The following is a 230,686-nucleotide window of genomic DNA, read 5'->3' on the forward strand; positions in this document are numbered from 1 at the left end:
GGTTAGCATTTGGTTTAGATTGCCCGCTGATGGGGGTTTCAACGCTGGAAGCCTTAGCCTTGCAGGCCCATCGTCGCTATCACTTCCGTCATCTTGTTACAGCGCTCGATGCGCGGATGGGTGAAGTCTATGTGGCTACCTGGCACTGTTTAAACGATAGCGTCAGCCGTCAAAGTGATGAGGCCGTATTGGCGCCGGAAAGGGTGCACCTGCCCCCAGGTGAAACCGACTGGGTAGGCGTTGGTTCAGGGTTTACCTTATGGGAGCAGTTCACTACCGAGGTCCAAGCAAGCATGACTCAGCACCTTAATGATCTTGAGCCGCGAGCCGAAGAGATGGCATGGCTTGGGATACGTGACCTGGAGGCTGGCTTGGGGCAGGCGGCCCACGAAGCTCAGCCGGTTTATCTACGTAACGATGTGGCTTGGAAAAAGCCTGCATGAGGTCTGACGAATGGCACGCACTGCCTGAAGCGTTGGTGCTACCTTCGGGGCTTACATTAGCCCAGCACCAAGGCCAGTTAGCGCTTGTAGGCAGTGAAGGGCAGTATGGCAAGCCGCTCAGCGTTGACTTTGTCGCAGGCAAAGCCGCGCATCGACGCCAGTTTGGGGGCGGCCGGGGGCAGTTAGTGGCTAAAGCCTGTGGCTTAGCCAAAGGCGTTACGCCCAGCGTGGTGGATGCCACGGCGGGGCTAGGGCGGGATGCGTTTGTGCTGGCAAGTTTAGGTGCACAGGTGCTGCTAATCGAGCGGGTGGCGGCGATAGCCGCGCTGCTTCACGATGGCCTTGCTAGGGCGGCGCAAGCGGCAGAGACCGCCTCTATTGCGGCGCGCATGCAGTTGCGCCATGGTGACGCAGCCAATACCCTGGCCGAGCTTGTGGCTAGTGCTAGTTTCGACCCGCAGGTTATCCATCTTGATCCGATGTTTCCCCACCGGGAAAAGTCCGCGTTGGTAAAAAAAGAGATGCGCCTGTTTCGTGAGCTGGCGGGTGATGATGATGACGCCCCTCGGCTGCTGGAAGCCGCGCTTGATGTAGCGACACATCGTGTCGTGGTTAAGCGGCCCCGCAAGGCGCCGCCGATTGCCGGGCCTGCCCCTCAGCATACCCTTGAAGGGAAAACCAGTCGCTACGATCTTTATGTGCACCGTTCGCTAACCCGCTAACATTTATTTACTCAAAAAAGGAGCTTGTATGCAGCATGTGTGGCGAGAAGGGAATCGCGTTACCCTGCTGCCGGAGGCGTCGTGCTTTCTGCCGGCCATGTTTGATGCAGTCAGCCAGGCAAGATACTACGTGCTGGTTGAGCTGTATCTCATGGAGTCGGGTAAGCTTGCCGACCAAGTATGTGATGCGCTTATTGGTGCCGCTCAGCGGGGGGTGAAAGTCTATCTATTGCTGGATGGGTATGGTGCCATGGGCTTGGGTCGCCCGGAGCGTACCCGTTTGCAGCAGGCAGGTATCCAGCTACGCCTTTTCAACCCTATAGGCTTTCATTCCCTAGCCCGTAACTTAAGCCGTGATCATCGAAAAATTGTGGTGGTAGACGGTGAGGTTGCCTTTACCGGTGGCTTTGGGGCGGTGGATGAGTTCTTGGATGCTTGGTACGAAATTGCGGTGCGTATGGAAGGCCCGGTAGTGGCGGATTGGGAAAAGTTATTTCGCCGCCTATGGCGCTCACGATTAACCCGGGCAGAGAAAGGTAATTTAACGACAGCAGGGCTTGTTACTCAGCGGTCGCCTGAACGTTATGCTGATGGTGTTAAGGGGCGGGTGGTGTCGGCCAGAGGGTATCGCTATCAGGCCATTCGTCACTCACTGTATGGGCGAGTCAGCGAGGCCAGCGAGCGCCTGTGGCTCTGTACCCCCTATTTTGTGCCCACTTTTTCGCTGCGACGCAGACTTGCCCGCGCGGCTCGTCGAGGAGTCGATGTTCGCTTGCTACTGCCAGGCAGCGAGCATGACCACCCCGGCGTGCGCTACGCCGGGCAGCGTTACTATCAGGCGCTCCTCAAAGCAGGCGTGCGAATTTTTGAATTCCAACCCACTTTTATCCACGCTAAGTTTGTGCTGGTTGATAACTGGGTCAGCGTGGGATCATGCAACTTCGATCACTGGAACCTGCATTGGAATCTTGAAGCGAACCAAGAGTTGGAATCCGAAACGGCAGCCAATGACGTAGGTGCGCTGTTTGAGCGTAATTTTGCCGTCAGTCAGGAAGTGGATGCTGCTGCTTGGGCCGCGCGCCCCTGGGGGCAGCGCGCCCGTGAGTGGATCTATGGCCTGTTGAATGCCATGGTCACCCGTCTTAAATAAAAGCTTTAAAAGGCTTACTTGCGCTTTTTGCCTTTGGCTGGGGTTTTCTTGCGCGGCTTGGGTTTGGTGGTTTCCGGCGGCACACGGTAGTGCAGGTAGAGGTCAAGCACTAGCTCGGGTAGTTGGGCAACTAAGGCCTCTTGGTTGGCTTGATCCTGCGCCATTTCTGCCATGTCGGGCTCATCTTCAAATAGCCCGGACAGCAGCATGAAAGGTAGCAGCAGGGTGGCCGCCGCTTCCTCGTCATCTTGGAACCAGGCGCTCTCATCGCTGAAGACGCCTTCCATAAAGCCAGCACACCAATCGCCAATCGGCGTCTCTTCAGCGGGTAGACCATCTAAGGTAAGCTCAAAGGGCAGCTCAGGTAAGCCGCCTTGCTCAAGCACTGCCATCGCGTTATCCCGCAGCAGTGTTAATAGGTGAATAATGCCGTCGCGTTCTGCCTCGTCGCGATAGTTAGGCTCACCCTGAAACAGCTCGGCTAGCCACTGGGCGGGCGGCAGCTCGCTTGGCGCCACGGCCAGGGCCACTAAAAAACCGTGGGCAGAAATCAGATCAAGCGCATCTTCGCCTACCTGCTCGGAATCTAAAAAGTCATCCAGCCTATCCAGCTGGTCATCCTCAAGCAGCGGCTGAGGCGGGGCGTTGTCGGGCGAATCTGTTGCTGGCACGTTATTGCGCTCTGCCATGGGGAGCCTCGTTTTATAAAGTCGTCTTTGTGAAAAAGATGCTGATCGGTAACAATCGTTTGCAACGTTATTAATGGCTAGTTTATCACTAATGAAGACCTCACCACTGCCCCCTTGGCCTGCAGAGCAATTGGCGGCCTTATCGGCTCAAGCGTTGCACAGCGCAGCCCAAGAGCGGGTGCACGAAGCGCTAGAGCGCTGTCGGGAAGTTTATCCAGAACTGCCTACGCCACGGGTATGGTTTGACCTAAAAGGTGCCTCAGCAGGCCAAGCGCACCTGGGGAAAGGGGGGCTTCGCTTCAACCCAGTACTGTTAGAAGGTAACCGCAGCGCCTTTTTTGACGACGTCATCCCTCATGAAATGGCACACTGGCTAGTCTTTCACTTGGCAAATGGGCCGCGTTTAAAGCCCCATGGCCGCGAGTGGAAGTCTGTCATGCATGATCTATTTGGTTTAGAGCCGAAAGTGACCCATCAGTTTGATATTAAGCACTCACAGGTTCGGCCTTATCATTACAGGTGTCATTGCCAATCTCACTATTTTACCGCTAGGCGTCACTCTTTAGTGTTAAAGGGGCGCCGTTATCGTTGTCGTGATTGTGCTCAGACCTTGGTCTACTGCACTATTGATTAACCTCTGATCAGTTTTAACCTTTTGTTTTTTATATTAAAAATGTTAATACCAATGTCTAAGAGGAAGCCTGCTCAGGTAGGTTTATGCTAGGTAAATATTAAACGGGTCGGTGCGACCAATAATAATGCCGACACCATTTTCCAGAGAGAGCATTTTCACGGACAGAGGCAATTTCATGAGCGAACATAAAAACGTCTATCCGGTACGCGATAGCTTCGCCGCCAGCGCATGGGCAGACAAAGATAAATATGCAGCCATGTATCAACAGTCGATGGACGACCCGGAAGGCTTCTGGGCCGAGCAAGCCAAGCGACTCGACTGGATTAAAGCGCCCACTAAGATCAAAAACACCTCCTTTGCACGTGAGAATGTCGATATCCGCTGGTTTGAAGATGGCCAGCTTAACGTCACTGCTAACTGCCTGGATCGCCATTTAGAAAAACGCGGCAATCAAACTGCGATTATTTGGGAAGGTGATAATCCCGACGACTCTAAACACATTAGCTACCGTGAGCTGTATGAGCGCACCAATCAGCTAGCCAATGGATTGAAGTCGCTGGGTATTAAGAAAGGCGATACCGTTACGCTGTATATGCCGATGATCCCCGAGGCAGCAGTGGCGATGCTGGCGTGTGCCCGTATTGGTGCCGTTCACTCTGTCATATTTGGCGGCTTCTCTCCTGATGCCGTTGCTCAGCGGGTTATTGGCGCTGATTCTAAGTTGGTGATTACCGCCGATGAGTCGGTACGTGGTGGTAAGCATGTGCCCTTGAAAGAGAACGTTGACTCGGCGCTGACGCGCGACGGCACCGACGTTTGTAAAAACGTTTTGGTTGTTAAGCGTACCGGTGGTGATATCGAGTGGCAGGAAGGCCGTGATATTTGGTTTGATGAGCTAGTCGACAAGCAGTCCACCGAGTGCCCAGCGGAAGCCATGGGCGCGGAAGATCCGCTGTTTATTCTGTATACCTCTGGTTCTACCGGCGCGCCTAAAGGTTTGAAGCACACTACTGGTGGCTACCTTACGTACGCTGCGATGACTCACCAATACGTTTTTGACTACCAAGAAGGCGAAGTGTACTGGTGTACGGCTGACGTGGGTTGGGTGACAGGTCACAGCTATATTGTATATGGCCCGCTTGCTAACGGGGCGATTACGTTGATGTTTGAAGGGGTGCCGAGCTACCCAACCCACGGCCGCATGGGTGAAATTGTTGATAAGCACCAGGTCAATATTCTTTATACAGCACCCACCGCCGTTCGCGCCCTGATGGCCCATGGCGATAACGTGATGGATTCGAGCAAGCGCGACTCGCTGCGTCTGTTGGGCTCGGTGGGTGAGCCGATCAACCCGGAGGCCTGGGAGTGGTTCTACCGCGTCATTGGTAACGAGAAGTGTCCTATCGTGGATACCTGGTGGCAGACGGAAACCGGTGGCTTCATGATTGCGCCGCTGCCTGGCGCCATTGATCTAAAACCAGGCTCAGCCACGGTACCTTTCTTTGGTGTGAAGCCAGCGCTGGTCGATAATGAGGGCAATCAGCTAGAAGGTGCCGCCGAGGGTAACCTCGTCATTCTGGACTCCTGGCCAGGCCAGGCGCGCTCTATTTGGGGCGACCATGAGCGTTATGTCCAGACCTATTTCTCAACCTACGATGGCATGTACTTTACTGGTGATGGCTGCCGCCGTGATGAGGATGGTTACTACTGGATCACCGGCCGCGTGGACGACGTTCTCAACGTTTCGGGCCACCGCATGGGTACCGCTGAAATCGAGTCCTCGCTAGTCGCGCACTCTGCGGTAGCTGAAGCAGCGGTCGTGGGCTTCCCACACGATATTAAAGGCCAGGGCATCTACATTTACGTAACCTTGAATGGCGATGTCGATCCTACTGACGAACTGAAAAAAGAGCTAACGCAATGGGTGCGTAAAGACATCGGCCCCATTGCCTCGCCGGACGTCATTCAGTGGGCGCCTGGTTTGCCCAAAACGCGTTCAGGTAAAATTATGCGTCGTATTTTGCGCAAGATTGCCGCTAATGAGTGCGACGGCCTCGGGGATACCAGCACACTGGCAGACCCGTCGGTAGTTGATGACCTGATTGAGCATCGCGCTAATCAGTAGCGCTGAGTGCCCCTGTCGGTTAGCGGCAGGGGCATGCTTTTCAACGACATTGTTGTCCCACGACAATGTTTTCCAAAGACAATATCTTCCAACAGATATGTTTTTCAACAACAGAGTTAAGCGTTTGCTATGCTGTATCAGACTCAATACGCTAATTCGTAGCAGTGCCGGCCGTGGAGCCGGCACTGCTGTTTTTAGTTGGATAACCGACAGATAACAAATTGTGCATGTGATGCTTGGGCATGACGAAGCCCATGGGGTACCATGCTTCAACCGTAAGAGCCTAGCGTCGCGGCGGCAGGCAACCCCGCTGCTCGAGGAACCGGAGGAATATCCATGGCAGTAGCCCATAAGTTTATCGTCGCTGACGACCATCCACTGTTTCGTGCAGCGCTCACCCAGGCGTTACGCCAGTTGGCCCCTCAGGCTGAGATTGTCGAAGCCGATACGATGGCGGCCACCAATGAAGTTGTGAATCGCCATCCCGATGCCGATTTGATTTTGCTGGATTTACATATGCCTGGCGCCCACGGCTTCTCAGGCTTGATTCAGCTGCGTGGCCAGATGCCGGATATTCCGGTCGCCGTTGTATCGGGAAGCGATGAGCCCTACGTCGTGCGTCGTGCTATCGACTATGGTGCGTCTGGGTTCATTCCTAAGTCTTCCTCTCTACAGCTAATCGCGGAAGCAGTAGGAGAGATTCTGCAGGGTGAAGTATGGCTGCCCGAAGCGTTAGCCAATGTATTGGAAGAGACCAGTGAGGAAGAGTCGCGCTTTGCTGAAGCGATCGCTTCGCTAACGCCACAGCAGTTTCGCGTGCTCAATATGTTAACCGAAGGCCTGTTGAACAAGCAGATCGCCTACGAGTTGAGCGTTTCTGAAGCAACGATTAAAGCCCACGTGACCGCTATTTTACGTAAACTGGGCGTGCACTCGCGCACTCAGGCGGTTATCGCCGCGCAAAAACTTGAAGTAGAACCGCCCAAAGTCGAGTCGTAACACGCTTTAGGTAGTTGTTTGGCGCCGCGCTTATGGCAACATAAGCGCGGCGCTGTCGTTAATAAAGAGAGCTATCACTGGCTATTTGTTCGATGCTTGCTGTGCATCTAGTTAGCGGCTCGGCTTGCTTGAAGCGTGCGTGTTAACAGGGCACGCAGCGCTGCAGGCTTAACCGGCTTCAAGAGCAGCTGATAGCCCGCTCGCTTAATTTCTTCAGCCACCGCTTCGGTGCGGTCCGCCGTAATCACAATCCCTGGTACGGCGCTCGTAAGCCGATCGCTTAGGGCTTCCAGCGCCATCAAGCCCGTCACTTCGTTATCCAGGTGATAGTCGGCCAGTATCGCGTCGGGGTCGCCATCCATATTGCGCAGGATCGATTTAGCCCCGCCAATACTGGTGGCGGTAAATACTTCGCACCCCCAGCCGCTGAGCATGGCGGTCATGCCTTCAAGTATTAACGTTTCGTTGTCGATACATATAATGCGAGTACCCGCCAGCTTATTGCCACCACGGCGCCCCTGAGGCTCTTGATCGGTGGGTACCGTTTCACGTGCTGCCACGATAGGCACGCTGACTGCAAAAACGGTGCCGACACCTTCCCAGGAGCGTACCTTAATGGGGTGGTCGAGCACCCGGCTCATACGGTCGGCAATGGAGAGCCCTAACCCCAATCCTTTTTCACTCTCTTTATGGCGCGATACCTGATCCAAGCGGCGAAATTCTTGGAAGATTTCCGATAGTTTAGATTCAGGAATGCCGGGGCCGCTGTCCCAAACCTCAATAGAGAGGCGGTCTCCGTAGCGACGGCAGCCCAGCAATACCCGCCCTTCCTGGGTATAGCGGATCGCGTTGGAAAGGAAGTTTTGCACAATACGCCGCAGCATTTGCGGGTCAGAGTCGACCCATTGTTGAGTCGGCACGACGTTGAGGTCCAAACCACGGTCATCAGCCATCACCTCAAACTCAGCCCGCAGCGGGCGGATAATATCCGCTAGGGCAAAGTGGCTGCGCCGGGGAGTGAGCGCACCGGCATCCAGTTTGGAAATATCCAGCAGAGTACCGAGTAGCTCTTCAGCGGCCTGGAGAGAATTATCAATATGCCCGACGGTGCGTTGGGTATCGCTAGTAGTAACGTTTTGCATTAACGCAGAGGTAAATAGGCGTGCAGCGTTTAGTGGCTGAAGCAGGTCGTGGCTGGCGGCGGCCAAAAAGCGTGTTTTAGAGGCATTCGCATCTTCGGCTAGCTGCTTGGCTTGGCGTAGTGCCTGCTCGGCCTCCGCTCGCACGCGGTTCTCCTGACGTAGCGCCGCGTTCGCCTCAGACAACGCCTGGGTGCGTTCACGTACGCGTTCCTCGAGGGTTTCGTTGGTTTCTTTAAGCGCAATTTCAGCTTGGCGCCGCTCGGTAATATCTTGATAAAGCGCAAAAAAACCTAGAATCGACTGGCTATCGCCAAAGTGGGGCGTATAGGTCACCAACATATAGCGCATTGCATCGTTAACGCGCATCGAGACTTCAAAGCTGACACGCTCTCCTGCCAGTGCGCGTTTCACCCAAGGCAGGCGCTCTTCGGCTTGCTTTACGGGCAGTACGTCTTCATAGCGTCGCCCAATGACGGCATTACGATCAATGTTAAACGCCTGCTCGTAGGCACGGTTAGTAAAGAGGTAGCGGCACTCTTTATCGAAGTAGGCGATTAACGCGGGCACATTGTCGGTGTAAATGCGGATATTGTTTTCAGAGCGGATCAACGCCTCTTCGATACGCTTTTGCTGGGTGATGTCTTGGTAGGTATAGACAAACCCACCGCCGGGCATCGGGTTGCCCTGAACCTCCAGTACGCTGCCGTCCTGGCGGTAGCGCACGTAGCGGTGGGGCTGGCCATCGCGAATATTATCCATCAACAGTTGAACGTGCTCTTCGGGATCGCCTGGGCCGTACTCGCCGCTGTGGGCGTTATAGCGGAAAATGCGATCCATGGGTGCACCTACCCGGATCAAATGGTCAGGGAAGCGGAATAACTCTAAATATCGCTGGTTCCACACGACTAGCCTGAGGTTCTGGTCAACAACGCTAATGCCTTGATTGATATTCTCAATAGTGGCCTGGAGCAGGGCTCGGTTAAATTCCAGTACCTGGGAGGCTTCATCAACGATGGAAATAACATCAGAAATCCCAATGCCGCGTCCTTGAAGCGCTGAGTTGACAACGATCCGCGCCGAGGAGGCGCCTAAGACCGAAGCCAAAAAACGCTCGGTAAACTGGATAACGTCAATCGAAGCGCGGGTGCCTTCGTCCAGCGGTTTACCTGCCCGGCGTGCATAATCTTCAAAGGCGCGATCAACCTGGCCAGCACCTAGAAAGCGTTCACAAAGCACTTTTAAGTCGCCTACCGTGGTGGCCCCCGTCCAGGGGCGGTTAACCGAGGTTTGACGGGTTTCGACGCTATCGACAAACAGCGATGCCTGGATACGCTCCACCACGCGCTGAGAAGTAATCTGTGAAACAAAAATGTAGCAAAACAGGTTAACGCCCAGTGAGAGCATTACCCCATGGGTAAAGGAGTCGCCTAGGTTTAGGCCAAACAGCGCCGTGGGTGATAGCCAAGTCAGTCCCAAAGGGCCGCCTGCTAACCAGTCCGAGGGTAGGACGCCAGCGCTAATCATGGCTGGCATGAGAAGGCTGTAGGCCCAAATGCCAAAGCCTGCATTCATGCCGACAATAACGCCTAAGCGGTTGCCCCGCTTCCAGTAAAGCCCGCCTATCAACGCGGGCGCAAATTGAGCGGCGGCTGCAAAAGAGAGCATGCCAATAGACGCCAGCGATGTGAATTCGGCGATCAGGTGGTAAAAGCCGTAAGCCATTGCTAGCACGGCCACAATGGTCAAGCGGCGAGCTCGTAACACGAGTCGGCCATAGTCACGGGCTTTGGTATCAAACCAGCGCAACCTGAAAAGGGCCGGAATGACGATCTCGTTTGAGATCATGATAGAAACGGCTACTGCCGCGACAATAACCATGCCGGTGGCAGCGGAAAAGCCGCCGATAAACGTTAGCAGCATCAACCACTCGTGCCCAGACGCCATTGAAAGTGCTAACACGTAGGTGTCTGGTTCTACACCGCTTTCAGAGAACAGCAGTAGACCCGCGGCGGCGAGCGGTACCACGAAAAACGCAATGGCGAGCAAATAGAGTGGAAACAGCCAGCGTGCTTTATTGGCATCGTCTGGGTGGATGTTTTCGACGACCGCTACATGAAATTGGCGTGGCAGGCAGAGAATTGCCAGCATGGCGAGTAGGGTTTGTGCCCAAAAGCTTTGGCCGAAATCCTGATTAGCCAACTGGCGCTGCAGTTCGAGCTGGCTTTCCGCATGGGCCATGAGTTCACCTAATCCACCAAACATGCCCCATGTGACAAACGCGCCTAGCACGAGAAATGCCGCGAGTTTTACCAGCGACTCAAAAGCTACCGCATGGATGAGCCCTTCATGGTGTTCCGTCGCGTCGGTATGGCGTGTGCCAAACAGAATAGCGAAAATCGCCATCACGACCGCTACGTAAAAGGCAGTATCGCCAAAGAGCGAGGTGTGGGTAATGTCCTGTGCATCGGTCAGCACGCTAAACGAGGTGGCGACGGCTTTAAGCTGAAGCGCGATATAGGGCAGGGTACCAATCAGGGCAACGAGGCTGGCAAAAGCGGCAAGGGATTGGGTTTTACCGTAGCGGGAAGCAATAAAGTCGGCGATTGAGGTGACGTTCTGATGCTTTGCCACGCGGATCATCTTGGCCAATACCGGCCAGAACAGCAGAAAAGTCAGGATCGGCCCGACAAAAATGCTGGCAAATGACCAACCAGCAGTGGCTGCTTGGCCAACTGCGCCGTAAAACGTCCAGGAGGTGCAGTAAATCGCCAACGCCAAGCTGTAGATGATTGGCCGACGGCGGCTGGCTCCGTGGGTGCGAGCGTGGCGGTCGCCAAACCAGGCAATACCAAACAGAATTGCGATATACAGCAGCGATACGGCAATCAGGGTTCCGCCATGAAACATATAATTCCCCATAAGCACTAGCCCGCTAGACGGGTTCGGTCAGATTCATGCCCCGCCGTAAGCTGGCGCGAAAGAACCTACCCTACGTAGTAAATACACGCTCTCGACATCCAAAGCGCTTGCCTAAAAAAAGAAAAGCGCCTGTTTTAGAGGTTAAAAGAGCTCAGTTTAGGGGAAAATCGCCACAGCGTCAGTGGGTACGGTGATGCCTCTATGTGATTCCTTGAGCATTTAGGAGCGGCATAGCGCCGTATAAATGCCTGAATCTTCGCGCAAGATACGTATAGAGTGCGTATCTAGTTCGCCAGCCACCGTATCCATGGGCACTAGTTCACGCGATGAGCAATTCAGTAAGTAGCCTTGAACCGTCACTGCATCAACATGATGACGTTCAAACTGATACAACATGAACTCTACAACCCGTGTCGGCGACTCGCTGATATGCACGCTATCGCGATCAATAACCGTAAATTTCGTGGTGATAGGAAAAGCAAACGTCCATGGCCGCCAAACGGCACTGCTGGTTTCGCTGGCGACGACCTCTGCTGAACTAGGCAGTTGCGCTTGCTTGTGCTCGAACCAGCTGTACTCCGTGGATACCTGATATCCCAGCATGCCTAAGCCACCAAAGACGGGTACGATCCACTTTGGAAGACGTTTGCCGCTCAATGTTCTAAGTAATAAACCAATACCCGCAGCGGCCAGGCCGGAAAAGACCGCGGCTACTAAGTGCCAAATCATAAAATATCCTTTCTAAAAGCCATCGGGCTTCCCTGAGGAAGCCCGATGGCAAGCTGTCATTCCGCGTCTCTATGGGCAGTATGCCTTATAGAAGGAATGATTATGACTTAGTGATCAATCGCTACACCAGCACCTTTCGGATAGCGGACGCTTTCCACCAGGTCTTGAATCTCCTGGGGAGGCTCTTCCGTTGCGCTAGAGACTGCAAATGCAACCGCAAAGTTGATCATCGCACCTACTGCACCAAAGGAGAGCGGGGAGATACCCAGGATCCAGTTATCCGGCGTGTTGGCCAGCATATTGGTGCCTGGAATAAACAGCCAGCCCAAGTAAGTGAAGATATACAGCAAGGTAGTGATAAGGCCCGCTAGCATACCTGCAATAGCCCCTTTGCTGTTCATACGCTTAGAGAAGATACCCATCATCAGCGCTGGGAACAGTGAGGCCCCCGCAATACCAAAGGCCAGTGCTACGGTTTGTGCTGCAAACCCTGGTGGGTTTAGGCCCAAGTAGGTTGCCAGCAGAATCGCGCCACCCATGGAAATACGCGCTGCAAGCATTTCACCTTTTTCAGAGATCTTCGGATTGATCATGGTTTTGATCAAGTCATGGCTAATAGCGGACGAGATAGCCAGCAATAGGCCTGCCGCGGTTGAAAGCGCCGCTGCAATACCGCCTGCTGCAATCAAGCCAATTACCCAGCCCGGCAGGTTAGCGATCTCGGGGTTAGCAAGTACCATGATGTCGTTGTTGACCTCTAGCTCGCTGCCAGACCAACCGAGTTCTGAGAAGTCTGCATTGTCATTGTACATCTGAATGCGGCCGTCATTATTGAGGTCGCGGAACTGAATCAGACCCGTTTCAGCCCACGTTACCATCCACTCAGGCACATCGGGGTGATTGGTCCACTCTTCGGCCAGTGCGTAGCCCTGAGCATCTGTTGTCGTGATTTCACCGTGCTGAATGGATGACTGTAGCGCTTCTTCGACATTTTCTACCTGACCAGCAAGATCTGGGTAGATAGTTGTCGTTAGGTTCAAGCGTGCCATGGAGCCAACCGCAGGTGCGGTGAGATACAGCAGTGCAATAAACACTAGCGCCCAGCCAGCAGACCAGCGTGCATCAGCTACTTTAGGCACCGTGAAGAAACGAATGATTACGTGGGGTAGACCGGCAGTACCAACCATCAGCGACAGGGTAAACAGCACCATGTTCAGCTTGTTGTCGACATCGGCGGTGTAATCTTGAAAGCCAAGAGCAACTACGACTTCATCTAGTTTTTCCAATAGCGGCACGCCGGATTCAGTATGTGTACTAAACATACCGAACATTGGAATTGGGTTGCCGGTAAGTTGCATGGCGATGAAAATTGCCGGAATAGTGTAGGCAATAATCAGAACAACGTACTGCGCTACCTGGGTGTAAGTGATGCCTTTCATGCCACCAAATACGGCATATAGGAAGACGATCAGTGCCGCAATCCAGATGCCCCAAGTATTGCTGACTTCCAGGAAGCGTGAGAACGCAACGCCAGCGCCGGTCATTTGACCGATAACGTACGTCACTGAAGCTACGATCAAGCAGACAATCGCCACAAATCGGGCGGTGTTGCTGTAGAAACGATCGCCAATGAAGTCGGGCACGGTAAACTTGCCGAACTTGCGTAGGTACGGAGCAAGTAGCATCGCAAGGATAACGTAGCCGCCGGTCCAGCCCATCAAGAAGCTAGAGTTGGCATAACCGCCGGAGGCTAGCAGACCAGCCATGGAGATAAACGACGCCGCTGACATCCAGTCGGCAGCCGTGGCCATACCGTTGGTGATCGGGTGAACGCCGCCGCCGGCGACGTAGAAATCTTTCGTGGAGCCGGCTCGCGCCCATATCGCAATCCCGATATAGAGCGCAAAGGAGGCGCCAACAAATAGTAAGTTAATTGCAAACTGGCTCATGCTGGCTTACTCCCCAAGGCCAAATTTTTCATCAAGTTTGTTCATCTTCCAGGCGTAGAAGAAGATCAAAGCGATGAAAGTCAAAATTGAGCCCTGTTGTGCAAACCAGAAACCCAGGTCAGTTCCGCCAACAGGTATGCCCGCCAGCAGTGGGCGAAAGAGGATAGCGCATCCATAAGATACGAACGCCCAAACCGCTAGGCATCCGAAAATTAAGCGGACGTTGGCTTTCCAGTATTCAGCAGCATTGGTTTTGTCGTCTGCCATTGTGTTGCTCTCCACTTGTGATTTTTAGGGTTGGAAAGTGAACTCAAAGTAGCGTGTGATTCATCAGGGCAATCGCACGAGGGAAACTGCTTTTTATTAAAAGTGACGTGTCAGCTTTGCGAGGCACGCCGCTCAATTATTCTTGCAGTGTTCCCCTTTTTAAACGCTAACCAAGAGTGACCATGTTGAGCCAAGTTAAGCGATTTAATTGGCACCTGGTAAAGCATTTGGTTAGTGAATTTGAGAACCCCGACTGCTTCACCGGTAATACTGGTCAATAAATGCAAAAAATAAATCCCAGACTTTGGTATCAGGTAGCTATGTAAGCGCTTTTGCATACGTTTTTATACGCAGAAATGCCTATTTTTTCTAGTTTTTTTGTTATTTTTTGATATTCATTTAAACATGATAGGACGATGGTCTATGGCTCGCTTAAAAGCAATGTTTGCTACCTTAAAAAAAGGTTTTTCTTAGTGTCGAAGTTGTTGCAATAAGGCGCTACTTTAGTCGCTAATAAAACGTCGATTCGACGTTAGCGGCATAGCTAAAGGTATAAGAAAGTGAGTAGATAAAATCTATATGGTCATTTTATAGTTTTAGCTTGTTTAAAGGTATGAGAGTTAAGAAATGCTGGCAAAGAAGCGCTAGTGAAAAAGGAGAGTGGCCAGGCGGGTGCGGTCGCTAGGTAATTAGGTTGCAGCGTCGTAGGGTACTTTATTTGCCTTTAGTAGAGTGAGGTCGCGCATGGTAGAGGTTGAGCTGTCCCAGCTGCCGTTTACACTGCTGGATGAAGAGGGGCGTGATTATGTTCGCCGTGGAGTAGACCTAGCCTACTTTGACCGAGATGAGATTATTTTAGAAACAGGGCAGGCGGGTGAGTCCATGTTTCTCATCCATAAGGGCGAAGTTGCCGAGATTGATCCTACGCTGCCAGCGTCTAGCGCGCGCATCGGCCACTACACGGCGGGCGATCTGTTCGGTGCTATCAGTATCCTAAATGGTAAAAGTCGTTACCGTTTTCAGGCCGAGCAAGAAAGCCTGTGCTACATCATGCCCAAAGCGCTGTTTTTGCAGCTATGTCGCCATTATCCTGACTTCGAAAACTTCTTTAAGCAGACGCTCTCCCACAAGACGCGCTTGCTGAGTGAAAAGCGCGCGGAAGGTGGCGTCACCATGGCCGGCTTTATGCTCGCTAAAGTAAGTGAGTGTATGCGTGAACCGTTGCTAATGGAGGCGACGGCCGATATTGCTAGTGCCGTTGCTCAGCTGAACGACAGCCATGCTGACAGCCTACTGGTCAAGACCCAGGGCAAGCATGGGATGGTTACCAAAACGGATTTGCTGAATGGCTTGGTGCTTGGCAATTGCACGAATGCTACGCCCGTTGAGGAAGTAGCCCATTTTTCCCTGGTGACTGTGACGCCAGATCAATACCTCTTTGAAGCCCTGGTGTTGATGACACGCCACAAGGTGGCGCGGGTTGTGGTGGTGGAGCAAGAGGCACTCAAAGGGGTTGTCGAGCTAACCGATGTGCTGAGCTACTTCTCCAGTCGTAGCTATGTGGTTAGCCTTCAAATTGAGCAGGCGAATGACTTAGAGGCGTTGGCAACGGCAAGTCAGCGCACCCCTGAGCTGGTAAAAGCCTTAATGGCCCAAGGGGTCAAGTTACGTTTTGCGATGGACCTCTTAGCCGCGCTCAATGGGCGCATTATGAGTAAAGCCTGGTCATTTACCGTTGATGAAGCTCACCATAACGATAGCTGCATGATGGTGATGGGAAGCGAGGGGCGTGGCGAGCAAATTCTCAAAACAGACCAGGATAATGGTCTGATTTTAGCGGATGACAGTCAGTGGCCTGACGTGGCCGAGCAAATGCAAACGCTGACGAAAACGCTTATTCAATTAGGTTACCCGCCGTGCCCCGGCAACATTATGGTGTCTAACCCCGAGTGGGTCGGGACAGTGTCTCAATGGAAAAAAAATATTGTGAAGTGGGCCAGTGCCCGGGATGGCGATAGCTTGATGAAGCTGGCGATTCTGCTTGATGCCCACGCAGTGGGTGGGAATCCCACGTTACTAGAGAGCGTGCGGGAAGAACTCTTTGAGCGCTGCTCCCGAGACGAGCTGCTGCTCTCTTACTTTGCCAGAACGGCCCTGCGTTTTTCGACACCGCTGACGCTCTTTGGCTCGCTGAAAAAGCCCCAGCACGGTATTGATATAAAAAAAGGCGGCATTTTTCCGATTGTGCATGGCGTGCGCACTATGGCGCTTGAGCGACGGATTAAGGCAACGTCGACGCTGGATCGTTTAGATGCCCTAGCGACGGATGGCCGGTTGGATCGTCGCTTCGCCGATGATTTGGGGGAGGCATTAGCGCTGTTTACAGAGCTGCGGCTAAAACAGCAGCTTCAAGAGTTGGATGGTGCGTCCGGTACGCGCACTAACCGTGTGGTCGTGCAGGAACTCTCCTCCCTTGAGCGCGATTTGCTTCGCGAAGCGATGCATATTGTTAAAGATTTCAAACAGCGCCTTTCCCACCGATATCATCTGGAGTATTCGTGAGCGGCATGCGATGGTTAGATCGACACGTGTCGCTATTCAGCGGCTCCCTGCGCACCCTCCTGCAGCGAGAAAGCGACCGCCGCCGGTGTGTTGGCTCTCCCTATGCATGGCTATTCCAGCCCTATATGGGGGAAGAGCAGGTGGCCCTTGCGTGTTATGCGTCTGCAGGTGAGCACCCGGTGATTAGTGTGGCAGCAGTGGTGCTGAGCCAGCGCCATGTTCAAACCAGCAGAGCCTGGGTTGCCACGATAGCGAACACCCGTAGCGCAAATGCCGCTACGCTTAGGCGCCATCAACACGTTTATGGTACGACCGTCGCTTTATCGCCCAATGCAGAGAATCTCGGGGCACTGGCTGAGTTTATTGGCAACCGGCCCTTAATAGGCTGGCAAATAGACCGCTCTCTTGATCAGCTAAATATGCAGTTCAAGGAGGCGCTTGGCTTCGGTTTGCCCAATGCGCAGGTGGATGTCGCCAAGCTTCATCATCGCCAGCTGCGACGTTTACACCCCCAGGTAGATATCGGCAACGACTTGGGCGAGGCGCTAGAGCGATGGCAACTGCCCGCAATGAACAGCCACGGGGTGCTAAGTGAAGCTGCTGCGAGTGCGCTGCTGTATATCCGTTTGCAGCGTGAGACTGCCCAGGTGGCTTAAACCCGCTGGGTTTCTGTTGGGTGGAGCTGTCGAGTATTGTTAGAATGGCCGCTGCTTTTTCTACCAGCGGCAGTGCCTATACCATGCAATCTCTTGATTATTTTGACCCGGCGACCATCGATGCCGCCCAAGCGGCCAGCCAGCAATCCCTACCCGACACCCAAGACGCAAAACAGAAGCGTGAATTCAACAAGTTGCAAAAACGCCTGCGTCGCGAGGTGGGTAACGCAATCATCGATTATCAGATGATTGGCGAAGGCGACCGGGTGATGGTGTGCCTATCGGGTGGCAAAGATAGCTACACCATGCTTGAGATTTTGCGCAACTTGCAGCGCAACGCCCCGGTTAACTTCTCACTGGTGGCGGTGAATATGGATCAGAAGCAACCGGGTTTTCCAGAGCACATCCTGCCGCAGTATTTGGATAAGCAGGGGGTGGAGTACCATATTCTAGAGCGGGACACCTACTCGGTGGTGAAAGAGAAAACACCAGAAGGAAAGACCACGTGTGCACTCTGTTCGCGACTGCGTAGAGGGTCGCTGTATGGATTTGCTGAAGAGATTGGCGCTACCAAAATTGCTTTGGGTCATCACCGGGAAGATATTTTAGAAACGCTGTTTTTAAATATGTTTTTTGGCGGGACTTTAAAAGCTATGCCGCCTAAGCTGCTATCTGATGATGGTAAAAATATCGTCATTCGTCCGCTTGCTTACTGCAAAGAGGCGGATATTGCCGAGTTCTCCCGGCTAATGGAGTTCCCCATCATTCCCTGTAATCTGTGTGGTTCGCAGCCCAACCTCCAGCGTCAGGTCGTTAAAGATATGCTGGCAGAGTGGGATAAGAAGCATCCTGGGCGGCTGGAAAGCATGTTTAAAGCGGTGACGAATGTGGCCCCCTCCCAGCTTGCCGACCGCCAGCTATTTGATTTTGCAAACCTTGAAAGCAAACAAGCAGCACTGATGGCCGGGCGCATTCAAGCATTTAACGTGGGGTAGCGGTCTGCTCGTCCTCTTCGGCCAAGATAATTAACCGCTGCATGTCGAGGATATTAATTTCACGCCCTGACACGGCTACCACGGCTTGTTGCTGGAAACGGCTAAGAATGCGGCTGACGGTTTCTACCGCGAGGCCCAAGTAATTTCCCATATCCGCCCGGGACATAGAGAGCCGGAAGCTGTAGGGGGAGTAACCACGCCGACGAAAGCGGTCTGAGAGCGTGATTAAAAAGCTAGCGAGTCGCTGGTCGGCGGTTTTGCGTGATAGCAGGCGCATCATGCGGCGGTCATCTTTCAGCTCTTTACTCATGCTCCGGTAGAGCTGTCCCCGTAGTTCGGGAAGCTCTTCAGAGAGCGTGTCCAAGCGGTCGAAAGGGATTTCACAAACGGTCGTGGTTTCCAAGGCAATAACGCTGCCGGGGTAATAGTTTTCATCAATGCCGTCTAACCCCACCAGCTCGCTGGGCAGGTAGAAGTTGGTAAGCTGGTCGTTGCCATTCCCTTCGCTGGTGACCTGTTTAAGGCTACCCGAGCGAACGGCATACACACTGGTAAACGGGTCTCCCTGGCGAAACAGCGGCTCACCTTTTTTAAGCGGTGCCCGGCGGCGGATAATAGCGTCAAACTGCCCCATGTCCTCAAGCTCAAGGGCCAGCGGTAGGCACAACGAACTAAGGCTGCAGGTTTGACAGCGTGCTTCTTGCAGCAGTGAACGTCGGGGGCTGGCTTGGTGAGGCATGTAATTCTCCGTTTATCATTTGCCATGATAGGCGCCAGGCAAGAGCGCCTCAATAGGGTCACATAATTTTTGAATAACGCTGAGACGACTGGCCGGATAAATAAGCATCGAAGGCCATGGCAAGATGACGAATAAGCAGTCGGCCTGTGGGTGTGGCGCTCAAAGAGAGGCCGTCACGTATCAGCAAGCCGTCCTGTTCTGCCGCGTGAAGCTGCTCAAGAACGGGAGAAAAGTAGTCAGCAGCATCAATTCCCCAGCGCTGGCCTACTGCTGCTAGATCAATTCGCATATCACACATTAAGCGTTCAATAACGTCTCGCCGTATTAGGTCGTCCTGATTTAATCTTAAACCTTTTGCTGTTGCTAGCCTACCTTGATCTAGTGCTGCTTCAAAGTGTTCAAGAGAGGTTGGGTTTTGCGCATAAACGTCATCCACGCGAGAAATGGCTGAGACGCCTAGCCCTATCAGATCACACTGAGCATGGCTGGAGTAACCTTGGAAATTACGCTGAAGTGAGCCGTTGCGCTGGGCAACCGCCAAGCTATCATCCGGTCGGGCAAAATGATCCATACCAATGTGTACATAGCCTGCGCTGGTAAGCATCTCAATAGTCGTATGCAAAATAGCGAGTTTCTCATCGGCACTTGGTAAGTCTTCCTCATTAATACGTCGCTGAGGCGCAAAACGAGTGGGCATATGGGCATAGTTAAACACTGATAGCCGTGCTGGGTTTAGCTCAATAACCTGCTGCAGTGTGTCGGCAAAGCTCTGCTCGGTTTGAAAGGGCAGGCCATAGATCAAATCGAGATTAAGTGAGCGAAAACTTAGACGATGAGCTTCATCCATTAATGTTTCGGTGAGCACTCGCGGCTGCACACGATTAATCGCTTTTTGTACCTGTGGGTTTAAATCCTGTACGCCAAGGCTCAGCCGGTTAAACCCAAGTGACTGTAAGTGGCGTAGGGTAAATACATCGGCTTCCCGTGGGTCAATTTCAATAGCGTAATCACGATCAGGCGACATGGATAAACCAAAGCGAGCGTCTAAACGGTCAATCAGGTCGCTCATTTGTGCAAGCGAGAGAAACGTCGGTGTACCACCACCCCAGTGCAACTGTTGTACTGGCCGCTGAGTATCTAGGTGGCGGGCGGTTAGAACCATTTCACGGTCGAGTCTAGAGAGATATGGCTCTGCCAGCTGGGTGTTTTTGGTAGCAATCTTATTGCAGGCACAGTAAAAGCAAATTTTGCGGCAAAAAGGCACGTGCACATAGAGCGATAGCGGTCTTTGGCTCTGATTGCTACGCTCAAGCGCCTGGGTAAAATCATCTGCGGTGAACTGCTCATTGAAAGCGAGCGCGGTTGGGTAAGAAGTGTAACGGGGGCCGCTTTTGTCATAGCGGCGAAGCAGCGCTTCATCCCAGGCTGTGGCCGGAGGCGCTGCAAGTGTAGGGTGTGAAACGGCAGCAGTGGCATGTGCAGGCATGGAAGGCGCTCCAGGGTTTAAAAGCAAGGCTTGCACCAAGCTTGAATAGCAAGATCAAAAGCAATAGGGGATCACAGGTGTTAATGCCGAGAAAAACAGGCTTAAACGCTGCTAAATGCTAGAACAAGCAAACCATGAAAGCGTTGAGCTGCATCAAGGTATACGCGTCAGGGTGTTAATGGGCGCCATGACCCATCAGCGCCCATAGCTGCCATACCGCAAAACCAATAATAGTCAGTGCAGCGATGCTACGAGTGGCCGGATGGCGTATTAGCTGGCTAAGCTGCTGGGCAGCCAAGCCGGTGGCCAGCAGCGCTGGTAGGGTGCCTAAACCAAAGGCGCCCATCAGCAGTGCACCTTGGAGTGGGTCGGCGATAGCGAGGCTCCAGGCCAGCATGGAGTAGACAAGGCCGCAGGGTAGCCAGCCCCATAGCGCGCCAAGGGTGAATGCCTGGGGAAGGTGCACAACGGGCATCAAACGCCGCCCTAGCGGCTCTATATAGCGCCATAGGTGTCGCCCAATGGCTTCGACCTTAAGCAGACCCTTCCACCAGTTGGCAATATACAGCGCCATTAAAATCAGCATGAGCGCGGCAAAGGCTTGCAGCATAATGCGGGCGGTGGGAGAAAGCGAAATAAGCGTACCCAGCGCCGCCACTAGGGCGCCTGCGACCATGTAGCTCAGAATGCGGCCAGCGTTATAGCTTAGTAAAAGGCCACCCATACGGGCGGGGTGGCGCATGCTTGGCGGTACAGCAAAGGTCAGTGCGCTCATAATGCCGCCACACATGCCGATACAGTGAGCACCCCCCATTAAACCAAATACAAAAGCCGCCATGACCGGTGGTAAATCTAAGCCTGTTGGGTTCATGACGGCGGTTCTGAGTCGTTTGGCTTAGCCTGTTTGCGAGACGCTAATTTACGCTCGTCGCGCTGCTCCTTGGTTAAGTCATTCTCATCGTCATCGAACAGAACGCGGTAGGCGGGCCCTTCAAGATCATCAAACTGGTCGTGCTTAACCGCCCAAAAAAACGCCCAGACGGCGAGGCCGAGCAAGATAAGTGATAGAGGGATTAGCAAATAAAGAATTGTCATGCGTTCACCGGATGGGTAGTCGCTATCAGTGGAGCCGATTGGGTGCGCCAGCGTGACAGGCGCAGCGCATTACCCACCACTACCAGAGAGCTAAGCGACATGCCAATAGCGGCAAGCCATGGTGGTATAAGGCCCATGGCGGCCAGTGGCAGTGCTGAGAAGTTGTAGCAGACTGACCACAGCATATTTTGTCGCATGATCTTGCGCGTGGCTCCGGAAATCTCGATAGCGTCATATATCCGCATCAAACGGGGACTGAGAAGTACCGCATCGGCGCGCGTGCGGGCTAAATCCGTGGCGCCGTTCATGGCAATCGCCACGTCAGCACCCGCTAAGACGGGCACGTCGTTGATGCCGTCGCCAATCATTACGACACACTCGCCTTGGGCTTGTAGCTCGCGTAGTCGCTCAAGTTTTCCTTCGGGTGACCTGCCCGCATGCCAGGTGGTGATATTGAGCTGCTGGGCGAGGCTCTCAACCGCCTCTTGGGTATCCCCAGAAAGAAGTTCAACCGTTAACCCTCGGGCCTGGAGGGCGGCCACCGTTTGGGCTGCATCATCACGAATGCCGTCATGCAGTTTAAACCATGCGCGCGGCTCGCTATTTTCGCTCAGCAGCAGCCACTGCCCGGGGCCGGGCGGTGCAATAGCCGTTTTACAGGCAAAGTCCGGTTTCCCTAGGCGCCAAGTAGAACCGTTTAGCGTGCCTTCTAACCCAGAGCCGGTATGGCTTTGTACGTGATGAGCCTGCAGCGTAGCATCGCGGAAAGGGCGGAATGCCCGAGCGATAGGGTGCTCTGAGTGGGCTTCCAACGCTGCGGCAATCGCCCTGGCTCGCTCAGCGCTGAGTTCGGGCAGCTCAGCGGAAAGGCCAGTAAGCGGAGTTGTTTGCGTGAGGTGCATTTCGCCCCGGGTCAGCGTGCCTGTTTTGTCGAAAATAACCCGAGTAACGTTCGAGAGCGACTCCATGGCATCGGCGCGGGTGATTAGTACTCCGCGTTTGCGCAGCTGACCATGGCCAGCCGTTAAGGCAGTAGGGGTCGCCAGGGCCAGCGCACAGGGGCACGTGACGACCAGCACTGAAAGCATGATCCATAGTACTCTTGATGGATCGATGTACCACCAGGCAAGGGTAACGCAGGCCGTCACTACCAGCAGGCGCAAAATAAAGAGATGCGCCATACGTGCGGCCATTTGCGCAAGCCTTGGGCGGCTGGCAAAGGCGCGGTCGGTTAAATCTACAATGCTCGCCACGCGTGCTTCACCACCCGCATGGGTAACGGTGACGACCAGCGGGTTTTCCATATTCTGACTGCCGCCGGTGACGCTATCGCCCACGCGCCGCGTGACCGGCAAGTACTCCCCGGTCAGCATGGACTCATCGAGACTGGATTCACCCTCTTCGATAATACCGTCGGCGGGCACGCCGTGGCCGGGTTTGATGAGTATTCGGTCGCCTGTTGTTAGTTCGCTAGCAGGCAGAATCCGCTCGCTGCCATCGGCTTCAAGACGCGTGGCGGAAACCGGCAAAACACCGCTTAATGCGTTGCCACTGTGGCCGCTGCGTCGTCTGGCGCGGCCTTCTACATAGCGGCCAAACAGCAGGAAGAACGTAAACATGGCCACTGAGTCGTAATACACCTCACCCACTCCAAACAGCACCGCATAACTGCTGGCTAAGTAGGCGCCACCGATGGCCAGCGAGACCGGCACATCCATGCCCAGCACGCCGGTTTTAAGATCGCGCAGCGCATTACGGAAAAAGGGTTGGGCTGAGAAAAGCACCACGGGCGTTGCTAGGGCAAACGATAGCCAGTGGAAAAGTGCATAAAAATCCGCGCTGATTTCGCCAGGCCCTGCGACGTAGATCGGGATAGAGAACATCATGACCTGCATCATGCCCACTGCGGCGACAATCAGACGGCGTACGTTCATCCGCTCTTCATGTTGAAGACGCGCTTGGGCTTGATCAGGTTCGTAGGGCTGGGCGTCGTAACCAATTGCCGCCAGCTCGGCGAATAGCTGCGATAGCTTGACAACGTTTGGATCCCAGCTCACTCGCAGGCGATGATGGGTCAAATTTACCGCACTGGATCCTACGCCCTCAAGGGCATTCAGGCGGTGTTCAATTAGCCAAGCACAAGCAGCACAAGTAATACCCTCAACCGCTAATGTCGCCCTAACAAACCCTTCGTCACCATCTGCGTGCACAAACTGTGCCTGCAGGCCGGGGTCGTCAAATACCGACCAAGTTTCTGCTTTGGTGGCTTGGCGCTCATCAGGGCGCTCAGGTAGCTCGGTGCGGTAGCGGTAATAGCTTTCCAGCCCCCCACCCACAATAGCATGTGCTACTGCTTCGCAGCCGGGGCAACAAAGCGGATGGGTAGTTTCATCAAGGGCAATTTGCCACGGTGCCCCTGCGGGCACCGGATTGCCGCAGTGGTAGCAGCTAGAGGACGTCAAGGTAGTGCTCATTCGCTTTCAGAACGTCCTCCGGGTAGCAGGGCAATGCTATTTTCATTAGGAAAGCGTGCTACTCCGATGAGGCGCCAATCGGCATCCTCTTCGTCTGGCTGTAGCTGCAAGTACCAACGGTAGCGCAAGTTATCGGGTCCTTGGGCGAGATAGCGCCCCTCTCTGACATGCTCAAGCACAAACTGCTGATCGCGATCATCCTGCGTAGGGAAGATCAGTTTCAAATATAGCGTGTCAGGATGCACGTCACCGTCGAGGTCAAGAACGATATCGCTGGTGAGCGGGTCAATACGAAGCTCTGCGCTCAGGTTTAATTCACGCGCGCGCTCCTGCTTAGCAATGACCACGTTAATGGCTCGGCCATGCTCGTAGTAGTCATCTTGGACCAAACCATCGGATGTGCGTATCGCCATGACAGCGAGTGTGCTACTGGCAAAGATAGAAACACCTAAAAGCCCAAGTAAAAACCAGGGCCAAACTTGCTTATACCATGGGGTAACGCTCTGGGGTGACATGGTGCCTTTATCTCCTGATGTCGCCTAGGAAGCGTGCTTCACGCTCAATGCGTATACGCTCGTCCTGCTGGGCTTGTAAAGTAAATGTAATGGGGTGGCTCGGCTCACTTAGATCACTTGCGTCTACGAGTACAGTCACTACCCGGAGGCGAGAGTCGCCCGCGGGGACGCTTACCACGACATCGTCTAGCGTAAGGCTTGGTAGCCCCGATACGCTTAAGCGATACGTATGGTCTTGGTTGTCTAAGTTGCGGATGTTCAAGCTATACACATTGCTAATGCGCCCATCCCGCGTGGTTTGGTAAAGCTGGGTACGTTCGCGCTCAACGTCGAAACCTAGCGGCATACGGTCGTTAACCGCCCAGGCAAATGCGGCCACCATCACGACGAGCGCAGCAAAATAGCCAAGCAGGCGAGGGCGTAAAATATGGCTTTTTTTGCCCTCCAGCGCATTTTCAGTGGTGTAGCGAATTAACCCCCGGGGGTAGCCCATTTTATCCATAACGCTATCGCAGGCATCAATACACGCCGCACAGGTGATGCATTCATACTGCAGGCCATCACGAATATCGATGCCCGTTGGGCACACCTGAACACACAGGTCGCAGTCAATACAGTCGCCAAAGCCCGCTTCTCTAGCTTGGGTATGGCTAAGTGATTTTTTGCGGCTACCACGCGGTTCGCCGCGTGCTTCATCGTAGGAAACGATGAGCGTGTCGCGATCAAACATTACCGACTGAAAGCGTGCATAGGGGCACATATAAATGCACACCTGTTCGCGCAGCCAGCCTGCATTTAGGTAGGTGAACACTAAAAAGAAGCCCACCCAGAAGTAAGACCAGCCGTGGGCTTCCAGGGAGGGGAGTTCGATAACCAGCGTCCGAATGGGGGTAAAGTAGCCGACAAAGGTAATGCCGGTAGCAAGAGCGATCAGCAGCCACGCAGCATGCTTAACCCCTTTACGCCACGCCTTATTGGCGGTGAGCGGCTGCTTGTCCAGCTTGATACGCTGGTTTCTGGAGCCTTCAATGCGGTGCTCAAGCCAAATAAACAGAAACGTCCAAACACTTTGTGGGCAGGTGTAGCCGCACCAAACACGCCCTGCAAAGACGGTAATAAAAAACAGCCCAAAGGCGCAGATAATCAGCAGCCACGACAGTAGGACAAACTCTTGCGGGTAGAACGTTGCGGCAAAGATATGAAATTCACGGCCGGGTAAATCAAACCAAATAGCCGGGCGGGAGCCCCAGTTAACCCATGGGAGTAAGAAAAATACCAGCATGAGCGCCCAGTTAGCGCTGCGCCGAACCTTTTGAAACAGGCCTTTAATTTCGCGCACGTAAATGTGGCGGCGTTTGGCGTACATTTCCTGGGTTTCACTTTCCCCCGGGGTATGATGCCCAACAGTCGGTGGCGTTATATCGCGGCTAGGTATTTTTTCCATGGCAATGATCGCAGCTCACAAGGCAGGAATAGATGGCAGCACGGGGATCAGCTGTCAACCAGATAACATTCAGCGATGAATAGTGTATCGGGTTGTGGATGAAGAAAGGGTGCGGTATGTAACCGCACCCCCTTTAATCAGCCTTTTAAAACAGCTTAGCGATGTTTAGTCGTTAAACCGTAAGCTGTAAACATAGGCGGCTACTAAGTGAACACGCTCTTCACCGATATAGGCAGCCTGTGCTGGCATGTGACCATTACGGCCATTACGTAGCGTTTGACGAACCGAATCTGCAACGCTTTGGCCAGGCGCTTGATAGAGCCAAATATCGTTGGTCAGGTTGGGCGCGCCGAGCGCAGTGTTGCCGGTGCCATTAGGCGCGTGGCAAGCCGCACAAACCGCCATATAAGTGCTTTCACCGCTGTCAGCTCGCTCAGCATCATGCTCTAGGCTGGATAACGCTAGAACGTACTGGGTGAGGTTCTCAATGTTATTCTCACCTAGCTGCTGCCACGAGGGCATCAGACCGTTACGACCATGGTTCAGGGTGGCTAGAATATTTTCAGGCTCTCCACCGTACAGCCAGTCGTCATTGGTCAAGTTCGGGAAGCCGTAACCACCCTGAGCGTTGGAACCATGGCATACAGCGCAGTTATTCTGATAGATACGCTCTGCTACCTGCATGGCATCGTCATCTCTTGCTAGTTCAGGAATAGGGACTTCCTGATACTGGGCAAAAATTGGCGTGAAGCGTTCCTGAGCGTCGGCCACTTCCTGCTCCCACTGGCTCTCCTGGGACCAGCCCAAAATGCCGGCGTAGTTACCCAGTCCTGGGTAAAGAACCAAGTATCCGAGCGCAAATACAACTGTTAGAACAAATAGCTGGAACCACCACTTAGGTAGTGGATTGTCGTACTCTTCAATGCCATCAGCTGCGTGACCTGTAGTCTCAACATTGCCGTCAGCGTCTGGAATCTTATCGGTACGGCGGTTGGACATTAAAATCCAAACGCTTAGAGCGATAGTGCCCAGCGTGATGACAATAATCCAGGCACTCCAGAAGCTGGATAGGGAGTCACCCCATAAATTATTCATCTGTTTTTATCTCCCCTGTCGTGGCGGGAATCTGCTTCGCGATCAGGCGAAGCATGCTGATCACTGGCTGTTTGCTTATCACTGTCGTCGGCGAATGGCAGGTTGGCTGCTTCGTCAAAGTCTGGTTTACGTCGCTTTGAGTAGGACCAAACAAAAATGCCTATAAAAGCGATAATCAAAAACAGCGTAATAAGACCGCGGAAAGTTCCCGTATCCATAGCTTAGCGAGTGCCCTCAAGCACAGTTCCTAGTTGCTGCAGGTAGGCGACCAGCGCAGTGATTTCCTGCTGACCTCGAACGTCTGCAGTAGCCGTGGCGATGTCCTCATCAGTGTAAGGCACGCCTAGTCGACGCAGGGTACGCATTTTAGCTGGGGTAGCGTCGCCATCAAGGGTGCGCTCAAACAGCCAAGGGTAAGCCGGCATAATAGACTCTGGCACCACATCGCGGGGGTTATACATGTGTGCACGGTGCCAGTCATCGCTGTAGCGGCCACCGACGCGTGCTAGATCTGGGCCAGTACGCTTAGAGCCCCACAGGAAGTTGTGCTCGTACACTTCCTCACCGGCAACGTTATAGTGGCCGTAACGCTCGGTTTCTGCACGGAAAGGGCGCACCATTTGCGAGTGGCAGCCTACGCAGCCCTCACGACGGTAAATATCACGCCCTTCCAGTTCCAGTGCGGTTAAGGGGCGTAGCCCCTCAACAGGTTCGGTGGTGTCTTTTTGAAAGAACAGTGGAACCACCTCAGCCAAGCCGCCAAAGCTGATCGCAACCAGGATCAACACGGCGAGCAGGCCAACGTTCTTTTCGACAATCTCGTGTTTCATTGGTCTCAACTTCCCCGATTTAAGCGGCTTGCGGCGCTGGTTGGCTGATAGCTTCGCGGCGTTTCACGGTCATATAAACGTTATATGCCATAAGCAGCATGCCTACGATCCAGAAGAGGCCACCAATCAAGCGAACAAAGTAGCCGGGGCCACTGGCTTCAACCGATTCAATGAAGGTGTACATCAGGGTGCCATCGGCGTTAATTGCACGCCACATTAAGCCCTGCATGATGCCGTTCACCCACATGGCGGCGATGTAGAGTACGGTGCCGATAGTGGCTAGCCAGAAGTGCACTGCGATCAGGCTTATGGAATGCATTTCAGTGCGACCAAACAGGCGAGGAATCAGGTGGTACATAGAGCCAATGGTGATCATGGCAACCCAGCCAAGCGCGCCAGAGTGTACGTGACCAATGGTCCAGTCAGTATAGTGAGAGAGCGCGTTAACGGTCTTAATCGCCATCATCGGACCTTCAAAGGTCGACATGCCGTAGAACGAAAGCGCCACGACCAGGAACCGCAGGGTAGGGTCAGTACGCAATTTATGCCAAGCACCTGACAGGGTCATCATGCCGTTAATCATGCCGCCCCATGAGGGTGCCAGCAGAATAATCGACATAATCATACCCAGCGACTGCGCCCAGTTGGGCAGCGCGGTGTAGTGGAGGTGGTGCGGGCCTGCCCACATGTAAATCATAATCAGCGCCCAAAAATGGACGATGGAGAGGCGATAAGAGTAGATCGGCCGCTCAGCCTGCTTGGGTACGAAGTAGTACATCATGCCCAAGAAACCTGCAGTCAAGAAAAAGCCAACCGCGTTATGGCCATACCACCACTGCACCATGGCATCTATTGCGCCTGCGTAAATAGACGTGGAGTACATTGGGGTGACCGGGATGGCGGCATTATTGACGATATGCAGCACGGCAACCGTAATAATAAACGCAGCAAAGAACCAGTTAGCCACGTAGATATGCGACGTGGTTCGCTTCTTAATCGTCATTAAGAAGACAATCGCGTAGCTAATCCAGACAACGGCAATCAAAATATTGATTGGCCACTCAAGCTCTGCATACTCTTTGGTCGTGGTATAGCCTAGTGGCAAAGTGACCACGGCAGAAAGGATGACCGCCTGCCAACCCCAAAAAGTAAATGCGGCAAGCTTGTCAGAGAAAAGGCGTGTCTGACAGGTGCGCTGAACAACGTAGTACGATGTCGCAAATAGCGCCGAGCCACCAAAGGCGAAAATTACGGCGTTAGTGTGTAACGGGCGTAGACGCCCGAAGCTCGTCCAAGGTAATCCGAGGTTCAGTTGCGGCCAAACCAGCTGTGCGGCGAGGATGACACCAACGGTCATACCTACGATGCCCCACACAACGGTCATAATCGCAAACTGCCGAACCACCTTGTAGTTATAGGTCGGGTGTTCCAGTGCTGTGCTCATTTCATGTTCCCATCGAACGCGGTTAGGGGGTAACCCGTGGCATTTTGCACGGATGCGGCCACCCGCTTGATGATGCAGGTCAAGATCCAGTCGCGATTCTAGCGCAGCAGCGCCTCAAGCTGAACAAGCCAATTGGAATAACACGGAATTACTAGGAGTGCATGGTGTCTCTTTACGCTGAGTTGGGTTTCGTTAACATTGGGCCAGATGAGTTGCCCAGTGTCATTAGTAGCGGCACTAAACAGCGGTTTATAGTGGATGGTTATGGGCCTTTAGCGATTTCGGGCATTCCAAAATATGGCCGAATATTGTTTGCTCATGGCGCGGGTGCCGGGCACTTGTCAGATTTTATGCGTCAATTTGTCGCGACGCTGGCAGGCCATGGATTGCAGGTGCTGGCTATTGATTTCCCTTACATGCAGCAAGTTTACGAGCAAGGAAAACGCCGCCCGCCACCCCCTGTTAAGCAAACCCTGGCCCACTTTAGCGCTTGGTATGAGTTGCTGCATCCGCTAGGGGAAACTCCCTTGTGGGTCGGTGGGAAGTCAATGGGCGGCCGTATTGCCTCTATGTTTGCCAGTGAGGCTTTCACGAGTGGGCATGCAAACAGTCAAAATGGTTGCCCTGGTGTTGTTGTCGCAGGTTACCCTTTTCACCCGCCCAGGCAGCCCCAGAAGCTTCGCGTGACGCACTTTTCGTCTATTAGCTGCCCAATGTTGATTCTCCAGGGCGAGCGGGACCCGTTTGGTAGTGTGGGAGAGGTGGCCGGTTGCTCACTCCCCGCCACTGCCCAGCTAATGTGGCTACAGGATGGGGATCACGATTTTAAGCCGCGCCGCGCTTCTGGGTTAAAACATACGATTTTGATTGACGAAGCAGCCACTCATGCGGCATTCTTCGTCCGCGCTCACCACACGGTAGCGGCAGGATGAGTAACGTATTGGTTTGAATCAAAAGATTTAAACACGATGTATTGACATTCAGCCATACTTCTGTAGAATGCAGCGCCACGTGACCAGCGGGCGGTTAGCTCAGTTGGGAGAGCACCAGCCTTACAAGCTGGGGGTCACTGGTTCGAACCCAGTACCGCCCACCATTTATTTGGTGCCTGGAAGCGTAAAGCAGTACTAATTGATGTAGAAGTGGACCGGTAGTTCAGTTGGTTAGAATGCCGGCCTGTCACGCCGGAGGTCGCGAGTTCGAGTCTCGTCCGGTCCGCCATCATCAGTCTGTATTGTAATTAGTTGTCGTTAAGTGGACCGGTAGTTCAGTTGGTTAGAATGCCGGCCTGTCACGCCGGAGGTCGCGAGTTCGAGTCTCGTCCGGTCCGCCACGATAACGTAAGAAATTGAAGTGTTAAGCACACTTGCTTAAATACTTTGGGCGGTTAGCTCAGTTGGGAGAGCACCAGCCTTACAAGCTGGGGGTCACTGGTTCGAACCCAGTACCGCCCACCATTTAAAAGCATTTTTCGCAGTTAAATGGTTTTAGTGCCTTGATGTGGACCGGTAGTTCAGTTGGTTAGAATGCCGGCCTGTCACGCCGGAGGTCGCGAGTTCGAGTCTCGTCCGGTCCGCCAGTCAAGTTGCACTTGTGTTGCAGTTAATACATCGGCTAAAGCCGAACGAATTTAAAAAAGCCCGGATCATCGATCCGGGCTTTTTGTTGCGTGCAGTTTAATTTCGTATGGTTATTGCGTGCAGCATAGAGGCTGCACGCTGGCATCAGGCAATCGCGCTCACGCCTGCCTTGGCAACTTGCACATCCTGGTCAGGCTTGACGCCTGAAATGCCTACAGCGCCCACCACATGGCCATCTACCGTGATGGGTACACCGCCTGATAACAAGCCCTGAAGCGGGGCAGAAATAAACGCGGTACGGCCGCCGTTGATCATCTCCTCGAAAACCTGGGTTTCTTTGCGGCCAAGTGCGGCGCTGCGTGCTTTTTGCGTGGCAACATCAGCACTAAAAGGAGCAGCGCCATCTAAACGGCGGAGTGCCAAAAGGTGGCCGCCGTCGTCGGTAACTGCAATGGTAACGGGCCAGCCGTTGCTGTCAGCTTCTTTCTGGGCGGCGTCTAGTACGGTAATGACGTCAGCTTGACCGAGAATTGATTTGGTTTGCATGAAAAACTCCTTTTTATTAAGGGGGGGGAGTGCCGCGCAGCCAGCCAGGCGTGGCTGTCACGGCAGAATAAGTTAGCGGTTATACCAGCGCGGCATCAACCACTTCCACCCAGTGGCGAACCGGGGTGCGGTTGGCGCTGGCAAGGTGTGTTTGGCAGCCAATGTTAGCAGTTACAATGACTTCTGGGTTACCTGCTTCCAGCGCATTTAACTTGTTGTCCCGTAATTGGGTAGCTAGCTCCGGCTGGGTAACCGAGTAAGTGCCTGCTGAACCGCAGCAAAGATGGCTATCTTTGACGGGTGTGAGTGCAAAGCCTAGCTTGCTGAGTACGCCCTCAACTGCGCCGTTGAGCTTTTGCGCATGCTGTAGGGTGCAGGGGCAGTGAAAGGCTAGGCGCTGGTGCTCTTTAAGCTTGAGTTGCTCAAGCGGTTCGTCGCGCAGTACTTCAACGAGGTCTTTCGCCAGCGCGCTGACCCTTTGGGCTTTATCGGCATACGTGGGGTCATCTTTGAGCATGTCACCATACTCTTTGACGAAAGCGCCGCAGCCGCTAGCAGTTTGCACAATCGCTTCTACGCCCTGTTCGATATGTGGCCACCAGGCGTCGATGTTAGTACGCATGCGAGTGCGACCGTCGTCTTGGGCATTTAAGTGAAAATCGATGGCCCCACAGCAGCCAGCTTCGCTGATGGGCGTTACGCTAATGCCCAAACGATCCAATAAGCGCGCTGTGGCCGCGTTAGTGTTGGGCGAAAGGCCGGGTTGAACGCAGCCCTCTAATATCAGCACTTTTCGCTCATGGCGCTGGCTGTCGGGGCGCTGGCCAGCATCCACGGGGGCGGGGGGCATTTTGCTGCGCAGTTTGCCGGGTACCAGTGGCTTAAAGGTTTGCCCTAATTTTAGCAGCGCTTTGAAGCGCTTGGGTTCCACCAGCATTTTGCGCAGGGCATAACGCTGGGCGCGCTCTGAGGCCGAGCGTGGCACACGACGCTCAATTTCAGCGCGGCCAATATCAAGCAGTTTGTGGTACTCAACCCCAGAAGGGCAGGTGGTTTCACAGTTGCGGCAGGTGAGGCAGCGGTCTAAGTGAAGGCGTGTCTCTTCGGTGACTTGATCATCGTCATCGCGACTTTCAAGTAGCTCCTTCATTAAGTAAATGCGCCCACGGGGGCCATCGCGCTCATCGCCCAGCAGTTGGTAAGTGGGGCAAGTGGCGTTGCAAAAACCGCAGTGCACGCAGGTGCGCAGAATACGCTCAGCTTCCTGAATATGCGGTTTTTGAAGGTCCGCGTCAGTAAAATTCGTCTGCATGTCAGCTCTCCTGATTAAAACGCCGCATAAAGACGACCGGGGTTGAAAATGCCATGGGCATCCAGCTCCGCCTTCAGGTTGCGATGGTACTTTTCAACCACTGAGTTGAGCGGAGTAAACGGCGACTCTGCCCCCCCATTGGCGTGGGGAGTATAACAAGTGGCGTGTCCGCCTGCGGCGCGGCAAGCCGCGCGCAGGGTGTCTGCGTCGAGGTGGGTTTTCACCCAGCGCTGGCTGCCGCCCCAGTCATAGAAAATGTCATCCTCAGCAATATCTAGCGCCAAACGGGGGGTGTGGGGCGGTAGTGATAACCGCCACAGCGCCTGCCCTTCGCCAAGGGTGAAAAATTCGTGCTGATGATCGCGCAGCTGCTGCCAAAATTCTGCGGAAAGGGCTTCGCCACCTAACCGTTCTTGAGTGGCGTTAACAGAGCTTATACCGCCTTCTAGGCGAATAAATAGCTCACCTGCGCGCCACGCGGCGGCGGTGATGGGTAACGGCTGACGGCCAAGTTCTGAGAGCTTGTTCAGCGCGTCGTCTAGTCCCATGGTAAGGCGAAGGCTGTGGCTGGCGTTGGGGATTGGCAGTACCTTAAATGAGATATCCGCTAGCACCCCGAGCGTGCCCTGGGCGCCGGCCATCAGGCGCGACAAGTCGTAACCCGCTACATTTTTCATTACCTCGCCACCAAAGCGCAGTAGTTTGCCTTCTTGGGTGATCACCCGGGTGCCCAGTACAAAATCTCGAGCAGCGCCTGCCCAGGGTCGGCGTGGGCCAGAGAGTCCGGTGGCCACGGCGCCGCCGATGGTGCTGGCCTCACTGAACATGGGCGGTTCAAAGGCCAGCATCTGATTGTGTTCAGCAAGTGCTGCGTTGAGTGCGCTTAAGCGTGTGCCCGCGCGGGCAGTCACCACCAGCTCTACGGGGTCGTACGACACTATGCCGCTGTGGGCGGCTATGTTGAGTGCTTTACCTTCTACCGGGCGACCATAAAAGGCGCGGGAGTCGCCCGCCACAATGCGCAGCGGCGTTCGCTCAGCGTAGGCGCTGCGCACTTGTTCGCACAGCTCGGCAGCAATGTCCTGGTCGGCAGCGTTAATCGCTAGTTCGGTCATGGTGATTCCTAATGATTATTTTCCTAGTGATGGTGATAACTAGGCGCCGCCTTAGAAGCGCGGTAGCTCCGGATGCGGTAACTCATTGTTATGCACATGCATAGCGCCAAACTCGGCGCAGCGCGCCAGGGTAGGAATATTTTTCCCTGGGTTCAGCAGGCGTTTAGGGTCAAATGCGGCTTTTAAGGCGTGGAAAACGCTAATTTCATCGGCTTGGAACTGGCTGCACATTTGATTGATTTTCTCTCGCCCTACGCCATGCTCGCCGGTAATTGAGCCACCGGCGGCCACGCAAAGCTCAAGAATTTTGCCGCCTACATCTTCCGCTAACGCTAGTTGACCCTCTTTGTTGGCATCAAACAGAATCAGTGGGTGCATATTGCCGTCACCCGCGTGGAAGACGTTGGCGACTAGCAGGCCGCTCTCTTCGGAAAGGGCGGCAATACCTTTAAGTACCCGCGGCAGTTCTCGACGGGGAATCGTGCCATCCATACAGTAGTAGTCGGGTGACATACGCCCAACAGCGGGAAAGGCGTTCTTGCGGCCCGCCCAGAACTTGGCGCGCTCGGCTTCATCGCGCGCCTGCTGAATGTCCGTGGCGCCTGCTTTCTCCAATACCCGGCGAACGGTATTACAGTCGTCGTCCACATCGGCTTCAACGCCATCCAGCTCGCAGAGTAGAATCGCTTCTGCTTCAACGGGATAACCCGCTTTGATGAAATCTTCGGCGGCTTTGATAGCCAGTTTGTCCATCATTTCCAGGCCGCCGGGAATGATGCCTGCAGCGATGATATCGCCCACGGCTTGGCCAGCTTTTTCGATATCATCAAAGCTTGCCATCAATACTTTAGCGGTTTCAGGCTTGGGTAGTAGCTTGACGGTGATTTCGGTGACCACCCCTAGCATACCTTCAGAGCCATTCATCAGCGCGAGTAGATCAAAGCCTGGGGCGTCCAGGGCCTCTGAACCCAGCGTCATGTGTTCACCTTCAATGGTTAGCACATCGACCCGCATGACGTTGTGTACCGTCAGGCCATACTTCAAACAGTGAACGCCGCCCGCGTTTTCGGCGACGTTGCCACCAATGGAGCAGGCAATTTGCGAGGAGGGGTCGGGGGCGTAATACAGCCCGTAAGGCGCTGCTGCTTCGGAAATAGCCAAGTTGCGCACGCCAGGCTGTACTTGGGCGAGGCGTGCGTCGGGGTCTACCTTAATGATTTGATTAAACCGCGACATCACCAGCAGTACGCCATGCTCAAGCGGAAGGGCGCCGCCTGAAAGGCCGGTGCCTGCCCCTCGGGTGACGACAGGTACGCTTAGTGCGTGGCAGCGTTTCAGCAGACCTTCAACCTGCTCTAGAGTTTCCGGCATTGCTACCAGCATGGGCAGTACGCGGTAAGCGGCTAACCCATCGCACTCGAAGGGGCGTAGATCCTCTTCGCGGTGAAGCAACGTTAACGAGGGAACGGTGCTTTGCAGGTCGCTAAGCACTTCAGCTTTGTCACGGTGGACGAATTCCCCATCGAGGCGTTCGTCAAAAAGGATATTCATAACGACATCCTAGCTTTTTATCATGAGAAGTAATGGCCACAGACTAACCGCGGCATTGTTATACCTACCGACCAATTTGAGCTTTTTTTGTGCGCCTGTCTAGGTTGTGGTGCAATGGTCTGACCAGTAATTAGTCGATAGCTAATCCCCTGCTAATTGCTTTCATCGCCTTGGCGTCTTCGTGAGCCAATAGCTATTGCAATGTGGTCTAACCCTAAGGGGTGTGAAGGGATGGCTAAAGGAGCAATCAGTGGTCGTAAGCAGTGACGATATTCCTATGGGGCGGCGCACTCCCGAGCATGTGGCCGCTAAGCTTGAGGAGTTAATTCTAGAAGGCGTTTTTCGCCCCGGCCAACTGCTGCCTTCGGAAAGGCGCTTATGTGAGCGCTTGGGCGTGTCTCGCGCATCGCTGCGCGAAGGGTTAAGAATTCTGCGCAGTAAAGCCATTATTAATACGCGACAGGGGCACGGTTCAACGGTGGCGTCGCTACTGCCGGTGCACCAGCAAAGCCCTCTGATGCATCTGTTTCGTGACCATCCGCGCACGCTGTTTGACTTGCTGGAGGTGCGTGCCTTGCTGGAAGGCGAGTCCGCCTATTTGGCCGCCAGGCGCGGTACGTCTATGGACCGCGTACTGATTACTCGTCGCTACCGAGCGTTAGCCGAGTATGCCGCTCAACCTGACGGCATCGATGTCGAGCAGTTGGCCCGGCTTGACCACGCTTTCCATTTGGCAGTTTCTCAAGCTTCCCATAATCCGGTGCTGGTCCATACGCTGCAGAGCCTAACTGATTTACTGCTGAGTTCCGTCTTTGCCTCGGTGAAGCACCTTTACCATCGCCCTGGCCCCAGGGAGATGATCAATCAGCAGCATGCCAACTTGCATGATACGGTGGTTAGCGGCGATGCAGAGCAGGCAAGGAGCATCGCGTTAGAGCATCTGACCAGTATCAGTGAGCTGCTGCGCGAGGTAGAGGCAGAGCATGACCGTCTCGAACGTTCGGCAATGCGCTTAGAGCAGTGGTAGCTATGCATTAGGGTTTCATCCGTAATGGCCGTGGGTGCCAGCTAATAAAAGGAGTGTAATGTGGCAATTTATCAATTTGGCGAGCTAACGCCCGATATTCATGATGATGTGTATATCGCCGATACGGCTGATGTGATTGGGCAAGTGACTCTCAAGGCGCGCTCAAGCGTTTGGTATCAAGCAGTTCTGCGTGGCGATAGCGATCATTTAGAAGTAGGCGAAGAGAGCAATATCCAGGATGGCGCAGTGCTCCATGCTGACCCAGGCTACCCGCTTAAAATCGGCAAGGGCGTCACGGTGGGACATCAGGCGATGCTGCATGGCTGCACGGTAGGTGATGGTTGCTTGATAGGCATTCAGGCGGTGGTGCTAAATGGTGCCGTCATTGGTGAAAACAGCTTGGTAGGGGCGGGGGCGTTTATCAAGGAAGGTGCGGTATTTCCTCCCAATTCGCTGATTGTTGGCTCGCCGGCCAAAGTAGTGCGAGAACTTTCTGCAGACGCAATAGAAGGGCTGAAGTTGAATGCGCAAAGCTATGTGATGCGTGGTCAGCAACATGCGACAACCCTAAAGCGTATCGACTAACCGTTCTAATCTGCCCTTAAAACGCCGCACCCCAGGCTAGGCCTGGGGTGTGGGAAGTGCGCTATCGATTTATTAGCCTTGCTTATCAGCTCGGACTATTTACATAAGCGGGTCGGTAACGCCTATGACATAGAACGCGATGATCGCAATGATACCGCTGAAGACCAAGTAGTAGATGGTCGGGATAATAGTTTTGCGAATCGTCGCGCCTTCGCGGCCAAGTAAGCCAACGGTGGCTGAGGCGGCTACAACGTTATGGATTGCAATCATGTTGCCCGCTGCCGCGCCCACTGCCTGGAGTGCCACCATCATCGCGGTAGAGAGGCCTAGCGATTGCGCAATGTTAAACTGGAACTCCGCCAACATCAGGTTAGAAACCGTGTTAGAACCAGCAATGAAGGCGCCCATGGCACCTACCGCAGGCGCAAAGAACGGATAGATACCGCCGACGTTGTCAGCGACCGCCTGAGCCATCATTACCGGCATGGAAACCAGGTCAGCACCATTAACACCAGAGTTGATCAAGATGCGCACCATTGGCACGGTGAAAATCAGTACAAAGCCAGCACCAAAGATCGTCTTGGTAGACTCTGATATTGCTGCGCTCATTTGGCGCGGATTCATCCTGTGCAAGAAGTACGTCACTATGACCACAGCAACGATGATGCCGCCTGGCAGGTACAGAGGCTGCAAGCCGCCGCTGACGCCCGTTTCACCGAAGATATTAGCCCAGTTCAGGTTGACAGAGGTAAGCGCGTTGCGCAGCGGCTCGACGGTGCGTGAAGCCACCAGGAAAATCGCCAGGAGTACGTAGGGAATCCAGCCTTTCAGCGTAGACATCGGCGCTTTGCCTGCTACATCATCTAGTTTGATCTGCAGGTTACCGATCCACTCATCGGGCCAAGAGGAAGATTCCGGGAAGTCCCACGTATCTTTGGGCAGCAAGAAGCCTCTACGTGCTGCAGGAACCACAATCGCTAAGCCCACCATCGCGCCAATCATTGACGGGAATTCTGGTCCTAAGAAAACGCCAACCAACGTGTAAGGTATAACGAAAGCGAAACCAGTGAAGATAGCGAAAGGCACAATGGAAAGACCTTCTTTCCACGAGCGATTAGCACCAAAGAAGCGCACCATAATTAGCACGAGAATCAGTGGCATTAAAATACCCACGATGCCGTGAGTAATCGCAACGCCATTGGTTACCATTTGGAAAAACACATCCCAGCTTGAACCTGTAGCTTCTAGCTGAGCGGTAATGCCAGCACGGTCAAGCCCGCTGCCTACCCCTACTACAACGGGAGTGCCCACGGCACCAAATGAAACCGGAGTAGACTGGATCATCATGCCGACAACCACCGCCGCTAAAGCGGGGAAGCCAAGCGCAACCATCAGCGGTGCTGCTACGGCGGCTGGTGTGCCAAAGCCTGAAGCGCCTTCAATAAAGCAACCAAATAGCCAAGCAACAATTAACGCCTGCACGCGGCGGTCAGGGCTAATGCCCGAGAAACCGTTACGAATAGCGGTAATGCCACCGGAGTGTTTTAGCGTATTCAAAAGCAGAATAGCGCCAAAAATAATCCACAGCAGGCCCGCGGTCTGAATCAAGCCCTGGACGGTCGAAGCGGCCACGCGGCTGAACGACATATCCCAAGCGGTCAGAGCGATAATCGCAGCGGTGAGGAAGACAATCGGCATCGCTATTTTGGCAGGTATTTTAAAGCCTATGAGCAAAATACCTGCTAGCAACAGCGGCAGAAATGCCAGGAGTGCAAGTGTAGTTTCATTCATGGGAGGAACGGCCCCTTGTTATTTATTTGGTATGCTCCGCAGTAGCCGACCAGCCTGCCACTGCAATACTGGTTGGGTCAGTGTGAAAGATACGTTTAGGTTGAGAGAATGACTACATTGGAAAATTGGTCTTACCAGAGTGGAGCGTGTTCTATATGAAGGTTTGCGCCGCTTTTGTTTTTCTATCCTGTTGTTTTAACTGTTTTTTTAATTATTTTTAGAAAAAATAATTCTGACAAGGTCATTAGACTAATAGACAGTACAGTTGCCAGTTAAAAGATCAGTATAGCCTTGCTTGCGTCATGAGTGGCTTACGCTCATTGTTATCAGCTGTAGCACTTTTAATAACTACAACCAACTTTACGGAGTTTCTGACAGTGGCAATTACTCTTTACGATTTATGTGGCCGCGATGAGCGTTTGCGGTTTTCACCTTATTGCTGGCGGGTGCGTATGGCGCTAGCCCATAAAGGATTATCGTTTGAGACCGTCGCCTGGCGGTTTCTTGAAAAGTACGTGCTCGCTTTTGCCGATTACGACAAGGTGCCCGTCCTCACCGATGGCGATACGGTGGTTACCGATAGCTTTGAAATTATGCGCTACCTAGACCGCACTTATCCCGATGCTCCCATGTTGGGTGAAGGTGCTAGCTTCCAGCGCGTGCTGTTTTTTAAACACTTCGTTGAGCGTAGCGTGACCCCGGCACTGTTCCGAATAGTAGCGATGGACTTACTGAACGCTATTCACCCTGATGACCGCGCCTATTTTCGCGAGACTCGTGAGGCCCGTTTCGGTGCGCGTTTAGAAGAGGTGCACCAGCCAGAGCAGGGGCGCCAGCAGCTTAAACAGGCGCTTGCCCCAGTGCGCGAGTTATTAAGAGAGAGCCCGTATTTGGACGGTGAAGCCCCAAGTGGAGCCGACTACTTGTTATTTGGCAGTTTGATGTGGGCCTACACGGTCTCATTAGAAGCGTTGGTTGAGACCGGTGACCCGGTGGATGCGTGGTTCACACGTATGCTTAATGTGCACGATGGTATAGCGGGTAACGCCATAACCGTGCGTGACTTGTAATAGTTGACCTAATTGCGGGAGTTGGGTTTTAAGATAGCCCGCTATGCTTCTTATTGAGTTAATTGATAAGTTTTTTTAAAGTACTGTTTTATAGCGGGTAATAGGTAGTTATTGAGTAGGTTTTTGATTCTCGGTGGCAGGTTTGCGAACGTATGATAAAAATCATGTTGCGCTGCACAAAAAGCACTGCTAGCTTTGTAGGTAGTAAAGGCAAACGCCTAACCATAAACCGCTTGCAACGGTGCATTGAATCGTTAACACGCTTAAGGAGACTACCTAATGAATAAAACAGTCGAAAAAACTAACCAGCAGCTTGAGTCCGCATTCTTAACGCCAATGCGCTCTTATACTCTGGCAGCGCTTGATTACTATGAGTTGCTTCTCAATGCCCAGTTAGATGCGGCGCGTGCATACTCAGACATGACGGTCGCTCAGGCGCGCACCTGGCTAGACGTTAAAGATGCGGAAGGCTTTAAGAAAGCCATGGAAAGCCAGCAAAAAACCGCTTCTGACCTGATGGAGCGTATGAAAGGCGATTCTGAGAAAGTCACTTCTATCAGCCAAAGCTTTATGGAAGATAGTAAGAAAATGACTGAAGAGAGTACTAAAAAAGCGGTTGAAGCTGTTAAGCAGTAAACCGCCGCAGCTTTAAGCTGAAAATACCGCGCCCTTGGCGCGGTATTTTTTTGGATAGAATAAATCTATTTTAAAGTAGCTGTGCGTATGCATAGTTAAAGGTGTTAATAATCAGTGGTGTTTTTAGTACAGTTTTTAGTACATTTCAGCAGACCCTACCGATATACGTTTTTTTAACGCTGCTCTTACAACACTGCTTTTACGAAGCGGCGGTTCGCTATTTTGCTTTCTACCCTTTAATGCGTTGCTACGTTGTCTCGGCTCGCGCTCTTAGCCGGAAACGAGCGATACGAATAATTTGTTCAATGGCGGTTTTTCGCTCCTGCGCTAAATTATTGTGTAAGCGTGTCTCAAACGCTGCCAAGATCGCATGGCGGTCAAGCCCTTTAACAGCGATAACAAACGGGAAGCCGAATTTAGCTTTATACGCGGCGTTGAGCTGTTCAAAGCGAGCAAATTCTTCAGGTGTGCACTGATCTAATCCGGCACCTGCCTGTTCCCGGCTGGAGTCTTCGGTCAGCTCCCCTGCCAGTGCAGCTTTGCCGGCTAAATCCGGGTGCGCTTGAATGACAGCAATTTGCTGCTCAGGGGAAGCTTGCTGCAGCATCAGTCCCATTAGATCTGCAAGTGCGTCGGGGGCATCATGCGTCTCGCTTAGCCCCTTTGCCCATGCGGCTTCTGCCACCCACGGTGAGTGCTCATAAATATCGCCGTAATGATGGGTAAAGTTTTCTAAGCTGCAGGTGCTCGGCGCAGGTGAAAGAGTAGGCGAGGGGGATGTAGGCACAAAAACTCTCCGAAGCGTTTTATGATGGAGTGAATGTATACAATAAATAGTAGCAATTGTACTCTTTGACCGATAGGTCAATCCTAGTAAATAATTTTAATAACTCATTTCAAAGGAGTGGCTTATGGGACGTTTAACCACCCATGTGCTTGATACCGCTAAGGGGCAGCCTGGCCAAGGCATTATGATTGAAGTGTTTCGACTTTTTGGCGATAGCCGCGAACATCTAGGCAGTGCGGTTACCAACAGCGATGGCCGCTGTGATACGCCTATTCTGGAAGGCGATGCATTTACATCGGGTGAGTACGAGCTAGTGTTCCACGCAGGTGACTATTTACGTACCCAGGGGGTCGCTGCTCAAGAACCGCGCTTTTTGGATGTTATTCCACTGCGTTTCGGTGTTGTGGATGCCAGCCAGCACTACCACGTACCGCTATTGCTCTCGCCTTATGGGTACTCTACCTATCGCGGTAGTTAACATGACCAATATAGTGGATGAAGAGTGCAATACCATCGGGGCCTGGGAAAGAATGAGCACCGCTCTTAAGCGACCAGCATATGGCTGAGTAGCCCAGCGCTAGGTGTAGCGCTTAGGGAATGTTTCATAACTGTCATGTATAGCGCGTTAAACTGATAAGCTAAGGTCATTAAACGTTAATTTGCATGGTTGGAACGCTATGAACGCACTGCACTTCTCTACAATTCGTCGCACTAAAATTGTCGCAACCCTTGGCCCAGCAAGCGACCGTGAAGGAGTGCTGGAGGCCATGCTCGCGGCGGGTGTGGATGTGGTGCGTTTGAATTTCTCCCATGGCACCGCCGACGATCATCGCCGCCGTTTGGTGAGAGTGCGAGAAATTGCCGCCCAACTTGGCCGTAGCGTAGCCGCATTAGGTGACCTTCAAGGCCCTAAAATTCGTATCGCACGCTTTCGGGATGGTGCGGTAGTGCTAAAAGAAGGCGAGCCGTTTGTTCTGGATATGTCGTTGGATAGTGATGCTGGAGATATCCACCAAGTGGGCTGTGACTATAAAACACTTTCGCAAGATGTTACTGCCGGTGACCGCCTCCTGTTAGATGACGGGCGTGTGGTGCTTGACGTGACCCACGTTGAAGGTCAGCAGGTGCATACCCGCGTGGTGGTAGGTGGCAAGCTCTCCAACCATAAAGGCATCAATAAGCAGGGTGGCGGGCTGTCTGCGCCGGCATTAACCGAAAAAGATAAAATCGATCTAAAAACCGCCGTTGAAATTGGCGTCGATTACTTGGCTATCTCGTTCCCGCGCCACGCTGAAGACATGCACGAAGCGCGCCGCCTGCTGGGCGAAGAAGGCAAAGAGATTGGCTTAGTGGCTAAAGTAGAGCGCGCCGAGGCCGTAGCAGACGACGCTACCCTGGATGGCATTATTGAAGCCTCTGAGGCAGTAATGGTGGCGAGGGGTGATCTAGGCGTTGAAATTGGCGATGCCAAACTGGTCGGCGTACAAAAGCGCATGATCAAGCGTGCGCGGTCGCTGAACCGCGCGGTCATTACCGCCACGCAAATGATGGAAAGCATGATCTCAGCGCCGCTGCCCACCCGCGCCGAAGTGTTTGACGTGGCCAACGCGGTGCTGGACGGCAGCGATGCAGTCATGCTGTCAGCGGAAACGGCCGCCGGTGACTATCCGCTGGAAACCGTAGAAGCCATGTCGCGGGTATGTTTAGGTGCTGAGCGTGAAAAAACTGCTCAAGAATCGGGCCACCGTATGCATGAGGGCTTTTCTCGGCCTGATGAAACCATCGCGCTCTCTGCAATGTACGCGGCGAACCATATGGAAGGCATCACAGCCATTGCGTGTATGACCTCGTCTGGCTATACGCCGCTAATTGCTTCCCGCATCCGCTCGGGTCTGCCCATTGTTGGCTTGGCACATAACCCTATCGCCCAGCGGCGTATGGCGCTCTACCGGGGCGTGGTATCACTTCCCTTTGATACATCTGAAATGAGGGCCACGGAACTCAACGACCAGGCGCTTACCCTGTTAGTGAAACAAGGGGTGGCAAAGTCCGGTGACTACGTGATTCTTACCCGTGGCGACCACATGAATGCCCATGGGGGAACCAATACCATGAAGGTAATGGCCATCACTGAGTTCCACGTTGCGCAAGCGCAGGCGTAATCTTATGCGCACGCTCCTGCTGGCGTTTTTTATGCTCTTTAGCACACCGGCATTGGCCGGTGCGCAGCCGCCGATAATCGCAGCGGCATCTGATCTACAGTTTGCGCTCACCGAAGCAGCGGAGCGGTTTAAGGCGCAGACCGGGGCAGGCGTAAGGCTCAACTTTGGCTCCTCGGGTAACTTTCGTCGTCAAATCGCCCAAGGGGCTCCCTTTGAGCTCTATCTTTCTGCTGATGAAGCCTATGTCTTTGCGCTTCATCAGGAAGGACATACCCTGGATGAGGGCACTATTTACGCCATTGGCCGGCTAGCATGGCTACAGCGTTCACAGCGTGGAGATTTGCCTGATGAAGCTGCCCCGTTAGCAGGCGTCGAGCAAGCCATAGCCGCCAGTGCTAACGGCACGCGCGAGCGCATCGCTTTGGCAAATCCTGAGCATGCGCCTTACGGCGTTGCCGCCCAGCAGGCGCTGAGCTATGCCTCGTTATGGGAGCCGGTCGCGCCGCTTCGGGTGCTAGGAGAGAATGTCTCCCAAGCGGCTCAGTTTGCGCTGGCAGATGATGCCCGCGGTGGCTTGGTGGCTTATTCGCTGGCGTTAGCCCCAGCCCTTGCCCAGCGCAGTGAGTACGTACTGATCCCTGAGGAGTGGCATGCACCGCTGCGCCAGCGCATGGTACTCACCCGCCAAGCGGGTGACGTGGCGAAAGCCTTTTATGCCTGGCTTCAGGAAGACGAAGCGCTGGCGATTCTCAAGCAGTATGGCTTTAGTACCGAGTAATGGATTGGTCGGCACTGTCTGTTTCACTCCGTTTGGCCGCCTTAACGTGCCTGTTTTTACTTCCCGTCGGAATATGGGCAGGTCGCGCCCTGGCAACGGCTAGGTTTCGTGGCAAAGGGCTATGCGAAGCCCTTATTGCGCTGCCGCTGGTGCTGCCACCCACGGTGCTGGGGTTCTATTTACTGCAGCAGTTTGGCCGTGACGCGCCATTAGGCAGCGTATGGGCAACGCTTACCGGGGGCGGATTAAACTTCACCTTTAGCGGCATCTTGCTAGCGTCGCTCATTGCTAATCTTCCCTTCGCCATTCAGCCTATTCAACGAGCCTTTGAACACGTGCCCGCTAATCTGCGCGAAGCTGCTTGGTGTAGCGGCCTTAGCCCATGGCAAACCCTCTGGCGTATTGAGCTGCCGCTAGTGTGGCCAGGTATTCTCTCCGCCGCTGCCTTAACCTTTGCCCACACGCTGGGTGAGTTCGGCGTCATTTTGATGGTCGGGGGCGCCATTGATGGTGAAACCCGCACCTTAGCCATTGCTATCTACGACCGTGTGCAGGCATTTGACGAGCAGGGCGCGGCGCGTATGTCGGCGCTGTTATTGTTCGTGTCCCTCACCACCTTGGGCTTGGTGTATGGCCTTGCAGGCAAGCGTAGGTGGGCGCGTGGCTAAACTAACGGTAACTGCCCAACAAAGCGGCCCAATACCGCTCAATGCGACGTTTAGCTGCGGACCCGGGGAGCTGCTGGCGCTGGTAGGGCCCTCTGGCAGCGGTAAAACCACGCTGCTGCGCACCATTGCTGGGCTTTATCAGCCTAAACAAGGTCAGGTGACTTGCGCCGGGCGTACATGGTTTTCAACATCTGAGCGGGTAGGCGGCAAGCGGATTTCGCTGCCTCCCCAGCAGCGTCAGATCGGCATGGTATTTCAAGATTACGCGCTGTTCCCTCATTTAAGTGCGCTGGATAATGTTCAACTCGCCCTTGGCCACCTGCCCCAGCCCCGGCGCTATGCTCATGCAACACAGTGGTTGAGCAAGGTGCGTTTAGAGGGGTTGGAGGCACGCTTTCCCAATGAACTTTCCGGCGGCCAGCGTCAGCGAGTGGCGCTGGCCCGGGCGCTTGCCCGGGAGCCGCAGGCATTGCTGCTGGATGAGCCTTTTTCGGCCGTAGATCAGGTCACGCGGCGCCGCCTGCAGCGGGAGCTGGCGCTGCTGCGCCAGCAAATACCCATTCCCATTGTGCTGGTGACGCACGATTTAGAAGAAGCCGCGGCGCTAGCAGACCAAATCTGCGTGCTGCACAACGGCACAAGCTTACAGCAGGGCGAGCCTGAAACGCTTTTCCGACGGCCAGCCTCCCCGCTAGTGGCGCGTTTGCTTGATCGTCATAATATCTTTGAGGGAGAGGTCGTGGACTGGCATGGTCAGCGCCGTCTCAAGTGGGGAGAATGGCTGCTGGAAGTAGGCGAAGAGCTCCAGTCGCTTGCCGTGGGCAGGCGTGTTGCCTGGTACCTGCCGCCATCGGATATCGTGCTGCACCGGCGGGGACGGCCATCCCATGGAGAGCGTGAAAATCCCGTTGCGGCTACGGTGTGTGAAATGGTGGTGCTTGGCGGTATAACGTCGATAGCGTTAAGAGTTTCAAACGGCGATATGCTACGTTTCGACATCGCGACGCATGCAGCCAGGCGTAACCAGCTAACCCTGGAAGAGCACGTGCATGTGTCACTCCTGGCGGAAGGGATACACCTTATGCCGGAACATCGTCCACACGTGGCGCCGCACAACAAAAGGAACCTGTTATGACCCTAACTCGTCGCCAGTTGCTAAAAACGTCACTCGGCGTTTCTCTGGCCGCCAGCCTGCCGCTACCGCTGCTTTCCGCGTGGGCGGCAGAAAACAGCCAAGCCACCACCTTGCCGCTCGCTATTCATAGCCGGGAAGGCCCTCACCGCTTGGATGTGGAAGTGGCGGAAACCACCGCCCAGCGCCAGCGTGGCCTAATGGGGCGTGAACATTTGCCGGAAACCCGGGGTATGCTATTTCGCTTCGAGAGCGAACAGCCGGCGGGCAACGCATTCTGGATGTACCGCACGCTGATTCCGCTGGATATTGCTTATATAGACGGTGAAGGGCGCATTGTGGCGATTAACACCATGCAGCCCTGTGAGTCTGAGGCGCCGCGTGAGTGCCCCACCTACCCAGCAGGGACAGCCTATTACTCTGCCCTTGAGGTAAATGCAGGCTACTTTGCCGAGCGCGGCATTCAAGTTGGCGACTGTGTGTCCGTTCCTGCCCTGGCAGGGTTCTGTCGTCCTGAGTAGTTAAGTGGCGCTGGTGATTATGCCACCTTGGCCGGGTGGCGCTTACCGATGTTCAACACGATGAGCGCGATGCCGGCAACCACTAAACCGCCGCCAGCAAGTTTGTGAAACCCTAAGCTATCGCCCATGAGTAGCGAACCCAGGCCAACTGCGAGTACGGGGATAAGCAGTGTCATCGGCACCACGCGATTAACCGGATGACGCCGCAGCAGCCCATACCAAATCCCGTAGGCCACAATAGACGACATCACGGCGGTGTAAATCATTGCTCCCCAGCCTAACCAACTTGCCTGCTGCATCGCCTGCCACTGGTTGCTTTCAAATAGCCACGACCCTAGTGCTACCTGGGGTATTGCAAACAGCGCCACCCAGCCTGCCAATGCAAGCGGTGCGATGGGTGGCCCGCGTTTGATCAACAGTTGCGATACCGCCCAGCCAAAAGCACTTAACAGTAGAATGGCCAAGGGGAGGGGCGTGGGTAACGTGGGTCCACCCGCTAACACGACGATCCCCGAAAACGAGAGCAGCAGCCCCGCGATACGTTTTGGGCCCAGCTTCTCTTTAAGAAATACCACGGCTAACAGCGTGGCAAAGGGAGTGCCCATCTGTACCAGCAGCGCCCCGGTGCCCGCTTCTGCCTGCCCCAGGCCAATAAACAAAAGCGCAAAGTGAAACGTGCCAAACGTCACCGAAAGGAGCAGTAAAAAAGGCAGCTGAACTCGGGCAACGGGGTAGAAGGGCACCAGCAGCGCAGCGACCAACATAAAGCGCAATGTGGTCATTAATAGTGGCGGAAGTTCTGCCACCCCCACCTTAATGACAATAATATTCAGCGCCCAAATAGCGATAACCAACAGGCTGAGCAACAGGTCGCGTAGTGGCACGTTAATGTCCCTGCCGTTATAAAAAGTGAGTTGCGTAGCTTAGCAGCAAGCGTTCGATACCGTAACGCTCGGCGTCCTTTGCACCAAAAGTTGATGGTTAAAAGGCGCATCAAGCGCTTTCTTTCACCACGTGAGTGCCTACAATGGAGCGCTCCTGGGTTAGCGGGCGATGCCTGTTAACGTAAGCTGAGCAGGATAAAAAATAGCAAGGCCCCATAAAAATCAAAAAAGGATCAATACAATGACGCTGACACGTTCTATGGCTCGCTTCACCGCTGGCTTGGCCGGTGTGGCACTGCTTTCTGCTTCACTTTCTGTCCACGCTCGTGAACTCTCGGTTTCCACGGTTTTGTCTGACGCCTTTCCTTGGGGGCAGGCCGCTGAAAAGTGGGCCGAGCTGGTTGAGGAGCGTAGCGGTGGTGACCTAACCCTACGGGTCTACCCGAACTCTCAGCTGGTATCGGGGGATCAAACCCGCGAGTTTTCCGCCATGCGCTCGGGGTTGATTGATGCGGCGGTGGGGTCAACCATCAACTGGTCCCCCCAGGTGCCTGAACTCAACCTGTTCTCTTTACCGTTCTTTATCCCCGATGAGACCGCCGTCGATGCAGTTACTGGCGGTGAGGCGGGGGAGATGGTCTTTGAAGCGATTGAGTCTCGCGGTGTGATGCCGCTTGCATGGGGCGAAAATGGTTTCCGCCAGGTTTCTAACTCCCGTGGGCCGATTAGCCAGCCAGAAGATCTAAACGGCTTGAAAATTCGTGTTGTCGGCTCGCCACTGTTCCAAGATACGTTCTCAGCACTGGGTGCAGACCCCACGCAAATGAGTTGGACGGATGCCCAGCCCGCGCTGACCACGGGCGCGGTTGATGGCCAGGAAAACCCGCTTTCCGTGTTTGACGTGGCGCGTATTGACCAAGTAGGCCAGGAGCACTTAACGCTCTGGAACTACATGAATGACCCGCTGATTTTTGCCGTCAACCAGCAGGTATGGCGTTCACTGAGCGAAGAGCATCAGACGTTACTGCGTGAAACCGCTGAAGAAGCGGGCGCATGGGAAATCGCCATGACCCGTGAGGAGGAGAGTGAGCGCTTGGCGGCTATTCAGGAGCGCGGCGTCACGGTAACGGAGCTAACCGACGAGCAGTATCAAGCCTTTGTGGATGCGACCCAGTCCGTTTATGAAAAATGGGCGCCGCGCATCGGCGAAGAGCTGGTAGAGGCCGCTCAATCGGCCATCGACGCACGTTAAGCATTTTGGTGTTTCAACTACCGGCCCTTACGGTTGAGGGTCGGTAGTTTTTGCTGTGAGGTTACCCCATGAAAGGCTTTCCCGATGCGCGGCCCGAGCGCTGGCTTGGTGCGCTTTCTCTTATTGTTATCTCATTGATTAGCCTGGGTAATGTGGTAACTCGGTACCTAACAGGCGGCTCGTTTTCGTTTACCGAAGAGTTTTCCGTTTTCCTACTAGTCGTGCTGACGTTTGCAGGCGCATCGGTGGCGCTAAGGCGCAACCGGCATATCCGTATTGGCTTTCTAGAACGGGCGCTGCCTGGGCGGTGGCGTAGTGCCTTGATTCTGTTTCAAGCCGTGTGTGGGCTGATCGTGTTGGGGTTGATTACCTGGTATGGCGGCAAGCTAGCATGGCAAGAGTACCAGTGGGAGTCGCTTTCACCGGGGTTAGGGCTGCCCCAGTGGTGGTATCTACTTTGGCTGCCGGTATTGTCAGCTGCCATGCTATGGCGCTTGGTTCAGCAAACCCGCGACAGGCTAGAAGGGAGGCTGAACAGTGACGCCTGATATCTGGATGATACTTGCCTTCGCAGGGCTGCTCATTGCCGGTGTGCCGGTGGCCTTTTCGTTAGCGCTTTCTGGTGCGGTGGGCATCTTGGCGGGGCTTTCCCCCGACATGCTGGCAACGCTGGGTACCAACACGTATAACAGCATTGCGAAATATCCGCTGATTGCCATACCCCTGTTTATCCTGACCGGGCTGATTTTTGAACGCTCGGGCGTTGCGTTGCGGCTAGTGCGCTTTGCCCAGGCGTTGATTGGCCCGCGCCATGGTGGCTTGGCGCTGGTGGCGGTGCTGGTGTGTATGATTATGGGCGGCATGAGTGGCTCCGGCCCTGCGGACGCGGCGGCAGTGGCCATGGTCATGTTGCCAAGCATGACCAAAGCGGGCTACCCGAAGCCATTTTCGGCAACGCTTATCGCTGCCTCAGCATCCACGGCGATTTTAATTCCCCCGTCGGTGGCGCTGATTCTTTACTCTATTGTGGTGCCTGGGGTGGATCTTCGCGCACTGTTCGCAGCTGGCCTCTTTCCCGGTATTTTGGCGGGGATGGCGCTATTGGTGCCAGCAATGATCGTTTCCAAACGCTACGGTTGGGAGGGCGGCACGCCGGTGGAGGGGGCTGAGTTACTCAGCGTACGCACGACGTTTAAGCAAGCGTTGCCTGCACTCTTTGCTCCGGTGCTGATTTTGGGTGGTCTCCGCTCTGGCCTATTCACGCCTACTGAAGCCGCAGTGGTGGCAGTTGCCTATGGCACGCTGGTGGGGCTTTTTCTCACCAAAGAACTTTCGCTGCGCGATTTGTGGGAGTTACTTGGGGAAGCGGCGATTATCTCAGGTGTGGTGATGCTGATTATCTCCCTAGCGGGTATTTTTGCCTGGGCGGGGACAATGCTGGGCACCTTCCGTCATTTAGCCGAGTGGATTATCAGCCTAACCGATAATGGTGTTCTGCTATTGATACTGGTGATGCTAGCGGTACTGGTGGCCGGTATGCTGCTGGATGCTATTTCCATCTATCTGATTATGATGCCGATCCTAATTCCTGTTATGCAGCACTTTGAATGGAATCCGGTTTGGTTCGGGATTTTATTAGCGATGAACATTGCTATCGGTCAGTTTACGCCACCCGTCGCCGTCAACCTTATGGTTACCACTGAGGTGGCAAAAATACGCTTAGAACATACTGTGGGCTGGGCGCTGCTGTTTGTGGTGGCCATGGGGTGCGCGTTGGCGTTGGTCGCTATTTTTCCTAGCATCGCGCTGTGGTTGCCGACGGTACTGGGTTACAACGTCTGATGCCGGTATATACCGATATATTTGTACAAAACGTAGCCACTGTTGACTTAAAAGTTAATGGTGGTTATTAGTATATTCCTTTTGGTTTTATAGTGCGCTGCTCGCACCTGCCGTAGTTACAGTGGCCATATTCACAGTGGCCGTAGTTACATTTGTCGTAGTTACCTTGGAGATCATATGCTGTTTCCCCCTCGCTTCGCCCCGATAGTGTTCGCGTTTTTAATGTCGATCTACATGGTCACACTAATGACGTTTGTAATTACCTGGGCAAATACAGGCCTGATGGATGGCTTTTTCGGGCGTTGGTGGCGCGCCTTCTATATTGCTTGGCCAGTTGCATTTTGTTTGATTCTGCTTGGCGCGCCACGGCTCCAGCGGTTGGCTGCAGTGCTTATAAAAAGACCACGTTAGTCCTAAACCTGTAGCAATATATGCGTGTGTTTAAAATATTCATAGGTCATGCACGACACGCATATATTCCCGCCATTCTCCCCAATTAACGCCCACTAAACGTTCAAGCCCGCTAGACTTACAAAATCCACAGCGTTAGTGGCGCTTGAAACTCAAGTCCTTGTGACAGAATGGGGTTTCGCCAAACGCGTGTTTTTTCGCTAAAGTAGTAATAGTCGGCACTAACTGTCGATGCAGTTAACAGATTGTCTTGAAAACGTTTTGATATCGAAATACCTGAGGGGAACCGTTCTGCAGGTGGTTTCAAAGCGCATAACGCTCACAACATCAAGATAAAGAGGTATCTCCATGAAACGCCATGTATTTTCTACCGCTGCCTTTTCAGGCGCGCTGATTGCAGCGGCAAGCTTTGCTTCACCGGCAGTAGCTCAAGATCGTTACATTACCATCGGTACCGGTGGTCAAACCGGCGTTTACTATGTGGTTGGCCAGTCGGTCTGTCGTATGGTTAACCGCGGAAGTGACGAGCACAACATTCGTTGTAACGCACCGTCTACCGGTGGCTCTGTTGCCAACGTTAACGGTATGAAAACTGGCGAGCTGGATATGGGCGTCGTTCAGTCTGACGTTCAGTACCGCGCTTATCACGGCGAAGCCAACTTCGAAGAAGATGGCGCCTGGGAAGAGATGCGCTCTGTGTTCACCATGCATGGTGAACCGTTAACCGTTGTTGCTCGTGCTAACTCCGGTATTGAAAATATCAGCGACTTCCCAGGCAAGCGCGTCAACATCGGCAACCCTGGTTCTGGCCAGCGCAACACCATGGATGTGGTCATGAATGCGTTCGGTTGGGATGAAAGCACCTTCGCGCTGGCATCTCAGTTAGATGCCGCTGAACAGGCTGCCGCGCTTTCAGACAACAATATCGATGCCATGGTGTACGTGGTAGGTCACCCCAACGGTTCCATTCAGGAAGCGACCACTACTATTGATGCGCGCATCGTGTCGGTGACCGGTGACGAAATCGATTCCCTGATCGAAGAGTATCCCTACTACACCCGTTCTGTTATCCCGGGCGGTGTGTACCGTGGTAACGATGAAGATGTCGAGACCTTCGGCGTAGCAGCAACCTTTGTCTCTTCTACAGACGTTGATGAAGACGTTATTTACGAAACCGTTAAAGCGGTTTTCGAAAACTTCGACCGTTTCAAGCGCCTGCATCCAGCGTTTGAAAACCTGAACGAAGAAGACATGATTGCTGACGGCTTAACTGCTCCGCTACACGACGGCGCAGAGCGTTACTACCGTGAGCGTGGCTGGATCGAGTAAAACGGTAGCGTGACGTGATACCCATAGCAGTAGATGAGTAACACTCACTTTTTGAGTAATAAAGCGCGGGCACCCTGGGTGTCCGCGTTTCTTGTTGAAAGCGCTGACTGTCAGCGCTGACCATTAGGTAGGGCAAGCGTATGCGTGATGACAAACACCCTTCGGCAGCCGCTGATAATGACCTTGAGGATATGGTCTCATCCAGCGACACAGGGGCACGGAAACCCCTGGGAGTACCCGGTAAGCTGCTTGTCTGTATTGCAGCATCGTGGTCGCTGTTTCAGCTATGGATTGCATCGCCACTCCCCTTTGTTTTTAATTTTGGCGTTTTTAATTCCACGGAAGCTCGCTCAATCCATTTGGCGTTTGCGCTTTTTTTGGCCTTCATGGCCTACCCTGCGCTAAAACGGTCACCTAGGGACCGTATTCCGCTGCAAGACTGGGTATTCGCAGCGGTGGCCACTTTCTGTGGCGCTTATCTTTTCTTATTTTATTCTGACCTTGCCCAGCGACCGGGGCGCCCCATTACTCAAGATGTAGTGGTGGGGGTTATTGGTATTGTGCTGTTGCTGGAGGCGGCGCGACGAGCGCTTGGGCCACCGTTGATGGTGGTTGCCGGTATTTTTATTGCTTACTCGTTGTTTGGCCCCCACATGCCGGGCATATTGGCTCACCGTGGCGTTAGCCTTCATGGGTTAATTAACCACCAGTGGTTAGGCACTCAAGGTGTTTTTGGTATTGCTGTTGGTGTTTCCACCAGCTTTGTTTTCCTGTTTGTTCTCTTCGGTGCGCTGCTAGATAAGGCGGGGGCGGGTAACTATTTCATTAAAGTGGCCTTCTCTATGCTTGGGCACTTTAAGGGTGGCCCGGCGAAAGCCGCCGTGGTGGCATCAGGTATGACCGGCTTGATCTCGGGGTCGTCGATCGCCAATACGGTGACAACGGGTACCTTTACGATTCCGATGATGAAGCGAGTCGGCTTTAGTGCTGAAAAGGCGGGGGCTGTTGAGGTCTCCTCGTCAGTGAATGGTCAGATTATGCCGCCGGTTATGGGGGCCGCTGCATTTTTAATGGTCGAGTATGTCGGCATTTCCTATGTTGAAGTGATTAAGCACGCTTTTTTGCCTGCGCTTATTTCCTATATTGCCTTGATTTACATTGTTCACCTTGAAGCACTCAAAGCGAACATGTCGGGTCTGCCGTCTAGCAACCCCGTTCGTCCGCTGCTAAATAAAGTGATTGGCTTTTTAACCGGCCTGATTCTGCTGATGGCGCTCTCGTTTGGTGTCTATTATGGGCTTGGTTGGCTAAAACCCCTGTTGGGAGATGCGACTTTCTGGGTGGTCTCTGTGGGTCTTGCGGCTGCTTACATTGGTTTGTTGAAGGTAGGTTCTTCTTATCCTGAGCTGGAACTAGACGACCCGAACTCACAGGTGGTCACGCTGCCTCAAACGCGACCCACTGTTATGGTCGGGCTGCACTACATTTTGCCGGTTGTCGTATTAGTATGGTGCTTGATGGTAGAGCGCCTTTCACCTGGGCTCTCTGCGTTTTGGGCAACGGTGTTCATGATCTTTATCATGGTCACCCAGCGCCCCATCATCGCTCTGTTCCGTGGTCACAGTAAGCTAGCGGCCGATGTAAAAGAGGGCTTCATTGACCTTTGGGATGGCTTAGTGGCTGGCGCGCGCAATATGATTGGCATCGGTATTGCGACCGCAACGGCGGGCATCGTAGTGGGTGCTGTATCGCAAACCGGCGTTGGGTTGGTATTGGCCGATGTGGTGGAAATCCTCTCCGGTGGTAACCTGATGATGATTCTGCTGCTAACCGCGCTGCTGAGTCTGATTCTAGGTATGGGTCTGCCTACCACGGCCAACTACATCGTTGTGTCGGCATTGATGGCGCCCGTCATCGTCATGCTAGGCCAGCAAAATGGCTTGATTGTGCCGCTTATTGCGGTTCACTTGTTCGTTTTCTATTTTGGCATCATGGCGGATGTAACGCCGCCGGTGGGGCTGGCCTCGTTTGCGGCTGCTGCTGTATCTGGGGGCGACCCACTGCGTACCGGCTTCCAGGCGTTCTACTACAGCCTGCGAACAGCCGCTTTGCCCTTCCTGTTTATTTTCAATACCGACCTGCTACTGATAGATGTGTCGTTCCTCCAGGGGATAGTCATATTTATTATTGCGACCATTGCCATGCTGATTTTTGCAGCGGGAACTCAAGGCTATATGGTGGTGCGTAGCCGCTGGTATGAGTCGCTGTTGCTGCTGTTGGTTGCCTTTACCCTGTTCCGCCCTGGGTTTTGGATGGACAAGATTCACGACCCCTATGAGTCGGTTCCGCCTTCTCAGTTTGTTGAGGCGCTAGGCCAGGTGGAAGATGGCAGTAACCTGCGCATACAAATTGCGGGTGAAGACGACTTCGGTGACCCCATGACCACCTACCTGCTTGTACCTGTACCTCGTGGTGATACGGGCGAGGAGCGCATGGAGCAGCTAGGCATAGAGCTATGGATAGAGGGTGAGCAAGCGACCATTGATTTTGTTCAGTTTGGCAGCTTGGCTCAGGATATCGGTTTTGACTTCGATCAGGAGATCATCGAAGTGCTCGCACCGGTAGACCGTTGGGCGAAGGAGTGGATGTGGATACCAGGCTTTGCCGTTTTTGCCTTGGTCGTTCTTCTTCAACGCCGTCGCCGTAAGAATGAGCGTTCAGAAAAGTCGGCTGCAGCAGCCTAAAGGAGGTCACCATGTATCAAAAGATATTATTGCCGGTTGATCTGAATGAGCCAGCGTCATGGCAGAAGGCACTGCCTACCGCGATCACGCTTTGCCAGACCTTCGGTGCTTCGTTGCACTTAGTAACTGTGCTGCCAGAATTTAAGATGCCCATGGTGGGTGCTTATTTTCCTAAAAACTTCTCTCAAAAAGCCCACGAGGCTATTAAAGAAGCCCAGCACACGTTTATCAAAGAGAACGTACCTGAAGACGTTAAAGTGCAAAGCGTGATTGTCGATGGTTCTCCTTGGGAGGCCATTATTAAAGTGGGTAAAAAAATTGATGCCGACCTCATTGTGATGGCTTCGCATAACAAGCGGAAGTTTGTCGATTATGTACTTGGCCCTAACGCCGAGCACGTAGTACACCACTCTAAGATATCGGTAATGATCGTACGCTAAGCGGTCACTAGCAACACCAACAACGCCAGGCTTTAAGCCTGGCGTTGTTGGTTTATGCAGCGTGCTTTTGTGTTAGCTGACCGATAACTCACTGGTGTGCTGGGCCTTTTCACCTTGGTCATCTTGCCACTCAAATATCAGTTTTCCACTCTGTTGCGGCGTCAAATGAAAACGCAAATAGGGGTTAGCCGAAATTGATTGATAAAGCTGAGCCTCGAAAGCGACCTCATCTCCCAGGCGCACGGTAAAGTGCTCAATTATGTGACGTGGCAAAGGCTCACCGTCACTGCCTTCCCTTAACCCGGTTTCCATTGGGTGGTTAATTAGCGTGCGGACTTCCAGGGCGTCGCCTGCAGCGACTTGTTGGTTAACGCTGACGCGAGGATTCGACAGCGGTTCAGGCTGGCTATCTTCGCCGCGCATTAGGCAGCCGCTCACGGTGATGCGTACCTCCTGAGAAACCGCGAAGGTTTGCCCTTGGTAGGTGTTGGCAACAGCCACCACGTGCTGGGTTTCATTAAGGCGCACGCGAGTGGAAATCTCAGGGTAACGGCTTAACTCGCCAAGCCGAAACGTGGCGATTTCGGGCTGAGGGTTGCCGGTGGCAAACAGGTGAATATCGGTTAAATAGTCGTTATCCGCTAATTCACCGTCGAACTTGATACCTAAGGGGACGGCTGAACCATCCTCTGAGACATGAGGCAAATCAAGCGTCAGGCCTTGGGTAATTGGTGTTTCGCCATTTAGAAGGTGCTGGACAGCATCCAGCTGTTGCCAAACCTCATTGGCCCAAGAGATGGGCGACAGCAAGACTAACCCTACGCCCGCCATGCCGTGTTGCAGAACTTTTCGACGAGATAGCGCTGATTTTATGCACCATGAACGAGACATACGCCTCTCCTAGATAACGGGATGTAGTCAATGTAGCGAACGGTGGTTGTTAGCCATGTGGGAGAGTGCCAACGGGCCTTTAACCCCCAGGCAGGCCCCAAGCAAAATGCACAGCAGTGCGATAAGGCTGGGTAGGGCAAGCGTCGACATACCGGTAATTCCTTGGCCTATTGAGCAGCCCAGTGCCAGGACTCCGCCAACCCCCATCATCATTGCTCCCACCATACTGCGCGCCATTTGGCCTGGCCCTTGGAAACCCTGCCAGTGAAAGTCGCGTCGGATCAGTGCCGTGATAAGTGCACCGAGAATAATACCCCCTACCACCGCGACGCCAAAACTGAGTCGAGTACCTGTTGAAAGCATTACATACTGCAATGAGGCACCGATAGGCGCCACAAACGTCAGGCTTGCTAAGCGTACCGGCTCAAAGTCATCAAAGCCGAGCACGCCCGTTGCGTACCAACCTGCCGGCACTAAAGACCCAACGATAAGGCCACTGACCCAGTCCCGGGGCGAGGCGCGAAAGTGTGCGCTAGAAAATGCCCAGGCAGCGATAGGTAAACCCAGCAGAGAGGCAACGGCCCACCCAGGCAGCGCAACCAGTCCGGCAATGTCCTGGGTGGTCAGTGGAATTGAGGTGGCTTGTTCAAGATAGATGCGCCCAGGCGCCAGCACGCCGGAAAGGGCCATATAGGCCCCAATGCCAAGGCACATCACCACGACCACACTGCGCAGGTTGCCGCTACCCAGTAAAACCAGCGAGCGGGCGCCGCACCCGTTAGCTAACGCCATACCGTAGCCAAACAGCAAGCCGCCTAGCGGAAGGGCAAGCCAGGAAAATGATGGCGTAATGTAAAGCGAGTTCGACAGTGAAAAGTAACCCAGAGCGGCAAGCCATTGGGTTCCCAGTAGTGCTGTGGCCATAGCAAGCACAAAGGCGCGGAGTTTGCGAGAGTCGCCCTTTGCACTATTGGCGACTCCACGCAGTAAACAGAAGCCGCTGGCCTGCCCCACGGCGCCAAACAGCAGGCCTATTACCACGCCTGCCCACAGGGTCAGCGCAATATGACTCATGTGAGTCTCCTTTTATGGCAAGGGGGGCTAGTTATAAAACGGGCCGCCGTTCAGGCAGCCCGTGAGTACATGTGTTTAACGTGTTAGTGCCTATACTTGCGTGCCCCAGGTGTCTTGGCAGATGGCATTGTACCAGCCCACCGCATAATCAGCTTCTAGCGCCCGAACAGTGTCCGGCGCATCGGCAGGGCTAATGCCTCCCGCGCCATCGACTTCAGCAATGACCCCGTCGGTGACTCTATAGACACCCGCAACAGAGATCCCGTAATTAGGGCCGACCAAGCTATAGCAAGTGTTAGCCCAGTAAGCGGTTGGCGCTGGCTGATGTTCGAGTGAGGAAGCAATGGCGGCGGCTACTACTTTCGCTTGGGCGTTGGCGCAGAAGCCTGATTTTGGCATCGGCGCGGCGACCGTGGCGTCGCCCACCACGTAAATGTCGTCCACCTGCTGTGATTCAAACGTCTCGGGTTTGACGGGCACCCACCCAGAGCTATCGGTTACGCCGGCACGGTCTGCGATCCAACCGGCTTTCTGGGGAGGTATGACGTTGAGTACATCGGCGCGGTGGCGCGTACCAAACTCGGTTTCAACTTCTAAATTATCCGCATCGACCCGGGTAACGCGGCCATCGTTGGAAAGGCCCACCCACTCTATACGGTCGCCATAAAGACGCTCCCACCCTGCAGTGAACAAGCCTTGCTTAGAGAAATTATCCTTGGCGTCTAAAATTAATACCTTAGAGTTAGGTTTATGCTCTTTGAAATAGTGTGCCACCATCCCCGCGCGCTCGTAAGGCCCGGGTGGGCAGCGGTAAGGATTGCCTGGTGCCACCATAATAAAGGTGCCGCCATCTTCCATGGCTTCAAGCTGCTGCTTTAGTAAGGTCGTTTGATGGCCTGCTTTCCAAGCGTGGGGCGCCTTCTCTGCGGCAGCTTCATCGTAGCCCTCTAATGCGTCCCAGCGCATATCAACACCTGGTGACAGCACTAATCGGTCGTAGTGCAAGGTATCACCGGTGGATAAGCGCACCTCATGTGCTTCGGCATTTATGTCTTCGGCTAGTGCATGCACAACGTCTACGCCGTAACGTTGGCGCAGCTCATCATAGTTGTGAGCAATAGAGCGCATATCCCTCAAACCGCCTAGAAAAAGGTTACTAAAGGGGCAGGTGTAAAATACGTCTGCTGGCTCAACAAGCGTTACTTTAATAGCTGGGTTGGCTCGCTTGAGGTATTTGGCGGCCGTTGCCCCGCCAAAACCACCTCCCACTACCACAACGTGCCCTGCATGCTGCCCCCCAATTGCAAACGTTGGAAGAGCACCCATCAAGGGAAGCGCTGAAGCGCCACCTAACCCTTTTAATAACTGGCGACGGCTAAGACGGTTCCAAGGCTGGCTCATGGTGTCAGCTCCTCTTTTGCAGGTAAGTGAGAGAAGTAGTCGGCCAAGGTAGCCAATTCCTCATCGGTATAACCCTTAGCAATGCGGTTCATAATAGTGGCGCCGGAATCCTCCTCATGCTTGAACGCCAGAAGGCGTGCTTCTAACTGATCTGCAGAGCGGCCTGCCAGTGAAGGCACTACCCCCTCCATGCGCCCCTCAGTCCCATGGCAATTCGCGCAGCTACCCGCAAGCACCTCTCGCTGCAATGCCTCGCTATCTAGCCCCGTTTCCGCAACGGCGGAATTTAACGCTCCTATCGCTACCGCAAGAGCAAAACCAGCACGTAGGCGCATGCCCATGGAAGTACTCCTTAACTGTTTGTAATAGAGGTATACCTTAAATCAGCGCTATTAAAATAAAAAAGAATATTTAATGATTTTTTTATTCTTTTTTAGATGTTTAGGAAGCGCTAACGCATCGATTAAATTGGCTGAAACTGCCCTGTGGTGGATTTTTTGTACTTGCTGATGACCTAGGCTCTCAGTATTGCTGTGTTCAACTACATTAAAAAGACGTTAAGCCATTAAGTTGGGATTAATGGGACAGGCAAGAATGCAGCTCTGGTACATCACAGGAGTTATGCCATGAATGCGACAACTACAAAAACACAAGACCACGCAGATATGCCAAAGACTAACGAGATACCCCTGGTTAAAATTACCATCAATAAAGTAGGGATGGATCGCCCCCGCGCCTGGTTAACCTCAGGCCTTGAAGACTTCCGGCGTGCCACCGCCGTTAGTTTGTCCTATGGCATGTTTTGGGTGGGCTTGAGTATAGCCATCACGTTTGGAGCATTCACACTGGGATACTGGTATTGGCTACTGCCAATGATTGCAGGTTTTATGTTTGTGGGTCCTTTGGTCGCAGTGGGCTCATATGGTATCAGTCGAGCGCTAGAGCAGGGCAGAGTGCCTAACTTGGGCGATGCGTTTGGCAGTTGGAAGCCTCATGCTGGGCAACTAGCGATGATGGGCGTCATGATGATGATCTTCTTTCTCGCCTGGATTCGTTTGGCTACGCTGCTATTTGCGCTGTTTTTTGGTTTTGAAGTGCCAAGCCCCGAAACACTTTACACCGCGTTACTAACCACCCCTGAAGGGCTTGGTATGTTGGCTGTTGGAACGGCGGCGGGCGCTATTTTGGCCTTTGGTGCCTTTGCCATTAGCGTAGTTGCGATTCCCACTCTCATGGATCAAGACCTGACCTTTATGGAAGGTATCGAGGCGAGCGTGCGCTGCGTTGCGCGTAATTTCCGCCCTATGCTGCTATGGGCCGCTATTCTGACTGGCTGTGTGCTGGTGGGGGTAATGACGTTTTATATCGGCTTGGCGCTCATACTTCCGGTGCTAGGTCATGCCAGCTGGCACGCCTATGAGGAGCTAGTGCGCTTTGAAACAGTCGAAAAAATTGAAACCTAACCACTTTCGTATCCAATAGTCTGGCGGCTTAATGACGAAAAACGCGTAAATAGCCTGACCTACGAAAAGAGATGGCGTAACCTCTATGCTGTCTCTTTTTTATTGCTCGCGATGGGTAGCCTGGGTATATCAGGCTATGCCCTAAGCGCTTCGATACGAGGTAATGGCTGTGAAAGCGTTATTGTTGGGGTCGATTATGCTGGCGTTCAGCATTCCTCAAATGGGGCAAGCTGAAACGCAGTCCGCATTAGCGCTGCCTGATGGGCCGGTGATGCTGAAAGTAAAGGGCGACATTGCGCGCACGAATATAAGCACGGGTACGGGTGATAACGGTGAAGAGGCGCATTTTGATAGGGAAATGCTGCAGTCATTGCCACAGCATGCGTTTGAAACGGGAACTCCCTGGACTGAAGGTACTAGCCACTATAGCGGGCCATTAATGCGTACGTTGCTGGAGCACTTGGGTGCCGAGGGTGAAAGCGTGCATGTATTGGCGCTTAACGGTTACGAAGCAGATATTCCGCTCCGCGATTTTTACGACTACGACGTTATCCTGACCCTCGAACGCGATCAAAAAGCCATTCCTATTCGTGAATATGGCCCGCTGTGGGTGTTGTATCCCTTTGATCAGAATGAGGAATTGCTGAGCGAGAAAATACGTTTTAGAGCCGTCTGGCAGGTAATGCAGATTAATGTCCATTAGCGGCCCTATTGCCAATACGCCCCGCCTACTGCGCTATCCACGTCGCTTTAAGGTTGTCGCGATGATTACCGTGCTGCTGTTTGCGGGAGCACTGGTGGTTGCGGCACTGGCTGCCTGGCGGCAAGATCACCTGACCCAAAGCCTAAGGGAAGATACAGCCTGGGTCGTGTATAAATTGGACCGCGATGCAGTTCAACTGCTTAATCACCTGCTAGCTGCCACCCGTGGGCCCATATCGCCAGCTGAGCAGGATGCGCTCAACTTACGCTTTGAACTGCTTTATAGCCGCATCACCCTGTTAAATGAGGGTGAGGTTAACTCGTTATTGCAAAATGTCAGGATGGCAAACGAGCTGCTTGACCAAATCCAGCAGCAGTTAGATACGCTAGACCCAATGCTTGAACCTCACGACACGCTTGCCCAGCTACCGATTACCAGCCTGGAGACAGAGCTACAGGCGCTCACTCGGCTGACTGAACGCTTTGTGATCGCCATCAATGGCTATCTGGCAGAATCCGCAACGGAAGAGCGTGCGCTGCTCAGCACGCTATATAAAGCCTTGATGACACTGCTCATTGGAATGAGCTTAGCCGTACTGCTGGTGATTGGGTTTCTAGTGCGTGAAATGCGTGAGAGCGCCGCCGCACGGCGTGAACAGGAGCAGTTAAGCCGCCAGTTGGAAGTTACCGCCAAACAGGCCCAAGCAGCCAACCATGCAAAGTCTGATTTTCTAGCGATGGTCAGCCATGAGATTCGCACCCCGCTCAACGGCGTCATCGGCATGAGCGAGCTACTGCGCGAACCGGCAAGCGCTGCCCAAGTTGAAGACTACGCTAGCACTATTCACGACAGCGCCAACCAACTGTTGGCGATGATTAATGAAATACTCGATTTCTCTAAGATAGAAGCGGGTCACCTAACCCTTGAAACCTCTCCCACGGCGATAAAACCGCTGGTGGATAGCGTGATGGCGCTATTTGGACCTCGCGCCCAAGCCAAGGGGCTTCAACTTGTGCTCGACATCGACCCCTTGGTACCCGCCTGGGTCATGATCGATGCAGGCAGGTTAAGACAAATTTTGCTGAACCTGATTGCCAATGCGATCAAGTTTACTGACCACGGTAAGGTGACGCTGCGGCTTTATGCCACCGTTAACTATCTCTCGTTTGAGGTCAGCGATACCGGCTGTGGTTTGAGCCAAGAGCAGCAGGCACTGCTGTTTGAACCTTTTCAGCAGGCAGATGAAACCGTGGCTCGCCGCTTTGGTGGCACCGGGCTGGGGCTTGCCATTTGCAAGCGCTTAAGTGAAGCCATGCAGGGGCGCTTAAGCGTGACCAGTGCGCCGGGCCAGGGGAGTACTTTCTACTGCGACCTCCCTTTAGTGGAGGCCAGCCCGGTCAGCTCTCCGCTACCTTCTGAGCCCACGCGGGACTTTACCGGCACGTCGTTACTGCTGGTCGAAGATAACGCCGTAAACCGCAAAGTCGCTACTGGGTTGTTATCGCGTTTGGGCTGCGATGTGGTGTGCGCGGAAAATGGCCAGGATGCGCTGGAAATGATCAAGAGCCAGCAAGTGCATCTTATTTTTATGGATATTCAGTTGCCGGATATGGATGGCCTTACCGTTACCCGTAAACTGCGAGCGGTGGGTGGTTGGCTTGCCCAGGTGCCCATTGTGGCAATGACCGCAGGTGGCGTTGAAGATGATCGATCCCGTTGCCTGTCAGCCGGCATGAATGACTACATCACCAAGCCGCTTTCACTGTTATCGTTGAGCAACGTTTTATCTCTGCAGCTATTCCCCTCGTCGCAGCGGCTGCCCCCGCTTGCCGCCTTCGCTACGCCTAGTGAGGGGCAAACAGTGCTTAATAGCGCAACGCTAAGTATGCTGCTGGGCTCTTTAGGGCAGGAGAGCCTTGCCCAGCTAATAATGCTCTACCATCAACAAGTAGACGACTACGCTGCTCAGCTTGGTGCGTACCTTTCTAGCCCCGGCGCACTCTCTATCGCTCAGGCTCATCAAGTGGAGCGCTTAGCCCATCAGCTCAAGGGCGAATCGCTAAGCGTTGGCGCAGAGCAATTGGCGGCCCAAGCGAAGCGGCTGGAGGCATTAATGGCCCTTGAGACGCGTTCTCCCTGCCAAGTAGACGAAGCCTTTAGCGCATTACGCCACAGCGTGGCGCGTACCCATACAGCCTTGGAGAAATGGCGCCGTGACAGCTTCCCTAAAGCATAACGGACTATTAACCGCCGCCAGCAATCATCCCAAGCCAGACCAGGCAGCCAGGGAGCTGGCCCAAGCGCTATGCCACGAACAGCTTGGCTTTGTACTGTTTTTTTGCAGCGCAGAGTACCCGCTAGGTGCCTTAGCGGACGCGCTAGGGGAGGCGTTTGGTAATGTGCCAATGAGCGGCTGTACCACTGCCGGTGAGATTACCCCTCAGGGGTATGATCGCGGCTCCATTGTGGCGATCGGATTTGATCGGCGGGTCTTCGCGGTGGAAACAGCGCTGATTGATGACCTTGAGCATTTTGACCTTCCCCGTGCACAGCCGCTGGTGGATGCTTTATTAGAGCGCTGCCGTCAGCAGGCCTTGGCGCCCATTAATGAACACAGCTTTGCGCTTACCCTGCTCGATGGATTGTCCAGCCGTGAAGAGCAGGTGCTGGCAACGCTGGATGCAGCGTTGGGGCGTATTCCCAGTTTTGGTGGCTCGGCGGGGGATGATAACCACCTAACGCACACCCATGTGTATGCTGATGGGCGATTTCACACCCGTGCCGCGGTGGTGGTCATGCTTAATACCCGACTACCGTTTGAGGTGTTTTCGAGCCATCACCTCGTACCCCTTGCTCATAAGCTAGTGGTTACGAATGCTGACCGCGAGCAGCGTCGCGTATTAGAGCTTAATGGGCTGCCCGCCGCTGAGGTATATGCAGCCTTGGTGGGCTGCCGTGTTGATGCCCTAACCCCTCACATATTTGCCCAGCATCCCCTTGCCGTTCACCTTGGCGGTCAGCACTATATCCGCTCTATTCAGCGGGTTAACGATGACAGCAGCCTGAGCTTTTACTGCGCGGTTGAGAACGGCATTGTGCTCACTGCAATGCGGCCAGCCCCTCTGCTAGAAGACCTAAATGCGATGCTGCTAGGCGTGCGTAAGCGCCTGGGCGATAACGCCACTATTATCGGCTGCGATTGTTTTTTGCGCCGCATGGCGCTGGAGTCTCTGCAGCAAATTGACCCAGCATCGGCGCTGCTGCGACAGGCACGGGTGGTAGGGTTTAATACCTACGGTGAGCAGCATCACGGTATGCACGTTAATCAAACCTTTACGGGGGTGGCGTTTGGCGCTTTTCCAACTAGCGGCGGATAACGACAAAACAGCTGATAACGCTGCACTGCGCGAAGAAAACAGGCGCCTGCGCAAGGTCTGCCAAGCGCTGATGGAGCGGGTAGAGTCGGGCGGTAGCCCTAACGGCGCGCCGTATGCGGCGTTTGAGCGCTCGGTACTGTTGGCTGAGCAAGTGCGTGAGCGCACCGATGCGCTGCATCGCACGTTGGATGAGCTTAGCCAAGTGAATGTCCGGCTGTTAGCCGCGAATGCCGAAGCGGAAGCTGCCAACCTTTCAAAAACCAAATTTTTAGCCGCCGTAAGCCACGATTTATTACAGCCCTTAAATGCCGCTCGATTATTTGCCAGCGCTTTGGAAACCCATGCATTGCCGGACGCCTCCCAAGCCCTAGTGGGGAATATCGGTCGCTCGCTTAAGGATGTGGAGGGGCTACTTGGCACGCTGGTGGATATTTCCCGCCTGGATGCGGGAGTATTGCATGCTGATAAAGCGCCCTTTGCGGTTAGCACGCTGCTGGATGCGCTTGCAGAGGAGTATAAGCAGGTGGCGGCGGTACGTGGGCTTACCCTGCACTATGTGCCCTCCAGCGCGTTGGTAACGTCTGACTTAGCGCTTTTAGCACGCGTAGTGCGTAACTTTCTAAGCAATGCTGTGCGCTACACCGAACATGGCCACCTGCTGCTAGGCTGTCGCCGGCGCAAGGAGGGTCTGGAAATTGTCGTAGGTGATACGGGCCCGGGCATTCCCGAGCCTCAGCGCCAGGCGATTTTTCTTGAATTTCGCCGCGCTACCCAACCCAATGGGCAGCATAGTCGTGGGCTTGGGTTGGGCCTAGCGATTGTGGACCGTATCAGCACGATGCTGGAACACCCGGTGTCACTTACCTCAAAGCTTTCGTGCGGGTCGCTGTTTTCCATTCTGGTGCCTTACGCGCCTAATGATGCTGGAAACAGTGCTTCTGGAAATAGCGCTGAACGAAAAGCCTGGGAGCCGTTACGCAGCGCCTGGGTGCATGACCCGCTGCAGGGCTGTGTCGTGTGGGTCATTGACGATGACCCAGCCATTATTGAAGGTATGCAGGCATTGTTAGGTAGTTGGGGATGTCGGGTGCGGGCAGCTGCAACGGTAAGCGCCCTAGAAGCGGCGAGCGACGGTGAATGCCCAGCGGTACTGCTAGTGGATTACCACCTGGGGGAGCACCGTGAAAACGGGATCGATCTAGCCTCTCGTTTGCGGCGGCGTTATCCAGGCCTTGCGGCGGTTGTGATAACCGCCAACCACGAAGCCGCAGTAAAGCGTGCCACCCGGGAAGCGGGTATGCACTGCCTGCTGAAACCGCTTAAGCCGCTGCGCTTAAAGATGTTGCTGGGCACGCTACTCGATAGCCATTAACAGGCTTATCGCTGGGCGAAGGCGCCAGCACCCTCGTCGCTGGCAATCACGATGGCGTGAACTCGGCTCGTCGCACCAAGTTTGCGTAAAATCGCCGACACATGTGTTTTGACCGTGGTTTCGGCAATCGATAGCTCCCGAGCGATCTGTTTGTTAGACATCCCCTGGGCCATGCAGCGCAGCACGTGCCGCTGTTTGCCGGTTAAGCGCGCTAGCCGCGTTTGCCTCTCTTCTGACTTGGCTTCTAAGCCGGGCGAGCGCGGCACGTTTGGCGGCGGCGGGCGGCGCATAACATCAGCGGGCAGGTAGAGCTGGCCCTGGAGTATTTGGGTTAGCGCCGCCAGCAACTGCTCTCTGGGCGTGGACTTCGGAATATAGCCCACTGCACCCAGCGCAATGGCGTCCAGTACCAGCTGGCGCTCCTGGTGCGCAGAAACAATCGCAACGGGTAGCCATGGGCAGGTGTCTCGCAGGGTTTTCAATCCCGCCAAGCCTTCGGTATCGGGCAGGCTCAAATCCAGCAGCAGCAAATCCAGCCCCTCATGAGCCTCAATGCACTCCATCGCCGCTGCCAGGCTGTCGGCTTCCAGCAGTTGGGTATCGGTTAATCCAGCGCCCACTACCGCCTGTAGCGCATCGCGGAACAGCGGGTGGTCATCTGCCACTAATAGCGAGTACATGGCGTCTCCTACCAAGGGATGAGGGTGCGTCCTGCCATCGGGCTATATCGAGAATGGCCTGTGTGTTCAACACTGGGTAGGCACCTTTTAATAACCATAATACTCAGGAGCTTTACGATGATCTACGCCAACCCAGGTGATGCCGGTTCCGTTGTGTCGTTTGAAAAACGATACGGAAACTATATTGGCGGTGAGTTTGTTCCTCCCGTCAACGGTCAATACTTCGATAATATTAGCCCCGTTAATGGCCAAGTGTTTTGCGAAATTCCCCGCTCTAGCGCTGAAGATATTGAAAAAGCGCTGGATGCAGCCCACAAAGCAGCGCCTGCCTGGGGTAAAACCTCCGTTCAAGAGCGCAGTAATACGCTACTCAAAATTGCCGACCGGCTAGAGCAAAACCTGGAAATGCTCGCCGTGGCGGAAACCTGGGACAACGGTAAAGCAGTGCGCGAAACGCTGAATGCCGATATTCCCCTCGCCATTGACCACTTCCGCTATTTTGCGGGCTGCCTACGCTCCCAGGAAGGTACCGCCGCAGATATTGATGCTAACACCGTGGCTTACCATTTCCATGAACCGCTGGGTGTCGTGGGGCAAATTATCCCCTGGAACTTCCCGATTTTAATGGCCGCCTGGAAGCTTGGCCCCGCGCTTGCTGCCGGTAACTGCGTCATACTGAAGCCAGCTGAGCAAACACCCGCGTCCATTTTGAAAGTGATGGAAGTCATCGGCGACCTGCTGCCGCCAGGGGTGTTGAACATTGTTAACGGCTTTGGCGCTGAGGCAGGGCAAGCGCTGGCTACCAGTAAGCGGATTGCCAAAATTGCCTTTACGGGGTCAACCCCCGTTGGTTCGCATATTCTTAAATGCGCCGCAGAAAATATTATTCCCTCTACCGTCGAACTAGGCGGCAAATCACCCAATATCTACTTCGCTGACATTATGAACGCCGAGCCGACGTTTATTGATAAAGCGGTAGAAGGACTGGTGTTAGCGTTCTTCAACCAGGGGGAGGTGTGTACGTGCCCCTCACGCGCGCTTATTCAGGAGAGCATGTACGACGAGTTTATGGCCAAGGTCATTGAGCGCACCAAAACCATTAAACGCGGCAACCCGCTAGATACCGATGTGCAGGTGGGCGCTCAGGCCTCCCAAGAGCAGTTCGACAAAATCATGTCCTACATGGATATCGCCCGTGATGAGGGTGCGGAGTTCCTCTCCGGTGGCGATAAAGAGACCCTGGACGACAGCATCAACGGTGGCTACTACATTCAGCCTACGCTGCTGAAGGGCAATAATCAGATGCGTGTTTTCCAAGAGGAGATCTTTGGCCCGGTCGTCGCGGTCACTACCTTCAAAGACGAAGAGGAAGCGCTGGCCATCGCCAATGACACCGAGTTTGGCTTGGGCGCAGGCGTTTGGAGCCGTGATATCAACGTCGCCTTCCGCATGGGCCGGGGTATTCAAGCGGGCCGCGTGTGGACCAACTGCTACCACCAGTACCCTGCCCACGCCGCCTTCGGCGGCTACAAGAAATCTGGCGTTGGCCGTGAAACCCACAAAATGGCACTTGAGCACTACCAGCAAACTAAAAACCTGCTGGTAAGTTACGACATCAACCCGCTTGGGTTCTTCTAAACACGCCCATTTCCGCTCAGGCCAAGGGCCTGAGCGGAGTTGTTTGCCTCTCTCCAGCTTTTGTTTGCTGTCTCCCGCCTGTTTTTACACGTTCTTCCTACACGCTTGAGGTGCTTTGCTGCATCATGACGCTTTTATCTACGGCAAGGCGGATCATGAGCGATATCGAAGCACCGGATTTACACCAGCAGCGGCTTCTTCACGTAGTGGAGCGGCTGCGCGCCAGCGGTGCTCGGAAAGTACTGGACCTAGGGTGCGGTTCAGGTGGCCTATTGCAGTATCTACTCCACCAGCCCCAGTTTGAGAAACTGGTTGGCCTTGAGTTAAGCGGCGAGCTACTGGCCCAAGCCAAGTTTCGTCTGGAGCAGCTGCCGCAGGCAGGTCACGGGCGCTTAGAGCTGATATGCGGCTCCTACACGGAACATCATCCAGGCCTTATGGGGTTCACAGGCGCGGCCATGGTGGAAACCATTGAACATATTCCGCCTGAGCGGTTATCCACGGTAGAGCAGGGCGTGTTTGGCGGATTACGTCCCGAATACTTGGTAATGACGACGCCTAACAGTGAATACAACCCGCTGTTTGATTTAGCCGATGGCGAATTTCGTGATCCTGACCACAAGTTCGAATGGTCACGGGATCGCTTTCGTGACTGGGCGCAGGGCGTGGCGCGTCGTAACGGCTATCGTGTGCGTTTTGGTGGGATTGGCGAATGGCATTCCCACTTGGGGCAGCCCACCCAGCTTGCCGCTTTTGAGCGTCACCCATAAAAAAATCCCGGCCGCCTGGCCGGGATTTTTCGCTTACGTCTGCTGCTTACATCTGTGCATCTTCCGGCGGTTCGCCGATGGTGCCGGGCATCGCTTGCACGTGCCCCATCTGCTGGCCAGCCAGGGTGAGGAAGTGCAGGTGGCGCTCATACTCCGCGACTAAGTCTCCAATCACCTGACCACGGGTGTAGCCGTTAAGGTCTTTATCCTGGCCGCCTTCCGCTAGGTACACATCCAAGCGCACGTAGAAATCATCATCCACGGGGATGAAGCTTGGGGTGCGCATGCGGTGCGGGCACACTTGATAAACAAAGCTGGTGGCGTCACCGAAATCAACCTGTAACGTCAAGTTGGGCAGCGACTCACCTTCAACGTGCTCTTCGGTTACGTTGGCGGTTTGGCCACGGCTTTCAAGCTCCTGGGCAAACTGCGTCATCGCCGGACGAATAGAGTGCTCAATTGTCGCGGCGGCACCTGCACGATTCGAGGTGTCCAGCGCGCGATCCAAACGCTCGCGCCAGTCGCCGCCTGGGGCGCCACCAGCAATCATGCGACGGGCGTCGGCTTTTTTGCCCTCAAGTTTCAGCGCTTTGTACATACCCACCATGACGGCGAAAATGACCAGCGAGAAAGGCAGCGCAGTAATGACTACCGCACTTTGCAGCGCAGCAAGCCCGCCTGCCATCAGCAGAGCAATAGTAATTAAGCCAATCACTGCCGACCAGAAAATGCGCAGCTTTACCGGTGCATCGTGGTTTACATCACTCAAAATGGAGGTGAAGTTGGCCAGTACCAGGGCCCCGGAATCCGCAGAGGTAATAAAAAACACGATACCCAAAACCGTAACAACAGCGGCAGTAATGCTGACGTAGGGGTAGTACTCAAGCAGGGTATAGAGCGTGGTTTGCGGGGTACTAAGCGCTTGCTCACCTAGCTCGGCAACGCCCTGGTTGGCGACCAGCTCAATACCGCTGTTACCGAATACAGACATCCACACCATCATAAAGGCTAGCGGAATAAACAAGGCGCCTGCGACAAACTCACGAATAGTACGGCCGCGGGAGATACGCGCCAGGAACAGGCCTACAAACGGTGTCCAGGCGATCCACCAGCCCCAGAAGAAGATCGTCCACCACATTTTCCACTCTTGAGCCTCTTCACCGGCAAAGGCGTAGGTATCAAAGCTGGCACCGACAAAGCCTGATAGGTAGTCACCGGCGTTATTGACGACTTTATCCAGTAGTACCAGCGTGTCGCCGGAAAAGAGTACGAACAGCATCAGCGCGAGGGCCAGCAACATGTTGAACTCAGATAAACGACGAATACCTTTCTCAACGCCGGTCACTACGGAAATCGTCGCCAATATGACCACCAGCACAATCAAGATCACCTGTACGCTCAGCGTTTCGGGCACGCCAAACATATAGGTGAGGCCATAATTGAGCTGCATAACGCCAATGCCAAGGCTAGTGGCAATACCAAACACGGTAGAAATGACGGCAGTAATATCGACAGCATTACCAATGGGGCCGTGGATACGCTTGCCGAGTATTGGGTAAAGGGCGCTGCGAATAGCCAACGGCAAGCGGTGACGATAGCTGAAGTAGGCCAGCGCCATACCCATCAACACGTACAGTCCCCAACCGGAGAGCCCCCAGTGCAGATAGGTTTGAACGACGGCATTACGCATTGCAGCTTGGCTTTCTGGGGTTAAATCCGGCGGAGCCAAGTAGTGGGCAACAGGCTCAGCAACGCTGAAAAACAGCAAATCGATACCGATACCTGCGGCAAACAGCATGGCTGACCAAGAGAGCAGCGAAAACTCAGGTCGTGAGTGATCAGGCCCGAGACGAATGCTGCCAAACCGCGACATGCCAATGGCAACCACAAACACCAAGTACGCCACAATAGCGAGCATGTAATACCAGCCAAAGGTTTTACTCACCCAGGCCAGCCCAGCATCAAAAAAGGCGCCAGCCTGTTCAGTGAACACCATGGTGAGCACTAAGAAAATAAGGATACCGGCCATGCTGCCGTGGAAAACCACGGGGTTGAGGCGGTCCCGGGAGGGGGTGATGGGGTTGTCTTTCGCCATGCAGGCGGACTCCTCTTGTTAGACAAAGTGGGGGTGATATTTATTTTGAATGAACGTTCAAATAAAATACGCGGTTTAGTTGTCCAGTTCAAGTCAACGTCCTCTCAACACTTGGCATTTTTAGGCGTCTAGAAACAGAAATGCCCGGCAAAGCCGGGCATTTAATCGCAGTTAAAAAGTAAGTAAATGCTTACTCAGCGGCGTTTTCCGCTTCAGGTTTATCATGGTGGTAGCCACGCTTACCGTGCCCACGCTCGCTGCGGTACTCTTCGTGAACTTCACGCATTGCTTCGCGCACTGCCTGCTGCTCTTCTTCGCTAAGAATCTCCGCGACCCGCGCGTGGTGCTCCTCGTGGAGTGCTTTTAACGCTTCACGGTGTTCGGCATGGGCTTCGTTTAACGCTTCTTGCTGTTCTTCACTTAGCTCCGCGCGCTGAAACACTTCCTGGCGGCGCTCTTCCATGCGTTCTACCATCTGCTCGCGGTCATAGCCGCGGCCTTCATGCCCTTCATGATGGCCTGCCTGTGCAGTGAACGCTAACGGCGTTAAAGCGACGGCGAGTAGGGCGGGGGCAAATAGCTGGCGAAGTGTCATATAAAGTACCTCTTGGTAACGAGTTAGCGTTTTAAATTGCTAATCAGACAATCACAGTATGGTAGAGGCACGTGCAAACCGTTTGCATTAAGTGTGCAACAATCATGATCATTTAAGGCGCTAGGGGGTCATAGCGTTAGGGTGAGGGCCCGGTCAATCACGTGAGTTTAATAAGGAGGCATGAATGCCAGCTCTACGCACTGTACGTCACTACCTTAGCCTAAGCGCCCTCGCACTTTTCATTAGCGGCTGTGGGGCAACCCACCAAGGCACCACGGGGAACCCGGCCATTGAGCAGGCCTCTCTCCAGCAGAAGACCGTTCCCTTTACCCGCTTACCGTCTCAGCGTTACACCCCAGCGGAGTGGCCCCAAGCATTAGAGGCCCGCGTACTGCTTCCTACAACTTCCGGGGCTGAACGGCGCCCCGCTGCGCTGGTGGTGCATGGTGGCGGTTGGCGTAATCGCGGCCCCGACGATATGGAGAGCATTGCCGAGCAGCTGGCCCAGCAGGGCTACGTGACGGTCAATATTGAGCACCGTTTTGCCCCCGAGTACCGCTTTCCCGCCCAACTGCATGATTTACAGCTGGCAATGGCATGGATTCACGCCAATTCAGACGAGTGGAACATCGATACCCAACGCATCGTCGGCGTTGGCTTCTCATCCGGAGCGCACTTAGTGAGCCTGCTGGCCCTGGCGGGCGAAGAGGGGCCATTGGCCGAGCCTTATGGCGGTGAACATACTCGCCTAGCGGCGGTGCTAGCAGGCGGTTTGCCGAGCGATTTGCTCAAGTTTAATGATGGCCGGCTAGTGGTCGATTTCATCGGGGGGACCCGTGCGGAAGAAAACGCAGCCTATCGGCTAGCGTCTCCCGCCCGGCAGATCACCCCAGCGGCACCGCCGTTTTTCCTGTTCCATGGGAGTTGGGATCGGCTTGTCCCCGTTGACCACGCCACCGATTTCTATCAAGCGTTGCAGGATAACAACATCGAGAGCGAGCTGTATCTGCAGCGCTTTCGAGGCCACTTCGCCAGCTTCTTGCTGCGCGGCAGTGCTATCGATGCGGGCATCGCGTTTCTTAACCGGCAGGTGATGCACTAAGCAAGGCGTTTACCCTTCCGGCTGATACTTATAGCCGACGCCATAGACCGAGCGGATGATTTCCATCTCAGGGAGCGCTTCGTGGATTTTCTTGCGTAGCTTTTTAATATGGCTGTCCACGGTGCGCTCAGAAACGATGCGGTTGTCGCGGTACATGTGATCCATCAGCTGTTCACGGCTGAAAATCCGCCCCGGTGACTGCATCATTACCCGCAGCAATTGGAACTCTACCGCCGTCAGACCTAGGTCCTGGCCGTTGGCTAACGCCTGCCAGCCATCTTCATTCAGCGTAACCGGGGCTTGGCGTGCTGCCTCAGCGGGCTCAGTTACGTCAGCGGCCGCCTGGCTACGGCGTAGCACAGCTTTAACCCGGGCGACCACCTCGCGGGGGCTGAACGGTTTGCAAATATAGTCATCTGCACCCAGCTCTAACCCTAGCAAGCGGTCTACTTCCTCTACTTTTGCGGTGACCATGATGATCGGCAGCGTAGGCCACTGTTGGCGCACCTCACGGCAGAGCGTTAACCCATCTTTACCCGGCAGCATAACGTCCAGCAGCACTAGGGCCGGTACCTGTTGGCGTAACCACGGCATGACCTCGTCGCCGTGACTAATGATTGTGGTGTCGAAGTTGTGGCTTGTTAAATAGTCGGCCATTAGCCGGGCAATTTTGGGTTCATCTTCAACGATCAACAGTGAGGCGTCTTGAGACGCGTCTTGTAAAGACATAGTCAGCTCGCTAGGTAATGGGTAGACGTGAGAAGAGGGAAGCGCAGCGTCCATTTAAGGCCGCCAAGGGTCGAGGCGTTGGCCTCTAGGGTGCCGCCATGGGCACTCACCAGCGCACTGGCAATGGAAAGCCCCAAACCACTGCCGCCGCTGGCCCGGTTCCGCGAGCCCTCAACGCGGTAAAGGCGCTCGGTTAATCTTGTAAGCTCACTCTCGGGTACGCCAGGGGCGCTGTCTTGCCATACGACCACCGCGTGTTTGTGCTCAATGCTGAGCGTTACCTGCAACTCGCCGGGGGGCTGGGTATAGGCGCAGCTGTTATCGAGTAGGTTGCTCCACAGCTGGCGCAGGCGCTGGGCATCACCGCGAATCATCACCTCGGGGCTTATTTGGGTTATGAGCGTTAAGCCGCTCTCTTCAAGCCAGCGGTCGGCATCGGTTAAACGGCCGCTCAGGCACTCGCTCAGGTTCATGGGCGCGAGCTGAATATCCAGTGCTCCGGCATCGCTTTGGGAGAGCAGGCGCAGGTCAGTCACCAGCCGTTCAAGCTGGGCGACCTCCTGGGCTAACGAGGCGAGGTTTTCCTGGTTGAGGGGGCGAATGCCGTCCTGCATAGCCTCTATTTCACCACGTAGCACTGCAAGCGGGGTGCGCAGTTCGTGAGCCGTATCGGAAACCCAGCGCGCCCGGGCGTCGCGGCTGGCCTCTAGGGTGGCTGCTAACACATTGAAGTCCCGTGCTAGGCGAGAAAGTTCGTCACGGCCCCGTACCGCCAGGCGGGTATGGTAATCACCTTCGGTGAGGCGCAGGGTGGCGCCCGCTAAGGCGCGGGTGCGCCTGCCTAACCACCAGGAAAGCCCGCCCGCCAACAATAAAGATGCCAATACCAGCGAGACCACAATCACCACTAGGTTGCGCTGCTGGCGCTCCAGGAACCGGCTCTCCATGCGCTCCATCATATGTTGCGGCGGGCGAAACCCAAGGGCACCGATAGCCTGGTTGCCGCCGCTTTCCGCCATGTCACTGTAGAGCGTTAGCCATCGCCAGTCGCTGGGGCCCTGGCGACGCTCGCTGGGCGCGATGACATAGTTGCCGTCGGTATCGCGCAGGGCAAAATCCCGCGCCTCGCCCAGCGGGGAGGGGCGGTCGCGATGCTCCTGACCTAGCTCAAAGCGCACAATAAATGGCCAGCGCTCTGGGGACTGTTCTAGCCACTCCCAGCTGCCCTGGGTTTCCCAGCGGGTAATCAGCCCGTCGGCGAGCAGCGTTGCCCGCCGCTCTTGGGATTGGTTCAGGTAATCAATAAAACCACGGTCAATACTGTAGGAGACCGCCAGAAACATACTTGCTGCAATGGCGACATTAACGCTCAAAATCGCCACAAACAGCTTTAACCCGAGCCGAGAGGGTCGCCATTGGCGGAGCGAGTCGAGCCTTGCCATTAGCGAGCTCCTTCTGGGCTGGGTGGGTGCGGCTTACTCAGCCGTTCCCGAAGATTCTCAAGGCCGAGGTAAAGGCAGGGTACCAATACCAGCAGGATTACCGTTGCGAAAATCATTCCAAACCCTAACGAAATCGCCATGGGAATCATAAAGCGCGCCTGACGGGAAGTTTCCAATATCATTGGGGCAAGGCCTAAAAAGGTCGTCAATGTGGTCATCATAATCGGCCGTAAGCGTCTGGTGGCGGCAGCGACAATGGCCTGCCGTGGGGCCATGCCTTCGCGGCGCTTGCGGTTAGCGTAGTCGATTAACACCAGGGCATCGTTAATCACTACGCCCGAAAGGGCCAGCATGCCCAGTAGGCTGATAATCGAAAGCCCAAAGCCCATAATCATATGCCCTGCCACGGCCCCCACAATACCAAACGGAATCGCGGCCAGTACCAGCAGCGGCTGCAGGTAGCTTTTAAACGGAATAGCCAGTAGCGCATAGAGGGCAGCAAGCATTAACCACATGGCGGTGCGCAGGGTAGCGAGATTATCGGCGGTATCCTGCTGGCGCCCGCCCATGCTGACCTCAAGCCCGGGCCAGGTATTGCTAAGGGTGGGAAAAACATCTTCCTGCAGGGTAGCGAGTACCTGGTTAATCGACTCATCGCCTTCAGTGTCGGCGGTCACGGTGATAATCCGCCGACCATCCACACGCTGAAGGCTACTTGAAGCTTGGCTGAGGGTGATATCGGCGACCCGTGATAACGGCACGCTCAGCCCATCAGGGGTGCGTATCGGCAGGCGGTAGAGTTCGTTTAAGCTGTCACGGTCCTGTTCGGGCAGGCGCACTTCAACGCTCACCTCCCGCCGACCAATAAACTGCTCGACGGCGGTAGCCCCTTGAAGGGGCGCCCGTAGCGCCTGGGCAAGATCGCTACCGGTTAAGCCCAGCGCACGCCCTTCAGCGGAAAGGCGCATTTCAAGCTGCGGCTTGCCATCGCCTAAACCGCTGTCGATGTCGGTTAACCCGTACTCGCCCAGCAGCTCTGCCAGCCGGGCGGCGGCGGCTTCCAGTACCAGGGTATCCGGATGAGAGAGGCGTAGGCTCAGCGCCGCGCCGCTGCCTGGGCCGCCAAAGTCTGATTCAAAGCGCACCGACTGCGCGCCGACTAAATCGCCGGTTAGCTCACGCCACTCTCGGGCAATACGGGAAGGCGGCCACGCTTCCAAGCTGTCTCTAGCAATATCCAAACGAACGGAGAGGCTTTCACCGTCCAGACGGCTGCGGGAGCTGCTAAAGCTGAGCGTCTCTTCTTGCTCGCTTAGTTGCTCGGCGGCTTGCAGCAGTTGCTGGCTAAGCTCCCGGCTAACGCTGATATGGCTGCCAATAGGTAGGGTAACGCTGGCTTGCACCTGATCAGACTCTGCCCGCGGCATTAGCGAAAAGCCCAGTCGCCCGCTCATTGCCCAGGCCAGCGCGATGGAGAGCACCGCCACGCCAATGGCGACAGTAAGCAGGCGTTGATTGAGTGCCCGCTGCAAAAATGGCTCGAACTGTTGGTAAGTAAAGTGGTGCAAGCCACCCTGCATGCGCTGGCGAACGGCTTCAATGGGGCGTTGCCAGGCGGGCGTTTGGCGCGGTTTGCGGCTGTGGGCAAGGTGGGCGGGAAGAATAAACAGCGCTTCCACCCAGGAGATTAAGAACACGGTAATCACCACCACCGGTACCGTGGCGAAAATGAGCCCTAAAAAACCGGGTAAAAACAGCAGCGGCAAAAATGCCACAATATTAGAAAGAATGGCAAAGGTGAGCGGGACGGCAATTTCCCCCGCGCCCTTCACCGCCGCATCGCGCAGTGAGTAGCCCTCCTCGCGGTAGCTGTAGATGTTCTCGCCCACCATAATGGCGTCATCCACCACAATGCCAAGTGCGATGATAAAGGCGAACATCGACATCATATTCAGCGACACACCGATCCACGGCAGGAACAGCATGGCGCCTAAAAACGCGGTGGGAATGCCCAGGGTTACCCAGAATGCCAGTCGTGCTTCCAAAAACAGCGCCATCAGGATCATGACTAGCGCAAGGCCCATCCAGGCGTTTTTCAGCAGCAGGCTAAGGCGGTCTTCGTAAATGACCGAGCTATCCCGGGAAACATCCAGGCTGACACCCTCAGGCAGGTTGGCGCGCAGTTGCTCAAGTTCGCCGTAAATCGCGTTGGAAATGCTGGTGGGGGTTTGATTGCCAATTTGATAGACATCCACTGAAAGCCCCGGCTGGCCGTTGTAGAACTCCTCGCGGTCGGTTTCTGCAAAGCCCTCACTTACCCTGGCGATATCACCCAGCACAACCTGGGCGCCTTGGGCAGTGGTTAGAATAGGCAGCTGGGCGAATTCAGTGGCGCTGTTACGCCGCCCTTGGTAACGGATTAACCACTCACCTTCGGCGGTGGTGAGCTGGCCGCTGGCTAAGTCCAGCGCCTCTTCGGCGATGCGGCTGGCAAGCTGCTGGTGGTCCAGCCCGTAGCGCTCAATGGCTTCGTCGTTTAGGTGAACCTGGATTTCGCGATCACGGTTGCCGGAAAGCTCAACCCGGGAAATACCGCTGGTGGCCTGTAGTTCGGCGCGCACGTCTTCGGCGGCGTCGTGGAGCGCTGCCAGGCCCACCGAGCCGTAGACCTGAAGGCTAACCACGCTGCGCGAGCGGCCTGCTAAGGTAAAACGGGGTGGGTCGGCAGCGCTGGGCAGGGTAGTAATCGCATTCACCGCCTGCTGAATATCCTGATAAGCGCGCATTACTTCAACGCCATCAGTCAGCGTTGCTCTCAGCACAGCGCTTCCTTCGCTGGCGCTGGCGGTGAGTTCATCAATGCCTTCTACATTGGCAATGGCGGCTTCTACGGGGAGTAGAAGGCTCTGCTCCACGTCTTCCGGGGTGGCGCCGGGGTAGCTAATAGTGACTTGAACAATTTCAGTCTCAAACTCAGGGAATACCTCTTTTTTGATCGCAAGCGACGCGAAGAGGCCGCCGACGATAAATAGCACCATCAAAAGGTTAGGCGCCACACCGTGGTCGACCATCCAAGCCAGCGGGCCACGGCGGGTCATTGGGTGGCTCCCTCATCACGTGCAGGGGTGTCGCCTCGCTGGCGTAGCCGTACCTGCTGGCCTATACGGGGTTGGGCAAGGCCCGCCACCACCACCCGTTGGCCTGCTTCTAGGCCGCTGCGCACCAGCGCCTCTTCCTGGCCACGGTAGGCCAGGGTAACGGTGGTAGTGCGCAAGCGCTCGTCGTCATCTACCCACCACACCTGCTCGCCGGGGCGTAGCGCAGCAGAGGGCAGGGCAATCAACGCTTCATTGGCTGTGGTGTGGTAGGTAATACGCATTACATCCCCCAGGCGCAGGGCGGGGGCGCTGTTTTCAAGGGCGAGGGGATCATCCACCGCGATCAGCAGCTGCGCTTGTAAGCCGTTCTCCTCCAAATTGGGCAGTATTGATAGTAAACGGCCTTCCCGCGAGGCTCCCTCTGGCCAGCCTTGGCTTGTTAATGTGACAACGTCGCCAGGCTTAAGCCACGCTAAAGTGTCCCCGGGTAGCGAGGCGCGCACCCAAAACTGCTCAACGCCCACTAAGCTAAGCACTTCCGTGCCTTGGTTTAACAGGCTGCCCGCACCTACTAAGCGGTCTTGAATCATGGCCCGCCAGGGCGCTTTTAACGTAGCGCGCTCTAGATTTAATGCCGCCTGATCGCGTGCTACGCGTGCCTGGGTAAGCTGCGCTTGGGCTTGGCGCAGCTGGGGCTCACGCAGTACCAGCGCACGCCGTTCTGCGGAAAGCTGGCGACCAAAGGACTCATATTCGCTGCGGGCGCGCTGCTGCTCGGCCTGCTCTAGGACAAGTAGGGCTTGGGCGTTGGCCAGCTGCGCTTGTGCATCTTCAAGCGCTAGCTGTAAGTCGGCTTGGTCGATATACACCAGTGGGGCATCCTGCTCTACCACTTGGCCTGGCAGTACGCCTTGCCCAAAGCGCTCAAGCTGGCCAGCAACGCGGCTGGCCAATAGGGTGGATTTTTCTGCCTCTACCCGACCAAATCCGGTTAATCGCGGCGCTTGAAGACGCTTTTCTACGGTAATGACATCGACAACCGGCGGTGGCGTGGGCGGCGGCGGGCGCCGCTCAACGCGGGGAGGTTGGCTAAGAATCCACCACGCCAGCGCCAACCCACCGGCGAATACCAGCAGCGCTGCCAGGGCGCCGAAACGAATGCGGCCTTGTTGATGTGGTGCGTAATAGCGAGAAGGGGTCATTAACGCGCGTTATCCGTTGGCTAGGGGCGAAAATTCCAGGTCATTAGGCGTATCATGCTAGCATCTACGATTCCTAAGCAGCGATTAGGTAAGTAATGTGCAAATTGCGTGCAACACGCTTGCCGAGTGCGACGTTACCTAATAGCGTCGTTAAAGAGAACGACTGCTCACTGCATTTGAAAATTATTAGACTACTGGTCTACGTAACATGATAAAAAACACCGCTACCCGCGATAAGTTAATAGAGACTGGCGCTGCACTCATTGCCCAACAAGGGTATAACGCGACAGGTATCAATGCCGTTCTAAAAACCTGCGGTGTGCCCAAGGGCTCGTTTTATCACTACTTCTCCAGCAAAGAAGATTTTGGCTTGGCGGTCATAGAGCGCTTTGCTAATGAGTACGATGAAAACTTGGCCGCGCTGCTTGAAGATTCGACCCTGCCGCCCCTAGAGCGCTTGCGCCGCTACTTTGCCACTGGCCGCGCACACATGCGTGAATGCGACCATACAACCGGCTGTTTGATTGGCAACCTGGGTCAAGAGCTTTCCGGCCAGAGCGATACCTTCCGCGATGCGCTGAACCTTGTGTTCCAGCGCTGGGAGAAACGCCTTGTCACCTGCTTACGCGATGCCCAAGCCGAGGGCGTGGTGAATACCACTATCCCCCCAGAAGCCCTGGCGAGTTTTGTGCTTTCTGGCTGGGAGGGCGCTATTCTTCGCGCTAAAACGCTCAAATCCGTCGCGCCTATGGAGCATTTCGAAGCGATTTTGTTCGAGCAGGTATTAAAGGCGGATTCGCCCGTCAGCGCTTAAACATCTCTGGCGCAACCACGCCAGTGCATGCAGTGGGGTGAAGGTATGTTTAAAGGGTTTGAGAAGCGCACGCGCCACGTTAACGGCACTGAAATCGCCTTTCGTATAGGTGGTAGCGGCCCTGGGCTACTGCTGCTTCATGGCCATCCGCAAACCCACGTTATTTGGCATAAAGTGGCGGCTATCTTGGCCCAGCACTTTACCGTTATTGCGGCAGACCTACGCGGTTACGGCGATAGTGCTAAACCCGACGACGACCCTGAACACCTCAACTACGCCAAGCGCACTATGGCCAACGACATGGCCGCGTTAATGAGTGCGTTGGGGGTTGAGCGCTTTAACGTACTGGCCCATGACCGCGGGGCGAGGGTGGCCCACCGCCTGGGGGTAGATCACGCGGAGCGCGTTGAGCGCATGGTGCTGTTGGATATTGCCCCAACCCTTGCCATGTATCGCGGCACTAACGAGGCCTTTGCCCGCGCCTACTGGCACTGGTTTTTTCTAATTCGCCCCCAGCCACTGCCAGAAATGCTGATTAACAGCGACCCCGCCTGCTACCTTAAAAGCGTGATGGGCGCTCGCAGTGCGGGCATGGCGCCTTTCGCCTTAGAAGCGCTCGCGGAGTACGAGCGCTGCCTCTCGCTTCCCGGCGCCGCCACGGGTATTTGCGGCGATTACCGCGCCAGCGCCAGTATTGATTTGACCCACGACCAAGCGGACATCGACGCAGGCATTAAGCTTACTTGCCCTTTAAAAGTCATGTGGGGCAGAGATGGCGCGATAGAGGCGTGTTTCGATGCGCTTGCTGAATGGCGCAAAGTAGCCACTCAGGTTGAAGGCAAAGCACTTCCCTGTGGCCACTACATCGCCGAAGAAATACCCGATACCTTGCTGGATGAGGCGCTGCCGTTTCTACTGCAGCCTCATTAGCACTGTGGGTTCAATCACGCGCAGCGAAGCAGCCTAATCAGCGCGTCGAGCGCTGCATGGAAAGAACGCCCTTAGCAGCTATAGTGAAGGGGCAACACTCAACAGAGTTAACGCTATTCGCTAACGACCGCCACCAAGGATTAGGAGGTAATATGAACACCGAATTTTCTGCCGCAAGTGTCCACCCAGACAAAGACGACCCGAAGAAAGACCAGCGTGATGACCATCACGATGATGCTAACCCCATGCCCGATACGCATCAAGTGAATCCAGGTTCTAAAGACGACGACGCATCTGATAAGAAAGATCGCAAATAGATGTGTGTTGGCTAGCCCCTGCATTCGCGGCGCTACTTTTTGTAGCGCCGTTTTACTTCCACGCTGAGTTTTCCTTCACCTAGCCGTAGCGAGAGCTTCTGGCCGGGTGCGGTGTCGTCTGCACGGCGAATAATGTGGCCTTTTTCGTCTTGGGCGATGGCGTAGCCGCGCCCCAGTACGGCGAGGGGGCTAACAGCGTTTAGCTCGCGGGCGGTGCTATTGAGCCTTACTTGCCGTGCTTCTAAGGCACGCTGCATCGCACTGGCCAAACGGCGTTGTAGGTTATTGAGGCGTTCCTGCTCAGCGTGGTATAGCCGTGCCATGTCCTGGCTGGCTAAACGCTTTTCCAGTTGGGTTACCTGGGCTTTTTGCTGGGTGAGCGTTTGCTGCATGGCGCGCTGCAAACGCTGGGTGAGGGTAGTTAAGTGCTGCCGCTGATGGTTGAGCTGCTCCCCAGGGTGGCGCAGGCGAGCACGCAGGGTATCTAGGCGCTGGCTATCCCGCTCTAGGCGGGCCTGCATAGCGCGGTGCAGGCGGCTTGCTGCCTGTTCCAGCTGGCGCTTCAGTGTGTTTTGGTCAGGCACTAAGCGTTCGGCGGCGGCGGAAGGGGTTGGGGCGCGCATATCCGCCGCAAAATCCGCTAGGGTGACATCCACTTCGTGGCCCACCGCCGACATCACCGGCAAGCGGGAGTGAAAAATCGCCCGCGCCAAGTGCTCATTATTAAACGCCCACAGGTCTTCAAGGCTGCCGCCGCCACGGGTGATCAGCACCACATCTAGCTCGGGGTCTAAGCGTGGTTGGCGGTTTAATAGCCCCAAGGCAGAAATCATCGCAGGCGCCGCATCAGCCCCCTGAACAGGCACGGGAATCAGCGTGACATCCACCAGCGGCCAGCGTGCTTCAAGCACGGCCAATACATCGCGAATGGCCGCGCCGCTGGCGGAGCTTAAAATCAAAATTTTGCGGGGCGGAAAGGGTAGGGGGCGGGTATTTGCGAACACACCTTCCCCTTCCAGCTGTGCTTTTAAGCGCTCATAGGCGGCCAGCAGCTCGCCTAGGCCCGCCGCCTGCACCGCTTCGGCAATTAATTGATAGTCGCCCCGTGGCTCAAATAACGACACCCGCCCACGCAGCTTTACTTGGTCGCCATCGCGCATGGGGGCGGCCACAAAGCGCGCCCGCTGGCGAAATAGCGCGCAACGAACCTGCGCACGATCGTCTTTTAACGTGAAGTAGATATGCCCTGAGGCGGGCCGGGATACGTTAGAAAGCTCGCCTTCGACCCATACCTCACCCATGTCTCGCTCTAGCGCCTTGCGCGCCTTGAGATTGAGTTCGCTGACTGAGAAGATGGCGCTGTTTGAGGCGGTCATGGAGGCAGGTGTCGTCCAACGCTTGCGGTGCGATAATCAGTTAGGGTGCAACCATTAGACAATACGCTAACCTGTCTCAGCAAACGTATTCGCCAGGGTGCTTAGGTTTGCAGCCGTGATGCGAATATTCACTGCTTTGTTTTGTGTTCGTCATCAAAGTGTCACATAACCATGGTACGTTGCTCGCCGACACAAAACTGTCATCAAAACGTCATACATAGATTGTCCACCAACACGGCAGACCACTTATGTCGAATCTCGGACCTTCCACCGATCGTCCTGCTCTTGCTCGCGAGGTGCCTCGTGAGGTACCGGCCTGGTTGCGCGGTATTTATGCGGGCTTGTGCCTCTACTTTTTTCTGGCTGCACTCAATGTGCTGGGCGCTGGCCTAGGCACCTTTGGTGGCGATAGTGATGTTTTAACGCGCGCTTTTGCTTATGGTGAAAATCCCTTTATCGCCCTGATGGCCGGGGTGTTAGTCACCATGATCGTGCAGAGTTCGTCATTTACCTCGGCACTGATTGTGACGCTGGTGGCGAGCGGGGAAATGACCCTGGGTACGGCTGTGTTTGCCATTATGGGTGCCAATATTGGCACCGCCGTCACCGGTGTCATCGTGGCGCTGGCGAACGTGCGCATTAAACGCAACTTCCGGCGCTCTTTTACCGCCGCCATGATGCACGACTTCTTCAATATCCTGACGGTGCTAGTGGTCTTCCCGTTGGAGTGGCTAACGGGGATGTTCCACGACGCTGGACGCGGTATCTTCACCCGCCTGGCGGCTTGGCTAGCCGAGCTGATTGGCTTAGAAGAAGTGGCACGCCCCAATAGCCCCATTAAAGTGATCACCGCCCCTATTGTTGATGCCGCTAACTGGCTGGGGGCCACCCTGATGCCCAGCGTGGCGGCTGCAGGGCTTTTTGTGGCAGCGTTAGGCATGTTGCTGATGTTCGCGGCGCTGATCTTTATGGTGCAAAACCTGCGCGGCGCTCTGCTGCGGCACATGGATGGCCTGTTCCGCACCTATTTCTTCCGTACCGATGCCCGTGCTTATGGCGTTGGGGTGATATCTACTGTGCTGGTGCAGTCGAGTACGATTACCAGCAGCTTAATGGTACCCCTTGCAGGGGCGGGCGTTGTACGCCTGCGCCGGGTGCTTCCCTTTATGATGGGGGCTAACCTAGGCACGACCGTAACCAGCGTATTAGCGGCTACGGCTAACCCTGTTGCTGCGGCGATGACGGTGGCGCTGTTTCACGTTATCTTCAACTTAACCGGTACGGCTGTTTGGTGGCCGCTGCGGGTGATTCCGCTGCGTATTGCCACCTGGTATGGCCGCTTGGCGGGTAAACAGATCCGCTATGCCTTCTTATTCTTGATTGGTGTATTTCTGGTGGTGCCGTTGGTCGGCATTACACTGACCGAATTGTTCATGCGCCTGCGCTAAGCGCGGCCAACCGAGGGGTTTCCCATGTTTAAACAGCTTTATAGTGCGCTTACCTCGGAAACCAGCATTGACCAGGCCTACGCGGACCTGACCAAGATGCTGGAGCATGGTGCTTGGATGTTCGCACGTGCCAACGAGGTGCTTTACAGCACAGTGCCTGCCGAAGATGTGCGCCAACCGCTTTACCAGCGCGATGTGGCGGTCAACGAGCTTGAGCGCTCCATCCGCCGCAAGGTGTTGCGCCACCTGACCGTTAATCCCGGCCATGATGTGGCTATCTGCCTTGCGCTGATGAGCGTTGCAAAAGACGCCGAGCGTATTGGCGATTACTGTAAAAACGTCTTTGAAGTTGGCGCTTTCTACAGCGAAGGTTTTCATGTAGACCGCTACCAGAAGCCGCTAGATAAGGTTTCTGAGCGTTTATCAGGGTTGTTTAAAGAGTTGATTACCGCCACGCGGGACTCAAACGAAGCCCAGGCGCACCGCATTATCACGGCTGCCCGCGAAATAGGTGGGATTTGCGACGACCTTATCGAAGCGCTATTGCGTGAAGAAGAGGCGGTCGAGTTTCATGAAGCCGTGGCGTACTCGCTGCTGGCTCGCCACTACAAGCGGGTCTCCTCGCATTTGGCGAACATTGCCACGGCGGTGACCGGGCGTTTGGAGGATCTGGACTTTCCCAGTGAAGCCGACGACCGCGCGCTAGACTAAGATTTTTCTAGGTTAAACAAACAAGCAGCAACCCTCAGCGGTGCTGCTTGTTTTGTATATGCCGCCATCGCATTGCTGGTATGGCCTTCCAAACGTTATAATGGGGGATTAACTTTCCACGCCCCACTTCCTCTTCCATCAGGGTGTTGCCGCTATGCTACGTATGGCCCAAGAAGCACTTACGTTCGATGACGTACTCCTCGTTCCCGGCTTCTCCGATATTCTGCCCAAGGATGTCAGCCTCAAAACCCGCCTGACCCGCAATATTTCTCTTAACATCCCGCTACTTTCCGCTGCAATGGACACCGTTACCGAAGCGCGTCTAGCGATTGCAATGGCACAAGAAGGTGGCATCGGCATCATCCACAAGAGCATGGCCATGAGCCAGCAAGCCGCTGAAGTGCGTAAAGTTAAAAAGCACGAAAGCGTGATTGTAAAAGACCCGGTCACCGTTAGCCCCAAGGCGAAGCTAGATGACCTGCTGGCCATGGCGCGCGAGAACGGCTTCTCTGGCTTCCCGGTGGTAGAAGGCGAAACCCTGGTAGGCATCGTGACCGAGCGCGACATGCGCTTCCAGCCTAACCACGGTGACAGCGTGGCGGACATCATGACCCCCCGCGAGCGGCTGATTACCGTCAAAGAAGGCACCGACCTTGAAACCAGCAAAGCCAAAATGCGCGAACACCGCATTGAGAAAATGCTGATCGTCGATGACGAGTTTCACCTGCGTGGCCTAGTGACTTTCCAAGACATCGAAAAAGCACGCACTTACCCCATGGCCGCTAAAGACAGCGACGGTCGCTTGTTAGTGGGTGCAGCCGTAGGCACCGGCCCGGAAACCCCGGATCGCGTGGCGGCCCTGGTCGAAGCTGGCGTGGATGTGATTATTGTGGATACCGCCCACGGCCACTCCAAAGGCGTCATTGATCGCGTTCGCTGGATTAAAGAGAACTTCCCCAACATTCAAGTGATTGGCGGCAACATCGCCACCGCCGCCGCCGCAAAAGCGCTGGCCGAAGCGGGCGCAGACGCGGTTAAAGTGGGTATTGGCCCCGGTTCTATCTGCACCACACGTATTGTGGCAGGCGTCGGTGTACCGCAAATCACCGCGGTGTCTAACGTTGCCGAAGCGCTGAAAGAGTTTGATATTCCGCTGATCGCCGATGGCGGTATTCGTTTCTCGGGTGATTTAGCCAAAGCCATCGCCGCTGGCGCAAGCGCGGTGATGGTGGGTGGCCTGCTGGCCGGTACCGAAGAAGCGCCGGGTGAAGTCGAACTTTACCAAGGCCGTACCTACAAAGCCTACCGTGGCATGGGTTCCATGGGCGCCATGTCTCAGAACCAGGGCAGCGCCGACCGCTACTTCCAAGATAAAGCCGAAGGTGCCGAGAAGCTGGTGCCGGAAGGCATTGAAGGCCGCGTGCCCTATAAGGGAATGATGGGCGCCATCGTTCACCAGCTGATGGGCGGGCTGCGCGCCTCCATGGGTTATACCGGCTGCCGCGATATTCAAGAAATGCGTACCAAGCCGGAGTTCGTACAAATTACCAGTGCTGGCTTTAACGAATCTCACGTTCACAACGTGCAGATCACTAAAGAAGCGCCCAACTACCGGGTGAGCTAACAGCGCAACGACCATGGAACCTCTGATTAACCGGATGTCATCGTTAATCGGAGGTTTCCACATTAAATGGCGGCGGGCACTTAGCCCCGCCGCTTGCTTTTTGGCTTTACCAGCGGCACCTCCACCGCTCAACCGAGACCCCGCCATGAGTGACATTCACGCCCATAAGATTCTGATTCTCGACTTCGGCTCCCAGTACACCCAGCTGATCGCCCGTCGGGTTCGCGAAATCGGCGTATTCTCTGAAATCCGCGCCTTCGACATCACCGAAGAAGAGATTCGCGAATACAACCCCAACGGCATCATCCTGGCCGGTGGCCCGGAATCCGTCACTGAGCTGGATTCCCCCCGCGCCCCCCAGTGTGTGTTTGAAATGGGCCTGCCGGTATTTGGTATTTGCTACGGCATGCAGACCATGGCTGAGCAGCTTGGCGGTAAGGTAGAAGGCTCTAACCAGCGTGAGTTTGGCTATGCCCAAATTCAAATCGACGCTGAAACCGCGCTGTTCAAAGACATTAAAGACCACGTGGATGCGGACAGCGGCAAAGGCCTGCTAGACGTATGGATGAGCCACGGCGATAAGGTAGCCAAAGCCCCCGACACCTTCACCGTGACCGCTTCCACGCCGAGCTGCCCGATTGCTGCCATGGCCTGGGAAGAGAAGCAGTTTTACGGTGTACAGTTCCACCCGGAAGTGACCCACACCCTGCAAGGCCAGCGCATTCTTGAGCACTTCGTGCTGGATATTTGCGGCGCCGAGAAGCTGTGGACACCGGCACAAATCATCGAAGACCAAGTAAGCCGTGTGCGCGAGCAAGTGGGCGACCGCCACGTACTGCTGGGCCTCTCCGGTGGTGTCGATTCTTCTGTTGTGGCCGCGCTGCTGCACAAAGCCATTGGCGACCAGCTGACCTGTGTGTTCGTCGATAACGGCCTGCTGCGCAAAAACGAAGGCGACCAAGTGATGGAAACCTTCGCCAAGCACATGGGCGTTAAGGTGATCCGCGTAGACGCCGAAGAGCTGTTCCTCGGCAAGCTGAAGGGCGAAAACGACCCGGAAGCCAAGCGTAAAATCATCGGTAATACGTTCATTGACGTATTCGATGAAGAAGCCAGCAAAATTGAAGGCGTCGATTTCCTGGCCCAGGGCACCATCTACCCGGACGTGATTGAATCTGCCGCCTCTAAAACCGGCAAAGCGCACGTAATCAAATCCCACCACAACGTGGGTGGCCTGCCGGAAACCATGAAGCTCAAGCTGGTCGAGCCGCTGCGCGAACTGTTCAAAGACGAAGTGCGCAAACTCGGCCTAGAGCTCGGCTTGCCCTACGATATGGTTTACCGCCACCCGTTCCCTGGCCCCGGCCTGGGCGTGCGCATTCTGGGTGAAGTGAAGAAAGAGTACGCCGATATCCTGCGTGATGCCGACGCCATCTTCATCGAAGAACTGCGCGCCTCCGGTTGGTACGATAAAACCAGCCAAGCCTTCGCCGTGTTCCTACCGGTGAAATCGGTAGGCGTAGTAGGCGACGGCCGCCGCTACGAATGGGTCATCGCGCTACGCGCAGTAGAAACCATCGACTTCATGACCGCCCGCTGGGCGCACCTGCCCTACGAGCTGCTGGAGAAGGTTTCCAACCGGATTATCAACGAGTTGGAAGGGGTTTCGCGGGTGACTTATGACGTGAGTAGTAAGCCGCCTGCTACTATTGAGTGGGAGTAGTGTTTCTTTAGTAAGCCGCTGATTTAATTGAATTTAAAAGTTACACAAAAGTGGCACGCAAGGAATTCACTCGTTGATTTCCTTGCGTTTTTTTTATAGCGTTGCACAAAATGTCGCACAGAACTGTGACTACTGCGGACAGTAGTACTTTGAGACTTGGCAATGACTATAAAGAAGAAGAACTTTTCAGAAGACGAAATAAAGATTTTTGACGAAGCCATAATATACAAGCGAGGCGAATACTGGCATTTTCGCATGTGGCTGGAGAATGAGAAAAAGTATGCTAGGAAAAGCTTGCGTACTCGCAGCCAATCGACTGCTATGGAGAAGGGGAAAGAGCTCTACTTAGAGTTGTATGCTAATCAAAGAATGGGCAAGACATACTTTTCCCTAACCACGAAAGGTGGCGTAAGCAAGTATCTTGCCCAGCGTCAGAAAGACGTAGAGAGCAAGTTGATAGTAAGTGGCAGGTTCGTGACTATTAAAACGCATCTCCAGCACTGGCTAGAATTCATAGGTAAAGAAACCAAGCTTAAAGAACTGTCGCGGACTGATTGCGCAGGATACTTTCATCATAGAATGAAATTGTCAAAGGGTAATGTAAAGCAAGTTACGCTTAAAAACGAGCAGAGCACAATTAATAGCTGCATGCGCTACTTGTTCAAGCAGCACGACACTCACATTGATTCTTTTGATTTTCCCAAGCTCCCCAAGGTAGACAGAAATAATGAGGCTGTGAGAAGGGCGACTTTTACAAGCGAAGAATACGATAAGCTTGTTAAGGTAATGAGAGCATACTGCGCCAAGTCTAATAAAAAAATCGACGCTGACGAACTGATTATGCGACAGCTTGTAAGGCACTATATTTTGATTGCCGCAAATAGCGGATTGAGGGTTGGTGAGCAACGTCAGCTTAGATGGAATGATGTCGAAATCGATATCGTAAAAAGCCAAGGCATAGAAAAAAAGCTGGCGAAAATCAGAGTTCGTGCAGAGACTAGTAAGGTTAGAACTAGCAGAATTATATATTGCCGAGGTGGGCAGTACTTTGAGAGGCTGAAAAAAATTGCAGTGCCATTGTCAGCCGACTCGTTGGTGTTTAGTACTGATGGTGAAACAGAAATGAGTAAGCGTGCATTGCTTTATCACTTCCATAAGATTGTAGAGTTGGCAGATATTGAAGATAAAGAGAACAGAAACCTGGTGCCCTACAGTCTTCGTCATTTTATGATAACGCAGCGAATTATGAGTGGGTTGAGCTTCAGGCAGATTGCCGACATGTGTGGTACTAGTGTTGCTCAGATAGAGAAGACATACTATCATCTGAACGATGAGATTCGGTTAACAAATGCGTTAGCAGACTATCGCAGAAATGAAGATGGCACCATTGTGACGATTTAGGAGTTAATAAAAATGTCAAGTTATCTTATAAAGGAATTATGGAGAAATAGTCTTGCTTTTTATGACGCGTATGAGAGGCTCGTTGACGGAGTTAAACTCATTGCTCGCCGAGAGGAGTTTAACGACTTCACCAAAATAGAAATTGAGTTTCCGGATTCATCTGAGCTCCCAAGTGATGAGGATGATTTAGAACTAAATGATTACAAGTTCCATATAATTTCGATTGAAGGCGATATGGATGTTTATTGGGACATTGACGGTGATATAGACGAAGACAAAAAAGGGGAATTGCTGGAAGAGGTTGAAGAAGATGATAACGAGGACGAAAAGTGGATTCTTATTAAAGACAGCCACGAAGCTATTCTCCACAATGGTTATGTAATATTAGAAAAACTGTGAGTTTATATAGATTCAATAGCCTTACGAAGCATGTCATCGTTCACATCTATGTAGCGTTGGGTGGTTTGTATACTCTGATGTCCTGCCAGCTCAGCAAGCACCCTAACGCTTACCCCCTTGCCAGCTAGCTCCGTAATGAACGTGCGGCGTCCGCTGTGACTAGTAGCGCCCTCGATGCCGGCACGTGCGTACAAGCGCTGTAGGAGCTGCGTAGCAGTGTTTGCCGTGAACCGCTGGCTCTTTTGCGTGTTGAACAGATAAACGCTGCGAGCGGGCTTCGTTGAGCGCTGTACGTAGTTCTGTAGCTCCTTCCGCATGCGAGAAGGCACGTACACGACGCGAGCGCGCTTGCCCTTCGTCTGTGACGCTGTCAAACGTATCTCTGAGCGAATGCTGCCGTCCTCGCTTACGACGTCGCTCACCCGCAAACTGGCAACCTCACCAACGCGCATCCCACACCAGTGCGTGAGCAGCAGCATTGCCCTGTTCCGCTCACTGTAGCGTTCGCAAGCGTCAATGTACTGGAGCACGCGCTTTAGCTCCGTTTTGCTGAGCGTCTTTGCCTGCGCCATACCTTCCTCCACAAAATGTACATTTATCGTTCAATAAGTATATTTTCTGACGTTTTAATTGAGCAAGCTATATAGCTGTACTTTTCTCTTTATTGATTTCAGTGGTTTATGCGGTAATGTAAGGTATTATGTATTTTCTTACATTTGTGATTTGGCTGTTGTGTCACTGCTACGCAGTTCCTCAAGCGCATGCTGCATTTGCTTCGAAACAGCTCCGCTGTCTCTCACAAATGAATCAGCGCTCTTTTTGTTTTATTAACTCGGGGGCTTTCTGTAGATTCTGAAGTCATAGTGAGGCTTTGCGCCTCACTAGTGACAATGGACTTTCTGTGAGTTCCTCTGTCAGTGTTTGCACACAACCAGCTAGGCTGGTGTTGGTGGGGTTACGCTGTTACCTTTACGTGTGGTGAGTTGTTCGCAACGCAATGCTGAAGCAGACAAACACTTTCCACTTCAACACATACAAGGTACTGACTAAGTCAGCCTCCTATCTTGTTCCTCTTCTGCTGAAATTGCCTCTGATTAAGCAAAGTGGGCGGCAAGTTCTGTCGGCAACAGCATAGCTGGCAGACTCAATGCCTTTGAATGGAGCCCTTGTTCAGATAAATACTTGCAATGGGTGGTTGCATAGTATCTTTAGTTATTTATCAACGGGAGGTAATTAAGTGTCAAAAAAGATTCTAGGTGATGTATTTTTACTCTTGCGTGGAATGGGGGTGGTTTCGAGTGAGAGTGAGTTTTGTATGGACTGGCTAGGACGTAGTGAGTGCTATCTCAGGACGTTAAGATTCAAGGGGAGTGAGCCCAGTATTGCTACACTTGCTATATGCGCTAGCAAGCTTCAGCACTATGCAGGCTTGATAGAGAGTTTAGTCGAGTACAAGGCTGAGTCAGAACGGTTCTATGAACTGAGTGAGCTGTGCCACAAAGAAATTAACTTGAAGAGCAAATCCTTATGGTGCTCTTCTGAAATTGGTTCTACAGCCTAATGAATTTTCATTTTACAAAAAATTGTGGTGGAGTACTTACAGAATCTGCCTGGTGATTATAGCTCTGAATCGCCCCGGATATTCTAGACACCCGTTAGGCTCTTAAAGTAACGCCTTTCATACTCAACCGGTGACAAGTTATCACTTGTGCCGTGTCGGCGCTTTGGGTTGTAAAACATTTCAATATAATTGAACACGTCACATCTAGCTGCTTCGCGTGTTGAATAAATCTGTCGCTTGATTCGCTCTCGCTTTAGAAGTTGAAAGAAGCTTTCAGCAACGGCGTTGTCATGACAGTTACCACGTCGGCTCATGCTGCCTACCAAGTGATTCGCTTTCAGAAAGCTTTGCCAGTCTCCACTGCTAAACTGGCTTCCTTGATCCGAATGCACCATCACCGTTCCTTGTGGCTTGCGTCGCCAGACTGCTGATAACAAAGCATCCAGTACCAACTCCGTAGTCATGCGAGACTTCATCGACCAGCCAACCACTTGACGAGAAAACAGGTCGATAACTACCGCTAAGTAAAGCCAGCCTTCATAAGTGCGGATGTACGTGATGTCCGTCACCCAAGTAACATTTGGCGCTGTTACTTCAAACTGACGGTCTAAATGGTTAGGGGATACAACAGCCGGTTTTCCACCGCCATAGCCGCCAGGGCGTCGTCGATAGCCTGTCTGAGAACGTAAACCTTCCCTACTCATAAGACGCGCCACACGGTGCTTCCCGCAAGCTTCGCCAGCTTCACGCAAGTCCTGGTAGACCTTGCGATAGCCATATACACCGCCGCTTTCAAGCCAGGAGTGCTTGATCAATCCCAGCAAGCGCTCATCTTCTCGCGCTCGATTAGAGAGCGCTTTTTTACACCATGCGTAGTAACCGCTGGGGTGCACTGCCATCATCTGACACAAGCGACGTACCGAATATTGGCTCGCATAATTTTGAATAAACGCGTACCTCAGTCGGACTCCCTGGCGAAGTACGCGGTGGCCTTTTTTAATATGTCTCGCTCTTCTGATACGCGTTTGAGCTCGGCCTTCAAACGACGGTTTTCAGCTTGGAGATCATCATCTTCTTGCCGTTGTTCTACCGGCTTATCGTAGCGCTTGATCCAGATGTACAGGCTGTGACCTGACACGCCTAGCCGCTCAGCGACCTCGGCCACGCGATGGCCGCGCTCTACCACCTGCTTGACGGCTTCGATTTTGAATTCTTCAGTGTAGCGGGGATAGCTCATGGTTCCTCCTAGATACCTTTAGTATAAGGCCTGGAGGTGTCTACGAAACCTGGGGCGATTCAATGATAGGAATCTACGCTATTTCATTAGGGCTAACTGTGAGTAGCTATCTTGTGGCGAGTATGTTGCCGAGAGACTATGCAAAGAAGCGAAGCCGTTAAACCGGCTTCGCTCAAGCTTACTTAACGATGCGGATATTATTTTTTATTGGCTTCTTGGCTACAGTCGTGTTATTTATTGCATATGAAACTTTCATTAGGATGTCTCGCCAAGTCCCATCGCTATGCTCTATGCACTCATCGATAACACCGTCTTCCATCGTAACGACGCCGTTGGAGTTTAATATGTCTATGATTCGAGATTTTATACGCTCCTTTTTAGCAGCGTTAAAGTTAATCTGTATGCACCTATCTAGCAGTCCCCTGTCTAACTTTTGAAGATAGTTTGTTGTCAGCACGCATATAACATCTGAATTGTTTAAAAAAGCTTTTAAAGCCCTTTGTGCCGGTTCGGTTAGGTTGTCAGCTTCATCAAATATGAAATAGTGGTATCCACTCGCGTTGAAAGAAACAAAAGAGCGCTGGTTGTTGCATCTTTTAATTATGACGTCTATTGACTCGCTCTTGTTGCAGCTAATGAATAGCGGTTCGGCAACCATTTGTTGAGAAGTTAAAGCTAGTTCAAAGTCTTGGCAAAACAAGCCTGCGCATGTTGTTTTCCCTGTCCCATAGCTTCCATATAGGCATAGTGCAGTTTTTCCAAATCTAGGGAATGGGATTCGTTGATGAATAATATCATTCACTATTGTCTCTGATTGACTGTCGGAGAAAACAATGTCGTGGATGTTAGTCGGTGTTGTGTTTTTCATTTTATTTTCCTTCGTTATGCTGCGGTATGGGTTTTAACGTTGGCTTCATGTTTGCTTTTTACATCGCCAATATTAACAAGTGCTGATGCTTTGTCTGCTGCTGCTTTCTCGGCATTATTTTTATCTTCGGCTTCCTTGGTTCTTTTCCTGTGATTGCTATACAGATTTGCTAAGGCACCGTTTATTACAGTTGTGCTTCCGACTGTGTCCGAGGCGCTTTCGGAGTCATAAACAACGTGCTTTATTTCCAGCTCGCCACTTGCCGACATGATGCCCAACAAGCAAACCGCGTGGTTTTTGCTGATAGTCGCCTTGGCTTTTAATTCATCGCATGTAACACTGGCAATAGTTGTAGCTTCCTGAAGTAGAGCTTTTCCTGCCTCTGCTCTTTGTCCAGGTGTTTTACTTGACTTGGTGAGCGAAGCTCTAACCTCTTCAATTCCGCCATACTTTCTAATGAAGTCAGGGATGTCATCGGCTACCTGTACGTCTGGTGATTGAGAAGCTGCGATTAATACTCTTGAATATGAACTGACACGCTTGCTGTCTACACCGGCATCACTAAAAACAAGCTTAGTGATGAGTTGTATAAAGTTTAGGTTTTTGCCGATTCGTAAGTTTTTAGATTGGCACTGCTCCATTAGCCACTTACGCTTTAGGGAGTCAGCTTTTGAATTTCCTTTAGTTCCTTCGTACAGCTCGAAGACTTTTACAAGCAAAGCATACAGGCTGTCATTTGCTGACTTATAGACAGTTGATTCCCAGTGCTGCCTTTCGCTTATTGTCGTGTTAACACGATTTTTGAAAGTCTCAAGGGTGTGTTGAATTAGCTTTTCTGAATCTTTCATGGTGTCTACCTCGTGTGTGGTTGGTTGAATCGCTCTCAGCAAGCGATATGTACAGTCTACGGTAGGTGCGCTAATCTCGATTCCAACTAGGATCACTACTTTTGATGGTTGTTAACGTGTACCGCTACTTCATTTCCCAGTACCCTACGTTTGGCTCCTACAAGAAGCCCAAGCCCTACCTTGTCGAAGCCTCGCCGTACTTCTGGTGGTGGTATGCGCTTACCCTAAATAAGACGTATTCGTGTTTATGTGATTTGCACGACTCTGAATCTCTGTTAACCGATTCTGAAACTGACTTTCCAGAGGCTATGTTGCAGGTATACAAAGACTTTGGAGATGTACGTTACGAAGGATGTCGTTATAGAGCCTTTGCCAAGTGGTGGCGTGAACGTGTTGATACAGGAGAGACTAGGGGAGAATACTTGTTTGCTGAGCCTAAAGTAGAACCTGCGGCCAGTAGGATCGTTAAGGAAGCTGAAATAAATGCAGCTATCCAATGTTTGGATACAATAATTATATCAGTTAATGTCAAGCATCAGCGTCAGCACATTGATGCAGCAATAAGTCGCATTCTAAAAAGAAGTTTGATAACCACAAAGGGACGAAAAGTTAGGAATCCAGAAAGTAGTGCAGCTAGGTACCATTTGCCTAAATCTTTTAATATTTCTGCCCTTAAAAAAACCTTTCGCGTTTATGAGCTGAGAATCGAGGGGGAAAGAAGTGGGAAGCAGATTACTAATTATAAAATTGCCGACATGGTTGGGTTGAGTAGTAAAAGCGATAATATTGAGATAAAAGATGCGGCCTATGAAAATAGAAAAAAGTCAGTTCAAGTGTCTCGCCATTACCGGATGGCTAATGATATAATAGACTCAGTTGGCTGTGGCGGATTTGTTTTCTAATGCAGAGGATTTGTGTGTGAGATTGTTAGATAAAAGTCTATTAGAGTCACTTCCTTCCAGTGTGGTAAACATTGAAGAGAAAACAAGAGGTAATCTTTTTTCTTGGAGAGGGCAGTTTTCACCTCAGCTTATAGAAAAGATTATAGAGGCATACGGACATGAAGGGGCAGTTTTGCTCGACCCTTTTGTGGGAAGCGGAACTGTTTTATATGAATCGGCTTGCTTTGGGCTAGATGCTTACGGGTGTGAAATTAACCCTGCAGCAGTGTCTTTTTCAAGAGTATATGAGTTAGTTACTAAACCGAAGGAGGATGTATTAGCTTCGGTTATTGATATTGATATTTTTGTTTCTCATTTTGTCAGTGATTTACCATTGTTTTCTAGCCTTTCTACTGAAGACTTCAAGGAAGCTCTAGTTGCCAGGTGCAAAAGTGCCAAGTATGATATTGAATTGATTATTTTGCGTGCGCTTGTGGCTGGAATGGATTTTGAGGCTAAAAAAACAGATGTTAAGCGCATTAATAATGTTTGGGCTGCACTCAGATCCACTATAGAACTTCTTCCTTATTCTTCTGTGAAAATCAAATGCTTTAATTCAGATGCGCGCGCAATACCTTTGCCCGATGAATCAGTTGACCTCGTAATAAGCTCACCACCTTATATAAATGTATTTAACTACCATCAAAATTTTCGTAAATCAATTGAGGCGTTAGGTGTAGATGTTTTGTCTGTGGCTAAGTCTGAGATAGGAGCTAATAGGAAATACAGGCAAAATAGATTTATGACAGTTGTTCAGTATGCAATGGATATGTATCAAGTTTTTCTTGAACTGAGGCGAGTGTGCACGAAAGACGTTAAAATGTTATTGGTTGTAGGAGTTGAGTCGAATGTAAGGAAGACTTCATTTAAAAATTCTTCTATTATTAAATCTGTTGCAGCGCTATCTGGATTCGATATTGTTGGGGAACAAGTCCGAAGTTTTAGAAATAAGTTTGGTGAGTTTATCTTTGAAGATGTTATGAGGTTTCGGATGGTTGATTTAGAAGGCATAACTGATGTATCTTTGGCTCGTGACATTGGTGTTAGTGCATTAGAAGATGCACTGCTATATTGTGATGATTCTGTGGTGGAAGAAATAAAAAGTGCAATAATGAAAGCTGGCTCAATTATGCCTTCGCCGCAACTTACTTCAGGAGTCTTTGAATGATTTTTCCTACGCCTCATTTGGATAAGATAAATGCTTCAATCGTTAATGAGAAAATGACTGAGGCTGGGGCCCAAATTTTAAGGGATGCAATACCAGTGTATGATAAATGGGTTGCAGATATGAATGCAGTTAAAGGAAGTCAGGAAAATGTAATACAGGAGCTTGTTACGTTACTAAATGGTTATAAATATTACATGGACCATGATTTGATTTTTTGTGGAGAGAGCGATTTTCTTTACCGGCAAAAAGGACAGCTTAAATTAGATAATAGTATCATTGAAGAGTTTATGCCTTATTTGATAACTAAGTGCTTCCCAGAGCTGAAAGATGTTTCTCTTGGCCCGACGAAATGTTTTTCTGCTGCTTATTTTAGAACTAGTTTGGCATCGAGAAGAGACAGTAGTGGCTTGTCGATAAGAACAAAAGATCAGGACTTTGCAATCGCAAAAAAAATATACTTAAAATCATCTAGGCAGCAGAGCTTTCAAAATTCAGAGACTGTTGAAACATACCTTGGGTATGTGACTGCCGAATGTAAAACAAACTTAGATAAAACCATGTTTCAAGAAGCTACTGCGACAGCTCATGATGTTAAGTCTGCAATACCTGGTTCTAAATACTTCCTATTGTGTGAGTGGCTCGATATGACGCCCATTAGCACAGCTCCAACGGATATTGACGAAGTTCTTATACTAAGAAAATCGAAGCGAATTGCGTCAAATAAAAGAAAGGAGTTTAGTACATATAAAGGTAGGCTAAAAAATGCAGATTGGTTCCGTGATTATTTGATTATGCATCCATTTGAGGTTAGTGTTTTTGAGCGGCTAATTGGGCACATAGAAGGTATAATGGGTGACGAAGATCCTGTGGAAAATAATGTATTAGATGATGGTTTTTTCTAAAATTGGATGACAGCCTCCTGTGTCTGAAGCTACATTGTAGTTATACAGAACAGGAGGCAACTTTTATGTCTATTCTCGATTCGTTTAAGCTCGTTCAGCACAATTCCCAAGCCGCCAAAGATCCGGTTGTTAATCGTAGGAATAAGCTTGTTGATAAGATTGAAGAGCAAGTTGCTCTCGCTACGGATGCTGATTTTTCGCCTACTAAAACAAAGTGGGTGAAAGATGAAGAAGGTGCTCAAAAGAAGATTGAGTACGTCAAGCGAGTTAAGCGCTGGTGGACGAATGCAGCTGATGGAACTGTTTTGCTAACTGTTCGCTATGGTAGCAAGCCCCTTGGGTTTGCCAAAGGAAAGCAAGCAATAGCCCTGGCTAGCGTTGATGAAGTTGTACCAACGCTACATAAGATTAAAGAGGCTGTACTTGCTGGCGAACTCGATGAAATTGTCGAGCAGCAAGCTACACACGCGCGAAACGTGCGAAAGGCTAAGCGCTAACTATTCATGTTAACACGATTTGGTGGTGTCTTGCTGCTGCTTGGAGCTTGAGGTGAGCTTTGAGCGGTAGCACAGCGTGTAACAACTTAGCGTAACCTATTGATTTTATAACCTTCGGTGGATTTATATGTTTTTCGCATCGTTGCACAAAAGTTACACGTTATTATTTTATGTGGTATAAACTACTGAAAACATAGTATTTTAATTTAGGGTTGTTATGGAGTGGGAGTGATCGCGTCCAATTAGGATGACGATTAGCTAGACTCTTTCAGGCCGCTCGAAATATCGAGCGGCCTTTTGTATTTTTTGGGTATGCTAATTGGGTGCAGCATGGCACGCAAAAAGATCAAACAGAAGCTTGTGGGGCTGGAGTATGGAAGATACAAACAAGCGGCGAGGTAAGTCGCTCTTATGAGTCGCTATGTTGTTTCTGGTAGCGAAGGTGAGTACCAACCTGGCTCGGAAAATAGGGTGCTGGGAAATCTCATTGGGATCACTGACACCGTAGAGATAAATATTGCAGAAACAGAGCTGCTTGCAGCTCTTTATATGCAGGTTTTTGACGACTTCCCTAAAACGCTTACTTTCCAGACAATTTGCCGATGGCACAGAGCTTGGCTGGGCAATGTGTATCGTTGGGCGGGCCAATTTCGAACCGTTGATATGTCCAAACCAAATATTCGGTTTGCATCGCCTATATAGATCCAAAGGCTGGCAAAAGAGTTTGAGGGTCAGTATCTCTCACGTTTTGCTGAGTTACCTGAGGTAGGGGACGAACAGCTAATTACATTGCTTGCCGAAATGCATGTCGAGTTTATACTGATTCACCCATTCCGAGAGGGTAATGGGCGGATATCGCGCTTGCTGCTAGATGTGATGGCCGTCAAGGCGGGTGCTCAACCACTCGATTACAGCCTGTGGAACGAGCATAAAGACTATTACTTCAAAGCGATTCAAGCCGGGCGTGACGGTGATTATCAGTTTGTTGAACGCTTAGTACGAGACGTTTTGGAAATACAGTGAGAACGAGCTGATAGTATCAGAGAGCTAGGGTTAACTTGGTAAACCGACGCGTATGAGACTTCAGACGCTTCTCAATCACTGCCGTGCGCTCGCCTGTTTCAATCGCGCTTGAACTGGCCACTGCGCGCAAAATATGCTCGCGGGAAACCATGACTTTATCAGTTGGGGCTTTACGAACCATCTCAACGCTCCTAGACAGACCAGTAATTATTATAGCAGTAACCCCGCTTGTCGTGCCTGTTACTTGGCCTAAAAGGTGGCCAAGTGGTGCAATCAAAGCTCGTCGAACTTAATTTAGATAAGTGGGCTTAGTCGACGATTGGCGCCGCTACGAATAGATCATTGCGCTCCGCGCTTTTGAAACCATCGGCTTCATCTCCTAATGCGCTATATAGTTTTTTGTTGAAGTTTTTAATTACTGCCCCTTTTTCGCGAAGTTAAAGCCCCATGAAAATCGATCTATACCAAGTAGATGCTTTTGCCTCAAAGCCCTTTGAAGGTAACCCAGCGGCTGTTTGCCCGCTGGGTGCGTGGTTGGAGGATGCGCTGCTGCAGGCCATTGCCGCAGAGAACAACCTTTCCGAAACCGCTTTTTTTGTACCCACGGAAGCAGGCTACCACCTGCGCTGGTTTACGCCTTCGGTGGAGGTGGATTTATGCAGCCATGCCACGCTGGCCGCGGCGTGGGTCATCTTTAATGTGCTGGGCGATAGTACAGAAACGCTGAAATTTGAAACGCGTAGCGGGCCGCTATTAGTGCAGCGTGATGGCGATGAGCTGGCGATGGATTTCCCCGCGAAAACGCTTGCGCCATTAGCAATGCACGCGGAGGTAGCCGCAGCCCTCGGCTGTATCGAGATCGAGGAGCTGTTGGTCTCGGATGACATTGTGGTGGTGGTTGAGGACGCCAGTGTGATTGAACGCCTTGCACCGGATATGCAGCGGCTTAAACAGCTGCCGGGGCGGGGTGTGGCTGTTACCGCGAAAGGCGATGACGTGGACTTTGTGTCCCGTTGGTTTGGCCCCAAGGTGGGCGTGGAAGAAGACCCGGTGACTGGCTCGGCGCATACCTCGCTTGCCCCGTACTGGGCGGCGCGTTTGGGTAAGCAAGCGCTTACTGCTCGCCAAGGTGGGGCACGCCAAGGCGCGCTTAACTGTGTTGTAGAGGGCGAACGGGTGGTGATTAAAGGGCGTGTGGCGCCTTATTTAACCGGGCAGATTATGCTGCCCAACGCCTGAGGTGAGATTAACCACGTGGTTGAGCCGAATACTGCGGCTATTCGGCTCAGTAGGTGAGCCGAATAGGCCTCTGCAGTTCTCAAACGTTTTGGCGGTGTTCCCATTCACCAGCGCTAACTGGGTGTGACGAACCGGTCACCTAAAAATGCATTAAGCCTCTTCGAGACCCTCCACCATAAACACCCGGTAATCTGCCCCCAGGAAGCGGTGCTTGCGGGCTTCCTGGTAGGCGGGGCTTTCGTACCAGGCGCGGGCGGCGGCCATGTTGGGGAAGCGTAGAATCACTGCTCCCTCCATGGCGCTGCCTTCCAGCACTTCAAAATCACCATAGAAGGCTAGCGGCTGTGGGTCGTGGCCTTCTCGGGCGGCTTTTGCTTTCTCGCTGTAGCGCTGCATTTCCTGAGCATCGTGCGTGTGTTCTCGGGTAAGTACGACATACGCGGGCATCAACTTCTCCTTGCTTATCGATGAAGAGCGCTATTCAGAAAGCTTTTTGAGCAGCGCTTGGGCGGTGGCTTCTGATGAGCCGGGATTTTGCCCGGTGATCAGCAGTCCGTCCACTTCCACGTGGGAACTCCAGTCGTCACCTTTGGTGTAGCGGCCACCAAGGTCTTGCAGCATGTCTTCTACTAAAAACGGCACTACATCAGTTAGGCCAACGGCCTCTTCTTCGCTGTTGCTGAAGCCGGTAACGTTGCGGCCAGCTACCAGTGGTTTGCCGTCGCTGCCTTTCACGTGGCGCAGCACGCCGGGGGCGTGACACACCGTGGCGACTGGCTTGTTGGCGGCAATGGCATCTTCAATCAGGTGGATTGAGGTGGGGTCTTCGGCGAGGTCCCACAGCGGGCCGTGGCCGCCTGGGTAAAAGATGCCGTCAAAGTCCGCCAGATTGATATCGGCCAGCTTGTGGGTATTTGCTAGCACTTGCATGGCTTCGGTATCAGCCTCGAAGCGCTTGGTGGCGTCGGTTTGGGCATCCGGGGCGCTGCTGGTGGGGTCAAGCGGCGGCTGGCCACCGGCAGGAGAGGCCAAAGTTAGCTCGGCGCCCGCATCCTTAAAGGCGTAGTAAGGTGCGGCCAGCTCTTCAAGCCAGAAGCCGGTTTTATTGCCGGTGTCGCCAAGCTTATCGTGTGAGGTAACAACGAGCAGAATTTTCATGTTGGAATCCTTTCTGGTGAGTAAAAGAAGTGTAGTGGTTGCTTTGTCAATGTTGAAGGTTGCAGCAGCGCGATGGGGTTAGCTTACGTTTGATTAGACCAGTCGTCTAGTGTTGGGCGTCTTGCTCTTATCAGGCTTGTTTGAGTCATTCTTTATAACAGTAGGGGCAGCAAGAAAAATCGTGGCTTATCTTAGGGCACCTTTCGGGTCTGTCTTGGGTTGTGGCTCTGGCTCAAGGATGATTTCTTGACCCTGCCACTCCTTTTCCAGTGTCGCCAGGGCAATTTCATAACAATCCTCAATATGGCTATTGCCCATGTACTTCATGGCCGTAAAGCTGATGCTGCCAGCAACGGCACTGCCTACCAAGGGGACGAACTTGGCAACGCCTTTTGAGGCAACCTTGACCCCCATCTTACTTAGAAGCATCACAATGAGCTTTTTCGTGATGTATTTACCCGCCATCTTGCTGCCCGTATTGGAAATGGCGGTCATTACAAACAGCTTGCTTTCGGTATCCATGCCGTCGATTTGTTCAGGCGACAAGCCGAATTTTTCATTAATTTTGGGAATTAATCGCATCAATATGGCAACGTCTGAACCAATATCCAGCCCGGGTATGGGGATCATCGCGGAGCCAGCAGAAAGCCCCGAACTTTTTGTCACCATGGCATGGCACGCCTTTTTAACGGCTTCAAGCTCTTCTCGTGACTCGATCATTCAATGATCCTCTTTATTACGCGGGTGTGTCATAACCGTAGTCGATGGCCGGATGAAGTTCGATGTTGTTAACGTTAGCTGGCGTACGGCGATACCGCGCTACTCGTTTCTTTCCCCGCATCCCCGCTCGCTGCACGTGGGCTGGTGGTCATACAGCGTTTTAATAATGCGGCAGTTGGCAGCCTTGCCACCTCGGCATTGGTGAACCAGTTGGCGCAGCTCATTGGCCAGTGCCTGTAAGGCGGTAATGCGTTCTTCAAGATGTTGCAGGTGGCGGCTGGCGATATCGTCGGCGGCGGTGCAGTCGTTGTCGGGGTTATCTGAGAGCGCCAGTAGTTCCTGAATACTATGCAGGTCTAGCCCCAAGCTTCGGCCATGGCGAATAAAGCCAATACGCTCTAGTGCTGCTTGGTTGTAGCGGCGGTAGCCTTGCTCTCCACGCTGTGGTGGTGCCAGTAAGCCCAGTTTTTCATAGTGGCGAATGCTTTCAGGAGAGCAGCCTGTACGGGCGGCCACTTCACCAATACGATAAGCGCTTTTCATCAGCTTGACCCTGTAACGATTACAGGGTTTAGGCTAGCGGTTACTCGGTTGGTTAACAAGCAGGTAACAGGCGATGAAGCTGGTGTCAGAGTTATTAAGCATTGCGTTAACCGCGGCGCCTTGGCTGCTGTTGGGGTTGATGATCGCAGGGCTAATTAAGGCGTGGATGCCGGAACACTTATTACAGCGTTGGATGGGCGGTCGCGGGCTGGGCAGTATTACCCGGGGAGCGGTGATTGGCATGCCGTTGCCGCTGTGTTCCTGTGGAGCGATTCCCACTGCGCTGGCGTTGCACCGGGGTGGCGCGGGCCGTGGGCCCACCACGTCTTTTCTGATTAGTACCCCCGGCGTTGGCGTGGACTCAATGCTTATCACCAGTGTGCTGTTAGGCCCATTAATGGCGCTGGCGCGGGTGCTGGGGGCCTTGGTAACCGCGATAGTAACGGGCATTTTAGTGGGCTTTACCGGACAATCAGCAGTGCCGAACAATACCCCTGTTAGCAGCTGCTGTGCATCAAAAGGCTGTGAATCTAAAGAGGTGAGCGATGAAACAGGCGCTGCCGCTGAAGCGACGGGGGTAAGGGCAGGGTTAATGTATGCCTTTAGTGATTTACTGGATGACATCAGCCGTTGGATGTTTGCCGGTTTATTGCTGGCGGGGGTGTTGGTGACCTTTGTGCCGCCAGAAACCCTGGTGGGTTTTTCGGGTGGGCTGCTGGCGCTGCTTCTTATGGCGGTGATCGGCATTCCCTTGTATATCTGTGCGACGGCAGCCACGCCTGTGGCTGCGGGTTTGCTGTTGGCGGGCATTTCACCGGGAATGGCGTTAGTCTTTCTGCTGGCTGGCCCGGTAACGAGCCTAGCCTCCCTGGCCATTTTGCGGCGTGAATTTGGCAGCCAGGCCTTGGCGGTTTATCTGGGTAGCATTCTGCTGGTGACGGTGCTGATCGGCTGGGTGTTTGATAAGGGGCTGGCGATGACGGGATGGGACCCGGTTCAACAGGCCAGCCAAGTGCAGGAGCTGCTACCGGCCTCTGTTGAATGGTTGGCCTTAGCTATCCTGTTGCTGGTCGCTATTCGGCCTGTTCGTAAGCGGTTGTTGGGGTTTTAGATCGCTGCATTCACTAATAAGTCTTTTGAAGAAATGATTATAAATAGAGCTGAGCTTTACCGGCAGTTAGCCTTAGAAACGCACCTGCGGCAGGGGTTGTCGACCATTAATAGAGTCATCTGTGTGCTGATTCTGCTGGCATCGCTGGTGGCTATTTTGGAAACGGAGCCAACGCTGCGGGCGCTTTTGCCACGCCTTTTTCCTACCTTAGAAACCGTGTTGGTGGTGATCTTTATCGGTGAGTATTTACTGCGTCTGTATGTTGTCGGTGAAGATCCGCGTTACCGCGGTATAAAAGGCCGGTTGCGCTATGTATTTTCGTTTTGGGCCATGGTGGATTTACTGGCGATTTTGCCTTACTTCCTGGGGTTTATGGTTCAAAACAACGGCTTCTTACTACGTATGTTGCGTTTGGGGTTAATGCTGCGGCTCACCCGTTTAGGTAGGTTCAGCCAGGCTTGGGCAGCACTGGCAGAGGCGCTGAAGTCTCGTTCTCATGAGCTGTGGTTGAGTGCGGGTTTAGCGATCCTGTTGCTGTTACTTTCCTCTTTCTGCCTTTATTTAGCAGAAGCCTCAGCCCAACCTGACGCGTTTGGCAGCGTGCCCCGTGTGCTGTGGTGGAGTGTTACTACGCTGACGACGGTGGGGTATGGCGATATGGTTCCTATCACTGGGCTAGGTAAGTTTTTTGCGGGATTAACGGCGGTGGCGGGCATCGGGATTATTGCGATGCCCACGGGGATTTTAGCGGCGGCATTAAGTGATGCGTTTCAGAAAAATCACTAGACTCAGATAGGAGGCCAGCCGCTCAGGCTTTTGGGTGTTACTCCTACGACGAGCGGGGCGTCACGTCGTGGAAGGACGAGTTACTAAAACATCCAAGTAGCCCCGAGTAGTGGGCCGCTCATTGAGACATCGACGCGAGTGCCGTTTTCGTCGCGGTCTACGGCTAAGTGTCGAAACCCTGTGGAAAGGAGAAAGGTCTCATTTATCTGATAGTTGGCGGTAGCGACGGCTTGCCAGGTGCTATCAGAGCCGATGCCGAAGCCGCCGGCATCAACATGCACCAATGTTGACCAGTTAGTCGCCCAGGTGGAGCGCAGCCGGGCGGCCAGGAGTGGGTCGACCCAGCGTTCGGTGTCACTGGCGCTCACCCCTAAGGCGGGCACCTTTACGTCGGCTTCGATCCGCCAAGCGCGTGCGCCCGCTAGTAGATCAAGGTATTGGGTCGGCGTGCTGACCACTTGATAACCGGCGGCAGCGGTCAGTGAGCGCTGGCGCAGGTTGCCTTTCACTGCAACGCCCGGCAATAGCATGCTCTCATTGCTAAGGGACGCCCAGGTAATATCGCCAAACAGCACCCAGCGATCTTGTCGCGCGCTACCGGCCATAAAAAACGCGCCTTCCAGGTCATCCATTACGTTGCTAAACGAGTGTGACGTACTGACAGTGGGGGAATTAGCCAGTGGGCGCAGGTCACCGGATAACCCTGTCATCCATACATAGGGGGTGAGCTGGTAACGCCACGCGCTTTCTTGCGCATGGGTATGAGTCGCGAAGCCTGTGGCTATCAGGCCAATGGCGGCAACCAGAGAGGAGGATTTAAGCATTACTATTATCTTTGTAAGGTGTCTTTGTAGATGCGTCCACCTTTGATAATCAGGCGTAGGTTACGCTCTGGATCATGAAGAAAATCAAGATTTTGGCTAGGGTCACCATCGACCAAGAGCAGGTCGGCAAGCGCGCCGGGTTCAATTTTACCTAGCGTGCCGGGGTAGGGGTTACGCGGGCCAGAAAGCGCTAACAGTTCGCCGTTGCGTCCTGTTGCCATAGCCAGCACCGTTAAGGGGTCGTAAAAGCGGGTGAGCTTGGCCAGCTGGCGCAGTTGATTGGGCGTATTTTGCGGGCTAAACAGAATATCGGTGCCCCAGGCGGTTTTAATATCGAAGCGCTGGGCGAGCTCATAGGCCCGCACCGTGCCTTCTGCCACTTGGCGCTGGGCTTCGCGACGAGCCGCATCGGGGTAAACGTTGGCATCTTCATCCTGGAGGAAGGGTTGAAGGCTCCACCACGCGCCTTCGCCCGCCATCATTCGGGCGGTTTCTTCATCGGCCAGCTGGCCGTGCTCTATCGATTTAACGCCAGCTCTTAGCGCCCGCTGAATGCCCCGGGGGGTATACACATGCACCATAACGTAGGTGCCCCAGTCTTCCGCCGCTTCAACCGCTGCGCGTAGTTCGCGCTCGGTAAATTGGGTGCTATCCAGTGGGTCGTAGGTGGAAGCGACCCCGCCACCCGCCATTAACTTAATTTGCGTTGCCCCTAGCATCAGCTGCTCACGGGTGCGCCGTAGCACTTCGGCTTCACCATCGGCGATGGCGGCTACCCCTTGGCGCTCCTGTTCGCTCAAGGGGGTCGTGCTACCCCGAGGCACGTCATGGCGCATACGAAAATCGCCGTGGCCCGAGGTTTGGGAGATCATGGCGCCAGCAGGAAAAATACGCGGCCCCGCCACAATGCCTTCATCAATAGCGCGTTTTAGCGCGAAAGACGGCCCGCCTACATCCCGCACCGACGTAATGCCCCGCATCAGTGTGCGCTCTGCTTCCTGGGCAGCCACTAGATGCACATAGCCTACGTCTGAGGTCATGGCGGCGACTTGGCTAATCGCCGCCAAAGTGGTGTGCCAGTGGGCGTCGATCAATCCCGGCATTAAAACGCGGCCGCCGCAATCGATCAGTTCGGCACCTTCCGCAGGGGCATCCTGAGGCAAAATTGCCTGAATGCGGCCCTCTTCAATGCGCACGGTTACACCTTCGCGCAGCGCTGTGCCGTTGCCATCAAACAGGGCAAGGTTGGTTAGCAGTAGAGGGCCACCTTGACGCTTGGGTTGGCTACCGATTGACGCTGGGGCATGTAAACCAGCAAAAAGCGCCATCACCGCCGCGGCACCACCGATTAATTGACGACGGGAGATCTCGGCCATCATGCGTTCATGGAAGCGTTGAAGCAGCGGCGAGCCACAGCAACAAGCGCCATGGCCCGGGTGATGTAGCAATGAAATTTGCAGCGGAGAGACAGCGGGGGGCATAGACGTCACCTTTGTCAGTTCTGTTCAGGCGTTACTGGGCAATAACGCTGTATAGCAGGGCCTTCCATGTCAGTAAATTATAGTGAGGCAATGCATTACACAAGCTGAAATCTGCGGCGCTATGAGCTTTCCCCTTTCAACGTATGTGTGTCCTCTCCTGTTCAGTATAGGTGGCTAACCTGTGTGTGCCGTTTCTAACAGCGGCTGAGGCGATAGCGTACTTTAGGCAGTGTGCGGGCGATGGAGGGCAGGCGGGTGGCCATGATAAGCGCCGCAATAGCGGCGTACATCGCCCACTCTTGCAGGTCGGCACGCACTACCCAGAAGAAGTGCAGCAGCACTAAGCCTAAGATGGGGTAAGCGTACTTGTGCAGCGGCTTCCAGCGTTTGCCGAGCCGCTTCATCGACCAGCGGTTGGAGGTGGCGCCCAGTAAGCTCATCCACTAAGCGGCTTAAACGGCGGCCCTCTTTAAGGGCGATATCAAGAAAGCGATCCTGCTCCTCAGGAGTAAGGCGGTCACGCCTTAACTTCAGGCTTTCAATATACCCTTGCATGGAGGCCAGTGGCGTACGCAGGTCATGAAATACCTGGGCGATCAGCTGGCGGCGCTGGGCGTCTTTCTCTTTGAGTTGTTTGATCTGAGAGACAATCTGTTGGGCCATATCGTCGAAGGAGGCACCCAGGTAGTCGATCTCGTCACGTACCACTGGTCGTTTGTCGCGCCATTTTGCGCTGTTAAAATCAGCAAGTTTGTTCCCAGCCCTTTTCGGTCGTGCGCTGACGGCCCTTGCCTGATCAACGATGGTAGTCTGTACTTTGTCTAACCGCCGCCATGGAAGGCCAGCATTAAATACAGGCTTATGGGTGGTCGTAAATGGTCAAACTGACACTTGGCTTACCTTAAACAATAAGGCATGTATGAAAGCAAATTACTCATGGCCCGTATGGTTCGTACTGGTAATCACGCTCGCTCTTTCTAGCCTCTGCGCGGCGCAAACTCAAGGAGAAGAGCGCGAGGACAGGCTGTGGTTCAGTGTTGATGAATTGAACGTGGGGCTAGGGGATGTCCCGGAAGACGTGAAGCGTAGAACGCCACGGGAAACAGTACGCAGTTTTGTCGAGCTTACCAATGAGAAGAATTATGCCGCGGCGGCCCACCTGCTTAATCTTTCTGACCTATCGGCGGATGAGCAGGCCGAACAGGGTAGTGAGCTGGCTGAGCAGCTGGCAGAGGTGTTTAAGCGCGGTGAATGGTTAAATGTTTCACGCCTTTCCGGGCGCCAGGATGCGGCCATTGAGGACGCCACTGGCCAGAACCCGCAGGCTGGGATGCCACGTCGAGATATTGAAATTACCTCGCTTCAGGCCGGAGGCGAGGCCTACGATATTCGGCTTGGCCGCTATCAATTGCACGATGAAGACCCTGTTTGGCTGATTATGCCGGAGAGCGTTTCATCGATTCCCGTGCTTTATGATGAATATGGCCCCTCAATTTTGGAAGAGTATATTCCCGACCGCTTCAAATCGTCGTTCGGCATGTTGATGGTGTGGGAGTGGCTTGCTCTTCCTTTGTTCCTGCTGTTTATCGGTTTAGTGGGATGGTTGGTTTATGGCATTGTTGGGTTAGCGGCCAAGTTGTTGCCCTCCGGTGCCCAGAGTATCTTTGTTGCCCGCATTAAAATTCCCATGGCACTGATCGTTATCTCGCTGATTACGCAGATGTTATTGAGCTATGTAGTGTCTTTTTCTGCGGTGGCCACTACGACGTTCCGCGTACTGTTAATCGCTGTATTGGCATGGGGAATGGGCACCATAGCGCTTCGCCTTGTGGATACCATTATGCTGCGCTTAACGCGTCGGCTGGTGGGGGAAATCGATGACACCAAACCCAGAGACCAGCGCAGGCTGCTGACATCGCTTTATGCACTGCGTCGGATCATTATTCTCATCACGGTTATTGGTGTGACGGTCTATGTGCTGGGGCAAATCCAGCTCTTTGAGACGATGGGGCTCTCTATTCTTGCCTCGGCCAGTGTGCTGGCAGTGCTGGTGGGGATTGCTGGCCAAGCAATGCTTGGCAACATTTTGTCCTCCTTTCAATTATCGTTCGCGAAACCTATCCGCATTGGCGATCTGGTGATGTTTGAAGGCCGGTGGTGCTATGTGGAAGGGATCTTCTACACCTTTATTCGCCTAAGAGTGTGGGACGAACGGCGGCTGATTGTGCCGGTTACCTATTTTGTCTCTAAGCCTTTTGAGAATTTGTCGGTCAAAAGTGCCAAGCTTTACCGCTGTTTGGAGCTAACGCTTCACCTGAGTGCGGACATCTCACTGCTTCGGGAGAAGTTTATTGAGTTTGCTGAAGCGGAAGAGTCGATTATCGAACACCACAAGCTACTGTGTTATGTGACTGCGCAAAATGGCACAGCGCAAACGATCTCCTGCTATTTGATGACCTCCGATCCGTTAGCAGGCTGGACGGCAGAGATGAACGTGCGTGAAAAACTCATGACGTTTATTCGCGATAACCATCCCGAGTGGTGGCCGCGTGATGTTGTGGTGATTAGCCATGAGGATATTGCGCGTGGAGAAGGCCAAAGTAATCCCTCCCAGGGAACGGGGCACGCTGCTGAAAAACCGCCTGAGTAGGCCATCAATACAAGCAGCAACCCATGCGCTTCATGGTTCGGCGATCGGCATTGCTAATAGCTATAAGCGTTGTGTTGAGGTGATTTAGGGCGGCTTTCACCGCCCTAAATCACGCTGAGGCTATGGTTCAGCTTCTATGTTGGCAACGCGGGAAGCGCTATCGAGAAGGGTTAAGAAGCCATCTTCATCGATAAATCCCTTATCGCCTGTAACGAACCAGCGGTGGCTATCGATCACTTTAATGGCAGCTGCAGTGCGCTTCGGGTCGTTTAAATACCCCTGCATCACTTGAGGGCCGCTGATCAATATCATGCCTGCCTCACCGGTGGGCAGCTCTTGAAAGTTTTCAGGGTCGACGATTTTGAAACTGGTGCCGGGCAGTGGCATGCCTACGGTGCCTGATTTTTTGCCGCGTTGAATATGCTGGTGGTTAATATCCATGGCATCAGGCAGGTTGACCGATGCAACGGGCGCGGTTTCTGTCGCCCCATAGCCTCTGTAAATGGGCTTGTGGAACTTGAGCGTGAAGTCGTGGCATATGCGCTCATCCCGTAATTCTGCACCGATAACCACGGCACGCAGGCTTTCCAGCATTAGCGGATGCACTTCTTGGCGGCGGTTCAGTAGTGCTAGAAAATGCGATGTGCCGAACATAATAGTGGCTTTATGCTTGGCAATCGCCCTTGCAATGCCGATTGGGTCGTTAGGGTCGGCGTGACACACCAGCGGCAGGCCCTCTATTAGCGGCAGCAGTTGGGTGACCGTTAGCCCAAAGGCATGGAATAGCGGAACCGACCCCATCACCACATCGTTACTCTGGGTGTTGAGTACATCAGAGGTCTGCTTGATGTTGGCCATCAGGTTGCGGTGGCTCAGCATTACGCCCTTTGGTTGGTCTCCTTCGCCGCTTAGAAACACAATGGCTGCGGTACGGTCGGCGTCTTGGTTGCTACAGAACAGGCGCTTAAGTACCCCCGCCGGCAGTAGACGAACGGTAAGCCAGGTGCTGAGGCGTTCAGTGCTGCCAAAAGCCGACTGCAGGTCTTCCAGGTAGACCGCCTGAATATTGGTTAGCAATTGGCTGACGTTTAGCCCTTGTTGCTTAAGTTGTTCAACAAAGTGGCGCGAGGTCAGCACCGTGCTGACCTCGGCTTGGGCGAGTGCTGATGCAAGTGCTGTTTGGCTATCAGTGTAGTTAAGGTTTACCAGCGTTTTGCCAGCCAGGAGTGTCGCCATATTGGCAAGTACGCCAGTGCTACTGGTGGGCAACAATAACCCCACGTTTTTCCCAGGGGCAAGTTTACGAATACGTTTTGCTAATAGCAGGCTGGTGGTAAGCGCTTGGCTTGCATTGAGCGAGCGGCTGGGGTCCGTGAGTGCCGGGGCGCTTGGGTTACGTTTCACGCTGCGTATCCAGGCCTCAGATAGCGTGGGTAGCTCATCGACGGCATGCTGCCAGGAGTGGGTGGCCTGCTCAAAAATACGTCGTTTGAGCACATCGGCAGAGGTATCTTTCGCTAGCGGCTTGCCAAAGGCGACCACGACCGAACGGTGCAGAGGTGCGTTGCGTAACTCTTTATGTTTGCTAGAAGAGCGTGAAAACTGGCTACCCCATAGTCCGCGTAGGTAAAAGGGGACGATGTTGACATCAGCGTTAGCCATTTTGCAGGCACGCTCATAGCCGCGGCGGAATTCGCCCAGCTGGCCAGTGCGGCTAATGGCCCCCTCAGGAAACAGGCACACCACTTCGCCGGCGTTGAGTTGTTTAGCCACATCTGCCAGCGCATTTTCAGCTGCGCTGCCGCGTTCAATGGGGATACAGCCAAGCGCTTTTAGAAAACCGCGAAGGTACCAGCGCTGATAAACGGATTTCAGCATCACAAAACGCACGGGGCGGGGGCTGGCGATCTGTACCATGGCCCAATCCACCCAGCTAATATGATTGCCTAGTAGCAGTACGCCGCCTTGAGCGGGCAGGTTTTCCAGCCCGTGAACATCGACACGGTAACGGCGCGTCAGCAAAAAACTCAGCAGAAAACGTACCAGGCTTTGTGGCAACTTTATGACGGTGTAACCGCCGCCCACCAAAGCGACGCTGGCAATCAGCAGTAGCAGGTAAAGGCTTTCTACACCCACTAATGCGAACAGTGCGGTGAGTACAAGAAAGCCCAGCATGGCGATGTTCTGAATCCAGTTATTGGCGGCTAGTACAGTGCCTAGCTCGTTATCAGCGGCGTGAAACTGTATCAGCGCATTAAGCGGCACAATAGATAGCCCGCCCATAATGCCAATAAAGATGAAATTAACTGCTTGGCCAGTGGGCGTAGCGAATAGCGGCAGGCACCATAGCCCTAACGCTACCCCGAGTGCCCCTACGGGAATTAAGCCGGTTTCAATCCGATTGTGAGAAAGCTTGCTGGCAAGCAAAGAACCCAGCGCAATACCCATACCGCTGGCTGCAAGAATGCCTTGCAGTACTAAGGTGTTATCAATGCTAAGGGCATCTTTAGCGTAGGCGGGGAAAGCGGCTAGCAGCACCTGCCCCACCGACCAGAAAGTAGCAAGACCAATAATGGAAAGCCTAATGACGGGCTGACGCGCGATGATCCGCAGGTTACCTTTCAAGGCAGCACCTTTGAGGTAGCGCTGCCACGTTAGCGGTGTATCAGAGCGTTGGGTGCTATCCAGCGGGAGACGGTAAAGCGTCGCGACTTGGAGGATGCTATTAAGCACTAGCAACCAGCCCAGGGGAGCTATTTGGCGTAACAACTTATTTGGTGTTTCGGCATCAGGCGACACCCAGCTTTCAAACAGGGCAGTAAACGCCACGGTGCCTGCCAGAATAGCGCCAATGGTGACAGCTTGGATCAACCCATTGGCTTCCGCTAAGCGAGGTTTGCCGAACAACCCTTTCACTAAGCCGTATTTAGCCGGGGAGTAGAAGGCCGACTGAATCGCCAGCAGTAGCGTCATGGCAAACGCCAGCCAAAACCACCCCTGGTAGTAAGCAGTGGTGATGCCCAGTGAAACTGCTACGGTGGCCCAGGCGGAAACGCGTAAAATGCGCACCTTTGGGTAGCTATCCGCCACGTGGCCTGCCGGGCTAAAGAGCAAAATAAACGGCAGTAAGATTAATCCATTCACTAGCGTAGTGAGCACGACCTGGGCGGTGCCGTCATAGCTTTTGAAAATCGTATTTTGAATAACGATTTTATGCCCTAAATCCACAAAGGCATTTAGAAAAATGGCAATCAAATAGGGCCAAGCGCCCGCAATACGCAGTAGTCGATGCATGGTGTGTTAGCCTTTACCGTGTTTAAGCGTCATCGCATTTTCTGCGTTGTACTTTCCAAGCCGCATATTTATTTACTCTTTCTATTTCAATGATGAAACGCCTATGAGCATAACCCCTTTTCAAGCACTGGCTTGCCCATTGGATGGTGAGCCGTTAGAGATGTTGGGCGGTACGTGGCGTTGCACGGCAGGGCATAGTTTCGACATTGCCAAGCAGGGTTACGTTAATCTGTTGCCCGTACAGCACAAGCGTTCCCATGATCCCGGCGACAGTAAAGCCATGGTGGCGGCTCGCCAGCGGTTTCTTAATGGTGGCTACTATGAAGCTATTGCAAAAGCAGTAAATAGTGCGGTGGAGGAGCACCGCGCGGGCTCCGGTTTGCCTAATGCACCTTATAGCTGCCTGGATGCGGGATGTGGTGAAGGATACTACCTGCGTCACTTGGCAAAAGCGGTACCCGGTTCCGTGCCTTTATCATTAATGGGGCTGGATATTTCTAAGTGGGCAGTGTTAGCCGCAGCTAAGCAGGATACGCTTCAAGCAAGTTGGGTGGTAGGCAGTAATGCCCATTTGCCGGTACAGTCGGCCACGCTGGATTGTGTTCTGTGTATGTTTGGCTTTCCCGTAGCAGGTGAGTTTGCCCGTGTGTTAAAGCCAGGCGGCCTGCTGTTGCAAGTGGAGGCAGGGCCAAACCATTTGCGCGAACTGCGGGAAGTGATCTATCCCACGTTAAAGCCAGAGCGCTCTGTGGAGGCAAGCGTGCCTAACGGCTTTGCACATCAGCAAACCCTATCGCTTTGTTATGAGTTATCGCTTGAGGGGACAGAAAGGATAGCTGATTTGCTGGCGATGACACCGCATTTGTATCGGGCGAGCGCAGAAGGGCGTGCACGGGCAGCAGCGCTGGATACGCTAACGCTAACGGTAGATGTGCGCTTAGTTGCTTACTCGCGTGTGTCAGTCGCGTAGCTAAAGCGGGCACCCAAAAGGTGGGTGCCCAAACGCAACAAGGCCCGCATAAGCGGGCCTTGTTATTCAGACTTTTGAGGGTCTGAGCAAACTCTAAAGCTTAGGGCTTAGGAGATTTGCTTGATGTTAGAAGCCTGAAGGCCTTTCTTACCCTGGGTAACGTCAAAAGAAACGTTAGCGCCTTCTTGAAGGGTTTTGAAACCGTCAGACTGAATTTCAGAAAAATGAGCAAAAAGGTCGTCGCCACCGTCAGAAGGAGCGATGAAACCAAAACCTTTAGTGTCGTTAAACCATTTAACTGTGCCAGTTGCCATTGTCTAGATCCTTTCGCGCTAATGCGCCGTAATAAAGTTCCTGGTATTACCCAGATTTAAGTAGCGGGTGAAACAAGGAATACAATATCAGGCTGCCGAAAAAGATCGTACACTTCTGAAACCATGCCGCTTGCTAACCAACTGACGCTACAGTGCCACGATTTAGACGCGACGTCAAAGCCTTTTATGTTTATTTTCTAGGCGCGGCTATGTCGACGGCTACTTCCATCCCATCTTCCAGGTGGTGTCGTCTTTAAGCGCTTGCCATGCCAGCGTGATCTCACGGTGAGAGTGAACTGCCTCCAGCACAACATGCTCCACCGTTTCTTCTTCATTCCGCAGCAGTTGCGTCACGATAAAGTGTTTTTCTCTATTTTGAGGTATGACGGCGGTCCATTTGCTGTGGTGCAGTTTGTTAGGGTTAATAGTGTTCATTACTGTTACCGATGGCATTGTTAGTTAAAGTGGTAGAACTTTTGCCACTATAGTGAAACATGGTGATAGTCGGTTCAGGTAAAAAATAGTCAAGCGCACGTTACGTTCGGTGATAAGGAGAAAGAGTAATGGTGGCAGCGCATGAGATGAGGTTTCTTGAGCGCGCGGTTGAGCTTGCAAAAGAGGCGTTACACAAGGGTGACGAGCCTTTTGGCAGTGTACTGGTTAGTGCCCAAGGCGAGATCCTCGCGGAAGAGCGTAACCGTATTGCTGGGGGAGACGCTACGCAGCACCCAGAGTTCGCTTTGGCTCGCTGGGCGGCTAATCATCTGTCGCCAGCAGAGCGGGCTACGGCAACGGTGTACACCTCGGGTGAGCACTGTGCAATGTGTGCCGCTGCCCATGGGTGGGTGGGGCTTGGGCGAATTGTCTATGTTAGCTCCTCCCAGCAGCTGGGAGTATGGCTGGCTGAACTGGGTGTTGCGCCTCCCCCTGTGGCAACGCTTTCTATCAATGACGTTGTGCCGGGGCTCGCTGTAGATGGCCCCGTGCCCGGGTTGGACGCTCAAGTTCATGCACTGCACCGCCAGCGCCACGGCGGGCAATAGAGCCGTTTCAACTCAGTCAAGCGTGAACCACCAAGCCATCATCTGTTTCAATATTTATTGGGAATGCCATGAAAAAAATGCTGCCCTCTTCGCTACTGTTTGCTGGTGCTGTGGCTAGCGTGCCGGTAATGGCACAACCCTCTGCTAATGTGAGTGACACAACAGCACTGTCCACGGTGGAGGTGAGCGCCCCGCGTTTGGCACGTGAGCTTTACGCTACCCCAGCGGCAGTTTCCACTCTGGAGCGAGAGGATATAGCCCAAGGGCAGCAGGGTGTCAGGCTGGATGAGTCGCTTACACGGGTGCCCGGCGTGTTTTTGCAAAACCGCGATAACTTTGCCCAGGGGCAGCGTATTGCCATTCGCGGGTTTGGGGCCCGTGCCCCGTTTGGTGTGCGTGGCATCACGGTAATGGTAGATGGCATTCCTTATACCCTGCCAGATGGGCAGGCCCAGCTAGATGCGATTGATTTAAACAGCGCTGAGCGTATTGAGGTGATTCGCGGGCCCTCCTCGGTGCTTTATGGCAATGCGGCGGGTGGGGTAATTGATGTCACCACCGCCGATGGTCGCGATAACCCAGGCACACGGCTTAGCGTAGGTGCGGGCAGCGACGGTTACCAAAAAGTGGCGCTGCAGCAGGGGGGAGCCCAAGGAGACTGGTCGCACCATGTGAGTCTTTCGGCACTCAAGGTGGACGGCTACCGTGAGCAAAGCTCAACTGAAAAGTACTTGCTGAATGCCAAGCTGCGCCGTGAGTTAGGCAGTGAGCGGGCGTTAACCGCCATTATCAATTTGCTTGAAAACCCACGTTCAGAAGATCCGGGGGCGTTGAACGCCAGTGAAGTTTCGAGTGGGCGACACCAGGCGGCCCCCAATGCCTTAGCACTGGACGCCCGGCAGCGGGTTGATCAACAGCTGATTGGCCTACAGTACGAAGACTTAACCGCGGGCCCTGGCGAATTTTACCTTAAGGGGTTTATCGCCCGGCGTGACTTTGAGCAACAGTTGCCCTTTGTAGGCGATAGCCGCCTGGGCTTTCAGCGGGACTATGTTGGCGCCAGCAGCGAATATCACCACGACATCACCTTGGGCGGCCTACCGCTAAACTACATTGTGGGCTCAGACGTGGCGCGCCAAGAGGATGAGCGCTTTCGTAACAACGTTAACGCTCAAGGTAGCGTTGGTGAACAGTCGGCGGCAGAGACTCAAACCGCGACCTCTACCGGGGTATTTGCCCAGGGTGATTTGGCACTGACCGAGCAGGTGACGTTCTCTCTTGGCGCCCGCTTTGACCGCGTGGAGCTAAAGGTGGATGACCGCTATTTTGAAGATGGCGACCAAAGTGGCGAGCGCACCTTTAACGAGTGGAGCGGTTCGGCGGGGCTTAGTTACCGTTACCGTCCACAGCATCAAGCCTATATCAATACGGGTACCGCCTTTGAAACGCCAACCTTTGCCGAGTTTGCTAACCCGGCAGGCGGTGGTTTTAACCCTGCTGTGGAGCCACAAAAAGCCTGGAACCGAGAAGTAGGTCTACGTGGCTATATGGCGCCATTGGCGATGGATTATGATTTGGCGCTATTTTCAGTACGGGTTCGTGATGAACTGGTGCCTTTTGATGAAGGGGGCCGCACCTTCTACCAAAACGCTGGTGATACCAGCCGCGATGGCCTGGAGTTGGCGGTTGGTTGGCGACTTGCCGACCAGTGGCGCTTAGATAGCGCTTTAACGCTGGCGCGCTATGAGTTTGATAGTTTTGCCACCCCAAACGAGCGCTTTGATGGTAACCGTATTCCAGGCCTACCCGAGCAAACCTGGATGAACCAGCTTACTTGGCAGGGGTTGGATGAACGCTTTGCCACGCTGGAAACCCAGTATGTTGGTGACCTGGTAGCGGATAACGCCAATGAGACAAAAATTGATAGCTATTGGCTGGTGAACCTACGGGTGGGAGATGGTTGGCAATTAGGAGGCGATACGCGCTTAAACGCTTATTTAGGAGTTCGGAACCTGTTTGATGAAACGTATTATGACAATGTGCGCTTAAATGGCACTTTTGGCCGCTACTATGAACCCGCCCCAGGGCGCAGCGTATATGGCGGGGTGGAGCTTAGCTTTTAAAGAACGGTTTTTAAATACGGTTTTTAAAGGACGTTTTTAAAGGGATGGCTATTACATATAGCGTTTAAGAAACAGGGCAGCCCTAGGGTTGCCCTGTTTGGGTCTATGCTGTTGGGTGCTACGTTAGCTTGACTAACATTTTACCGGTGTTGCCGCCTTCAAAAAGCGCTAAAAATGCATCAGGCGTGCTTTCAAGCCCTTCCTGAACCGTTTCTTTATAGCTGATGCTGCCTTTTGCTACTTGCGGCGCCACTTCGTTGAGAAAGTAGCGGTAGCTGGCCCAGTGATCCGCCACAATAAAGCCCTGCATTTTGGCTTTACGCACCACCAGTTGCGCTAAGTTACGAGGGCCAGGGGGCGGCGTTTCTGCATTGTAGCTATCAATCATGCCGCAGACAGCAATCCGCGCGCCTTCATTAAGCTGGCTTAGTGCAGCCTCTAAGCAGATGCCGCCAACGTTCTCGAAATAAACATCAATACCGTTGGGGCTCGCCAGCTTAATAGCATCGCTAAGTTCTTGAGCAGTGCGGTCACGATAACTTACCGGCTCGATACCTAATGATTCCAGCCAAGCGAGCTTATGAGCTGGTCCTGCAATGCCGACCACGTGACAGCCTTTCGCTTTAGCAAGCTGAACCGCCAACGACCCAACAGCACCGCTGGCGGCGCTGACCAGCACATTATCTCCTGGTTTGCACTCGGCGATGATATTTAAGCCTGTCCAGGCGGTCATGCCAGGCATACCTAAGACGCCTAAATATGCCTGCTCTGGCACATCGATATCGGGTAGTGAGGTGACACCCTCTGCAGAAACCTGGGCAATATCTCGCCAGCCCCCCATGTGGCTGACGGTATCTCCTATCTTGAGGCGAGAGTCGTTGGACTCGATGACTTCTCCTATAGCGCCACCGTCCATGGGTTTGCCAAGCTCAAAAGGTGCGATATAGGTATGCATGCCGGTCATTCGGCCACGCATATAGGGGTCAACCGACAGCCAGTGGTTGCGAATGCGTACTTCGCCTTCGCCGAGGGCGGGAAGTTCCTGGTGTTCCAGCGAAAATAGTTCGCGCTCGGGCAAGCCGGTGGGGTAGCCAGTTAAGGTAAAAAACCGTGATTGCATGTATGCCTCCTGCTGATGCGAAGCGAATCTCCTTCTTGCAGGATAGAGACTGCTAGCATGCTCGCAAGTTCGCCTTGAAAAAATAGGAGGGCTGATACAGGTAAAAAAACAGTGACCATAAAAAGAGCGGCTAAGAAGCCGCTCTAGGTGGGTGCAACTGAAACAAATGTATTGAGTTGTTCGTTTAAGGGGTATCACACACTTGCGGGTGTGCTATCCGTTAACTCGCTACGTCGCCTGTACTGCAGGCTAGAACAGCAGGATTAGTCTATCAGGGTCAGTAGAACAGGCGCCGTGCCTCGGCGAATCATGCCAAGCTTAGTAGCTGCTCGTTTAGAGAGGTCAATGACACGCCCTTGAACAAAGGGGCCGCGGTCATTGATTAGAACCTCCACTTTCTGACCTGTATCGGGGCGGGTGACCAATACTTTGGTGCCGAACGGTAAGCTCGGGTGAGCAGCCGTTAGCGCCTGCTGATCAAAACGTTCACCACTGGCAGTGGTAGCGCCTTGAAAACGGTCACTGTAAAAAGAGGCAACGCCTCGTTGTGTTTCTAACTCATTGGCAACAGCGGTTGTAGCAGTACACGCAATAAGTATCGCTGCTAAACAGCTCGTTCGGATAAGTCGCTTATGGGCTCCCATGGGAGTACCTCAGTTTTTTCATATCGAGGGTAATGCATCGATGAGGTGCCGATTAGGCTCTCCGATAGTAGCGTGCCCGTTTGGAGTCAGCAAGCTTTAAGAAGATCGATGCAAATGGCTCCATAATTACGATTTTTTTAATTTTTTGTAGTTGGCCTTGGGATTCAGTCAGTTACTGCCCCCAGGCTAATTTATAATCGAACAATGTTTTTTTGTGCGCTGCAGTATTTTAAATGCTCACGCTGTTCATGTAAGCATCATATAATTTAGCCTAGCTATAGCTCGCGTATGACTGTCACCCATAAGGATGCCCCATGGCCAAGTCTTCTCCTCTTTCGCTAATTATTGTTGCCGTTGGCGGTGCTGCTGTTGGTTTTTTAGCGGCGCAAACACTGTCTAGTTCGGAGCCTGATGCTGAAGAGCCTCAGCCACAAAGTACGCTTGAAAGCTTAACGCTAGGCGAGCGGGTAAATGGGGAGATTACGTCAACCAGCGAGCTAAATGGCAAAGATGGTAGCCGCTTTTTACGCTATGCCATCAATTTGGAAGAGGGGGCGCTGGTTGAGTTTTCCCTACGGGGCGCATTACAAGGTGTGTTTGCACTGTATGACGACCAGCTAGCGTTACTGGGAAGTGGCCCTACGCTGCGCCAGCCTATCAAAGAGGGTGGAGAGTACATAGTGGTGGTTAGCGGCGTCGATGAGCACAGCTATGGCCCCTTTAGCATTAATAGCCGCGCCATTGAGCTGAGTGATTCAGACACCCTCACCATCGAGACACCTATTGATAGTTGGCTTGAGGGGGCTTCCCGCGAGTTAACGCTCACGATAGAAGAAGCTGGCATGTATCAAATTGAGATGCTGGCCGATGACTTTGATGCCTACTTAGAGCTGGAAGGCCCCGGCGGCTATTACCGTGAAGACGACGATAGCGCAGGGAATCTCAATGCGCGAATTGTCGATTTTCTCGCGCCTGGTGACTACCAGGTAACCGCGCGTTCGGCCTACGGTGAAGGCAATGGATTATTTACGTTAACCGCTGAGCCAAAAACGTTACCAGGAGATGGCGAGCTGCGTAACGATGGCACAATTACTTCTAACGAGACGTTGAATGGTTGGTACAGCGGTCAGGCGCTTCACTATGAGCTAGACATTGAAGACGCGGGCATGTACCAAATTGAGATGAGCTCAAGCGACGTAGATGCTTATCTTGAGTTAGAAGGCCCTAACGGCTATTTCCGCGAAGATGATGACAGCGCGGGCAACCTAGACGCACGAATTGCGGATTTCTTAGCGCCAGGCGTGTACCGGCTCACTGCGCGCACCGCTTTTGGCAATGACAGCGGTTTATTTTCCCTTTCAGTATTGCCGCGTGATTTACCTAACGGCGTCGAGCTGCGTAATGAAGGCGTGTTAACGCTGGGTGAAACGTTAAATGGCTGGTACAGCGGTGAACCGCTGACCTATGAACTCACCCTGGAAGAGAGTTCTCAGGTAACGCTGGCCATGCGCTCCAGCGACTTTGATGCCTACCTTGAGCTATACGGTGAAGGCGTCTCCTACAGTGATGATGATGGTGGCAGCGGCACCGACGCACTGCTGGAACAAGCGCTGCTGCCGGGCACCTACACCGTCATTGCTCGTGGCTTTAGCACCCGTGGTAGCGGAATGTTCGAGCTTCAGGTAAGTGCGGAACCCGCAAATATTCAGCCGACGACCTAAGCATAAACTCAACGTTCAAACGCTCGTGTTTATGCGTTAAGCGTACCGACTTTTTAGGCCATCTTACCCTTGCCATAGGGTGAGATGGCCTGTTAACGACCCGCTTTTAAACAGCCTACCACTACTAACATGGCGGCACAGGGTGGCCGCCAATCCAGCACGCTCACCCCGGCTGCTACTAACAACGCGGCCGCCAGAATTGGTACTCCATAAGCAAGGCTGCCAACGATGCTTGCTTGCCCTAGGCGCAGCGCTTTGTCCCAGGCGACCATGGCTATGCCATAAGGACCCAGCCCCAGGGCGATGCCTGCTAGCAGGGCGTCGCCACTCGGCACCTCAATACTTCCTTCCATGAGCAGGCTCGCACTGGTTGCAATCGCGCAAGCAACCAGCAATAAGCGCGGCAGCAGCGGCGTTAAGGCCAGCGGAGCCGCTTGGCCTAACCAAGAGTAAAGAGCCCAACAGCAGGCAGCGAGTAGTGCTAATGCATAGCCAGTGGTTGCTCCGCCAAACCCACCACTTAGCGCTTGGGGTAACAATAGTAGGGCAGCGCCAGAAAACGCGATAAGTGCCCCTATAACCCCTGCCATGCGTAGTTTGCCAAAGCGACTCCACTGACTTAATAGCACAAACAATACGGGCCACGTGTAAGTAATGAGGGCGGCTTCTGCGGCAGGTGCCAGGCGCATGCCAATAAAGTAACTGCTGACAGCGCCAAATATAAGCAGCGGAACGCCCAGCCATACGCTGAGCTGCCACCTTTTACTTAACATTGTCACAGGTACCCTGTGGCTAAGCGGAAGTGTGGCTAGGGCACCTGCCAAGAGTGTGAGTGCGGTTAATTGCAGTGGGGAAGACGTGCGGGCAAGCTCTGCCAATAGCGGAGCTACGCTCCAGAGCATCACGGCCACTAACGCCGCGACAATGCTGTACCAAGGTGACGCCACAACGGTTGAGTGAGCGGGATACATGGAGTTCTCCTTGTCTTTTTGAAACTCCCCGCAGCATACTCAGAAGTGATGTATCACAATATCAATCTTTTGTGATTGGTTTTATCAATAATGGTGATGTATGCGAGCGCCCACATTAGATCTGACGCTTTTGCGAACGCTGGTGGCAATATCTGATACGGGTAGTGTGACCGCCGCAGCCAAACGGTTAGCGTATACCCAGTCCACCGTGAGTATGCAGCTGCAGCGTTTAGAAACGCAGTTAGCGCTTCGTTTGCATGAGCGAGAAGGGCGGCGCTTACGCTTCACCTCTGAAGGTGAGCGCTTACTGACCCATGCTCGTCGCTTACTAGCCCTTAACGATGAAGCGTGGAGCGACATGCAGGCGCGGCAAGTGACGGGCGATTTAACGCTTGGTATTCCTGAAGATTACGCTTCTCTACTGCCGTCGGTATTTGCTTACTTTCATCAACTCTACCCATCGGTAGGCCTAACGGTAATTTGTGGCACCAGCGCGCACCTGGTTGAGCAGGTAAAGGCCGCTGAGATTGACCTGGCACTGGTAACGCGCCAACGTAATTCGCCGGGTGGAGAGGTGATTCGCCGTGAGCCGCTTGTTTGGGCGGTGGGTATTAACCAGCACCCCCTGCTAAGTGACCCTATCCCGCTTGCCCTCTACTCCCCAGGCGCGGATCTGTTTCGTGACGTGGCAGAACAAGCGCTGCAAGCCGCTGGCCGAACGTGGCGCGTGGCCTATACCAGCCAGTCTATGGCAGGCCTTGCGCCTATCGTCACCGCAGGGCTCGCCGTGGTAGTGGTTACCCGCAGCATGCTGACCCCTTCGCTACGGCCTTTAGATGAAAGCAGCGGTATGCCAGCGTTACCTTTGATTGAGTTAGCCCTGCACCGGGCGCCTCATCGGCCTTCAGAGCCAGCCCGAAGGCTTGGTGAGTTAATTCGTGAACAGTTGGCGACACCCACAGCGCGCCACTGTTTTTCCGAGCGCTAGAAACAGAGATTAGTCGAAAGGGGGTGTTATAAATTCTGCTACTCTATATGACTGAACTACGCTTAATTCTGGTAGTACACGATTAGCTCACGTGATTAGCCGTAGGAGCACTCAATGCACGAGTTGGATCACTATATCTACCCACACAGGGTGCTGCACTGGTTGGTGGCAGGTGTCGTACTGCTCTCCTTGTTGACCGGGTTAACGCTGGGGTTTTTAGGTTATGAGGGAACCGTCAATTTAGTAGGCAATACGTTGACTAATTTTCTCTACACGAGCCACAAAACGCTGGGTGTCGCCCTCTTGCTGTTGATGACGCTACGCATCATTACCCGCTTAGCATTTCTTATTCCAGATCATGACCCACCCCTTAATAGGTTTGAGCGGGTTGCCAGCACCAGCGTGCATCACTTGCTCTACTTGGCGTTAATTGTCATGCCGCTGTTAGGCTGGGCCGCTACCGCTAGCGGGGGGTTCCCTGTGGAGTTTTTCCACTGGCACTTGCCGGGGCTAATTGGCGAGCATAAGGCGCTTTCAGAAGAGCTGTTTATGTGGCACGAGCGTTTGGGGTGGGCCATTGTTGCCTTGCTGGCGCTGCACGTAACGGGGGCGCTATACCATTGGCAAATTAAGCGCGACAACGTGATGAAACGCATGAGCTTGTTTGATTAACCCAACCCTTTAACGTCCGATTCTTCAAGCAACAAGGAGTGTTGTTTTATGTGGCTGCAGCTGGCATTTGCCCTAGGGTTGGCGGCCATTCATCTATTTGCAGGCAAGCTTCAACGTTTGAATGCGCTCCCTCGGAGCGCTTGGCTCTCCTTTGCGGGGGGCGTTTCAGTGGGCTATGTGTTCGTCCACATTTTTCCGGCGCTTAGTGAGGCCCATGAAACTATTACAGCCCATGGGCCGCTCTTTGTGCTTGAGCATAACGCCTACATCGTTGCTTTAACGGGCTTAGCGGTATTTTACGGCTTGGAGCAGGTAACCAAGCAGTACTCCCGCCGTGATGGTAAACAGAAGCCTGCCACCCTGGGGAAATTACAGGGTGTTTTCTGGGTCCACATTGGTTCTTTTTCACTCTATAACGCCCTTATTGGTTATCTATTGGTATATCGCGATAATCAGCTACCAGAAGTGTTGTTCTTCTTTTTAGCCATGGGGTTTCATTTTCTAGTTAACGATCACGGTTTGGTGCAGCATCATCGTCATATTTATATGGCCAAAGGTCGGTGGGTGCTGGCGGCTGCTGTGTTTATGGGCTGGTTAGTAGGACAGGCGTTCCAAGTAACAGACGCGGTTATCAGCCTGGTGTATGCCTTTGTAGCGGGGGGATTGGTGCTCAACGTACTAAAAGAGGAGTTGCCAGAAGATCGTAATAGCCAGTTTTTACCTTTCGCCGTGGGGGCTGCGGGGTGTGCTGCCTTGCTGGTTTTCTCCTAGGCTGTTTTCTTAAAAAGCCAGTGACCGTTACCCCGCAGAACCATAGCGGCAGCATGGTTGGCACGACTTTACCGCGTACATGTTGTGGTCGGCTTCGCGCATTAAACTTTCCAGCGTTGCATTCGCATCATAACTGGTACTCGTGCCGATACTGACCCCAATGCAGATCAATTTACCATCAGGAAGCTTGATAGGTTGTTGAATGGCCTGTTCGATACGGCAACGCAGTTCATCAATGGCTTTTGGGTCGCACAGCCCTTCAAAAAGAACCACAAACTCATCTCCCCCAAACCGCGCGCAGTGGTCATTATTTCGGGCTAAGTGTGCTAACCGTTTGGCTACTTGTTGAAGTACAAAGTCGCCTGCTTCGTGGCCATGCGCATCATTAATAGGCTTGAAGCGGTCCAGGTCACACATAAACAGGGAAAGCGGGGTATGTTGTTGGCGGCTGCGCTCTAGGGCTTGACTGGCGCAGCGGGCTAAGCCATTGCGGTTGAGCAAACCGGTAAGCATGTCGTGATTGGCTAAGCGTTCTAGTGCATAGGTACGCTCGGCTACTTTGGCTTCTAAGAGTGTTTCTTGATGTTTCAGCATGGCAACGGTTTCTGCTTGGGCTTGCTCTTTTTGCTTTTTAAGCTTGTTAAAACGCGCGGCGAGGGCAAAGGAGAGCAGCAGCATCTCCAGCGCTGAGCCGATTTGTATGCCGTGTAGCGTGATAAAATTAGCGGGCAGTAGGCCAAGGTTGCGCAGGGCAAAAACCGCCGCGCCGAGTAAAAATAGCGACCAAGCGAGTACAAATAAGCGGGCACTGGGCACCCGACGCCAACTGCAATAAATACCGCACGCAAGTATAAGTAGCGATGCCGTAAACCCGGTGATGTCCATTAAGCGGAGAGCGGGCTGGGTGGGCAAGAGCATCACGGCCATCAGCGCTAGCCAGCAGTATCCTCGAAAAAAAGAAAGTGTTCGGTGCCAGCGAGGGCAGTAGAGGGCAGTATTGAGAAAGCTTTGGGCAAATAGCGTGCCCATGGTGGAGGCAAAGGTAAATCCGATCGCTACTAAGCGCGCCGAGTTATCCCCTAAAAAACTCCAGAATATCAGCGTGCCGAGGCCGTTAAACGTCAATATTGCCAGCGTAAAGCCAAATGCAAAGAGCGCGTAGTAAAGAAACACCCGTTCTTTTAAACCAAAAAACAGCAGCAGGTTGTAAGTGCTGAGCGCTAACAGCATGCCAAAATAGGTCGCCAGCCAGAAATTATGACGGTCATTTTGTGCATAAAAAGCCTCGGGTGCCATTAAGGCATAGCTTAAAAACTTACTACCCGATGCGCTGACATGGGTGTAGAGCGTGACTTTTTCGCCTGCCTCTAGCGTTAGCGGAAAGACCGCTTGGCGGTGCTCCAAGGCTCGCGTGGATACCGGCAGTGCGCTACCGCTGTGTTGCGCTTCGCTAAGCTGACCCCGCAGCGTGTACAGCGTCACGTGATCCAGAAAGGGGTATTCAAACTGTACCAGCCACGAGGCCGCCTCGTCGGAGTCGTTATGTAGTTGAGTTCGTAACCAAATATCGCTTTGGGTGTAGCCGAAATTTAAATCGCGTTTAGTTTGGACTTCCTCAAACGCCGGGTTAAGCGCCAATAGCGCTGGCAAGCTAAGCCCTTGGGTATCGTGCCAATAGCTAGTGGCTGCGCCCAAGTCGTAGTGCTCTTGGACGGGAGGCGATAGCGTTAGAGTGCCCGCATTAGCCACAACGGGATAACACCATACCAATAGTATGAAGAGACCCGCCTGAAGGCGTGTCATCCAACCGAAAGCATGCATAGTGTTCCGCTATTTGATTTTTTTATTTCCCCGAACAGTGCTGATTAGGTTCCCTTGCCTACGCCGGGGTGCTGTTTACCGTTGTTTTGATGCTTTGCCAGTGGCGATTAAATCTTTAAAATAATGCAAATTGTAATTAAATAGTAAATTTTTGTTAAAAACAAGGTATGGCTGAGTTAAAAGGCGCTTGCTGTGTTAAGGGGCGCCCCGCTGCGAACAGTTATCAAAAAATGCCACCGTGGCAGGCCAGTCGGTAAAAATACCGCGTACACCAGCGTCATTAATCAGCGCATCAATCGTAATAAGTATATCGCCTTCTTGGCTGATAACATCTTGAGTGGTGTGGTGGTACCACTCGCTACCTTCCGCTAGCGGCCCTGAACGCTCCATTGTCCATGCAATCAGTAGTAATCCGGCATCGCGCGCTTCTTGCGCATAGCGTGAGGGCTGTAGCCGACGGGCATGGTCTTCACTGCTGGGAGCCGCCCCTTCTTCTGCCCGAGAGCCGCTTTCTGTGGGCGTAAAGTTAGGGTTGGGTTCAAGCAGCATCCACGTGGGTGGCGCGAGAATAGCGACCCCTAGTTCAACGAGTTCATCCATGCTGGGCTGCCAGCTAACGGGGTCGTTGTGATCAAAATGTTCGTCGCTGTAGCGGCCCTCTAAATACACCGCCTGGGCGCCAAAGGTAGGCGCGTTTTCAATCCAGTAGCGCACGTCTTCCAAGTTAAATGACTGGGGGTAGACGTCTTGTGGGTTGATACCCGCGGCTAAATACTCATCAATTAGTTTTTGCGCATACTCTTTCTGGGTAAAGTTTTGCTGAGTACCCCCCTCTTCGGAGTGGCCGGTATAAGGCATGTCCACCATGGGCGCTTTTAGCTCGGGCATCATTTTTACGCCCAATTGCTGGAAGAGAGCAATGCTGTCTGCGTGGCTCATTAAGGTGCCCCGGGTGGCGTATAAGTCGGTGCGCCAGGGGGGTGTGCCGGCCAGATAGGCTTCCAGAGTAGTGGCCTCGGTATTTACCCCTTCCATGGTGCCTTGTAACGTGCGGAACTCAGCCAGCGTAATATCGCTGGTACAGCAGCGAATGTCGGCAGCATTGGTAAGTTCACCCGTGGCCTCATCAAACGTGGGGGGAGTGCTGCACTGCTGGGCGAAGGCTGTTTCCACAATATTGGTGGTGTAGTGCAAATCACACTGGGAGTGGCGGCAGACCAGCTCCTCATCGGCAGTAAAGGTGACATCACACTCTAGAATGCCGGCGCCGCCTTGGGCGCCTGCCAGATAAGACTCAAGGGTATGTTCTGGAAACTGAAGCGGTGCCCCCCGGTGCCCAATGGTTAGGGGCGAGCGTTGCCACTGGGTTTGCTCGGCCGCACAGGCCAGCAGCTCGGATTTTAACCGGCGCTCATGGGCATTCCCGGTGCTCATATCATTAACGAGAAAGAGGGGCCTTGGCCCCAGGGTCACTTGCTGAGCCGCGTTAATCAGTGCGTCATCCCACGGGTAAGTAGTGTCCGACGGTTGCCCAAAGGCAACCGTCGCAAGGAGCAAGCCGCTCGTTAAAAGCAGAGCGGCAGGGCAGGAGGATGACGTCATTTACTAAGATCCCTTGTACGCAAAATACGCACTTAGAGTGTAGACGGCTTTTTCGCAGAGCCCCACGCTAATGAGGCGAAAGCGTGAGGCAGTTCAAACTTTTGACTGGCGGCTGTATTAGCATTTAAACGAAGCTACTGGCACTCGAAGTAGCGCTGCATGACCGCGATTACCTCATCAATATCTGCATCGCTTATATCGCGGTGGACAACAAGGCGCGTCGCGTAAAGTAGCTCAATGAGAATGCCGTGCTCTTTTAGCCACGTTGCCAGTGGCTGCACATGCGTATCGGGAAAGCGGACAAACACCATGTTAGTGGCCTGAGAGGTTACTTCAACCCCGGGAAGTGCCGAGAGCCCTTCTGCCAAGCGGGCCGCTCGGCGATGGTCGTGAACAAGATCGCTTACGTGGTGGTCCAGCGCATGCTGGCAAGCCGCAGCAATAATGCCTGATTGGCGCATGCCTCCGCCGACCATCTTACGTAATCGGCGTGCCTTATCAATCAGCCCTTGGGAGCCGACCAGGGCAGACCCCATCGGCGTGCCAAGCCCTTTAGAGAAGCACAGCGACACGCTATCAAACGGTTGGCAGAGCTGCTTCAACGAGCGTTCAGTTGCCACGACGGCATTAAATAGCCGGGCGCCATCTAGGTGCGTTGATAAACCATGTTGGCGAGCTAAATCAGTTGCCTGCTGTATATAGGCAGCGGGCAACACCTTGCCGCCGATGGTGTTTTCCAATGCCAATAACCGAGTGCGTGCAAAGTGGAAGTCATCTGCCTTTACTGCAGCGGAAATTTTTTCCAGGGGAAGGCTGCCATCTTCGTCGTTCTCAATCGGCTGTGGCTGAATGCTGCCTAACACCGCTGCTCCACCGCCTTCATACCGGTAGGTGTGGGCAGACTGCCCAACAATATACTCATCGCCCCGTTCGCAGTGGGCCATCAGCGCGACCAAATTGCTTTGGGTGCCGCTGGGAAACAGCAGTGCCGCCTCTTTACCTGCCTGCTGGGCAAGTGCCGCTTGAAAGGCATTGACGGTCGGGTCGTCACCCCATACATCATCTCCCAACGGGGCGGTCATCATGGCATCTAGCATGGCGGCCGTAGGACGGGTCACCGTATCGCTACGCAAATCGATCATCTACATTTCCTCGCCTGAACGCTTCGTTAACAGAGCAATGTGGCCGTAACCAACTATTGTTAACAGCATACTGTAGGACAACTCTGCATAGGTGATGAGATGGATCTTAAAAGTGGCTACCCGTTTTGGGCGGTAAAAAATGGGTTATTGACGGCGTTTCCACAATTAATCAGAGACCATGAATGCGAAGTGGTCATCATAGGAGGGGGGATAACCGGGGCGTTAATCGCTAATGAGCTAAGCCGCCATGGCCATCACGTTGTGGTGGTAGAGCGGCGTGAAGTAGGGTGGGGCAGTTCTGCGGCCAGCACTGCGTTGCTGCAGTACGAAATCGACACCCACATGGTGGATTTGGCTGAGCAGTATGGGGAGGCGAACGCAGTAATGGCGTACCAGGCCTGCGCCGACGCTATTCTGACGCTGGAAGGCTTAGCGGCAGAGTTGGGTAATGTGGCCTTTGAGCGCCATCATAGCCTCTATTATGCGAGCAATGAGGAGGACGTAGCCGCCCTGAAAGCGGAGCTGGCGTTACGCCAACAGCATGGGTTTGATGTTACGTGGCTTGAACGTCATGAGGTGCTGTCGACATATGGCTTCGAAGCTCCCGGCGCCATTTTATCCGAACTTGCTGCGAGCATAGACCCTTATCGAATGGCTTATCAGCTGTTTGAAAAGGTGGTGGCTCAGGGTGGCGAGGTGTATGACCGTACCCAAGTTGAGCGAATAGAACCCAGTGCACAGGGAGTTGAAATAATCCTTACTAACGGCGTCTCGCTACGCTGTCAGCAGGTCGTCATCGCCGCTGGGTACGAGTCGCAAAACTGGTTGCCAGAATCGGTGGCGGCTAATCGCAGCAGCTACGCATTCGTTACGGATCCATTACCCTATGAGGCGCTTGGCATACTTCGCCATACGCTGGTATGGGAGTCGGCAAGACCCTATTTATATATGCGCTCTACCCAGGATGGACGCCTGCTGGTAGGGGGCGATGACGACGAAGAAGATATTCCTGAACGCCGTGATGCGCGGGTGATAGAAAAAGCCCAAGGCTTAGCCGCAAAGATCGAAACGCTATGGCCAGCGCTGGATATCAACCCTACCTTTTGTTGGGCAGGTACGTTTGCGGAAACGAGTGATGGCCTGCCTTACTTTGGCCCCCATGCATCGCTTGGGCCAAGGGTGCATTTTGCACTCGCGTATGGCGGCAATGGCATTACCTATAGCGTAGTGGGGGCCAAGCTGTTGCGCGCGTTGATTGAAGGTAACGATCATCCACTGGCAGAACTTTATTCTTTTCAACGGCTAAAGCGTCAGCAGTGAACCTATCGCGCCATTAAGCGCCCAATAGCCGAGGTTTCAACATCGTTAATACGAGTAGTCAGCAATGAGTCATAAACTTTATTTACGTGCTCTGGAGCGTAACGACCTGCGTTTCGTGCATGAGCTGAATAATAACCAAAGTATTATGTCGTACTGGTTTGAAGAGCCTTACGAATCATTTGATGAGCTGGAAGAACTTTACAACAAGCATATCCACGACAACGCGGAGCGCCGTTTTGTAGCAGAAGACAGCAGCGGCCATGCGATTGGCTTGGTAGAGCTAATTGAAATTGACTATATCCATCGTAGCGCCGAGTTTCAGATCATCATTACCCCGGATCACCAGGGGAAAGGGTTTGCCCGCTCGCTTATCCGCCAAGCGCTGCACTACTCCTTTACCATCCTGAACTTACATAAGGTGTATCTCATTGTTGCGGTGGATAACATCAAAGCCATTCACCTCTACGAAGAGAGTGGGTTTATTGAAGAAGGGCACTTAGTTAAGGAGTTTTTCATCAACGGCAAGTATCGTGATGTAAAGCGAATGTATATCTTGCAAGATACTTACTTGGCTGAGCTTAATCCAGGGGAGGAGAGTCGTGGACGCTAGGAAAAATACGGCAAACTTTCAAACCTAACTAGGTAATAACTGGATAATAACCAGGTAATAAGTAGGTAACTCTGAGAGGGCTACTGCATCGGCTCGCTAGTGAGCTGATGCAGTTTGAACACTTACTGATGTGTGAGCCTATTGCTTACGCATATAAGCAGCAACAGCATCAAAGGCGGCGCGTTGTTGCTGAGCGCTTTGCGCCCAAACTTCCATGACATCTACTTCCAACGCCTGACTTTGGGTAACTGAGTGTTGCATGGCGAGCACTCCTAGTGCAGAGGTTAAGGGGATTTTTTAGTTATACACGGCTTACGTTGTGCTATGCAGCAAGTTAGCTGTAATGTCAGATATTAGGCGCTTTTCAGCCCCAGAGGTAGTCCAAAAGGTGTAAGCAATTAGCTATGAAGCGTAAGCTTTAGCTTACAAATAGATGTAAAAATCTCATACGTCATTGAATGGAAAAGATTTTCATAACATAAAGAAGCCGACGAGTAACGTCGGCTTGGGTAGTTATCTTTTCGTCTAAAGGGGTGTAAATGCGGTGAATACGACTAGTTTTAGCCAAAATAGATGGCTAACGCCTCATTAGCGGCTTTCTGCCATCTGGCTTGTAAGCCCCAAAAAGAGAGCACTTCACCGTCTCGCGCATAGGTTGCTAATGTAATCATCATTGGGGTCCTCCTTTAGGGACACCCCTGCAGTATAGTTCTTTCTTGCTGCATTGCAGCATTTGATTTCTTTGTTGCCATAACAGGGCAGCAAAGAAGTCGATCAGCAGCTAGGCTGTAGTGCTGTTATTGATATTATTTTTGACATTACTACTGCAAATATCCGTTGCGAAAGGAGTCGTCAATGAGCGCAAATGTTGCTGAAATCATGGTCGATACACTGCAAAAGGCAGGGGCAAAACGCTGTTATGGCATCGTGGGCGATACGCTTAACCACTTCACTGATGCGTTACAAAAAAGTGATATCGCTTGGGTAGGGGTTCGCCATGAAGAGGTCGGCGGCTTTGCCGCCGGCGGCGAAGCCTATATGACACAAGAGCTTGCGCTGTGCGCTGGTTCTTGTGGCCCGGGTAGTCTGCACTTCGTTAATGGGTTATTTGATGCGCATCGAAACGGCTCGCCAGTCGTGCTGATTGCTAGCCAAATATCGCTAGGGGAAGTGGGTAGCCAGTTTCCCCAGGAAGTAGACCAAGCGCCTATTTTTAAGCAGTACAGCGTGTTTTGCGAAACCATCGTTTCGCCAGAGCAGGCGCGTCGAATGACGGCGCATGCAGCTCAAGCTGCGCTTGCCAAGCGCGGCGTGGCGGTGCTCATAGTGCCAGGCGATGTGATGACGCAAACCCCTGAAAACCAGCTTGATTACCGCACCCATCAATTTAGCTACTCGTTGCGACCCAGTGCAGAGGCTTTGGTGCCAGCGGTCACCCAGCTTAATAAAGGCGGTAATATTACGATTTTTGCGGGATCAGGCTGTGAAGATGCCCGAGAGCAGGTAATCGCGCTTGCAGAAAAGCTACAGGCCCCCATCGCCTGGACATCCCGAGCAAAAGACTTCATCGAATACGATAACCCTTACCAAGTCGGTATGACGGGAGTTTATGGCCTGGAGGGTGGTTATCACGCGGTGGCAGAGTGCGACACGTTGCTTATGCTGGGCTGCAACTTTGCGTTTACCCAGTTCTACCCCGAACGCGCCTCTATTATTCAGATAGACCATGACCCCACGCAAATTGGCAAGCGCTACCCCGTTGATGTGGGCATCGTCGGCAGCATCCGTGATACCTGTGAAGCACTTTCCCAGGTAGTGGAAGCCAATGACCGGACGCGCTGGCTAGAGAAATGCCAAAAGCGTTATGCCAAGTCACTGGAGAAGTCGGCGAATAAGAGCCAGGACGCCGATGTGATTCATCCCCAGGAACTCACCCTGGCAATTGATCGCCATGCCGCTGAAAACGCTTTTTTCACCGCTGATACTGGCAGCGTCAATGTGTGGATGTTGCGCCACATTCGGTCGGCCGAACAGCGGCGGACGTTATCTAGTTTGCAACACGGCACCATGGCCAACGCCTACCCGCAAGCGCTAGGGATTCAGTTAGCGCACCCCGGACGCCAGGTAATTGCTATGTGTGGGGATGGAGGTTTATCGATGCTAATGGGGGATCTGCTTACCTTAGTACAGCAGCAAACCCCGCTTAAAATCGTGGTCTATAACAACAGCTCGCTGAGCTTTGTAGAGCTAGAGCAGAAGGTCGAAGGGTTGCTGGATGTTTACACGGAGCTAGAAAACCCTGATTTCGGTGAAGTAGCGCGTGCAATGGGTCTATGGGGGCAACGGGTAGAGCAGGAGAGTGAACTAGATGCGGCCATTCGCCAGTGGTTGGCACATCCAGGCCCTGCATTATTAGATGTGGTAGTTAACCCCATGGAACTTGTCATGCCGCCAAAGGTGGAAGCTGGACAAGTCGCCTCCACGGCGCTTTACTCCGCGAAAGCGGTGCTCAGCGGGCGGATGGATGAAGTGGTGCATTTAGTAAAGAGTAACTTCTTAAAACGCTAGAGAATCAGCACAGTACCTAGCATGGTATGTTGACTGCTGATCACTAATAACAACTGACTAGCTTAAGAGCCATGCCATGACGATAACCTTCCACGACCGCTGGATAGCCTCCCCCGGCGGTCGCTTATTTACTCGTACTTGGGAGCCGCAGCAGGCGTGTTGCGACACCCCCATTGTACTTTTTCATGACTCGCTGGGTTGCGTTGAGCTGTGGCGCAGCTTTCCCGCAGCGCTTTGCGCTGCTACCCAGCAGCGCGTGATTGCCTACGACCGGCTAGGCTATGGCCGCTCTGATCCATGTACGGCTCCCCCTTTGCACACGTTTATTGAGGATGAACCGACGACAAGCTTTGCGGCACTTTACGCTGCGTTTCAGCTTGAGCAATTTATCGCCCTTGGTCATAGCGTTGGCGGCGGCATGGCGGTGCACTGTGCCGGGCATTACGCTGAGCAGTGTACGGGGCTCATTACCATTGCGGCCCAGTCCATCAACGAGCGCCGCACCCGGCAGGGTATACAAGACGCCCAGGTCGCATTTGAAGCGCCAGAGCAGTTTACCAAGCTCGAAAAATACCATGGCGATAAAGCCCGCTGGGTGCTGCATGCCTGGACGGATATTTGGCTGCACCCAGCATTTGAAAGCTGGTCACTGAGGCCTGCATTGGAACAGGTCGACTGCCCCACGCTGGTTCTCCATGGTGAAAAAGATGAGTACGGCTCCCACCGGCAGCCCGAGCAAATAGCGCGCTATGTGCATGGCCCCGCACACTGCGAGATTCTGCCTGGTATTCATCATGTGCCTCACCGCGAAGCAGAGGCCCTCGTCGTTCATCTTGCCAGCCAGTTTATCAGCCGCGTGAAGTCATAAAGATAAGTGAGAATTTATATGCGCTTACGAATTTTGTCTGATCTTCATTTGGAGTTTTTTGATGGCCATCGTGAGCTGCCCGAGATAGAGGCGGACATCATCATTCTGGCCGGAGATATTCACCGGAAAACGGAAGGGCTGGCCTGGGCAAGGCAGCAGTTTCCGATGCTACCTATTTTATACGTGCCGGGAAATCATGAGTTTTACGGCACCTGCATGCCCCAGCTGCGTGAAGAGTTAGCCCTTGAAGCTGCGCGCTATCAGATTGAATTACTGGATAACCGAGCCATCACCCTGGGCGGGGTACGTTTTTATGGCACCACGCTTTGGACCGATTTTGCGCTATATGTGGACGACCCAACGCGGAACCCGCAAGATACCGAAGCAAAAGCAATGCGTTACATGCCCGACTTTCGCATTGTCACCACGGCTCCTGGGCAGCCCTTTACGCCCCAGGCCAGTCGGGAACTACACATAGAGGCGCTCAACTGGTTAAGCCGTGAACTCGCGAAACCTTTTGATGGCCCCAAAGTAGTCATTAGCCACCACGCACCGTTACATAGCTGCATTCCTGACCAGTATCTTGGCGATGCGCTTTCTCCCGCCTTTGCTTCGCACTTGCCGCAATTGATGGGGAAAATGGATCTATGGGTACATGGTCATGTCCATGAGCCGGTCGACCGTCTGCATAACGGTACCCGTGTTATTGCTAATCCGGGCGGTTATCCTTATGAGTTCAGTCCCTCACTATTCCGCGATGACCTGGTAGTCGACCTAGAAGTTGGGCGTTAGGCACCTTCGGGTGCCTATTGGCGTATGGCGTCGCGTAAAACGCTTATGCTTTTTTAACCAACAGCCCACAGGAGGGCGCTGCCCATCGGGTATCGGCGGTAAACACCACGTCACATACTACCGGCGAATGTTCGCGGCGCACCTCTTCATCAATGCGCTGACGCAGCCTGTCTTGGTTAGTCAGTAATGCTTCTGAGAGGTCTTTGGATAAGACTACATGCACAATCACATAGAGAAGCCGGCCTGGGCGAACCATGCGTACTCGTACTTCATGGGTGTCTATGTCGGCTAGCGCACGGGCGACTGCTTGGCGTATGGGTACCGCAATCGCCTCTTCAGGCGCCTTGTTAAGCAACTCCCGCAGCGCTTGGGATGCCATGCGTACCGGCACACCTAGGCAGAGTACCACCACCGCAATCACAAGCACTGAGTCCACATAGGGCAGAATAACCTGCCACCCTATGCGCTCAAACAGCATGACGAGGCAGAATGCTGCGAGTACGGCGGCAGAGATGACGCTATTCACTATCCAGTTGAGTTTGTCAGCGCTGACCAGCGGGCTTCGAACATGGCGCTGACTGCGGTGCATTACCCATGCCGTCAGTGAGCAAGCTGCCGTGGCGAATAGCGCGTAGACGACGGCGACCCCCGGTGAAATTGCCCGCCCGCCAGTTAGCAGGGCAGCCACTGCATCGACCAACGCAAAAATAGATACGCCTAAAATTAACAGCCCTTTGCAAAGGTTAACTAATGACTCAAAGTAGCTGTAACCAAACGGGTAAGCGTCACTGTCCGGAAGGTTAGCTAACTTGCTTACCTTAATAGTCACCAGTGCGACGCTAAAATAGATAAGGTTGAAAAGCCCATCCAGCAGGATCGCTTGGGAGTTAGAAAGTAGCGTTCCCGCAATGCCAGCGCTACCAATCAATAGCGCCATAAATGCGGAGAAGGCTAAAGTGTTCGATTCAGTCTTCATGAACGTTATGGCTCCAGTGCCTGCTTGACTAAGAGGCTGGCAAGCATAGCAATATCACTGCGCGCAATGTCAGCGTTTTGTTGATCTTTTGTTCACAGAAATAGCCTTTAGCCACCTGCTTTGCACCCCAGGGAGAGACGTGCTTATGCGCCATGCTAACGATTTGACCTTCAAACTCATCACCCCAGAAGATGCTGCCGAACTGTTGGTATTTGAAACCCAAGAGCGTGAGTGGTTCGAGCAGTACATCGAAGCGCGCCCTCAGAGTTTTTATACTCCGCAAGGCACTACTCAGCACATCATTGAGTGCCTGGCGCTAAACGCCCAACGTCGAATGAGCCCGCTGCTGATTCGTAAAAGAGGCACTATTGTAGGGCGCGCCAATTTACGCGATATGCAAAACGGCCAAGGCAAAGTGGGCTATCGCATTGGCGAGCAAGCGTGCGGCCACGGAATTGCCCAACGCGCATTACACTTCTTGATCAATGAAGCACGCAGTGTTTACCGGCTGGATACGCTCTCGGCGATTGTTTCAGTGGATAACGGTGCTTCCAGGCGGGTACTGGAAAAAGTCGGATTTGAGGCGGGAGAAAAGCTGCCTGATTATTCATTAGTGGCGGGGCTAAGGCTTGATAGCGTGCTTTATAAAAAGGACATAAGTTGACTAATCGGCCTCTTCCCAAGTAATCAGTAGACTTAAAACGCCACCCGATGGGGCGGCGTTTACGCTTGATCAGCCATTAATCACTGAATCGAGAATCAGCCCTCAACCCACACCTCATCACCTTTAAACTCGATCTTCCAAGTACGCAGTTTGACCTCTTCATCTTCTAAACACTGGCCATCTTCAAGCCGAAAGTGCTGTTTGTAGAGGGGCGAGGCGACGACCGCTGAGCCTTCAAGATCGCCGACGATGCCTCGGGCGATGACGTTGGCGTTAGAAAAAGGGTCAAAGTGGTCAAGTGCAAAAAGCTCATTTGCCGCCTCTTGTCCTGGCAAGTAGAAGATTGCTACTTGGGCTGCGCCTTCGGCGGTTTCAAGCCAGGCGGCAACGCCTGAGAACTCCACCAAGTCAGCTTTAGTACAGACCTTTTGCCACGCCTGGCTGTTTTGAATATCCACCCTATCCCTCTCTTTTTTCAGTGCCGTTGCGGTCATGGGTTGCCTCATTTTTATTCAGTGAAAAGAGCCGCTTAAGCGGGGCGTAGCTGGCCGCGCTCAGAGGTCATAATGATTGATGGGTCCGGGCGGTCGTCATTAACGAAGCTGCGGAAGCGCTTGAGCTTCTCCGGGTCGCTGATGGCATCGGCCCATTCGCACTGGTAGGTATCCACCACGGTTTGCATCTGGCGCTCTAGCTCGTCGTTGATGCCTAGGCGGTCGTCCAGTATCACCTCTTTGAGGTAGTCCAGACCGCCGTCGAGGTTTTCGCGCCACACTGAGGTGCGCTGCAAGCGGTCGGCGGTACGCACATAGAACATTAAGAAACGGTCAATGGTGCGGTAGAGCTGCTCGTCGTCAAGATCGGTGGCGAACAGGTCGGCGTGGCGGGGGCGCATGCCACCGTTACCACACACGTAGAGATTCCAGCCATTTTCGGTGGCGATAATCCCGATATCTTTACTCTGCGCCTCGGCGCACTCGCGGGTGCAGCCGGATACGCCGAACTTTATTTTGTGGGGTGAGCGCAGGCCCTTGTAGCGGTTCTCCAGTTGAATCGCCATGCCGACGCTGTCCTGAACGCCGTAGCGGCACCAGGTGCTGCCCACGCAGGATTTAACCGTACGCAGCGATTTACCGTAGGCGTGGCCGGTCTCAAAGCCTGCGGCAATCAGCTCACTCCAGATATCTGGCAGGTCTTCCAGGCGGGCACCAAACAGGTCGATGCGCTGGCCGCCGGTCACTTTGGAGTAGAGGCTATATTTTTTGGCCACTTCACCTAGCGCGATTAGCTTGTCTGGGGTTATTTCACCACCCGCCACGCGCGGAACAACCGAGTAGGTGCCGTTCTTCTGCATGTTGGCCATGAAGGTGTCGTTGGTGTCTTGTAGCGGAATATGCGCTGCGTCGGTGATCGGCTCGTTAAAGCAGGAGGCTAGAATAGACGCCACGGCGGGTTTACAGATATCGCAGCCCAGGCAGTGGGTGTCCTGATTGCCATGCTTTTCGATTAATTCGCTAAAGGTTTTAATACCTTCCACGCGCACAATGTCGTAAAGCTCTTGGCGGGTATGGGAGAAGTGTTCGCAAATCGATTTATCGACGTCAACGCCGCGCGCTTCCAGCTCGTAATCGACCACACTTTTGAGCAGCGCGGTACAGCCGCCGCAGCCGGTGCTGGCTTTGGTGGCGCCCTTTACACCGGCTAGGTCCACTGCACCGTCATCAATGGTGGCGCAAATATCGCCTTTAGAGACGTTGTGGCAGGAGCAAATCATCGCTGTTTCTGGCAATGCACCGGGGCCAAGCGTGGGTGCGGCTCCGCTGCTTTGCGGCAGAATCAGTGAGGCGGGTTCGTCGGGCAGTTCGATGCCGTTAGAGTAGTACTGTAGCAGGGTGTCATAAACGCTGTTGTTGCCTACCATCATCGCACCGAGCAGTTTTTTACCGTCGCTAGAAACCACGAGCTTGCGGTACTCCTGCTTGATGGGGTCTAAATAACGAAACATGCGTGCGCCAGGGGTCTGGTTGCCGTGGGCATCACCAATCGAACCCACATCTACGCCCAGCAGCTTAAGCTTGGTGCTCATATCCGCACCACTAAAGCGGGCGTCACCGCCGGTTAATGTGGAGAGCGCTGTTTTAGCCATTTGGTAGCCGGGCGCCACCAGGCCAAAAATGCTTTGGTTCCATAGCGCGACTTCGCCAATGGCAAGGATGGCTGGATCACTGGTAAGGCAATGATCATCCACCACGATGCCGCCACGCTCACCAAGTTCCAGGCCACACGCTCGGGCGAGCTGGTCGCGGGGACGAATACCGGCAGAGAATACAATCAGGTCGGTCTCCAGCACTTTTTCGTCTTGGAAGACCATGCGGTGGAGACTGTTATCGCCGTCTTCGATGCGTTGAGTCGCGCGCTCGGTAAGGACCTGCACGCCGAGTGACTCGATTTTTTCGCGCAGCAGCTCGCCACCTTCGCTGTCTACCTGCATCGGCATTAAGCGGGAGGCAAACTCGACGACGGCGGTATCTAGATTTAAGCCGCGCAGGGCGTTTGCTGCTTCCAAACCCAGTAGGCCACCGCCCACCACTACGCCATTAGTGGCATTTTCGGCGGCGGCTCGAATGGCATCTAAGTCATCTAGGGTGCGATATACCAAGCATCCCTCACGGTCGTTGCCGGGAATCGGTGGCACAAAAGGGAAGGAGCCGGTCGCCAGGACTAAGCGGTCATAGGCGTAGCGGCCTTGATCGGTAACGACTTCCTGAGCGTTACGGTCAATCTCGATCACGGCTTCGCCACTGCGTAGCTCCACGCCGCTGGTAGCGTAGTAATCCGCCTCGCATAGCGCTAGCGATTCGGCGTCGCGCCCGCTGAAATACTCAGATAGATGTACGCGGTCGTAGGCGCGATGCCGCTCTTCACCAAACACCGTCACTTGGTAGCGCTCAAGACCACCGTTATCGACTAGCTGCTCGACCAGATGGTGGCCGACCATGCCGTTACCGATAATGATGAGCTGTTCGGGAGTTGTCGTGTTTTTGGTAGACATGCTCTTCATAGACATGCTCTTCATAGACATAGTTATGCCGCCTCTGACGTCGATAAATGAGGTGTATCGTTTTGATGATCTTTGAGCGCCTTTACATCAGCCGCACCAAACAACAGTGCTTGGCGGCAGTCGTTAAGGTTATTGCTCGCGAGCGCCTGCTCGAAATACCAAGGGCCTTGGCGGGTATCGCCGTAGAGCACAGCGCCTTCAATCCGTCCGTCGCGCAGCAGCAGGCGACGGTAGTCGCCACGCTCAATGTCGTGGTAACTCAATACGTCATGCTCGTCGCTAGCCTCGGTAGGGCCAAAGGCGTAGAGCGCCACACCGCTGACTTTGAGTTTGGTCGCGCTGGGGGTGTCTGTGTAGCCTTGGATAGCGGTGCCACATAGCGTGGCGGCAAGCACTTCTACCTGTTGCCAAATCGGTTCTACCAAGCCGTAAGTAGTGCCATCAAACTGGCAGCACTCGCCTAGCGCATAAATTGCGGGGTCGCTGGTGGTTAGCCACTGATCCACCACAATAGCCCGCAGGGTGGTCAGGCCTGCCTGGTGGCCTAGCTCGATATTGGGGGTAATGCCAGCGGCAATAATCACGCTGGTGGCGTGTAACTGTCGGCCATCGGCAAGGTGTACCTTAGCAACCCGGCCCTGTGCGTCGCCTTCTAGCCGTGCTAACTGAGCACCGGTAATGATCGTTAAACCGCGCTGAGTCAGTTCGTCTTTAAGTAGGTGCGCTGCGGTAACATCCAGCTGCCGGTTCATCAGCCGCTCGCTGCGTTGGAGCACGCTCACTTTGATATCATTGCCGCGTTTACGCAGCCCTTCAGCGGCCTCCAGGCCCAGCAAGCCGCCGCCAATCACAAGGGTGTCACCGCCGCGCTGGGCAATATCGGTCAGCGCGTCAGCATCTTGCAAATCGCGAAAGCCGTGCACCCCCGCAAGCTCAATACCCGGAACGTCGGGCAGTGTCGGGCGCGAGCCGGTGGCAATTACCAGGCGGTCATAATCAAGCGACCGCCCGTTATCGGTGATCAATGTCTGGCGTGAGCGATCAAGTGTCTCGACCTTTTCACCGAGTATTAGCGTGACACCCTGTTCGGCATACCATGTGGCATCGCGCAGCGTCAGCGCATCCTGCTGCACTTCACCGGCCAGTAGTGGAGAGAGCAGGATGCGGTTATAAGCAGGCGCTGACTCGGCGCCAATCACTGTGATGCGCTGGGGACGCTTGGGCTGTTTGACCAAGGCCTCAATCAAGCGATGGCTTGCCATGCCGTTGCCAATTATTACTAGATGGTCGCTGGGTGAGCACCGTGAAGTAGTTTCCATGGGGGCTCCTCTGTGTCTTTGCGGCTGCTTGAGCACCAAACAAAAAAAACGCCCCTGTCGTGCACCTCTTTGCATAGAACTGCAAAAAGAGTGCGCGTCAGGGGCGTCGTTGCCCGATAGCGTCGTTTTAAATCCGTTTTCAAACACAGGGCAGCCGCCATTGGCCGCCAAGTACTTAAAAATCTTACGCTTTATCAAGCAAGGAGCGAGCCAGCTGGCCATTAATGTTTATTTGTTCAACACTGTCAGTTAGTTAAGTTGTTGGTACGGGGCAGTGGTAGCGCGGATATTTGGACAGGGTGCACAGCGATGGTGCGAAAAAGGGCGGTGCATGCACTCTTGGGCACCACTTTGTCTTGCTCTGAGAGCCAAGTAGTGGCTTTCGATGTTATTTCTATTTTTATAAGTATTTGTATTTATTTAATAATTTTTAAAATTATAGCTTTGGGTCTTTATTTTGCAGTTACCTAACCCACAAGACAGTTAATAAGTAATAGGTACTCATTATTTGGCGATGGCAGCGAGCAATTCCAAAGCCGCAAGAAAAATAAGTAGCCGTTAGAAAATGTGTAGCTGTTAGAAATTTTCAGTTGTAAAAAAATAGTCTGCACCACTGAAGGTGCGCTGTGGCAACGACGTCCAGCCCTCTTCTCTAATGCGTTTGTATCGCGCTTTAGGGAAAGGGACTGGGCGTTTTTTTATGTCCGGCATTTAAACACCTGTTTAAGACAGCGTTCAGGTACGACCCGAGGAGGTGTTATGCGAGGGGCAAAAGCAGGGCAGCAGTCCAAAACAACCTGCCCATACTGCGGCGTCGGTTGTGGCGTGAAGGCGGCGGTTGAAGCGGGCACGCTGAGCGCTGTAGAAGGCGACCGCGAGCATCCGGCAAACTTTGGGCGTCTATGTGTCAAAGGTTCTGCGCTACACGAAACCTTAGGACACCATGGGCGGCTGACTCGCCCTAGTGTCGATGGCGTGGAGGTCTCATGGGACGCCGCGTTGAGCGCCACCGCTAACCGCTTAAATACCCTGCGGGACGAGTATGGAGCCCAAACGGTTGCCGCTTATCTATCGGGCCAACTGCTGACAGAAGATTACTACGTGGCCAATAAACTGTTTAAAGGCTTTTTGGGTACGCCTCATTTGGATACCAATTCTCGGCTCTGCATGGCCTCGGCGGTAGTTGGCTACAAGCGTGCCTTTGGTGCGGATGCGGTGCCGTGTAACTACGAAGACCTGGAAGAGGCGGAGCTGGTGGTGCTGGTGGGTTCTAACTTGGCCTGGAATCACCCGGTGCTTTATCAGCGTTTGAAGGTAGCCAAAGAGCGCAACCCGTTGATGCGCGTGGTGGTAATTGACCCCCGCGTCACCGATAGCTGCGAGATTGCCGACCTCTATCTAGGGATTCAGCCGGGTAGCGATGCTTATCTTTTTAATGGCCTGCTGGCGTGGATGGCCCAACATCAAAAGCTCGATACGCTCTATTTGGAGCGCCACACCGAAGGCTTGGAAGAGGCGCTGAAAGCCGCGCAGCAAACAGCGGGATCGGTAGCGGAGGTAGCGGTTGCCTGTGATGTCGACCCCGAGCGTCTGGAAACCTTCTACTACTGGTTTGCCAGCCAGCTGCATGTGGTCACGCTCTACTCGCAGGGGATTAATCAATCCGCCAGCGGTACCGATAAGTGCAATGCGATTATTAACTGCCACCTGGCCGGGGGGAAGATTGGCTTGCCGGGGGCAGGGCCGTTTTCGATGACGGGCCAGCCTAATGCCATGGGTGGCCGCGAAGTGGGTGGGCTGGCTAACCAGCTAGCAGCGCACATGGATTACCACACTCCCGGTGCGCTCGACCTTGTTAGCCGCTTCTGGACGACTGATAGCCTGACACCTTGCTTGCCGGATAGCCCGGGCTATAAAGCAGTAGAGCTTTTTGAAGCTATTGAGCGGGGTGAGATAAAAGCGCTCTGGGTGATGGCCACCAATCCCGCCATCAGCCTGCCTGGTGCAGCGCGAGTTCGGGCCGCACTAAAAAAGTGCCCGCTAGTGATCGTTTCCGAATGCGCCGCCCACACCGACTTACTGCCTTATGCGGATATTGTGCTACCCGCCTCGGGCTGGTCAGAGAAAGACGGTACCGTGACCAATTCCGAACGGTACCGTCTTTCTCGCCAGCGGGGCATGCTGCCACCCCCCGGTGAGGCGCAGCACGACTGGTGGATAATGTGTGAGGTGGCGAAACGCTTAGGGTTTGCTGAGGCGTTTAACTACACGCATCCCTGGGAAATCTTCGACGAGCACGCCCGTCTGTCAGGGTTCGAAAATGAAGCCTCTTCAAAAGGTTCAAAGCGGCTGTTTGATATATCGGGTTTGATTGGCCTGGGTAGGGAAGGCTACGACGCTTTAGCACCCATTCAGTGGCCGGTCACAAAGGCGGCTCCCCATGGGACGGCACGCCTGTTTGCAGACGGCGAGTTTGCTACGGCGAATGGCCGTGCCAAGTTACTCGCCATACGGCCACAGGGGCCTAAGCAAGCGCTCAGTGCTGCCTACCCGCTGCGCGTGAACACCGGACGAATTCGCGATCAATGGCACACCATGACACGCACAGCCCGTTCGCCACGCCTGATGAATCACCGTACGGAGCCCTTTATAGAAGTGCATCCTGACGATGCGCGCAGCGCTGGTGTGGTTGACCAAGAGCTTGCGGTGTTAACCGCGGCGAAGGGTGAGTTCATTGGTCGTGTCCGGGTATCGAGCGCCCAGCGCCGCGGCGACGTGTTTGTGCCTATCCACTGGACTGACTGCTTCACCAAACAAGCCAGAAGTAGTGCGTTGATTGATAGCATCACCGACCTACTTTCCGGCCAGCCGGAAGCGAAGCATGGCGCTGTAGCATTGGCAGCGCTACCCACCGATTGGCAAGCCACCCTGATCGTCGCCGATGGCCTGAGCGATGCGTCGCCCTGGTGTGAAAGTGCCTACTGGGCCCGTACGCCGATGCGCGGTTGCCAGCGTTGGCAGCTTGCCAACACCCAACCGATTAATGACTGGCTAGCACAGATAAACGCGTGGATGCCGAGGCCGCTCTCTGTGATGAGTCAAGATCCTGCTAACGGACGATTGCGCGCCGTTGGCGTAGAAAAGGGTCAGCTTTGCTGGTGGCTAATGGTAGGCCCCCCTAAAGAGCTACCTGGATTGGCATGGTTGGAAGCCCGGTTTAATGACACGTCCTTAAGCGACACCCATCGCCGCCGTTTATTGGCAGGTTGTGATGACGGCGCTGCGGAAACCGGCCCGGTCATTTGTAGCTGCCATCAAGTGGGCCAAACCACCATCGTAAAGGCTATTCGCGAGGGCGATGTCAGCGTGGAAGCGCTGGGCGCAAGGCTTGCTTGCGGTACCCAGTGCGGCAGCTGTATTCCCGAATTGAAATCACTTATTGAAGAGGAGCGGCCCAGTGCGCGCGCTAAGCAATCCCCTAATTCTGAAGTGGCTTAACGCCTTTATGCGTTTTCGCCCCGCGCTGGCCTGTATTCATTGGCGGTGATCACTTACCAACTGTTAACCGGCACGCTGCTCTATGGCACCGAGGTGGCCAAAACCCGCACCCGGGCGGCACAGCACAAACTTGCCTACCAATCGGCGCTGAGCGAAAATCGCGCACTGCCCGCCTGGGTGGATGAGCTGCTCAAAAAAGCTTTGCACCCCAACCCTCACTACCGTTATCCGGCGCTTTCGGAATTCATCTTTGAGCTGCGTTCGCCAAGCACCGAGATACTTAATCGCGCTAAACTACCGCTATTGGAGCGCGATCCCGTGCTGTTTTGGAAGGGGGTCTCAGTGGCGATGGCTGTTGTGGTGATTGCACTGCTAGCGCGTTAAAGAGGCTGGGAGCGCACATCGTTAATTAGTATTACGGAAAGGAGCGGCCCAATGCGCGCGCTAAGCAAACAGCTAACCCAAAAATGGCTAGGGGCTTTTATGCGCCTAAGCCAGCGGGTGCTAGCGCCCTTTGGTCGCGAGGCAGCCGCTCGTTTACACCTGCCGTTAACTGGCGAGTGTCGTGCTGGAACGGTGTATTTAGTCGGTGCGGGCAGCGGCGATGTGGAGCTACTAACGCTTAAAGCGGCACGGCTATTGATGCAGGCCGATGCCGTGGTCTACGACCGCTTGGTGGGGGATGATGTGCTGGCACTGATACCTGCGGGCACCGAGCGCTATTATGTGGGTAAAGCTAGCGGCCACCACAGCGTGCCCCAAGCTGAAATCGGTGCGTTAATGGTTAAACTTGCCCACGCGGGGAAATCGGTAGTGCGATTAAAAGGCGGCGACCCTGGCGTCTTTGGGCGAATGGGGGAGGAGTTAGCAGCGTTAGCCAATGCCTCATTACCGGCGCACATTGTCCCTGGCATTACCGCTGCATCGGCTGCCGCCGCTGGCATGGGTATTCCTCTCACCGATCGTGGCCACGCCCAGCAGTTGCGCTTTATTACCGCACAGCTGTGCCGTGAAGGTGGTGCTCCCGATTGGACGACGCTGGCGCGTAAAGATGAAACCCTGGTGTTTTATATGGGGCTTTCCAAAGTCGACGCCATTTGCCATGGCCTACGCCAAGCAGGGCTCCCCGATCAGTGGCCGATTATGTTGGTTGCCAATGCCAGCCAGCCTGAGCAGCAATCGCTGGTGGGGACGTTAGCGGATATGCCTGAGCAGCTAGCCGCTCAGCCGCTGCCTTCACCGTGCGTGATTGTGGTGGGAAGCGTGGTGAGCATGGTGCCGTCAGCCGCTGAAAAATGTACCACTGAAGCGATTGCCGAGCATATGGCGTAGCGCGCTGAGTGAGGTTGACTGAATCGCTGGAATTACGTCCAGGCAACTGCAATCATGGGCCAAACTCATAAGGCAGGGAGCTATCTGTGAAACGTCGAACTCGGCTCATTGCCTTAACCACCGTTGTTATTACGTTGCTCTTCGCCCTAGGCAGCGTACTGTTTTATAACGCTATGCCTTCGCCTAAACGGTTGCTTGAGCCCGTCTCGGTGAATTTTAATACCCGCGATGCAGACTTCCGCCGAAGTATGGGGCTTATCTTTGAGCAGCCCATCGTCGCGGGCAACCGTATCGACTCCCTTCAGGATGGCGAGGCCATCTATGCGGCGATGCTGGAAGCCATCGACTCTGCTGAAACATCGATTACCTTTGAGACGTTTGAGTTCTGGGGGGAGAAGGCCACAGAGCCGTTTGTCGATGCTTTGATAGCGGCGGCAGAGCGTGGTGTGGCGGTACATGCTCTGATCGACTATGTGGGCTCATCCGCTGCGGCGGTTAATAAGTTTGAGCGCATGGAGGAGGCGGGTGTCGACGTGATCCGCTGGCGTAAGCCGTCATGGTATGAGCTGGCCCACTTTAATCACCGTACTCACCGCAAGCTGCTGATGGTAGATGGCCGCACCGGCTTTATTGGCGGTGCTAACATTACCGACAATTGGCTACCTGACGATGATGGTCTGGCCTATCGTGACCACCACTTTCTTGTAAAGGGGCCGGTAGTCGCCAATATGCAGGCGGCTTTTGTTGATACGTGGCTGGACGCCAGCGGTCGGCTGTTACTGGGTGACGCCTATTTCCCCGAACTTGAGCCCCAAGGGGAGCTGGATGCTCAGATGGTGACTAGTACTCCCATCGAGGGGCGTCATCGTATGCGCAAAATGCTAATGGTAGCGATTGCTACCGCTGAGCAGCGTATCACACTGGGTTCAGCGTACTTTTACCCAGATGAACACTTTCTTGAAGCGCTGATAGAAGCCCGCGAGCGCGGTGTGGAGGTCAATATTTTGGTGCCTGGCGACAGTATCGACAAAGGCTTTGTTCGCCATGCCTCGGTTAACCGTTGGCGACCCATGCTTGAAGCTGGTGTGAATATTCATGAGTATCAGCCGTCGATGTATCATGCCAAGCTGATCAGTATCGACGACCGCTGGGCCAGCATTGGGTCTACCAATCTCGATAATCGCTCCTTCCGGATCAACAAAGAGGGCAATCTCAACGTTTACGATGAAGAGTTTGCCCGTTACGTTCGTGAGTTGGTCGAGGAGGATATTCGCCATGCAGAGCATTACGATCTTGACCGCTGGCATAACCGCCCTTGGCGCAAGCGACTAGCCGGCTGGGTGAGCATGGTGGCTGGCGCCCACTTTTGACGATATATCAGCTACGTTAGTGAACGTCGTGTTGAATTTTACAGGAACCTAATAGACAAAACGTACTCAGATAGTTGCCGTAAAGAGCCATATAAGCTTTTTTAAAAAGGATCTATTTTATGCAAAAAGGCAAAGTTCGCGATAATGCACTAAAAGCACAGCTGCGAACGCCCATGTTCAAAATGCAGCAGCAAACACCCAAAAAAGGTAAAGGAAGCTACTCACGTAAAGGTAAATCCTCTGGGCGAGGGTATCGCCAAGCCGCTTAAGTAGGCGCTTTGGCGATGCCTTTCCCAGGCATCTTACTGCTCGACTTTTTACCGAGCAGCTCTCATCAGCTTGGCCGACCTAATAGGTCGGCTTTTTTATTGATAGCCTTCGGCCTGCAAGTGAAACAGCGACGCATAGCGACCGTTTTCTTCTAACAGCGATTCATGGGTGCCTTGTTCTATAATGTGCCCTTGGTCAATTACCACGATATGCTCAGCACTACGTACGGTGGAAAAACGGTGGGAAATCAGAATCGTCATTTTGTCACGACTGTGTTCCCGAAAACGGGCGAATACTTCCGCTTCTGCGGCGGCATCCATGGCGGCAGTGGGTTCATCTAACACTAAAATATCGGCATTTTTGCGCATATAAGCGCGTGAAAGCGCTACCTTTTGCCACTGGCCGCCTGATAGTTCTTGACCATTTTTAAACCAGCGCCCTAGCTGGGTTTGATAGCCACTGGGCATACGGGTGATAAATTCATCCGCCATGCCATTGTGCGCCGCCTGTTGCCAGCGCTGTTCGTCGTCAAACGCTTGGGTATCGCCCACGCCGAGGTTTTCGCCCACCGTTAGTTGGTAGCGCACAAAATCCTGGAAAATGACCCCGACCCGTTCCCGCAATGCCTGAGTATCCCAGGATCTTAAGTCGCTACCATCTAACAGAATCCGCCCCTTAGTTGGGTGGTAAAGCCGCGTTAACAGCTTAATCAACGTTGTTTTGCCCGAGCCGTTTTCTCCCACTAACGCCAGGCTGCTCCCCGGCATCAAATGAAGCGAAATATCGTGTAGCACTTCACCACCACCAGGATAAGAGAAGCTGACGTGCTCAAAGCGCAGCCCGTCACCCGGGGCAACGCCCTGGGTGAGATGGCCTTCTTCAACGTCGGTGGGATGCTCAAGGTATTCATAAAGATTGGATAGGTACAGGTTATCTTCATACATGCCGCTGATGGCGGTCAGGCTGGCTGATAAGGCGCCTTGCCCCTGTTTGAAAACCATCAGATACATGGTCATTTGACCAAGGGTGAGGGCCCCTACAATGGTTTCTACCACCACCCAGCCGTAAGCGGCATAAAAGGTGAGTGTGCCAAGCAGGCCAAGGATAAACCCCCAGCTTTCTCGACGCAGCGTTAGCAGGCGCTCTTCAACAAACAGTCGGTTGAAGATGTCTCGGTAACGTTGCAAAAACAAGGGTTCTAAGCCGAAGAGCTTTACCTCTTTGATACTGTCTTCCCGAGCCAGCACTGTTTCTAAATACATCTGCATGCGGGCTTGGGGCGAACGCCAGCGAAATAGCCGAAACGCATCGCCGGAAAATTTCGCTTCTGAAAGAAACACCGGCAGCGCGCCAGCAACTAAAATAAGCAGCGCCCAGGGGGAAAACTGCACCAGTAAAAAACCAAAGCTTGCCAGCGAAATGGCGTTCTGTAGCAGCCCAAAGGTTTTATTGACTAAGGCAAGCGGGCGGGTAGAGGCTTCCCGGCGGGCGCGGGTCAGTTTGTCGTAAAGCTCTGAGTCTTCAAACTGGCCAAGCGAGAGCGTGCCCGCTTTTTCTAAAATCATTACGTTGACTTTGTTGCCTAGCATAGCCCGCAGCAGCGACTGCTGGGCCGATAGCCCACGCTGGGCCAGGGCGATCAGCGCAATAATCAGCCCCTCAAGAGCCACTAAGCCCAGCACTGGTGTCAATGTCTCCAGGAGGCTGGGTGAACTCGCGGCCTGGTAGCTCTCCATTGCTGCCACCACGCCATCCACAATCAGCTGGCCGACCCACGCTGCCACCGCAGGCAGCACACCCGCCACTAAGGTGCAGAGTGCTAAGCCCAGCATCATCCAGCGGGAAGTTTCCCAAACAAGGGTAAGCGCGCTGCGGCTATAGCGGAAAACGCTAAAGAAGCCGCTGAAGGGGGAGTGGGGCGGAGAAGGTGATGGTGGCGGTGTCATTGATCAGCAACATTAAAAAAAGAGGCTGCTATGATGCGGTGCTTTGGCGTTGATAGCCAGCCTACTGCCCGCCACATTTACGCTGCGTAGCAGTAGGCGTGAAGCGTTAAAGCGGCAGTGCAGCCCCGTCGGTGCGCGGCTCGGTGCCGCCTTGCAGTACGCCTGTTTCAGGGTCGCGCAGAATGATTTGGCCTCGGCCGAAGCTGATCGAATCAGCGACTTTAACGATGTCGTGACCGCGACGAGCCAGCGCGAGCGCTAAGTGGTTGGGGAAGTCGGCTTCAACTTCGATGGTTTTGCCTTTTGTCCACTTCCAGCGCGGCATATCCAGCGCTGCCTGCGGGTTAAGGTGATCCTCAATCATCGCAGTGACCACCTGCACTTGGCCCTGAGGCTGCATGTAGCCGCCCATCACACCAAAGGGCCCAACAGCTTGGTTATCTTTAGTGATAAAGCCCGGGATAATGGTGTGATAGGTACGTTTGCCAGGAGCCAATGCGTTGGTGTGTTCCGAGTCAAGCGAGAACGACCAGCCTCGGTTTTGCAGGCTAATGCCGGTACCCGGGATCACAATGCCGGAACCAAAGCCCTCAAAATTGCTTTGAATAAACGACACCATATTGCCATCATCGTCAGCGGTCGCTAGGTAAACTGTTCCCCCCTTTAGCGGATTACCATGAACCGGATCAAGGGCATCTTGGCCAATAAGGTCCGCGCGTTGGGAGAGGTAATCACTAGAAAGCATCTGCTCAACGCTAGGCTGCATCGCTGAGCGTTCGGTAACGTAGTGTAAGCCGTCTACATAACCAAGCTTTGTTGCCTCAATACGACGGTGAAGGGTTTCTAGCGGGTCGTTAGATTTTTTGCCTAACGCTTCCAGTATACCTAAGGCTTGCAGCACAATTAAGCCGCTGCCATTCGGCGGAATTTCCCAAATATCATGACCACGATAGCGGACACTGATGGGTTTAACCCATTCTGGTTTGAAAGCCTGTAAATCTTCTTTTCGTAAGAAGCCACCATGTGCGCGTGAAAAGGCATCCATCGCTTCCGCTAAGCTTCCTTGATAAAACGCACTAGCATTTGTGTTGGCAATTTCACGCAGCGTTTTTGCCATATCGGGGGAACGCCAAACATCGCCTGGGTCGGGGGCTTTGCCGTTGGGAGTGAAATGTGTAAACCACGGAGCAAACTGTTCTGTGTTGTATTTTGCGTAGCGCTCTTCAGCGGTTTTCCAAAGCTGGCTAGCGACTGCAGATACGGCAAATCCCTCTTCAGCTAACTCAATAGCAGGCGCTAATAGTTGCTCGAAAGGGAGCTTTCCAAAACGCTCTGACATCGTCGCCCAAGCGCCCGGTGCACCGGGAACTGTGACCGGTACTAATCCATGGGCTGGCATTTCATCATAGCCTAAGCTTTTAACGGCATCGCATGAAATACTCTTTGGCGCAGGCCCGCTGGCATTTAATCCATATAACTCATCTTTTACCCATACAAGAGCAAAGGCATCGCTGCCAATACCATTTGAGGTTGGTTCAACCACGGTTAAAGCGGCTGCAGTCGCAATAGCAGCGTCGATGGCATTGCCACCTTTTCGTAAAATATCGATGCCTACTTGTGCGGCAAGCGTCTGAGACGTCGCCACCATACCGCGTTTCCCAAAAGTAACCATGCGTCGTGAGGCCGAAGGGTAATAGTGTGGGTCAGTGTGCATGAGCGCTCCTATTCTGGTGTGGTACCGAGGCGTTGAGTCATTAAACGGCGTTGTTTCATGTAGCTATAAATACTGTAAATGACAGAAACAACCGCCAGTGTTAGTAAAAGAGCTGAAATTGGCCTTGTGAAAAACAGCGTCCAATCAGTACTGGTTTGGAAAGCTCTTCTTAAGTTGGTTTCCGCAATAGGCCCTAATACAACGCCTAGTACCAACGGGGCGAGTGGGTAGTCGAGCTTTTTAAGGAGGTATCCCACTGCACCTATGCAAGCGAGCAGATAAAGGTCAGATAAGCGATTATTCAAGGTGTAAGTACCAATGGCGCAACACGCTAATACTGCTGGAACTACAATATATTTAGGTACGTTTAACAGACGTAAGAACGCGCGCATTAAAACTACGCCAATAAATAGCATGAAAACAGAGGCAATCGCCATGGCAATAAACATGCTATATACCAAATCGGGGTGATCAAGGATTAAGCGTGGCCCAATACTAATGCCATGTACCATTATAGCGGCCATAAGAACCGCATCGGCCGGAGACCCTGGTATACCCAATGCTATTAAAGGTATTAGGCTGCCGCCGACTGTTGATGAGTTACCCGATTCAGAGGCTACAACACCTTCAGGTTCTCCTTTGCCAAACGTTTCTGGGTGTTTTGAAGCCCGCTTAGCTTGATCGTAAGCTAGAAGGTTTGAAATGGAACTGCCCGCACCGGGGACGGCACCAATAAATACACCTAGTAGTGATGATCTTATTACGTTGACTGGCTTTAACATTATGTCTTTGACAGTTTGCCAAAGATGAGGGCGCATATCGCCGCTAATCAGTGTGCTAGACGCTTGCTGTTTGCCTGCGGTATTAGGCTCTAATTCTGAGAGTAACTGGCTCATGGCGTACATGCCTATCAAGACCACCAGGAACGGTATGCCTGCTGTCAAAATTTCATAGCCAAAGGTAAATCGTTCACGCCCCATGAGAGGGTCGGGCCCTATAGTAGCGATACCAATACCTATAAGGCCGGCAATTAAACCTCGGATAAGAGAATCACCCACTAGGCTAGCGATAATAGTCAACGCAAAAATGATAAGCGCAAAATATTCCCAGGGGCCTAACTTAACGGCCAGGAGCGCAAGAGGGGGAGCAGCAACGATTAGTACAGCAATAGAAATGATTGAACCCACAAATGAGGCCAATAACCCAAGCGATAGCGCTTTTCCGGGTTTGCCTTGCCTAGCCATAGGAAATGCATCAAACGTTGTCGCGACTGATGAAGGGGTTCCTGGTATACCCAACAGTGCAGCACTATATAGGCCCCCGCTTAATCCACCCACATAAACCGATAACATAACTGCAATACCCTGCATGGGGGGCATCGCAAATGTGAGCGGCAGCGTAAGAACGATCGCCATGGTAATGGTAAAACCAGGGATTGCAGCGGCAACGATACCTGCAAACGTTGCTACTGCCATAAGTAATAGCGTATAGGGTTCTGTTACGCCCCCTAGCGCGATGAGAAAAGCGTCAGTCATAATTCACCTTACCATTGAGCACGGGGAAGATAGATGCTGAAGACCTCTGAAAATAAATAGTAAGGCCCTGCAGAAAAAAGAATGGCGACGAAAATGACAATAGGTACTGTAATTGGCTTTTTGGGCGCCAAATAAAATTGAGCCGCGACTAAGTAAGTAAAAGTGCTAATAATAAATCCAGCAAAAGGCATTGCTATCATGTAAGTAATGAAAAAAGCTAGATTAATAATGACCGATTTAAGCGAAACTAGTCTTTTCCAGGCAATGCTAAAAGCCGTAAGCGGAAAACCATGCTTTGTTATGTCAGAAATAGCCGCTATTACGCAAAGCACCACGATGCCTAAAAAAACTATTTGTGGAAAAGTGCCTGCATTCATTGGCTCCCAACGAGAGGCCGGCAAAGAGCCGGCCTTGAAGGCCATGAATAATGCACCGAGGGCGATAATTAGATAAGAAAGCAGCTGTAAAGCAGGAATTAAAGCTGCCTCTGAACTTCTACGCTCCATAATGGCCTCCTAATGAACGCGATATTACCTCAGTCAAGGAGGTGGGCGTTATTTCCAATAATCTCATTGTTGCGCTCTAGATACGCGGTATAGTCTTCACGATTAAGGTAACGTACGCTTCCCCCTACGTTTTCTATATCGGTTTGGAAACCTTCGCTAACAGCAACATTTGCAAGCGCACTTTCAAGCCTCTCAATAATTGATTCTGGCGTGCCTTTAGGCACTACAATGCCTCGCGTTACCAAAAACTCAAGGTCATGACCTAGCTCTTGAAGCGTCGGAGTGTCAGGTAGTTCTTCAATACGCTCATTGGTTGCGGCTGCCAACACATTTAAGTCGCCATTTTCAACAAATGCTCGGGCAGAATAATAATCTTCAATAGCAGCGGTAATATGTCCGCCTGCGAGTGCACGTAAACGCTCGCCGGTGCCTTCATAACCTACGTAGCCGAACTGCGTATCAGTAGACTCCTCAAACTGTACGGCCCATAGATGAGGGATGCCTCCTAGCGTAACCCCCATACGGTACTCACCAGGACTTGCTTTAACATCTTCAAGCATGTCATCAAGCGTTTCCCAGCCAGTATCTGCGTTTACTACGATGACTGAGTTATCACTGGTCATCATTGAAACAACATCAAAATCATCCCAATTAAGCTCAGTAACGCCTGAATGGTGAGCAATTAATAAACCCTCATGTATTTGCGTAATAGTGTAGCCATCATTGGCACGGCGTGACGCTTCACGTAAGCCTACTGTGCCACTAGCACCGGGCATATTAATAACGGGTATTGCTTGTTCAAACTCTGCTTCAAGGTGTTTGCTGACAATGCGCATTAATAGATCACTGCCTCCACCAGGCCCCCACGGTACGATAAATTCGATCGGCTTATTGGGATAGTCATCTGCCGCTAAAAGTGACATGGGGAGAAACATTGAGGCTGCAAGTGTAGTGGCGGTAAATATAGCTTTTAATTTCATCAGTAGGCCCATTCGTTGTGTGTTGTTTAAGGTCTTTATTGTATGTTTCTGGTACAGCTAATACTTTTTATGTGCTAGTGGATGTTCAAGAAAGAAAAAGCCCTCCGTAAACTAATGCACCCATAACCACAAAGGCGGGATGCGTTTTAAAGCGAATCAATGCAATTGCTGCTACGATGCCGATAATCAGCGTGTGTATGGCTCCACTGGTAGTAACGCTTTCGAGTAAAAAGCCTAAGGTTAACCACGCCATCATCATCGCGATGACCGGGCGAACCCATTGGCTCATCCGTTTGACCCGGGGGGAGTCTCGATGGCGATAGAGCAACCCAAGCGCCCCTAGCATCAGTAATAGTGAGGGAATGACAGTCGCCGCAACGGCAATCAACGCACCGCCTATGCCTGCTACTTCATAACCGATATAGCCTGCCATTTTGGTGGCAATTGGGCTGGGAAGCGCGTTGCCGAGAGCCAGCGTTTCGGCAAAGCCTTGTGCTGACATCCAGCCATAGCGACCCACCACCTCCGCTTCAATAAGCGGAATAATCGCCGGGCCGCCGCCATAACCAATAATGTTGGGAATAAAAAAAGCTAAGAACAGCTCCCAATAGATCATGCTGAGCCCTCCGCCGGTTTTTTATGCGTGGGCCGAAGCAGGGCTGTTAGCAGAATGGCGCCAATCACCCAGCCTGGGTGTACGCCCAGCCAATAAATAATGGCACCGGCAGCGACTGCCATGACAGCACTTGCCAGCCAGCCTAGCGCTGCCTGTGATTTGTCGAAAAAATCCCAGGTCAGCTGTCCCATCATAACCATGACGACCGGAATCACGGCCTGCCCCATGCCCCGTATCCAGCCTACGTCGCGGTAGCGGCTAAAAATGCCTAACATCACAATCATGGCCACCACCATGGGAAAAATAGTCGCGAGTACCGCAATGACGCAGCCGCTGGTTCCTGCTACGCGATAACCAATATATCCAGGCATTTTTGTCGCAATAGGCCCAGGCAAGGTGTTCGCAATCGCCAGTACATCGGCAAATTCTTCATCGGTGAGCCATTGATGGCGTGTTACAACTTCTGCACGTACCAGCGGTATCATGGAAGGGCCGCCGCCAAAGCCAAAAATCCCGACGCGGAAAAAGGCCCACAAAAGTGCGGTTTGCTTCATTTTCCAGGTGCCTGTAGAGGAAGCTGTGTGAGAAAAAACGCTGCATCAGAAATCATCGAAATGCCTGTTTATCGTTTGTAAGTTAAAAAATCGATTATTTTGTCTAAAATAGAATATAGGTGAGCCTTGTAAGAGGCGTCAACATCTACATGAAGAATCTCCGTTAACCGATGCATTGCGTAAGGCACGCAAAAGGACTCCGGCATGAACAAGCATATCCAGCTCCCTACCGGTAAGGCATCTAGCCCCATTTACGATCTACTGCACAGAGATTTGGTGGGGGGGCGCTTTAAAGCAGGGGAAAAATTGGCGATTAATGCGCTAAAAGAGCAGTACCAAGTAGGGCTTAGCCCGCTGCGTGAAGCGCTCAACAAACTGGCGGCGTATGGCTTGCTAGAGCAAGAGAATCAACGTGGCTTTAGAGTGCCCAAGCTCTCCCGTGATGAGCTGGATGATATTGCCCAGATGCGCACCGAGCTTGAAGGTATGGCGCTTGAGCGTGCCATTGCCCAAGGGGATGCCCTATGGGAGGCAGATTTATTAGCTGCCGCCCATCGGCTAAAGCGTGCGGATATTACGCTGGATAAAGGGGAAGAGTGGGAGCGCCTGCATACTCAGTTTCATCGAACGCTAGTGGCGCCCTGTGGCTCGGTGTGGCTACTGCGCTTTATTGAGCAGTTACACGACCAGTTTGATCGTTATCGGCGGTTAGGGCCAAAAATGCCGACCATCCGCCAAGCACTGGATGATCAGCACCATGAATTAGTGGAGCTGGCGCTTCAACGCGATGCAGCCGCCGCACGAGCGCTAATGGACGACCATATTCACAAGTCTTATGAAGTGGCGCTGGCACGTTACCAAGAGCATGCCTAAAGCCAAGACAGCGGTTGCCAGGTAAACTCGCCTTATCTGAGAGATTTCGCCCTTAATTCAGTACCGAAGGTATGAGTCGTCATGCAAGTAACAGACAGCACCATTATCGAACAGACGTTGGCATGGGTACGCAGCTTTATTGTGGAGCACAATATTTGTCCCTTTGCTAAGCGCGAGTTAGAGAATGGCAGTATCCGCGTGGAAGTCGTGCGCTCAAAAAAAATGGAAGTCGCCCTGGAAGAGTTAGTGGCTGAGATTGAGTGGCTAAATGAGCACCCTGAAACCGAGACCACGCTCTTGGTATTTCCCACGTTGTTTAAAAATTTCGACCACTACTTAGATTACGTTGAGTTCGCGGAAAGCCTGCTAGAAGAGCAGGGCTATGACGGTATCTATCAGTTAGCCACGTTTCACCCAGATTACTGCTTTGCTGATGCCGAACCGGAAGACGCTTCGAATTACACCAATCGCTCGCCCTATGCGATGGTGCACCTGTTGCGCGAAGCAAGCGTTGAAAAAGCGATCGCTTTTTATGGCGATACGGCACTGATCCCTGAGCGTAATATTGCCCACTTAACCGCCATGGGCAGCACTGCTGCCGAAGCGACGTTACAGCGTTGTTTCAATGCGCCTCTTCATAAATGATAAGGAGATGTTTTCCCTGGTGTTTGGCTTGATAAAGCGCGGCGTCTGCCCGCTGAAATACTTGGCTAATGGCATGACCATGTTGGGACCAAATGGCGGCTCCTAAGCTGCATCCTACCTGTGCGGTTTGCCCATCAGGTAGGGGCGCCAGCTTAGCAATATGGGTAAGTAAACGCTGACTAATGTTTTTAGCAAGAGAGGCGCTGTAGGCCTGAAAGGTTTATGGGCATAGGGCACTAAAAGAAGTAGTCGGTATATGTGTTTTACCCTATCGTAGTTTTGGTATTTGTACGAATGAGGAAGGAAAGGCTATGGCAGTGCAAGCGCGCACATTGGATGGCGTGGAAGGCAGTTAAGCGTAAGCCGAGGCTGACAGCGTTTTATACATCACATGCGTATCGACCAAGCCCAGCGTGGCGTGGCGGTAAGCGTTGGGCACCGTGCCCACAATATGAAAACCTAACCGCTGCCATAGCTTCACAGCCACCTGATTACTGGCTACTACTGCATTAAACTGCATGGCTTCGAAGCCCGCTTCTACAGCCAACGCTTGGGAGTGTTCGCACATGACTTTGGCAACCCCTTTGCCGCGTGCTTGTGGCGTCACCATATAGCCACAGTTGCATATGTGTTTACCGGGGCCTGCGGCATTGGCTTTTAAATAATAAGCGCCCAGCAGTTGGTTTTCCTCATCTTTAACCGCGATGCTGTAAAGCGGTGTTTGGCACCATAACGTAAAAGCATTTTCATACGTGATGTTAGGGTCTATCGCGTAGGTTTCTTGTGCCGCTACAATGGCCTGAAATGTTGGCCAAAACTCACTGAAGTCTTCCGAGGTCATTGGCGTAAATGCGTGAGATTGCATGGGCAGTGTTTCCGTAAAACGGTTATCTAGATAACAAAAGCATGGCGTACGTTAGTATACTCTGATGTGTTTATAGGGCCCCATCATGACAATAGAAAGTGCACTGACCTATTTTTTAGCGATTTTTATTTTTGCGGTCACGCCAGGCCCCGGCATTTTTGCGCTGTTGGCGAAGGGAATGGCTGCGGGCACTCGACCATGCATACCGCTGGCGCTTGGCATGACGGCAAGTGACATTATTTATCTGCTACTGGCGTTTTATGGCTTGGCAGCGTTGGCCGAAAACTGGGGTGAGGCGTTCACCCTGTTGCGTTATGTGGGGGCTGCTTATCTGTTTTATCTTGGCTGGCAGATGTGGACAGCTGAGGTGACGAACAATGCGTTAGCGTCGGCCCACTATGACAATAGCGTGTCTACCCGCGATATTCTCAAGAGCTTTATGCAAGGCTTCTTAATTTCGGCGTCTAACCCAAAAGTAATTCTATTTTATATTGCGTTCTTACCCACCTTTATTGATCTCACCGTGCTTAACCGAAGTGATATGTTCCTCGTAGTGGGCTTAACGTTAGTAGGGTTAATGATGGGCTTAATGCTGGTGGCCTCGTTTGCCTCCTCTGCTCGACGGTTCTTTCAGTCAGAGCGTGCTCAAAGAGGCACCAACCGGACCGCAGGCTCGCTTATGGTGGCGGCAGGTGCCTTTCTGATTGCCAAAGGGTAGGGCGCGGGCGCGTTAAGAATAGCCGCTTAGCGGGCTACGTCCGCAACGATTTCATAGCTGCGCAAGCGTTCTTTATGATCGTAAAAGTCGCTATTAATCATGAGTTCATCCGCGCCAGTGCGTGCTTGGAATTCTTCAAGCTCTGCTTTAACCGTCGCTGGCCCACCAATAATGGCTGCGCCTAAAAACTGGCTGACCTGAGCCTGCTCAACCGGTGACCAGTCTAGCTGCTCAACCGGTGGCAGCGACTGCGTAGGCTTGCCGCGGATAAGGTTAAGAAACTTCTGCTGCGCGGTGGTGGCTAGGTAATGCGCCATCGCATCGCTTTCAGCCGCCATAACAGGTAGGCCCACCATGGCATGCGGTTTACTTAGGTGTTCAGAAGGGCGGAAGTTGTCGCGATAGAGCCGCAGTGCTTCAAATAAGTAGCCCGGCGCAAATTGGGCCGCAAAGGCAAAGGGTAGCCCTAGTTTAGCGGCCAACTGTGCGCTATAGCCACTAGAGCCGAGTAGCCAGATGGGTACGTGAGTGCCTTGGCCTGGAACGGCTTTTACGCGTTGATGAGGGTCTGCATCGCCTAAATAGCTGCGTAGCTCATTAAGCAGCTGTGGAAAATCATCGACCCCCGCGTGAGCATTCCTGCGCATGGCCTGCATGGTTGCGCCATCAGAGCCAGGGGCACGGCCTAAGCCTAAATCAATACGGCCGGGGTAGAGCGTTTCGAGCGTGCCAAACTGCTCCGCAATCACCAGCGGCGGGTGGTTAGGCAGCATGATACCGCCGCTACCAACGCGAATGGCTGAGGTCTGCCCAGCAACGTGACCAATCAGGACGGCGGTGGCAGCGCTGGCGATGCCCGCGATATTGTGGTGCTCAGCCAGCCAGTAGCGGGTATAGCCAAGTTGCTCTGCTCGCTGCGCCAAGGCAATGCTGTTATCGAACGTTTCAGCGGCGTTGCCGCCTTGACGAATGGGCGCTAAATCCAGCACAGAAAGTGCAGTGGTAGCGAGTTGGCTCATGGGTCACCTGCAAGACGGAACGTGTGGCGCGCTAAACTAATTAGCACGCTTGGTAATAGAGCGTTATGTGGGCATTTGCAGGCAATTACAAGTCATAAGCGTTCGAGCGACTTATTCCATTGGCGGCGTGGGGCGAATAAGTATCTCGTTAACATCTACATGGGCGGGCTGGGAGAGGGCATAAACCACGGCATTGGCAATATCACGGTCTTCAAGGGAATATTCAGGTGGCTCATCGAAAAATGGCGTATTCACCATTCCTGGCTCTATCAACGTGACGCGCATGCCAGTGCCGCGCAGCTCCTCACGTAAGTTGTAACCAATGCCTGTAACAGCCCATTTGGTCGCGCTATACATAGAGCCAGGAATGGTGGTGCGTCCCGCTGCTGAACCGGTTAAAAGCACGTGTCCCTTGCAGCGTTTTAGCTCGGGTAGGCAGGCTTGCAGGGTTAGCCCTACGCCGTAGATGTTAGTCATGATCATCTGTTGCCATGCAGTGTGATCAGCACCGCTAAAGCCGCCGGTAGAACCGCCGCGTCCGGCATTGGCAAAAACGGCATCCAGCCGACCAAAGGTCTCAATGGCTTGCTCTACCATCGCCTGCTGCTGGGCCATGTCGGTGACATCCACTTCGCAGGTAAGGACTTTTTCTGGGCCTAGCTCTTCAGCGAGTGCTGTTAACTTAGTGGTTGAACGGGCGACAAGTACGAGTTTGTAACCTTCACGTGCGGCTGCGCGTGCGGTAGCAGCACCGATGCCGCTTGAGGCACCTGTGATCAAAAGTACGCGGTGACGCATTGGGGGCGCTCCTTGTTCATTCAAGTAATGGGCTGCTTCATGCCTGAATAATTAGAATGGTCAATGAGCGCTAATCTTGCAAATAGTGCGGGCCCTTGCCATCAGCGCGTGCGGGTTTCCGGTTTTCGCGTCAGCACGATAGAAAGGTCGAGAATTGATTGCGCCATGTCGGCCATACTTTTGCTTTGATCCATTGATGTTTTACGCAGAAAACGGTATGCCTCCTCTTCAGTCATTTCCTGATGAGCCATAATGAGCCCTTTGGCCCGCTCAATCAGTTTGCGTTCACGTAAGGCTTTACGGGTGTTTTCCAGCTCATCGCTAAGGCCTTGTAAGCGGCGTGAATGGGCATGGGTTAGTTCAATTAACGAACGTCCAAGCGGTGAGGTTAATGCACTGGCGGTAAGCTCTCCTAAAGGGTAGGTGTCGTTTAACGCTAGCAGCTGCTCACAAGGGGCAGGAGTGTGCTGGCAAGGCTGTGCTTTAAGCTGTTCAAGGGTAGCCTGTGCCTGTTCGATTTTGCGGTGGCATAGAATGGTTAACTGTTGGTTGAGGCTATTCTCAATCTCCTTAATCGTGTCGATACGTAGCGTTGTCAATGCGTACCAGGTTTCACCCAGCGGTGCCGTTTCATTATTTGAAGGGCGGATGCGCTGGCAGGCAATATCGCGAAGCTGATTAATGCCACAAAGCGCGCGTGTCGACATCGCTTCTTGCCAGAGAAGCTGGGCCTCGGCATTGGCAAATTCTACAAAAGTATTGAAGCAGCGCTGTTGATCATGCACCAGCTGATTCAGTAGCTCGCGATGGGCCTTATCAAAATGTCCATGGGTAAAACCGTAGGCGCCGCATGCTCGCTCTTGGCCTGCCAGCTCCTTCCCCTGCATTAAGTGAAATATGGCCACTAGCGCTTTGGTAACATCTACGTCTGCTGCAGTGTCTGCAGCTTCAAACACAATCGCGAGCAAGCCGCTAATTAAGTGGTTAAAGGCCTGGGTAGCGGAGTCGGGGGTGATGGCAAACGTATCAATGGCGCAGCGCAAGGTTTCAAGCTCGTCGAGTGCGAGCCACACCGTTGCAATTCGTCTAAGCAGACGAGCGGCCGCTTGCGGTTTGGCCTCGTGACTGAGGGCCTCAAGCCGCTGGCGCATTAAGATCTCAGCTTCTTGGCTCTCTTGCAAATACGCCATGCGCCGGGTTTTGAAGCGCTTTCCCTTTGAGACGAGGTAGATGGTTGAGGCGCCTCGTTCGCGCTGAAGGACGTGAATAAACCGGCTAATATCACCGACGATGTCTGAGGTGGTCGCCAAGTGGCGCAGGTTGTCGATATCGCAACGCAGGGCGGTTAAGAGTAACTGTTGGGCTGAAGACATAACGGTTTCCTTGTTGCTCGCCGCCTGACATAAATTGCCCCGCAGCTAAGCTGCGGGGGGAACGTTAACGCAGTGAAAGGGCGTCTGCGCCGGTTTCTTCACCTACCGCGTCACGGTAGGCCTGCGCCTCTTTAGCTTCCGTAGCATCGCTAAAGCGTACCAGCAGTACGCAAGAGGCGAGTACTAACACGGTAAGGCCTAGGTAAAAAAGCCCTTGTTGGTAGCTGATATTTTCGTTGCGAAAGAGAAAAGCAGCGCAAACAGCGCCCACATTACCGCCTGCGCCCACAATGCCCGCCACAGCGCCTAGCGCTTTCTTATTGATAAACGGTACTACCCCGTAAGTGGCCCCTTCGGCCATCTGCACAAACAGGCTGAACACCAGCATGATGCCTATGGCTAGGCTTAATATGTGCATTTGTGAAAAGGCAATTAGCGCGATACCTTCGCAAATTAAGGCAATGAATAACCAGCGTACCCGGCCTTTCAACCCTGCGTGTTTAGCAAATAAGTCGGAAAAGATGCCACCCAAGGTGCGAGCGAAGATATTCATCAGGCCAAAAAGCCCAGCAATCATGCCCGCCGTGGCAAGGGTTAAATCGAAGTGGTCAAAGAAGTAGATGGCCGCGATATTATTGATGGTCAGCTCAACCCCAAAACAGAGTCCGTAGACAACAAATAACGCCCATACTCGAATATCTTTCGCCGCGGCTAAAAAGCTCTGAGTTGCGCCGTTTTCCCCCGTGGCTTCGGGGAGCTCGCCCCGGGCGCGTAGCGCGTCAAAGTTGCCGTTCGGCGCATCTTGCGTGAAAAGCCAGTAGCCGATGCCGGTGCAAAACATCACAACGCCGGGTACCACCATGGCAAGCCGCCATCCCAGTGTTTCGCTCACGCCAAGCATTAAAAGGCCGGCGAATATCAGTGGCATCAGAATTTGGGTCGTGCCACCCCCTAAGTTGCCCCATCCCGCGCTAGTGGCATTGGCGGTACCCACTACATTAGGCGCAAACATCATGGTGGTGTGGTACTGGGTAATAACAAACGAGGCACCGATAGCGCCAATGGCCAAGCGGGCTAACAGGAACGTTTCGAAACTGTTGGCAAAACCAATGCCCATCACGGGGATCGAGCCCAGCAGAAGTAGCCCGGTGTAGGTTTTACGTGGCCCTAACTTGTCGCACAGTACGCCAATCAGTAGGCGCACAATCACGGTAATGGCGACTGATGCAATAATGGTATTGCCGATTTGGGTTTGAGTGAGCGATAGGTCTTCTCGAACGACCGCCATGAGGGGGGCGATACCAAACCAGCCGAAAAAGCAGATATGGAAGGCGAACCATGAAAAGTGAAATGCGCGCATTTGCGGCGTAGAGAAATTTAGCAGCCGAATTCGGTTGGCTTTATTGCGAATATCCATGGAAGGCCTCTCTGGGGTTAGAGCGAGTTTGCCAACACGTGAAGCGCTTCTCTAAAAGACGCTACGTAATTGACGAGAACATGCCTTCTTCTTTGAAGGTCAGGTTCGACGCACTCGTACCCACTGGGCCTGGTCCACGCCTACCACCATTAGTGGTAGGAAAAGCAATTAATCCGCCAAATGTTACTTTTATTAATCAAAACAATTGGTTGTAGTTGTTTTTTTAAGTTGGGTTGAAAATAACGTTATTTTTGTAAGCATAAAAAACGGTTTCTGCCCCACGGTGGGGCGGAGTCAGCGACGTTTGCAACACGCTAGTGCCATTTATTCGTTCAGGTACACAGCGTCGATATCCAGCGATGAGTAATTACCCAATGCCTCAAAGTGTTCAGCAAGCCAGCGATCGGCAGCGTCACGACCCTGTTCAAACAGGTGGCAGAGGAAAGCCCACTCAGAGTTCATTTTGCTGGATACGGAAAGGGCTTCTAATGCGTGTTCGCCGCTAATACGATGAAACAGTGCCTGCTGATAGCTATTCTGGATACCTTGCTCTTCCAAAGCGCTTTTCAGTAGCGCAATCATGCGGATCTCTTTTATTAGCGACGCATTAAAGGTGATTTCATTGAGTCGATTCATAATAGCTGAAGCAGATGTGGGAACATCGTCTCGGCTTATGGGGTTAATCTGCACCAGCATGATATCCCGTGCACTACACTCTTCCATTAATGGAAAAAGCGCTGGATTACCCATGTAACCGCCATCCCAGTACGCTTCACCGTCTATTTCTACTGCTTGAAAAACAAAGGGGAGGCAGGCAGACGCCATCACGGCGTCGACGCTCATCTCTTCACGCCGGAACACGCGCTGTTTACCCGTGCGTACATTGGTTGCGGCAACAAATAATTTGAGCTTTTCGCAGCGTCGGACACGCTCAAAATCGATGTGCTCAGCCACAATGTCCCGCAGTGGATTGATATTGAGTGGGTTAAATTGGTAAGGCGAAACCAGACGGCTCATGAGATCCATTGCAATGTAGCCAGGCGAGTGATCTAGGCTCCAGTTGCCAGTGAGTACATCTAATGGGGAGCGGCGGATGGGGCTTGACATGCCAGCACGACTAACAGCCTGCCAAAAATCGCGGAGCGCTTTACGCGCTGTCTCTTTATCACCACGGGTGAGGGCGTCGGCCATTACGACACCATTCATGGCGCCTGCGCTGGTGCCACTAATACCCTCGATTTCAATGCGGTCATCCTCTAACAGGCGGTCAATAACACCCCAGGTGTAAGCACCGTGGGAGCCGCCTCCTTGCAAGGCAAGATCTAGCTTTTTGATCTGCACTATATAGCCTCTTACTGAATGTGTTTGGGAAGATTATTACGTCTTCAGCATGGCACAAATGCCAATGCTATGCGCACTCAGCAGGTAATGAGGTTTCAAGGAGCATCGGCTAGGGGGGAGCGATAGCCCGTGGCAAGCGGCACTTCATACACTGCATACTCAATTAGCTGGTCTAGCTGCTGTACTAATTGAAGGCTCGCTTCTTCCATCAGGGCAAGCGATGCCAACTGTCCGGTATGGTCGCCTTGTCGAGCAAAGCGTAGTGCTTCTAAGCCACTTTCATGGAAGCGGCGATGGGGGCCGGCTAAGGCACGGTAAGCGGCGGTCTTTTGGTAGCGTTTTCCATCGCCCAGGTAGTACCACTGGCCAAGGGTGCAGTGTTGGTGATCTTCGATTGTTTCATCGAGCTGTGCCGAAAGCAGCTGCTTATACAAGCGGCTTTTCCAGGCAGCGTGCTCAAGTTTTGCAGCGTGCAAGCACGCTGTTGTGGTGCTGTGGTGAATAACCTTATACATATGACGTGCTTGGTCGGTTAACTGCTCTATAACCTGCTCGGCCTCTTGCGCTGCTTGGGTTAACGTTTGGGTGACCTGGCACTGTTGGGCTGCTGCTTCGGTATCTTGTTGTAGTTGGGTGGCGATCTGTTCAGCGCACTGGTCTAGTTGTCGGGATAACCGCTGGGTATATTCGGCCAACCGCTCCATATCTTGCACAACGGCAGCCATGCTAGGTGATGGGGAGTCGGAGTGGGCAACCTCAAGAGCCGCGCTCATCGCCAATGCCCTTGTGTGGCCTGCACTGCGCGCTAGTGTAACGCTGAGTTGACGAATATCGTGCAGCGCCGGTTTAGTGGTAACCGAGCCTGTTGAAGGTGAGGCTGAGGGCTGGCAATGACACTGGAACTTCAGCATTTGTGCGGTGTATTCGGCGTGATGCAGGCGCGTAAACATATCGGCCAGAGTGGCCCGCTCAGCCGCCAGTTGACCCGCGTGAGCCTCCATGCCCTGGCTGATAGACGCCAGCATATCCGCTCCTTTAGCTTGAAGCATGCTCAATGACTCAACCGGGGTCATTAAACTAAGGGCACGGCAGCTGTGGGATACTCTTTCGGCATCCAACTGCCCTTGGAGGTCAGTGACTTCCTGCTCTAAACGGCGAATGGTTTGATAGGGACGCATAAAAGCAAACATGACCACACCTGCAAAGTAGAAATATGTTTGTGCTGTTTTGTCACAAATTATTGCAGAGTGTTTTATTGCTTGCTTGGTTTAACTTGGGTTAATGAGCAAATTCAGCCGCTGTTTAGTTGTATAGTGGGAAGCGCTGTACAGGTATCTCAGCTGTTAGCACCGTCTTATTTGTGATTAACGCTGCGCCAGCTGCGGGTGCTCGGTGGTGCAGCGAAGGTAAGCTGAGGTAGCGAGCCACTCTTCATCGGGATAATAAGCGAACACATACTGATTCTCTTTCAGGCTGTCGATAAGCGGGTAGGTAATCTCTTCGCGTACGGCGGGGCAGCCTTGGCTACGACCTAGCCGACCTGTTTGCTCAATAAAGTCCTCGCTGACGTAATTGGCACCATGGATCACAATAGCTCGCTCAAAGGCGAGGTTATTGACGTTGGCTTCCAAACCGTCAAGACGCAGCGAGTAGCCATTGCGCCCATAGTAGCTGTTCATGGTGCGAAAGAGGCCAATGCTGGACTGGTGGCTCTCTGGCGTGTTGGAAAAGACCTCTGCTACCGCATCCCCTGAGCCTTGCCCATGAGAAACCAGCTCTTCAAACAGCAGCGCATGCTGGTGGAGGTCGAAGACCCACATGCGTGGTTCGGTGGAGGGCAGCGAGTAATCAATCACTGCTAAGCGTTCAGCAGACGGCTCTGCGCAGCTTAGCGCTTGTGCTGCAAGCCGCAGCGCTTCAGGGGTGGCGGTGGGGGCTAGCTGCAGTAACTGATGATGCAAGGTGGACACCCCGTGCGGTGGTGCAGACGCTACCTGAGCCAAAAAGCTGGCTGCTTGAAGGGGCAGGCTAAATAGCAAAACGGGCAAGGAAAACAGCGTAGTAGAAAGACATGAGCGAGGTAACATAGAGCGTAATCCTGGAATAGATAACGGGATGAATGTAAGTAAGCAGCTATTATAAAGTTAAGCGTACCGACCGGGATCTACAGGTATAGCGATTCAGCATAGTAACGCAAGGAGGGGTGATGAACGAGAAGCCGCTACTAAGACGATGGGCGATGGGCGCAGCGCTATGTTTGGCGCTAACCCAATCGCCTTACGCGCTCACCACTGCTTATGCATCATCAGGTAATGCACCGCTGCAGCAAGCATTGGCGCAGCAGTTAGCTGAAACCAGTCACCGCCTACCTGTGGCGGCGTTCTATCAACACAAAGAGGGCGAGCCTGCGTGGCAAACAAAAGCGGCCGTTGAGGCATTAGTCAGTGCGCTAAATAGCCTTGAAAGTGATGGCTTAACCCCCAGAGATTACGCTGCGCATACGTTGCTCGACGATTTTCACTTTAGCCAGCAAGCGGGAGAGTCGGCCCAGGCGAGGTTTGAACTCAAGGCGACCCAGTCACTTCTTCTAGCGTTAGATCACCTTGGTCGTGGCAAGGTAGACCCGCGTGATATGGAAACCAACTGGGAACTGCCGCGTCCGGAAAACCGTTACTCCATGCTGCGTGTTGTACACGCGGTTGAGGACAGTGACATAGAGCGTGCCCTCACTTTAGCCCGTCCCACCACCCCCGCATATGCTCAGCTCCGCGAGATGCTAAGCCAGTATCGCCATCTCGAATCCCAAGGCAGTGCCCCCCATTTAGCCGGTAGAGAAACGTCGTTGCGCCGAGATGATACAGGTGACGATGTGGCCGTACTGCGCCAGCGGCTGGCGCTATGGGGAGATGCTGGCTTATTGGCTGCTGATAGCAGTGCGTATCCCATGATTGGGGTTCAGTCTTCCGTTCGTGACCCCCGCCACTTTGATGCTGAGCTTGAAAGCGCCGTTAAACGCTTCCAGCGACGTCACCAGCTGCAAGCCGATGGCATTGTGGGCGAGCAAACACGCTTAGCCCTGAACACACCGGTGGGCTCACGGATTGATCAATTGCGGGTGAATTTAGAGCGGGCGCGTTGGATTGGGACAAACCTCACGTCCGAGCCGCAGGTGTGGGTAGACATTGCTGGCTACCGTCTGCACTACCTCCGGCCTAACGGCGAGCGCTGGGATGCCCGGGTAGTGGTAGGTACCCCGCGGCGTGAAACGCCCATTATTCACTCTTCTATAAGCCACTTAACGGTTAACCCTAGCTGGACAATTCCCCCGACCATTATGCGTGAAGATGTCTTGCCCCGGGTGCGGCAGGATCCCAGCTATTTAGCGCAGCAGAATATTCAGGTATTAAGCCATAGTGGCGAGCGCCTAGATGCAGATACCATTGATTGGCAGCGCCCAGGCGGCGTTATGCTGCGCCAAGTGGCAGGTCGATCTAATCCCCTTGGCCGCGTGGTGGTCCGCTTCCCAAATAACGATATGATTTACCTTCACGATACACCGGCGACAGGCTTGTTTCAGCGGCAGCAGCGGGCGCTCAGCTCTGGCTGTGTGCGGGTGGAGGGCGTGTTAGAGTTTGCGCAAATGTTGCTGCAGGACAGCGGCAGCCGTCACCAGCTCTCTTCGCTGATGAACAGTAGCGCCAGTGACCGTAATGTTAATCTGCCACAGCGTATCCCGGTCGCGTTGCACTATCTCACGGCTTGGCCAAATGCCCAGGGGGAGGTGGAATTTCGTGATGATATTTACCGCCGGGATGCGCTGTTACTCAGTGCTTTGGCGAAAACTAGCTAGTGCTTCTTAATATCGCGTTACTTCGTGTCTCAGGTTATGACGTGACGAGAGCCAGTAGTTTTACCCGCTATAAACCATAAACGCCGCCCACTAGGGGCGGCGTTTATGCTAGCTATTTATACACCAGTTGCTTATTGGCTACTCTCTTCACGCTGGTAACCGGCTACGTTAACGGGGCCTGTCTCGCCACTTTCAAGTGCTGCAAGTACCGGCTCAGCGTGGCGCTGGAACGCAATCAGCGTATCACCGCTTAGGCTAGTGTTCTCAGGCAGGTCCACGGTCATGGCGTTAACCGGCGTATTATTGACGATGACTTCGTAGTGAAGGTGAGGGCCGGTGCTACGCCCAGTGTTGCCGGAAAGGGCGATACGCTCACCCATTTCTACACGCTCACCTTGGCTGACGAGAGGTCGAGACAGGTGTAAATAACGTGTCCGGTATCCGTTGTCATGGCGAACCACAATATAGCGGCCTGCGGCGTGGTGGTTGCCTACGCGCTCAACTCGACCGTTTGCAGGTGCAATGATTGGCGTGCCAATTGGCATCGCAAAGTCGGTTCCATTATGAGGGCTAACGCGACCAGTCACCGGGTGCAAGCGGCGAGGGTTAAAGTGGGAGCTAAGGCGATAGTTGCCTTCAAACGGATAACGGGCGAAAGCTGGATCCAGGCTGTTGCCTTCCGGCGTATAAAAATTATTGTCGGTGGCGTTACGCACGACCGTTAAATCCATACGCTCGCCGTCGTATTTAACGGCCAGTACGCGGGAGTCGAGCGTTTCTCCGCCGATCATGTCCGACTCAACGAGCACCTGGAAACGGTCGCCCCGGCGGCTATCACGACGAAAATCGAGTTTCTTTTCAAGCAACCGAGTAAGCTCGGTAACGGAACTGCTGGTTAGGCCGGTTGCCTGAGCGGAGCGCGCAAAGCTACCGCTTACGCTGCCCGCGTAGAGGCGCTGCACAGGCTCGCCCTGGCGCTCGATTGTGGTAACGGCGTACTGCTCTTCTTCACGCTCTAATAAGACGCCGTCGCGGGCGTTTTTCATCATGCGTAGTGAAAGCAGGCGCTGATTTTCGTCCAGCTGATAATCGAAGCTATTACCTGCGCGCCAGTGAGTTAGCATGCGTGGGTCGGGCAAATCCTCAAGCAGCGCTAGCACTTCGCTATATCCAAGACCTAGCTTATTTTGCGCGAGTACTGCGAAGGTTTCACCAGACTCAACAATGTGCGTTTTCCACTCAGGAACGAAGGGCTCTTCTGCTGCTAATTCGAACTCGAGGAAAGAGATATCATCAAATAAGCCGTAGTCTTCGTAGGAAGTAGCATCAGCGATTTCGACTGAAGAGGCGTCGATATTGAGCATGCCACTAGACAGCGTGCCTAGTACAACAGCCATATGCAGAGCGCCGTCATCCAATTTAGCCATGGGGCTTTCACTGGTCGTCGATGCCTCAGCGCTAGCAATTACGTTCAGATCTATATCTAGGTCGATAATTTCTGTAGCGGCTAAGTCGCTCAGCGGGATGTGGTCTCGGGTCGCGTCGATTGCGCGGGAGGCGCGGCCGATCGCTTCTGCAACGGGTGCTCTCTCTTGGCGTAGCGATGGTACGCCCGGCGCAGAATCACTGGGCAGCGGAACTAATACGCTCTCCAGTGGGGTGTTAGGCTGGTTCAAGTCATTGTAAGTCGTTATTAGCTTTTGTGTGCCCAGCACAGTGACCATAGTGGCCACGGGTAACAGTAATAATTTATGCGTGCGGGGCAGCGAATGAAGGATTCGCAACATGGGTAAATGGACCGCCAGATTCGTGTAAAAAAAGTAACATAAAAGTGAATAAGCCCGAGAACCATACCCCAACGAGGTTGGGGTGAATAGACTGTATATCTATCCACAAAATATACTTCCGGCAAAATGCGAAAGTATTAAGCAGAAATTACAATTTTTGAACACTGTTTGCTAACAAAAGTAACCAATTAGCAGGCGCACTAAATGGTCAGTTTTACATTATTTTCCAGACCAGGACGACGCTGGACGTTAAAGGCGTATTTATTAATGCCCAGGATTGTTGTCTCTTCTGTTACTTGACCGATTGGCGATAATTTTTTTCAAGCAGGTACTTTTTTTAATTTCCTGGCATTCTAGTACGGTTTTTTCGAAGATTAAGCGGATTATTTCGCTGTCTAGCGTCGAGGAAATCGAAATGTCTCGGGTAACACTTGCACAATGGCAGATGCTGGCCGCTGTGGTTGATCATGGTGGGTTTGCGCGTGCGGCAGAAGCCGTTCATAAAAGCCCTTCAACGCTTAACCATGCAGTACATAAATTAGAAGAGCAGCTAGGTGTACAGGTATTAGAGCCTGTGGGTAGGCAGGTTCGCCTTACAGAGGCGGGTGAGTTACTGCTGCGCCGCGCGCGCCAGTTAATCGAAAGCGCTGACACACTTGAAGATGTGGCATCGCGGTTAGCGGCTGGCTTGGAAGCCGAAGTCGTCGTGGCTATTGATCAGGTTTTTCCAGCGGCTGCTCAAGCCAAAGCGCTTGAGCGCTTTTCAGAAACCTATCCCCAGGTTCGTGTTCAGCTACATGAAAGCGTCCTCAATGGGGGGATCGAGATGCTCTACGATGGCCGGGCTGACTTGGTCGTATCGGGCATAGAAGCGCAGGGTTTTTTAGGAGAGCCCTTGGCATTCGTGCGATTTGTGGCCGTGGCTCACCCAAAGCACCCGCTTCATCAGCTAGGGCGCCCGCTGGATTTACGCGATTTATCACAGCACCGTCAACTGGTCGTGCGTGACTCCGCGTTGCGTCAATCAACGAACGCAGGATGGTTAAAAGCCGAGCAGCGCTGGACAGTGAGCCATCTTAATACCTCACTGGATATGCTTAAGCGAGGGCTGGGTTTTGCTTGGATGCCTGAAACCCGCATTGTGGATGATCTTAGGAGTGGGCAGTTAAAACGGCTGCCGCTTGCGGCAGGTAGTATTCGTGAAGTGCCGGTGCAGATGATTTTTCGAGACCGGGATCGGGCTGGCCCAGCCGCCCACGCGATGGCGCAAGCGCTGAAGCAGGCGGTCAACGAGGAGTGCCCTAACGATTCGATTCCCTCGAATGAAACGCCGTAAAACATCCGCTTGAGCATACAGGGGGCGAGCGTATGCTAAATGCAAGCTGCATTTAATATACGTTCACTTCTGGAGAGCCTCGATGGGATTACTTGTTAACGGCGAATGGGTTGATCAGTGGTATGACACCAAAAAGCACGGCGGCGAATTTGTGCGCGAATCTGCCCAGTTGCGCGACTGGGTAGGAAGCTCCCCGGAAGGTGCTGGGCAGAGCTACCCGGCGGAGCCAGACCGCTATCATCTTTATGTGTCGTTAGCTTGCCCATGGGCACACCGCACGCTGATTATGCGTAAGCTGAAAGGCCTTGAAGGGCTGATTGGTGTTTCTCATGTTAGCCCATTAATGCTCGATAAAGGCTGGACGTATCACCAAGATGAGGGCGCCAGTGGCGACCCGATTAATAACGCAGAATACCATCATCAGCTTTATACGCTGACCGACCCAAACTATACCGGGCGAGTGACGGTGCCTGTCCTATGGGATAAAAAGCGCAGCGCGATCGTCAATAACGAGTCGGCTGACCTGTTACGTATGCTTAATCGTGGATTTGATGCGCTAACCGGCAACGATTTAGATTTTTACCCGGAAGATCTTCGCAGCGTTATTGATGAGGTCAATGATGATGTCTACGAGCATATTAATAACGGTGTGTACAAGTCAGGTTTTGCCACAGAGCAGGGCGTGTATGAAAAGCACGTGCACGCGCTGTTTGAATCCTTGGAGCGCATCGAAAAGCGGCTGAGCGAGCATCGCTATCTCGCCGGTGAGTGGCTGACCGAAGCTGATATTCGGCTCTTTACCACGTTAATCCGCTTTGATGCTGTCTATTACGGCCACTTCAAGTGTAACTTCAACCGTATTGAAGACTATCCTAGTTTGGCTAACTATGTGCGCGAGCTTTATCAATGGCCAGGCGTGGCGGAAACGGTCAACATGGATCATATCAAGCGCCACTACTATTACAGCCACGACACCATCAACCCAACTCGCATTGTGCCCGCTGGCCCGCTGCTCGATTTTGAGCGCCCCCATGATCGGGAGCGGCTTCCAGGGCAGGGCATCCGCCGCCACGGGTAATCTATGCCTATAGGCGTTGTTAAATAGCAAAAGGGCCACCCAAAACGGGTGGCCTTTTTGCTGGTGCTTAAAGGTCTTACTAACCTTTCTAAGGAGGAGGGAGCTCCTTAATCCTGATTTACCGCATCACGGGTGGACTGCCAAGCGCTCTGGGCGCCATCGCGGGTTGTTTCCCATGCGTCACGTGCGTTGGCTCTGGTCTGTTCCCACCAGTCGCGATCATAAGTAGGGAAGGACTCCACTTCTTCTGACGTGGCGTTGAGCATAACGCGATGCTCAGTGTCGCCATCACCTTCGGTGTGTGTTTCAAGAGTGAAATAATCAGTACCTACTACAATCTCTCGGCCTCCAAGACCAAGGACGGTACCGCTCTCAATGACCAGCGCGGTGATGCGCATATCATCATCGAAAAGGATGTCGTCAACCTCGCCGATTTCTTCGCCAGAGCCATCAGCAAAATAAACCTCAGCATCCAATATGTCATCTGCGGAGTACATGCCTTGGGGCTGGTCTGAAGCCTGTGCGCCAAAGGCAAGGCTGCCCAGTAGAACGGTGCTTACGGCGGTGGTTAAAATAGATTTACGCATAGCTTCTCTCCATGTGGCTACGGGGTATTACTTATGGCGATGCTGGTTAAAGCATGGCTTCCATCAGAGCTGTTAATTAGGGCTATTAATCAGAGCCGTTTCAGCTTCAGCGCTTACAGGCTGTCGGCCCAATCGTCGGCACGCTTTTCAGCCTCTTCTTTCTGAAGGCCGTACTTTTGTTGGAGTTTACCTACCAGCTGATCTTTGCGACCACCAATTTGGTCAAGCTCATCATCAGTGAGATCACCCCAGCTTGTACGTGCTTTACCTTTAACTTCTTTCCATTTACCTTCGATTTGATCCCAGTTCATCTCATCGCTCCTTGAAGTTGTTGAACATGCCTAAGCAACTTTCAGGTTAGACGAACAGCGAATATGTGCAAGTCTCGATTTTAATAACAGTTAATATAAAAACACTAGTCAGGAGCTGCTTGCAGTGTTAGCATGCGCGCTCCTCGCATGTGTTGACCCCTCCATCATGACGATAAGCGTTCATTTACGTAGTTTTTAATTTGTACGTAACTGCGCTTGCGGGAACATCTTGCTAACTGCAGATGTTCATTGCTGTGAAGATGGCGCGCCTCCAGTATTTCACCAAACGGGTGAAATCGGCGCAGAAGGTCGCCACAACGGTTGGCCCGCAAATAGCGGTGTTTGCTGACCGGATGCTAGGTGCGACCGGCGTCTCCGACTCCACTTATGACGATATCCGCTTACGCGGAGCCTGTTTTTTTGTTGCGTTTTTTAACGCGCATCGATTCCAGAGTCAGAGACGCTTACGATGTTTTTTGCCGGTAAAGCCGGCCTACCAAGGTGTGATTAATGACCTCGACTTCTGTCGCTTCGCCGAGCTTCGGCGATCTTGCTCTGTTGCCTGCCGTTCTCTCTGCTGTTGAAGCACAAGGCTACGAAATTCCTTCGCCCATCCAGGCGCAGACTATTCCTGCGTTGTTGGAAGGCCGCGATATGCTGGGCCAAGCACAAACCGGTACCGGCAAAACCGCTGCGTTTGCACTGCCATTGTTATCGCGTTTAGAACTTACCCGTCGCGAGCCTCAAGTATTGGTTATGGCTCCGACCCGTGAGCTTGCTCAGCAGGTTGCGGCTTCGTTCAGTAAGTATGGCCAAAACCTTAAGGGTCTTGAAGTTGCGATCCTATGTGGTGGTCAAGAGTACCGTGAGCAGTTAGGTGCGCTAAAACGTGGTGCCCAAATTATCGTTGGCACCCCTGGCCGCATCATCGATCACCTTGATCGTGGCAGCTTGAAACTTGACGGCCTTTCAGCGCTCGTGCTGGATGAAGCCGATGAAATGCTGCGCATGGGCTTTATCGACGACGTAAAACGCGTGGTTGCCGATACCCCTAAAAATGCACAGCGCGTGTTCTTCTCGGCGACGTTGCCGGCAGAAATCGAGCGCATTGTTAACCGTTATCTTGTTGACCCGGTTAAGGTGGCGATTGAGTCGCGTACGACCACCGGCGAAAACATCGAACAGCGCATTGTCCGCGTTGATGGTGGCGCAAAGCTTGAAGCCCTGGCACGTATTCTGGAAGTTGAGCCAGTTGATGGGGCCATCGTGTTTGTGCGAACCCGTGCGGCCTGTACCACGCTGGTTGAACAGCTAACGGCCCGTGGTGTTAACGCGGCAGGCCTATCGGGTGATCTCGATCAGAGCCTTCGTGAGCGCACCATTACACGCTTGAAGCGCGGCAAAGTTGATGTGCTGATTGCGACAGACGTCGCCGCGCGTGGTCTTGACGTGGCGCGTATCACTCACGTTATTAACTACGACCTGCCTCAGGATGCGGAAGCCTACACCCACCGTATCGGTCGTACTGGCCGTGCGGGTCGTAGCGGCATCGCGATTACTTTCGCTGGCTTCCGTGAAGGCCGCAAAGTGGGCTGGATGGAGCAGGCAACGGGGCAGAAAATGACCGAAATGCCGCTGCCTGACGAAGCCGCTATTCGTGCCCATCGCGATGAAGTGTTCCATCACCGCGTTGTTGCAGCGCTGACCAAAGGCGCTGAAGAGCAGCGTGCGCTGGTTGAGCGCTTGGTCGAAGAGGGCCACGATGCCATCGAGCTAGCCTGTGCGTTTGCCGCCATGGCGCGTGCTGATGAAGCACCGATTGGTCGCTTACAGGCGCCGCGCAAAGAGAAGCCGATGCGTGACGGCGCACCGGCTGGTAAGCCGGGGGCTCGTCGTGAGCGTTCAAGCGCGCCTAGCGAAGGCATGACCCGCTACCGCGTTTCCGTTGGCCATAAAGATGGCGTGAAGCCAGGTCAACTGGTTGGCGCACTGGCAAACGAAGGCGGTATTGAAGGTGCGCGTATCGGTCGTATCGATATCCGCAACGCTTTCTCGGTAGTTGAACTACCCAGTGGCCTGCCTTCCACTATTCTGGCGAAAATGGCCCGTGCCCGCGTGGCCGGTCGTCCGCTAGAAATTAGCGAAGATAGCGCCCCTGAGCGTGCACCACGCCGTCGTCGTGACGATGGTGACGCGCCGGTTCGTCGCCGCGAACGCGCTTAAGCGAGTATTTAGGCGCTCGATGAGCGCCTAGCAATTCGCACTGAACGTGCAACATCCCCCCATGCTTATTGGCATGGGGGGATTTTTTTTGGCTACCTTTATGCGCAGCGGTTAACTTTTTTTCTATTAACACTTTTTCTATTAACGCTCTTTCCATTAATACTCTTCCACTAATACGCATTGAGGGAGCAAGCATGGACGCAGTGCTACACGAATGGAATCTCTCCCCTAAGCAGGCGATTGCTCTTCAGAAAGAGTTAGCATCGCAATTGGAGAGTAATGATCGCATCGAGCCGGTGAAGCATATTGCGGGGGTGGATATTGGCTTTGAAGAGGAGGGGGCTATTACCCGTGCCGCGGTGGTGGTGCTTAAGTGGGAGCAATCCGCCGCACCCTATCTCACGGTTGTTGAGCAAGTCGTGCATCGCGAGCCAACACGGATGCCCTACATTCCTGGCTTGCTCTCTTTTCGCGAGATTCCCGCCGCCTTAGGCGCGTTTGAAAAACTCAGTGTGAGGCCAGAGTTGGTGATGGTGGATGGCCAGGGTATTGCCCACCCACGCCGGCTGGGCGTTGCGGCACATCTGGGGCTATGGCTGGATATACCGACCATCGGTATCGCTAAGTCTAGGCTGTATGGCAAGCATGCAGAGGTGGGCGAAGCGCGGGGCGATTGGGTGCCTTTAACCGCAGGTAGTCATGTCATTGGCGCGGTATTGCGTTCACGGGTGAAAGTTAAGCCCGTCTTTGTATCGCCTGGGCACCGGCTTTCCCTTGAGACATCTCTTTCCTGGGTGATGTGCTGTTTAGGCCGCACGAAGCTGCCCGAGCCAACCCGCCTCGCGGATCGGCTGGCCTCACGGCGGGGGCAGCAACGCTAGCCGCAGTTACAGCAAGGCGAGAAAACGACGCAGTAAGCTGGTGGCGTCGGGTGTTGCTGTAATGGCGGCAAGCAGCGCCTGTGGGTCTTCCCCCTGCTCGCGCAGAGCTGTTTGCTGGCGCTCAATATAAGCGCGCATGACAGGTGGAGTGAACTCGGGATGAAACTGTACGCTCCATTGTCGTGAGCCATAGCGCAGCGCTTGGTGAGCATCGTGGCTGTTGTGGGCCAGTACCGTTGCGCCGGGCGGCAGCTGTATGACCGACTGGGCATGGGTAAGCTGTGCCGGGAAACGTTCAGGCAGTTGGCCAAACAGTGGGTCCTGAAGGCCCGCCTGGGTAAGCTGCACTTGGTGCGTTCCAGACTCCCGTCCCGCTGGATGATAGTCGCTAATCCCCCCTAAGGCGGCCATTAACTGATGCCCATAGCAAACGCCCAGCATGGGGATATCTTCTGCTAACGCCTGTTGTAGCCAGGGTTTTAGCGCTTCGCTCCATGGCTCTTGGTTGCTCACCATGCTGTGGGAGCCGGTAATCATCACGCCGGCAAAGGACGACGGTGGCGCAGGTGTGGTTGGCTCACGCGCATCCCATACGGTTAACGTCAGATGGCTAGGCAGCGCCGCAGTGAGCTGCTGTATAAAGAGCTGCTCAAAATCACCGTGCTGTTCAATTACTTCTGGGAAGGCGTCGCCGGTCTTAATAATGACTAAAGAGGTCATGTAGGTCTCGTGGTCGTATCGCGCCTGAGGAAAGATAGCCGAAGCAGGGGCATCCCCTGTAAGCTGAAACTTCGCACCATATTATCGTTTTACCATACACTAGGAGGCTGATATGCAACAGATAACCCGAGCGGGTGAGCCCATGGACGTAGCAGGCAAGCTGCCTGCTGCTGGGCAAGTAGCCCCCGTCATGACATTAACAGATGCTGATCTACAGGATGTCACACTGGAGCCTTTCCAAGGCCAGCGTAAGGTGTTGAATATTATCCCCAGCGTTGACACCCCCACCTGCGCAACATCTACCCGGCGCTTTAATGAGCTGGCCTCAAGCTTAGAGAATACCGTGGTGCTGGTCGTGTCTGCTGACCTGCCGTTTGCAGCGAAGCGGTTTTGCGGAGCAGAAGGGCTGGATAATGTTAAAACGCTCTCAACATTCCGCCATCGTGAGTTTCAAGAAGCATGGGGCGTAGCACTATGTAATAGCGCCATGGAAGGGTTATGCGCCCGTGCGGTGGTCGTGCTGGATGCTGATAACCGCGTGCTTCACAGTGAGTTGGTCAGCGAGCTGAAAAACGAGCCAGACTACGAGGCGGCGCTGGCAGCATTAAAAAGTTAGCGGCTCAACGGCAGGTGTATCTTGCTAGTTAGCGCCTGTTTTTTTAGCCGCCTCCACTAGTGCATTAATCAAACGCTGTTGGGGGCGGTTAAATACTAGCCACTCTGGATGCCACTGCACACCAATCAAAAACGTATGCTCCGTTGACTCGATACCCTGTACCAGCCCATCTCGGTCACGGGCGACAATATTAATCCCTTTTCCCGCTTTATTGACGGCTTGATGGTGCAAGCTATTTACCCTGCACCAGGTGACTCCCAGTAGTTGATGAAGTTGGCTCGCCCCGACAATATCAACCGTCTTACGAGGCAGCACGGTTCGACGCCGTTTTAAGCCTTCGTGGGTGGTGTAGATATCGGGGTCGAGAGTGCCACCTAAATGGACATTGATTAACTGCGCTCCTCGGCAAATACCCAGCACTGGCGTGCCTTTAGGGATAAACCGATCCAGCAGGTTAAGCTCTAGCGCGTCCCGCGCGGGGTCTAGGCGCACGTCCAACTGCACTTCACCACCATACAAATGGGCCTGAATATCGTCGCCACCGCCGATAATTAAACCGTCCAGGTGGTCGGGCAGCGGGCGAGAGGGCGATAAGCGCAGGGGTTTGCCGCCGTGTCGCCATACGGCAAACCAGTCAAAACAAAACGCAAGATGGCTTTTGTGATCTGATGAGGTAATTCCAATTAGCGGTCGAGACATTCTGGCAAAGCTCACATGTCAGTGGGTTAGCGACGACCGAGTAGACGTAGCAGCTTCTCTTTAAACCGCACCAGCAAGGGGCGGTTATGGTAGGCAATATATTCATCGCAGCGCGCCTGCAGCACACTGGCGTTAGCGGCTAGCTTTTCAACCTCCACCCAGCGGTTCCACTCCATTACCGAGCCCCAGCCGGGCTGCGAAAGCTGCGCATTGGGTAGCCGGTAGTGAAAAGTAGGGCGTGGTTTAATGAGCTGGCTATGCAGTAGCTCATGGGGGTGATCAGGGCGCAGGAACGCGAAGAGAGGCAGCAAGTCTAGTTCACGATTACGTGTAGGGTTGTGGTGCAGGTAGTCATCAATAAAACTATCTAGGTCAGGTTGATAATTAAAGTCGAGAACTTTCAGCGCGTACTCTTTGGGGAATGGGTTGGCGTGGGGCAAAACTTCCCGAGTGATATCTACTTTGATTTCATCGCGCAGCCAGCTTGCCAAAAGTAAGTAAGCGCGCAGCATGGCGAGCAGATACTCAACATCAAGCCGCACTATCTCTGGGTTGAGGTGTAGCCCAAACCCATACAGCAGGCTCGCATCGGTGCCTTTGGCGCCTCTATTGCGCAGTGTCTGGAATAGCGTGTCTAGTGTCTCAAGCTCATCCCAGGGAATAGGGGGGCAAACAATTTCGGTGGGCACTAGGCCGGTCACCATATCGCCAATCAATTCCCGGGTCTTTTGATGGAACTCTACCCGTCGCTGGTGTTGGTGGCGCGCCCACTCGCTGTCGTTTTCGTGGAGCTCTTCCAGCAGCGTTTTGTCAGGGTGTGCGTATTGAGTATCTAGCTCTATGCCAAACTCGCCCCACTGGGTGCCTTCTACCAGTAGCCGGTGGGGGCTTACCACGTTAAGCTCACCACCAAATAAGTCACGCACCAGCGCAGCAGTATCGCGAGGCGGTAGGCCGGCAAATTCAACTTCTACGCCAACACGCCTCGGTTGCCCGTTACTATTTAACCGGTGAGGTGGAGCTTGTAGCGTCATCTCGCCATCCTTGAGGTGAACGTTTAGGCACCCAGCCTATCATAGTCACGCGTTGAGACTGAGTGTGTGCAGTCAGTAAAACGTTGAGAAACCGGTGTGTTAAAGCCGGCCCACGACAGGAGTAAAGTGTGCGACAGCACTGGATAATCAAGCTGATGATGGGCGTTATCATCGCCGTCCTGCTAGGTGTTATGGCGCAGGCCCAAGCACAGAGTGTTTCGCTGCCTAGCCTAGTGGGTGGAAGCGTCCCCAGTGAAGAGCCAAGCGTCAGTAGCGATGACTTTCAAAGCTCGCTTAACGACGTTATCTCGATGCTCGAGAACGAGGAGCGGCGCAGGGAGCTACTTGACTCGCTGCGTGAGTTGCAAGTGACCGCGCAGGCGGCTGAAGAGGATGGTGTGGTGCGCCAAGGGTTGCTAGGCGCGCTGGCGGATACGCTGTCTGATCTTGGCGAACAAGCCCAAGCGGGTAATTCGCCCATTGATGAGTGGTCGCGACAACTCGTGCAGGGGGCTGATGATTTACGCGCTTTAAATGAGGGAGCTGGCCAGGGCGAGGCAATTCGTGCGGTCGTGGATGCCGCCGTGCTGGGTGTTGTCTGGAGCGTGCTACTCATCTTGATGATTGCGTTGGGTCGCCTAGTCGCAACGCGGCGTGAGTGGCCGCTTGATTTGCCCCGCGACCCGAAAGCGTGGCTATTGGTTGTTCACTTTTTACGCCGCATGCTGCCTTGGGCACTGTCGTTTGCGATTACTTTGGGCATTGGCCAGCTGCTACCTTCAAGCTCGGGTCGCACGATCGTGTTGGTAGTGGCTTATGTTTGCCTGTGCGGGCGTGCCCTTTCGGTGGTGTTTGAAACCGTAATCGCCTTTTTCAGCCGTGGTCATCGGTTCACCGCAGTGCAGTTGCTCCAGCATAAAGCGCTGCGTGGGCTATTTGCTATTGGTGCACTGATTGCACTAGGCGACGCGGTAAATTCGTCACGCTTGGTGGAGATGCTGGGTTCTGAGCTTTCAAGCTTGGTCTCTGTGCTTGCTAATATGCTGGCAGCGCTGCTTTCAGCGCGCTTTATTTTCCGGTTCAAACGTCCTATTCGTCATTTGATTTGCAACCGCCCCTACAAGCAGCGCCGCGATGCCAGTGCCGCGGTTGAAATGATCCGCACCCTTGGCGGCCTGTGGCATATTCCGGCGCTGTTAATGGTAGGCGGCTCACTTTTAGCGATCTTTATTACCGTTGGTGATGTGGGCACCGCCTTGGCCCGCTCGATCATTACGGCCAGCTTGCTGGTACTTACCTTGGTGGCGACGGGGCTACTGCGGCGCCAGGCAGAGCGCATGGGCAAGCGTCGCCATCGTCACCGTTATAGCCAGTACCGTAAGCGTTTGGAGCGGTTTGGGTTTGTGCTGGCGCATATCTGTACTTGGATGGTGTTTGCTGAGCTTTCCATGCAAGTGTGGGGTGGCTCGTTCTTTGGCTTGGGCCAGCAGGCCGTGGCAAGCGCCCGTATTGGACAAGCGTTGATCAGCCTGGGGTCCACCGTGCTACTGGCGTGGCTGGTGTGGATATTTGCTGATACGGCCATTCAGCGTGCGCTGACTTCCTCTGCTCGCTCTCGGGGGCGGCGGGTTAATCAGGCCAGGGCGCAGACTATTACCCCCATGATTCGCAATGTGATTTTTGTCACCATTTTAATTATTGCGGTCATTGCGGGGTTGGCCAACCTGGGCGTGAATGTGACGCCGCTGCTGGCGGGTGCGGGTGTGATCGGCTTGGCGATTGGCTTTGGTGCCCAAACGCTCGTACAGGACTTAATCACCGGTATTTTTATCCTGATTGAAGACTCACTCGCGGTAGATGATTTTGTACAAATCAACGGCCATATGGGAACGGTAGAAGGCTTAACGTTGCGCACCGTTAAGCTGCGGGATTTAGATGGTATCGTTCACATCATTACCTTTAGCCGTATTGAGTCAATCCATAACATGTCGCGCCAGTTTGGCATTGCGCTGATGCGGATTCGTATCCCTTACGACATGAAAATTGACGACGCGATTACCTTAATGCAAGAGACGGCTCAGGAGCTGCGCAAAGACCCGATGATGCGCCACTACATCTGGTCGCCGCTGGAAATGCAGGGAGTGCAAGGGTTTGAAGATGGCTGCCCCATTCTGCGCATGCGTTTTCGTACCGCCCCTGAAATGCAGTGGGATGTGTCCAGGGCGTTTAACTTGCTGCTTAAGCAGCGTATGGAAGCTCAGGAAATGGATCTTGGCATACCGCGGCTTAGCGTTAGCATGGAAGCGCGCTCGGATGCTCGAGACCCGGCAGGCGAAGGGAGCGACTTCTCGATTAACGATAGTGGCGACCATGAGCAGGAGGGCGCGCGAAAAAAACCGGCGCCCCCAACGCCAGCGCCACGCCCGACTAAAACTGAAAAGCGCAGGGATGCCCGTGAGCGTGAGGGCGAATTACCCCAAGCTAAGCCCCAGGCTCAGGGCGAACCCAAGGGCGAGGCCTATGCCAGCTCCAGCGGCGAAAGTGCCGATGAGTAGCCAGGGGCCTCGCCAACGACGCCAACGGTTATAGAGCGAAACCGCGAGGCTTACCCGGTCGACCAGCTCATCATGGCGGGAGATGGCGTTGTCCGGCGGCAGTGAGAAATCGTTCGCTACGTCCCCCTGCCAATGCGCGCCATGGGTTAAGCCTAAGCGAGCCCGTAAACGGCCAATATCACTTACCGTATCGTGGAGCGTATCGTAGGCTTCGCGGCGCTCGGCGATTGCCAGCACGGCCTTGGCGTCCTGGCGAAGTGCGCTGTTAGGGCAGCGGGCCACCGCACTGTTAATGTCAGCTTCATTCGCGCTGGGCGAAAGGGCTAATCGTTGATACAAATCGCGCATAACGTGGTGAATACTCGCAAGCTATGACGGCATTAAGGAAGCCGCCGTTTAACGACATAAGGGCGGCTTAGTAGGTTTGCATTAAATAATCATAGGCATTTTTTATGCGTTGAAAGCGTGCCGATGCCAGGGCAACTTGGTGGTCGCTTTCTGAGTAGAACCGATCCGGGTGATGCAGCTGCGCCATGCGGCGATAGGCTTGGCGCACATCGGTTCGGCTGGCGCCGGGCGTTAAGCCTAACACCGCCAAGGCGCGGGTTTTGCGATCAGGCGGCGGTGGGCTGCTTGAGCGCTGGCGCTGCTGGCGGCGAGACTCTTCCTGGCGTGCCTGCTCTTGTTGCCAGCGTTCCCGGCTAGTTTGCTCCTGCTGGGCCTTTTCCCGATGACGCTGTTCCTTCTCTCGCTGAGCACGCGCTTTAGCGTTACGCGCCTGCTCCTGTTGACGCTGTTTCTCCTGCTGTTTTTGTTGTTTTTGTTGTTTTTGCTGCTGCTTGTCTGTTTTTGCCTGCTGGCGCTGCTCCGCTCTGGCTTGGGCTTCTTTCGCTTGCCGCTCGGCCGCTTGGGCTTCCTGGGCTTGGCGGGCATGGTACTCTGGGTCGTGCTGCTGCCAGTAGGTATCTCGGCTAGGGTCTTCCGGCGGGAGCAGTGGTTTACCGGTGAGTTCCTGAAACAGCGTACTTAGCGTGGCGGGTGTTACGTTTAACAGGTCGGCCAGGAAGCGCAGAATGTAGTGGTTCGCTAGGGATATTTCCCCGTCGTCGGTCGCCACGGTAATGGCTTGATGAATGATACTCAGACTGCGCTCCTTAGAGCACTCTTTGCGAACTACCTCGGCGGCGAGCTGAATTGCCTGCAGGTCTTGGCTGTGGGCAATACCCATAACGGGCCCCAGCTCATGGCCGTGGCGAAATTGCGCCGTCACCTGAGCCAAGCGGCGCCGACGCTGCCCCTCAGAAACGTGCTGGCGATGCACCAGCACCCAGGCTAATAGTAGCAGGGTTGCCGTATCCACTTGGCTGCGGCTTTTTAGCAGTAGCAGCTCAAAGGGTGAGAAACGGGCAATGGACATTGCCTAGCTCCAAAGCAAAGAAGTGAACCGTAGCTGCATTAAAGCGTGCCACCATGGTTGTTTTTAGCCATGGTATATCATCGCGTTACGCAATGAAGTAGGAGATTGGTTAGGTGATCAATGTTGAGCGTAAAAACAGCTTTCAACTGCGTCTCTCGCGTCAGCTTAAGGAAGAGACCTCGCATACGCTCGATGTCTACCTGTTTGTGCCGGGCGAGTTAGGCCTGAGCACCCATGTGATCTCTGAGGAGGCGTTTTATCATGGCGCCTTTCATGTCTCACGCACCTACTACAGCGACAAGTACCACCTACCCCTGGTGCATAGCCGGTTGGCAAGCCGTAATCAGTTAGGTAGCGACTCATATCGCTTAAGTTTGAGCCTTTATGCTTACCAGTATGTGGTTGCGTTAGAACGCTCTACCCAGGCGATGCTAGCGAGTGCACGCAAACTTCGCCATGCCCGTAGTGATGAGCGTGAAGAGAAGAGCGAGACCAATGAGCCTGAAGAGGCCCTTCGCCAGCAGCTTGCCGAAATGAGTGATTTAAGCGACGGCATTCTAAAGCGTTTAAGGCGTAACCCCCCAAGCGATGAACGGCTTTATAAATACTTTGCCAATATCGATAACTACCTCTCGTGGTTTACGGAGCAGCAGCTGCTGGCGCTGGTGGCACACATGCCCCGAGGCGGTGGGTTTAGCGATATAAAGCGGCGCTTTATCACGATATGCCACCGGGAAGGAGAGTACCGTCGCGAGCAAGAGTACAACGCCCAGCGGGTAATGGATGACCCGACGCGTATGTCGAACAAAATGCGCTTACTGCGGCGATTGATTGAATACCCCATCACCTTAAAGCAGAGCGCGATGGAGTTAGGCGGCGGTGAGCAAAAGGCGGTCAAAGCCTTAGCAACGGCGGTGGTGATGGTCTTTGTATCGCTGGGCATCCTTCACTTACGGGATGTAGTCGGTGACATAACCGCGCTGTTTGTGTTGGCCATGGCGCTGCTTTACGCCATGCGGGAAGTGTTTAAGGATGACTTGCGTAACACGCTATGGCGCTGGCTACGTCGTGGGCGGCCAAAGTGGCGGCGACAATACATCGACCCCACCCGCAATGCACTGGTAGGACGGCAGTTAGAGTGGTTTGACTATAAGCGATACGCGGCATTGGATGACGATATTCAAAAAATGCGCCGCCGCACGGTGGCTCAGCGTGAAGAAGTAGTGATGCACTATCGGTCGAGTTCACGTATGTCGCCGACGCGCTTTTTAAGCGGCTACGAGCACACGCGTGAAACCCTGCATGTCGATCTTTCCATGCTGATTCGCTTAATGAGCAAAGAGAAACACCATATTTACCGCTTAAAAGATGGCCAATCGGTTAGGGAAAGCGTTGAGCGCCGCCATTTATTCAACTTGGTGATACGTGAAACGGGTAGTGAAGATGTGCCCTATCTTGCTCGCTGGAAGGTGGTGGTTAGTCGCTCGGGTATTGTGGATGTAGAAAAAGTCGCCGAGAGCAGCGCCGATGAAAGTAGCCAATAAACTGAGCTAGATCACAAGAGTCTCAGCGATAACGCGCTGACATAGATAAATTACTGGCAGCGAGCTAGGCTCAAAGAACAACAGCTCAATCTGAACCTGTAGCCCATGCTTAACGGGTAAGTACTTGGCCTTGACGGGTCGGCTACCAGAATCAGCTTTAAGAGGGATGAACCATGCAAGCTATCGATATTATGACGCCCAAAGTCATCAGCGTAGGCCCTGATGCAGAAGTGCGGGAAATTGCACAGCTGCTGCTTGAGCATCGCATTAGCGCAGTGCCGGTGGTCGATGACGAGCGCCGCGTACTGGGTATCGTCAGTGAGGGTGATCTCATGCGCCGGGTAAAAGGCGATGAGCGCCAAGGGCGTTCCTGGTGGCTATCACTCTTTACGGGCGGCAAAGATCCTGGTGAGTATGTGAAATCCCATGGGCGGAAAGCACAGGAAGTGATGACGCCAGACCCGCTCTGCGTTGAAGAGAATACGCCGCTGCATACTATTGCTAGGCTACTGGAAAAGCACCATATCAAGCGTGTGCCGGTGGTTCGTGAAGGCAAACTGGTCGGTATTGTCAGCCGTGCGAATTTGCTACAGGGCATTGCCAATGCGGCGGTTGCGCCCACGGAGTCGCCAACGGATGACCGCAAGATTCGCGATGCTATTTTAAAAGAGGTTGATCAAAATACGGGTGTGCATACCGAAAGCATCAGTTTGATTGTGGATGGTGGCGCTGTGGAAATTTGGGGGCTGGTGGAATCCGTCGAGCAAAAGCAGGCGGTCACCGTGGCGGCTGAGAATATACCGGGGGTTACCAAGGTCGAAAATAACCTTGGAATGATGCCTAGAGGCGCAGGCTACTTTTAAACGACGTATTAGCCTATCTGTTAAGTGAAACAAAAAGCCCGCTGTATGAACTACAGCGGGCTTTTTAATGGTGGATTCGCGGCTAGCGCCCCGGCAGCTGTTCCGGGCCGAAGGCATCGGGGAGTAGCTGCTCCATGGTGTAGGTTTTTAACACCTCGCCCTGCTTGGAGAGCACCATGATGTGCGTGTTAGGGGTGGCGAACTCGCGAATGCGCTGGCGGCAGTCGCCACAGGGCGTGCAGAGATGCTCGCCGGGGCCCATCACGTATACCTTGGCAAGCTCACGCTGGCCTGCGGTAATCATGGCGGAAATGGCCGAGGCTTCGGCGCATAGCCCTTTGTAATGGGCCACTTCCACGTTGCTACCCGCAAACTGCTGGCCATCCGGGCACTCCATTACCGCTGCTACCGGGTGGTTGGAGTAGGGCGCGTAGGCGTTGCCCAGGGTGGTCAACAGTGTGTCTACCAATGCCTGATCCGCTTGGCTCATGGCGTTATCCTCATTTTATGGGACGTTCAGGCGCTGGCTGCATCGTCGCGTAGCACGGTGTCGAGGGCGATCACCATCATATCGTTGAAGGTGGTCTGGCGGTCGGCACTGGAGAGCGAGTCGCCTTTTAGAATATGGTCCGACACGGTGCAGATGGTCAGCGCGCGGGCGCCAAACTCGGCGGCAACGCCGTAAAGGCCTGCCGCTTCCATTTCTACACCCACGATGCCGTAGCGCTTAAGCAGTTCAGCCATGTCGGTTTGCGGGTTGTAGAACAGATCCGCCGAGAAGATATTGCCGACTTTTACCGGCACGTTCTGCGCCTTGGCGGCAGCAACGGCGTGACTCGTCAGCTCAAAATCAGCGATGGCTGAAAAGTCGTGGTCGTTAAAGCGCATGCGGTTCACTTTGGAATCGGTGCAGGCCCCCATACCAATCACCACATCGCGCACGTTGACATCGTCGCGCACCGCGCCGCAGGAACCTACACGAATAATCGATTTTACGCCAAAGTCGGTAATTAGCTCTTTGGCATAAATAGACACCGAAGGAATGCCCATGCCGTGGCCCATCACGGAAATCTCGCGGCCTTTGTAGGTGCCGGTATAGCCGAACATGCTGCGCACGTCGTTCACTTGGCGCACGTTCTCAAGGTAGGTGTCGGAGATGTACTTGGCGCGGAGTGGGTCGCCGGGCATTAGCACGGTATCTGCGAAATCGCCCATCTCGGCATTTATGTGTGGTGTTGCCATGAAACACTCCTATCAACCGTTATCTGTAACGCATTTGGTGACTAAACACGGCTGATTAGGCCGCGTTGGGTAAGAAGCTCTCGCCATCTTCCATCGCTTCAACCGCGAAGAAGGCCGCCAGCGTTTGGCCGATGTCGGCAAAGGTGCCACGCTCGCCCAGGGGGCCGGGGGCGAAGCCTGCGCCGCGCACCATTACCGGCACGTACTCGCGGGTGTGCTCGGTGCCTTCCCAGCTGGGGTCGCAGCCGTGGTCGGCGGTGAGCAGCAGTAAATCGTCATCGTTAAGGGCGGCGAGCAGCTCCGGCAGGCGGGCATCGAAGTGCTCCAGCGCTGCGGCGTAGCCCGGTACGTCGCGGCGGTGGCCATAGACCGAATCGAAATCCACGAAGTTGGTCATGATCATGGTCGAGCGGTCGCGGGCGTCATTAGCGGTGCGCGCCACTTCGGTCAAGGTGGCGTCCATGAGCGCGTCATGGCCGCTGGCTTTGACCTTGTGGGTAATGCCGCAGTGGGCGTAGATATCGGCGATCTTGCCAATCGATACTACTTCACCACCGGCATCAGCGAGCTTTTGCAGCACGGTGGGGCTGGGCGGCTCGACGCTGTAGTCGCGGCGGTTGCCGGTGCGCGCAAAGCTTTTGCTGTCATCGCCAATAAACGGGCGGGCGATCACTCGGCCAATGTTGTAGGACTCCAGCAGCTCGCGCACGGTTTCACATAAGGCGTAGAGGCGCTCTAGGCCAAAGTGCTCTTCGTGGGCAGCAATCTGGAACACGGAGTCTGCGGAGGTATACACAATCGGTTTGCCGGTAGCGATATGCTCTTCGCCCAGGCGAGCAATAATTTCGGTGCCTGAGGCGTGACAGTTGCCGATTACGCCCGTCAGCTCTGCCTCACGGATGATGGCATCCAGTAGCTCCAGGGGAAAGCTGTCGGTTTTATCGAGAAAGTAGCCCCAGTCAAAGCGCACCGGCACACCGGCAATTTCCCAGTGGCCGGAAGGGGTGTCTTTACCGCTGGAGATCTCTTTGGCGTGGGCGTAAGCGCCCGTTAGCTGTTCGGGCAAATTCACGCCTTCCGCCACGCTGCCGGTGGCATCACGGTGGGCGTGAAACAGGCCGAGCGCAGCCATGTTGGGCAGCATCAGCGGGCCAGAACGCCCAGCTGTATCTGCCTCGCCACGGGCGCAGGCGGCGGCGATGTGGCCCAGGGTGTCCGAACCCTGGTCGCCAAATTTGTCAGCATCTGGGGCGCTGCCAATTCCAAAGGAATCAAGCACTAAGACAACGGCGCGGGGCATTAGGCTTCTCCTCGAAAGGTCTCTTGCAGCAGGGTGTCGGCGCTGGCGTCGGCATCCCCAAGCGTGACTGCCGCACGAAGTTGCGCAGCCGCGCGTGTGGCGGCGTCTTCTGTGCGGGCGTGAACGATGGCTAGCGGGCGCTGGCTATCCACACGGTCGCCGATTTCAACAATATCGCTAAAGCCCACGCTGTGATCGACGCTGGCATCGTTACGCAGGCGACCGCCGCCCAGCTCCACCACGCTCATGCCCACGGCGCGGGTATCAAAGCGCTGCACGATACCGCTCTGCTCGGGGTATACCGCTTGAATAACCGGGGCGGTCGCTAAGTAGCTGTCTGGTCGCTCCATAAAGTCGGCGGGGCCGCCCAGCTCGCGCACCATGCGGGCAAACACCTCAGCCGCCGCGCCAGAAGTCAGCGCTTTCTCTAGCTTGGCGAGTGCATCTTCGCGGTTAGCCACCAGCTTGCCAGCAATCAGCATCTCAACGGCGAGTTCGCGGGTGACCTGCATCACGCGGCTGTTGGCGCGATCGCCGCGCAGTAGTGCCAACGTCTCAACGATCTCTACCGCGTTACCGGCACAAGGGGCCAGCGGCTGGCTCATGTCGGTGAGCAGCGCGGTGGTGGGTGTGCCCGCTTGGGTGGCGACGTTGGCGATACTTTTCGCCAGCTCGCGGGATTTTTCCGGGGTGGGCATAAACGCGCCGCTGCCCACTTTAACGTCCATCACCAGGGCGTCCAGGCCAGAAGCCAGCTTCTTGCCCAAGATAGACGCCGTAATCAGCGGAATGGATTCCACGGTGGCGGTGACATCACGCACGCCGTAGATGCGCTTATCTGCTGGGGCGAGGTTGCCGGTTTGGCCGATAATCGCCACGCCGGTGGATTTCACCACCTCGCTGAAGCGTTCCGGTGCGGGGTAGGGGTTGTAGCCGGGGATCGATTCCAGCTTGTCCAGGGTGCCGCCGGTGTGGCCCAGGCCACGGCCGGAAATCATCGGCACGAACGCGCCGCAGGCGGCGACCCACGGGCCAAGCACCAGCGATACCAAGTCGCCCACGCCGCCGGTGGAGTGTTTGTCCACAATGGGGCCCGGCAGGTTGAGCGAATCCCACTGCATCACGTGGCCGGAGTCGCGGGTGGCCGTGGTCAGCGCCACAACTTCTTCACGGCTCATGCCGTTTAAAAATACCGACATGGTGAAGGCGCCAATCTGTGCGTCGCTGATGCGGTCGTCGGCAATGCCTTGGACGAAGGCTTTGATCTCTTCAGCGGGCAGCGGCTGGCCGTCGCGCTTCAGGCGAATCAGTTCTTGGGGGAGCAGGGCGTGGTGAGAAGCGTTAGACGGCATTTAGTAGCCTCCATTCGTCACGGCATCAGCATTGCCATTTAGCGTGTTCAACAGGTTAGCCAGCAGGCTGGATGCGCCGAACCGGAAGTGCTCGGGCGTGACCCACTGTGGACCCATAATGTCAGCGGCAAGCGTGAGGTACTCTGCGGCGTCTTCAGCGCTGCGGACGCCACCGGCAGCTTTAAAGCCGACATCCTTACCGCTGGCTTTGATGGCATTGAGCATAATTTCGGCGGCTTCCAGGGTGGCGTTCACCGGCACTTTGCCGGTGGAGGTTTTAATAAAGTCGGCGCCACCTTCAATGGCAAGCTCACTGGCGCGCTTGATAAGCGCGGGATCTTTAAGCTCGCCAGATTCAATGATGACTTTTAACAGCGCTTGGCCACCGCAGGCGGCTTTACACATTTCAATCAGCTCTAGGCCGGTTTCTTCATCGCCTGCCATTAGCGTGCGGTAAGGGAAAACTACGTCTACTTCATCGGCGCCGGAGGCGACCGCTTCGCGGGTTGCGCGCGCTGCGCCCATGATGTCATCGCCACCGTGGGGAAAGTTTGTCACCGTGGCGATTTTGACCTGCCCGTTTAACTTATGGGCGGTGAGTGCTCGGTTTGCGGTAACAATAAACTGCGGATAAACGCACACTGCTGCCGGGTTGCCAAAGGGCGTTTTCACCTGCTGGCAAAGCGCTTCAATCGTGCCGTCGGTGTCGTCATCGTTCAGGCTGGTTAAGTCCATTAGCGCGAGGGCTTGGCGGGCGGCGCGGATCATTTGAGCGTGAGTGAGCTGGGAAGAGGCAGTCGCGGTCATGGGATTCTCGCAAAACAGTAAAAAAATAAAATGGGCACTGCGCATACATTGCAGCACCCGTAACGTAAAAGCGTGCTTGCTGGGTTAGGCCGTCGCGCTACTCAGCGCAATAAAGAAGCCAGCAATAGACGCCGACATAAGGTTAGAGAGTGTACCGGCCAGTACGGCTTTAAGGCCAAAACGGGCAATCTCTTTGCGCCGGGTCGGCGCAATGCTACCCAGGCCACCCAGCAAAATAGCGATAGATGAGAGATTGGCGAAACCACACAGCGCAAAGGAGAGTATCGCCATGGTATGGGGCGTCATCATCTGACCCGTGGAGGCGACAACCTGTTCCCCACTAATATAGGGCGCAAGATTGAGGTAGGCGACAAACTCGTTAACCACCAGTTTTTGGCCGATAAACGAACCGGCGAATGCAGCCTCTTCCCAAGGTACGCCGAGCAGGAAGGCAAGCGGTGCAAATAGCCAGCCTAGAATCAGCTCAAGGCTGAGTGATTCAAAGCCAAACCAGCCACCCACGCCGCCTAAAATACCGTTCACAAGAGCGATAAGGGCAATAAAGGCGAGCAGCATGGCGCCCACATTAGCGGCAAGTTTCATACCCGACGTCGCACCCGCTGCGGCAGCATCTAGTACGTTGGCGGGTTTGTCGTCTTGCGCTTTAAGCTCCTCTTCTACCTGAGAGACGCTATCGCCTCCTTCCGCGTCTTGGGTCTCTGGCATTATCAGCTTTGCAAATAGCAGGCCACCGGGGGCTGCCATAAATGAGGCGGCAATCAAGTACTCCATAGGAATACCCAGGGCAGCGTAGCCAGCCAGTATGGAACCTGCCACCGATGCGAGGCCACCGCACATCACCGCAAATAGCTGAGATGGGGTCATGCGGGCGATAAACGGTCGAACCACCAGCGGCGCTTCGGTTTGGCCGACGAAGATGTTCGCCGTTGCTGAAAGCGACTCTGTGCGCGAGGTGCCAAGGGCTTTTTGCAGCGCGCCGCCTAAAATCCGAATAACCCACTGCATAATGCCGATGTAATAAAGAACCGCGATAAGAGACGAGAAAAAGATAATCACGGGCAGTACTTTAATCGCGAACACAAAACCGACGTTATCGACATCGGCTAAGCCGCCAAACAGAAAGCTGATGCCGTCATTTGCGTAAACCAATACTTGGCTAACGCCGGACGAGATAGCTTGTAGCACCGCTTGGCCAAAAGGCACGTAAAGTACAAAAGCACCAATGCCTGCTTGGATAGCAAAAGCGCCCAGTACGGTGCGCAGCCGTATTGATTTGCGGTCGTAGGAGAAGATCAGGGCAATGGAAACCAGGGTGACCATGCCTACCAGGCTCATGATGAGGGTCATGTGAGTACCTTCGGAGCGGGGAAGTGAGGCGATTAAAGCAAATTCAGTTTAACTGAATAAGCCATTAACGCTTTAGTGGTGGCGGTGGAGTGCTGTTCGCTAATGCGGGATGTGCAGCCCCAGCCCCAGCCATTAAAACGCCCGCGCTGAGCGAGGCGGGAGAGAGAAAGCGGGAAACATTTTGAGTAGTCATGAGAGCCTCAGCAGGTTGTCATGAAGCCGTAAGAAGTCGGCTATAAGGAGTTGTCGTCGTGTAGGCTGGCATTAATGTTAAAATTATAACATTCAGTGTTATTTTTTTAACACTGTTTTGCAAATATCAATTTTCAGAACGCTGCCTTTGATGAGGTGCCGTTACCAGCGGCAATCGAGCGTTAAGACGGTGGTAAAACATGAGTCGCTGGCCCAGCATAGACGCTCAACGATGCGCTCTACGCGGCTAACAGTGCATGTAAAAAGCAGTGGCATGTAAAAGGAGAGTTCAGCCATGAGTGACCGTAGTACACGACGCCTGGCCAGTTTGCAGGAAGCGCTTACCAGTGGCGGCACGCTACATTTGCGGGAGGCAGCTGAGCTTTGCGGCGTGTCTGAAATGACCATTCGTCGCGACCTGACGACCCATTCTTCGCCCATCAGCCTATTAGGGGGCAGGTTGGTGATGGCAAGCTACCCAGGGGTTACGCCGGTCTATGACCTCACCGAGCAGGAGGCGAACCACTACCAAGTTAAGCATCGCTTATGTCAGCACGTTGCTCGCGTTATTGAAGAAGGGGATACGCTGTTTATCGACTGTGGTTCAACGCTCATACCCCTGCTTAGCCAGCTAAGCCACTTTCGCGAGTTAACCGTTGTTACTTATGCGTTGAATGTCGCCAATGCGGTAGCAGGCCTTGCCAATGTGCGGTTAGTGCTGCTGGGCGGGCTGTTTTATGCCTCGTCGCAGTCGTTTGGTAGCGATGACATGGGGGCCGCTATTGAACGCCTAGGGATTAATAAGGCGCTTATTTCCGCAGCGGGGGTAGACTGCGAGCGGGGTGTCAGCTGCTTTCATTTTCACGAAGTAGCCCCGAAACAAGCCGCCATTGCCACTGCAATGCAGAGAATTTTAGTGGTGGATGCCAGCAAATTTGGGGTGGTGCGGCCTGCTTATTTTGCTTCTTTATCTGATTTCGATAGTGTGGTGACCGACGATGAACAAGCCGCTAGCCGTGAGGGAATTGCCGTAAGTACCGTTATTTAGCGATATTTTTCCATAGCGTTAAATTCTATATTGCCACTCTTCTGCTATGTTTAGTGCTAACCGTGATTTCATTTGCGGCCTTAATAAACGACAGGGCAGTGTCGGCACTTATGGGTGGTTGTCATTGCCAGCGTGCAATGCTGTATGTGATGTAGGCAGCAGCTACGCACGTAAGAGCATACGTATAAGAACAACAAAGCAGGCGCAGGCTAAGGCTTGATGTCTTCGTTTTAATACTGACGATTGTCGTCCTGGTGGTAAGGGCTCGCTTATGGAACATGCAGCATCGGTAACTCAACATGATGGTCGGCTAAAGAGTAACCCAAGCCGCTGGCGCGACTTGCTGGCGCTTACCAAGCCGGGAATTATCGGTGGCAATTTGATTGCGACCGTTGGGGGGTATTTTTTAGCGGCGCAAGGAGCCTTTGAGTGGGTCACGTTTATCTCGGTGATCGTGGGCATATCCCTGATTATTGCTTCGGGCTGCGCATGTAATAACGTTATCGACCGTGATATTGATGCGTTGATGGCGCGCACGCGTCACCGCCCTTTGGCGAAAGGGCGCATCTCGATCACTCAGGCGCTGGGGGTTTCGGCGCTGCTTGGGGTGGTGGGGGTGGTGTGTTTAGCGCTAGGGACCAACGGTTTGGCCGTGGCGCTGGCGGTGATTGGCTGGGGCGTTTACGTGGGTGTGTACAGCCTTTACATGAAGCGCCACTCTGAGTACGGCACTTTAGTGGGCAGCCTTTCCGGCGCGATGCCGCCAGTCGTTGGCTACTGCGCGGTCACCGGGCAGTTCGACAGTGGCGCATTAATGCTGTTGATTATTTTCTGCCTGTGGCAAATGCCTCACTCCTATGCCATTGCGATTTTCCGCTATGCGGATTATCAACGGGCGTCTATCCCCGTTCTGCCGGTGGTTCACGGTATTAAGCGGGCAAAGCACCATATTCTTGGCTACATCATCGCGTTTATTCCCGCCTCATTGGCCCTTGCACTGGCAAGCCAGGCGGGCACAGGCTACCTCCTTGTGGCGTTGGCGATGGGCGGCTACTGGCTTTACTTGGCGCTATGTGGCTTTCGCTTAGAGGATGATGTGCGTTGGGCTAAAAAGATTTTTGGCGTCTCCATCCTCACCATTACCGCGATGAGCTTGGTGATGGTGCTTGAAGCCATGGTGCCTATGTGGACGTAACGCCCCCCTTTGCAAAATAAAATATAGTGCTTATTAACATAGAGGCCCCGAGCAATGTCGGGGCCTCTATGTTAGCCATTCTATTCTGTTGGCCGTTCTAATAGCTTAGCTTTCCCGCTGGCTGGCCTGCATGGCAGTTAGGGCGATGGTGTAAACGATATCGTCGACCAAAGCACCTCGGGAAAGATCGTTGACCGGTTTGTTCAAGCCCTGCAGCATCGGCCCAACGCTAACCACTCGGGCGCTGCGCTGCACGGCTTTGTAAGTGGTGTTGCCGGTGTTGAGGTCGGGGAACACAAACACCGTGGCACGGCCTGCTACCGGGGAGTCCGGGGCTTTCTGCTTGCCAACGCTCTCAATAGCCGCGGCGTCGTACTGCAGTGGGCCGTCGATGGCAAGATGCGGCGCCCGCTCTTTGGCGATGCGGGTGGCTTCGCGCACTTTATCCACATCGGCTCCAGTGCCAGAGTCGCCGGTGGAGTAGCTGATCATGGCAACACGGGGTTCGATGCCAAAGGCTTCTGCCGAGCGAGCACTTTGCAGGGCGATTTCGGCCAGGGTTTCGGCATCAGGGTCTGGGTTCACCGCACAGTCGCCGTACACCACTACCTGTTCGGGCAGCAGCATAAAGAAGATCGACGACACCTGCTTATATTCGGGGGCGGTTTTGATCAGCTGAAAGGCAGGGCGAACCGTATTAGCGGTGGTATGTACCGCGCCAGATACTAGCCCATCCACTTCATCTAGCTGCAGCATCATGGTGCCGAGCACCACGTTATCCTGCAGTTGGGCCTCTGCGGTGATCTCGTTGAGTTTGCCACGGCGGCGTTCCACCATCGGGCTAATATAATCCGCCCGGCTGCTTTCTGGGTCGATAATCGTTAGCGCGTCGGGTAGCGTCAGGCCACGATTGCGCGCAACGTTTTCAATATCATCACGCTTGCCCAGCAACACACAGTCGGCAATGCCGCGACGCTGGCAGATGATCGCCGCTTCGATGGTGCGTGGCTCATCACCTTCGGGTAGGACAATGCGCTTTTTAGCCTGCTGAGCGCGTTTGACCAACTGATGACGAAAAGCAGAGGGCGAGAGGCGGCGGGTATAGCCCCGGCTGAGCTTGGCTTTCAGCCACTCTAAATCAAGGTGAGCGGCCACGTAGCGGGCGACCTGTTCGGCGCGCTCGAAATCGTCCATAGGGATTTCGCCGCTGAGCTGGCTCAGGTTTTGTGCCGTGGTAAGGCTGTCGGTTTCAACCGCGAGTACCGGTAGGCCGGTTTTGAGTGCCGGGCGACACATTTCAATCATGTTGTCGTTAGGCATAAAGCCGTTGGTGAGCAAAACGCCCGCTAGCTGAGTGCCGTTCATGGTGGCCAGAGCCGAGGCCAGCACCACATCATCACGGTCGCCTGAGGCGACGACCAAGCTGCCGGGTTTGAAAATATGCAGCGCATTGGCCGCGCTACGGGCGCAGAGGCTGGTTGAGAGGACCCGGCGGCTGGCCGCATCTCCTTCATTCAGCATTTTGGCATTTAACGCACGGGCAACATCTAACGTGCGCGGCGCGCTTAATGTTTTGCTGTAGGGCACCACACCGATCAGGTGAAAGCTGTCCGTGGCCAGCGCGGGTGAGTAGCGGCGCAGTTCGTTAAGCACCGGCTCTTCTAACTGCGGCTTAATAGTGCCTGGCGCAGCAGATAGGTCGTCCTCCTGCCCGTAGGGGAGGTTCTTCATCCGCATTAAAATGCCGCCCAGGGTTCGGGTGGAGCTAACGCCACCGAAGCTGCGGGCATGCATATCTAGCTCTTCGGCTAGCCGCTGAGGTTGGTGTAAATCGCCGGTACCGACCAGGATGATCCGCGCATTCAGCGCATCGGCTAGCTGCGCGTTGGTCTGGGTTGCGTAGGTAGTGTGCTGGGTGGGCACGACCCCCTCGACCACAATTAGATCCAGAGCACTGCCATCCCGGTAAGCCTGCTGGGTAACCTGCTCGTAAAGCTCGACCACGTTTTCCATCAGCTCATCGGTATGGTCATCACGTAGCAAACGCTCCAGGCGTGCCTGAGAAATAGGCGATGGCGGACGCTGGTTAAGCGTGCGCGATACCAGCGCCGTGGAGCGGTCTAGCCCTGGGCCGTTTAATTCATTCTGCATAAACGGCTTTAAAAAACCGGCCTTTAAGCCAATGGTATCCAGCGCTTGAATTAATCCCAAGCAGGCTGAGGTAAGCCCAGCGCCTACGCTGGTTGGCACTAATAAGATAGCTTGGGGTTGGTCAGGAATACTGTTCATTCAGGGGTCTCCACGCGTTGGCGAGTTTCCATGGCGATACGGCCCTCTTCATCGGTGGGTATCACCCACACTTCCGGGCCGCTGTGGCCAGCGCTATCCAGCTTGCCCTCTTTGCCACGAATCGTCGCTTGGTTGGTCGACTCGTCCAGGTTGAAGCCAAAGTGGGGCAGCAGGGCGAGCACCTCACGGCGCACGGTAGGTGAGTTCTCGCCAATACCACCGGTAAAAATTACGCCATCAAGGGTGGGCAGAGCGCAGGAGAGCGCCGCCAGCGATTTGGCCACGCGGTAGCAGAATACATCCAGTGCCAGTTGGGCACCGCTGTGCCCGGCCAATGCTTGGTCTTCTATTTCACGCATGTCGTTGGTAAGGCCAGAAAGGCCCAGCAGGCCGCTCTGTTTGTTGAGCATGCTGTCGATCTCATCCAGCGACCAGCCAAGCTGGCGGTGCAGGTGAGCATGCAGGCTCGGGTCGACATCGCCGCTTCGGGTGCCCATTACCAAGCCTTCCAGCGGGGTTAGGCCCATGCTGGTATCCAGGCTTTGGTTATTCCACACAGCGCTGGTAGAACAGCCGTTGCCCAAATGAGCGACTAACCAGCCGCCAGCACCCCGGCTGCTGAGTTCACCGGCACGCTGGCTGACAAAGGCGTGGCTGGTGCCGTGGAAGCCGTAGCGACGAATGCTATGCTCAGTGTAGAGCGCTTCAGGCAGCGCATAGCGGTAGGCCCGGGGCGGCAAGGTTTGGTGGAATGCGGTATCAAAGACAGCCACCTGGGGAAGGTCAGGGAACACTTTTTGCGTAGCAGCAATACCGGCCAAGTTAGCCGGGTTGTGCAGAGGCGCCAGTGCTGACGTCGCATTGATGGCGCCAATCACGCTATCATCGATCAGTGCTGCTTGGGTAAAGTGTTCTCCACCGTGCACAATGCGGTGACCAACGGCGCCGGGTATGCGGCCTTCAAGACGCTCCAAAATGGCGTTCAGGGCTTCTGCATGATCAGCATTGGGCAGCGTTTGGGTAAAGCTCTCACCGGCACTGTTTTTGCCTTTTATACGTGCCTCTTCGCTGCCTAAACGTTCCGCTAAGCCTGCCAAGCGTGGCGCCTGTGGGTCTGAATCAATCAAGGCGTATTTAATAGACGATGAGCCGCAATTTATAACCAGCACCGGTGCGTTCATAACAACCTTTGTAAAGTAGTTAGCGTAAAAAGGGGGTAGACCTTAGTTTAACATGCTGCGCTGCAGGATATTAGCGCGGTATTTCGTTAGCCTTCTATGTAAAATATCGGTTAGCTACTTTTTATCATACCTACCATGAGCCGCTCTGCTGCTATGTCTTCTACTGCCCCCCCTGCGCTACTCCCCCGGCATCTGGCTATTTTGCTGATGATGACCGTTGCCACCATGTTTGCCGCTAACCATGTGTCGGCACGTTTGGCGTTTGATAACGGCACTGGCCTCCTGCTGGCCGTACTCACTCGCTCGGGGGTGGCTTGCCTCATTTTGCTGGCATTGGTCATTACCCAAAAAAAGCGACTTTGGCTACCGCCGGGCAGCTGGCCCTGGCAATTAGCGGTGGGGTTATTAATCGCTATCCAAAGCGTCAGCCTCTATTCAGCGGTGGCGCGGCTGCCGGTGGTGATTGCGCTGCTGCTAGTGAATACCTTTCCGATTCAACTGGCGCTATTAAGTTGGGCGTTGGGGGGCAAACGGCCTTCGCTGCGCAGCTGTGTGATTATGGGCTCTATTTTAGTTGGGCTGCTGGTGGTGCTCGATATTCCTAGCTGGATAGCGGACGCCGATGCCATGGGGCCAGGCTGGCTGGCGGGTATTGGTTTTGGGTTAAGCGCGGCCTTTGCGTTTGCCTGCGCGCTATGGGTCACCGAGCACCGCTTGGCAGGGGTTGGCAGCACATTACGCAGCCTGCTCACCATGCAAACCGTATTTATCGCGATGATTATCGGTGGGCTACTGGGGGCTGTGCCAGGCGGAATGGGCCTGCCGGAAAACAGCACGGGTTGGATGGGGTTAACGCTTTTAGCGCTCCTGTACGGTTCGGCATTCTCGGTACTGTTTATCTTCGTGCCACGCCTGGATATGGCGCGTAACGCGCCGGTGATGAATATCGAACCGGTTGCCTCCTTGGTGATTGGTTATTTTGTATTAGGGCAGATGCTTAGCCCAGGGCAGTTAGTCGGTGGTGCGGTTGTGGTGGGTGGTATTGTCGTATTAAGCCTGTCAAAAGGTAGGTGAAAAGGTGAAGAAAAAAGGAAATTAAAAGCAAGCGCGGCAAAATATTTGCGTTCTTTATAGGGTTAAGCCACACTTCTAAAACGTAAGGAAACACTGTTTTTTAACTGAGGCTTTATCTATGAAGATGACCGTTTTATCACTCACCTCCGCAGCGCTTCTGGTTGGTGCGGGTGCTTTCGCGGCATCGGCTCAAGCGCAGCAATCTTTTCAATACCCGCAAGGTTACGTGGGCGGTGATGCTATGTTCTGGAGCCTAGACCCAGACCGTGGCTCCTCCCGGGATGATGTCGGTCTACGCCTACGCGGTGGCGCGCAGTTTAACGAATACTTTGCCCTTGAAGGCCATCTTGGTACCGGCGGCTCCGACGGTAATGTAGAGCTAGACCACTTGGTGGGTGCCTATGCCAAGGGGATTATTCCTATCGCCCCAGAAGTACGCTTATACGGTTTGGCAGGTTTCACGGAAGTAGACTTTGACCGCGATCGTGAAACCGGTTTCTCCTACGGTGCAGGTGCCGAGATGGATGTAGCACCCAACCTTTCCATTGGCGCCGACTACATGCGCTACCTGGATAAATCTGCCTACACGTTTGATGCGGCCAGTGTAGGTCTACGTTACCGCTTCTAAACAAGCGGGTGCGTTCGCTACGCCATACAAGATGACTGTAAACCCCATCGCTTCCAAGCGGTGGGGTTTTACTATTTTTACGCTTGGATAAATCGGGCTGTGTTTTATTTTTGCCTATTGGCTTAATGGTTTGTTGGCGGAATGCGTAGTTTGAGGTTTTAAAAAATTGAGCAAATTTTCTAACAAGGTCTACGCTAGTAAGGTGTCGCTTGATAACAGCCGTGTGATTGACACGTGCTATGCGTCACTCTCCCTACTAACGGATTAGAGGTGTTCGTCATGACTGATAGTAAAACAGATAAAACCAAAGGTACGGCCAATAAAGCTGCGGGTAAAGTAAAAGAAGCGACTGGCAAGATGACCAATAGCACCGAAACAGAAGCTAAAGGTAAAGCCCAGCAGGCGAAAGGCGAACTGCAAAAAGGCAAGGGTGAAGCCAAAGATAAACTGAAAGATTAATAACGCTTAGCAAATACTTAGCAGTTATTAATACAGGGGCCTTCGGCCCCTGTATGCGTTTACACAAGCTGATTTAAAAAAATAGTTATTAAAAGAAAGTAGTTATCGCTATAATGCTACGCCCCGCAGTGTCCAGCGTTTCCTCACCATGGGCTTGTTAATCACTACCCGAAAAGCAGATTTACCACGCTCATCACCCAGCTTGCTTTCCACCATCTTCCCTATGCGCTAGCCATGCATTTGGCGTTAAGCTTTCTGGCAGCCATACAGGTGCATTGGGTTGGTTTCGCTATATGTTTAGAATAAAACAAAACCCAAAAGCTTAATGAGGAGATGTGATGTATCGCCAAGCTACGTCGGGATTGTTTAAGGGAATGAATGCCCGCGTCACGCTTATCGCCATTATTATGGTGGTGGTTGCTTTAGGGTATGGGGCGGTTTTTACTGAGCATCTTGCGGAAGTCCTTGATCGTATCCGTGGCACATTGAACCCCTTTCTTGAGTGGTATTACGTCTTGCTGGTGGCATTTTTGCTGCTGTTTATGATTTGGCTAGGCGTTGGGCGTTATAAAAACGTGCGCTTGGGGGGCGATTTTGAGCAGCCTGAGTTTACGTTTTTCTCCTGGGTTTCGATGCTGTTTGCCGCAGGCACCGGGGTCGGGATTCTGTTCTGGGCGGTCGCGCAGCCCATTTTGCAGTTTCAAGAAAACCCCTTTATTGCCGAAGGCATGAGCCCAGAGGCGGCGCGGGTGGCCATGCGGCTTACCTACTTCCACTGGGGGTTGAACGGCTGGGCGATTTTCTCCTTTGTTGCCCTGGTGCTGGCGTACTTTGCCTATCGGCGCAACCTGCCGTTGACGGTGCGCTCTGGGTTGGAGCCCATTCTAGGCAAGCGTAACCATGGCCTATTGGGTGACATGGTCGACCTACTCGCGGTGTTTGGCACCGTGTTCGGTATCGCGACGACTCTGGGGCTAGGCGTTCAACAAATGAATGCAGGGTTAGAAGCCGTGTTTGGGCTGGAGTCCTCGGTCAAACTACAGCTGCTGATTACCGCTGTGATTATGAGCGTGGCGACCTTCTCAGTGGTCTCCGGTGTTAAGCGTGGCGTGCGCCTACTTTCAGAAGCGAACTTCTGGCTGAGCATTGCGGTCGTGGCCTTTATGCTGTTGTTCGGGCCTACCCAGTACCTCATTGCACTCACCATCGAGTCTGCCGGTGACTACCTGCAAAACATATTCGGCATGACCTTTCATACCAACGCGACTGTTGCAGACGGCTGGCAGTCAGAGTGGACAGTGTTCTTCTGGGGGTGGTGGCTGGCCTGGTCGCCGTTTGTCGGCATGTTTATCGCCCGGGTGTCCCGTGGGCGCACCTTCCGTGAGTTTGTGATGGGCGTGCTGCTGGTACCTACCGTAATCACCATTATCTGGATTGGCCTGTTTGGTGGCACCGCGCTCTATCATGAACTGTTTGGGTCGGGCGGCATTGTCGAAGCGGTAGATGAAAATGTCGCAACTGCGCTATTTGCGACCGTATCAGCGATGAATTTAGGCATATTGGGCGTGGGGCTATCAGCCGTATTAGTGGTGCTGATTGCTACCTACCTGATCACCTCTGCCAATGCGGGCACGCTAGTGATTAACACGATTTTAGCCGGGGGCGACCCGGACCCGCCCACCGCACACCGCATTATTTGGGGGGCGGCGCTTGGGCTGCTCACGGCTGTCATGCTGCTGGCTGGCGGGCTTGAAACGCTGCAATCTGCGGTCATCATGGCGGCGCTGCCGTTTTCAGTTGTGGTGATCTTAATGGTGCTTGGGCTGCTTAAGGCACTGCACGACGAGCGTTTTGCAGCCCGTACCGGTTCGCGTACGGAAGCGCCTCGCGAGCCATGGGCGGATTTGGACGATGCAGGAACCCAGCCTACGCCGGTTTCACCGGATGAGAACTTTAGACGCAATTAATGTCGTCAATGAGCGCTGCAAGTTGACCTTGCAGCACTGTCTATTTAGTCCACTAAAACTTGATATAGCGCAGTTTTAGTGGCCATCAGCTAGCGCTTAATAGCCTACGCTTAATGGTGAAGTGCCATGACTACCCTCTGTGAGGAATTGTCCTATGCCTACCATGATGAAAGCCGCCATTTTTATTGAGCCGGGCCGTATCGAAATCGACGACAAGCCCATCCCCGATATCGGCCCTAACGATGCACTGATGCGCGTGACTACCACCACCATCTGCGGTACCGATGTCCACATCTTAAAAGGCGAATACCCGGTTGAGCGTGGCCTAACCATCGGCCACGAGCCGGTGGGCGTGATTGAAAAACTCGGCGCCAACGTTAAAGGCTACCAAGAAGGCCAGCGGGTGATTGCCGGTGCGATCTGCCCCAGTTTTACCTCATACGCCTGCCAGGATGGCTGCTCCTCGCAAGATGGCGGCCACCACCACAGCCACGGCTATAAGCCGATGGGCGGCTGGCGCTTTGGCAACACCATTGACGGTGCCCAGGCGGAATACTTATTGGTGCCCGATGCCCAAGCCAACCTCTCGCCGGTGCCGGATGGCTTAACCGATGAACAAGTGTTGATGTGCCCCGACATTATGTCGACCGGTTTTGCGGGCGCAGAGGCGGGCGGTATCAACATTGGCGACACCGTAGTGGTGTTTGCCCAAGGCCCGATTGGGCTATGTGCCACGGCAGGGGCACGGTTACGCGGGGCCGGGATGATTATCGCGGTAGACGGTGTGGATGAGCGATTGGCGATAGCCAAACAGATGGGTGCGGATATCACGCTAGATTTCCGTAAAGTGGATGTCGTGGAAGAAATTCTCAAGCTGACCGGTGGGCGGGGTGTGGATGTGGCTATTGAGGCACTCGGCCTACAGCAAACCTTTGAGTCTGCCTTGCGGGTGCTAAAACCTGGCGGAACCCTATCCAGCCTGGGCGTTTACTCCGAAGACTTAACGATTCCGCTGGGTGCTTTCTGTGCGGGGCTGGGTGATCATAAGATTGTTACCTCGCTGTGCCCTGGCGGTAAAGAGCGCATGCGCCGACTAATGAGCACCATCGCCGCCGGGCGCCTAGATCTTGGCCCCATGGTGACCCACCGCTTCGCGCTGGAGGATATCGTCGAAGCCTACGATCTTTTCTCCCACCAGCGCGATGGCGTATTAAAAGTGGCGCTAAGCACTGCTTAGCGCCGTGGATGGCGGGCTACACCTCCTGGTATAGCTCGCTGCCTTCCCGGCGGAACTTCTCCGCCTGTTCCTGCATGCCGCGCTTCACCGCTTCCGCATCGCTCTCGGCGGCGTTCTCAGGTGTGCGATCCCGGTAGGTGTCGCGCACTTCCTGGCTGATCTTCATGGAACAGAACTTCGGCCCGCACATCGAGCAGAAGTGCGCCACCTTGGCGGAATCCTTCGGCAGGGTTTCATCGTGGAATTCCCGTGCGGTATCCGGGTCTAGTCCCAGGTTGAACTGGTCTTCCCAACGAAACTCGAAGCGCGCCTTAGAAAGGGCGTTATCACGACGCTGCGACGCCGGGTGGCCCTTGGCTAAATCTGCTGCGTGGGCAGCAATTTTGTAGGTAATGATGCCGGTTTTGACGTCATCTTTATTGGGCAGGCCCAGGTGCTCTTTGGGCGTGACGTAGCAGAGCATCGCACAGCCAAACCAACCAATCATCGCCGCCCCAATGCCGGAGGTAATGTGATCGTAACCGGGGGCGATATCGGTAGTGAGCGGGCCGAGGGTGTAGAACGGCGCTTCGTGGCAGGCTTCAAGCTGCTTATCCATGTTCTCTTTGATCAAGTGCATGGGCACGTGACCGGGGCCTTCGATCATTACCTGAACGTCATGCTTCCAGGCGATCTTCGTTAGCTCGCCCAGGGTTTCGAGTTCAGCGAACTGCGCTTCATCGTTGGCATCCGCGACTGAGCCGGGGCGCAGGCCGTCGCCAAGGGAGAACGCCACGTCGTACTGCTTGCAGATCTCACAGATATCCTCGAAGTGGGTATACAGGAAGCTCTCCTGGTGATGGTACAAACACCACTTCGCCATAATAGAACCGCCACGGCTGACAATGCCGGTGACGCGGTTGGCGGTGAGCGGCACATAGCGCAGCAGCACCCCCGCGTGGATGGTGAAGTAATCCACGCCCTGTTCCGCCTGCTCAATCAAGGTATCGCGGAACACTTCCCAGGTGAGGTCTTCGGCAATGCCGTTTACTTTCTCCAGCGCCTGATAGATGGGCACCGTACCAATCGGCACCGGCGAGTTGCGGATGATCCACTCGCGGGTTTCATGGATGTTCTGGCCGGTGGAGAGGTCCATGATGGTGTCTGACCCCCAGCGGATACCCCAGGTCATTTTATCGACTTCTTCTTCAATCGAAGACGTCACCGCCGAGTTACCCAGGTTGCCGTTAATCTTCACCAGGAAGTTACGGCCAATAATCATCGGTTCGGATTCAGGGTGATTGATGTTATTGGGAATAATCGCCCGGCCACGGGCCACCTCATCGCGCACGAACTCTGGGGTGATCTCCTTGGGCAGGCTGGCGCCAAAGCTCTGGCCCCCATGCTGATGGCCCAGAATGCGCTCTACTTCCGCCGTGCCCAACGCCTGGCGGCGCTGGTTTTCGCGCAGGGCGATAAACTCCATTTCCGGTGTGATGATGCCCTGGCGGGCGTAGTGTAGCTGGGTAACGTTTTTCCCTGCTTTGGCACGGCGCGGGGTGCGTGTTAGGTCAAAGCGCAGCTGGGCAAGCGTTGGGTCGTTAGCACGGCGCTTGCCGTAATGGCTGGTGGGGCCGTCTAAAAACTCGGTGTCGTTGCGCTCCTCAATCCAGGTGCGGCGCAGTTCTGGCAGGCCCTTGCGCAAATCGATGCGGGCGTCTGGGTCGGTGTAGGGGCCGGAGGTGTCGTACACCAGCAGCGGCGGGTTCTGTTCATCAATGCTGCTGGTTTTGGTAGGCGAGAGGGTAATTTCCCGAAACGGCACGCGAATATCCGGCCGCGAGCCTTCTACGTACACCTTGCGCGAGGCGGGCAGCGGCTGAATGGCTGCGGCATCTACCTGGGCGGTTTCAGCTAAAAAGTGGCCGGTTTTACTCTTAACGGTCTTAGTCATTTCGGTGGTCTTCCTTTGTTTTTGGTGTTTTTAGGTCGTGCGTGAGGGGGCTTATTCGCTAAGTTCCAGGCCCATCTGCCAGAAGTCGATTTCCAGGCGGGTGGCATCGCGGAAGATTTTGGCAAGCTCAGCAAAGCGGGCAGGGGTGACATCGGCCAAGCGGGCATCAAGCCACTCAAGCTCTGCCTGCATGGCCGCCTGGAACTCCTCGCCTTCGTACATGGCAATCCAGGCATCGAACGGGTTTTGCGCGCCGCGCAGGGTGGTTGGCTGGGCATTCAACCAGTTGGCGATTTCACCGTAGCCCACTAAGCAAGGGGCCAGCGCTACGTGCAAATCGAGCAGGTCGCCACGGTTGCCGGTATCCAGCACGTAGCGGGTGTAGGCCAGCGTGGCGCGGGCTTCGGGCAGGGCTGCTAGTTCTTCTTCACTAATGCCCCATTCCTGGCAAAAGCCCACGTGCAGGCCCAACTCCACGTCCACAATGGCTTTTAAACCTTCATGGGCTTGGCGCAAATCCGCCAGGGTGGGGCTTTTGTAGGCAGCCAGCGCGTAGGCGCGGGCGAAGTGAATCAAGAACAGGTAATCCTGCTTCAGGTAGTGACGAAACGACGCTTCAGGCAGCGTAGCGTTGCCCAGCTGGCGTACAAAATCGTGCTCAATATAGGCGCGCCAATCGGTTTGGCAAGCGGTGGTTAAATCAGTAAAGCGGTAGCCCATGATGCCTCCGGTAGTGGTGATCCGGAGGGCGGGCGGAGATCGAGGAGATGGCGTGGAAGGTGGCGTGCGATTGTGAAAGCTAGCCAAGGCCATCGCTTGATCCCTACGCCGGTACCCGCGCGCTCATCATAGGAGCAACGCATTAGCCGGATCAGGTTCAGCGGGACCAGCGCTTTGGCAGTATCAGCAGATACGCCCTGCGCCATCTCAGCCGGATATCACCGGCACCCCGTCAAGCAGTTAGTTAGCGGAGTCTAGGCTGAGGGTGGGGGAGATGCAAGGGGAGTTAGCTTGATCAAGCACGGGCTTTATTGAAGCTTGTCTGCTCTTCACTAACCCAATGGGCTTCTAACGCCCGCAAAGCCATTGCCTAGCACATGGGTGTATATTTGGGTGGTTTCGATACTTTTATGGCCCAGCAGCTCTTGAACTGTGCGAATGTCAGTACCTTGGCTAAGTAGCTGAGTGGCGAAACTGTGCCGCAAAGAGTGGCATGATCCAGGGCGTGTTAAAGAAGAAGAGCGCATGGCATATTTAACGGCCTTTTGTACGGCAGAAGTATGGATGTGATGTAGTACTACTCGCCCCCACTCATCGAAACAAGGCTTGGAGGAAGGAAAAATCCACTGCCAAGCAAGCGAAGTGCCAGCGTTTGGGTATTTACGGTCCAGCGCATAAGGCAGTGACACAGGAATAGTGTTTGCTTCAATGCGAGCGTTCAGCTGTTGTTCTGCCATTTGTATATGAGTATGTAACGGCTGAACGCAAGAAGGTGGCAACAGTGTGGTTCGGTCTTTGTTGCCTTTTCCTGAACGAACAGTGATAACTTGCCGCGTGAAATCAATATCTTTGACGCGAAGCCGACAGGCTTCGGAGACACGTAAACCTGAGCCGTACATAAGTGAGGCCATGAGAAGCATAGAGCCAGACAAGTGCTGAAATACCTCCATTACCTCCTGATGGGAAAGCACCACTGGTAAGCGCTGAGGGCGCTTAGCTCGGCTAAATTGGCCAATCTCTCCAAGCGGTTGATCCAGTACATGGCGATAAAGAAATACGATGGCATTGAGTGCCTGGTTCTGCGTGGCAGCCGCCACACGTCTCTCGATTGCCAGGTATTCTAAGAATTGCTGTACTTCACGACCTGACATAGTGTCAGGGTGAGGTAAATTGTGAAAGCGAATGTAAAAGCGAATCCAGTAGCAGTAGGTATTCTCAGTACGGAAGCTATAGCGCTTGACCCGCAGGGTCGCCTTGACGCGTTCCATCAGTTTCATAAGAGTCACCCTTAATATCTGTATGCATATACAGTATTATTGGGCAGGGTAAAACATGCAAGCACGCGAATTTTGGATATGTAGCCAAAATTCGCTTTGCTTTCAATGGAATCAATGGGGTAGAGTCAATTTTGTGGCTGCATAACCTCAATGAACGTGCTGGCACATTCATTGAGGTTATGCAGCAGGGGATATAATCACTGTTAGGCAGTGAATATGAAAATATATTGGACTCTAAAACAAATACCTGAGCTATCAAGCCTGTCTTCTCGAGAGAGGGGAAAGCGTTGGAGGAAGGCTTATAAGAAAAGCTTCCGACATTGGGAAACTTGGTTGGGCGTAATTTGCTGTGGTCTTTGTGGCGCAGCAGGCGCTTGGGTCGGTGATGTTTTCAATTTAGGATTATTAGGCGCAGGTATAGGCGGAGCAATCGGTGGATTGGTGTTTTCACAAGCTATTTTGTCAGTAGTGTTGCGGCGTTACCGTGATATTTTACGAGGTGGTCAGCTAGGGAAGGTAGATGAACCAGTTGCCTAACAAGCGGCGGCATTCGGACCAAATCTACGCTCCGATGTCGCTCCAATTTGTCCGTTGCGCCGGGCGTTAGGCTTTAAAACATCAAATTTGGATAAATATATGAGATTGTCAGTAGAAGGCTATAAATCAATTGCCTCAAAGCAGGAATTAAATTTCGATGGTTTGACTATTCTTTCTGGGGCTAACAGTTCTGGGAAATCTAGCTTTATGCAACCTTTTCTGATTTTGAAGCAAACAATAGAAAACCATTATGATTCAGGCACTCTTATACTTTATGGTGAAAATGCCAAACTAACCGATTCTGCTCAAATTATATCGAAAGTCCCAGGTTATAACAAAAAATCCTTCAGTGTTTCAATGGTCAATGATAACCATAATTGCACAGCATCTTATAAGTATAAAAGGGGGGTGGGGATACAGGTTGATACCATAAGGATGACTAGCGAAAAAATTCCTGATGGTTTAACACTAAAAGTTGGCATGAAGTCTGAACATATAGAGAAGATGGTTCCAGGAGAAGACTTTAGTTTTATTAAAAAATTTTACGAAGATAAAGAACTAAGGTAATCCCCCCGAAAAATAATCGCGTTGATAAGTGGAATTTTGTAACCTGAAAAAACAGGAGATTTCACATGCGCAAATCACGTTTTACTGACAGCCAGATTATGGCGATTTTGAAGCAGGCTGAGTCTGGTGTGCCTGTCCCCGAACTATGTCGCGAGCACGGCATGAGCAGCGCCTCATTTTATAAATGGCGCTCCAAGTACGGTGGTATGGACACGTCCATGATGAAGCGCCTCAAGGAGTTGGAAGACGAGAACCAGCGCCTCAAGAAGATGTATGCCGAAGAGCGGTTGAAGGCAGAGCTGCGCCAGGAAGCCCTCGAGGGAAAGTGGTAAAGCCATCTCAACGCCGCGAGATGGCAAAGAATGTCGTTGAGGCCGGCTGCTGTAGTATTCGGCTGGCCTGTCAGGTTTTCGGGATCAGTGAAACCTGTTACCGCTATCAGGCGAAGCTTAGCCATGAGAACGCTGTTATCGCTGACTGGCTAGTGCGCCTGACCCACAATCAGCGTAACTGGGGCTTTGGGCTGTGTTACTTGTATCTGCGCAACGTGAAAGGCTTTCGCTGGAACCATAAGCGTGTCTACCGAATTTACCGGGCATTGGAGCTGAACTTACGCATCAAGCCGAAAAAGCGACTGGTGCGTGAAAAGCCAGCGCCATTGGTCGTACCCACTGCTTTAAACGACTGCTGGTCGATGGACTTCATGCATGATCAGTTGGCCGATGGCCGAACGTATCGGTTGTTCAACGTGATCGATGATTACAACCGGGAAGGCCTGATCATTGATGCTGACTTCTCACTGCCAGCAGAGCGCGTGATACGCTCCTTAAACCAGTTGATCGAATGGCGTGGCCGGCCTAAGGCCATTCGATGCGACAACGGCCCGGAATACATCAGTGGCAAACTAACCCGCTGGGCGAAGCAAAACGGCATTGAGCTGCTGTACATTCAACCTGGCAAACCACAGCAGAATGCCTACATTGAACGCTACAATCGAACAGTCCGTTATGATTGGTTGAGCCATTATCTGTTCGACTCAATCGCTGAAGTACAGGATTTTGCCACACGCTGGCTCTGGACGTACAACCACGAGCGACCGAACATGGCATTGGGTGGGATAACACCCAAACAGAAGGTGACTATGGCTGCCTAACCAACTCTACTTATCGCCCCGGTTATAAATGGGGGGATTACCCTAAAGCCAAAGTGGCGAGCTATTAGGGAGAAGTGTTTCATAAGTGCAGAGTTGTCAATTGATGGAAAGGAGTTTCTTCCAATCAAAGCCGGCATTGAGCCCACTCACAACCTAGAAAGCTTCATTACTAGATTAATCCACGTGCCAGGTTTGCGTGGCAATCCAGAGCGAACATATAAAATTGCAGCCTCAGAAGATGTATATCCGGGTTCGTTTGAAAAGTATGTTGCCGGAATTATTAGTGATTGGACGAGGTTGGTGAAATACAAAAGCAAGTACGACATTCTAAAAGAACAGCTATTTGAATTGGGTTTGGCAAGCAACATCAAGGCTTCAAAAGTAGACGATACAAGCGTTGAAATTCAAGTATCAAGGAATAAATCCGGAAGCGAGACTGATTGTGTGAATATTGCTGATGTTGGCTTCGGTGTATCGCAGACAATTCCAGTATTGGTTGCTTTAATTGGAGCTAAGAAGGGTCAGTTTGTATATATTGAACAGCCTGAGTTACATCTTCATCCGAAGGCGCAATTCAAAATGGCATCAATTATTGTGTCGGCAATCAATAGGGGGGTACGGGTAATTATAGAAACGCATAGCTCAATACTCATAAGGGGTATTCAACTAGCTGTCGTTAAGAAACAATTGGATTATAAAAAAGTTTCGCTAAATTGGTTTACCCAAAATAGTGAAAGTGGCGAAACAGATGTTGCTAAATCTGGTCTTGATGAACGAGGGGCATTCGGTGATTGGCCAGAAGATTTTGATGACACCAGCCTCACTGCTGAGCAAATGTATCTAGATGCAGTAGAGGAATCCTTTTGTGAGTAAAATTACACTTTCCTTTGTAATTGATGCGGATGTAGCGCGTTCATCAGGCACATCTGAACACCCTATTTCCAGTGGTTCTAGGTTTTGTACGAAAAGCCTTATCTGCTAACTTTACCTATGCAAAAGCAGCATAGGGGAAAACAATGGTCGGACGTTACGAGATTTCTGATGACGGCTGGGCACAGATCGAAGATATCGTGGCTCCTCCTCAAACCATGGGCAGACCCAGGCGGGATGACCGGAAAATGCTCAATGGTGTCTTCTGGGTACTGTGCTCTGGTGCTAAATGGCGTGATTTACCCGAGCGATATGGTCCTTGGTCGACGGTTTATGACCGGTTCCGCAAGTGGCGTGATGACGGCACCTTTGAAGCGGTACTTTCTCGCTTGCAGCTTAAGTTACGTGAAGATGGGCTTATGGATCTAGACACGTGGATGATCGATGCCACTTCCGTGCGAGCCACACGCGCTGCCGCTGGAGGCGGTAAAAAGGGGGTTCAACAGAACCGCTAGACCACGCGCTCGGCCGTAGCCGCGGCGGTTTAACAACCAAAATTCATTTGGTTTGTGATCGTCATGGCTGGCCACTGGCGTTCACACTGTCTCCTGGTCAAGAGGCAGATTCTCGTCACTTCGTTGCGACATTAGAGAGCATTCATCTACCAGGTGGCGTCGGGCGTCCTCGCAAACGTAGTCGCTATGTGGTGGCTGACAAAGGATACGACAGCGATGAGCTGCGTCATTATTGCGACAGGCACGGCATGAAACCCGTGATTGCTCAGCGCAATATGCACCGAAGAACCCGGCCTGGGCTACCTAGACGGTTCGATAAACCGAAATATCGGCAACGGAATGTGATAGAACGCTGCTTTAGCTGGCTTAAAGAATGTCGCCGGATCGCCACACGCTATGAAAAGCTGGCAAGTAGCTTTAAGGCGATGGTATGCGTGGCGTGCATCGACCGTTGCTTGCGAGCCAACTTTTCGTACAAAACCTAGGAAACTCCTAGAAAACTTAACAAAGAATGGACATAAGGTAGCTATGTGTCCTAATTTGAGAGCTGAATGGAAAAAACATAAGTCATTGTTTGCAACTAGATGGCTTGCTTCTATGGTTGCAAAAAAGAAAGTGGTCTTTTTATCACCTTCAGAAAAAATAAAAAATATCATAGATGATGGTATTGAAGAGTGTAAGGATAAAGAAATAGCGTTGAAAGATGCACACCTAGTAGATGCTGCATTAGAGGTTGATAAAATAATTGCATCAAATGACAACAGAGCAAGGAATGTCTTTTGTAAATTTTCCCGTATCAATCGGGAGATTTGTGCAGTTTCATGGTTTAACGCTGTATCGGATTCGGAATTTATTATCGGTACAGTAATGGTTGGCGGTTTCATTCCAAATAATTATTCTCTCCGAGAAGAAAATATTGCCTAACAAACCACTACACTCGGAAATTTTACTCGCTCCGCTCGCAAAATTCCGGTGAGTGGAGCGTTAGGCATCAAATATGATCCGTCGAAATTTACTAAATAAAATCACTAAGTAGAACTCATGGCAAAACTGAACGAAAAAAAGACAGAAGCGTTAGTAAAGAAACAGTTAGAGAAACTTGGTTACTTTGACGATGATGATGTCATCGTAGAAGAACAAGCCTCTGATAACCCTGTTATTGAAAAGCTCCTAAAAGTGCTTCGAAGTCAGGCTTTGGGGATGGACGACCAGAATTTATAATCCAGTCAAAAAAAGACCGTGAGTTCATAATCGTTATCGAATGCAAAGCTGATATCAAAAAGCACCAATCAAAGACGTATGATAGAGCCAATGATTATGCAGTTGATGGGGTATTGCATTATGCGAATTTTCTTTGCAGATCATTCAATGTTCTTGCAATCGGTATATCAGGTCAAACACGAGCAGAACTCAAAGTTACAAATCTTATCATTAGAAAGGGAAAGTTTAATAAATTTGATCTACTCGAAGATACCAGCTCTAACCCTGTTAGCTCGATTCTAGGATACAAAAATTACTTCGATTTATTCATATATGACCCGCAAATTCATGCGCAAAAAGAGAGAGATGTATTAGATTTTTCGAAAGCTCTTCACAACTTTATACGGGATTATGCACATCTAAGCGATGCAGAGAAGCCTTTAATTGTGAGTGGTATTCTTCTTGCACTTAAAGATGATGTATTTTTGGGTGCTTATGCTAGCTATCCAGATGATCGTTTACCTAAATACACTTTAGATACAATACATGAGGTAGTAGACAACCAAAACATACCAAATTCTAAAAAACTTGGTATTAAGCAACAATATGGTTTTATCCAAACCCATACAAAATTAATCGAATATGATGACAATATTAAGATGTCAGCATTGCGAAAAATAATAATTGACTTAGAAGAGCACGTTTTTCCATTTATCAGGATATATCATGATTACGATATTGTTGGAAAATTCTACAATGAATTTTTGAGGTACTCTGGTGGTGATGGAAAAATGGGGATTGTATTAACTCCAAAGCACATTACCGAACTCTTTACTGATTTCGCAAATTTGACACCTGAAGATACTGTGCTTGACCCATGCTGTGGTACCGGTGCCTTTCTAATTTCGGCAATGCACAAGATGATTCAGGAGGCTAATGGCAACGAAGTTCTAATCGAACGAATCAAGAAGTATGGTTTAGTAGGCATTGAAAGTCAGCCAAAAATGTTTGCTTTAGCTGCATCTAATATGATCTTGAGGGGCGATGGTAGCTGTCAATTATTCGAAGGAAGTTGTTTTAATGAGTCCCATGCAAAGGACATTATCAATCTTAAGGAAAAGACCTCTGATGGAGAAAAGGTTTCAAATCGTCCAAATGTAGGCTTTATTAATCCACCTTATTCTCTAAAAGGAGAAGGTCTAAGCGAATTGCAGTTTGTTAAATCAATGCTTGATTACATGCAAAGGGGAGGCATTGGAATTGCCATCATTCCAATTGGGTGTGTTATTGAATCATCAGATTTGAAACGACAAATACTAGAGAAGCATACTTTAGAGGCAGTTATTTCAATGCCAGACGATTTGTTTGGTAAATCTGCGACCGTTGTGGCATGTATTCTGATATTTACATCTGGTAAAAAACATCCCGCCAAGAAAAAGGTTTGGTTCTCTAGAGCTAAAGATGATGGTTTTGTTACTCTAAAACATATCGGCAGAGTAGATCATTTTAATAAATGGCCTGCCATTAAAGAAGAGTTGTTGAATAGCTACTTTAATCGCATTGAGGAGCCAGGCGTAAGTGTTCTTCAAGAGATTACACATGAAGATGAATGGTGTGCAGAAGCATACATTGAAACTGACTATGAAAATGTCCATGAATTGGATTTTGAGGAAACAATAAAAAGCTATCTCGAATTCAAACACCCTGAAGAGGAGCCAGAAACCAAAAAGGTGAAAACTTCAGATTGGAAGGAGTTTACGTACGATGAATTATTTGAGATTAAACGCGGCTTAAGGGTTGTAAATAGAGATCTAGAGTCAGGCGAAACGCCGTTAATTCGCTGCATTAAGGACAATAACGGAGTAGTTGATTATGTAAATCTACAACCTTTATTTGAAGGTAATAAGATTTCTGTAAATTATAATGGCAGCGTTGGTGAAGCTTTTTATCAACCAGAGCCTTTCTTTCCAACTGATGACGTTTTGGTCTTAAGTCCGCGGGAAGAAATGTTCGAGTATTTTAATGAAAAAATTGGCCTATACCTATGCACGGTAATTAAACTCGAGAGATTTAGATTTCATTATAGCAGAAAGTGGAATATGGAACGAATGAGAAAAACTGTAATGAAACTTCCCTCAAAGAATGGTGATTTAGACTTACAGAAGATCGAAGACCTTATGAGTGGGTTTCGTTTCGGAGATCAACTAGAGAATGCCTAACAAGGCGCTGCACCCGGATAAATTTTCCGCTGCGCTCCAAATTTACCGGTGAGCGCGGCGTTAAATCAGTAGTGGTACCGGAGCTGGGCCAGGAGTAATGCGTCATCCGTAACCTTGTAGACCATGCGGTGCTCGTCGTTAATTCGGCGAGACCAGTAGCCAGCGAAACTGTGTTTGAGGGGTTCCGGTTTGCCGATGCCTTCGAACGGTTCTCGTTTCGTTTCCTTGATTAGTTTATTGATTCGATTCATGATCTTTTTGTCGGTTTTTTGCCAGTATAGATAATCTTCCCAGGCGTTTTCGGAGAAGATGAGCTTCATTCAAGAAGTTCCCGTTCTTGGCCGCCGCCTTGCTCCAACTCGGTAACGGATTCCAACAAACGACGGGCGTTCTTTGGTGCGCGCAGGAGATATGAAGTCTCTTGCAACGCTTCATAATCGTCAAGGGAGATCATTACCACGGACTGCGACTTGCTCCGGGTGATGATCACTGGAGAATGGTCTTCACAGACCTGCTCCATAGTTTTTGCTAGATTGGTTCTAGCGGCTGTGTAGCTGATGGCATCCATAACGGATCTCCTGTACAAGATAATGATCATGTACAGAATACCGTACTTTGAAAGATTTAACAATCGGCTGCACAGCAACCGATTTTTCCGCCGCTCTGCGGCTTCAAACCGGCGCGTGAGCCGGGTGTTAGCAAAAAGGGAGGAAATGAGAAGGATGGTCGCGACCAAAGAGCAATATCAAAATGCACTTCTCAAAATCCGTGATAAAGGGAAATTGCGCAACACGAAATACCTGGAAATGCTTCGTGCTCAGTACGCTAGCCCAAACCACACTATTACGGCCACAAAAATTGCAGAGGCCGTCGGTTATGAGAACTACAACGCAGCCAATTTGCAGTACGGGACGCTTGGGCATGAAATTGCGGACATACTCGGTTATGTGCCACCCAAAAGAGACAATGGTGAACCAATGTGGTTCTGGACGCTTTCATTCGGCAATGATGCATCGGATAAAACATTGGATGGGCACTACGAATTCGTTATGCGCCCCCAACTGGTAGCAGCGCTTGAAGGCATGAGGTGGGTCAAGTAATTGCTAACAAGGCCATCAAGCATCGCCGCCCGCGGGGGGGGGCTGGACCTCAAAAACCTGGCGGTTTTTTCGGCCGCTTATGGCTGGCGTTATGTGTGTTTAGCGGCAGGTTAAAAATAAGAGGTGAAGTTTGACTAATTACGAAAGAAAGAGCTTGCTGGAGGCTTACTCAGAGTATGTAAACGGACGGTTTAGTGAGCTAACTGGGTTCGTCGTTTTAGTGGTTGGTTTTTGCTTGGGTACTCTATCAGCGGAAAAGATACAGCCATTTTATAATCTAATCATAATGGTAGTCGTGTTCAGCACCTTCCTTTTCTTAATGTTAAAGGAAAGGAATGCACCTGACTCAAATCTAAAGTTAACGTTAGACAGGCTGGATGAGAAATACAGAAACAGAGAGAACAACCAAGAAATAATGGAAGAAATCCGTTCTTACGATATATGGAATGGATTTAGTGGAAGAGCCATTAAGTCTAACTTGCCTCTTATATTCGGCACTATATTCTGTGTTTACACAGCAGTAGAGCACGCTGCTAATGCGTTCAGCTGGTGGTAACACATAACAAGTCAATTAACTTCGCGCCTTCGGCGCCGGACAGCCTACATTATGCTTCGCTTCATTTCGGCTGCCGGTTATTGAGGCGTTATGTTTCTTGACCGCACCTGTTAACTGGTGCTGTTAATGGTGCCATGTCGTTGGCCAGGTAATCAGTATGCAAGTGAAATTTTCCGAGGATGTCATTCCTCTATCAGATCTGAAGATCAATCCCGGAAAGGTGGTTGGTCGAGCGCAAGATACGCATCGCCCAATCCTGCTCACCAGCCGTGGCCGCGGTATAGCTGTTGTTCAGGGGCTCGAGGATTATGAGAGAACCGCAGAGGAACTGCGGTTTGTAAAGGCGGTGGCGCAGGGGCTTATGGATGTTCGCGAGGGTAATACCGTATCGTTGGAGGACGCTAGGAAAACGCTGGGTATCGAGTAAATGGAATTACGCATCGCACAGTCCGCTCTTGAGGACTTACAGGCTATTCAGGAGTATTACAAAGAGCAGGATGTGCCACATATCGGTGATGATTTCGTGACTGCTATCCTGGAGCACTGTGAAATGCTTCAAATCCACCCAGATGCTGGTCGAGTTGTTCCTGAATTCAGCATGGATCATATTCGCGAACCGATTCACGCGCCGTTTCGAGTTGTCTATCTCAGGCAGGCTAAAGAAGTTGTGCTCATACGAGTCTGGCGGAGTGAGAGGCAGCTCGAATTACCAGCAAGCGAAACATAGCCAAGCCATTCACTCGCGAGTCTGTCTTTGGGGGGCTGGTTTAGCAACACCTTTGAAAGGTTCACGCTTGGTCACACCATCATTAAACCCTGCTTGCGTGTTGGCGGCGGATAGGCGGCATCAATATCTTCCAGATCCTCTTCGTCGAGTCTGACGTTATCGGCCTCAGCGTTCTGTTTGAGGTGATCTAGGTTCACAGCTTTCGGAATGGCAATTACCCCAGGGTGGCGCAGCGCCCAGGCGAGCGCCACTTGCGCGGGGGTGGCGCTGTGTTTGTCGGCGATGCGTTGTAGGGCGGCGTTATGCAGCAGCGCGCCGCCTTGCCCGATGGGGCAGTAGGCCATCAGAGGCATGTTTTGCTGTGCCTGCCAGGGTAGCAGGTCGTACTCAATGCCGCGTGCTTCGGGGTTGTAGAGCACCTGATTGGTGGTACACGCGGGCGCGTCTAGCTCGGTTAGGTCGTCAACGTCAAAGTTTGATACACCCCAACGCCGTATCTTGCCCTGCTCGCGCAACCGCTCAAACGCTTCCACGGTTTCGCTCAATGGGTACTGGCCGCGCCAGTGCAGCAGGTAGAGATCAATCGTGTCGGTGCCCAATCGGCGCAGGCTGCGCTCGCAGGCAGCTTGAACACCCTGGGTGCTGGCGTTGTGCGGGTAAACCTTGCTGACCAGATACACCTCATCGCGCCGCTCGCGGATCGCTTGGCCAACCACCTCTTCGGCGCCGCCTTCGGCATACATCTCGGCGGTATCAATCAGCGTCATGCCCAGGTCTAGGCCTGCACGCAGCGCTCTCACCTCCGCTTGGCGCTGCCCGGCATCCTCGCCCATATACCACGTGCCCTGGCCGATACGGGGTACGCTTGCGCCGCCTAGCTCAATCGTCTGCATGTCTATCTCCTGTGGTCGTTGTTCAAGGTAAGGTAGTTGATATTAGTGAAGCTCATTGCATCCCAGCGTCCTGTTGCGACCACACTAATAGCCGCCGAGGCCATTGATATTAATGAAAATGGCGGCCAATTCCGCGCTCTATCTAGAACTCTGCTACGGTTAAAGGGCGCTATGCGTATCTAATGCTTACTGTTTCGGTGCGCTTAGCGTTGTATATGCCAATGTTTGGTACTCATCTCAACAGATAAGGACATTTTTATGATCAGAACCACAATGGTTGAGCTATCTACCATCGAAGCCGCTGCTTACCGTCAGAAGCTTCGCGGCGGCCATGCTGGCATTGTTATCATGCGCTACGACACTGAACAGCCGGGCATCGCCACCATCAACCGCAAGTCGGGGGAACCCGACCCTTCACATAATACTGATCTGAAACTGTTCCCCCTTGAGGCCTTTAAGGAGGTTATGGAGCTTACTTCCGGCATGCCCTATTCGCGGCGCGGGAAAGTCAAACTCAGCGGTGAAAAAGAGGATGCCAGCGCCCAGGAAGAGACCGCTGAAGAGCTGGCAACGGTAGACAGCGCTGAGTATGAAGCGATAGTGAAGACCTACACTAACCGTAAAGGCGAGTTATCCTACGACCTGATTAATAAGGACTTTATTCAGTTCGCCAAGTCGAGCAAGACCGTCACCGACATGGTTGCCAACCACGCGTCAGTTGATGATATCCGCGATCACGTGGTGAAAGTGAAACTAGAAAGCATCACCGGCAACCGTGATTTGACGGTGGCACAAACACAGCGCATCGTTGAGATGCTTGATGAAGTCAGCCCACGGAATGTATTCAAAGAGTTGAATGACGAAATCCGTAAAATGCTCGCCAACCGTTAAGCAGGTAGTTGCTTAGACTGAGTGTTGAGAGTTCGTCATTCAAAATAGTCGTTAAAGAAATAATTAGGGCCAGTGAAATGCTGGCCCTAATGCTTTGTTATAGTTTGTGTTCAAAATATATTGTCTTCTTTACTGTGACTCTCAGAGATTATAACCATGCCTTACTCTGTTCCATTACGCTGGCTACGTTTTGCACTATTGGTATGCCTACTTATTATTCCTGTCACGATGATAGCCCACAAGGATCCTGTGAGAGCGGAATTGCAGCGTATTGAACAGGAACTTGAGGCACGTATTGGCTTTGCCGCCCACAACTTTGCCACGGGCCAGCGCTGGGAAGTGAACGCGGATGAGCGCTTTGCGATGTCCAGTACGTTTAAGACCTTGGCCTGTGGCGCACTGCTGGCGCAGGTGGATGAAGGGCAGCTAGCGCTGGATACTGAGGTCAGTTTTGCGGCGTCGGAGCTAGTAACCTATTCGCCGGTGACCGAGCAGTACGCGGGCCAGCAGCCGATGACACTGTTTGAGCTGTGTGATGCCACCATGACCACCAGCGATAACACCGCCGCTAACCTAGTGCTTGAGGCACTCGGCGGGCCAGAAGCGGTTACCGCGTTTGCGCGTAGCATGGATGACAGCACCACCCGCCTAGATCGCTTTGAAACCGAGCTAAATGAAGCTACGCCAGGAGATAAGCGCGACACCACCACACCCAACGCGATGCTGGCCACGTTAGAAAAACTGGTGCTGGGTGATGTGCTAACGCCAGAGTCTCGGCAGCAGCTTGAAACGTGGATGAAGGGCAATGCGGTGGCCGATGGCCTGTTTCGCGCCGCTATGCCGGACTGGGCAATTGCGGACAGAACCGGCGCGGGTGGTTATGGCTCACGCTCGATTACCGCGATTATTTGGCCGCCGGAGCAAGCACCCACGGTGGTAGTGTTTTATATCACCGAAACCGAGGCGTCGTTTGAAGCGCGTAATGCAGCGATTGCGTCTCTCGGTGAGGTGATTCAACAAACCCTACAAGGCCAGCAATAAGCGCAGCGGTTCTCGCTATACTGAGGAGCATGCTTGTTCGGTGCTGTACCGGGCGGTTGATCAAGGAGTGAATCATGCCAAGGTATTGTTTTTCTATGCGCTCGGCGCTGCCTGCCGTGCTGTGCGCGTCCGCCGTGCTTGCCCAGGGGGCGCAGGCGGAGGTGCTAAGTGCCGAGGCGTCTGACCCTAAGCGTTTAGGGTGGATGCAGGGCTTTCCACCGCCGCCAGAGCGCATCATCGGCCAGCCGGATTCCAACTACTTCAGCTTTCCCAAAATGCGCTGGACGGTGTGCCACTTTCGCGAGCTGTTGCCTACCAAGCAGGTAAGCCGTGGGTTAGGCGCGCCGGTGCCGTTTAGCTACGCGCTGGATGATGGGATTAACGATGTGACGTTCACCCCCATTGGCGGTAGCGAGCCAATGACCTGGCAGGCTGCGCTGAACGAAAACTACACCGATGGCGTGCTGATTCTGCACCAGGGGCAGGTGGTGTACGAAACCTACGCAGGCTGCTTGGATGAGGCGGGCCAGCATGGCGCCATGTCGGTGACCAAATCCATGACCGGCCTGCTGGGTGAAATTCTGGTGGCGGAGGGCGTGCTGGATGAGCAGGCGCTGGTGGGAGAGATCATCCCCGAGCTAGCGGAGAGCGCCTTTGGCAATGCCACGGTGCAGCAGCTTTTGGAAATGACCACAGGGCTTGCGTTTAGTGAGGAGTATAGCGACCCCAGCGCGGAAATCTGGGCGTATAACGCGGCGGCAAGCCCGCTGCCTAAGCCAGAGGATTATACCGGGCCGCGCACCTACTATGAGTACCTCGCTACCGTGCAGCCAGAAGGCGAGCATGGGCAGGCGTTTGGCTATAAAACCATCAACACTGATGCGCTGGGGTGGGTGATTGCACGCACGACCGGTGAGTCGGTGGCATCGCTGTTGTCATCGCGCATCTGGCAGCGCATGGGCGCCGAGCAGGATGGCTACTTTACGGTCGATTCTATCGGTACGTCGTTTGCAGGCGGCGGGCTTAGCGCGGGCCTGCGTGATTTGGCTAGAGTCGGCCAGCTCGTATTAAACGAAGGCGAGATAAACGGCGAGCGGCTATTTCCAGCGGCAGCGGTAGAACGCATTCGCCAAGGCGGCGATAGGCAGGCGTTTGCACAGGCAGGCTACCGCTATTTACCCGGCGGTAGCTACCGTGGCATGTGGTGGTCGCTGCATAACGAACATGGCGCCTTCGCGGCGCGTGGGGTGCATGGGCAAACCATTTATATCGACCCCACTGCCGAGATGGTGATTGTGCGCTTTGCCTCGCACCCGGTGGCGGCCAACGCCGCTAACGACCCGACCTCGATGCCAGCGTATCAGGCAGTGGCGGAGTATTTGATGGAAAAGGCCCAGCCCTAAAATGGGCCCTTAAAAAACAGCCTTAGTTGGCTATTTAGTTAACCGAGTGGCGCTTACACCAGTTCGCGCTTCTCACGCTTAGCGACGCGTATGTCTTTTACGGTAGCGATGCCGATAACCGCGAAGATGGCGAGTGATATCAACGGCCAGATCAGTACATATAACGCCAATATAAAGGTTTGCATGTGCTTTCCTATTCGCTAGCTGGTGCGTTTCGGCGCACCAGCAGTGGAGTGATTTCGGCTTATCTCACAGAGCTTATTTTCAAAGGCTTAGCTCTGAGTAGCCGGTTTGGCCGGGTCGTAGTTGATCACTTTCTGATCAATCTGCGAGAAGTCGAACTTGCTCGAACTCATCAGGCTGACCGCGATGCAGACAATCGTGCTAACGCCGTAGGCCATCAGTGAAGCCAGCAGCACCGTGTAGTCCCGCAGGAAGCCAACGCTGAAGTAGGCCAGCACGATGGCGCAGAGTGTGCCGAACACCAAACCTACCCGGCGTCCGCAGAACCCGAACGCCATCAGGCCGAGCACCACGCCACCGCCCACAGCGGCGAGTAATTCAAATAGCCCGCCGACGACGCCGACCAAGGGCAGCAACTCAAAGCGTGCGACGCAGAACATCACTAGGCCCGCGATCACCGCGGAGGTGAAGGCCGTATTAGTCACTCGATCCCAGAAGCAGCTGGCGATAACCGGGAACACAATCGCGCCCCAGAGTGCGCCGACAAAGACCAGCATGATCAGAATATCCATCGAGAAGCTGGCGAGAATCACCCCGATCAGCGTTGCAACGATCATGGTCAGCCTGCCGATAAACAGCATTTTGGTCGGGTCGGGTTTGTTTTTGGCGATGTTCTTGCCGTACACATCGGCCATCACAATCGCTGACATGGCGGAAAGATCCGAGTCGGCGGTAGAGGAGAGCGAGCCAATGACCAGAATAAAGAACAGCGCGATAAACACCGGCGAGAGGTACATCGACACCATTTGCGGAATCAGGTTGTTCATGTCGCCACCGATGGGCTCCATACCGGTCATCAGCGCCATCAAACCAATCATGCCCAAACCAATAACAATCGCACCGTAACCAATGGTCGCGGTAATAAAGGTCGGCTTGATATGGTCTTCACGCACGGCGAATAGCCGCTGGGAGATAGTCTGGTTACCAATCGCGTAAGCCAGCACCGCCACAAAGAAGGGCGCGCCTTGATTAAGGATGGCGTCCATCGAGAACAGATTTGCCTGCTCTGGCGTGAGGAAACTCATGCCATCCGACAGCGTTTGCGGGCCGCCGAGGGCGAACATCACCGCTGGAATAATCAGAATGGCGACGGCCATCATGGCCATTAGCTGAGCAAAATCAGTCAGCACCGAGGCGCGGAAACCCGACCATAGCGTATAGCAGAGCACCCCGACCCCAGCGATGATTACCCCGGCCTGGAAAGAGAGGGGCGAAAGTACCGAGACCAACGCGCCGGAAGCCGTGAAGTTAACCATCAGGCTGATGATGCTACCCAGGATATTAGAAGAGGCAAGGATCAGCTGGCTGGAAGAGCCATGGCGAGCATGGATAAGCTCACCCAAGGTGTGCGCGTTGGGCGCCAGTTTGCGAAAGCGACGGCCAAAGGGGTAGATGAACAGAATCATCAGTGCGCCCCACAGCCCATAATGCAACGGGCCGGAAATGCCGTAGGTATAACCTGAAGTGGCGGCGCCGTAGAACGAGGCTGCCCATATCCAGGTGGCGGTCATGCTGGCAGCGCCCAGACCAAAGCCGATCTGATGATTGGACACCATAAAGGCGTCAGTATTTTCCTTTTTCTTTTTAATCAGCAGGGTCAGCAGATATGTGCCGCCGTAAAAGAACACCAGCAAAGCGAGGACAGTCACGGTCGAGAATTGATAGAAATTTTCTTCGTTCATTGAATACCCGTAGGCTTTGCAGCCTTAGCATCCTAAATAGCAACCAGAGCTCCATCGACGGAGTGGCGCCAGAGGACGTAAGCAAAAAACAGATCATCTTTCTAGGTATGTCTGTGGCGAGATGTGACTGCGGTTGGCAGTCTGGTCGTGCATGTGTCAGGCGTTGGAAGCGCCTTAATAGAGGGGTCGGATTAACGCACACAGTGAGCTGGAATAAAGCGCAGGGAGGGGCGAACCGGATGGCTACCCTACTCCCTTAGGCACGAACAGTACAGGCGGAGCCCAGCTGAGCGGCTGAAGTAACGTTTGGAACATTATGATAATGCGCTGCTGCAAAGCATCTATTTTTTGGTAGTTTGATGCCTTTTGAGGCTTGCTCATCCAGCGATCGGCTGCCCATTAGCGTTAATGTTGATAGCGGTTATATTAGCGCTGCCCCCACCTCCACTATCCCAAATACCGCTACCCCAGCGGCTACCGGCCAGCCTAGCGAGCGTAGCCGCCACCATGTGAGTAAGGTGGCGCTCAGCCCGATAACGGTAGCGAACCATGAAATGGCGCTGGGGTTGACCGGCACAATAGAAACGCCCAGCACCCCAGCAATCATCAGCGGGCCAAGAATGCCCAGCCATTGGGGCATGGCGCTCATATCGGTATCGCTGCCCAAGCGGCGCTGCATCCACAAGAACGGCACGACGCGCATCAGCAGCGTGCCGAAGGCGCATATCAGTACGGCGAGCCAGAGTCCGGTACTCATTGTGGGCGCCTCCCTTTTTGAAACTTCACGGTGTAAAAGCACAGCGCGCCGCAGGCGGCGCCTAGCGGAATAGCCACGTTGCTGCCGCCTACAAGGGTTAGCCCAAGCGCGGCTGCAATGGTAGCCCCCATGGCAGCGGCCCACCGCTTATTGGTAAAGCGCGGGGCTACCATGGTGAGAAACAGCGCGGGAAGGGCGAAGGGCATAATCTCACCTAGCAGCGGCCAGCGGGCGGTAAACGCTTCACCGGCGGTGGCGCCTACCATCGTAAACACTACCCATGCCGCCCAGACAAAAAGCGATGCCCCTACAAACCAGCAGAAGCGCTTGGCTTCGGGCAGTTGGGGAAGCCGGGTGAGCGCGAGCGCAAATACTTGGTCGGTCAGGCCGTGCATTAACCAGGGCCAGTGGCGGCTGCGCGGCAGCAGGTGGGCAAGGTTAGGGCCATACACCACGTGGCGCACGTTGATCAGCAGGGTTAAGGCCACCACTAGCCACAGCGGCGCGCCGGTGGCGATCATGCCCACAAACAGAAACTGCGAAGCACCGGCGTAGATCAGCAGCGAGATCGCGGCGGCCTCTAGCGTGCTAAACCCCGCTTGGCTAGCGACTAAACCAAACGACAGCGCCACCGGAATATAGCCGCCCAGCAGCGGAATGGCTTCCCGCACGCCTTGCAGGGTGCTTCGCCCAGGAGAGTGGCTAACAAGCTCGCTCATGGCGTGTTCCTCTGTGTGCCGTAGGTCACGGTGAGTAGCATGGTGGCCTCGCCGTCATGGGTGCGGTAAAGGTGTGGTTCGTCGGCAGGAAAGGTCACGCTTTCACCGGGGGCGAGTGCCGTGGTAGCACCTTCTGGGCCGGCTTCTAACCAGCCGCTAATCAGCGTTAAGGTTTCCTGAGTGCCTGGCGTGTGGGCTTCCGCATGGCGCAAGGTGTGGGGCGCGCAGCGCATCCAGTAGGCATCCACTTGGGGTGAATCTTTGCCTTGGTCAATCAGTTGAACCTGAACGCCATCTTCTCCAAGGGGCATCGTGATAGGCGCCACCAGCGTGCCAAACGGTACATTGAGCTGTACGGCTAGCCGCCAAAGAGTGTCCAGCGTGGGGTTGCCATTACCTTGTTCCAGGCGGCTTAAATTGGACTTGGCGATTCCTGCTGCGTTAGCCAGGTAAGAGAGCGACCAGCCTTGCGCTTGACGCAGTGACTGTAAATGCTGGCCTAGGGTACTTAGTGAGTGTTCATCCATTTTATTATCTCGTTGTTCCTTTTATAGAACGTTCTATATAAAGAACGTTAGCCTGTCAACGATTGTTTTGGCGCCGCTGGCTGGCACTCTTTATGCATCTTCCTCTCTAGGTGTTTGCGATGGGGAAGCGCAATGCGTTCGTTGGCAATGCTTAAACCGGTTAAATCGATTTTATGGAGCGTGGCGCTGTTGCTGCTGGGCAATGGCCTGCTGAATACCCTGCTAACACTACGTGGCACAGGGGAGGGCTTTTCCAGCGCGGTGCTGGGGATGATTATGTCCGGCTACTTTGTCGGCTTCATTTGTGGCACCTGGGTAAGCGGGCGCTTAATTCGACGGATGGGGCACATTCGCACCTTTGGTTTCTGTGCCTCCATTTGTGCTTCGGTGGCACTGTTGCACCTTGTATTTATCAACCCGTGGGTGTGGTTACCCTTGCGGGTGGTTTACGGGCTTTCGTTTATCACCTTGATTACCGTGATTGAGAGTTGGTTGAATAGCCAAGCCGCTAGCCACGAGCGGGGGCGTATTTTCGCGGTGTATATGGTGGTTAACCTGGGTGCTCTCGCCACGGCTCAGCAGCTGCTGCGGCTTGCATCGCCACAGGGGTTTTTGCTGTTTGTGGTGATCGCCATTTTAATTAGCTGGGCATTGTTACCCATCACCATGACCCGCCGTGTTCAGCCTAAAATCCCCGAACGCCCCAAAAGCAGCCTACGGGCACTATTAGGCTTTGCGCCGCTGGCGGTGGCCCAGCTGATTGACCAGCTGCATCCGGATGAAATTGTCTCTGGCTCGGCGGATATGCTGGTGATGCACGGTGCGGGCTGTGCCGTGGCACCTATTGCAGCGGGGTCGCTAATGACGATTGTAGGAAGTCACGGCTTACCCATTTATATCGCCAGCGTGTTTACCGTATTGGGTATTTACGAGCTTTACCGTCGCCGCCATGTGTCGGCCCTGGTGACGCATACCGCCCACTTTGAGCCAATGGTACAAAGTAGTGCAGAGGCATTTGAAATGATCTTTGATGATACGCAGCGTGATCTCTTTGACGACCCAAGCTTTTACGAAGAGGAGGAGCGTCAGCGGCTGGTGGGGCTTTTTAAGCCAGCAAAGGGTTAATACCAGCAACGAGATAATGCTTAAGCGTGGGGGCGCTACATCAAGCAGCGCCCGGCGCCCGAGTACCCAATAAAAACGGCGTGCTACCCCGGTAGCACGCCGTTTTTTTAATCAGTGCACTGCTAGTCAAGCAATGGTGGATGTCTGAGTGGACGCTAAAACGCCATGTTCAACCTGAGAAGGAGAGCGGGAAATATCGGCGATAGCGCTTAACGCTGTAAGGTTGGCGTGGCCTTTTTTGGTAAGTTCGAGCACATCCGGCGAAGAACCCCATTTCAGCAGCATATCATCTAGACGCCGCTCGGCTGCCTCAAACTGACCGCAGTGGCTGAGCAGCTTGGCAATGGTGTAATCACACTCGGGGGTATCAAACATCTCTTCCTTGATTTCTTGAATAGCCAGTTGGAGACCCGCTTGGGAAATATCTGCCAGTTGGTTATGTTGCATGCCACCACTCCTTGTGATTGCTAACGATTACGTTCTACACGCACTAGGCAATTTGTTTATGCCCCTCTTGCGCACACCGAGGCTAATACAGCGTTTAGCGAGAATCAATTCCAAATTAAAAATGTTACAAATTTTTAACACTAAAGAGCGTGACGATGAGACCTGTTACATAAATACTTACTACTTACCACGTGAGGTTTAATCAGGTTGCTTGTGGCTAGACGCTCGCAGCGTCCAGTAACCACCCCACAGGCGGGTAGCCGTAGTGATGATGCAAGCAGCGGCAAATAGCCCCGCCAGCCATGGAAAGTGCTGAGGAAAGAGGCAGAAGAGCACCAGCGCAGCCACGGTTTCGGTGCCTTCGGTTAGCCCTTCTAAATAGTAGAAAGCTTTTTGCGGGAAGTTGGGCCGCTCAACGTTGCGCGCTTTGGCAGCAATGGCAAAGGCGAGAAACGACGTTCCTGTGCCGATAAATGCAAAAAGCAACACCGCGGCGGCTAATGCGTTTTGCGCCGGGTTAGCAAGCGCAAACCCAAGCACAACCGCTGCGTAAAACACAAAATCCAACCCAATATCAATAAATCCACCGGCATCGCTTTGTTGGCCGCTTAGCCTAGCAAGAGCGCCATCCAGGCCATCGCCCACGCGGTTTAGCACAATGGCGATTAGTGCTAGCCCGTACTGCTCAAAGGCAAGCAGCGGCAGGGCGGTGATACCGACTAAAAAAGCGCTGAGCGTGACGTGGTCGGGAGCGATGCTCAGGCGATGAAGGTATCGCGCCATTATTGCCAGCGGACGATGGGTGAGCGGCATAGTAAAACGATCTAGCACGTTAATATCTCCGGCGATTGCTAATTTTCAGGTTAAGGTTTTCCAGGCCAAGTTTTTCCAGACCAAGGTTTTTAAGACCAACGCTTTTAAGACCGAAGCTTTTAAGACTAAAGTTTTTAAGACCAAGGTAGTTAGACTTTGGTTGTATGTTCAGCCAATTTACTGGACTAATGGCTTGTCGCAGTGAATAAAGGGCGCCACAAAAACCAGCCTGACTGGTTTAACTAGGTCATGGGGCTACGCTGTTTTATAACCCCCTCTTTTTTCACCTGACTGCAAGCGATACTTTTCTAATGCGCAGAACTGCTACGATGACGCTCTGGGATCAGCTTTGGCATTCCCACGACCAGGTCAAAAATCTACTCATGTGCGCGTTGCCAACAACGGGTACGGGTAGCGCCTCGCCAGGTTCATCAAATACGCAACAGGGTAGTGGCTCCAAGCCGCCTCGCCCACCTGCCTATACGACGGCCCAAAAAATTGGCTTAGTGTTAGGGCCGATGCTATTTGCCTTTGTGCTGCTATTTTTTCACCCGGCAGATTTGAGCTTGGAAGGCCGCATGGTGCTTGCCACCACGCTGTGGGTAGCCGTTTGGTGGATTACCGAAGCCATTCCAATCCCCGTTACCTCGCTACTGCCGATTGTATTGCTGCCCATCACCGGTGCGCTGGAGAGCAGTGCCGTCACGGCTGCCTACGGCAACCCGATTATCTTCTTATTCCTTGGCGGTTTTATGATTGCGCTAGCCATGGAGAAGTGGGATCTGCACAAGCGTATAGCGCTGAATATTATTTCGGTGTTAGGCACCAGTATTAATAGCATCGTGTTCGGCTTTATGGCCGCCACCGGCTTTCTGTCGATGTGGGTCTCCAATACGGCAGCGGTGATGATGATGCTGCCTATCGGCACTGCCATTGTTTATCAGGTTACGCTAGAGCTGAATAAGGGCGAGGGTGACCACAGCGAAGACATCGATAAATTCAGTAAAGCGCTGATTTTTGGTGTTGGCTACGGCGGCACCATCGGGGGCTTGGGCACCCTGATTGGAACACCGCCCAATATTATTCTGGCAGCCATCGTTAATGAGCTGTTTGGCGTTGAGATCACCTTTGCCAGCTGGATGATGTTTGCCTTTCCCGTCGTGGTGGTGCTGCTGTTTATTGGCTGGGTTATGCTGACCCGCTTTATTTATCCGATTAAATTCAGCAACCTCCCGGGTGGCAAAGCGCTCATTGCTAAGGAAAAGGCCGCGCTGGGTAAGATCACCTTCGAAGAGAAAGCAGTGTTGGGGGTCTTCCTGTTCGCGGCGTTTTTCTGGATTACCCGTTCGTTCCTATGGCAGGGGCAGATACTAGCGATTCCCGGCATTAACGACACCATGATTGCTATTTTTGCGGCTATCCTGCTGTTCTTAATCCCTTCGCCTAATAAAGGGGGTTGCTTGCTGGGGTGGGATGTTGCCAAGGATGTACCTTGGGGCATTTTGTTGTTGTTCGGTGGCGGCTTGGCGATTGCCGCTGGCTTTAGCTCCTCCGGGCTGGCTATCTGGATTGGCGGGCAAATGAGCGTGCTAGAAGGGGTTAACTTCCTGCTAGTGATACTGCTAGCTGCGGGCATGGTGCTGTTCTTAACCGAGATCACCTCTAACACCGCAACGGCTACAATGATTTTGCCGGTCTTGGCTTCGCTTGCGTTGGCGCTGAATATTCACCCCTTCGTACTGATGGTACCCGCAGCCATGGCAGCCAACTGCGCCTTTATGCTGCCGGTAGGTACACCGCCCAATGCGATTATTTTTGCCACCGGCAAGATTAAAATTATCGAAATGGTGCGCAACGGCTTCTGGCTCAACATTATTGCGCTACTGCTGATTGTGGCCGCGGTTTATTTCCTAATGCCCATACTGTGGGGAGTCGACATAACCACGTATCCGGATGCTTTCCGAAACTAATTGTTCGTATATGTTGTAGAAATTACCCCGCCGCCGTGCGGGGTTTTTTATGGGTAGAGAGAAGGCGGCATTGATATGATGGGCCATATTTTTTGCGTTGAGCCTGCCATGCGACTACTTCATACCGCCGATTGGCACCTGGGGCGGCTGTTTCACAACCTCTCGCTACTGGAAGACCAACGTCATGTGCTGAATCAGCTCATTGAGATTATCGACCGCGATGCGGTGGACGCTGTGCTGATTGCCGGTGATATCTACGACCGCTCTGTGCCACCCGCCGCCGCCGTCACGCTATTAGATGACATCCTTGGCGAACTGTGTGAAAAGCGCGGTTTGCCGGTAATTATGATCTCCGGCAACCACGACGGCGCGGAGCGCCTGGGCTTCGGCGCGCGCCACCTGCGCCAGGCTGGCCTACATATTTTGTCTGATTTAGCTGCCTGTGATCGCCCCGTAACACTGTCGATTAACGGGGTAGACGTGGATGTGTTCGGTATTCCCTACGCTGATCCAGAGTATGTGCGCAGCCAGTTTTCAGCCGATGTACGTGACTTTGATAGCGCTCACCGCTACTTGATAGAGCGTATTGAGGCAAAGCGTCAAGCAGGCCGCCCCGCCGTACTGATGAGCCACTGCTTTGTGGATGGTGGTAGCGCCAGTGATTCCGAGCGGCCGTTGACCCTAGGCGGCGCAGAGAGCGTGGCGTGGGAGCCAATGCAAGCGTTTGACTATGTCGCCTTAGGCCACCTTCACGGGCCGCAATATCGCGGCGGTGAACATATTCGCTACAGCGGCTCGCTGCTTAAATACAGCTTTTCTGAAGCTAATCAGCGCAAGGGCGTTACCCTGGTGGATATTGGCACCGAGGGCGTGAGCCAGATTGAACACCGCCCGCTGACACCACGCCGAGAAGTACGTGTGTTGGAAGGTGAACTGGACGCGCTGTTAGCACAGGGGAGAACCGACGCCCAAGCCGATGACTACCTGTTAGTGCGGCTGACCGACCGCCACGCGATTCTTGACCCCATGGGCAAGCTACGCGAGGTCTACCCCAACGTGCTGCATTTAGAAAAGCCCGGCATGTTGGAAGCCCAAGGGCGTCAGCAATTAGACCGTGAGCGGCTGCAGTTTAGTGCCCTGGATATGTTTAGCGATTTCTTCAGCCAAACCAGCGGTGAAAAAATGAGCGAGGAGCAGGCCAGCGCCATGCGTGAACTCATCACCACGTTAAGCCGCGAGCAGGAGGAGAAGCCATGACGCCGTTAACGCTCACCATGCAGGCGTTTGGCCCCTTTGCAGGCAGCGAAACGATTGACTTCACGGCGCTGGGCAAAAGCCCGCTGTTTTTGATTAACGGCCCCACGGGTGCCGGGAAAAGCTCGATATTAGATGCCATCTGCTTTGCGCTTTACGGCCAAACCACCGGTAATGACCGCGATGCCGGGCAGATGCGTTGCGACCAGGCTGCTGATGCGTTGTTGACGGAGGTCAGCTTGGATTTTCGCCTGCGTGATGGGGCTTACCGAGTGCGCCGGGTGCCCCAGCAAGAGCGCCCCAAGGCCACTGGCGAAGGCACGACCACGCAAAGCGCTGAAGCCCAGCTGTGGCGGCTGACTCCGGAAGGCGAAGAAAATGAATGTTTGGTGGCGCGTAAGGTCACCGATGCCAACAGCCAGTTGCACGCTTTAATTGGCCTGGATGCTAATCAATTTCGGCAAGTGATGGTGCTGCCCCAGGGTAAGTTCCGCGAGCTGTTGTTGGCAGAATCAAAAGACCGCGAGAAAATCTTTTCGCAGCTGTTTCAAACACACATTTTTCAGCGCATTGAAGAGCGCCTGCGTACCCAGGCAAACCAAATTGAGCGGGCGGTGAGTGACCATCGCCAGCATATTAGCGGCATTTTGGCCGGTGGCGAGCTGGAAAGCGAGGCGGCGTTAGCGCAAGAGTTATCGGCGCTAACCCCGCAAGTAGGGCAGGCGCGCCAGTGCTTTGAAACTGCTCAGCGGCAGCGGCGCAGCG

At 53.4% G+C, this 230,686-nt stretch carries 210 protein-coding genes, 5 tRNA genes, 1 pseudogene and 1 other annotated feature (2 of these 217 running past the window's edge); of the genes and pseudogenes, 113 read left to right on the plus strand and 103 right to left on the minus strand.

All coding sequences use genetic code 11. The features are described 5' to 3' along the window. The 3 genes in view from BB497_06820 to BB497_06830 are tightly spaced (at most 28 nt apart) and all read left to right on the plus strand, a layout consistent with a single transcriptional unit that may run on beyond the window. Positions 1–443: the 3' portion of a tRNA N6-adenosine(37)-N6-threonylcarbamoyltransferase complex dimerization subunit TsaB gene (locus tag BB497_06820; protein ID AVI62437.1), read on the plus strand. 256 nt of this gene lie to the left of the window's left edge; the window shows 443 of its 699 coding nt (coding positions 257–699); its start codon lies off the left edge, out of view; its stop codon occupies positions 441–443. Continuing rightward, on the plus strand, positions 440–1,165 hold the full coding sequence (locus BB497_06825; GenBank protein ID AVI62438.1) for an rRNA methyltransferase: 726 nt from the start codon (positions 440–442) through the stop codon (positions 1,163–1,165). Before BB497_06820 ends, BB497_06825 begins: the two co-directional genes overlap by 4 nt. A 28-nt stretch (positions 1,166–1,193) precedes the next feature. After that, positions 1,194–2,315: a cardiolipin synthase B gene (locus tag BB497_06830; GenBank protein AVI62439.1), complete on the plus strand. Its 1,122-nt coding sequence runs from the start codon at positions 1,194–1,196 to the stop codon at positions 2,313–2,315. A gap of 14 nt (positions 2,316–2,329) precedes the next feature. On the opposite strand, the gene BB497_06835 is transcribed toward BB497_06830, so the two are convergent. After that, a complete protein-coding gene (locus BB497_06835) occupies positions 2,330–3,004 on the minus strand; it encodes a YgfB and YecA protein (GenBank protein ID AVI62440.1) in 675 nt (224 codons plus the stop codon). Positions 3,005–3,095: 91 nt separating this feature from the next. On the opposite strand from BB497_06835, the gene BB497_06840 reads away from it, so the two are divergent. From BB497_06840 to BB497_06850, 3 genes are all read left to right on the plus strand, one after another. Next, positions 3,096–3,638, plus strand: coding sequence for a metallopeptidase (locus BB497_06840; GenBank protein ID AVI64286.1), 543 nt, complete (start codon positions 3,096–3,098; stop codon positions 3,636–3,638). 175 nt (positions 3,639–3,813) lie between these two features. Continuing rightward, a complete protein-coding gene (locus BB497_06845; protein ID AVI62441.1) occupies positions 3,814–5,763 on the plus strand; it encodes an acetate--CoA ligase in 1,950 nt (649 codons plus the stop codon). A gap of 336 nt (positions 5,764–6,099) precedes the next feature. Then, positions 6,100–6,762, plus strand: coding sequence for a DNA-binding response regulator (locus BB497_06850; protein ID AVI62442.1), 663 nt, complete (start codon positions 6,100–6,102; stop codon positions 6,760–6,762). A gap of 107 nt (positions 6,763–6,869) precedes the next feature. On the opposite strand, the gene BB497_06855 is transcribed toward BB497_06850, so the two are convergent. From BB497_06855 to BB497_06870, 4 genes are all read right to left on the minus strand, one after another. Further along, positions 6,870–10,811, minus strand: a complete 3,942-nt coding sequence (locus BB497_06855; GenBank protein AVI62443.1) for a hybrid sensor histidine kinase/response regulator — start codon at positions 10,809–10,811, stop codon at positions 6,870–6,872. A 231-nt stretch (positions 10,812–11,042) separates the two neighbouring features. Continuing rightward, entirely contained in the window at positions 11,043–11,552 is a 510-nt protein-coding gene (locus tag BB497_06860) for a hypothetical protein (protein ID AVI62444.1), read from the minus strand. A gap of 107 nt (positions 11,553–11,659) precedes the next feature. Continuing rightward, the gene (locus tag BB497_06865) at positions 11,660–13,501 is read right to left on the minus strand and encodes a cation acetate symporter (protein ID AVI62445.1); all 1,842 of its coding nucleotides are present in this window, start codon (positions 13,499–13,501) and stop codon (positions 11,660–11,662) included. A gap of 6 nt (positions 13,502–13,507) precedes the next feature. Next, the gene (locus BB497_06870) at positions 13,508–13,768 is read right to left on the minus strand and encodes a hypothetical protein (GenBank protein ID AVI62446.1); all 261 of its coding nucleotides are present in this window, start codon (positions 13,766–13,768) and stop codon (positions 13,508–13,510) included. Positions 13,769–14,512: 744 nt separating this feature from the next. On the opposite strand from BB497_06870, the gene BB497_06875 reads away from it, so the two are divergent. The 3 genes from BB497_06875 to BB497_06885 all read left to right on the plus strand — a co-directional run bounded on the left by BB497_06875 (position 14,513) and on the right by BB497_06885 (position 17,981). Then, a complete protein-coding gene (locus BB497_06875; protein AVI62447.1) occupies positions 14,513–16,330 on the plus strand; it encodes a cyclic nucleotide-binding protein in 1,818 nt (605 codons plus the stop codon). Positions 16,331–16,335: 5 nt separating this feature from the next. Continuing rightward, on the plus strand, positions 16,336–16,986 hold the full coding sequence (locus BB497_06880; GenBank protein ID AVI64287.1) for a DNA polymerase III subunit epsilon: 651 nt from the start codon (positions 16,336–16,338) through the stop codon (positions 16,984–16,986). 83 nt (positions 16,987–17,069) lie between these two features. Next, on the plus strand, positions 17,070–17,981 hold the full coding sequence (locus BB497_06885; protein ID AVI64288.1) for a tRNA 2-thiocytidine(32) synthetase TtcA: 912 nt from the start codon (positions 17,070–17,072) through the stop codon (positions 17,979–17,981). Here BB497_06885 and BB497_06890 read toward each other — a convergent pair. The 11 genes from BB497_06890 to BB497_06940 all read right to left on the minus strand — a co-directional run bounded on the left by BB497_06890 (position 17,968) and on the right by BB497_06940 (position 29,103). Next, complete coding sequence (locus BB497_06890) at positions 17,968–18,720, minus strand: Crp/Fnr family transcriptional regulator (protein AVI62448.1); 753 nt, start codon at positions 18,718–18,720, stop codon at positions 17,968–17,970. The two genes, BB497_06885 and BB497_06890, sit on opposite strands and share 14 nt — an antisense overlap. Positions 18,721–18,778: 58 nt before the next feature. After that, positions 18,779–20,206: an oxygen-independent coproporphyrinogen III oxidase gene (locus BB497_06895; GenBank protein ID AVI62449.1), complete on the minus strand. Its 1,428-nt coding sequence runs from the start codon at positions 20,204–20,206 to the stop codon at positions 18,779–18,781. Between the two features lie 175 nt (positions 20,207–20,381). Continuing rightward, entirely contained in the window at positions 20,382–21,077 is a 696-nt protein-coding gene (locus BB497_06900; GenBank protein AVI62450.1) for a copper resistance protein, read from the minus strand. Then, the gene (locus BB497_06905) at positions 21,074–21,301 is read right to left on the minus strand and encodes a cytochrome oxidase maturation protein, cbb3-type (protein ID AVI62451.1); all 228 of its coding nucleotides are present in this window, start codon (positions 21,299–21,301) and stop codon (positions 21,074–21,076) included. Before BB497_06905 ends, BB497_06900 begins: the two co-directional genes overlap by 4 nt. Next, positions 21,298–23,775: an ATPase P gene (locus tag BB497_06910; GenBank protein ID AVI62452.1), complete on the minus strand. Its 2,478-nt coding sequence runs from the start codon at positions 23,773–23,775 to the stop codon at positions 21,298–21,300. Before BB497_06910 ends, BB497_06905 begins: the two co-directional genes overlap by 4 nt. Then, on the minus strand, positions 23,772–24,290 hold the full coding sequence (locus tag BB497_06915; protein AVI62453.1) for a hypothetical protein: 519 nt from the start codon (positions 24,288–24,290) through the stop codon (positions 23,772–23,774). Before BB497_06915 ends, BB497_06910 begins: the two co-directional genes overlap by 4 nt. Before the next feature lie 7 nt (positions 24,291–24,297). After that, positions 24,298–25,734: a cytochrome c oxidase accessory protein CcoG gene (locus tag BB497_06920; GenBank protein AVI62454.1), complete on the minus strand. Its 1,437-nt coding sequence runs from the start codon at positions 25,732–25,734 to the stop codon at positions 24,298–24,300. Between the two features lie 165 nt (positions 25,735–25,899). Continuing rightward, complete coding sequence (locus BB497_06925; GenBank protein AVI62455.1) at positions 25,900–26,829, minus strand: cytochrome c oxidase, cbb3-type subunit III; 930 nt, start codon at positions 26,827–26,829, stop codon at positions 25,900–25,902. Further along, positions 26,826–27,047: a cytochrome-c oxidase gene (locus BB497_06930; GenBank protein AVI62456.1), complete on the minus strand. Its 222-nt coding sequence runs from the start codon at positions 27,045–27,047 to the stop codon at positions 26,826–26,828. The genes BB497_06925 and BB497_06930 overlap by 4 nt, the downstream gene beginning before the upstream one ends. Positions 27,048–27,050: 3 nt before the next feature. Beyond that, entirely contained in the window at positions 27,051–27,659 is a 609-nt protein-coding gene (locus BB497_06935; protein AVI62457.1) for a cytochrome c oxidase, cbb3-type subunit II, read from the minus strand. 19 nt (positions 27,660–27,678) lie between these two features. After that, complete coding sequence (locus BB497_06940; GenBank protein AVI62458.1) at positions 27,679–29,103, minus strand: cytochrome c oxidase, cbb3-type subunit I; 1,425 nt, start codon at positions 29,101–29,103, stop codon at positions 27,679–27,681. A 164-nt stretch (positions 29,104–29,267) separates the two neighbouring features. Here BB497_06940 and BB497_06945 point away from each other — a divergent pair, with 164 nt between their 5' ends. The 6 genes from BB497_06945 (at position 29,268) to BB497_06970 (ending at position 30,682) form a co-directional block, all read left to right on the plus strand. Beyond that, positions 29,268–30,035 carry a dienelactone hydrolase gene (locus BB497_06945; GenBank protein ID AVI64289.1) on the plus strand — a complete coding sequence of 256 codons (768 nt, stop codon included), beginning with the start codon at positions 29,268–29,270 and terminating at the stop codon, positions 30,033–30,035. A gap of 88 nt (positions 30,036–30,123) precedes the next feature. After that, positions 30,124–30,199 (plus strand) — tRNA-Val (locus tag BB497_06950). 48 nt (positions 30,200–30,247) lie between these two features. Beyond that, a tRNA-Asp gene (locus BB497_06955) sits at positions 30,248–30,324 on the plus strand. A 35-nt stretch (positions 30,325–30,359) separates the two neighbouring features. After that, positions 30,360–30,436 (plus strand) — tRNA-Asp (locus tag BB497_06960). Between the two features lie 48 nt (positions 30,437–30,484). Continuing rightward, a tRNA-Val gene (locus BB497_06965) sits at positions 30,485–30,560 on the plus strand. A gap of 45 nt (positions 30,561–30,605) precedes the next feature. Next, positions 30,606–30,682, plus strand: a tRNA-Asp gene (locus BB497_06970). Between the two features lie 145 nt (positions 30,683–30,827). On the opposite strand, the gene BB497_06975 is transcribed toward BB497_06970, so the two are convergent. The 4 genes from BB497_06975 to BB497_06990 all read right to left on the minus strand — a co-directional run bounded on the left by BB497_06975 (position 30,828) and on the right by BB497_06990 (position 35,207). Further along, positions 30,828–31,229 (minus strand): hypothetical protein, encoded by a 402-nt coding sequence (locus BB497_06975; GenBank protein ID AVI62459.1) that lies wholly within the window; start codon positions 31,227–31,229, stop codon positions 30,828–30,830. Positions 31,230–31,308: 79 nt separating this feature from the next. Then, positions 31,309–32,541 carry a glycolate oxidase iron-sulfur subunit gene (locus BB497_06980; GenBank protein AVI62460.1) on the minus strand — a complete coding sequence of 411 codons (1,233 nt, stop codon included), beginning with the start codon at positions 32,539–32,541 and terminating at the stop codon, positions 31,309–31,311. 14 nt (positions 32,542–32,555) lie between these two features. Beyond that, positions 32,556–33,656 carry a glycolate oxidase subunit GlcE gene (locus BB497_06985; protein ID AVI62461.1) on the minus strand — a complete coding sequence of 367 codons (1,101 nt, stop codon included), beginning with the start codon at positions 33,654–33,656 and terminating at the stop codon, positions 32,556–32,558. Between the two features lie 51 nt (positions 33,657–33,707). Next, positions 33,708–35,207, minus strand: coding sequence for a glycolate oxidase subunit GlcD (locus tag BB497_06990; protein ID AVI62462.1), 1,500 nt, complete (start codon positions 35,205–35,207; stop codon positions 33,708–33,710). Between the two features lie 277 nt (positions 35,208–35,484). Here BB497_06990 and BB497_06995 point away from each other — a divergent pair, with 277 nt between their 5' ends. Together BB497_06995 and BB497_07000 are read left to right on the plus strand one after the other, a co-directional pair. Beyond that, positions 35,485–36,234, plus strand: coding sequence for a transcriptional regulator GlcC (locus BB497_06995; GenBank protein AVI64290.1), 750 nt, complete (start codon positions 35,485–35,487; stop codon positions 36,232–36,234). A gap of 60 nt (positions 36,235–36,294) precedes the next feature. Further along, positions 36,295–36,819, plus strand: a complete 525-nt coding sequence (locus tag BB497_07000) for a gamma carbonic anhydrase family protein (protein AVI62463.1) — start codon at positions 36,295–36,297, stop codon at positions 36,817–36,819. A 99-nt stretch (positions 36,820–36,918) separates the two neighbouring features. Here the strand turns inward: BB497_07000 and BB497_07005 are convergent, their stop codons facing one another. Further along, positions 36,919–38,610, minus strand: a complete 1,692-nt coding sequence (locus BB497_07005) for a lactate permease (GenBank protein ID AVI62464.1) — start codon at positions 38,608–38,610, stop codon at positions 36,919–36,921. Between the two features lie 377 nt (positions 38,611–38,987). Here BB497_07005 and BB497_07010 point away from each other — a divergent pair, with 377 nt between their 5' ends. Together BB497_07010 and BB497_07015 are read left to right on the plus strand one after the other, a co-directional pair. Then, positions 38,988–39,680, plus strand: coding sequence for a glutathione S-transferase (locus tag BB497_07010; GenBank protein AVI64291.1), 693 nt, complete (start codon positions 38,988–38,990; stop codon positions 39,678–39,680). Between the two features lie 279 nt (positions 39,681–39,959). After that, a complete protein-coding gene (locus tag BB497_07015) occupies positions 39,960–40,316 on the plus strand; it encodes a phasin family protein (GenBank protein AVI62465.1) in 357 nt (118 codons plus the stop codon). A 247-nt stretch (positions 40,317–40,563) separates the two neighbouring features. On the opposite strand, the gene BB497_07020 is transcribed toward BB497_07015, so the two are convergent. Further along, positions 40,564–41,103, minus strand: a complete 540-nt coding sequence (locus BB497_07020) for an OHCU decarboxylase (GenBank protein ID AVI62466.1) — start codon at positions 41,101–41,103, stop codon at positions 40,564–40,566. Positions 41,104–41,227: 124 nt separating this feature from the next. Between BB497_07020 and BB497_07025 the strand changes: the two genes are divergently transcribed. The 6 genes from BB497_07025 (at position 41,228) to BB497_07050 (ending at position 46,364) form a co-directional block, all read left to right on the plus strand. Further along, on the plus strand, positions 41,228–41,581 hold the full coding sequence (locus BB497_07025) for a hydroxyisourate hydrolase (GenBank protein AVI62467.1): 354 nt from the start codon (positions 41,228–41,230) through the stop codon (positions 41,579–41,581). A 199-nt stretch (positions 41,582–41,780) separates the two neighbouring features. Next, positions 41,781–43,265: a pyruvate kinase gene (locus BB497_07030; protein ID AVI62468.1), complete on the plus strand. Its 1,485-nt coding sequence runs from the start codon at positions 41,781–41,783 to the stop codon at positions 43,263–43,265. A 4-nt stretch (positions 43,266–43,269) separates the two neighbouring features. Then, the gene (locus BB497_07035; protein AVI62469.1) at positions 43,270–44,043 is read left to right on the plus strand and encodes a molybdate ABC transporter substrate-binding protein; all 774 of its coding nucleotides are present in this window, start codon (positions 43,270–43,272) and stop codon (positions 44,041–44,043) included. Further along, positions 44,043–44,711 carry a molybdenum ABC transporter permease subunit gene (locus BB497_07040; GenBank protein ID AVI62470.1) on the plus strand — a complete coding sequence of 223 codons (669 nt, stop codon included), beginning with the start codon at positions 44,043–44,045 and terminating at the stop codon, positions 44,709–44,711. Before BB497_07035 ends, BB497_07040 begins: the two co-directional genes overlap by 1 nt. Next, positions 44,674–45,846 (plus strand): ABC transporter, encoded by a 1,173-nt coding sequence (locus BB497_07045; protein ID AVI62471.1) that lies wholly within the window; start codon positions 44,674–44,676, stop codon positions 45,844–45,846. The genes BB497_07040 and BB497_07045 overlap by 38 nt, the downstream gene beginning before the upstream one ends. Then, a complete protein-coding gene (locus BB497_07050) occupies positions 45,843–46,364 on the plus strand; it encodes a hypothetical protein (protein ID AVI62472.1) in 522 nt (173 codons plus the stop codon). Before BB497_07045 ends, BB497_07050 begins: the two co-directional genes overlap by 4 nt. Before the next feature lie 17 nt (positions 46,365–46,381). Here BB497_07050 and BB497_07055 read toward each other — a convergent pair whose 3' ends face one another. Further along, positions 46,382–47,248, minus strand: a complete 867-nt coding sequence (locus BB497_07055) for a multidrug DMT transporter permease (GenBank protein ID AVI62473.1) — start codon at positions 47,246–47,248, stop codon at positions 46,382–46,384. 241 nt (positions 47,249–47,489) lie between these two features. On the opposite strand from BB497_07055, the gene BB497_07060 reads away from it, so the two are divergent. From BB497_07060 to BB497_07090, 7 genes are all read left to right on the plus strand, one after another. Continuing rightward, entirely contained in the window at positions 47,490–48,500 is a 1,011-nt protein-coding gene (locus BB497_07060; protein AVI62474.1) for a C4-dicarboxylate ABC transporter, read from the plus strand. Positions 48,501–48,568: 68 nt separating this feature from the next. Further along, entirely contained in the window at positions 48,569–49,048 is a 480-nt protein-coding gene (locus tag BB497_07065; protein ID AVI62475.1) for a C4-dicarboxylate ABC transporter permease, read from the plus strand. Then, positions 49,038–50,342, plus strand: a complete 1,305-nt coding sequence (locus BB497_07070) for a C4-dicarboxylate ABC transporter (protein ID AVI62476.1) — start codon at positions 49,038–49,040, stop codon at positions 50,340–50,342. The genes BB497_07065 and BB497_07070 overlap by 11 nt, the downstream gene beginning before the upstream one ends. 177 nt (positions 50,343–50,519) lie before the next feature. After that, a complete protein-coding gene (locus BB497_07075) occupies positions 50,520–50,753 on the plus strand; it encodes a hypothetical protein (protein AVI62477.1) in 234 nt (77 codons plus the stop codon). A 348-nt stretch (positions 50,754–51,101) separates the two neighbouring features. Further along, entirely contained in the window at positions 51,102–52,082 is a 981-nt protein-coding gene (locus BB497_07080; GenBank protein AVI62478.1) for a C4-dicarboxylate ABC transporter substrate-binding protein, read from the plus strand. Between the two features lie 140 nt (positions 52,083–52,222). Beyond that, a complete protein-coding gene (locus tag BB497_07085; protein AVI62479.1) occupies positions 52,223–54,826 on the plus strand; it encodes a C4-dicarboxylate ABC transporter in 2,604 nt (867 codons plus the stop codon). Between the two features lie 11 nt (positions 54,827–54,837). After that, positions 54,838–55,266 (plus strand): universal stress protein UspA, encoded by a 429-nt coding sequence (locus BB497_07090; protein ID AVI62480.1) that lies wholly within the window; start codon positions 54,838–54,840, stop codon positions 55,264–55,266. A gap of 72 nt (positions 55,267–55,338) precedes the next feature. Here the strand turns inward: BB497_07090 and BB497_07095 are convergent, their stop codons facing one another. The 4 genes from BB497_07095 to BB497_07110 all read right to left on the minus strand — a co-directional run bounded on the left by BB497_07095 (position 55,339) and on the right by BB497_07110 (position 58,973). Then, the gene (locus tag BB497_07095; GenBank protein ID AVI64292.1) at positions 55,339–55,659 is read right to left on the minus strand and encodes a thiosulfate oxidation carrier complex protein SoxZ; all 321 of its coding nucleotides are present in this window, start codon (positions 55,657–55,659) and stop codon (positions 55,339–55,341) included. Between the two features lie 525 nt (positions 55,660–56,184). Next, positions 56,185–57,231: a hypothetical protein gene (locus tag BB497_07100; GenBank protein ID AVI62481.1), complete on the minus strand. Its 1,047-nt coding sequence runs from the start codon at positions 57,229–57,231 to the stop codon at positions 56,185–56,187. A 90-nt stretch (positions 57,232–57,321) separates the two neighbouring features. Then, positions 57,322–58,632, minus strand: a complete 1,311-nt coding sequence (locus BB497_07105; GenBank protein ID AVI62482.1) for a cytochrome C — start codon at positions 58,630–58,632, stop codon at positions 57,322–57,324. Continuing rightward, on the minus strand, positions 58,629–58,973 hold the full coding sequence (locus BB497_07110) for a cytochrome c, class I (GenBank protein AVI62483.1): 345 nt from the start codon (positions 58,971–58,973) through the stop codon (positions 58,629–58,631). Before BB497_07110 ends, BB497_07105 begins: the two co-directional genes overlap by 4 nt. 285 nt (positions 58,974–59,258) lie before the next feature. Between BB497_07110 and BB497_07115 the strand changes: the two genes are divergently transcribed. From BB497_07115 to BB497_07135, 5 genes are all read left to right on the plus strand, one after another. Then, positions 59,259–60,095, plus strand: coding sequence for a hypothetical protein (locus BB497_07115; GenBank protein ID AVI62484.1), 837 nt, complete (start codon positions 59,259–59,261; stop codon positions 60,093–60,095). A gap of 163 nt (positions 60,096–60,258) precedes the next feature. Then, the gene (locus BB497_07120; GenBank protein AVI62485.1) at positions 60,259–60,798 is read left to right on the plus strand and encodes an oxidoreductase; all 540 of its coding nucleotides are present in this window, start codon (positions 60,259–60,261) and stop codon (positions 60,796–60,798) included. After that, on the plus strand, positions 60,788–63,034 hold the full coding sequence (locus BB497_07125) for a hybrid sensor histidine kinase/response regulator (GenBank protein ID AVI62486.1): 2,247 nt from the start codon (positions 60,788–60,790) through the stop codon (positions 63,032–63,034). The genes BB497_07120 and BB497_07125 overlap by 11 nt, the downstream gene beginning before the upstream one ends. After that, positions 63,012–64,175: a GfdT protein gene (locus BB497_07130; GenBank protein ID AVI62487.1), complete on the plus strand. Its 1,164-nt coding sequence runs from the start codon at positions 63,012–63,014 to the stop codon at positions 64,173–64,175. The genes BB497_07125 and BB497_07130 overlap by 23 nt, the downstream gene beginning before the upstream one ends. Then, positions 64,147–65,547, plus strand: a complete 1,401-nt coding sequence (locus BB497_07135) for a hybrid sensor histidine kinase/response regulator (GenBank protein AVI62488.1) — start codon at positions 64,147–64,149, stop codon at positions 65,545–65,547. Before BB497_07130 ends, BB497_07135 begins: the two co-directional genes overlap by 29 nt. A gap of 5 nt (positions 65,548–65,552) precedes the next feature. Here BB497_07135 and BB497_07140 read toward each other — a convergent pair whose 3' ends face one another. Then, a complete protein-coding gene (locus BB497_07140) occupies positions 65,553–66,227 on the minus strand; it encodes a DNA-binding response regulator (protein AVI62489.1) in 675 nt (224 codons plus the stop codon). 117 nt (positions 66,228–66,344) lie between these two features. Here BB497_07140 and BB497_07145 point away from each other — a divergent pair, with 117 nt between their 5' ends. Beyond that, complete coding sequence (locus tag BB497_07145; GenBank protein AVI62490.1) at positions 66,345–67,865, plus strand: aldehyde dehydrogenase; 1,521 nt, start codon at positions 66,345–66,347, stop codon at positions 67,863–67,865. Between the two features lie 155 nt (positions 67,866–68,020). Beyond that, positions 68,021–68,635, plus strand: coding sequence for a methyltransferase type 12 (locus tag BB497_07150; protein AVI62491.1), 615 nt, complete (start codon positions 68,021–68,023; stop codon positions 68,633–68,635). A 46-nt stretch (positions 68,636–68,681) separates the two neighbouring features. Here BB497_07150 and BB497_07155 read toward each other — a convergent pair whose 3' ends face one another. After that, the gene (locus BB497_07155; GenBank protein ID AVI62492.1) at positions 68,682–70,730 is read right to left on the minus strand and encodes a high-affinity choline transporter BetT; all 2,049 of its coding nucleotides are present in this window, start codon (positions 70,728–70,730) and stop codon (positions 68,682–68,684) included. Positions 70,731–70,920: 190 nt separating this feature from the next. Beyond that, positions 70,921–71,325 (minus strand): hypothetical protein, encoded by a 405-nt coding sequence (locus tag BB497_07160; protein AVI62493.1) that lies wholly within the window; start codon positions 71,323–71,325, stop codon positions 70,921–70,923. 184 nt (positions 71,326–71,509) lie between these two features. Between BB497_07160 and BB497_07165 the strand changes: the two genes are divergently transcribed. Further along, positions 71,510–72,427, plus strand: a complete 918-nt coding sequence (locus BB497_07165) for a lipase (protein AVI62494.1) — start codon at positions 71,510–71,512, stop codon at positions 72,425–72,427. A 9-nt stretch (positions 72,428–72,436) separates the two neighbouring features. On the opposite strand, the gene BB497_07170 is transcribed toward BB497_07165, so the two are convergent. Genes BB497_07170 through BB497_07185 form a run of 4 tightly spaced genes read right to left on the minus strand, consistent with a single transcriptional unit; the run spans position 72,437 to position 78,898 of the window. Next, entirely contained in the window at positions 72,437–73,156 is a 720-nt protein-coding gene (locus BB497_07170; protein AVI62495.1) for a two-component system response regulator BaeR, read from the minus strand. Between the two features lie 2 nt (positions 73,157–73,158). Next, on the minus strand, positions 73,159–74,598 hold the full coding sequence (locus BB497_07175; GenBank protein ID AVI62496.1) for a two-component sensor histidine kinase: 1,440 nt from the start codon (positions 74,596–74,598) through the stop codon (positions 73,159–73,161). Further along, complete coding sequence (locus BB497_07180) at positions 74,598–77,696, minus strand: cobalt-zinc-cadmium resistance protein (protein AVI62497.1); 3,099 nt, start codon at positions 77,694–77,696, stop codon at positions 74,598–74,600. Before BB497_07180 ends, BB497_07175 begins: the two co-directional genes overlap by 1 nt. Continuing rightward, positions 77,693–78,898, minus strand: a complete 1,206-nt coding sequence (locus BB497_07185; GenBank protein ID AVI62498.1) for an efflux transporter periplasmic adaptor subunit — start codon at positions 78,896–78,898, stop codon at positions 77,693–77,695. The genes BB497_07180 and BB497_07185 overlap by 4 nt, the downstream gene beginning before the upstream one ends. A 211-nt stretch (positions 78,899–79,109) precedes the next feature. On the opposite strand from BB497_07185, the gene BB497_07190 reads away from it, so the two are divergent. Together BB497_07190 and BB497_07195 are read left to right on the plus strand one after the other, a co-directional pair. Next, entirely contained in the window at positions 79,110–79,712 is a 603-nt protein-coding gene (locus tag BB497_07190) for a TetR family transcriptional regulator (protein ID AVI64293.1), read from the plus strand. 45 nt (positions 79,713–79,757) lie between these two features. Continuing rightward, positions 79,758–80,642: an alpha/beta hydrolase gene (locus BB497_07195; protein AVI64294.1), complete on the plus strand. Its 885-nt coding sequence runs from the start codon at positions 79,758–79,760 to the stop codon at positions 80,640–80,642. A 349-nt stretch (positions 80,643–80,991) separates the two neighbouring features. On the opposite strand, the gene BB497_07200 is transcribed toward BB497_07195, so the two are convergent. Next, complete coding sequence (locus BB497_07200; GenBank protein ID AVI62499.1) at positions 80,992–82,335, minus strand: exodeoxyribonuclease VII large subunit; 1,344 nt, start codon at positions 82,333–82,335, stop codon at positions 80,992–80,994. A gap of 248 nt (positions 82,336–82,583) precedes the next feature. Here BB497_07200 and BB497_07205 point away from each other — a divergent pair, with 248 nt between their 5' ends. The 6 genes from BB497_07205 to BB497_07230 all read left to right on the plus strand — a co-directional run bounded on the left by BB497_07205 (position 82,584) and on the right by BB497_07230 (position 89,641). Next, positions 82,584–83,783: a sodium:phosphate symporter gene (locus BB497_07205; protein AVI62500.1), complete on the plus strand. Its 1,200-nt coding sequence runs from the start codon at positions 82,584–82,586 to the stop codon at positions 83,781–83,783. Between the two features lie 24 nt (positions 83,784–83,807). After that, positions 83,808–84,494, plus strand: coding sequence for a PhoU family transcriptional regulator (locus BB497_07210; GenBank protein AVI62501.1), 687 nt, complete (start codon positions 83,808–83,810; stop codon positions 84,492–84,494). Between the two features lie 154 nt (positions 84,495–84,648). Next, positions 84,649–86,118, plus strand: coding sequence for an IMP dehydrogenase (locus BB497_07215; GenBank protein ID AVI62502.1), 1,470 nt, complete (start codon positions 84,649–84,651; stop codon positions 86,116–86,118). Between the two features lie 145 nt (positions 86,119–86,263). Next, the gene (locus BB497_07220) at positions 86,264–87,841 is read left to right on the plus strand and encodes a glutamine-hydrolyzing GMP synthase (GenBank protein AVI62503.1); all 1,578 of its coding nucleotides are present in this window, start codon (positions 86,264–86,266) and stop codon (positions 87,839–87,841) included. Between the two features lie 162 nt (positions 87,842–88,003). Next, positions 88,004–89,242, plus strand: a complete 1,239-nt coding sequence (locus tag BB497_07225) for an integrase (protein ID AVI62504.1) — start codon at positions 88,004–88,006, stop codon at positions 89,240–89,242. Between the two features lie 12 nt (positions 89,243–89,254). Next, on the plus strand, positions 89,255–89,641 hold the full coding sequence (locus BB497_07230) for a hypothetical protein (protein ID AVI62505.1): 387 nt from the start codon (positions 89,255–89,257) through the stop codon (positions 89,639–89,641). A gap of 2 nt (positions 89,642–89,643) precedes the next feature. On the opposite strand, the gene BB497_07235 is transcribed toward BB497_07230, so the two are convergent. Further along, entirely contained in the window at positions 89,644–90,213 is a 570-nt protein-coding gene (locus BB497_07235; GenBank protein ID AVI62506.1) for an integrase, read from the minus strand. A 665-nt stretch (positions 90,214–90,878) separates the two neighbouring features. Between BB497_07235 and BB497_07240 the strand changes: the two genes are divergently transcribed. Beyond that, a complete protein-coding gene (locus tag BB497_07240) occupies positions 90,879–91,202 on the plus strand; it encodes a hypothetical protein (GenBank protein AVI62507.1) in 324 nt (107 codons plus the stop codon). Between the two features lie 83 nt (positions 91,203–91,285). Here BB497_07240 and BB497_07245 read toward each other — a convergent pair whose 3' ends face one another. From BB497_07245 to BB497_07260, 4 genes are all read right to left on the minus strand, one after another. Next, positions 91,286–92,104 (minus strand): transposase, encoded by an 819-nt coding sequence (locus BB497_07245; protein ID AVI62508.1) that lies wholly within the window; start codon positions 92,102–92,104, stop codon positions 91,286–91,288. 56 nt (positions 92,105–92,160) lie between these two features. After that, on the minus strand, positions 92,161–92,439 hold the full coding sequence (locus BB497_07250; protein AVI62509.1) for a transposase: 279 nt from the start codon (positions 92,437–92,439) through the stop codon (positions 92,161–92,163). 178 nt (positions 92,440–92,617) lie between these two features. Next, complete coding sequence (locus tag BB497_07255) at positions 92,618–93,307, minus strand: hypothetical protein (GenBank protein ID AVI62510.1); 690 nt, start codon at positions 93,305–93,307, stop codon at positions 92,618–92,620. Positions 93,308–93,321: 14 nt separating this feature from the next. Continuing rightward, the gene (locus BB497_07260) at positions 93,322–94,155 is read right to left on the minus strand and encodes a hypothetical protein (protein AVI62511.1); all 834 of its coding nucleotides are present in this window, start codon (positions 94,153–94,155) and stop codon (positions 93,322–93,324) included. Between the two features lie 104 nt (positions 94,156–94,259). Between BB497_07260 and BB497_07265 the strand changes: the two genes are divergently transcribed. The 6 genes and pseudogenes from BB497_07265 (at position 94,260) to BB497_07290 (ending at position 99,925) form a co-directional block, all read left to right on the plus strand. Further along, on the plus strand, positions 94,260–95,057 hold the full coding sequence (locus BB497_07265) for a hypothetical protein (GenBank protein ID AVI62512.1): 798 nt from the start codon (positions 94,260–94,262) through the stop codon (positions 95,055–95,057). A gap of 22 nt (positions 95,058–95,079) precedes the next feature. Beyond that, complete coding sequence (locus tag BB497_07270; protein AVI64295.1) at positions 95,080–96,264, plus strand: hypothetical protein; 1,185 nt, start codon at positions 95,080–95,082, stop codon at positions 96,262–96,264. Beyond that, entirely contained in the window at positions 96,261–97,166 is a 906-nt protein-coding gene (locus tag BB497_07275; GenBank protein AVI62513.1) for a restriction endonuclease, read from the plus strand. The genes BB497_07270 and BB497_07275 overlap by 4 nt, the downstream gene beginning before the upstream one ends. 65 nt (positions 97,167–97,231) lie before the next feature. After that, the gene (locus tag BB497_07280) at positions 97,232–97,663 is read left to right on the plus strand and encodes a hypothetical protein (protein ID AVI62514.1); all 432 of its coding nucleotides are present in this window, start codon (positions 97,232–97,234) and stop codon (positions 97,661–97,663) included. A gap of 411 nt (positions 97,664–98,074) precedes the next feature. Next, a pseudogene (locus BB497_07285) lies at positions 98,075–98,686 on the plus strand (cell filamentation protein Fic). A gap of 447 nt (positions 98,687–99,133) precedes the next feature. After that, positions 99,134–99,925: an isomerase gene (locus tag BB497_07290; GenBank protein ID AVI62515.1), complete on the plus strand. Its 792-nt coding sequence runs from the start codon at positions 99,134–99,136 to the stop codon at positions 99,923–99,925. 150 nt (positions 99,926–100,075) lie between these two features. Here the strand turns inward: BB497_07290 and BB497_07295 are convergent, their stop codons facing one another. From BB497_07295 to BB497_07310, 4 genes are all read right to left on the minus strand, one after another. Beyond that, the gene (locus tag BB497_07295; protein AVI62516.1) at positions 100,076–100,372 is read right to left on the minus strand and encodes a hypothetical protein; all 297 of its coding nucleotides are present in this window, start codon (positions 100,370–100,372) and stop codon (positions 100,076–100,078) included. Between the two features lie 30 nt (positions 100,373–100,402). Further along, entirely contained in the window at positions 100,403–101,083 is a 681-nt protein-coding gene (locus BB497_07300; protein ID AVI62517.1) for a dimethylallyltransferase, read from the minus strand. A gap of 186 nt (positions 101,084–101,269) precedes the next feature. Then, positions 101,270–101,803 carry a hypothetical protein gene (locus tag BB497_07305; GenBank protein ID AVI62518.1) on the minus strand — a complete coding sequence of 178 codons (534 nt, stop codon included), beginning with the start codon at positions 101,801–101,803 and terminating at the stop codon, positions 101,270–101,272. 99 nt (positions 101,804–101,902) lie between these two features. Continuing rightward, entirely contained in the window at positions 101,903–102,346 is a 444-nt protein-coding gene (locus tag BB497_07310; GenBank protein AVI62519.1) for a transcriptional regulator, read from the minus strand. Between the two features lie 73 nt (positions 102,347–102,419). On the opposite strand from BB497_07310, the gene BB497_07315 reads away from it, so the two are divergent. Beyond that, complete coding sequence (locus tag BB497_07315) at positions 102,420–103,457, plus strand: permease (protein AVI62520.1); 1,038 nt, start codon at positions 102,420–102,422, stop codon at positions 103,455–103,457. 33 nt (positions 103,458–103,490) lie between these two features. After that, positions 103,491–104,243 (plus strand): potassium channel protein, encoded by a 753-nt coding sequence (locus tag BB497_07320; GenBank protein ID AVI62521.1) that lies wholly within the window; start codon positions 103,491–103,493, stop codon positions 104,241–104,243. A gap of 83 nt (positions 104,244–104,326) precedes the next feature. On the opposite strand, the gene BB497_07325 is transcribed toward BB497_07320, so the two are convergent. From BB497_07325 to BB497_07335, 3 genes are all read right to left on the minus strand, one after another. Then, positions 104,327–105,067 (minus strand): hypothetical protein, encoded by a 741-nt coding sequence (locus BB497_07325; protein AVI62522.1) that lies wholly within the window; start codon positions 105,065–105,067, stop codon positions 104,327–104,329. Positions 105,068–105,072: 5 nt separating this feature from the next. Next, positions 105,073–106,548, minus strand: coding sequence for a hydrolase (locus BB497_07330; protein ID AVI62523.1), 1,476 nt, complete (start codon positions 106,546–106,548; stop codon positions 105,073–105,075). Positions 106,549–106,770: 222 nt separating this feature from the next. Next, entirely contained in the window at positions 106,771–107,256 is a 486-nt protein-coding gene (locus BB497_07335) for a hypothetical protein (protein AVI62524.1), read from the minus strand. 211 nt (positions 107,257–107,467) lie between these two features. Between BB497_07335 and BB497_07340 the strand changes: the two genes are divergently transcribed. Beyond that, on the plus strand, positions 107,468–109,198 hold the full coding sequence (locus BB497_07340; protein AVI62525.1) for a mechanosensitive ion channel protein MscS: 1,731 nt from the start codon (positions 107,468–107,470) through the stop codon (positions 109,196–109,198). 120 nt (positions 109,199–109,318) lie between these two features. On the opposite strand, the gene BB497_07345 is transcribed toward BB497_07340, so the two are convergent. After that, positions 109,319–112,492, minus strand: a complete 3,174-nt coding sequence (locus tag BB497_07345) for a 2-acyl-glycerophospho-ethanolamine acyltransferase (protein ID AVI62526.1) — start codon at positions 112,490–112,492, stop codon at positions 109,319–109,321. 103 nt (positions 112,493–112,595) lie between these two features. Here BB497_07345 and BB497_07350 point away from each other — a divergent pair, with 103 nt between their 5' ends. After that, complete coding sequence (locus tag BB497_07350; GenBank protein ID AVI62527.1) at positions 112,596–113,462, plus strand: rRNA (guanine-N1)-methyltransferase; 867 nt, start codon at positions 112,596–112,598, stop codon at positions 113,460–113,462. Between the two features lie 107 nt (positions 113,463–113,569). Here BB497_07350 and BB497_07355 read toward each other — a convergent pair whose 3' ends face one another. Together BB497_07355 and BB497_07360 are read right to left on the minus strand one after the other, a co-directional pair. Next, complete coding sequence (locus BB497_07355; protein AVI62528.1) at positions 113,570–113,776, minus strand: cold-shock protein; 207 nt, start codon at positions 113,774–113,776, stop codon at positions 113,570–113,572. A gap of 219 nt (positions 113,777–113,995) precedes the next feature. Then, positions 113,996–114,211 (minus strand): hypothetical protein, encoded by a 216-nt coding sequence (locus tag BB497_07360; protein ID AVI62529.1) that lies wholly within the window; start codon positions 114,209–114,211, stop codon positions 113,996–113,998. A gap of 128 nt (positions 114,212–114,339) precedes the next feature. Between BB497_07360 and BB497_07365 the strand changes: the two genes are divergently transcribed. Both BB497_07365 and BB497_07370 read left to right on the plus strand, forming a co-directional pair. After that, positions 114,340–114,819: a tRNA-specific adenosine deaminase gene (locus BB497_07365; protein ID AVI62530.1), complete on the plus strand. Its 480-nt coding sequence runs from the start codon at positions 114,340–114,342 to the stop codon at positions 114,817–114,819. Positions 114,820–114,887: 68 nt separating this feature from the next. Then, entirely contained in the window at positions 114,888–116,942 is a 2,055-nt protein-coding gene (locus BB497_07370) for a TonB-dependent receptor (protein ID AVI62531.1), read from the plus strand. Between the two features lie 118 nt (positions 116,943–117,060). Here BB497_07370 and BB497_07375 read toward each other — a convergent pair whose 3' ends face one another. Together BB497_07375 and BB497_07380 are read right to left on the minus strand one after the other, a co-directional pair. Then, positions 117,061–118,062: an NADP-dependent oxidoreductase gene (locus tag BB497_07375; GenBank protein AVI62532.1), complete on the minus strand. Its 1,002-nt coding sequence runs from the start codon at positions 118,060–118,062 to the stop codon at positions 117,061–117,063. Between the two features lie 263 nt (positions 118,063–118,325). After that, complete coding sequence (locus BB497_07380; GenBank protein AVI62533.1) at positions 118,326–118,706, minus strand: hypothetical protein; 381 nt, start codon at positions 118,704–118,706, stop codon at positions 118,326–118,328. Positions 118,707–119,020: 314 nt separating this feature from the next. Here BB497_07380 and BB497_07385 point away from each other — a divergent pair, with 314 nt between their 5' ends. After that, entirely contained in the window at positions 119,021–120,427 is a 1,407-nt protein-coding gene (locus BB497_07385; GenBank protein ID AVI62534.1) for a hypothetical protein, read from the plus strand. 92 nt (positions 120,428–120,519) lie between these two features. On the opposite strand, the gene BB497_07390 is transcribed toward BB497_07385, so the two are convergent. After that, positions 120,520–121,398 carry a hypothetical protein gene (locus tag BB497_07390; GenBank protein ID AVI62535.1) on the minus strand — a complete coding sequence of 293 codons (879 nt, stop codon included), beginning with the start codon at positions 121,396–121,398 and terminating at the stop codon, positions 120,520–120,522. A gap of 100 nt (positions 121,399–121,498) precedes the next feature. Here BB497_07390 and BB497_07395 point away from each other — a divergent pair, with 100 nt between their 5' ends. From BB497_07395 to BB497_07405, 3 genes are all read left to right on the plus strand, one after another. Then, positions 121,499–122,386, plus strand: coding sequence for a transcriptional regulator (locus BB497_07395; GenBank protein ID AVI62536.1), 888 nt, complete (start codon positions 121,499–121,501; stop codon positions 122,384–122,386). A gap of 114 nt (positions 122,387–122,500) precedes the next feature. After that, on the plus strand, positions 122,501–123,058 hold the full coding sequence (locus BB497_07400; GenBank protein ID AVI62537.1) for a cytochrome B: 558 nt from the start codon (positions 122,501–122,503) through the stop codon (positions 123,056–123,058). A 48-nt stretch (positions 123,059–123,106) separates the two neighbouring features. Beyond that, a complete protein-coding gene (locus BB497_07405) occupies positions 123,107–123,829 on the plus strand; it encodes a hypothetical protein (GenBank protein AVI62538.1) in 723 nt (240 codons plus the stop codon). A 27-nt stretch (positions 123,830–123,856) separates the two neighbouring features. Here the strand turns inward: BB497_07405 and BB497_07410 are convergent, their stop codons facing one another. The 3 genes from BB497_07410 to BB497_07420 all read right to left on the minus strand — a co-directional run bounded on the left by BB497_07410 (position 123,857) and on the right by BB497_07420 (position 128,394). Then, complete coding sequence (locus BB497_07410) at positions 123,857–125,650, minus strand: diguanylate cyclase (protein ID AVI62539.1); 1,794 nt, start codon at positions 125,648–125,650, stop codon at positions 123,857–123,859. A gap of 195 nt (positions 125,651–125,845) precedes the next feature. Next, on the minus strand, positions 125,846–127,252 hold the full coding sequence (locus tag BB497_07415; GenBank protein AVI62540.1) for a glycerophosphodiester phosphodiesterase: 1,407 nt from the start codon (positions 127,250–127,252) through the stop codon (positions 125,846–125,848). A gap of 134 nt (positions 127,253–127,386) precedes the next feature. Further along, complete coding sequence (locus BB497_07420; protein ID AVI62541.1) at positions 127,387–128,394, minus strand: threonine aldolase; 1,008 nt, start codon at positions 128,392–128,394, stop codon at positions 127,387–127,389. A gap of 99 nt (positions 128,395–128,493) precedes the next feature. On the opposite strand from BB497_07420, the gene BB497_07425 reads away from it, so the two are divergent. The 5 genes from BB497_07425 to BB497_07445 all read left to right on the plus strand — a co-directional run bounded on the left by BB497_07425 (position 128,494) and on the right by BB497_07445 (position 134,552). After that, positions 128,494–129,714, plus strand: a complete 1,221-nt coding sequence (locus tag BB497_07425) for an amino acid oxidase (GenBank protein AVI62542.1) — start codon at positions 128,494–128,496, stop codon at positions 129,712–129,714. Between the two features lie 64 nt (positions 129,715–129,778). Continuing rightward, positions 129,779–130,324, plus strand: coding sequence for a spermidine acetyltransferase (locus BB497_07430; protein AVI62543.1), 546 nt, complete (start codon positions 129,779–129,781; stop codon positions 130,322–130,324). An 855-nt stretch (positions 130,325–131,179) separates the two neighbouring features. Then, on the plus strand, positions 131,180–132,892 hold the full coding sequence (locus tag BB497_07435; protein AVI62544.1) for a pyruvate dehydrogenase: 1,713 nt from the start codon (positions 131,180–131,182) through the stop codon (positions 132,890–132,892). A 76-nt stretch (positions 132,893–132,968) separates the two neighbouring features. Continuing rightward, the gene (locus tag BB497_07440; GenBank protein AVI62545.1) at positions 132,969–133,760 is read left to right on the plus strand and encodes an alpha/beta hydrolase; all 792 of its coding nucleotides are present in this window, start codon (positions 132,969–132,971) and stop codon (positions 133,758–133,760) included. 18 nt (positions 133,761–133,778) lie between these two features. Beyond that, positions 133,779–134,552 (plus strand): metallo-dependent phosphatase, encoded by a 774-nt coding sequence (locus BB497_07445; GenBank protein ID AVI62546.1) that lies wholly within the window; start codon positions 133,779–133,781, stop codon positions 134,550–134,552. 43 nt (positions 134,553–134,595) lie between these two features. Here the strand turns inward: BB497_07445 and BB497_07450 are convergent, their stop codons facing one another. Beyond that, positions 134,596–135,528, minus strand: a complete 933-nt coding sequence (locus BB497_07450) for a cation transporter (protein AVI62547.1) — start codon at positions 135,526–135,528, stop codon at positions 134,596–134,598. A gap of 145 nt (positions 135,529–135,673) precedes the next feature. Between BB497_07450 and BB497_07455 the strand changes: the two genes are divergently transcribed. Next, positions 135,674–136,192 (plus strand): alanine acetyltransferase, encoded by a 519-nt coding sequence (locus tag BB497_07455; protein AVI62548.1) that lies wholly within the window; start codon positions 135,674–135,676, stop codon positions 136,190–136,192. Positions 136,193–136,287: 95 nt separating this feature from the next. On the opposite strand, the gene BB497_07460 is transcribed toward BB497_07455, so the two are convergent. From BB497_07460 to BB497_07470, 3 genes are read right to left on the minus strand one after another with little or no spacing between them, the layout of a single operon-like run. Then, positions 136,288–136,686, minus strand: coding sequence for a nitrite reductase small subunit (locus tag BB497_07460; protein AVI62549.1), 399 nt, complete (start codon positions 136,684–136,686; stop codon positions 136,288–136,290). A 35-nt stretch (positions 136,687–136,721) separates the two neighbouring features. Beyond that, complete coding sequence (locus BB497_07465; GenBank protein ID AVI64296.1) at positions 136,722–139,244, minus strand: nitrite reductase large subunit; 2,523 nt, start codon at positions 139,242–139,244, stop codon at positions 136,722–136,724. Between the two features lie 32 nt (positions 139,245–139,276). Then, positions 139,277–140,572: a nitrite reductase gene (locus tag BB497_07470; protein ID AVI62550.1), complete on the minus strand. Its 1,296-nt coding sequence runs from the start codon at positions 140,570–140,572 to the stop codon at positions 139,277–139,279. A 759-nt stretch (positions 140,573–141,331) separates the two neighbouring features. Between BB497_07470 and BB497_07475 the strand changes: the two genes are divergently transcribed. From BB497_07475 to BB497_07490, 4 genes are all read left to right on the plus strand, one after another. Continuing rightward, on the plus strand, positions 141,332–144,070 hold the full coding sequence (locus tag BB497_07475) for a nitrate reductase (GenBank protein ID AVI62551.1): 2,739 nt from the start codon (positions 141,332–141,334) through the stop codon (positions 144,068–144,070). Between the two features lie 39 nt (positions 144,071–144,109). Beyond that, complete coding sequence (locus tag BB497_07480; GenBank protein ID AVI62552.1) at positions 144,110–144,454, plus strand: hypothetical protein; 345 nt, start codon at positions 144,110–144,112, stop codon at positions 144,452–144,454. 51 nt (positions 144,455–144,505) lie between these two features. Further along, the gene (locus BB497_07485; protein ID AVI62553.1) at positions 144,506–145,402 is read left to right on the plus strand and encodes a uroporphyrinogen-III C-methyltransferase; all 897 of its coding nucleotides are present in this window, start codon (positions 144,506–144,508) and stop codon (positions 145,400–145,402) included. A gap of 86 nt (positions 145,403–145,488) precedes the next feature. Beyond that, positions 145,489–146,772 carry a cardiolipin synthase B gene (locus tag BB497_07490; protein AVI62554.1) on the plus strand — a complete coding sequence of 428 codons (1,284 nt, stop codon included), beginning with the start codon at positions 145,489–145,491 and terminating at the stop codon, positions 146,770–146,772. Between the two features lie 365 nt (positions 146,773–147,137). On the opposite strand, the gene BB497_07495 is transcribed toward BB497_07490, so the two are convergent. The 7 genes from BB497_07495 to BB497_07525 all read right to left on the minus strand — a co-directional run bounded on the left by BB497_07495 (position 147,138) and on the right by BB497_07525 (position 154,893). Then, positions 147,138–148,988, minus strand: coding sequence for an ABC transporter permease (locus BB497_07495; protein ID AVI62555.1), 1,851 nt, complete (start codon positions 148,986–148,988; stop codon positions 147,138–147,140). 106 nt (positions 148,989–149,094) lie between these two features. Then, positions 149,095–150,702, minus strand: coding sequence for a gamma-glutamyltransferase (locus BB497_07500; protein AVI62556.1), 1,608 nt, complete (start codon positions 150,700–150,702; stop codon positions 149,095–149,097). 8 nt (positions 150,703–150,710) lie between these two features. Then, positions 150,711–152,237 carry a hypothetical protein gene (locus BB497_07505; GenBank protein ID AVI62557.1) on the minus strand — a complete coding sequence of 509 codons (1,527 nt, stop codon included), beginning with the start codon at positions 152,235–152,237 and terminating at the stop codon, positions 150,711–150,713. 8 nt (positions 152,238–152,245) lie between these two features. Continuing rightward, positions 152,246–152,743 (minus strand): hypothetical protein, encoded by a 498-nt coding sequence (locus BB497_07510; protein ID AVI62558.1) that lies wholly within the window; start codon positions 152,741–152,743, stop codon positions 152,246–152,248. Positions 152,744–152,772: 29 nt separating this feature from the next. Further along, the gene (locus tag BB497_07515) at positions 152,773–153,735 is read right to left on the minus strand and encodes a hypothetical protein (protein AVI62559.1); all 963 of its coding nucleotides are present in this window, start codon (positions 153,733–153,735) and stop codon (positions 152,773–152,775) included. A gap of 73 nt (positions 153,736–153,808) precedes the next feature. Next, positions 153,809–154,339 (minus strand): transporter, encoded by a 531-nt coding sequence (locus tag BB497_07520; protein AVI62560.1) that lies wholly within the window; start codon positions 154,337–154,339, stop codon positions 153,809–153,811. Next, complete coding sequence (locus BB497_07525; protein AVI62561.1) at positions 154,336–154,893, minus strand: chromate transporter; 558 nt, start codon at positions 154,891–154,893, stop codon at positions 154,336–154,338. The genes BB497_07520 and BB497_07525 overlap by 4 nt, the downstream gene beginning before the upstream one ends. Before the next feature lie 204 nt (positions 154,894–155,097). Here BB497_07525 and BB497_07530 point away from each other — a divergent pair, with 204 nt between their 5' ends. Together BB497_07530 and BB497_07535 are read left to right on the plus strand one after the other, a co-directional pair. Continuing rightward, the gene (locus BB497_07530) at positions 155,098–155,766 is read left to right on the plus strand and encodes a GntR family transcriptional regulator (GenBank protein ID AVI62562.1); all 669 of its coding nucleotides are present in this window, start codon (positions 155,098–155,100) and stop codon (positions 155,764–155,766) included. Between the two features lie 81 nt (positions 155,767–155,847). Beyond that, the gene (locus tag BB497_07535; protein AVI62563.1) at positions 155,848–156,411 is read left to right on the plus strand and encodes a hypothetical protein; all 564 of its coding nucleotides are present in this window, start codon (positions 155,848–155,850) and stop codon (positions 156,409–156,411) included. Positions 156,412–156,763: 352 nt separating this feature from the next. Here the strand turns inward: BB497_07535 and BB497_07540 are convergent, their stop codons facing one another. Continuing rightward, the gene (locus BB497_07540) at positions 156,764–157,276 is read right to left on the minus strand and encodes an acetyltransferase (GenBank protein ID AVI62564.1); all 513 of its coding nucleotides are present in this window, start codon (positions 157,274–157,276) and stop codon (positions 156,764–156,766) included. 85 nt (positions 157,277–157,361) lie between these two features. Here BB497_07540 and BB497_07545 point away from each other — a divergent pair, with 85 nt between their 5' ends. Continuing rightward, positions 157,362–157,994, plus strand: coding sequence for a threonine transporter (locus BB497_07545; GenBank protein AVI62565.1), 633 nt, complete (start codon positions 157,362–157,364; stop codon positions 157,992–157,994). Positions 157,995–158,020: 26 nt separating this feature from the next. On the opposite strand, the gene BB497_07550 is transcribed toward BB497_07545, so the two are convergent. The 7 genes from BB497_07550 to BB497_07580 all read right to left on the minus strand — a co-directional run bounded on the left by BB497_07550 (position 158,021) and on the right by BB497_07580 (position 166,029). Next, positions 158,021–159,013, minus strand: coding sequence for a luciferase (locus BB497_07550; protein AVI62566.1), 993 nt, complete (start codon positions 159,011–159,013; stop codon positions 158,021–158,023). Positions 159,014–159,124: 111 nt separating this feature from the next. After that, the gene (locus BB497_07555; protein AVI62567.1) at positions 159,125–159,811 is read right to left on the minus strand and encodes a short-chain dehydrogenase; all 687 of its coding nucleotides are present in this window, start codon (positions 159,809–159,811) and stop codon (positions 159,125–159,127) included. A 101-nt stretch (positions 159,812–159,912) separates the two neighbouring features. Beyond that, positions 159,913–161,184: a response regulator receiver protein gene (locus BB497_07560; protein ID AVI62568.1), complete on the minus strand. Its 1,272-nt coding sequence runs from the start codon at positions 161,182–161,184 to the stop codon at positions 159,913–159,915. 64 nt (positions 161,185–161,248) lie between these two features. After that, a complete protein-coding gene (locus BB497_07565; protein ID AVI62569.1) occupies positions 161,249–162,601 on the minus strand; it encodes an MFS transporter in 1,353 nt (450 codons plus the stop codon). Between the two features lie 324 nt (positions 162,602–162,925). Further along, positions 162,926–163,945, minus strand: a complete 1,020-nt coding sequence (locus BB497_07570; protein AVI62570.1) for a patatin — start codon at positions 163,943–163,945, stop codon at positions 162,926–162,928. A gap of 92 nt (positions 163,946–164,037) precedes the next feature. Continuing rightward, the gene (locus tag BB497_07575) at positions 164,038–165,132 is read right to left on the minus strand and encodes a chemotaxis protein (GenBank protein AVI62571.1); all 1,095 of its coding nucleotides are present in this window, start codon (positions 165,130–165,132) and stop codon (positions 164,038–164,040) included. Between the two features lie 174 nt (positions 165,133–165,306). Further along, positions 165,307–166,029, minus strand: coding sequence for a hypothetical protein (locus BB497_07580; GenBank protein AVI62572.1), 723 nt, complete (start codon positions 166,027–166,029; stop codon positions 165,307–165,309). Positions 166,030–166,148: 119 nt separating this feature from the next. On the opposite strand from BB497_07580, the gene BB497_07585 reads away from it, so the two are divergent. Continuing rightward, positions 166,149–167,792, plus strand: coding sequence for a peptidase (locus BB497_07585; protein AVI62573.1), 1,644 nt, complete (start codon positions 166,149–166,151; stop codon positions 167,790–167,792). A gap of 131 nt (positions 167,793–167,923) precedes the next feature. On the opposite strand, the gene BB497_07590 is transcribed toward BB497_07585, so the two are convergent. Further along, complete coding sequence (locus BB497_07590) at positions 167,924–169,579, minus strand: peptidase M23 (GenBank protein AVI62574.1); 1,656 nt, start codon at positions 169,577–169,579, stop codon at positions 167,924–167,926. A gap of 415 nt (positions 169,580–169,994) precedes the next feature. Here BB497_07590 and BB497_07595 point away from each other — a divergent pair, with 415 nt between their 5' ends. Next, a complete protein-coding gene (locus BB497_07595) occupies positions 169,995–170,915 on the plus strand; it encodes a LysR family transcriptional regulator (protein AVI62575.1) in 921 nt (306 codons plus the stop codon). Positions 170,916–170,997: 82 nt separating this feature from the next. Beyond that, positions 170,998–171,993 (plus strand): glutathione-dependent reductase, encoded by a 996-nt coding sequence (locus BB497_07600; protein ID AVI62576.1) that lies wholly within the window; start codon positions 170,998–171,000, stop codon positions 171,991–171,993. Between the two features lie 107 nt (positions 171,994–172,100). Here BB497_07600 and BB497_07605 read toward each other — a convergent pair whose 3' ends face one another. Then, positions 172,101–172,580, minus strand: coding sequence for a hypothetical protein (locus tag BB497_07605; GenBank protein ID AVI62577.1), 480 nt, complete (start codon positions 172,578–172,580; stop codon positions 172,101–172,103). 113 nt (positions 172,581–172,693) lie between these two features. Further along, on the minus strand, positions 172,694–172,891 hold the full coding sequence (locus BB497_07610; protein ID AVI62578.1) for a hypothetical protein: 198 nt from the start codon (positions 172,889–172,891) through the stop codon (positions 172,694–172,696). A gap of 510 nt (positions 172,892–173,401) precedes the next feature. Here BB497_07610 and BB497_07615 point away from each other — a divergent pair. Together BB497_07615 and BB497_07620 are read left to right on the plus strand one after the other, a co-directional pair. Further along, entirely contained in the window at positions 173,402–175,114 is a 1,713-nt protein-coding gene (locus BB497_07615) for an RNA helicase (protein ID AVI62579.1), read from the plus strand. Positions 175,115–175,308: 194 nt separating this feature from the next. After that, positions 175,309–175,995, plus strand: a complete 687-nt coding sequence (locus tag BB497_07620; protein ID AVI62580.1) for an endonuclease V — start codon at positions 175,309–175,311, stop codon at positions 175,993–175,995. A gap of 6 nt (positions 175,996–176,001) precedes the next feature. On the opposite strand, the gene BB497_07625 is transcribed toward BB497_07620, so the two are convergent. Beyond that, positions 176,002–176,715 carry a GMP synthase gene (locus tag BB497_07625; protein ID AVI62581.1) on the minus strand — a complete coding sequence of 238 codons (714 nt, stop codon included), beginning with the start codon at positions 176,713–176,715 and terminating at the stop codon, positions 176,002–176,004. Between the two features lie 112 nt (positions 176,716–176,827). On the opposite strand from BB497_07625, the gene BB497_07630 reads away from it, so the two are divergent. Continuing rightward, positions 176,828–177,331 (plus strand): lipid hydroperoxide peroxidase, encoded by a 504-nt coding sequence (locus tag BB497_07630; protein AVI62582.1) that lies wholly within the window; start codon positions 176,828–176,830, stop codon positions 177,329–177,331. 24 nt (positions 177,332–177,355) lie between these two features. Here the strand turns inward: BB497_07630 and BB497_07635 are convergent, their stop codons facing one another. After that, the gene (locus tag BB497_07635; protein AVI62583.1) at positions 177,356–178,030 is read right to left on the minus strand and encodes a gamma-glutamyl-gamma-aminobutyrate hydrolase; all 675 of its coding nucleotides are present in this window, start codon (positions 178,028–178,030) and stop codon (positions 177,356–177,358) included. Positions 178,031–178,056: 26 nt separating this feature from the next. Continuing rightward, positions 178,057–179,064 carry an amidoligase enzyme gene (locus BB497_07640; GenBank protein ID AVI62584.1) on the minus strand — a complete coding sequence of 336 codons (1,008 nt, stop codon included), beginning with the start codon at positions 179,062–179,064 and terminating at the stop codon, positions 178,057–178,059. A gap of 128 nt (positions 179,065–179,192) precedes the next feature. Between BB497_07640 and BB497_07645 the strand changes: the two genes are divergently transcribed. Next, on the plus strand, positions 179,193–181,619 hold the full coding sequence (locus BB497_07645) for a mechanosensitive ion channel protein MscS (GenBank protein ID AVI62585.1): 2,427 nt from the start codon (positions 179,193–179,195) through the stop codon (positions 181,617–181,619). Here BB497_07645 and BB497_07650 read toward each other — a convergent pair. Continuing rightward, the gene (locus BB497_07650; GenBank protein ID AVI62586.1) at positions 181,536–181,967 is read right to left on the minus strand and encodes a hypothetical protein; all 432 of its coding nucleotides are present in this window, start codon (positions 181,965–181,967) and stop codon (positions 181,536–181,538) included. The two genes, BB497_07645 and BB497_07650, sit on opposite strands and share 84 nt — an antisense overlap. A 67-nt stretch (positions 181,968–182,034) precedes the next feature. After that, entirely contained in the window at positions 182,035–183,036 is a 1,002-nt protein-coding gene (locus BB497_07655) for a molecular chaperone DnaJ (protein AVI62587.1), read from the minus strand. A gap of 113 nt (positions 183,037–183,149) precedes the next feature. Between BB497_07655 and BB497_07660 the strand changes: the two genes are divergently transcribed. Continuing rightward, the gene (locus tag BB497_07660) at positions 183,150–184,580 is read left to right on the plus strand and encodes a hypothetical protein (protein AVI62588.1); all 1,431 of its coding nucleotides are present in this window, start codon (positions 183,150–183,152) and stop codon (positions 184,578–184,580) included. Between the two features lie 173 nt (positions 184,581–184,753). Beyond that, on the plus strand, positions 184,754–185,443 hold the full coding sequence (locus tag BB497_07665) for a hypothetical protein (protein ID AVI62589.1): 690 nt from the start codon (positions 184,754–184,756) through the stop codon (positions 185,441–185,443). Between the two features lie 82 nt (positions 185,444–185,525). Here BB497_07665 and BB497_07670 read toward each other — a convergent pair whose 3' ends face one another. The 6 genes from BB497_07670 to BB497_07695 all read right to left on the minus strand — a co-directional run bounded on the left by BB497_07670 (position 185,526) and on the right by BB497_07695 (position 191,512). After that, entirely contained in the window at positions 185,526–185,933 is a 408-nt protein-coding gene (locus tag BB497_07670; GenBank protein AVI62590.1) for a cytidine deaminase, read from the minus strand. 26 nt (positions 185,934–185,959) lie between these two features. Then, complete coding sequence (locus tag BB497_07675) at positions 185,960–186,685, minus strand: purine-nucleoside phosphorylase (protein AVI62591.1); 726 nt, start codon at positions 186,683–186,685, stop codon at positions 185,960–185,962. A 55-nt stretch (positions 186,686–186,740) separates the two neighbouring features. Then, the gene (locus tag BB497_07680) at positions 186,741–187,985 is read right to left on the minus strand and encodes a phosphopentomutase (GenBank protein ID AVI62592.1); all 1,245 of its coding nucleotides are present in this window, start codon (positions 187,983–187,985) and stop codon (positions 186,741–186,743) included. Then, complete coding sequence (locus BB497_07685) at positions 187,985–189,337, minus strand: thymidine phosphorylase (protein ID AVI62593.1); 1,353 nt, start codon at positions 189,335–189,337, stop codon at positions 187,985–187,987. The genes BB497_07680 and BB497_07685 overlap by 1 nt, the downstream gene beginning before the upstream one ends. Next, positions 189,338–190,144, minus strand: a complete 807-nt coding sequence (locus BB497_07690; GenBank protein AVI64297.1) for a deoxyribose-phosphate aldolase — start codon at positions 190,142–190,144, stop codon at positions 189,338–189,340. It abuts the gene before it with no gap. 84 nt (positions 190,145–190,228) lie between these two features. Continuing rightward, entirely contained in the window at positions 190,229–191,512 is a 1,284-nt protein-coding gene (locus BB497_07695) for a nucleoside transporter NupC (protein AVI62594.1), read from the minus strand. Positions 191,513–191,999: 487 nt separating this feature from the next. Here BB497_07695 and BB497_07700 point away from each other — a divergent pair, with 487 nt between their 5' ends. Together BB497_07700 and BB497_07705 are read left to right on the plus strand one after the other, a co-directional pair. Further along, on the plus strand, positions 192,000–192,752 hold the full coding sequence (locus BB497_07700; protein ID AVI62595.1) for a DeoR family transcriptional regulator: 753 nt from the start codon (positions 192,000–192,002) through the stop codon (positions 192,750–192,752). Between the two features lie 271 nt (positions 192,753–193,023). Then, on the plus strand, positions 193,024–193,947 hold the full coding sequence (locus tag BB497_07705; GenBank protein AVI62596.1) for a protoheme IX farnesyltransferase: 924 nt from the start codon (positions 193,024–193,026) through the stop codon (positions 193,945–193,947). Positions 193,948–194,052: 105 nt separating this feature from the next. Here BB497_07705 and BB497_07710 read toward each other — a convergent pair whose 3' ends face one another. Together BB497_07710 and BB497_07715 are read right to left on the minus strand one after the other, a co-directional pair. After that, positions 194,053–196,236, minus strand: a complete 2,184-nt coding sequence (locus BB497_07710) for a phosphate acetyltransferase (protein ID AVI62597.1) — start codon at positions 196,234–196,236, stop codon at positions 194,053–194,055. Next, positions 196,233–197,417: an acetate kinase gene (locus BB497_07715; protein ID AVI62598.1), complete on the minus strand. Its 1,185-nt coding sequence runs from the start codon at positions 197,415–197,417 to the stop codon at positions 196,233–196,235. The genes BB497_07710 and BB497_07715 overlap by 4 nt, the downstream gene beginning before the upstream one ends. Positions 197,418–197,570: 153 nt before the next feature. On the opposite strand from BB497_07715, the gene BB497_07720 reads away from it, so the two are divergent. From BB497_07720 to BB497_07740, 5 genes are all read left to right on the plus strand, one after another. Further along, complete coding sequence (locus BB497_07720) at positions 197,571–198,491, plus strand: hypothetical protein (protein AVI62599.1); 921 nt, start codon at positions 197,571–197,573, stop codon at positions 198,489–198,491. A gap of 118 nt (positions 198,492–198,609) precedes the next feature. Further along, the gene (locus BB497_07725) at positions 198,610–199,119 is read left to right on the plus strand and encodes a hypothetical protein (GenBank protein AVI62600.1); all 510 of its coding nucleotides are present in this window, start codon (positions 198,610–198,612) and stop codon (positions 199,117–199,119) included. Between the two features lie 279 nt (positions 199,120–199,398). Then, entirely contained in the window at positions 199,399–199,578 is a 180-nt protein-coding gene (locus BB497_07730) for a CsbD family protein (GenBank protein AVI62601.1), read from the plus strand. A 338-nt stretch (positions 199,579–199,916) separates the two neighbouring features. Continuing rightward, positions 199,917–201,545, plus strand: a complete 1,629-nt coding sequence (locus BB497_07735) for a choline transporter (GenBank protein AVI62602.1) — start codon at positions 199,917–199,919, stop codon at positions 201,543–201,545. Between the two features lie 154 nt (positions 201,546–201,699). Continuing rightward, the gene (locus BB497_07740) at positions 201,700–202,782 is read left to right on the plus strand and encodes an alcohol dehydrogenase (GenBank protein ID AVI62603.1); all 1,083 of its coding nucleotides are present in this window, start codon (positions 201,700–201,702) and stop codon (positions 202,780–202,782) included. A 16-nt stretch (positions 202,783–202,798) separates the two neighbouring features. On the opposite strand, the gene BB497_07745 is transcribed toward BB497_07740, so the two are convergent. From BB497_07745 to BB497_07755, 3 genes are all read right to left on the minus strand, one after another. Beyond that, positions 202,799–204,715, minus strand: coding sequence for a phosphomethylpyrimidine synthase ThiC (locus BB497_07745; protein ID AVI62604.1), 1,917 nt, complete (start codon positions 204,713–204,715; stop codon positions 202,799–202,801). Between the two features lie 51 nt (positions 204,716–204,766). Beyond that, the gene (locus tag BB497_07750; GenBank protein AVI62605.1) at positions 204,767–205,435 is read right to left on the minus strand and encodes a thiaminase II; all 669 of its coding nucleotides are present in this window, start codon (positions 205,433–205,435) and stop codon (positions 204,767–204,769) included. 83 nt (positions 205,436–205,518) lie between these two features. After that, positions 205,519–205,677 (minus strand) — a binding site (TPP riboswitch). Positions 205,678–205,767: 90 nt separating this feature from the next. Continuing rightward, positions 205,768–206,712: a recombinase XerD gene (locus BB497_07755; protein ID AVI62606.1), complete on the minus strand. Its 945-nt coding sequence runs from the start codon at positions 206,710–206,712 to the stop codon at positions 205,768–205,770. A 636-nt stretch (positions 206,713–207,348) separates the two neighbouring features. On the opposite strand from BB497_07755, the gene BB497_07760 reads away from it, so the two are divergent. From BB497_07760 to BB497_07795, 8 genes are all read left to right on the plus strand, one after another. Beyond that, positions 207,349–207,816 carry a hypothetical protein gene (locus tag BB497_07760; protein AVI62607.1) on the plus strand — a complete coding sequence of 156 codons (468 nt, stop codon included), beginning with the start codon at positions 207,349–207,351 and terminating at the stop codon, positions 207,814–207,816. A gap of 65 nt (positions 207,817–207,881) precedes the next feature. Further along, on the plus strand, positions 207,882–208,148 hold the full coding sequence (locus BB497_07765; GenBank protein ID AVI62608.1) for a transposase: 267 nt from the start codon (positions 207,882–207,884) through the stop codon (positions 208,146–208,148). 20 nt (positions 208,149–208,168) lie between these two features. Beyond that, positions 208,169–208,969: a transposase gene (locus BB497_07770; GenBank protein AVI62609.1), complete on the plus strand. Its 801-nt coding sequence runs from the start codon at positions 208,169–208,171 to the stop codon at positions 208,967–208,969. Between the two features lie 93 nt (positions 208,970–209,062). Next, positions 209,063–209,842 (plus strand): hypothetical protein, encoded by a 780-nt coding sequence (locus tag BB497_07775; protein ID AVI62610.1) that lies wholly within the window; start codon positions 209,063–209,065, stop codon positions 209,840–209,842. Between the two features lie 143 nt (positions 209,843–209,985). Continuing rightward, a complete protein-coding gene (locus tag BB497_07780) occupies positions 209,986–210,354 on the plus strand; it encodes a transposase (GenBank protein ID AVI62611.1) in 369 nt (122 codons plus the stop codon). A 597-nt stretch (positions 210,355–210,951) separates the two neighbouring features. After that, positions 210,952–211,278 carry a hypothetical protein gene (locus BB497_07785; protein ID AVI62612.1) on the plus strand — a complete coding sequence of 109 codons (327 nt, stop codon included), beginning with the start codon at positions 210,952–210,954 and terminating at the stop codon, positions 211,276–211,278. Positions 211,279–211,395: 117 nt separating this feature from the next. Next, complete coding sequence (locus tag BB497_07790) at positions 211,396–211,575, plus strand: hypothetical protein (GenBank protein ID AVI62613.1); 180 nt, start codon at positions 211,396–211,398, stop codon at positions 211,573–211,575. Between the two features lie 113 nt (positions 211,576–211,688). Then, on the plus strand, positions 211,689–213,773 hold the full coding sequence (locus BB497_07795; protein AVI62614.1) for a hypothetical protein: 2,085 nt from the start codon (positions 211,689–211,691) through the stop codon (positions 213,771–213,773). A gap of 65 nt (positions 213,774–213,838) precedes the next feature. Here BB497_07795 and BB497_07800 read toward each other — a convergent pair whose 3' ends face one another. Both BB497_07800 and BB497_07805 read right to left on the minus strand, forming a co-directional pair. Continuing rightward, positions 213,839–214,093 carry a toxin YoeB gene (locus BB497_07800; protein AVI62615.1) on the minus strand — a complete coding sequence of 85 codons (255 nt, stop codon included), beginning with the start codon at positions 214,091–214,093 and terminating at the stop codon, positions 213,839–213,841. After that, a complete protein-coding gene (locus BB497_07805) occupies positions 214,090–214,341 on the minus strand; it encodes a prevent-host-death family protein (protein ID AVI62616.1) in 252 nt (83 codons plus the stop codon). The genes BB497_07800 and BB497_07805 overlap by 4 nt, the downstream gene beginning before the upstream one ends. A 154-nt stretch (positions 214,342–214,495) precedes the next feature. On the opposite strand from BB497_07805, the gene BB497_07810 reads away from it, so the two are divergent. The 4 genes from BB497_07810 (at position 214,496) to BB497_07825 (ending at position 216,156) form a co-directional block, all read left to right on the plus strand. Further along, positions 214,496–214,873, plus strand: a complete 378-nt coding sequence (locus BB497_07810; GenBank protein AVI62617.1) for a hypothetical protein — start codon at positions 214,496–214,498, stop codon at positions 214,871–214,873. A gap of 130 nt (positions 214,874–215,003) precedes the next feature. Next, positions 215,004–215,429: a hypothetical protein gene (locus BB497_07815; GenBank protein AVI62618.1), complete on the plus strand. Its 426-nt coding sequence runs from the start codon at positions 215,004–215,006 to the stop codon at positions 215,427–215,429. A 157-nt stretch (positions 215,430–215,586) separates the two neighbouring features. Beyond that, positions 215,587–215,856, plus strand: a complete 270-nt coding sequence (locus tag BB497_07820; protein AVI62619.1) for a prevent-host-death family protein — start codon at positions 215,587–215,589, stop codon at positions 215,854–215,856. Next, entirely contained in the window at positions 215,857–216,156 is a 300-nt protein-coding gene (locus tag BB497_07825) for an addiction module toxin RelE (protein ID AVI62620.1), read from the plus strand. Positions 216,157–216,227: 71 nt separating this feature from the next. Here the strand turns inward: BB497_07825 and BB497_07830 are convergent, their stop codons facing one another. Next, entirely contained in the window at positions 216,228–217,049 is an 822-nt protein-coding gene (locus tag BB497_07830) for an oxidoreductase (GenBank protein AVI62621.1), read from the minus strand. A gap of 258 nt (positions 217,050–217,307) precedes the next feature. Between BB497_07830 and BB497_07835 the strand changes: the two genes are divergently transcribed. The 3 genes from BB497_07835 (at position 217,308) to BB497_07845 (ending at position 220,384) form a co-directional block, all read left to right on the plus strand. After that, complete coding sequence (locus tag BB497_07835) at positions 217,308–217,940, plus strand: hypothetical protein (GenBank protein AVI62622.1); 633 nt, start codon at positions 217,308–217,310, stop codon at positions 217,938–217,940. Between the two features lie 156 nt (positions 217,941–218,096). Continuing rightward, positions 218,097–218,981, plus strand: coding sequence for a class A beta-lactamase (locus BB497_07840; protein ID AVI62623.1), 885 nt, complete (start codon positions 218,097–218,099; stop codon positions 218,979–218,981). A gap of 95 nt (positions 218,982–219,076) precedes the next feature. After that, entirely contained in the window at positions 219,077–220,384 is a 1,308-nt protein-coding gene (locus BB497_07845) for a 6-aminohexanoate hydrolase (protein AVI62624.1), read from the plus strand. Between the two features lie 272 nt (positions 220,385–220,656). On the opposite strand, the gene BB497_07850 is transcribed toward BB497_07845, so the two are convergent. From BB497_07850 to BB497_07865, 4 genes are all read right to left on the minus strand, one after another. Beyond that, complete coding sequence (locus BB497_07850; protein ID AVI62625.1) at positions 220,657–222,309, minus strand: sodium:proline symporter; 1,653 nt, start codon at positions 222,307–222,309, stop codon at positions 220,657–220,659. A gap of 421 nt (positions 222,310–222,730) precedes the next feature. Next, the gene (locus BB497_07855; protein ID AVI62626.1) at positions 222,731–223,066 is read right to left on the minus strand and encodes a branched-chain amino acid ABC transporter; all 336 of its coding nucleotides are present in this window, start codon (positions 223,064–223,066) and stop codon (positions 222,731–222,733) included. Next, on the minus strand, positions 223,063–223,785 hold the full coding sequence (locus tag BB497_07860; protein AVI62627.1) for a branched-chain amino acid permease: 723 nt from the start codon (positions 223,783–223,785) through the stop codon (positions 223,063–223,065). Before BB497_07860 ends, BB497_07855 begins: the two co-directional genes overlap by 4 nt. Then, entirely contained in the window at positions 223,782–224,312 is a 531-nt protein-coding gene (locus BB497_07865; protein AVI62628.1) for an XRE family transcriptional regulator, read from the minus strand. Before BB497_07865 ends, BB497_07860 begins: the two co-directional genes overlap by 4 nt. 132 nt (positions 224,313–224,444) lie before the next feature. On the opposite strand from BB497_07865, the gene BB497_07870 reads away from it, so the two are divergent. After that, positions 224,445–225,437 carry an MFS transporter gene (locus BB497_07870; GenBank protein AVI62629.1) on the plus strand — a complete coding sequence of 331 codons (993 nt, stop codon included), beginning with the start codon at positions 224,445–224,447 and terminating at the stop codon, positions 225,435–225,437. A gap of 126 nt (positions 225,438–225,563) precedes the next feature. Here the strand turns inward: BB497_07870 and BB497_07875 are convergent, their stop codons facing one another. Both BB497_07875 and BB497_07880 read right to left on the minus strand, forming a co-directional pair. Then, a complete protein-coding gene (locus tag BB497_07875) occupies positions 225,564–225,884 on the minus strand; it encodes a hypothetical protein (protein ID AVI62630.1) in 321 nt (106 codons plus the stop codon). Positions 225,885–226,082: 198 nt separating this feature from the next. Further along, positions 226,083–226,715 carry a hypothetical protein gene (locus BB497_07880; GenBank protein AVI62631.1) on the minus strand — a complete coding sequence of 211 codons (633 nt, stop codon included), beginning with the start codon at positions 226,713–226,715 and terminating at the stop codon, positions 226,083–226,085. 311 nt (positions 226,716–227,026) lie between these two features. Between BB497_07880 and BB497_07885 the strand changes: the two genes are divergently transcribed. The 3 genes from BB497_07885 to BB497_07895 all read left to right on the plus strand — a co-directional run. After that, the gene (locus BB497_07885; GenBank protein ID AVI62632.1) at positions 227,027–228,667 is read left to right on the plus strand and encodes an anion transporter; all 1,641 of its coding nucleotides are present in this window, start codon (positions 227,027–227,029) and stop codon (positions 228,665–228,667) included. A gap of 108 nt (positions 228,668–228,775) precedes the next feature. Further along, entirely contained in the window at positions 228,776–229,924 is a 1,149-nt protein-coding gene (locus BB497_07890) for an exonuclease sbcCD subunit D (GenBank protein ID AVI64298.1), read from the plus strand. After that, positions 229,921–230,686 carry the 5' end (the start) of a chromosome segregation protein SMC gene (locus tag BB497_07895; protein AVI62633.1) on the plus strand. Its footprint extends 2,306 nt past the window's final position, so 766 of the gene's 3,072 nt are visible here — the first part of the coding sequence; it begins with the start codon at positions 229,921–229,923; the stop codon falls past the right edge of the window. The genes BB497_07890 and BB497_07895 overlap by 4 nt, the downstream gene beginning before the upstream one ends.

The sequence above is a fragment of the Halomonas sp. GFAJ-1 genome (genome assembly GCA_002966495.1).
In the GTDB taxonomy this organism is placed as follows: domain Bacteria; phylum Pseudomonadota; class Gammaproteobacteria; order Pseudomonadales; family Halomonadaceae; genus Vreelandella.

What these genes read in the sequence shown, in the direction of transcription:
- BB497_07125 (AVI62486.1), top strand. Translation starts at nt 60,788, where the DNA reads ATGTCCATTAGCGGCCCTATTGCCAATACGCCCCGCCTACTGCGCTAT.
- BB497_07615 (AVI62579.1), top strand. Translation starts at nt 173,402, where the DNA reads ATGACCTCGACTTCTGTCGCTTCGCCGAGCTTCGGCGATCTTGCTCTG.
- BB497_07315 (AVI62520.1), top strand. Translation starts at nt 102,420, where the DNA reads ATGAAGCTGGTGTCAGAGTTATTAAGCATTGCGTTAACCGCGGCGCCT.
- BB497_06900 (AVI62450.1), bottom strand. Translation starts at nt 21,077, where the DNA reads ATGAACCCAACAGGCTTAGATTTACCACCGGTCATGGCGGCTTTTGTA.
- BB497_06865 (AVI62445.1), bottom strand. Translation starts at nt 13,501, where the DNA reads ATGAGCCAGTTTGCAATTAACTTACTATTTGTTGGCGCCTCCTTTGCG.
- BB497_06845 (AVI62441.1), top strand. Translation starts at nt 3,814, where the DNA reads ATGAGCGAACATAAAAACGTCTATCCGGTACGCGATAGCTTCGCCGCC.
- BB497_07780 (AVI62611.1), top strand. Translation starts at nt 209,986, where the DNA reads ATGGTCGGACGTTACGAGATTTCTGATGACGGCTGGGCACAGATCGAA.
- BB497_07600 (AVI62576.1), top strand. Translation starts at nt 170,998, where the DNA reads ATGGGATTACTTGTTAACGGCGAATGGGTTGATCAGTGGTATGACACC.
- BB497_07060 (AVI62474.1), top strand. Translation starts at nt 47,490, where the DNA reads ATGACGCTGACACGTTCTATGGCTCGCTTCACCGCTGGCTTGGCCGGT.
- BB497_06930 (AVI62456.1), bottom strand. Translation starts at nt 27,047, where the DNA reads ATGGATACGGGAACTTTCCGCGGTCTTATTACGCTGTTTTTGATTATC.
- BB497_07295 (AVI62516.1), bottom strand. Translation starts at nt 100,372, where the DNA reads ATGCCCGCGTATGTCGTACTTACCCGAGAACACACGCACGATGCTCAG.
- BB497_07650 (AVI62586.1), bottom strand. Translation starts at nt 181,967, where the DNA reads ATGCGCGATTTGTATCAACGATTAGCCCTTTCGCCCAGCGCGAATGAA.
- BB497_07085 (AVI62479.1), top strand. Translation starts at nt 52,223, where the DNA reads ATGCGTGATGACAAACACCCTTCGGCAGCCGCTGATAATGACCTTGAG.
- BB497_07545 (AVI62565.1), top strand. Translation starts at nt 157,362, where the DNA reads ATGACAATAGAAAGTGCACTGACCTATTTTTTAGCGATTTTTATTTTT.
- BB497_07375 (AVI62532.1), bottom strand. Translation starts at nt 118,062, where the DNA reads ATGCAATCACGGTTTTTTACCTTAACTGGCTACCCCACCGGCTTGCCC.
- BB497_06935 (AVI62457.1), bottom strand. Translation starts at nt 27,659, where the DNA reads ATGAAACACGAGATTGTCGAAAAGAACGTTGGCCTGCTCGCCGTGTTG.
- BB497_07700 (AVI62595.1), top strand. Translation starts at nt 192,000, where the DNA reads ATGAGTGACCGTAGTACACGACGCCTGGCCAGTTTGCAGGAAGCGCTT.
- BB497_07580 (AVI62572.1), bottom strand. Translation starts at nt 166,029, where the DNA reads ATGTTACCTCGCTCATGTCTTTCTACTACGCTGTTTTCCTTGCCCGTT.
- BB497_07035 (AVI62469.1), top strand. Translation starts at nt 43,270, where the DNA reads ATGCGCACGCTCCTGCTGGCGTTTTTTATGCTCTTTAGCACACCGGCA.
- BB497_07050 (AVI62472.1), top strand. Translation starts at nt 45,843, where the DNA reads ATGACCCTAACTCGTCGCCAGTTGCTAAAAACGTCACTCGGCGTTTCT.
- BB497_07215 (AVI62502.1), top strand. Translation starts at nt 84,649, where the DNA reads ATGCTACGTATGGCCCAAGAAGCACTTACGTTCGATGACGTACTCCTC.
- BB497_07370 (AVI62531.1), top strand. Translation starts at nt 114,888, where the DNA reads ATGAAAAAAATGCTGCCCTCTTCGCTACTGTTTGCTGGTGCTGTGGCT.
- BB497_07185 (AVI62498.1), bottom strand. Translation starts at nt 78,898, where the DNA reads ATGACCCCTTCTCGCTATTACGCACCACATCAACAAGGCCGCATTCGT.
- BB497_07710 (AVI62597.1), bottom strand. Translation starts at nt 196,236, where the DNA reads ATGAACAGTATTCCTGACCAACCCCAAGCTATCTTATTAGTGCCAACC.
- BB497_07255 (AVI62510.1), bottom strand. Translation starts at nt 93,307, where the DNA reads ATGAAAAACACAACACCGACTAACATCCACGACATTGTTTTCTCCGAC.
- BB497_07080 (AVI62478.1), top strand. Translation starts at nt 51,102, where the DNA reads ATGAAACGCCATGTATTTTCTACCGCTGCCTTTTCAGGCGCGCTGATT.
- BB497_07515 (AVI62559.1), bottom strand. Translation starts at nt 153,735, where the DNA reads ATGGGCCTACTGATGAAATTAAAAGCTATATTTACCGCCACTACACTT.
- BB497_07690 (AVI64297.1), bottom strand. Translation starts at nt 190,144, where the DNA reads ATGACCGCGACTGCCTCTTCCCAGCTCACTCACGCTCAAATGATCCGC.
- BB497_07720 (AVI62599.1), top strand. Translation starts at nt 197,571, where the DNA reads ATGTCTTCTACTGCCCCCCCTGCGCTACTCCCCCGGCATCTGGCTATT.
- BB497_07860 (AVI62627.1), bottom strand. Translation starts at nt 223,785, where the DNA reads ATGAGCGAGCTTGTTAGCCACTCTCCTGGGCGAAGCACCCTGCAAGGC.
- BB497_07885 (AVI62632.1), top strand. Translation starts at nt 227,027, where the DNA reads ATGACGCTCTGGGATCAGCTTTGGCATTCCCACGACCAGGTCAAAAAT.
- BB497_06940 (AVI62458.1), bottom strand. Translation starts at nt 29,103, where the DNA reads ATGAGCACAGCACTGGAACACCCGACCTATAACTACAAGGTGGTTCGG.
- BB497_07560 (AVI62568.1), bottom strand. Translation starts at nt 161,184, where the DNA reads ATGTCTTCAGCCCAACAGTTACTCTTAACCGCCCTGCGTTGCGATATC.
- BB497_07220 (AVI62503.1), top strand. Translation starts at nt 86,264, where the DNA reads ATGAGTGACATTCACGCCCATAAGATTCTGATTCTCGACTTCGGCTCC.
- BB497_07785 (AVI62612.1), top strand. Translation starts at nt 210,952, where the DNA reads ATGGTTGCAAAAAAGAAAGTGGTCTTTTTATCACCTTCAGAAAAAATA.
- BB497_06975 (AVI62459.1), bottom strand. Translation starts at nt 31,229, where the DNA reads ATGCAAACCAAATCAATTCTCGGTCAAGCTGACGTCATTACCGTACTA.
- BB497_06905 (AVI62451.1), bottom strand. Translation starts at nt 21,301, where the DNA reads ATGACAATTCTTTATTTGCTAATCCCTCTATCACTTATCTTGCTCGGC.
- BB497_07495 (AVI62555.1), bottom strand. Translation starts at nt 148,988, where the DNA reads ATGACACCGCCACCATCACCTTCTCCGCCCCACTCCCCCTTCAGCGGC.
- BB497_07670 (AVI62590.1), bottom strand. Translation starts at nt 185,933, where the DNA reads ATGAGCCAAGCGGATCAGGCATTGGTAGACACACTGTTGACCACCCTG.
- BB497_07435 (AVI62544.1), top strand. Translation starts at nt 131,180, where the DNA reads ATGAGCGCAAATGTTGCTGAAATCATGGTCGATACACTGCAAAAGGCA.
- BB497_07445 (AVI62546.1), top strand. Translation starts at nt 133,779, where the DNA reads ATGCGCTTACGAATTTTGTCTGATCTTCATTTGGAGTTTTTTGATGGC.
- BB497_06995 (AVI64290.1), top strand. Translation starts at nt 35,485, where the DNA reads ATGGGGCGGCGCACTCCCGAGCATGTGGCCGCTAAGCTTGAGGAGTTA.
- BB497_07715 (AVI62598.1), bottom strand. Translation starts at nt 197,417, where the DNA reads ATGAACGCACCGGTGCTGGTTATAAATTGCGGCTCATCGTCTATTAAA.
- BB497_07800 (AVI62615.1), bottom strand. Translation starts at nt 214,093, where the DNA reads ATGAAGCTCATCTTCTCCGAAAACGCCTGGGAAGATTATCTATACTGG.
- BB497_07140 (AVI62489.1), bottom strand. Translation starts at nt 66,227, where the DNA reads ATGTACTCGCTATTAGTGGCAGATGACCACCCGCTGTTCCGCGATGCG.
- BB497_07640 (AVI62584.1), bottom strand. Translation starts at nt 179,064, where the DNA reads ATGACGCTACAAGCTCCACCTCACCGGTTAAATAGTAACGGGCAACCG.
- BB497_07100 (AVI62481.1), bottom strand. Translation starts at nt 57,231, where the DNA reads ATGAGTCATATTGCGCTGACCCTGTGGGCAGGCGTGGTAATAGGCCTG.
- BB497_07625 (AVI62581.1), bottom strand. Translation starts at nt 176,715, where the DNA reads ATGACCTCTTTAGTCATTATTAAGACCGGCGACGCCTTCCCAGAAGTA.
- BB497_07145 (AVI62490.1), top strand. Translation starts at nt 66,345, where the DNA reads ATGATCTACGCCAACCCAGGTGATGCCGGTTCCGTTGTGTCGTTTGAA.
- BB497_07605 (AVI62577.1), bottom strand. Translation starts at nt 172,580, where the DNA reads ATGCGTAAATCTATTTTAACCACCGCCGTAAGCACCGTTCTACTGGGC.
- BB497_07410 (AVI62539.1), bottom strand. Translation starts at nt 125,650, where the DNA reads ATGCATGCTTTCGGTTGGATGACACGCCTTCAGGCGGGTCTCTTCATA.
- BB497_07530 (AVI62562.1), top strand. Translation starts at nt 155,098, where the DNA reads ATGAACAAGCATATCCAGCTCCCTACCGGTAAGGCATCTAGCCCCATT.
- BB497_07550 (AVI62566.1), bottom strand. Translation starts at nt 159,013, where the DNA reads ATGAGCCAACTCGCTACCACTGCACTTTCTGTGCTGGATTTAGCGCCC.
- BB497_07590 (AVI62574.1), bottom strand. Translation starts at nt 169,579, where the DNA reads ATGTTGCGAATCCTTCATTCGCTGCCCCGCACGCATAAATTATTACTG.
- BB497_07745 (AVI62604.1), bottom strand. Translation starts at nt 204,715, where the DNA reads ATGACTAAGACCGTTAAGAGTAAAACCGGCCACTTTTTAGCTGAAACC.
- BB497_07175 (AVI62496.1), bottom strand. Translation starts at nt 74,598, where the DNA reads ATGGCAAGGCTCGACTCGCTCCGCCAATGGCGACCCTCTCGGCTCGGG.
- BB497_07325 (AVI62522.1), bottom strand. Translation starts at nt 105,067, where the DNA reads ATGCTTAAATCCTCCTCTCTGGTTGCCGCCATTGGCCTGATAGCCACA.
- BB497_07340 (AVI62525.1), top strand. Translation starts at nt 107,468, where the DNA reads ATGAAAGCAAATTACTCATGGCCCGTATGGTTCGTACTGGTAATCACG.
- BB497_07115 (AVI62484.1), top strand. Translation starts at nt 59,259, where the DNA reads ATGAATGCGACAACTACAAAAACACAAGACCACGCAGATATGCCAAAG.
- BB497_07330 (AVI62523.1), bottom strand. Translation starts at nt 106,548, where the DNA reads ATGCCCCCCGCTGTCTCTCCGCTGCAAATTTCATTGCTACATCACCCG.
- BB497_07205 (AVI62500.1), top strand. Translation starts at nt 82,584, where the DNA reads ATGTCGAATCTCGGACCTTCCACCGATCGTCCTGCTCTTGCTCGCGAG.
- BB497_07500 (AVI62556.1), bottom strand. Translation starts at nt 150,702, where the DNA reads ATGCACACTGACCCACACTATTACCCTTCGGCCTCACGACGCATGGTT.
- BB497_07685 (AVI62593.1), bottom strand. Translation starts at nt 189,337, where the DNA reads ATGCCGTCTAACGCTTCTCACCACGCCCTGCTCCCCCAAGAACTGATT.
- BB497_06980 (AVI62460.1), bottom strand. Translation starts at nt 32,541, where the DNA reads ATGCAGACGAATTTTACTGACGCGGACCTTCAAAAACCGCATATTCAG.
- BB497_06830 (AVI62439.1), top strand. Translation starts at nt 1,194, where the DNA reads ATGCAGCATGTGTGGCGAGAAGGGAATCGCGTTACCCTGCTGCCGGAG.
- BB497_07355 (AVI62528.1), bottom strand. Translation starts at nt 113,776, where the DNA reads ATGGCAACTGGCACAGTTAAATGGTTTAACGACACTAAAGGTTTTGGT.
- BB497_07025 (AVI62467.1), top strand. Translation starts at nt 41,228, where the DNA reads ATGGGACGTTTAACCACCCATGTGCTTGATACCGCTAAGGGGCAGCCT.
- BB497_07595 (AVI62575.1), top strand. Translation starts at nt 169,995, where the DNA reads ATGTCTCGGGTAACACTTGCACAATGGCAGATGCTGGCCGCTGTGGTT.
- BB497_07805 (AVI62616.1), bottom strand. Translation starts at nt 214,341, where the DNA reads ATGGATGCCATCAGCTACACAGCCGCTAGAACCAATCTAGCAAAAACT.
- BB497_07455 (AVI62548.1), top strand. Translation starts at nt 135,674, where the DNA reads ATGCGCCATGCTAACGATTTGACCTTCAAACTCATCACCCCAGAAGAT.
- BB497_07420 (AVI62541.1), bottom strand. Translation starts at nt 128,394, where the DNA reads ATGATCGATTTGCGTAGCGATACGGTGACCCGTCCTACGGCCGCCATG.
- BB497_07105 (AVI62482.1), bottom strand. Translation starts at nt 58,632, where the DNA reads ATGAGCCAGCCTTGGAACCGTCTTAGCCGTCGCCAGTTATTAAAAGGG.
- BB497_07210 (AVI62501.1), top strand. Translation starts at nt 83,808, where the DNA reads ATGTTTAAACAGCTTTATAGTGCGCTTACCTCGGAAACCAGCATTGAC.
- BB497_06890 (AVI62448.1), bottom strand. Translation starts at nt 18,720, where the DNA reads ATGCCTCACCAAGCCAGCCCCCGACGTTCACTGCTGCAAGAAGCACGC.
- BB497_07155 (AVI62492.1), bottom strand. Translation starts at nt 70,730, where the DNA reads ATGGCGAAAGACAACCCCATCACCCCCTCCCGGGACCGCCTCAACCCC.
- BB497_06850 (AVI62442.1), top strand. Translation starts at nt 6,100, where the DNA reads ATGGCAGTAGCCCATAAGTTTATCGTCGCTGACGACCATCCACTGTTT.
- BB497_07320 (AVI62521.1), top strand. Translation starts at nt 103,491, where the DNA reads ATGATTATAAATAGAGCTGAGCTTTACCGGCAGTTAGCCTTAGAAACG.
- BB497_07300 (AVI62517.1), bottom strand. Translation starts at nt 101,083, where the DNA reads ATGAAAATTCTGCTCGTTGTTACCTCACACGATAAGCTTGGCGACACC.
- BB497_07040 (AVI62470.1), top strand. Translation starts at nt 44,043, where the DNA reads ATGGATTGGTCGGCACTGTCTGTTTCACTCCGTTTGGCCGCCTTAACG.
- BB497_06870 (AVI62446.1), bottom strand. Translation starts at nt 13,768, where the DNA reads ATGGCAGACGACAAAACCAATGCTGCTGAATACTGGAAAGCCAACGTC.
- BB497_07425 (AVI62542.1), top strand. Translation starts at nt 128,494, where the DNA reads ATGGATCTTAAAAGTGGCTACCCGTTTTGGGCGGTAAAAAATGGGTTA.
- BB497_07630 (AVI62582.1), top strand. Translation starts at nt 176,828, where the DNA reads ATGCAACAGATAACCCGAGCGGGTGAGCCCATGGACGTAGCAGGCAAG.
- BB497_07180 (AVI62497.1), bottom strand. Translation starts at nt 77,696, where the DNA reads ATGACCCGCCGTGGCCCGCTGGCTTGGATGGTCGACCACGGTGTGGCG.
- BB497_07865 (AVI62628.1), bottom strand. Translation starts at nt 224,312, where the DNA reads ATGGATGAACACTCACTAAGTACCCTAGGCCAGCATTTACAGTCACTG.
- BB497_07260 (AVI62511.1), bottom strand. Translation starts at nt 94,155, where the DNA reads ATGAAAGATTCAGAAAAGCTAATTCAACACACCCTTGAGACTTTCAAA.
- BB497_07225 (AVI62504.1), top strand. Translation starts at nt 88,004, where the DNA reads ATGACTATAAAGAAGAAGAACTTTTCAGAAGACGAAATAAAGATTTTT.
- BB497_07160 (AVI62493.1), bottom strand. Translation starts at nt 71,325, where the DNA reads ATGACACTTCGCCAGCTATTTGCCCCCGCCCTACTCGCCGTCGCTTTA.
- BB497_07310 (AVI62519.1), bottom strand. Translation starts at nt 102,346, where the DNA reads ATGAAAAGCGCTTATCGTATTGGTGAAGTGGCCGCCCGTACAGGCTGC.
- BB497_07610 (AVI62578.1), bottom strand. Translation starts at nt 172,891, where the DNA reads ATGAACTGGGATCAAATCGAAGGTAAATGGAAAGAAGTTAAAGGTAAA.
- BB497_07770 (AVI62609.1), top strand. Translation starts at nt 208,169, where the DNA reads ATGGCAAAGAATGTCGTTGAGGCCGGCTGCTGTAGTATTCGGCTGGCC.
- BB497_07045 (AVI62471.1), top strand. Translation starts at nt 44,674, where the DNA reads ATGGCCTTGCAGGCAAGCGTAGGTGGGCGCGTGGCTAAACTAACGGTA.
- BB497_07820 (AVI62619.1), top strand. Translation starts at nt 215,587, where the DNA reads ATGCAAGTGAAATTTTCCGAGGATGTCATTCCTCTATCAGATCTGAAG.
- BB497_07400 (AVI62537.1), top strand. Translation starts at nt 122,501, where the DNA reads ATGCACGAGTTGGATCACTATATCTACCCACACAGGGTGCTGCACTGG.
- BB497_06985 (AVI62461.1), bottom strand. Translation starts at nt 33,656, where the DNA reads ATGACCGAACTAGCGATTAACGCTGCCGACCAGGACATTGCTGCCGAG.
- BB497_07510 (AVI62558.1), bottom strand. Translation starts at nt 152,743, where the DNA reads ATGGAGCGTAGAAGTTCAGAGGCAGCTTTAATTCCTGCTTTACAGCTG.
- BB497_07430 (AVI62543.1), top strand. Translation starts at nt 129,779, where the DNA reads ATGAGTCATAAACTTTATTTACGTGCTCTGGAGCGTAACGACCTGCGT.
- BB497_07850 (AVI62625.1), bottom strand. Translation starts at nt 222,309, where the DNA reads ATGAACGAAGAAAATTTCTATCAATTCTCGACCGTGACTGTCCTCGCT.
- BB497_07460 (AVI62549.1), bottom strand. Translation starts at nt 136,686, where the DNA reads ATGACCGCAACGGCACTGAAAAAAGAGAGGGATAGGGTGGATATTCAA.
- BB497_07555 (AVI62567.1), bottom strand. Translation starts at nt 159,811, where the DNA reads ATGCGTCACCGCGTACTTTTGATCACAGGTGCCTCAAGCGGCATCGGT.
- BB497_07485 (AVI62553.1), top strand. Translation starts at nt 144,506, where the DNA reads ATGCGCGCGCTAAGCAAACAGCTAACCCAAAAATGGCTAGGGGCTTTT.
- BB497_06915 (AVI62453.1), bottom strand. Translation starts at nt 24,290, where the DNA reads ATGTCACCCCAGAGCGTTACCCCATGGTATAAGCAAGTTTGGCCCTGG.
- BB497_07575 (AVI62571.1), bottom strand. Translation starts at nt 165,132, where the DNA reads ATGTTTGCTTTTATGCGTCCCTATCAAACCATTCGCCGTTTAGAGCAG.
- BB497_07235 (AVI62506.1), bottom strand. Translation starts at nt 90,213, where the DNA reads ATGGCGCAGGCAAAGACGCTCAGCAAAACGGAGCTAAAGCGCGTGCTC.
- BB497_07405 (AVI62538.1), top strand. Translation starts at nt 123,107, where the DNA reads ATGTGGCTGCAGCTGGCATTTGCCCTAGGGTTGGCGGCCATTCATCTA.
- BB497_07830 (AVI62621.1), bottom strand. Translation starts at nt 217,049, where the DNA reads ATGCAGACGATTGAGCTAGGCGGCGCAAGCGTACCCCGTATCGGCCAG.
- BB497_07665 (AVI62589.1), top strand. Translation starts at nt 184,754, where the DNA reads ATGCAAGCTATCGATATTATGACGCCCAAAGTCATCAGCGTAGGCCCT.
- BB497_07245 (AVI62508.1), bottom strand. Translation starts at nt 92,104, where the DNA reads ATGATGGCAGTGCACCCCAGCGGTTACTACGCATGGTGTAAAAAAGCG.
- BB497_06920 (AVI62454.1), bottom strand. Translation starts at nt 25,734, where the DNA reads ATGGAAAAAATACCTAGCCGCGATATAACGCCACCGACTGTTGGGCAT.
- BB497_07280 (AVI62514.1), top strand. Translation starts at nt 97,232, where the DNA reads ATGTCTATTCTCGATTCGTTTAAGCTCGTTCAGCACAATTCCCAAGCC.
- BB497_07520 (AVI62560.1), bottom strand. Translation starts at nt 154,339, where the DNA reads ATGATCTATTGGGAGCTGTTCTTAGCTTTTTTTATTCCCAACATTATT.
- BB497_07725 (AVI62600.1), top strand. Translation starts at nt 198,610, where the DNA reads ATGAAGATGACCGTTTTATCACTCACCTCCGCAGCGCTTCTGGTTGGT.
- BB497_07585 (AVI62573.1), top strand. Translation starts at nt 166,149, where the DNA reads ATGAACGAGAAGCCGCTACTAAGACGATGGGCGATGGGCGCAGCGCTA.
- BB497_07750 (AVI62605.1), bottom strand. Translation starts at nt 205,435, where the DNA reads ATGGGCTACCGCTTTACTGATTTAACCACCGCTTGCCAAACCGATTGG.
- BB497_07090 (AVI62480.1), top strand. Translation starts at nt 54,838, where the DNA reads ATGTATCAAAAGATATTATTGCCGGTTGATCTGAATGAGCCAGCGTCA.
- BB497_07385 (AVI62534.1), top strand. Translation starts at nt 119,021, where the DNA reads ATGGCCAAGTCTTCTCCTCTTTCGCTAATTATTGTTGCCGTTGGCGGT.
- BB497_06855 (AVI62443.1), bottom strand. Translation starts at nt 10,811, where the DNA reads ATGTTTCATGGCGGAACCCTGATTGCCGTATCGCTGCTGTATATCGCA.
- BB497_07680 (AVI62592.1), bottom strand. Translation starts at nt 187,985, where the DNA reads ATGCCCCGCGCCGTTGTCTTAGTGCTTGATTCCTTTGGAATTGGCAGC.
- BB497_07875 (AVI62630.1), bottom strand. Translation starts at nt 225,884, where the DNA reads ATGCAACATAACCAACTGGCAGATATTTCCCAAGCGGGTCTCCAACTG.
- BB497_07675 (AVI62591.1), bottom strand. Translation starts at nt 186,685, where the DNA reads ATGGCAACACCACACATAAATGCCGAGATGGGCGATTTCGCAGATACC.
- BB497_07150 (AVI62491.1), top strand. Translation starts at nt 68,021, where the DNA reads ATGAGCGATATCGAAGCACCGGATTTACACCAGCAGCGGCTTCTTCAC.
- BB497_07540 (AVI62564.1), bottom strand. Translation starts at nt 157,276, where the DNA reads ATGCAATCTCACGCATTTACGCCAATGACCTCGGAAGACTTCAGTGAG.
- BB497_07415 (AVI62540.1), bottom strand. Translation starts at nt 127,252, where the DNA reads ATGACGTCATCCTCCTGCCCTGCCGCTCTGCTTTTAACGAGCGGCTTG.
- BB497_07195 (AVI64294.1), top strand. Translation starts at nt 79,758, where the DNA reads ATGTTTAAAGGGTTTGAGAAGCGCACGCGCCACGTTAACGGCACTGAA.
- BB497_07465 (AVI64296.1), bottom strand. Translation starts at nt 139,244, where the DNA reads ATGTCTACCAAAAACACGACAACTCCCGAACAGCTCATCATTATCGGT.
- BB497_07120 (AVI62485.1), top strand. Translation starts at nt 60,259, where the DNA reads ATGGCTGTGAAAGCGTTATTGTTGGGGTCGATTATGCTGGCGTTCAGC.
- BB497_07440 (AVI62545.1), top strand. Translation starts at nt 132,969, where the DNA reads ATGACGATAACCTTCCACGACCGCTGGATAGCCTCCCCCGGCGGTCGC.
- BB497_07170 (AVI62495.1), bottom strand. Translation starts at nt 73,156, where the DNA reads ATGTCTTTACAAGACGCGTCTCAAGACGCCTCACTGTTGATCGTTGAA.
- BB497_07395 (AVI62536.1), top strand. Translation starts at nt 121,499, where the DNA reads ATGCGAGCGCCCACATTAGATCTGACGCTTTTGCGAACGCTGGTGGCA.
- BB497_07365 (AVI62530.1), top strand. Translation starts at nt 114,340, where the DNA reads ATGGTGGCAGCGCATGAGATGAGGTTTCTTGAGCGCGCGGTTGAGCTT.
- BB497_07810 (AVI62617.1), top strand. Translation starts at nt 214,496, where the DNA reads ATGGTCGCGACCAAAGAGCAATATCAAAATGCACTTCTCAAAATCCGT.
- BB497_07655 (AVI62587.1), bottom strand. Translation starts at nt 183,036, where the DNA reads ATGTCCATTGCCCGTTTCTCACCCTTTGAGCTGCTACTGCTAAAAAGC.
- BB497_06840 (AVI64286.1), top strand. Translation starts at nt 3,096, where the DNA reads ATGAAGACCTCACCACTGCCCCCTTGGCCTGCAGAGCAATTGGCGGCC.
- BB497_07165 (AVI62494.1), top strand. Translation starts at nt 71,510, where the DNA reads ATGCCAGCTCTACGCACTGTACGTCACTACCTTAGCCTAAGCGCCCTC.
- BB497_07695 (AVI62594.1), bottom strand. Translation starts at nt 191,512, where the DNA reads ATGACCCTCATCATGAGCCTGGTAGGCATGGTCACCCTGGTTTCCATT.
- BB497_07735 (AVI62602.1), top strand. Translation starts at nt 199,917, where the DNA reads ATGTATCGCCAAGCTACGTCGGGATTGTTTAAGGGAATGAATGCCCGC.
- BB497_07390 (AVI62535.1), bottom strand. Translation starts at nt 121,398, where the DNA reads ATGTATCCCGCTCACTCAACCGTTGTGGCGTCACCTTGGTACAGCATT.
- BB497_07890 (AVI64298.1), top strand. Translation starts at nt 228,776, where the DNA reads ATGCGACTACTTCATACCGCCGATTGGCACCTGGGGCGGCTGTTTCAC.
- BB497_07075 (AVI62477.1), top strand. Translation starts at nt 50,520, where the DNA reads ATGCTGTTTCCCCCTCGCTTCGCCCCGATAGTGTTCGCGTTTTTAATG.
- BB497_07380 (AVI62533.1), bottom strand. Translation starts at nt 118,706, where the DNA reads ATGGGAGCCCATAAGCGACTTATCCGAACGAGCTGTTTAGCAGCGATA.
- BB497_07505 (AVI62557.1), bottom strand. Translation starts at nt 152,237, where the DNA reads ATGACTGACGCTTTTCTCATCGCGCTAGGGGGCGTAACAGAACCCTAT.
- BB497_07350 (AVI62527.1), top strand. Translation starts at nt 112,596, where the DNA reads ATGAGCATAACCCCTTTTCAAGCACTGGCTTGCCCATTGGATGGTGAG.
- BB497_06895 (AVI62449.1), bottom strand. Translation starts at nt 20,206, where the DNA reads ATGCCTGCACATGCCACTGCTGCCGTTTCACACCCTACACTTGCAGCG.
- BB497_07845 (AVI62624.1), top strand. Translation starts at nt 219,077, where the DNA reads ATGCGCTCGGCGCTGCCTGCCGTGCTGTGCGCGTCCGCCGTGCTTGCC.
- BB497_07470 (AVI62550.1), bottom strand. Translation starts at nt 140,572, where the DNA reads ATGGAAACTACTTCACGGTGCTCACCCAGCGACCATCTAGTAATAATT.
- BB497_07740 (AVI62603.1), top strand. Translation starts at nt 201,700, where the DNA reads ATGCCTACCATGATGAAAGCCGCCATTTTTATTGAGCCGGGCCGTATC.
- BB497_07635 (AVI62583.1), bottom strand. Translation starts at nt 178,030, where the DNA reads ATGTCTCGACCGCTAATTGGAATTACCTCATCAGATCACAAAAGCCAT.
- BB497_07840 (AVI62623.1), top strand. Translation starts at nt 218,097, where the DNA reads ATGCCTTACTCTGTTCCATTACGCTGGCTACGTTTTGCACTATTGGTA.
- BB497_07525 (AVI62561.1), bottom strand. Translation starts at nt 154,893, where the DNA reads ATGAAGCAAACCGCACTTTTGTGGGCCTTTTTCCGCGTCGGGATTTTT.
- BB497_07065 (AVI62475.1), top strand. Translation starts at nt 48,569, where the DNA reads ATGAAAGGCTTTCCCGATGCGCGGCCCGAGCGCTGGCTTGGTGCGCTT.
- BB497_07705 (AVI62596.1), top strand. Translation starts at nt 193,024, where the DNA reads ATGGAACATGCAGCATCGGTAACTCAACATGATGGTCGGCTAAAGAGT.
- BB497_07230 (AVI62505.1), top strand. Translation starts at nt 89,255, where the DNA reads ATGTCAAGTTATCTTATAAAGGAATTATGGAGAAATAGTCTTGCTTTT.
- BB497_06875 (AVI62447.1), top strand. Translation starts at nt 14,513, where the DNA reads ATGGTAGAGGTTGAGCTGTCCCAGCTGCCGTTTACACTGCTGGATGAA.
- BB497_07855 (AVI62626.1), bottom strand. Translation starts at nt 223,066, where the DNA reads ATGAGTACCGGACTCTGGCTCGCCGTACTGATATGCGCCTTCGGCACG.
- BB497_06925 (AVI62455.1), bottom strand. Translation starts at nt 26,829, where the DNA reads ATGAATAATTTATGGGGTGACTCCCTATCCAGCTTCTGGAGTGCCTGG.
- BB497_07790 (AVI62613.1), top strand. Translation starts at nt 211,396, where the DNA reads ATGGCAAAACTGAACGAAAAAAAGACAGAAGCGTTAGTAAAGAAACAG.
- BB497_07290 (AVI62515.1), top strand. Translation starts at nt 99,134, where the DNA reads ATGAAAATCGATCTATACCAAGTAGATGCTTTTGCCTCAAAGCCCTTT.
- BB497_07870 (AVI62629.1), top strand. Translation starts at nt 224,445, where the DNA reads ATGCGTTCGTTGGCAATGCTTAAACCGGTTAAATCGATTTTATGGAGC.
- BB497_07305 (AVI62518.1), bottom strand. Translation starts at nt 101,803, where the DNA reads ATGATCGAGTCACGAGAAGAGCTTGAAGCCGTTAAAAAGGCGTGCCAT.
- BB497_07835 (AVI62622.1), top strand. Translation starts at nt 217,308, where the DNA reads ATGATCAGAACCACAATGGTTGAGCTATCTACCATCGAAGCCGCTGCT.
- BB497_06825 (AVI62438.1), top strand. Translation starts at nt 440, where the DNA reads ATGAGGTCTGACGAATGGCACGCACTGCCTGAAGCGTTGGTGCTACCT.
- BB497_07015 (AVI62465.1), top strand. Translation starts at nt 39,960, where the DNA reads ATGAATAAAACAGTCGAAAAAACTAACCAGCAGCTTGAGTCCGCATTC.
- BB497_07005 (AVI62464.1), bottom strand. Translation starts at nt 38,610, where the DNA reads ATGAATGAAACTACACTTGCACTCCTGGCATTTCTGCCGCTGTTGCTA.
- BB497_07620 (AVI62580.1), top strand. Translation starts at nt 175,309, where the DNA reads ATGGACGCAGTGCTACACGAATGGAATCTCTCCCCTAAGCAGGCGATT.
- BB497_07110 (AVI62483.1), bottom strand. Translation starts at nt 58,973, where the DNA reads ATGGGCATGCGCCTACGTGCTGGTTTTGCTCTTGCGGTAGCGATAGGA.
- BB497_06880 (AVI64287.1), top strand. Translation starts at nt 16,336, where the DNA reads ATGCGATGGTTAGATCGACACGTGTCGCTATTCAGCGGCTCCCTGCGC.
- BB497_06990 (AVI62462.1), bottom strand. Translation starts at nt 35,207, where the DNA reads ATGAATATCCTTTTTGACGAACGCCTCGATGGGGAATTCGTCCACCGT.
- BB497_07565 (AVI62569.1), bottom strand. Translation starts at nt 162,601, where the DNA reads ATGGATATTCGCAATAAAGCCAACCGAATTCGGCTGCTAAATTTCTCT.
- BB497_07825 (AVI62620.1), top strand. Translation starts at nt 215,857, where the DNA reads ATGGAATTACGCATCGCACAGTCCGCTCTTGAGGACTTACAGGCTATT.
- BB497_07765 (AVI62608.1), top strand. Translation starts at nt 207,882, where the DNA reads ATGCGCAAATCACGTTTTACTGACAGCCAGATTATGGCGATTTTGAAG.
- BB497_07450 (AVI62547.1), bottom strand. Translation starts at nt 135,528, where the DNA reads ATGAAGACTGAATCGAACACTTTAGCCTTCTCCGCATTTATGGCGCTA.
- BB497_07755 (AVI62606.1), bottom strand. Translation starts at nt 206,712, where the DNA reads ATGAAACTGATGGAACGCGTCAAGGCGACCCTGCGGGTCAAGCGCTAT.
- BB497_07730 (AVI62601.1), top strand. Translation starts at nt 199,399, where the DNA reads ATGACTGATAGTAAAACAGATAAAACCAAAGGTACGGCCAATAAAGCT.
- BB497_06835 (AVI62440.1), bottom strand. Translation starts at nt 3,004, where the DNA reads ATGGCAGAGCGCAATAACGTGCCAGCAACAGATTCGCCCGACAACGCC.
- BB497_06885 (AVI64288.1), top strand. Translation starts at nt 17,070, where the DNA reads ATGCAATCTCTTGATTATTTTGACCCGGCGACCATCGATGCCGCCCAA.
- BB497_06910 (AVI62452.1), bottom strand. Translation starts at nt 23,775, where the DNA reads ATGAGCACTACCTTGACGTCCTCTAGCTGCTACCACTGCGGCAATCCG.
- BB497_07535 (AVI62563.1), top strand. Translation starts at nt 155,848, where the DNA reads ATGCAAGTAACAGACAGCACCATTATCGAACAGACGTTGGCATGGGTA.
- BB497_07360 (AVI62529.1), bottom strand. Translation starts at nt 114,211, where the DNA reads ATGAACACTATTAACCCTAACAAACTGCACCACAGCAAATGGACCGCC.
- BB497_07200 (AVI62499.1), bottom strand. Translation starts at nt 82,335, where the DNA reads ATGACCGCCTCAAACAGCGCCATCTTCTCAGTCAGCGAACTCAATCTC.
- BB497_07030 (AVI62468.1), top strand. Translation starts at nt 41,781, where the DNA reads ATGAACGCACTGCACTTCTCTACAATTCGTCGCACTAAAATTGTCGCA.
- BB497_07345 (AVI62526.1), bottom strand. Translation starts at nt 112,492, where the DNA reads ATGCATCGACTACTGCGTATTGCGGGCGCTTGGCCCTATTTGATTGCC.
- BB497_06860 (AVI62444.1), bottom strand. Translation starts at nt 11,552, where the DNA reads ATGATTTGGCACTTAGTAGCCGCGGTCTTTTCCGGCCTGGCCGCTGCG.
- BB497_07475 (AVI62551.1), top strand. Translation starts at nt 141,332, where the DNA reads ATGCGAGGGGCAAAAGCAGGGCAGCAGTCCAAAACAACCTGCCCATAC.
- BB497_07265 (AVI62512.1), top strand. Translation starts at nt 94,260, where the DNA reads ATGGTTGTTAACGTGTACCGCTACTTCATTTCCCAGTACCCTACGTTT.
- BB497_07250 (AVI62509.1), bottom strand. Translation starts at nt 92,439, where the DNA reads ATGAGCTATCCCCGCTACACTGAAGAATTCAAAATCGAAGCCGTCAAG.
- BB497_07760 (AVI62607.1), top strand. Translation starts at nt 207,349, where the DNA reads ATGAGATTGTCAGTAGAAGGCTATAAATCAATTGCCTCAAAGCAGGAA.
- BB497_07275 (AVI62513.1), top strand. Translation starts at nt 96,261, where the DNA reads ATGATTTTTCCTACGCCTCATTTGGATAAGATAAATGCTTCAATCGTT.